Genomic DNA, 230686 nt, shown 5'->3' with positions numbered 1-230686 from the left:
GCCCAGCCACGCCACCGCACCCTCGACCTGCACCTGGCCGCGGGCGGCGCCGTCGGCGTACTGCACCGCCCCCGAGACGCGGGCGCTGCGCCCGCGATAGGCGCCTTGAAGCTCCGCGCCCTGCCGCGCGCCCTGCTCGATCCGGCCGCGCCAACCGTAGCTGCCCTCGACCTGGGTCTCGGCGCGGCTGGCCTCGACGAAGGCGACGGTGTCGCCGCCCTGGACCTGGGCCCCGACGGTGGCCGAGCCGGTGGAACCCAGCGGAATGGAGATGCCCAGGAAGGCGCCGGTGTCGCGCCGCTCGCCCCGGCTGGCATAGGCGGTCACATAGGCCGTGACGCGGTCGGCCAGGGTATGGCGCAGCGAACCGCTCCAGACCTGGCGACGCGGCCCCGAGGCCGGCGTCTGGCCGCTGTAGGAGGCGCTGACCACCGGAACGTCGCCGCTTCGCATCAGCCGCGCCAGGCGAAGCGGCGTCGAGACCGTGACCTGGTCGATGGCGCGCGGCGGCTCGTCGCCGGCCATCCGCCAGTTGCGATAGAAGGACGGCCGCGAGGTGACGGCGGCCAGGTCGCGGTAGCCGTCCGAGGCCCGCATGCTCACGCCCGAGATGTAGAAGCCCGCGAACCGGCTGTCGAAGACCACGGCCGCCAGCGCGCCGCTCCGATCGTCGACATGGCTGGCGGCGACCGAGGCCGAGACCACGCCCAGCCCGCCGAACTGCGCCGTCGCCCCGCCCCCGCCCTGGACGAGACCGGCGCCGGCCTCGAAGTGTCCCTCGAGCGTCAGGGCGTCCAGCACGCCATAGCGCAGGCTGGCCGAGACGATCGGCGATCCGGCGTAGTCGGCCGACTCCACGCCAAAGCCGCGACGGGCGAACCCGGCCTCGGCCGAGAAGTCGGCCAGACCCTTGCGCAGCAGCAACGGCGTGGCGAAGAACGGCGCGTCCACCGCCACCTGGCGGCCGGCGGCGTCGTTGAGCACCAGGCGCACATTGCTGTAGCCCTGGGCCGACGGCAGCCCGTCGATGCGGATAGGCCCCGCTCCGACCGGCCGGCTGAGGATGCGGCTGTCGTTGACATAAAGATCGAGCGTCGAGGGCGCGGCCGCGGTGGCCGCCAGGCGCGGCGACGGCATGGTGACGATGTCGGGCCGGGTGGCGAAGTCGCGCCGGATCTGAAAGCCGGCCATGCGGATGGGCCGCGTCCAGGCGAAGCCGCCGTTGATGTAGTCGCCGCCGCGCAGGCTCAGCATCCGCTTGGGATCATACCAGGACCAGGTGGTGTCGAGGCGGACGATGCGCGTCTCGTCGCCCACATGGCTGGCCGAGACGCTGCTGGCCACCGCGCCGAAACGGCCGAAGACCCGGCCGTCGAGCGCCAGCCCGACGGCGTCCACGCCCAGGGCGTCGTCGGCGTCGACCTGGCCGGCGTCGGCCGAGACGATGTAGTTGAGCACCGCGCCCAGGTCCTGGCGCGGCGCCCCGGCCGCCTCGCGGCGAACCGACAGGTCGAAGCGCTGGATCGCCAGTTGATCGACGTCGGCGGTGACCACCAGACGCTGGCCCGGATCGTCATAGACGGCCGACAGCCCGGGGATCGTGGCCAGTTCCACCATGCCCATGCCGACGGCGGACAGCCCCACGGCGCGCATCTCGTCGGCCCGCATCCGCAGGCGGCCGTCGGCCTCGCGCTCCACGGCGGCCACCAGGCCGGTGTTGCGACCGTTGATCCAGACTTCGAGTTGCAGGTCTTCGCGCAGGGTCGCGACAGCCTTGAGATCGGGGAGCGGCAGGTCCTGGGCCAGGGCGCAGGCCCCGTAGGCGGCGAAGACGGCGCTCAGGAGGGCCGCCTCAGTCGCTCTTGAGCGTCGCATCGATCGGCCCGGTGTCGGTGTCGGCGATCAGCCGAACCCCGGCGGCGGGCTGGAAGGCCCCCGCGGGCCAGGAGACTTCCGCTCCAGGCAGAACATAGCCCACCAGGCCCTTGCGTTCGGCAAGGACCGCTCCGGAGGCGTCGCCGATCTTCAGATTGGCCAGACGCAGGCGGCGGGCGCCGGTGTTGCGGCCGACCAGGGCCGCGCCGCCGTCCTCGGATGGCTGCAAACGCCATTCGATCCGGGGCCGCTCACGGCCCGACCCGAAGAACAGCGGAATGGAGTGGCGCATCAGCAGGGTCACCTGCCGGCCGGACTCGCTGAGCGGCGGCGGCAGTTCGTCGACGATCAGCCGGTAGGATTCCTCGCCCTCGGGCGGACGACCGTCGAGGCGCACGACGCGGACCGTGCGGCTGGCGCCGGGCTCGACCTTGGCGATCGGCGGGCTGGCGACCACGCCCGTGGCGGCGGTCAGGACATCGCGACCGCCCGCCTGCGTCCAGCGGAACACCCGGATCTGGACGTTCAGCGGGGCGGCGTCGTCGTTCTGCAGCGTCAGGGTCGTCGCGTTCTGGCCCGCGGGCAGGTCCAGGCTCACGGGGCTGACGCGCAGCGACGCGGCGGTCGCTTGCGCGCCGCCGAGCGCGGCCAGGGCCAGACCGGCCAGGAGGACGACCGGGCGCATCTCAGTAGGTGATCGTCACCGCCACGAGGTCGCTGTAGGCGCCCTGGGCCGGTGTCGTCTGGGCCGAGACACGGCCGTAGGCGGTGTAGGACTGCACGGCGCCGTTGCCGGTGCCGGCCTGGGTGTCGACATTCTGGGTCACGCCCCAGACCTGGGTGCGGCTCGCGTCTCGGTAGAGAGCGTAGCCGACCGTGTCGTTGGCGGCGCTGGTCATCTTGCGCGCGCCGACGGTGGCGCCGGTGCCCGCCCCGGCGCTCAGGGCGACCGTATAGGGCGTGGAATTGGTGCACTGGACGCCAATGGTGCTGGTGGTGTCGATGTTGGCGTCGATGACCCCGCGCGAGCCGAAGTCAACATTCGAGGCCGACTGCACTTTGCACTCGCCTTGAATGGTCAGGTTGACCTGAAAAGAACTCGACGCCGTCGCAGCAGTCGCCGAACCAGAAATCGCCATGAACGCCATCGTTCCAATGACGAAAACTGAAGTCGCTATTTTTTTCATGTCCGGCCGCCCCTTCTGGAAATTCGAACAGGATCTCACTCGCGTAAGACTTGCTGCGCTCGCCGTTGCCGAGTGATTAACGAGCATTAGGGGGAGTTGCGACAGCCGGTCGCGGAAGTTGCGCTCCCTCAGGTGGAGAGTTGGCGAATCCACCTCCCCCGGAAGTGGAGAAACGTCAATTTTCGGGACGTGCTTTGGTTGAGCAATAAGGGAAACGCTGATTTTTGAACAATGTTATGTCGCGAGCGACTGACATGGCTGAAAGTAGCGAGGCCAAATGCCCGAGACGCCTGTCGCAGGGACGTTTTGTCGCAGCGGTCGAGGCCCCGAAATCAGCGCCGGCGCTCGTGATTGCGACGTCGACGGGCCGGGTTTCGACAAATCCGGCCGCCATCCTCCAAGCTTGGCGACGGCTCGGGGGTCAAGATATCGACGTTCGATCGGCGCTCCACCGCACCGCCCCTCGAACGGCGCGGCCCTCCTCCCCCGTACCTCGAGGCCGCCCGGCCGCCGTCTCGCCGCCACCCCGACCAGGCGAGACGGCGGCCGCACGCGGCGCCGACATGGAACGCGGCGACGCTTTGCGGCTTCCTCTCCCGAAGGAGCCCGCCATGCCCCACGTCCGATCCATCCCGGCCGCCCTGCCCGCCGAAGACGCCGAAAAGTCCATCGACCTGCACGAGCCGCGCTCGGTCCACTACTGGACCGAGACCCTGGGGGTCAGCGAGGAGCAGCTCCACACCGCCTACGAACACGCCGGCGCATCGGTGGAGGAAGTGCGCAGGTATCTGGGCAGCAACAGCTGAGGGGGCTTGGTAGGCCTGGAGGGACTCGAACCCCCAACCAGACCGTTATGAGCGGTCGGCTCTAACCATTGAGCTACAGGCCCCCAGGCCGCGCGGGACGAGAGTCGGCGCGGGCGAGGACCGGTCGATTAGCATGGGCTGCACGCGGCTTAAAGGTGCGGTTCAGGTTGAGTTTGCGACAGGGGAACCAATCGCGGGTCGACGCACTGTTGGGTCCCCGCGCGCAGGAGAACAAGAACCATGATCCGCATCCGCTCGACCGTTCCGGCCCTGGCCGCCGCCGGCGCCGTCGTCCTGGCCCTGTCGGCCGTCCCCGCGGCCGCCCAGGGCAATGACGCGGCCTTCCGCGCCACCACCTTCAACCTGTCGGCCTCGGGCGAAACCGCCATCGCGCCCGACATGGCCACCATCACCCTGGGCGTGCAGACCGAAGGCGCCAGCGCCGCCGCGGCCCTGTCGGCGAACGGGACGGCGATGAACAAGGTGATCGCGGCGCTGAAGAAGGCCGGCGTCGCCGAGCGCGACATCCAGACCTCGAACCTCAACGTCAATCCACAGTACGTCTACGAGCAGAACCAGCCGCCGCGCCTGACCGGCTACCAGGCCAGCAACCAGGTGACGATCCTGGCGCGCGACCTGTCCAAGCTGGGCCAGACGGTGGACGCCGCGGCCTCGGCCGGCGCCAACACCGTCAGCGGCATCAGCTTTGGCCTGCAGAACCCGCAGAAGGCCGAGGACGAGGCCCGCATCAAGGCGGTGGCGGCCCTGAAGGCCAAGTCCGACCTCTACGCCCGGGCCACCGGCTACAAGGTGGTGCGCCTGGTCAGCCTGAACGAGGCCGGCGGCTACACCCCCTCGCCGCAGCCCGTGCCGATGTTCGCCATGGCCAAGCGCGAGATGGCCGATTCCACGGCGATCTCGGGCGGCGAGCTGAAGGTGCGCGTCGAGGTCAGCGCCACCTACGAGGCGCAGCAGTAAGGTCGAGTGCGTGGTCCTTGTTTCCAGAACAAGGACCACCTTCCTCCCGTCATTCCCGCCCTTGTGGCAGGAATGATGGGAGGGAGAACTAGAACCCGGCGCGGACGAAGGCGCGTTCGACGCGGTCCTGGATCTCGATGCCCGGCAGGGCGCGCTCGCCCTCCATGACCGCGAGGTAGCGCAGGCCTGAAGGCTGGCGACCTTTGCCGGCGGGCACCGGGCCCATGGCCCAGCCGACGCGGTTCGTGGCCGAGCTGTCGCAGCTGATGAACTTCGCCTCGCCGGCCAGGTTGGCCTTCAGCACGTCCTGGGCCGTCGAGGTCTTGCCCTCGCAGGTCGGCAGGTTGCGGGCGCAGGAGATATAGCCCCCGCCCGTCCAGAGGACCTTGCCGCCCGGCTCGGCGATCAGCACGCAGGTCGAAGCCGAGCCGATGGCCCGGCCCACGGCCTGGGTCAGGGCGTCCTCGTCGACACCCTTGGGCAGCTTCTGGCCGCAGCCGGCCAGCGCCAGGGCGCCGACCAGGACGAAAGCCGGGACGGCGCCGGACCGCATCAGGCGGCCTGCTTGATGATGTTGCCCTCGTCGAGCAGCACGACGGTCGGGGCGTAGTTGCGCGCCTCCTCGGCCGGCATCTGGCAGTAGGTGACGACGATGACGGTGTCGTTCTTCTGCACCAGGCGGGCGGCGGCGCCGTTGACGCCGATCACCTTGGAGCCGCGCGGGGCCTCGATGGCGTAGGTGGTGAAGCGCGCGCCGGTGGTGATGTTGAGCACGTCGACCTGTTCGTTGGGCAGGATGCCCGAGGCGTCCAGCAGGTCGCGGTCGATGGCGATCGAACCTTCGTAGTCGAGGTCGGCCTGGGTCACCGTGGCGCGGTGCAGCTTGGCCTTCATCATGGTCAGAAGCATGGCGACGCCCCTTCTTATCTCGTTGAAACACTGGGATTTCGCGAGGTCGCCACACACATGACCCGCGTTCAGTCAGGGCCATATAGACAGGATGGGGCCCGCGTTCAATCGCAGCGCAGCAAGGCGCGGTGGATGGTCGCGCGGGATCAGCCCGCCTGGGCCTTCAGGAACCCCGTCATCTGGGTCAGAACCGGCGCCTTGCGGCGGAATGGCCGCGACAGCGCCAGCAGCGGCGCGGCATGGTCGAGGCCGGGATAGACCTGCTCCTCGACGACCGCGCCCGCCTCGCGCAGGGCCTTGGCCAGCTTGCGGGTGTTGCGCGGCCGCACGGTCGTGTCCCTCTCCCCCGTGGCCAGGAAGGCGGCCGGCGCGCCGGCGCGGGCGAAACCGATGGGCTGGGTGGCCGGCAGGTCGTCGACGTGTCCGAAGGTGCGGGTAGTGATCTCGCCGTCCAGCGGCAGGAAGGCGTAAGGCCCCGACAGGCCGGCGAAGGCCTTCACCGCTTCAGGCGAGACATCGACAGCGGCCAGGTAGAGGGGATCCAGGGCCAGCATGGCGGCGATGTAGGCCCCGGCCGAATGCCCGGCCAGCGACAGCCGGGTCGGATCGCCGCCCAGGCGCGGGACGTGCTCGAGCGCCCAGCGGACGGCCAGCGCCGCGTCCTCCAGGAAGGCCGGATAGCGGACCTCGGGGTAAAGCCGATAGTCGGGCGTGACGACGACGAAACCCTGGGCGGCCAGGGCGCGCGCGGCCCAGCCGTAGTCCTTCCGGCGACCCGAGTTCCAGGCCCCGCCGTAGAAGAACACCAGCACCGGCCAATCCCCAGGTCCATCGGCGGGCGCATACACGTCGAGCCGCTGGCGCGGGTGGTCGCCATAGGAAACCCCGCGCACCGGCCGGCGCGCGGGGTCCTTGGGCGTCAGGGCGGCGAAGATCGCCAGCGGCGACCAGGCCTGCGCCAGGCTCAGAGCTTGAACCCGCCGGCCAGGATCTTGGTGTGGACCGCCTTGGTGACCTTCACATAACCCTTGCCGGGCTCGCGGAAGTACAGCGGATCCTTGATGACGGCGGGATCGAAGCCCTCCTTCACCAGGTCGATCTTGCGATACTTGAAGGTGCCGGTGGTCTCGATCTCGGGCTGCAGGCGCACGAACACCGGACGGGCGTAGGCGGGCATCTCGCGGTCGACATATTCGGCCAGGTTGTCGATCTCGAACTCGGGACCGACGACCAGCGAGGCCATGCCGGCCTTGCCGTCGAGGTCGCCCACCGGCACGCCGTAGACGTTGATCTCCTTGACGCCCGGGAAGCCGGCCAGGCGCTCGGAGACCTCGCTGGTGGCGACGTTCTCGCCCTTCCAGCGGAAGGTGTCGCCGATACGGTCGACGAAGTAGATGTAGCCGTCGCTGTCCTGGCGCATCAGGTCGCCGGTGCGGAACCAGGCGTCACCCTTTTCGAAGACGTCGTGCAGCACCTTCTTCTCGGTGGCGGCTTTGTCGGCGTAGCCGGTGAAGTTGGAGCGCGCGTCGCTGGCGATATGGCCGATGCACTCGCCGATCTCGCCGGGCTTGACCTCGATGCAGCAGCCGTTGGCGGAGCGCACCGGCGTCTCGGTCTCGACGTCGAACTTGACGATGCGGATGTTGAACTTCTTCTTCAGGTATCCCGGCACCCGGCCGATGGCGCCGCGGCGGCCGTCGAAGTTGAACAGCGACACATTGCCTTCGGTGGCGCCGTAGAACTCCAGCACCCCGCCGATCTTGAAGCGGTCGAGCATGTCGTCCCAGACGTCGGGACGCAGGCCGTTGCCGAAGATCAGGCGCAGCTTGTGGGCGCGCTCGAATTCGTTCTCCGGCTGGTTGGCCAGGTAGCGGCACAGCTCGCCGATATAGACGAACATGGTGCAGTTCTCGGTGACCACGTCGCTCCAGAAGTGGGTGGCCGAGAACTTCTTGCGCAGCACGATGCTGCCGCCGTTCAGCAGGCCCGCGCCCATGGCGCAGAGGCCGCCGGTGGCGTGATAGAGCGGCAAGGTCACGTAGATGCGGTCGCTGGCGCGCGAGTCGGTCGAGCCGGCGAAGCCGCGCATGTAGAGCTGCGCGCGCATGTGGGTGATGCGCGCGGCCTTGGGCAGGCCCGTGGTGCCGCTGGTGAAGATGTAGAGCGCCGTGTCCTTGGCGACGAGGCCGTCGCGGGCGGTCAGGCGGTCGGGGCGCAGTTGGCTGCAGCTCTTCAGGGCGTTGACCAGGTCGCGCTGGTCGCCGTGCACCGGACCCAGCACCCACTGCTGGATGTGGCGGCCCAGCTGCTCCTTGACGTCCTCGAAACAGGGCGAGGTCTCCGGATCGACGATGCAGTGCAGCGCCTGGGAGATGTTGAGGCAGTGCGCCAGCGCGGCGCCCGTCAGTTGGTTATTGATGAGAGCCGTGGCGACGCCGACCTTCGAAAGGCCGTACCAGATGGCCAGGTACTCGATCCGGTTGGGCATGAAGAGGGCGACGGTCTGGCCGCGGGTGATCCCCTGGCCCTTGGCCCAGTGCGCGTAGCGGTTCGCGATCGCGTCCAGCTCGGCATAGGTGATCGTCTTGCCTTCGAACGTGATGGCCGGATTGTTCCGCCACTTGTCGACCGCCGCTTCCAGATCGTCGCAGATCAGGTTGTCGCTGTCGGGCGCGATGGATTTCACACGCTTGAGGGTGCGGGTCAGCCCCTTCAGGAACCGCCACTCGCGCTTCAACTTGGCCTGCAGACGCATAAATTCACTCCCTTCAAACAACCATTGGAGAGCGCCGGGCTAGCGGTCAAGTCGTTGGAAGGTCTTGAGTGTGCATCTGCGAAAAGCAACCTCGCAATTGCGACAAATCTTTTCGCATGCCGTAAGGGCACTATTGAAAGGGCCCCGCGGAACTGATCCACGGGGCCCCTTTCGTCTCGAATCCGAGGTTGACCCTAAGGTCAGCCTGGTAGTCAGCCGTTGGCGACCTTGCGCTGGTGGTCGCGAGCGGACTTCAGCTTCTCGGCCACCAGGAAGGCCAGCTCCAGGGCCTGCTCACCGTTCAGGCGCGGGTCGCAGTGAGTGTGGTAGCGGTCGGCAAGGTCGGTCTCCGACACCGCGCGGGCGCCGCCCAGGCATTCGGTGACGTTCTGGCCGGTCATCTCCAGGTGCACGCCGCCCGGATGGACGCCTTCCGAATGGGCCACTTCCACGAAGCTCTTCACTTCACTGAGGATGCGGTCGAACGGACGGGTCTTGTAGCCGGTCGAGGCCTTCAGCGTGTTGCCGTGCATCGGATCGGTGGCCCAGACCACCGAACGGCCGTCGGCCTTGGTGGCCTTCATCAGGCGCGGCAGGCGGTCGGCGATCTTGTCCGAGCCGAAGCGGCCGTAGAGCGTCAGGCGGCCCGGCTCGTTGTTGGGGTTCAGCACGTCGATCAGGCGCAGGAGGTCGTCGCCCTCCATGGTCGGGCCGCACTTGAGGCCGATCGGGTTCTTCACGCCACGCATGAACTCGATGTGGGCGCCGTCCAGCTGGCGGGTGCGCTCGCCGATCCACAGCAGGTGGGCGCTGGTGTCGTACCAGTCGCCCGAGGTGCTATCGACGCGGGTCATGGCTTCCTCGAAGCCCAGCAGCAGGGCCTCGTGGCTGGTGAAGAACTCGACGCGCTTCAGGTCGGGCTGGGTGTCGGGCGTGACGCCGACGGCCGACATGAAGGTCAGGGCCTCGGAGATCTTTTCCGACAGTTCGCGGTAGCGCGCGCCCTGCGGGCTGTCGCCGACGAAGCCCAGGGTCCAGCGGTGGATGTTGTAGAGATCCGCATAGCCGCCGCTGGCGAAGGCCCGCAGCAGGTTCAGGGTCGCGGCCGACTGTCCGTAGGCCTTGAGCAGACGGTCGGGGTCGGGAACCCGCTCGGCCTCGTTGAAGTCCATGCCGTTGATGATGTCGCCACGATAGGACGGCAGGGTCGTCTCGCCGATGGTCTCGATCGGCTCGGAGCGGGGCTTGGCGAACTGGCCAGCGATGCGGCCAACCTTCACCACCGGCTTGCCGCCGGCGAAGGTCAGCACCACCGCCATCTGCAGGATCAGGCGGAAGGTGTCGCGGATGTTGTCGGCGTGGAATTCCTTGAAGCTCTCGGCGCAGTCGCCGCCCTGCAGCAGGAACGCCCGACCTTCGGCCACATCGCCCAGCAGGCTCTTCAGGCGGCGCGCCTCGCCGGCGAAGACCAGCGGCGGCATCTGACGGAGGGTCTGTTCAACACGCTCGACAGCGGCCGCGTCCGGATAATCGGTCGGCACGTGCTTGGCGGGTTTTGCTCTCCAGGTCGCGGGTGTCCACCGGGCGGTCATGATCTTCTCGAAGGTTCTAAAGGGGAGCGCTCATAGCGCACCCTCGGGGCAAAAGCAAAAATCGTGCGGAGAGCGACCATATTCTAGCCGTTCGGGGAAATTTCAACCAACTCGTTGCTGTATTCGCCGCTCGACAACCGAACCGCGACGCAGGCGACGACGGTCAGGGCGCCCACGGCGATCCACCACTCCTGCCAGACGCCGAAGCTGAGCGCGCCAATGACCAGATAGCTGGTCAAGGCCGCCCCGCTCATCGCCGCCCCGCCGCGATCCGTTTCGGCCGCGCGGGTGACGCCATGGGCCAGCCAGCAGAAGAAGGCGCCGGCCAGGGCCGCGCCCACCGCGCCGAGTTCGAGCCAAAGTTGCAACTGGGCATTGTGGGTGTGCAGAGGGATGGCGTCGCCGAAGGTGCGGCTGGCGTCCAGGCCCCAGCCTCGGAACGGGTGATCCTGGATATGGTCGGCCGCGAAGGCCCAGATGTTCAGCCGCGCATCCCAGGACGCCGGCACCAGTCCGTGGAGCCATCCCCAAACCCCGGCCTGGATCGCCCAGAGCACGGCGATCGGGGCGACCATGAACGGCAGGGCGATCGCCAGGGTCAGGAGACGACCGCCGGCCTTGCCCAGCCCCTTGACCAACAGCCAGACCACAGCCCCGGCCGCCAGGGCGACCAGGCAGGAGTCGGCGCTCGCCAGGACCGAAGCCGTCAGCACGCCGGCCAGCAGCAGCACGACCGCGGCCTGCTTGCCCCGTTGGGCGAGCGCGACCGCCGCGGGCCAGAACATCACGGCCATCACGTAGCAGCCGATGGAAATCTTCACCTTGGCCAGGTCGGGCCGGATCGGATCGCCGCTCAGCACCCGGAACTTCTGGAACAGCGCGGCGCCGGTCAACGCGTCGAGGCCGACCAAGACGGCCAGGGCCAGCACGCCGAACCCCATCACCGTGGCGACCCGATCGGCGCCGCGCGTCGAGAGGCGCAGGGCCGCCGCGGCCGCCGCGCCGTAGAGGGCCAGTTGCAGGAACAGCTTCACGGCCGTCACCTTCTCGACGTCGCCGTAGTCCTTCAGGCTGCCAGGGGGAGGCGCCGCGGGACTCCACGTCATGCTGAAGGCGGCCCAGATCGCGAGCAACAGCAACATCAGGGTCGGCGCGGCCGGGGTCCGCGGACGGCCCATGACCGGCAGGACCAGAAGGCCGGCCAGCGCCATCAGCGGGGCGAAACCCAGCTGAGCCAGGTAACCCAGCAGCGGAGTCATCACGAAGACGAAGACCATGACCCCCGTGAGCCAGGGCGTTCCCCTCTCCGGACCGGCAGATGAGGTGATCATACGCCCCCCACCTCGGCCGGGACGTACTTCTCGCGCATCGTGACCAGTTCCTCGGCCAGCGTCGGGTGCACCGCACAGGTGGAATCCCACTGCGGCTTGGTCACGCCCATCTTCACGGCGATGGCGGCCATCTGGATGATCTCGGGCGCGTCGGGCCCCACCACGTGGACGCCGACGACCTGTTCGTTGTCCTGGCGCACGACCAGCTTCATCAGGCAGCGCTCCTGGCCGCCGTAGAAGGTCAGCTTCATCGGCCGGAACACGGCGCGGTAGATGTCGACCTTGCCGAAGGCATGGCGGGCCTCGGCCTCGCTCATGCCCACCGCGCCGATCGGCGGCTGCGAGAACACCGCCGACGCCACCAGATCGTGGTCGAAGCTGGTCGGATTGCCGTAGAATTCGGTCTGGGCGAAGGCCGCGCCCTCGCGGATCGCCACCGGCGTCAGGTTGATACGGTCGGTGACGTCGCCGACGGCCCAGATGCTGTCGACATTGGTCTTCGAATGGGCGTCGACGGCGATCGCGCCCTTGTCGTCCAGCTTCACCCCGGCGTTCTCGAGGCCCAGCCCCTTGGTGTAGGGGTCGCGGCCGGTGGCGAACAGCACCACGTCGCTCTCGAAGGTCATGCCGTTGTTGAAGGTGCTGACGAGGCCGGCGTCGGTCTTTTCGATCGCCTGGTGCGAGCACCCCAGCACGACCTTGATCCCGCGCTTTTCCATCTCGTCGGCGAGATGGGCGCGCACGTCATCGTCGAAGCCGCGCAGGATGTTGGAGCCGCGGTAGCAGAGCGTGGTCTCGACTCCGAGGCCGGCATAGATGCCGGCGAACTCCACGGCGATGTAGCCGCCGCCGACCACCAGCACGCGCTTGGGCAGAGTCGGCAGGTGGAAGGCCTCGTCCGAGGTGATGCCGTGCTCGGCCCCTTCGAATTCCGGACGCACCGGACGGCCGCCGGTGGCCACCAGGATGCGCTTGGCGGTGTAGCGGCCAGCGTCGCCTTCGGAGCCTTCCTTGGGCAGAACCTCGACGGTGTGGGCGTCGACGATGCGCGCCTTGCCGTGCAACAGGTGGGCGCCGGCCTTGCGCAGGTTGGTGACGTAGATGCCCGACAGGCGCGCGATCTCGACGTCCTTGTCGTGCAGGAAGGTCTTCCAGTCGAAGCTGGCTTCACCGATCGTCCAGCCGTAGCCCTTGGCGGTCTTCAGCTGGCTGGAGACCTCGCTGGCGTAGACCATGAACTTCTTGGGCACGCAGCCGCGCACCACGCAGGTGCCGCCGACCCGGTACTCCTCGGCCACGGCCACCTTGGCGCCCGAGAGGGCCGCCAGCCGCGCGGCGCGCACGCCGCCCGAACCGGCGCCGATGACGAAGAGGTCGAAGTCGTACTCAGCCATCATCGGCTCCGGATCAAAGCGAATTTGCAGCGAAGGGATCGGGATATGGGATCAAGGCTGAAGCTTGACCACCCCTTCATCGGTCCCGATCAGGGCCTCGTCGGCCAGGTCGAGGAACAGGCCGTGGTCGACCACGCCGGTGACGGCCTTCAGCGCGGCGGCCAGCGCCGCCGGGTCGGGGATCGCGCCCGAGGCCATGTCGTAGATCACGTTGCCGCCGTCGGTGGCGACGACGCCGCGGTCGGCCATGCGCAGGCGCGGCGGCGGCAGGTCGAACTCGGCGGCGATGTCGGCGAGCCGGTAACCCGTGTGGGGGTGGCCGAAGCGCACCACCTCGATCGGCAGCGGGAACTTGCCCAGCACCTTCACGTGCTTGGCCGCGTCGGCGATGACGACGCAGCGCTTGGAGGCCTCCCAGACCAGCTTCTCGCGCAGCAGGGCCGCGCCGCCGCCCTTGATCAGGGACAGCCCCGGGCCGATCTCGTCGGCGCCGTCGACGGTCAGGTCGACCGACTTGACGTCGTCCAGCGCCACCAGCGGGATGCCCAGCTCGCGGGCGAGGTTGGCGGTAGCTTCCGAGGTCGGAACGCCGCGGATGTCGAGCTTGCGGGCGGCCAGCGCCTTCACGAACCAGGCGGCGGTCGAACCGGTGCCCAGGCCCACGACCATGCCGGTTTCCACCAGCTGCGCGGCGGCCTCGCCCGAAATCCTCTTCTGGTCGTCGGCGCTCATGCCTTCTTGTCCTTCTTGGCCTGTTTCAGGGCGCGGAACTTGGCCGCCCACCCGGTCTTGAGGGTCTGCGGCGTGCGGCTGAGCGCCAGGTCGCCGGCGGGCACGTCGGCGGTGACCACCGTGCCCGAACCGGTCATCGCCCCGTCGCCGATGCGTACGGGCGCGACCAGGGACGAGTTCGAGCCGATGAAGGCGCCCGCGCCGACATGGGTCTCGAACTTCTCGAAGCCGTCGTAGTTGCAGAAGATCGTGCCGGCGCCGATGTTGGCCTTGGGGCCCACGCTGCCGTCGCCGAGGTAGCTCAGGTGGTTGGCCTTGGCGCCGGCGCCGACCTTGACCTTCTTGACCTCTACGAAGTTGCCGATGTGGGCCTCGGGACCGATCTCGGCCCCGGGGCGCAGGCGGGCATAGGGACCGATCAGGGCGCCCTCCCCGATCGATGCGCCTTCCAGGTGGCTGAAGGCCCTGATCACCGCGCCGGCGGCGACGCTGACGCCCGCGCCGAACACCACGAACGGCTCGACGGTGACGCCGGCGGCGACCTGAGTGTCCCACGACAGATGGACGGTCTCGGGCGCTGGCATGGTCACGCCCTCGGTCATCAGGGCGGCGCGGCGGCCGGCCTGCCAGACGGCCTCGGCGGCGGCCAGCTCGGCCTGGGAGTTGACGCCCTGCACCGCGGCTTCCGGGGCGAAGGTGGCGCGGGTGGCCAGCTTGCGATCATGGGCGATGCCGACGATGTCGGTCAGGTAGTATTCGCCCTTGGCGTTGTCGTTGCCGACCGCGGCCAAGAGGTCGAACAGCTGGGCGCGATCGGCGGCCAGGACGCCCGAATTGCAGTGCTTGAGCGCCAGGACGGCCGGCTCGGCGTCCTTGGCCTCGACGATGCGCAGCAGCACATGCCCCGGGGCCAGCACCAGGCGGCCATAGGCGCCCGGATCGGCGGCCTCGAAGCCGAGCACGGCGACATCGGCGCCGGCGGCCCGCAGGTCGAACAGCGGCGCGATCACCGGCGCGGTCAGCAGCGGGCAGTCGGCATAGGTCACGACCACGTCGCCGTCGAAGTCGGCCAGGGCGCCCTTGGCCGCCAGCACGGCGTGGCCGGTGCCCAGCGGCGGATCCTGCACGACCGTGGCGTCGGGGCCCAGGCGCTTGCGCGCATGCTCGCCGACCTGCGGGCTGTGGGCGCCGACCACCACCACGATACGTGAGCAACCCAGCGCCTGCGCGGCGTCGATGGCGTGGTCGAGCATGGCGCGACCGCCGATGCGGTGCAGCACCTTGGGCGTCGGCGACTTCATGCGCGTGCCCTGGCCGGCGGCCAGAATCACGGCGGCGCGGGGACGGCCCGTATGATGAGCGGGAGCGATCTGCGTCATGATCGGCGCGACTCCGAAGCGAACCAAAGTTGCATTAGCCGCGCCTTTAGCCGAAAGGCCAGGACATGTCTCTTCCGCACGCCCTCAAAGATACGACGATCGCCTTCGACCTCGACGGCACGCTGGTCGACACCGCGCCGGACCTGGTGGGGGCGCTGAACACCATCCTCGCCGAGGAGGGCCTGCCCGCCCTGCCCTTCGACGATGTGCGCAAGATGGTCGGACGCGGCGCCAAGGCGCTGCTGGAGCGCGGCTTCGCCGCCGCCGGCGCGCCGCTGGACGCCGAGCAGGCGCCCAAACTGGTCGAGCGCTTCATCGCCATCTATCTGGGCCGCATCGCCCACGAGAGCGCGCCGTTCGAGGGCGTGGTCGAGGTGCTCGCGGATCTCAAGACCGCCGGCGCGCGCCTGGTGGTCTGCACCAACAAGCTGACCCGCCTGTCGGTGGCCCTGCTGGACGCCGTCGACCTCACCCGATTCTTCGACGCCGTGGTTGGGGCCGACGACGCCCCCGCCCCCAAGCCCGACCCGCGCCACGTGCTGGCGGCCATCGCCGCCGTCGGCGGCGATCCGGCCCGCGCGGTCATGGTCGGCGACAGCATCAACGACGTGCTCAGCGCCAAGGCCGCCGGGGTTCCCGCGCTGCTGGTCTCGTTCGGCTATACCGAGGCCCCGGTCGAGACGCTCGGCGGAGATCTGTTGATAGATCGCTTTTCCGAGGTCCCGGAGGCCGCAATCTCGCTTTTGGCCTCTTGCGGCGCGGAAAAGAGCGGTCTATAGCCCCCTTCCTCTCGCGGCGGGGACTTCTTCGGAAGGCCTAGCCCACACGGCGGATGCTTAGCTCAGCGGGAGAGCACCTCGTTCACACCGAGGGGGTCACAGGTTCAATCCCTGTCGCATCCACCACTCAAAACTCTCTGCGATATCAACGACTTACCGCGCGACACTCGGCTGGTGCGCCTCCATTTTTGGCGCTCCTTCCTCGCCACTTTACAGAAACTTTACAGAAACTCCCACTTCAGGGCCGAGCTGGCTTCCCTAGGGGCCACCATTCACGCTGCTCGGCGCATGCGCTCATCGACAGCTAAAAATGACGATCAAGCACGCTCGCCCACTGCACAGCTGCGAGAACTGCAGTAGCGTGGAATAAACAGTCCGTCCTGACTTTTACGTCGACTTGCAGCGGTGGCCGGTTTATTTTCGCGCCGGAAAACTGACGGTCTTTGGGCTTCCGCGCCCAGGAAGCGGGCCGCTTAGCGACGGGACGCCAAGGTTGTCGCGGCTTCCTGACGGCAAGCCGGAAGATCGTCACGTCGCAGGGTGCAGGCGCATCAGATGATAGCCGGGGCCAGAACCCAAGGCTGCAGGGGGTTTCGTTGACTAGAAAGGCGTTTCGGTCGCAGCAATGGTTCAATGATCTGAAGAACCCGGACAACACCTCGCTCTATTTGGGGTGGTTCATGAATTACGGCATTTCCCTTGAGGAGCTGCGATCGGGCAAACCGATCATCGGCATCGCTCAGACCGGTTCCGATCTTTCGCCCTGCAACCGTCATCACATGGTCCTTGCCGACCGCGTGCGTTCGGGGATCATCGAGGCGGGCGGCATACCGTTCGAATTTCCCGTCCATCCGATCCAGGAAACTGCCAAGCGGCCGACCGCCGGGCTAGACCGCAACCTGGCCTATCTTGGCTTGGTCGAGGTTCTGCTGGGCTACCCGATCGACGGGGTGGTGCTGACGATCGGCTGCGACAAGACAACGCCCGCCTGCCTGATGGCCGCCGCGACGATGAACATTCCGGCCATCGCCCTATCCGTAGGTCCGATGCTGAACGGTTGGCACGAAGGCCAACGCACTGGGTCGGGCACGATCGCATGGAAAGCCCGCGAACTGCTCGCGGCCGGCGAGATCGACGAGGAGGGGTTTATCAAGCTGGTTGCCAGCTCGGCGCCGTCCACCGGTTATTGCAACACCATGGGCACAGCCACGACGATGAATTCGCTGACCGAGGCCCTGGGCATGTCGCTCCCTGGTTCGGCGGCGATCCCCGCGCCTCATCGCGATCGGGCCGAATGCGCCTGGCGGACCGGCAAAGCGATCGTTGAGATGGTCCACGCCGATCGCAAGCCGTCCGACATTCTCACGCGGGACGCCTTCCTCAATGCCATCGTGGTCAATTCGTCGATTGGCGGATCGAGCAATGCGCCGATCCATCTGATCGCGCTGGCGCGACACATGGGTGTGGACCTGACGCTGGAGGATTGGCAGACGTTCGGGCGCGACGTGCCACTAATGGTCAACCTGCAGCCGGCGGGCCAGTATCTGGGCGAGGACTACTTCCGGGCCGGCGGCGTGCCGGCCGTCGCTGGTGAGCTCCTACGGGCCGGCCTGCTGCGCGGCGGCGCACTGACCGCGAACGGACGGACCCTGGAGGACAACTGCCTGGACGCCAGGATCCTGGATGAGGACGTGATCCGCCCTTTCGACCGCCCCTTGAAGTCCGCGGCCGGCTTCTCGGTTTTGAAGGGAAACCTCTTCGACTCTGCGATAATGAAACTGAGCGTGATCAGCGACGACTTCAGGGCGCGCTACCTTAGCGATCCTGAGGATCCGGAAGCCTTCGAGGGTCCGGTCGCCGTTTTTGACGGACCCGAACACTACCATCGTGTGATTGACGACCCTTCCCTAGGAATCGATGAGCGCACCATCCTGGTCATGCGCGGAACCGGCCCCCTTGGGTATCCTGGCGCGGCGGAGGTGGTGAACATGCGACCGCCAGCCTATCTTCTGGAACGCGGGATCAGATCCCTTCCCTGCGTCGGCGACGGCCGCCAGTCGGGGACGTCCGGCTCGCCCTCGATCCTCAACGCCTCGCCCGAAGCCGCGGCCGGCGGCGGTCTTGCCCTGCTTCGCACGGGCGATCGCGTCAGGATCGATCTTAGATGTGGATCGGCGAACGCCCTGGTGCCGGAAGAGGAATGGGCGGCTCGCCGCCTGGAGCTGGACATGAGCGGCGGATATGTTTCGCCCGCCAGCCAAAGCCCGTGGCAAGAGCTGCAGCGGGCCTGGATCGGCCAATTGCAGACCGGCGCGGTGCTCGAGCCGGCCATTAAGCACCAACGTCTGGCACAGACCGTCGGCGTGCCACGGCACAATCACTAAGCGATGGGCGAAAACCTCGGGCGCCATCTCGAGTGGAAGGTTGTGGATAGATCAGATGCTCAATCGCCTTCCTGCTTCGCTTTACACAACCTGGCCCGCCAGCGCGTCCGAGCGTCAGGGTGCGGATCAGCTCTCGATGGTCGCGACCCGCGCCCCGCAAAGTTCGGCTGGCCCACTGAGCCGGCGCGGCGTGCTGGCGTGCGCCGCGGCGCTGACAGCCACCCCTGGTTGGTCTCAGGAGCAGATCGCCCTCAAGAAGGCGGCGTTTCCGATCGGAGCTTGCGTCCAGGCCCTGCACCTGGACGATCAGGCTCTTGTCGACCTGCTACAGCGTCAGGTCAGCCAAATCACTGCCGAATGGCAGATGAACATGGAGTATGTGATCGGTGCCGACGGGGGCTTCCAGTTCGACGCGCCTGATCGGATCGCCGCCTTTGCTCAGGCCAACGCGATGAGATTGTTTGGTCATACCCTCGTCTGGTACGCCCAGGCCCACCCGGCTTTTGAGACGCTCGACGAAACCCGCATCGGATTTGGCGACGCCTACCGAAACTACATTCTGGCGGTCGTCGGTCGATATCGGGGACGGATGTCTGGCTGGAATGTGGTCAACGAGCCCGTCACCGAGATGGGAGACGGCCTGCGCGAAAGCCTCTGGTCGCGACGCCTAGGACAGTTGGAGCACATGTCCCTGGCTTTTAACACAGCGCGCGAAGCTGACCCGACCGCCGCGCTATTTATCAACGACTATAATCTCGAATATTTCCCGGCTAAGCGCGCCACGTTCCTTAGACTAGCCGAGCGGCTTCTGGCGTCAGGAGCGCCTCTCACTGGCCTGGGAACTCAAATGCATCTGGCCGCTGATCTTCCACGTGGCAGCGTCTCCGAGATGATGCGCGATCTGGCCAGCCTTGGCCTGCCCATCCATGTTTCCGAGCTGGATATCTCCCTGGTCCGCGCAGACAACAAAGCGCTCGGCCGCCAGGAGCTTCAACGGCGCCAGTCGGCCCTCTATGGGGAGGTCGCCGAAGCCTTTGCGCGCCTGCGGCCAAACCAGCGGTTTGCTTTCACCTTCTGGGGCCTTCGCGATCGAGACTCCTGGCTCAGAAAGGAGAACGCAACCGACACGCCCTCTCCCTTTGACGACCTGGGCCGCGCAAAGCCTGGGGCTGTCGCGATCGCCGGCGCCTTTGGAATTTGATCGTCCAGCCGAGCGACGGCTGGACGATCAGCGGCGGTGCCTGCGGTCAATCGTTTCCGGAGGCCACCATCATTCTTTGCGCCGCGAGGCTCGCTGTTAGGCCAAGGCGTTGGACCGGATGACGTCGGCATACCAGCGGGCGCTAAGCTTTGGCGTCCTCTTGAGCGTTTTGTAGTCCGTGTGATGGATGCCAAACCGCTTGGAATATCCTTCACCCCACTCGAAGTTGTCCATCAGGCTCCAGAGGAAGTAGCCCTTCACGGGGAAGCCTTCCGCGCAGGCCCGCTGCAGATGGCTCAGATAGTTGCGCAGATACATGAGCCGGTCAGTGTCGTTGACTTGGCCAGCAATCATCATGTCGTCGCCCGCGCATCCGTTCTCGGTGATGTAGAGGGCCTTGGGTTTCCACAGCTCTGAAACCAGCCTGGGCCCCCAGTAGAGGCTCTCTGGCATCACCACGAGCCAAGGCAGCACCATGCGGGGGTGCGAGCGCTGCGGCAGCAAGTATTTGAAGCCGGCCGGTCCGTCGGAAGCTTCTACGTAGCCGCCCGTGTAGATGTTGGTCCCGACGAAATCGAGCGCACCGCCAATGGCCGCCATGTCGCCGGCTTCGATCCTCGGAGCCTCAGCGCCCAGGCTCTTGAGATACTTGTCGGTGTAACGCCCTTCGAGGACGGCGGTCAGATAGCCCGCGTTCAGTTCACGCATCGCCGTCCGCGCCGCAGCGATATTCTCCGGCGTTTCGACGGCTGGAATGGGCACGGCGGGGTTTTCGGCCAGACCTACCTGGACACGGCGTCGGGCGCTCGCCCGGATGGCCTGCACCCCCAAGCCGTGGGCGAGCAAGGCGTGGTGTCGGACTTGATTGACATCCGCTGCCGGCAGTTTCAGCCCTGGCGCATGGTCTCCGCCAGCATAGCCGTTATCGACGAACGTCTTCATTTCGTTGAGCGTCATGAAGCGCTCGACGCGGTCGGAGAGTTTGTCGGCCATGAAGCCGGCATAGTCGGCGAAGGCCTTGGCCGTGTCGCGCGCCCGCCACCCGTCTGGCAAAGCCGTCGGCAGATCCCAATGAAACAGCGTCGCGTACGGCTCAATACCTTTGGCCAGAAGCCCATCGACGAGCCGGTCATAATAAGCGACCCCCTTGGGGTTGGGCTGCCCGCGACCTTCGGGAAAGATGCGCGGCCAGGCCACCGAGAAGCGATAGGCCTTGGCGCCCAGGTCCTTCAGCAACCCGATGTCGTCACCAAACCGGTGATAGCTGTCGCAGGCGACATCGCCAGTCGCCCCGCCTTGGGTCTTGCCGGGCGTGTGCGAGAAGACGTCCCAGATCGATTGCCCACGGCCATCTTCGTTCACCGCCCCTTCGACCTGGTAGGCCGCGGTCGCGCAGCCCCATGCGAAACCCGACGGAAACCCCCTCGCTCTTGGCTTGGGCGCCGCTGAGACGGGTCCAGCGGCTAGACCTCCAGCCGCCGCCCCGGCCACGCCGCCGACGATCCCGCCGAGGCCCCTCCGCGTCAGTCCGGTCATGATCTTGTCCTCTCTTATCCGTTGTGCATGCGACGCGCGCCTGCTCTCACGCTTGTGGAATGGGAACGTGTGTCGCCAAGGCGAGCACCGCTGGCGGGCTAGTCCTCGTTCAAGGTCGGACGTCGGCGGGGCCCTGGACGAACGATGATGCTGGCAGGTCCACATTCACCGACTGGATGGGATCAGAGGCCGACGACGCCAACGTGACCTGGTAGCCGCCGCCGGTGATCCGCCACGTGCGGCCTTCGACATCGAAAGTGGCCAGCAGGCGCGGATCGATCGGGACCGTGACGGCGCGCTTTTCCCCTGGCTTCAGATCAACCTTGCTGAAGCCGCCCAGGCGCCGCGGCGCTTCCCAACCCTGCCCCGCCACATAGATCTGCACCACGGCCTTGCCGCGGACCGGCCCTGTATTCCTCACGACGACGCGCGCCTGGAGACCCCTGCCCTCAGCCTTGACGGTCAGGCCGCCCATGTCGAAGCTTGTGTAGGAGAGCCCGTACCCGAACGGAAACAGGGGCTTGGCGCCTGTCTTGTCGAACCATTTATATCCAACCGCGGCCCCGTCGACGTCGTAGTTGCTGGTGGGATGGCCGTTGGGATCCATGGTTCCCAACCCTTCAATCGCCGGGCGCGGCAGCTGCCCGGTGGCCGCGGGGAAGGTGACCGGCAAGCGGCCCGAGGGGTTGACCTGCCCGGTCAGGATCCGAGCGATGGCTTCACCGCCGGAGGTGCCCGGATACCAGGCCTCTAGGACCGCTCCGACCTTGGGCAACCAAGGCATGATCACCGGCCCGCCGGTCTGAAGCACAACGACGCTGTTCTTGTTTGCGTCGGCGACCGCAGCGATCAGGGCGTTCTGCTCGCCCGGCAGATCAAGATTACGCGCGTCAGCCGACTCCCCGAGCCACTGCTCGGCGAAAACGATCACGACGTCGGCCCTGGCGGCCGCTGCGGCGGCCGCTTGAACGTCTTTGCCGTCGAGATAGGTGACCGTCGCGCTCGTCCGCGCCTGCAGCGCCTTCATCGGCGATGAGGGATGGTAGACCTTGGGCCCTGGAAAGCCACTGGGCCCCTCGTTCGGCACGATCATCCCGTTGGTCGGGCTACCGTGGGCATAGACCTGGCTTGAGCCGCCGCCGGACAGAACGCCAATGTCCGCATGGTTTCCAACGATCAGGATGGATCTCGACCGCTTGGAGAGCGGCAGCAGGCCGGCGGTGTTCTTGAGAAGGACAATCCCCTCCTCGGCGGCCGCCTGCGTCACGGCCGCGTGGACGCCGTAGTCAATCGTTGCAGAGGCGTCGCCGTTGACCCGTTTGTCGAATAGCCCCGCAGCGAACATGGCCCTCAGGATGCGCCGCGCCATGTCGTCGGCGCGCGCCTCGCTGACATAGCCGTTGTTCACCGCCTCCCGGAGGGCGTCGGCGAAATAGGGCGATCGATCGAACGGCCATCCCGACTGTTGGTCCAACCCCGCATTGGCCGCCTGGGTGGTGGAGTGCGTGGCGCCCCAATCGCTCATGACGTAGCCCTTGAAGCCCCAGTCACGCTTGAGCACCTGGTTGAGCAGCCAATCGTTCTCGCAGGCGTAGAAGCCGTTGACGCGATTGTAGGCGCACATCACCGACCCTGGTTGACCCACCTCGTGCGCGATCTCGAAGGCCAGCAGGTCTGATTGTCGGGCCGCTTGTTCGTCGATCTTGTGGTCGATCGTCGTGCGCCGGGTTTCCTGCCCATTGAACGCGAAATGCTTCATCGTCGAGATGACGTTTTGGGACTGAACGCCCTTGATCTGGTTGCCGGCGATCATGCCGGCCAGCAAGGGATCCTCCCCGGCATATTCGAAATTGCGACCGTTCCGCGGTTCGCGCACGAGGTTCAGGGCGCCTGCCAGCAGCACATTGAACCCCGACAGGAAGGCCTCGTTGCCGATCATGGCGCCGCCTTTGCGGGCAAGCTCGGGATTCCATGTCGACGCCACCGCCATTCCGGAGGGCAGCGAAGTCCTCAAGCGGGGCGTCTTTGATTGCTGGCTCGCCACGCCCATGCCCGCGTCGCTCAGCCATTGATTTGGAACGCCCAGACGCGGAACTCCGGGCACGAACCCAGCGGACGCCGGGAGGCCCTCCTTGGGCAGTTCGAAGTTTTTGACCCCGGAAGCCGGCTTGTCGGATTGGGTCGAAAAATAGCCGAATGTGAGCTGCAGCTTTTCGTGCAGCGTCATTTTCGCAAGCACCAGATCGGCGCGCTCGTCCGGCGACAGACGCGCGTCATCCCACGCACGGGGGAGCGGCGCCTTGGCCGCGGCCGGCGACGCCGAGCCTGGCGGTGGGGCGACCTGGGCCACGGCTTGAGAGCAAAACGCGCCGCCTTGGCTGACCACCAGACCGGCGGTCAGAAGCAAAACCTGGCCCAAGGCGCGAGGGGCGGATGTCTTGAAGAGGGGCGTCTTGGGCATGCAAATCACCAAAATTGGCGGGGTTGGCGTGATCGACCGTCGGCGCCTGCAGCGAACGGATCTAAACGTAAGGCGGCGATGTTGATCGGCGCTTTTCCCCCATCCGCTTGGGGCGGCGGGGAGCCCCGCATGAGCGTGATGCCCCCCTCCCCGGCTGAAAGACATTGGCGGGGATCACAGTCATTTACAACTAAACAGTCGTACATGTTTGTTGATGGTTCGGAACGGACAGTGGCGACCCGAGGACGGGGGATTGAGGTGTTGCCGGCCCACGGCGACGCAAGGCCGCCGCAGGTTTGTCTGCAAAAAGGTCCGCAGGGCGAAACGCTCCGGCTCCGCCAACTCGTTCAAGCCTTCCTGCGATATCCGCACGCCGCCGCAACGCGGCATCGACGGCGCGCCTGCCTTGAGGCGCCGCCATGCCGGCCTGACGGGCCAACATGGCGACTGCCGTTACTTCGACGCCACGCAGCGGAAGTTGGCCGCCTCGTCGGTGGAACCCTTGCCATTCCAGCGCGCGACGGCGGGCCAGGCGCACAAGGGTCGCGTCCGAAGGGTCTTGGTGGGCTGCCCCATGAACGCTGCGTTGAAGTCCTCCGGCTTAGACGCGAGGATCCGTTCTGGCGGCTTGTTGTCTTGAGCCCATGTGTCGAGAGCGCCGAGCCAGTCGACCAGGCTGGGACCGGGGCCTTTGGCGCAGTGAGCCATTCCTGGCACCATGAACAGGCGGACCTGGTCAGCCTTGGCGCCAGCTTTCGACCGCACGGCGTTGTAGTAGTTGATGGTGTTGCCGGGGGGCAGAGCCGCGTCGGCCCAGCCATGATAGATCAGAAGCTTACCGCCGCGCTTGAGGAACGGGCGAATGTCAGGATTGTCGGAATCGACGATCGAACCGACACGGTTGACCGCCTCAGCGTAGTCACGCTCGAGATCGAAGCGGTCGATCGACCAAGTTTCGTCGCCATAGACCATCCAGCGGAAGAACTCCGGGGACATCTGGCGATGCACCGCCTTGGGGCCGGTGATCCAGCCCTCCCACTCCACGGTCTCCCCGCCGACCGCCAGTCCAGTCGAGATTTGGCGGCCATCGCGCGTCCGCGGTCCCTGGTAGAGAGCTCTCAACGCCTTGACCTCGGCGCCGCTCAGGCAATCGCTGGTCGCATTGGCCTTGCACTGAAGCTCTTTTGGATCGAACCGACAGGCGAGCGGGTTCTCCAGGACCCCGTCCTGCACGCCGTCGAGCTTGTCGCATCGCGCCATGACCGCGTCATTGACCAGTTTCAGCTTCGCGGGCGAAAAATTCACCGCGGGCGGCCCGTCCTGGGCGCGTATGTTCCACGGCATCGCGGTAAAATCGCGCGTCCAGGGAGCTGCCGGGGCGCCAGCAACGATGGCGTCGTAGTCTTCAGGATAGCGCCACGCCTCCATAAGCGCGTCGCGGCCCCCGTTAGAGCAGCCCTGGAAGTACGCGCGCTCGGCAGGCTTGGCGTAATAAGCGGCGATGAGCGCTTTGGAGAACTGGGCGGTGACGTGGTTGCCGCGATGGGCCCAGTCCACGAGCTTTTCAGGTTGCTTGTACGCCCACTTCGCCGAGTCCCCTGCGGGATGGCCCACATTGGTCGTCGCCGCGGCATAGCCTTTGGCGACGATCGGATTGAGGGTCAGCGCGGCGATCTCGAGGCCGCCGCTGAACCCGCCGCCGCCCGTGCCGACGAACTTGCCATTCCAGGTTTCGGGCAGCCAGACTTCAACGTCGATTTCGGACTGCGGAACCGGCGAGATCCGCGCCTTTACACGGCAGAACGCCGCCTTGGCGGGCGGAATTGGAAAGAGCGCCGCAGCTCCCGCCAAGCTCAATTTCTGCCCCGAGGCCATTCGCTCGGCAGAAACCACCGTCCCCCCGCCAACTTTCTGGCCCACGAGGCTTTCACAGGTCCCCGCGTGCGCTTGGGTCAACGGAGCGAGCGCGGCCATGGCCGTCAGCGCGCCGAACGCGAGGTATATCCTCCTGGTCATTATCGCCTTCCCTTAAAATCACGATCGCCAAGCTTTTCAGCCTTTTGGCGCGGCCGCCGAACAGCGAAGGTCGCGCCCGTATTGATGGCGATGTTTCTTTTCGGGAGCGCAGTATGTTACGGTTAGGCGTGGTTCGGGGATAGCCGCTCCCTGGGGCGATGCCAAACGCCAGACTGCTTCAACATCGCGAGATAAGACGATGGCATCAACGGGCGAGAGCCTCAGCTCGATCGGAGCAGGCCCGCCTGCGGAGGAAGTACGGGCTCAGATGGAGCGCGTCCTGACCAGCGCCGCCTTCGTCAGAGCGCCGCGTATGCGCCGCTTTCTAACTTTCCTGGTCGAAGAGACGTTGGCGGGCCGCGGCGCGCGCCTTAAGGAATACACCATCGCCACCGAGGTCTTCGGCAAGGCCAGTGATTTCCAACCGGGTGAGAGCGCGGTCGTTCGGGTCGAGGCCGGACGCCTCCGACGGCTTCTCGTACAGTATATCGCCGATCATGCAGGCGACCCCCTCCAAATCCACGTCGTCAAGGGATCCTATGTCCCTAGCTTTCATCGCAGCGGCGAACTTTCTGGACACGCCGCCTCGCCCGCCCGCGCCGCGGCCGATACCCGACATGCTCTAAGCCAGGCGTGGCCCGCGCAGGAAAGACGCATGGTCACGGCCTTGTCCTGCGGGTTCACCGACACGACGGGGCAGTTGGCCATGAGCGATGCGCTGCTCGACGCCTTGGACACGCTTCACTCCCGCTGCGCCGAGATCGGCAATCGGCATGGCGGCCAGGTCGAGGCAAGCGCCGGCGACCGCCTGATGGTGTATTTCGGCTGGCCATTTGCTTTGGACGATGGTCCAGCCAGGGCGCTTTCAGCAGCGCTGGAGATGATCGCCCAGGTGCGGACCAGCGCCCAGACCCTGGCGCTGTCATGCAGGATTGGCGTGGCGACGAGCGAGGTGATCACCCGCGGGCCGACCACGGCCGGGACCTCGCTTCGCGCCGCGGTGATTGGAGAGGCGCCGGCCCGCGCCACGCGTCTGCAGCTTCACGCGCCCCCAAGCGCGATCTTGGTGGCCGAATCGACGCGCCGCATGACTGGGGCGGCCTTCCAGTTCCTTTCGGCCGGAGAACTGGATCCGGACTCCGGCGGCGGTTTGGCCTGGCGCCTTTTGGCGGCGCGGCCCAACACCACCCGCTTCCAGGCCCTTCATGCGGGACTACGCAGCGATCTGGTGGGCCGAGCCGAAGAGCGCGCCTTGCTGATGAGCCGTTGGCGTCTCGCGCAAGCTGGCGAGGGCCAGGCTTTGATGCTGGTGGGCGAAGCTGGCATGGGCAAGTCGCGGCTGGCGGAGTCCGTGCTGGCGGCCGTGGGTCGCGACGGGGTGCGCCTTCGCACGCAGTGCTCCCCTCAGCATGGCAACAGTACGCTTTATCCGATCCTGCAGCTCCTACGCACGCGCCTGGGGCTGACGAAGGACAGCCGAGACGTGGAAGCCGCGGTGGGCCGCGTGCTCAAACGGTCTGGGTCTACGGAGGAGTTGGACCAAGGTCTGCTAGCCGAACTTCTGGGCGCAGCCGAAGCCGATCCGGTCGACATGAGCGCAAGCGCGCGTAAGGCGCTGACACTCAAGCTTCTGCGCCGCCTGTTGCTCGGCCTTTCCGGGGCCCGTCCGATCGTGCTGCTTGTCGAAGATGTTCATTGGGCCGATCCCACCACTTTGGAGTTCCTCCGCGACCTGGTGGAGGCGGCCGCCTCCGCGCCGCTGCTGGTGATCATGACAAGCCGCCCGGAGAACGTTCCTAACTTTCCGCTGCAGACTAATGTGACCGCCATTCGGTTGGCGCGACTGCCGCGCGGCGACTGCGCCGCCTTGTTGCATGGGATGCCGGACGCAGAGCAACTTTCAGAACCTTGTCGGGCGCTCATTCTGGAACGCGCCGAGGGCGTTCCCCTTTATGTCGAAGAACTCGCCAAGCTCATGCTGGCGACCCACGCATTGGACCCCTGGCGCGCGGCGGTGCCCGAGAGCCTCAGCGAGCTGCTCGCGACACAGCTTGACCGACTTGGCGCCAGTCGCGCCATCGCTCAGATGGCGGCCGCCCTAGGTCGCACCTTTTCTTGGGCCATGCTCGCGCAGATCGCCGGCGGCGCGGGCGCGGGCGCGGACCTGGACGCGGCCCTGGACCAGCTTCTGGCCGCAGGCGTGCTGGTCCGCGACCGTGGCGACAGTTCCCAGGGCTTTGCATTCCGTCACGCTCTGCTCCGGGACGCCGCTTACAGATCGCTCCACGAGCCGACCCGCCGAGCCCTGCACGCCAAAATCGGTGACGCGCTCGTTGAAGCCTTCCCCGACGTCGCGGCGGACCAGCCTGAGTTGGTGGCGCACCACTTGATGGAGGCCGGCCGGGCGGGCGAGTCGATCCCATTCTGGATCGACGCTGGGGGAAGGGCCGCGGCGCGCTATGCGCTGACCGAGGGCATCGCCCATCTCAGAATGGCGCGAGAGGCTCTGGCTTCGCTGGACGGAGAGGACAATCGCGAGCGCGAGCTCTCAATCCTGCTCCAACTGGCGCTCCTGATTAGGAGCGCTCGGGGCTACAGCGATCTTGAGCTGCTGAGCATCTACGAGCGCGCCGAGCACTTGGCGCTGGACCTTGGCAAGCCAAACAAGCGCCTTGAGGCGACGTATGGGCTGTGGACCCAGGCGGCGGGCCGTGGCCATTGGCGCCGGGCGCGCGCGCTCGCCGAAGCGTTCGGTCAACAGGTTGACGCTCTCGAAGGCGACACGCAGCTAAGGATCGAGACCCTCCGCCTGATGGGCGCATGCGACGCCTTCGCGGGTGATTTTCGCACAGCCCGCGAGCGGCATTTGAAGGCGTTCGAGCTCTACGATCCGCCCGGTCATGGTCCCCGGTTTGGATTTGATCCCGGCGCCACAGTCGCAGCGTATCTGTCATGGATGCACTGGCTGCTGGGCGAACCCGAGGTGGCCAGGGCCTACGGCCAGAAAGCTCTGGCGGCCGCGCTGGCCCAAGCGCACCCGCCCACAGTCGCGTTCGTATTGTGTTGGCTGATCTTCCACGCCGTCTGCGACGAAGACGTCGAGGCGGTCGCTCGCCTAAACGCCCAGCTCCAGCCCCTGTGCGAGGAACGCGAATGCCGCTACTGGCAGCCCTTCGGATCGGCCTGCGCGGAGTGGGCGTCGTTCACGCAAGACGGTCTGCCCCGTCATCTTGATCGTTTGCTTGAACAGGCGGACGCCTTTGGCGAGCACTATCTGAAGTCTTGCCTGCTGCTCTTGGGCGCAGACATGTGCCTTTCGCTGGGTCGAGCCGAGCACGGACTGGACCTGGTGGACAGGGCTTCGGCGTTCATCGCCGAGCACGACGAACGGGTCTGGGAAGCCGAGGCCGCGCGGATGCGCGCCGAACTGCTTATGCTGGATCCGGCCGCCGACGTCAGCGAGGTCGCAGCTCTGCTCAAGATCGCTGGCGACTTGGCCGCAAGACAACATGCGATCGCGCTGACCCGACGCACCGAGCAGTCGCTTGATCGTCTCGTCCGACGCCATCGCGCGGACGGCCCGTCCCCGGCCGCCAAGGTGATGTTGAACGCCTAACCCCAAAAAGAGCCGCCCGGAAGACGGGGTCTTCCGGGCGAAGTTCTGCTCCTGGGGAGGAACTCAGCAATCGGCCCGGGCACACGGTCGGCTCAGGAGGCCTGCACGCTGCCACCTGCGCGCAATTGCTCGCGGATCACGAAGCGTTGGACCTTGCCAGAGGCGGTCTTGGGCAGTGCGGCGGCGTAGTGGACCCGCCGCGGGAAGGCGTGGGCGGCAAAGCCGCGTTTCACCTGAGCCTGAATCTCCTGGGTGAGCCCGTCGGAAGGCGCGTATCCGGGCCGCAGGACGACCACCGCCTCGAGCACTTCGCCGCGCACCTCGTCGGGGATGGCCACCGCGGCGCATTCCAGGATGGCTGGATGGAGCGACATGGCCGACTCCACTTCGAACGGACCAATGCGATAGCCGGCCATGATGATCACGTCGTCGTCGCGCGATCCGAAGTAGAAGCAGCCCTCGCGATCGGTCCGCGCCACGTCGCCGGTCAGATACCAGCGTCCGTCCGCCGAGAACTTTTCGGCAGTCTTGGCTGCGGCCCCGACATAGCCTTCGAACCAGGCAAGCGGGCTTTCTGGAAGCTCCACCGCCAAGCGCCCGTTTGTATCTGGCGCGGCGATGCGATCCGCCTCCGCGTCTAGGACGACGGCTCTCCACCCGGGCATGCTTCGACCCATCGCGCCCGTCGTGAGGTCTCGGCGCAAGGCTGGGTGCTGATGGTTGTTGATCATCATCCCGCATTCGGTCTGGCCGTAGTGGTCGTGGACCTCCACGCCCAAGGCCTCCTGGGCCCACAGATTGACTTCGGGGGTCAGCGGCTCGCCAGCGCTCGACGCGCATCGCAATGAAGATTGCGGGTTGAGCCCGGAGCTGCGAAGCGCTCGATAGACTGTGGGGGCCGCGGCGAAGTTGGTGACCTTGCAACGCTCAAGGACATCAAGGGTCAATTCGGCGGAGAATGGCGCTGTGAGCAACAAGCTTCGGCGGCCCGCAACGAGCGGCGCCAAGATCCCATAGTAAAGGCCGTAAGCCCATCCTGGATCGGCAGCGTTCCAGTAGATGTCGTCAGCGCGGACATCGAGCCCGTATTCAAGATAGGTTTGGAAGCTCGCCAAAGCCTGGACAGGCACATGGACGCCCTTTGGCGTGCCGGTGGTGCCGGACGTATAGATCTCGACCAGCGGCGCTCGCCCGCCGCCGACGAAAGCGGCGAAGTCTGCGTTACCGCCCTCCAGCACTGCGTTCCAGACATGGGCGCCCGCCACGCCGAGCCGGGTCGCGATCACCAGGGCGCCGTCCAAGTCCAACTCGGCGAGCTTGAGGCCTTGGTCGGGGTCGACGATCACCGCGCGGGCTCGAGACGCCTTCAGGCGAAAGTCGATGGCGGCTGGGCCAAACGCGGTGAACAGCGGGACATGGATGGCGCCAAGACGCCAGATGGCCAATAGCGATACCAACAGCTCGGCGCTCTTGGTCATCAACGTCGCCACCCGGTCTCCGGGCCTAACGCCCAGTTGGCCGAGCGATGAGGCAAACCGTTCGGATCGGCGCTTCAACTCACCATAGGTCAGGTCGGTGCTGACCAGGTCCGGTCCGATGATGCTGAAAGCCACAGCATCCGCATCGTGACGATCGCAAAGCAGGTGCGCCGCGCAGGCGCCGGCGTTCCCATAAGACGCAATAAGCTGCGCCACGCGCGTGTCCGGATCGAGCTGGCCGCCATGCATACTGTATCTCCTCCATCGGGCTTGGCGCCCGTCAGGGGAAATCGGCGCGGCGTTACGGCTGCGTCCGGAGACAGCCAAGCTTCCCTCCCCCCTTTTTCCGATCATGGCCGCGACGAAGGTTAGGGGCGAGTATCATACGGTTACCTGGGGCCGTCGCGACGCTCGCGTCGAGGCGGGCCTTGCGAAGTCGTGCTGTACCCGATGCGACAAAGCCTGTCCGGCGCCGGAGGATCGTCAGAAAGCCGATCAAGAGCAGAGGCACGAAGGCCGGATCTCACGCACGCCTCGCGTGCGGACTGTTCAGCACCCTGAGCCTGACTGCGGCTCTCGCACGCATCGACCTGTCTTACAGTAACATACTTTCGGCTCGCCTTCCGCGCGCCGAGGGTTCTCCCAATAAAAAATAGGGGGAAACCGTGAAATCATTCAATTTCCGTTCGACGCTGCTCGCCACCACGACTCTTGGGGTGGGGATGGCTCTGGCCGGCCTGGCGCCGGCGGCGCAGGCTCAGTCGGCAGGTGATCAGCAAGCCGCTCAGATCGAAGAGGTCGTTGTGACCGGCTCGCGCATCCGCCGCTCGTCGGACACCACCTCGTCCGCCCCGGTGGCGATCATCGGCGCGCGAACCATCGAGGACAAAGGGTTCGTCCAAGCGGGCGAGGCGCTGAACGAGATGACGTCAATCTCGCCCAGCCGGGCCCCCACCCCGGCGCTTTCCAATGGTCAAGCCGTGGCCGGCCAGGATTTCCCAAACCTGTTCAATCTGGGTCCTGCGCGAACGCTTTCCCTCCTCAATGGCCGCCGCATGGTCTCCAGCTCGTCTGGCCTGGGCGACGAAGCGGTCGACACCAACATCATACCGACCGGCCTTCTGGAGCGGATCGACGTCGTGCAGGGCGGCGGCGCGGCGGTCTACGGTTCTGGCGCCATGGCGGGCGTGGTGAACTACGTCATGCGTGACGACTATGAGGGCCTGTCGGTAATGGCCCAACATGGCGCCGACACCCGCGACTCCTACAAAGCCTCGGTCTTTCGTCTGGTCGCAGGTCAGAATTTCGCGCAGGGCCGTGGCAACATCGCCGGGGAGTTCGACTATTCGCGCTCCTCGCCGCTTCTCACCGGCGACCGTTGGGAGTCTCACAGCGAAACCATTCCCAACCCGGCCGCCGGCGCTGGGACGAACGGCGTTCCTGGGACCATCTTCTACAATGGCCCCGTCTCGATCTATTCGGACACCAACGGCTTGGTCGCGCTAAGTAATTCCCCGTTCGCCGCCGGCGCAGCCGGCACGGTCACCCAGGGCGGCCGCGGGGTGACGATCGACAGCGGCGGCAACATCGTCCTGAGAGATTTGGGGACCCCGTACGCTTTCTTTTATAACCTCGGGTCGGAGTTGGACTGGCCCATTCCGCGCTCATTTTCCCTGGCTCCTCGCCTTGAACGCAAGATCGCCACCGTCACTGGCCACTACGACCTGACCGACAATATCACCCTGACCGGCGAGTTCCTCGGCGCGCGGGTCGAAGCGACCCAGAAGTCGGGCGGGCTGGTTGTGGCGCAGTACACCGGCGCGCTCAGCGTGCCGTATCCGGCGCTAAGCCCGCTGGCCTTCACCAACACCAATCCGTACCTGACGCCCACGACCATCGCGCAGCTCTCCGCGTCCAGCCCCGCCTTCGCCGCCGGCTTGCCGCTGTACCTGTCAAAGACGTTCGGCAATCTGGGCTCAAAATACCTGGATCAACGGTACAGGACCGACACCACGCGGGCGATGATCGGCCTGGAAGGCAAGTTCACTGCAGTGGATCGCAACTTCTTCTGGGACGCGTCCTACACCGCGTCGCAGGTGCGCCAGCGCGTCGACGGTTACAGCATCGTCTCGTCCAACCTGCGTCGGGCCGCCAATGCGACCCGGAACGGTGCTGGCCAGATCGTATGCGCCGTGAACGCCACGGTCGTGACCGATCCCGGCTGTGTGCCCTTGAACATCTTCGGCACGGAGCAGATCACGCCCCAGCAGGCCGCCTACATCATGGCGCGCAGCGGCGGTGGAGTGTTCAGCCCGGTCACCAATAAGCAGCAAGACTTTTTGGCGACGATTTCCGGCGATCTGCTGAAACTGCCAGCCGGTCAGTCCAAGTTCAGCTTGAGCTACGAACATCGTAAGGAAGAGGCCGATTTCGAACCTCTCGCCGAAGACCTGGTGCCGCAGTTCTTCAGCGGGATCGCCGCCACGCCCGCTCGCGGCACGTATAATACCAATGAACTGGCCGGGGAAATCGAAGCGCCTCTGCTGGGCGGAGACGTAACCCTGCCGTTCGTGAAATCCCTGGAATTTTCCGGATCGTTCCGGTTCGTCGACAATTCGCTGGCTGGCAAGGACACGGTTTGGAGCGCGGGCCTGCGTTGGGATGTCGGCGCTGGTCTAGTGCTTCGGGGAACGCGCAGCCGCAATTTCCGCGCGCCCTCGCTGAACCAAGTCACCGCGCCTGCCGTCGTCGGTCTGGGCGCCGCGTCCCATCCCTGCAGCCGAACCAATATCGGCGCGGGCCCCGCCCCGTCCACGCGGGCGGCCAACTGTCTGGCGCTGTTCACCGCCAATCCGACCTACGGCCTGGCGACCCTTCCAGCCGGCGCGCCAACCACTCCTCAAAGCCGCCTGAGCAACTTCCAAGGCACGGTTGTCGCTCAGGTTCGCACGACGACGCAAGGCAACGCCGACCTTGAGAACGAAGTGGCCGACACCACCACCTTTGGGTTCGTCTACCAGCCCAAATTCATCCCGCGCCTGGCCATTTCGGCCGACGTGATCAGGATTGATCTGAAGAATTCGATCCAACTGTTCTCCGTGACGAACTTCGCCACGACCTGCTTCGACGCCTCGCCCCAGCCGGCGGCGTTCTGCGGCACGCTGGGCTACGACGCTCAGGGCGACATCAACCAAGGCATCGCCAGCAACGTCAACGCCGGCGCCGAAGTGCTGCATGCCGAGGTCTACAACATCGACTACAGGCTTCCGCTCCAAGAGGTTTCGAAGCTGCCAGGGGTCTTGGACTTCACCCTGCAGGCTACGCATAACACCCTAGCGACGGTGACCTTTGCCGGCACGACGACCCGCACCGACGCGACGCAGACGCTGCCCGAGTGGGTCGTGCGATTTGATGTTCACTACACTAACGGCCCCGTCCGGCTGAACTATTCGGCCAACTACATGCCCTCCACCCTGATCAACTCGACCGCGACGATCGAAAATTCGCCGGGCGGCGTGGCGAAACTCTCCTCCAATACGCGGCACGACCTGTCGGCGGAGTATAGGTTCCTCAAGCGCTACTCGGTGCGTGTCGGCGTCAACAACCTCACCGACGAGCTTCCGTCCTATCCCTCTCTGACCTATGGCGACTTCCTGGGGCGCAACTATTTCGCCGCCCTGAAGGCGGAGTTCTAGCGAGCTTGCCTAGGGCGCCCTCGGGACGTCCCTGCTGTCGGGCGCGGGCCGGAGCAATCTGGCCCGCGCTCTTGTTTTTCAAGCCGCACGGGCCTGGCGCGCGACGGGGTCGATCCGAAACCAGTCAAGGTCGCCGACAGGACGCGCCGCCGTCAGGCCTGAACCAAGGCCTTCAGCGCCCACGCCATTTACAAACAGTTCGGACTGCATGATACCCGGACCGATCTCAAGCCGGGCCGCGGGCCCGGCCGGAGACCGGCTGAACAGGGCGGGAAACATGATGAGCGAAAGAATGTCCGTCGACCGCCTGCGCGGGAAGGTCTGCTTCGTCACCGGCGCGGCCCGGGGCATTGGTCGAAGCATCGCTTTAGCCTTCGCCGCGCAAGGCGCCCAGGTCATCGCGGCCGATCGCGACTTCGACGATGACGCTTCGCTGGCTTTGCTTGAGCGCCTTGTGCTGGACGTCACGGACGAAGCTGCGGTCGCGCAGGCGGCCCGGGCGCATGGCGACGTCAACGTCCTGGTCAACGGGGTTGGCGCGGTCTGCGTCGGCGCGGCCCTGGATGGGACGATCGACGACTTCGACCGAAGCTACGCTGTGAACGTCCGCAGCATGGCTCTGACGATCCGCGCCTTTCTTCCGGCGATGACGTCGCGCGGCGGCGGCTCGATTATCAACATCGCCTCGGTTGTCTCCTCGGTGATGGCGGCTCCAGACCGCTTCGCCTACGCCACGAGCAAGGCTGCGGTGATCGGCCTATCCATGTCGGTGGCCCTCGACTACGCCAAGCACGGCGTGCGCTGCAACGCCATCAGTCCGGGTACGATCGAGACACCCTCCTTGCGCGAACGCTGGGCCGCCACAGGTGATGTCGCCGGCGCGCGGGCGGCCTTTGTCGCCCGACAAGCCTTGGGTCGCCTGGGCGCGCCCGAGGAGATTGCGGCCGTGGCTGTGCTTCTGGCGTCGGACGAGGCGACCTTCATGACCGGAAGCAACATCATCATCGACGGAGCCATGAGCCTATGAGTTCCCCACTCGCGATCGTCACCGGCGGGAGCACTGGCATTGGCCAGTGTCTCGTCCAGTCCCTGTCCGAAGCGGGATACGCCGTCGCCTTCAGCTATCGCCCGGGCGAACCCCTTGTCGCCTCTAGTCCGCCGGCCGTAGGGGGCGGTCGCATCCTTGGGCTTGCCTGCGACGTCGGCGAGAAGGGGCAGGTCGATGACTTTCATGCGGCGGCGGCCGATTGGCATGGCGCGGCGCCCGACCTGCTGGTGAACAATGCGGGCGTTCAGACCTGGTCCCCGTTGCTGGAGCTTCCGGAGGCGCGATGGGACGAGGTCATTCGCACGAACCTGAAGGGTTGTTTCCTGAACATCCAGGCCGCCGCCAGACTGATGAAGACCGCGGGCGGCGGCGCGATCGTCAATATCGGTTCGGGGTGCAACAAACTGGCGTTCCCCAATCTGGTCGACTACACCGCCTCCAAGGGCGGGATCGAGCAACTGACCAAGTCCGCGGCCGTCGAGCTTGGCCCGTACGGCATTCGGGTCAACTGCGTAGCGCCCGGCGCCATCATCACCGCGCGGACGGAACTGGAGTCTCCCGACTATGAGGCGACATGGGCTCCGATCACGCCCCTGGGTCGGGCGGGCCGGCCCGACGACGTCGCCGATGTGGTGAAGTTCTTCGCCAGCCCGGCCGCGCGCTTCGTGACGGGCCAGACCCTATGGGTCGACGGCGGGGTCTTCAGTCGAGCCGCATGGCCCTATTGAGCGGGCATGCCCAGGGGACGCCGACGTCGGCCGAAGGCGGGCCCACCGCCGGGCCCGCAGGCTTGGGAGCTTAAGGCGGGCGGCGACAGCCGGCTAACCCGACAGGTCGCGCGCGTCGCCAGCAGACCTGCCGCTTTTCCGGGTTGGATGGTCCAAGGCGCCAACGACGCAGCGCCCACCGGGCTAGGTTCCGCCACGCACAATGAGCCGGCGCCAGACGCGGCGATATCTGGGCCGCGTCCGGCGCCGCTGGGCGTCAGAACCGCACGTAAGTCCCAGCTGGCTTGACCTGGCCGACGCCGGGCCGCTGAAAGTCGCACACGCCGCTCGCGAAGATCCGGCGCAATCGCAGCTCCTGATCATGGCTGAAAGCGACCCGGTAATCCTTGGGATCGGGCGACTTCAATCGGCACTTCAGCACATCGTTGGTCAATGGCCCGCCAGCGACGATCCTTGGATTGACGTAGATCGGATAGGCGGCGTTGAACGCCGTACCCGGATCCATGGTGGCCTCGGCCATGTGCTTGTCGCCTGCGTCGTCAAAGTAGGCGTCGGCAGCCTCGGGCGGGCGGTGGCGCACGACCTTGGCATGGCTGAGCGGCGCGGGGTCGGACGCGATGGCGTCGAGCCATTGCGTCATCAGATCGAGCACCTTGTCCTCGGGAAACACCTTGCTTGGCTGCACGAGACTGGCGCCTTTCGGCGCGACCCAGATCACCTGGTTATCAGCGTCGCCATTGGCCCGGATCAGGCGCAGCCTGACCTCGAAATCGCGCTGGCGATCATGGATGTCGCCGAACGGGTCTTGATACCCGCGAAGCTGCATAATCGGGGTCAGCCCCAGGCCGCCGCCGCCCGGATTGACCAGCCCGCTGGTGTACATGCGCCGAACCGCCCGGGGATCGGCGGCCGTGCGAACGGGCGAAAAGACCAAGTCCTGTGTGAACCCGCCGATCCGCTCGTTGAGATCCAGAAATTCATCGACGCTGATGACGCCGTCATTGAGCGCCTTTAGACCGTATTGCACGCCCACATTGTCGTACGGCGAACGGGCAAATCCTGTCTTGGGATCGCGTCCAAGCTGGTTGACCAGCCAGCTATAGTAGCCGCAGCGCGCGCCCTTCGGATTGCTGCGAGGATCATAGGCAAGACTTAGGTCTTTGAGCCCGCAGGCGGCCTTGTTGGTGACTTTCTGGCTCGAAGCGATGAACCGGACCCAGTTCTCACACGTCGCAGGCGAGGCGAAACCGGCGACCGCACGGCGCTTGTCCGGGGACCAAACAGAACCGCCCTGCCCTTTCCAATAGTTCTGCAGCAGATCGCAATCGAGAACGTGGGCGGCGACGGTGGAGTCGGCGAACGCGACTCTCGGCTGCAAGCCGTCGAGCAGTCCAGGATAGAGGGCCGTGATGTGCAGTTGCTGGATGCCGCCGCCCGACCCGCCCGTCCCAAGGGTCCAGCGCGGGACACCGTAGCGCTCGATGAAATGCTCCTTGAGCATCATCAGCGTCTCGCCCTGGATGATCGCATTTGACGCCAAGCCGTTGACCAGGCCCGTAGCCACAGCGAAGGCGAAGCCTCTGGACAGGTAGAGATCCTCAAGGGCGTCCTGCGGCTTGTTGGTTCCCTGCTCGTACCGGCCAGCCAGTCCCCCGCCAAACCCGACGGCGAGCTTGCCGTTCCAGCCGGGTCCGGGCGTCCATTCCAGCGATTGCGGGGCGGCCGGGTCGTCGAGCACGGCGATGCGATAGATCGTGCGGTTGAGCGTCCCGGACTCCACCCGAACGATGTAGGGCAGTGTCTGCCTGTTGACGGTGACGCTCGCCAGGTCGGCCGGTCTCTGGCCAGGTGTCAGCGGCTTGAAGACGCCGGCGGTCGAGCGATAGAAGTGCTCTGTGCTTGTAGGCGCGTTGCAAAAGGCGTCCATCGCTGGGCCAAGCCCGGACTGGACCGTCCGGCATTCGAACGGCGTGATCTGCGGTCCGGAAAGGATCGGGCCGCTCTTGCTGTGATTGACGAGGGTCAGCCGCGCAGAGCGCCCGCCGGAACGCACGACGAGCTGGTTGCGACCAAGCTTCAGCCCCTCGACCAAGCCGACCCAACTCTCGCGGCGCCCGTCCTTGCGGAGCGCTGCTGACGGTTGGCCGTTGACGGTCAGAGCCACCAGCCCCTCGGCCCCGCGCACCTCGATCAGGGCGTCCTGATCGGACACAAGGTCAGGCCTGGGAGAGGACAGGACGGAAATCTGCAGGCGCTGTTTGGCGGCTGCTGGCGATCCAGCCACGACGAGCAGGGCGGCGACCGCCAGAGTGAGGCGAGTGATAAGGCGGTTCACGATCAATCATCCTGCAGAGGTTTATGACGAAGCGTTCGCGGCAAGGCTCGCCCGCGCGGGACGTTTGGAGCCGTGTTCATCGCGGCTTTTCGGGCGAAGGCTGCGGGTCGGCGATGCGGGCCCGCGTCGGGCCGGACTGCCGCGCGCGGTGCAGAGGCTGGATCCGATAGGGACGCAAGTAGACCTGGCCGGCCGCACCCAGCAGGCCTTCGTCGCGCGCCGGCTCGCATTTGACGCTGCCGCAAAGCGTCGTCGCCACGCTGACGGCGATGTCGTTGACGCCCCCCCTCAAAAAGGCGCTGAGGTCGACGACGGGGTCCTGCTGGTCCGCCCCGTGAATGACCTGGCCGTTGACCGACACCTGATAGGCGCCCTCCACCCGGCCCAGATCCAGGAGATAGCCGGCCCGCCGCGGTGAAAAGGCCGGCAGCGTGACTTGACTGCGATAGGTCGCCAGGCCGGAGAGGTCGCGTAGGGCCGGCGATAGCTCGCGCAGTGGCGCCAGCCGCGCGCCGAGGCTGAACGGCCCAAGGCTCGGCCTGGCGGACGTGGCGAACGCAGAAGCTCCGTTGGCCGGCTTCGCCACGCCAGAGAAGGTCATCCGCCAGTCGGTGATCAGCATCGCCGAGGCGGAGGGGCGACGGCGGACGAGAACCCCGTCGGCGTAGCCGATGTCCTGATTGGCGACCTGATCGGCGCCGACGTGCCGCGCTGGCGGCGTCAGGCCGCTCGCCCGCGCGGTTTGATCATCCATCAGCGCCACGAAGATGGCTTCATCGCGTTGGAAGGCAAGGGTGAGTTCGACGCGCCCTGGTCGCGCTGTATAGGCTGCGATCGGCGAGATCGAACCAGACCAGGCGTTGAGAAGATAGGGCCTGCCCTGTCCCGCCAGCGACAAGCGCACCGTCTTGACCGCTTCACGAGGGGGGACGGCCATCCGCGGATAGCTGGTTCCCTCCGGCGAAGGATTGACCACGGCGGAGGCGTCTTTCCCCGACACCTTATTGTAGTTGTAGAGGTAGTAGAGGTCGGTGGGACCGTCGACCCGGTGCTGAGCCAATACGCCCGGAGCGTCCATCACCTGCGCATCCGGCGCCACGCCCATCTCGCCCAACGCGAGCGGGACCTGGCCGTAGGTTTGGACCTGCCTGACGCCGGGCCGGGCAAGCAGTCGCGTCAGCGCTGCGGCGACTTGCTCATCGGTCTCCCCGCGCAGCACCGCGCCATATGACCGGCTGTGGCGCGGGAGCGGGCCGATGAAGATGATCCGAACCCCTTGCGCGGCGAAGGCGTCAAAGCGGACCAGATCGGCCATGGACAGGAACGGCGCGCTGGGGACCAGGAGCGCGCGATAACCTGGGCCCGATGGGGCGATCATCCCGTCCCGGGCTTGGCTTTGGGGCAAGGCCAGAAGGGCGGGCGATACGAAGTCATAGCTGAAACCCCGTTCGGCCAGCGCTCCGCCGTCGGGATAGAGCGCCTCCCCGTCGCCGTGTCCAACGGAGGGGTCGTTGAAGATATCCAGGCCAGCGCGGAAGATGGCGACATCCACCTTGGCGCGGCGGCGCAGCAAGGTGTTCCCGCGCGCCAGATAGTCGGTCAGGACTTGCGAGAAAAACGGCGCGGTCTGACGGTTCCAGACGTTCGTCACCTTGCCGCCGAACGCGTGGTAGCCTGGCCAGACCAGGCCGGGCAAGGCGCCTTGGTCGTTCCCCGGACCTTCGTAGCCGCCGTCATAGGCCGCGCCATGCAGGGTTTCAGCATTGACGCCTGCGGCCCAGGCGCGCTTGGACCACCACGTGATGTCGCGAAGGCTCTGACCGTAGCCGTCGCCAAACTCTGCGGCGCTCTCCACGGAAAATTGCGGCTTGTCCAGAATGTGGACCGCGGCCGCCATCTGGCGCATGCCGTCGATGGCCGCACGACCCAAGGCTTCGGTCTCGGGGACGCCGACGGCGGCGGCGACGGTTTCGATAGCCAGCGGCTTGTTGTAACCGACCTGATAGCGGACGGTGGCGCCGTGCTGCTCGGCGAGCGCCTGCAGCGGCGCCAGATGATTCTCGATATGCAGCGCCGTCAGGGTGTCCAGATAGTCCTGATTGACCTGCGCCGCCCGCACCGGATCAGGGCTTTCGAAGCCAGGCACGTCGTTCTTGGGATAGGTCGTACCAACCCCGATGAAGGGCAGGTAGGGCGCAAGATCGTATCCGTGCTGGGCCCGGAAGACCGCCGGCAGATCCCGCGTCCAGTCCATCGCCACCTTGTATTCAAGGGAGTCGTTGAAGAGGTCGTCGAGCGCGCCCGGCCTGAGCACCGAGGAAAAGACCTGGTCCCAATAGGCCCTGACCTGGCGGGCGCCGGCGGCGGAAAAATGATCGATCACATAGAGCGATCCGACCTTCTGCGCCGCTGGTTGGCCCCAGAAGGCCACGAGCATCCAGGGTTCTTCGCGGGTCGGAGGGGCAAAGGCGACCAATCCTCCCGCCGCGTGGGCCGCCGCGGTCAGATCCACCGCCCGCGCGGGATCCAGCGTCCGCTCGCCGACGAGCGGATAGGCCAGCAACGCCACCAGCTTGGGAGCGCCCTCGGGTCGGCGGACCCGTCCAGCGGGCGCGCGGCCTTCGAACCGCGATCCGGCCTCGATACGCTGCTGGCCATAGGTGAGCTCAAACAGGCTGGCCGGATCTTCCGCCGAGGCCACGCCCGGCATGGCGATCGGCCAGGACGGTCCGTTGGCGACGCTGAAGGTCAGGTCTTGCCGGGCGGCTTCCTCGGCGGCGATCTGCATGATCCGGTTCCACCGTGGCGTTCCCCAGCCGTAGTCGTCCGGAACGCCGGTGGGCCTATCCATCGCCACAAGCTCGAGTCCGCCAAAGCCCTGAGCGGCGAGGTTTTGGATGTCGCGGCGAACCCCGGCCTCGGTCACGGCGGCCTGCGGCGTCCAATAGCGGATTCGAGGCCGAGCCGCCTGGGGCGGCGCTCGAAACGCCCCTACGGCGGGCGGGGGTTTCGTCGCCTCCCTCCCCTCCGACAAGGCGGCGAGCAGGGCGCGCGTGCTGGCGCTGTCGATCGCCGCGGGGGCCGCCTGGGTTTGCGCCAAGGCCGATCCTGTTCCGGGCAGGATCAGAACCAACGCCGTCCAGCCCGCAAGGCGGGCGCGACCACGATGGCGGCGCTGGGCGCTCAACGCCCTAGCTCGGCGTGGTTAAAGCGGGTGGTGACGCTTTCGCCTAGGTCCAGTGCGGACTGGCCGGTGGCGAAGCCATAATCGCCAGCGCTCATACGCCAGCCCTTTTGGCCCCACTGGGCCAGCAGCCGGCGATCAATCGGAAGCGTCACCTGCCGCCGCTCGCCCGCCGAGAGTTGAACCTTGCCGAAGCCCACCAACCGTCGTCTTGGCTGGTCGCCCACCGACGTCAGATAGACCTGCACCACGGTGGCGCCGTCGCGCGGCCCGTCGTTGGAGACGGTCACGGTGGCGGCGGGCGCCTTGCCGGCCGTGACCCGCAGCCCTGAATAGCTGAAACGGGTATAGCTAAGGCCGTGGCCGAAGGCGAACAGCGGCTTGGCCTTGGTGGCGGCGAAGCGGCGGTAGCCGACATCGGCGCCCTCGTCATAGGTTACTGTGACCGGACGCTCGCCCGTGCCGCCGATGTCTTCGATCACCGGGTGAGCCAGCTGGCTTTCGTCAATCGGGAAACTGATCGGCAACCGGCCCGAGGGGTTGACCTTCCCGCTGAGGACGTTGGCGATGGCGGTTCCGCCTTCCTGTCCAGGATACCAGGCTTCGACGACAGCCTTGACCGAGGAGATCCAGGGCATCTTCACCGGATTGCCGGTCTCAAGCACGACGACGGTGTTGGGATTGGCCGCGGCGACGGCGGCGATCAGCGCGTCCTGGCCCTCTGGCAGGGTTAGGCTGCCGTCCAGACCCTCGCTTTGCCACTGGGTGGCGAAAACAATGGCGACGTCGGCGCGCTTGGCCATGCCCGCCGCCGCGGCGGGCACATAGCCCGGGTCGAACTCGATCTTCGCGTCTGGCAGCGCCTTGCGCAATTCCTTCAGCGGCGAGGATGGCATGATGACCTTGCGCACCCACTTGCCCCACGGATCACGACCGCCAAGATGCACGAAGGTGGCCTCCCCCGGCGGAACGACCTGGCTTGATCCGCCGCCCGACATCACCCCGACATCGGCGTGGCCGCCGATGATGGCGATCGTGCGCGCCGAACCGCTGAGCGGCAGGAGCTCGCCTTCATTCTTGAGAAGCACGATCCCGCTTTCGGCGACGGCCCGCACCTCTCTGCCGTGCGCGGCCATATCGACCGGTGTCGGCGCGGCGGTGTCCGCGCCCACGGCGTAGAGGGAGCGAAGGATTCGGCGCACCGCATCCGACACGCGCGCCTTCGACACGCGCCCAGCCTGGTATTCGGCGTAGAGCGGCTTGTCGAACCAGACCTGCTTGTCGGCCTGGGCGCCCGATTGCTGATCGAGCCCGGCGTTGAAATAGGACACGTCGCGCGTGGCCCCCCAATCGGCCATGACCCAGCCGCGATAGTTCCAGTCCGTCTTGAGGACCTGGTTGAGGAGGAAGTCGTTGCCGCAGGCGTAGTCGCCGTTGACCTTGTTATAGGCGCACATCACTGCGCCCGGTTGGCCCTCTTCGATGCCGAGCTCGAAGGCCAGAAGGTCGCTTTCCCGAAGCGCGGCTTCTTCGATCCGGGCGTCCAACTGCATGCGCGAGGTTTCAAGCGCGTTGAGCGCGAAGTGCTTGATCGTGGAAACCACGTTCTGGCTCTGAATTCCCCGGATCGAACCGCCGACCATGCGGCCGGCGAGCAACGGATCTTCGCCGAGATATTCAAAGTTGCGGCCGTTGCGCGGGTCACGGGTCAGGTTGACGCCGCCGCCCAGCAAGACGCTGAAGCCGCGCGACCTGGCTTCGGCGCCGACGACCGCGCCGCTGCGCTCGGCGAGAGTCGGATCGAATGTCGACGCCAGGAGCAAGCCGGAAGGCAGCGCCGTGGCTGAGTCGTTTTTACGGGCGAAGAATGGATTGGCGATACCAAGGCTCGCGTCGCTCTCGTAGATGTCTGGAAGGCCAAGGCGCGGAACGCCCTTGATCCAGCCCGCTGCGATCTTGAGCCCCTCGGGTGCGGTGACGATGCCGGGAATCGTCACGGGCATGATGCTGTGGAGAAGCTGAAACCGCTCGGCGTCGGTCATCTTGCGTTCGGTTTCAGCCGCGCGGCGATCGGCTCGACGGGCATCGTACGCTCGGGCCTCAGCCGATCGCGCCTGAGGCGTTTGGGCCGATGCCGGCGCGGGCAGCTGCAAGATCGCGGTGGCCGCCACGAGCAGCAGCGCAAAGTCGCGGTAGGTCATCAGCTTCCTTCGGTCCTGAGGTGTTGTTTCTGGTGGATGGCGGTGCCTGACGCTCATCGCCCCACCCGCTGGAAGGCGGTTTCGGGCAGATCAACGAATGCGGCTTGGGCGCCATCTGAGGCGGCCTCGACGAGGCTGATTTCGTAGCGGCCGGCCGCGATCCGCCAGGCGCGGTCAGCCGGGTCGAAGGTCGCCAGAAGCCGCGGGTCGATCGACACGGTGACCTCGCGGCTGGCGCCCGGCTCCAGCTCCACCTTGCTGAATGCGCCAAGCCTGCGCGGCGCTTCCCAGCCGTCGCCGAGAACAAAGATCATCGGAACCGCCTTGCCGCGCCGCGCGCCGATATTGTCTACGACGAAGCGGGCCGTAACGCCCGAGCCCTGGGCGCTAACCGCCAGGCCGCGAAGCGAGAAGCGGGTGTAGGAAAGCCCGTGACCGAAGGGAAACAGGGGTTCCCCACCGGTCTTGTCGAACCATTTGTAACCGACGGCCGCCCCCTCGATCGCGTAGTCGCTGAGCGGATGGCCGTCGGGATCGGACGGGCCAAGGCCATCGAGAACCGGCCGTGGCAGCTGGTCTGTCGAGGCCGGAAAGGTGATGGGCAACCGCCCAGAGGGATCGACTTGGCCGGTGAGGATGCGCGCGATGGCCTCGCCGCCCGCGCTCCCCGGATACCAAGCTTCAAGCACTGCGCCGACTTTCCCCAACCAGGGCGCCAGAACCGGGCCGCCCGTCTGAAGCACCACGACGCAATTTGGGTTGGCGCTCGCGACCGCGTCGATCAGGACGTCCTGCTCGCCCGGAAGGCTCAGATCCCGAGAGTCGAGCGACTCGGCCATCCATTGTTCGGCGAAGACGATGGTCACCTCCGCCTGAGCCGCCGCCGCGGCGGCGGCGGCGACATCCCTGCCGTCGAGATAGGAGACCACAGCGCCCGTGCGCGCCTGCAGCGCCTGCATCGGCGAGCAGGGATGGTAGACTTTTGGGCCGGGGAAACTGTCGGGCCCTTCATTCGGGACGATCATGCCGTCCGCCGGTCCGCCGATCGCATAGACCTGGCTTGAGCCCCCTCCTGACAGGACGCCGAGATCAGCATGGGCGCCAATGATCAGGATCGAACGGGCGGCTTTGGAGAGCGGCAGCAGTCCTGGCGTGTTCTTCAGCAGAACAATGGCTTCGTCGGCCGCAGCGCGGGCGACCTCAGCATGCCCCGGATAGTCGATGGTCGTTGAGATGTCGCCGATCACGCGTCGGTCGAACAGGCCGCAGGCGAACATCGATCGCAGGATACGGTGGGCCATGTCATTGGCGCGCGCTCGGCTCACATGGCCGTTGTTGACCGCCTCGCGCAGCGGTCCCTCGAAATAGGGGCCCCGATCGAGCGGCCAGCCCGATTGCTGATCAAGGCCTGCGTTGGCCGCCTGGGTGGTGGAGTGAGCCCCGCCCCAGTCGCTCATCACGTAGCCCTTGAACCCCCAGTCGCCCTTGAGCACGCGATTGAGAAGCCAATCGTTCTCCGACGCATACGCGCCATTGACACGGTTATAGGCGCACATGACCGCGCCGGGGTGGCCGACCTCGTGGGCGATCTCGAACGCCAGGAGGTCGGACTGGCGCGCAGCCTGTTCGTCAATGGTGTGGTCGATCGTGTTTCGGGCGGTTTCCTGCCCGTTGAACGCGAAATGCTTCATCGTCGAGACGACGTTCTGAGACTGGATGCCGCTGATCTGGTTGCCGACGATCAGGCCCGCCAGCAGCGGGTCTTCCCCGGCATATTCGAAGTTGCGGCCGCCGCGCGGCTCGCGTGTCAGATTGAGCCCCCCGGCGAGCATCACATTGAAGCCCGAGCGAAACGCCTCGTCGCCGATCATCGCCCCAGCTGCTCGCGCAAGCTCCGGGTTCCAGGTGGCGGCCATGGCGATCCCAGCGGGGAGCGCGGTGCGAAGACGAGGCGTCATGGACCGCTGGGTGGCAACGCCCATGCCCGCATCCGTCTTCCATTGGTTGGGAACGCCGAGCCGAGGCAGGCCGGGCACAAATCCGGCTGAATCCGCGAGGGCCCCGGCTGGAAACACGTGGTTCTTGATCGGAGTCTTGAGCGCCTCGTTGTCGATCGCGAAATAGCCGAAGGTGAGCTTTAGCTTTTCCTCCAGCGTCATCTCCGCGAGGATCAACGCCGCGCGCTGGTCGGGAGACAGGGCCGTGTTCTCCCACGGTCGTTGCGCCCCCTCTTCGTGGCCGCCCTGCCGGCCTGGGGGCGCCCTGTCGCCGCCCTGATTTTCCGAAGCCGTCACGGGCTCTATGGTCGCTGAGCGCGGACGACGGCTGAGATGAGCGGCTCTCATGGCGATCCAGGTGTCTTTGGCGATAAGGCCGAGGGGGGCGCGCCCCCGCAGGTCAGCGGGTGTGAAGCAGAGCGGGGGTGGCCTCCGACCAGAGGCCACCCTGAGATCGTCAGAACTTCGTACGCAGGCCAAAGGTCGCCAGCCGCCCGAGCGTGGCGCCGTTGGAGAAGCCGCAAAGGGCGGTTCCGATACAGCCGTTGTAGAAGGGCGGGTCCTGGTCAAAGAGGTTCGACACGTTCAGCGTCAGTGAGGTGTCGTCGTTCAGCCAGTCCACGGGCAGCTTGTAGGCCAGGAACAGGTCCACCGTGTTGAACGACTTGACACGCGACTGCGTGCCAAAGCGCGCGGTCGTCAGGACGGGATTGAGGTCGTAGCCCTGGCGATGGTTGAACGCGGCGTTGGCGGTGAAATCGCCAACCTGCGCGCCCACCGATGCGACGAGGAACATGCGGCTCATCCCAGCTCCGCGCAGATCGTCGGCGAAGGGGGCGCCTTCGACGATCGCGGTGTCGCGCGCCAGGATGTAGGTTCCAGCCAAGCTCGCGGTGATCGCGCCAAAGCTCGTCGGCCGGGCGTAGTCGACGTTGAAGTCCAGCCCCTTTTGCTTCAGTTCTCCAAGGTTCTGCTGCCGCAAGTCGATCACGGTCAGCAACGGTTGCGGGCTGAGCGAGCACGTGGCGGCCAGAGGAATCTGGAAGTTCACGAACTCAGGCGCCTTGTACTTGGCCTGAACCTGAGCGCAGGTCTGATTGTCCTGGATATATTTGGAGAACTCGCCGGTGAGCGAGACGCCCCCGAGGGCAAGCAGGCCGATTTGATCCTTCAGATCGATGTTGTAATAGGTCGCACCCAGCTTGAGGCTGGCGATGGCCTTGGGGCGCGCCTCGAAGCCGACCGACCAGGTCGTCGCCGTCTGCGGATCGATGTCGGGGACAAAGCCGGCCAGGATGACGGAGTAAGGGGCCTGCTGGCCCGCAATGAACTTGGTTGGCAAGGTGCCGACGGCCTGGATGCCCGCGCCCAGGCCCAGCGGCGGCGCATTGAACGAGGTTCCCCAGTTGGCCCGCACCTTGAAGCCGTCGACGGGTTCGTAGTCGACGCCCAGCTTGGGATTAAAGGTCCCGCCAAAATCCGAGTAGCGGTCGTAGCGTCCCGAGGCGGACAGGATCAGCGCGTGCACCCCGGGGCGCGCATTGGCGTCGCCCACGATCGGCGCGACGACTTCGCCGAAGATCGACCGGACATTGCGGCTGGCGTCCGGCGTGGCCAGCGGCAGGCTGGCGGACTGACCCGGCAGTGACTGGCCGTTCTTGCTGTTGGCGCCCTGCTCTTCCAGATATTCGGCTCCGACGGCGAGGCGAACGTCACCGCCCGGCAGGCTGAACGCAACGCCGTCGGCGATCGCACGCCCCTGGTAGAGCTTGGCTTCGCCGCCGGCGAAATTGTCGCGAAGCAGACTGGCTAGGACCGAGGGATTGCTGGCGCCCAGATTGTAGGGATTGATCGCGGTTGTGGTCGTGGTCCCGGCCAGCGCCGTGGCCAGGGCGGTCGGATCGACGGTGGTGCCCAACTGGCGATTGCGGTTCCAGTCATAGGCGCCAGAGACGCGCAGCTGCCAGCCGCCTCCCAGGCGGGCGGTCAGGGTGGGATTGACCCGGAATTCGTCGCGCCGGTAGGACGCGCGGCCGTCCACGACGCCGGCGAAGGAGGTGTAGACCGTCTGGGACGTCTCTCCCCCAATGGATTGGAAATAGGGGTTCTGGCTGTTGACCTGCAGCGTCTGGGGCTGAGCGTTATTGAAGTCGATCGTGTTGATGTATTCGCGCTGCGTATAGAAGCCGCGAACGTCGAACGACACGGAGTCCCCGAGATCTTGGGTGAAGGCGCCGAAGATCGAATGGCGTTCGGCCGCCGGGCGGTAGCTCACATTGTCGGTGTTGTCGCAGCCGCCCGTCGTGCCGGCGACCCGACCGGGCAAGGCGTAGAGCGTCCCATTGGGAACCTGGATCGTTCCGGGCGGGCAGAAACGGCCGTCTCCGGTGATCTGGCGCATGAAATCGCGGTCACGCCCGAAGATCGCGTCGTTCTTCTGGAAGACGTAGGAGATGTAGCCCGAGCCGGTGTCCCAGCGCTTGCCGGCCGTCAGGTTGATGTCGGTGTTGTAGTAGTTGTCGGCGACGCCGTAGTGCGCCGCGACTTCAAGGCCATCAAAGCTTCGCCGGGTGATCAGGTTGATCACCCCGCCAATGGCGTCGGAGCCATAGACCGACGAACCGCCATCCGGGACGATCTCCACGCGGTCGAGCGCGCCCGGCGGCAGCGAGTCTGGATCGGTGTCACCGTTGGGCCGCACGCGGTGTCCGTCGATCAGCACCAGGGTGGTCGAGCCGCTCGCGCGGCCCAGATCGCGAAGATTGGGACGCACGCTGGTGTTGCCGCCGTCCGGGCTGATCGTCGGAGCGGCCAGGAAGCCGCTGGTGACCTGAGGAATGCGAGCCAGGACGTCGTTGGTCGTCGTCGCGCCGGTGGCCGTGATCGCCTCCCGGTTCATGCCGATCACGTTCGCGCCCGTCGGCGCGACCCCGCGGATCAGGGTGCCGGTGACAACGACTTCTTCGACCTGGGTTTCGGAGGCGGACGGGCCCTGCTCCTGAGCGGGCGCAGTGGTCTGGGCGACCGCCGCTTGGGCGGCGATGGCGATAACCAGCGCCGACGCGCCGGCCAGGTATCGAGTGTTACGCAGATAGTTCATGGTCCCTCCCAAAAAACTGTTCTTGATTTCGCCGCCGCAGATCGCTGTGCGACGGACGACATTTTTGAGCTCTGGCGGAAGCGCTGACGCCTGCGGGCGCCCTGGCCTGAGCGTGTTGTCGATCTTCAGGTGACGCCGATGGCCCGGCTGGTCGCCAAAACCCGTCGCCCGAAGCGCCCGGCGTAGGACCTGACCCAGAACCACTGGCCCCGGGCGTTCACCGACCGCTGCGGCCGCGCGATCCGGCCTCTTGGCTTGATGGATTCTCCCCGGACTGGCGTGCGCGGTTCGGCTGGACACGTCAGCCGTTGGCTCTGTTTTTGATCTGAAAGCGCGATAGCCGCGCTTTTCTGCCGCCACGGCGCGCGCTGTCACACACAGGCTTCGGCCAGGCTGGCGCTATCCATCTCCTCCGACTTGACCGTTATTCGCCCGCCACACGGGCTCGATCTTCGCGGCTGAGGCTATGAACGAGGCGCGCTCAAGTCTAATCCCAATGCGACCGCGATTAGGTTGGCAATCGTATAAATCAATCAATTACGCAGTTCTCATGCGCTATGGATTGACGCCTTTAAGTAACCGCCCAGCCTTTAACCTTCTCTCAGGTTGTCGCCGGCTCGCATGATAGATTTAAGGCGAGCTGCCAGAACTTGTCCTGGACCTGGGAGACCGGTCCTGCGCGCCGCAGCAGTTGGAAAGGCATGGAGGCCGGCCCGGCTAGAGGAATACGCACGACATCCTGAGCGCCAGGATCGTCCGCGCCAAAATCGAAGAACGCGGCGGCGATAGAGGAAGACTCCATCGTGCCTGGCGGGCCCTCCGCCATTTCGGGGGTTTCGACGAGCTGGCAGCCTGCCTCGACCAGCGGGGCATGAAGCGCGTCCCATAGCTTGGGGTTCAAACTGCGCGTGAAGACCTTGACCGGATAGGGCGCAAGAGCATCGGCGCCCAGCGCTTGTGATCCCGCGAGCGGATGGTCGCGTGAGACGGTGATCGCAACCCCGAACCGCCTCAGCTCTATGGCCTCGTAGCGCTCCCGATCAATGTGCCCGATCATGAAGGTCAGATCGATCTCACACTCGTCCAGCCGCCCAAGGAGGGCCAAAGACCACCCTGTCTCCAGCTCAAGGTGCACATTGGGATGATTGACTGAAAACTCCTCGATCAGCTTGCGCCGCTGCCGGATGACCTTGGTGTAGGGCGCGGCCCCGATTCTCAGGACGCCATAGCTGCTGCGAGAAAGCTGGCTGGTCAGCTGATCGAACGCCTCACAGGCTTTCGCCGCCGTGCTGGCCGCTTCAAAGAGCTGGGCGCCGCGTTCGGTGAGGGACAGGCGCCTCGTCGTGCGTTCGAACAGCTGAAAGCCCAGGATGTGCTCAAGTTTCTGGACGCGCGTCGACAGCCAAGGCTGATTGACACGGAGCCGCCGGGCGGCGCGGGTGAACGATCCCTCCTCGGCCACCGCGGCGAACTCGATGATCAGTTTTGGATCTATCCGCATGCCCTCGTCCGAGCGCTGAGCCTCCCCGGCCGAGCATTATTTCAGATGAAAGCAGTATGGTATGTATTTTTGACTCTAAGACGTGCGCCGGGCGTGGGTGCTCGCGCGTGTCATGGGGCGTTTGCTCACCGGCACTCGAAATTGTTGGCGTCATCAATCGAGCCTGCCCCTTTATAATGGGCGGCCTTGGGCCAAGCGCACGCCGGACGTGTTCTCAGGGCTTTGGTCGGCAGTTGCGCGTAGAAGGCGACCCTGTTGTCGTGCTTGGTGACGGTGAAGCGCTCTGGAGCCGAACCGCTCTGGGTCCAGCGGTCGAGCTGGGCAAAGAAATCGAACTCGTCGGGCCCCTTGCCCTGACCGCAATGTTCCACCCCTGGCAGCAGAAACAATTGGGCGTTCTTCGCATTCTGCGCGCCGACCGTCTTACGGACCGACTCGTAATAGGCTAGCGTATCGCCGAGCGGAATGGCCGGGTCGTCCCACCCGTGGTACATCAAGAGCTTGCCGCCGCGACCTAGGAATGGACTGAGATCCGGATCTGTCGCGTCCACCACATGGCTCAGTTTTTTGCGCGCAGTCGCCAGGTCGCGATCGAGCATGAAGGTGTCGGGCGACCAGTCGGCGTTGTTGAAAACCATGTAGCGGTAGAACGACGTGCCCATGTTTTGATCGGGCTTTGGTGGTTTCCAGCCCAGTTCACTGCCGACCGGGAAGCCGGACATGATCTGCTTTCCGTCACGTCCGATGGTCCCGCGGTAAACTGATCTGGCCAGGGCGACCTCGGCTCTCGTCAGGCAGCTTTTGCTATCGCCGGACTTGCATTGCAGTTGGGCCGGGTCGAACTGACACGCATCCGGGCGCTCGATTAGGCCGTCCGTCACCCCGTCGAGGCCGTCGCATGTGGCGATCGCTGCGGCGTTCAGGAGCTCAAGCTTGGATGAAAGCCCTTTGCCGGCGTCTCCATTGAAGTCCAGGCGCGTCTGGGAAAAGGCGGCCATTCGCGCGGTGAAGTTATTGGCCGGCGCGCCGACCGCGATCGCGTCGAAGTCCTGCGGATAACGCTGAGCAAGCATCAGAGCGTCGCGACCGCCGTTCGAGCATCCCCAGAAATAGGCGCGCTTGGCTGGCGCACCGTAGAATTCGGCCACCACGGCCTTGCCAATGACGGCCCCCAAGTGGTTGGCGCGATAACCAAAGTCGACGATCTTCTCCGGATGACCCAGCGCCCACTTGGGCAGCTTGTCTACGTCATGCCCCGCGTCCGTCGCGACAGCGGCGTACCCATCGCTGACCGGACGCCGCATCAGGATGTTGGTGATGCTCAAGGCTCCTTCGAAGCCAGCGCCGCCCAGACCCACAAGCTTCTGGTTCCAACGGGACGGCAACCAAAGCTCGACCGTGATCTGCGATCCCTGAACCGGCGCGATACGCGCCGTGACCCGGCAGAACTCCGGCGAGTTTAGAAGCGGAACCGGCAGCAACATGGAGTTGCGCGTGACGAACTTTGCTTTTTCGATGGTCGCGCCGCCAAGCTGACGCCCTTTCAAGCTGGTGCAGCGATCAGCAAATTCGGCTTTGGCGCGTCCTTGGAGTCCAGTCTCGGCCCGAGCGCAGGAGGCCAGCACCGCGCCGAGCCCGACCAACCCGACAAGGCCCGCGCCAAGCCCAAGCAAAATCTTGGCCTTCATCTGAAGCCTCTTCTTTTAACCGACCAACCGCTCAGAGCTTCGGCTACATTTATACAGTCTTGTATGTTTGTTCCAGCGTCGCATGTCGCCGTGGGACCATGAGGTCGACGATCGTTAAACCAGCCCCGTCGAGTAATAGATGGCGATGGCGAAGAAGGCGGTCAGCGTCTTGATGACAGTGATGACGAAGATGTCCTTGTAGGCTTGCCGATGGGTCAGGCCGGTGACCGCCAGAAGGGTGATGATCGCTCCGTTGTGCGGCAAGGTGTCCATGCCCCCGGAGGCGAGCGCAGCGACCCGGTGCATCACTTCGCCGGGAATGCCGCTGGCGTTGGCCGCGGCTATAAATCGGTCGGCAAAGGCGCCCAGGGTGAGGCTCAGCCCCCCGGACGCCGATCCCGTCACGCCGCACAGGATGTTGGTGGTGATCGCGACATTGAGCAACGGATCACGGATCGTCGAAAGCGCCGAGGCGATCTGGTGAAAGCCCGGCAGGGCGGCGATGACGGCGCCGAACCCATACTCAGAGGCGGTGTTGAGACTGGCCAGAAGCGATCCCCCGATAGCGGCCTGGGAGGCTTCGGCGAACCGCGCCCGGATTGTCCTCCATCCGATGACGGCGGTCGAGGCGATCCCCAGCAAGAGCGCTCCCTCCAACGCCCAGAGCGCGGCGTTGGCTTTGACGTTCTGCGCAATGGCCACGGCGTTTGCGACCGTGGGGTTGAGCGCTGCGATGGCGGTGTCGCCATAGCCTGTCTGGAGCAGGGCCAGGAACAAGCGATTGCCCAGCGCCACCAAGAGCAGAGGAACCAAGGCGAGCCAAATCCCAGGTGTGGGTCCGCCATCGAGCCGCTCGGGTTCATTGCTGTGCCCTGAGCCATAGCCTTCGCCTCGCGCCGCCGCGCGCTGTTGCTGCCAACGGAGATAGGCAAAGCAAAGGCCAAAGGTGAACGTCGCCGAGATCAGGCTCAGCACCGGCGCGGCATAGGCCGTGGTCCCGAAGAAGGTGGTTGGGATGATGTTCTGGATCTGTGGTGTTCCTGGCAGCGCGTCCATGGTGATCGTGAACGCCGAGAACGCAATCGTCGCCGGGATCAGCCGCTTGGGAATATCGGCCTGCCTGAACATCTCCACGGCGAAGGGATAGGTCGCGAACACCACGACGAAGACGGACACCCCGCCGTAGGTGAGCAGCATTCCCACGACGGTGATCGCCAAGATCGCGTGATTAGGACCGATCCGCCGCGAGATGGCGCCCACGATGGCTCGGGCGGCTCCGGAGACCTCGATCAGCTTGCCAAAGAGCGCGCCGAGCAGAAAAACGGGGAAGTAAAGCTTCACGAAGGCGCCGAGCTTGTCCATGAACAAGCCGCTGAACGCGGGCGCCACGGCGGACGGGTCCGTCAGCAGCACCGCCGCCATCGCCGCGAGCGGCGCCACCAGGATCACGCTGAACCCGCGATAGGCCAGGTAGATCAGCGCCGCCAGCGCCCCTAGGCAAATCAGCAGCGACACGGCTAGTCGGCGTCGTCGTGAAGCCCGGCGATGGCGAACCCGCCGTCCACCGCGATCGTTTGGCCCGTGACATAGCTTGCGTCGTCAGAGCACAGGAACGCCACCATCGGCGCGACCTCGGCGGGCGCGCCGAAACGGCCCATCGGCACACGGTCGATCCATTCCTTGCGGATCGCTTCCGTATAGAACCCGTTGACCAGCGGCGTGTCGATCGGCCCGGGACTGACGACATTGACGCGAACACCCTGCTTGGCAAGTTCGACCGCCATCACCTTGGACAGGTGGATCACGCCTGCCTTGGAGGCGCCGTAGGCCGATCGCCGACCGCTGCCCAACATGCCAGACACGCTGCCGATATTGACGATCGAGCCGCCGCCGCCCGGCATCATCGCTCTGGCCGCGGCTTGGCCGACGATAAAGGTTCCACGCAGATTGACCGCCAGGATACGGTCAAACTCATCGACGGGCGTCTCGAGGAAGGGAAGCGTGCGGGCCACGCCGGCGCTGTGCACCAGACAATCCAGGCGGCCATGGCGCTCCAGGATCGTTGCGATCGCCGCCTCCACGGAGGCGGGATCAGCCACGTCGAGTCCAAGCGCGCTGCGATCCGAAGGGGTGACCGACAAGTCGCCGATCACCACGGTGGCGCCCTCCGCGGCGAGCCGCTGCGCCGACGCCGCGCCGATCCCCGAGGCGCCGCCTGTGACGAGCGCGACCTTTCCAGCCAGGCGCTGTGGGTTCACGACAATATCCTCCCGGTGAGCGGCTTTGTTCGCCCTTGGGCCATTCGTGCGCAGACGCCAATGGCGGCGCAACCATCGTAGAACTACGACCTTGGCGGCCGACGCGGCTCTGCGGCATCGACAAGGCGCATAAGAAGGCCAGGGAGAAGACCGCCATGCGACCGTTGATCGTGGGCTGGGGCCATACGAAGTTTGGCCGTCACGACGCACTGAGCGTCGAGGACCTGATCCACATGGCCGCGCGCGAGGCGCTGGATGACGCTGGTATCGATGCGAACCAGATCGATGCAGTGTGGCTTGGGCACTTCAATTCTGGGCTCGTGCCCGACGGGTTCTGCTCCTCGATGGTGCTGGGCATAGACCCGGCGCTGCGCTTCAAGCCCGCCACGCGCGTGGAGAACGCCTGCGCCTCAGGGTCGGCGGCGCTCTATGCGGCGGTGGACGCGATCCAAAGCGGGCGGGTGCGTGTGGCTCTGGTCGTCGGCGCTGAGAAGATGAGCGGCCTGGACACTGCGGGGGTTACACGGGCGCTGGGCGGGGCGTCCTATCAGCGCGAGGAGGCCGGGCTTTCCTTCCCTGACATTTTCGCGCGCTTCGCCAAGGCCTATGGCGAACGCTACGGCGATCCGACCGAGGCGATGGCGCATATCGCCGTCAAGAACCACGAGAACGCGCTGGGCAATCCGCTGGCCCAGATGCACCGGGCGCTGACCCTCGACTTCTGCCGCACGGTTTCCGAGAAGAACCCGATGATCTCCGATCCGCTGAAGGTCAGCGATTGTTCGCTGATCTCGGACGGCGCCGCGGCGATCGTGCTGGTGGCCGACGACATGGCCGGCGCGTTCAAGAAGGCCGTCGGCTTTCGCGCTCTGTCCCACGTCAGCGACCTGCTGCCGCTTTCGGCCAAGGATCTGCCAGCGTTCGAAGGCCCGGCTCGCGCCATCGCTCAAGCCTATGCGGCGGGCGGCGTCAGCGTCGAGGATCTCAGCCTGGCCGAGGTCCACGACTGCTTCACCATCGCCGAACTGCTGACAGTCGAAGCGCTCGGCCTGGTCGCACCCGGCGAAGGCCGCGCCGCGGTGATCGACGGCGCGACCCGCCGGGGCGGCGCCCTTCCGATCAACCTGTCGGGTGGTTTGAAGGCCAAGGGCCATCCCGTCGGCGCCACCGGCGTATCGATGCACGTGATCGCTGCGCGCCAGCTCTTGGGTCAGGCCGGCGACATGCAGCTTCCGGGCGCGCATTTGGCGATGTGCGTCAACATGGGCGGCGGCGCGGTGGCCACCTATGCCTCCATCCTTGAGGCGGTGAAGTGAAGCCCGTCTTTGACGGCGCCAAGGACGCCCTGCGCGACATCCTGCGGGACGACCATACGGGGCTGGTGGGCGGGTTGGCTCTGCGGCATTCCCGAGCGGCCCGGGGCGCCCTATCGACTGATCGGGTGCGCCGAGGGGATCAGCGCCGAGGAAGTGCGTTTCAAGACCGAGGCGCGTTTCCTCGTCTGACGGTCAGCCGGCCTTCGCGGCGGCAGGACGGATTCGCGAAACGAGCTCGACGACGTTGCGGACAGCCAGCTTGTGCTTGATGCGCGCCAGATAGGCTTCGACCGTCCGAGGCGACAGGTTCAACAGCCGCGCGATCTCCTTGGCGCTGTAACCCTCGCACACAAAGATGGCGACTTCGCGGTCGCGCGGGCGAAGTTCGCTGACGTTCCACTGGTGCGACAGATCCTGAAAGCACCAGATGCTGCGCGCCAGCGGATCTTCCGGCGTCAGAGAGCGTCCCGTGACCGAGCACCAAAAAAGCGCGCCGCTCTGACGCTGCATGGTGCGCTCGTCGGCGTGACAACCCGTCGCGCGCAGCGGTGCCAGCGCATGGCGGGCCAACCGCTCGGAGTCTTGTTGAGATGGATAGAAAAGATCCATGCTCAGGCCCTCGATCCGGTCGAGGGGCAGGTCGAACATGGCGGCGAAAGCCCCGTTCGCGCGGCGTATGATCCGCCGTTCGGTGTAAATCATCGCGACCGGGGAATGTTCGAACGCCAGAGCGGCGAGCCCATCGCCCGCCGCGCTCCCGTCCTGCGAAATCGCAGCGTCCCCGCCAGACCGGCTCATGCCGTCGCGCCTCCCAATGGCCAAAAAACTCTCAAGCTCAGAGCCCCCGCCTCCCCCCCCAAAAAAGCCCGACGGCGAGCTGTTTCCAAGCCTTGTCGATAAAGCCGGTCGCGGGGCCTGAGCCTGCCGCAACGCCGCAAGACGCCCTGGGCGCGCACGAGGGCTGACGGGCCGGGCGATCGCCCGGGCCGTTAGGATAACGCCCACGTCGCGGACGACAAGCACTCGAACGCGGACGATTGAGGCCTTGTCCTGGCCTGCGCCTTCCCCCCTCCCCGATCCTGCTGTGATATCAGCGTGGAGCTCTGCGAGAAATCGGCAGGAACGTGTCGCCGGCGCTAGCCGTCACGGGCCCCCGACCGCCAGCTCCCGTGAGCCGCGCTACGCCCTTGGCGTCCGTGCGCGCCTGAAGCCGACCCCAGCGCACCGTTGCGTTCATCACGGGCCGCACATCGCCATAGACGTTCGCCGTGACGCTCGCCCAGAGCGCCTGGCCTCGCCGCTCGAGACGCAGCGACAGCGGCGAGGGCTTGGGGAGATCCGCGTAACAGGCGCCCAGTTTTGGCAGCGGCGGGGCGACCTTGCCGTCGTAGACGGAGAAAATCGTCCCCGTCCTGGTCGGCAATGGCCGGGCGCTGTTGTTGATCGTCAGATCCATCGTCGTGCGCCCAACGTGCGCGCCGCTCACCTGCACATCGGCGGTGAGCCTCCAGACACCCTTCGTCGATCGGCCGGCCATTTCTCCGTCCACGAACGTCGCGCCGTCGTCTGAATAGCGATCGAAGGTCACCGACGTCGCAGCGCCCGTATCCAGCGCGCCGCTATAGGAGATCCGAGCCGACCCGCCCGCGCGCCCCTTGACGGTGACGGTCCGATCGACGGCGTTTGGCCCCGCATAGGCGGCTGCGGGCGTGGCCCAAGGGCCGACCACGGAAGGCCTGATCGGCACGGGCGCGGCGGCTGGCCGCCCCAGGCGCGCCAGGGCCAGGCGGTTGGGCGTCGGCGGGGCCGGCGGCGGCAGACGCGTGCGCTCCTGCAGGATCACCAGCGTGCTGTCGGGACTCCAGGTTTGTTGTCCCGCCACGTTGTTCCCGGCCGTTAGATCGTCGCTGTAAGTGTCGAGCGGCTGGCCGAGCAGCCGGCCGCCATCGTCGCCCTGCGCTGACAGGAGCCAGGGAGACAGATCGCACTGGAACCCAGTCCAGGTCGAAACATAGAGCGGCGCGATCGCCGCGCCGAACATCAGTCCGGTGAACCCGCGCACCTGCGGCAGCCAGGCCAAGGCGTCCAGTCGCTGGCGGGGCCGCCAGGAGTTGACAACCATGAGGCGCTGGTCGGGAGACAGGGAGGTGTCCTCATCCCAATCTGGATTGGCGGTCAACCGCTCGACCCGGCCGTCGGCCAGGCCGATCCTCAGGACATCGACATTGTTATTGGGCATGCCGACCGCGAGGATGCCCAGACCGTCGGGTGTGAAGCTCTTGAGCTCGTAAAGTTGGGATAAATTCTCCCACCGCTCGGGGTCGGGATCGGCGCTTGAGACAGGCCCCACGGGATTGACCGCGCGCGGGTCGACGGCGGCGTACTGGTCGGCCTGTCGCTCCAGGCGCGCGACGATCATGACCGTGCCGTCGCTTCGCACGTTCATCCAGCCCAGGTGCACGCCGTCCGGGGCCAGGTGCCAAGTGCGGCGGTGGATGATGCGAGCGCTCCCACGATCGGCCGAGAAGTCCACCGGCAGGATCTTGTGCGAAGCGCAATCGCGCAGGCTGACCGCGCATTCCACCACCCAGGCGTCGGCCTTGGCGCCCTTGTCGCCCCCGCCGGTCTGGCCCAGGCCCTTGGTCAACAGGAGCCGTTTGCCGTCCGGAAAGGCGTAGACGAAACCGCCGGGTATCCTGGGTGTGTCGGGAAACCCGCAGGTGATGCAATGGGGATCAGCGCCGTCTCGCCCGACAATCCACACCGCGCCGTCGGCGAAGTTCTGAAAGACGATGTCGGCGCCATCCGCCGTGAAGGTGGGCAGCGCCGGGTACACCCCAGAAGGGAGCGGCAGATAGACGCGGTCGATCGGTATAAACGCAGGCGGATCGGCGGCGAAGGCGCTCACGGTGGTGCTCGCGGCGACTAGCGCCCCCACGACAGTTCGCAAAGCCGTCTTCAACGCGCTCATCTGTCTCTCCCCCGCCATCAGCCTCGGAATTCTGGCGTCCGAGGTCGGCGGATCATGGGGCGCAAGGCCCATTGAAAAAGGCGGGCGGCGTGCAGGAAGCGCCGCCCGCCAAGTGATCACCAACCCATGCTGTGGGCCCGAACTCGTGCGTCAGGCGGTTCAAGGCGGCCGGCGATCCGGATCGTGGTCGCCGTGGCCATCGGCGATGCTCACTTGCCGGGACGATACCAAAGCTCGGAGCTTATACAAGCAATCTATCTTGCTTGTATATTTGCGATGGTTCTGGGAATGTGCATGGCCCTCGCCGAGCCGGAACTTCAGATGATCAAGCCCTCGTCCGGCCTGACGCCGGTCAGCGTCCTGGCCGCCCGCCTGGGCGTCACCTCCAGAAACCTGAGATACTACGAAGAGCTGGGGCTGGTTCGCGCCGAGAGGATTTCGACAAAGGCCCTTGGCTATGATGATCAGAACGTCGACCGACTGACGTTGATCATCGCGCTTCGGGCCGTCGGCGTGCCCACGGCCACCATTCGCGCGGCGTTGGCGGCGGGTCGTGACGCCACCGCCCGGCGGGCGGTTGCGCGGACCGCCCTGATGGACGCGCTGCTGTCCAAGCGCACGCTTCTGGACACGGTCGAAAGGGTGCTGAGCGGCGAAGCCTCGCTGGTGAGCAAGATGCTCCCCGATCAACGCGCCAGACTTGAGGCCTCGATCGCCGCCTCGCCGTGCGCTCTGCGCGACCCCCTGCCCTAACTAGGCTGGCCCGCCCCTTTTACGGCCGCGCACGAATCCGCGGTCGGACGCCATGAACCGGCGGAGCATTTCTGGGATGAGCTTGCCAGGCTCGACCGCCTTGCCGCTATTGGCGGCGGAGATCGCCTTGCCGTAGTCCACCAGGTCCCGGTGAACGCCGGCCGGGAGGTCGAGCGTCACCTTCACGGGCGTATCGTCTTCCAGGACCGAGATTTTCAAGGCGCTCATCGGGCGTCTCCGGCGTAGGGTTCGAGGACAAGATCGCGCGAGAGCAGGATACGCAGCGGCGTTCCTGGACGGACCGTCAGGGTTGGTGTGAGGGCCAGACTGCGCCCGACCGCTTGTTGACCGACATCGCTGACCGCGCCACTGACACCACGGCGAACGGCGCGCGACAGATCGTCCTCGTCGGAGGCGCCGGCCTCGGCTCCAATCGACAAGACGGTGCTGAGCCCTGCGGCGCTCCACACCGCACGCCAATGGCGATCCACCCCATCTTCCAGGCCCGCCATTCCCTGGGCGTCCGACGCCGGAAGCTTGTCCAGCAAGATCGAACGTCCCGATGGCAGGATGAGCCTTGTCCAGGCCACGCCCAGGCGGCTTTGCCCGGACGAGGTCGTCGTCGCATAGGTTCCGATCAGCTTTGAGCCGGCGGGGATCAGAAGGTAGCCGCCGCCCAGGCTGTCGTGCACATCGTCAGTGACCTGGGCGATCGCCAGACCTGCAACGTCGGAGCGCAGACCGGTGATCAGGGCCGCGGGAATGATCGAGCCGGCCTGAAGGATGTAGGGCGAGCCCGGCGCCTGAAGGCGCTCGGGACTGACGGCGCGGTCGTCCGCGCCGGGCGTCGACATGGATTTGACCTCCAGCGCGGGCGCGCTTGAAGAGGCTGGCTCAGCGCGAACCTGCAGGAAGATCGCGCTCGCCCGCGCGGCCTGACGCTCGGCTTGCCGCGCCGCCAAGGCCGGATCCAATCCCAGGTCGCGACCGGCGGTGTGGGTTGCTTGGTCTGGCGTGAAGCCCGCCCCGCCAGCGCCCTGAGCGCCCTGAGCGCTGAGGATTGGCCGGCCCAGGTCGCCCGGCAAAGGCGGGCCAAGCTTGGGCGGATCGCCGCGGGTAAGATAGTCCTTGGGCAGCGATGAGATACGCTCGGGCGGCGGCGGCGGCGGGCTGCTGGGCGGCTCGGGCGCGGGCTTGGGCGCTCGCTCGGTCAGGGACCATCCCACCGCGGCCGCCAGGGCCAGGGACAGGGCCGCGCCAACGACCATCAGGGTCTTGCGCGACACGCGGGCCACTGGGGCGTTGGGACCGCGCAGACGTAACGCCTTGGCGATCTGCGCTTGTTGTTGATCGACGCGATTGCTGGGCGTGCTCATGGCCGGCCTCCGCCAAGCGGGGCGCCGCGGATGATCCGCACCCGGCGCGCGTCCCGCCCACGGCCCAGCCGGAACTCGACCCGATCCACCAGGCCGTCGACCACCAGGGTCCAACCCTCCACCCGGTAGTTGATGAGCTCCGATAGCTTGGAGTCGTGGCCAACGCGGAACAGCGGCGGCAAGGTTCGTAGGCGCGCCGTGCTCTCGAACGCGAAATAGGTTCGCTCGCCGTCGTCCCAGACCGTCTGCGGGCGCAGGCGTCCGCGCCCTTCGATCCGATAGTCGAAGTTGACGGCCGGGGCGCGGGCCGGCGCGAGGGGCGCGGCCAAGGCGGGCGCCGCAGCCACGATGGGGATCGACGGGGGCCTGGGATAGCGCCAGCTGACCTGCGTGACGAAGGCCCGCGCCGAGGCGCGAAGATCCAGGAAATAGGTCCGCCGATTGGTGTTGATCACCAGATTGGTCGACAAGGTCGCGTCGGTCGGCTTGACCAGGACGTGCACGCGCCGGCTCTCTCCTTCCCCGCTCGAACTGTCGCCGATCACCCAGCGGGCGGTGTCGCCAGCGGCGATGGCGTTGGTCGCGACCAGGCTTTCTCCAGGTTCCAGGGCGATGTCGGACACACGGCCCGGTGCGGTCAGCAGCGGGTAGCTCCCACGCGGATCGAACAGGAACTCGATCGGCGCGGCGGCGGCGGGCGCGGGCGCGCGCGCGGTCGGCGCTGCAAGGGCGCCGGTGGCGGCCGCGGTCAAGGCCGTCGTCAGGATGAGGATGTTCATGCCCCGCCCTCCCGCGACCAATTGATCGCGGTGACCCGCACGCCAAGCCCGTTTCTCAGAACTTCCTGATCGGTTCTCGGCTTACTCAACTCGACGGTCAGGATCGCCGACCAGCGCTCGGTTGACTGCAGTTGGCCCTGGACGTAGCGCCGCTCGATCCAGGCCGCGCGGAAGCTCTTGGGTGAAGCCCGCAATACGCTGGTGACCTCGACACTGACCTGCGTGCGCCCGATCTGCTTTTCCAGGTCGATGGCGTTGGCGTAGTCAGTGACGAAGCGCGCCGCATCGCCCTGCACGACAGCGTAGGCGTCGTCCCAGGCGCGGCTGACGGCGACGCCATCGCTGGAGATCGAGCGGACGTTCTCCACGAAATGGCGAAGCGTCGTGCGCACCCCCTCGTCGGTGGGCTTGTAGTTCTTGGTCGCCGGACCGACCGTGCGAATCTCGCCCAGCCGATCGACCTCGACAACCCAGGGCGTGATCGCGCCCTGGGCGCTCAGCCAGGCCAGCGCCCCGCCAAGGGCGCCGGAAAGGCCCAGCAGCCCCAGCGCCATGATCCGCCAGTTGGCGGCCTGGACCCGGGCCGAGCCGATACGCCGGTCCCAGACCTGACCGGCCCGCTGATAAGGGGTTTCTGGCGCCGGCGTGAGGCCAAACCTTGGCCCGCCTTTGAAGGGGTTCATCGTTCAGGACTCCGAGAGTGAAGGTGAAGCGCCGGCGCTGTGATCGTCGCCGCTGGCCAAGCCGTGGGCGGCCAGGCCGGCGCCATGGGCCAGGTCCTGGCGCTGTTTGAGATCGCGAGCCCACGGCGGCGGATCGCCCGCCACGGCCGGGGATGGGGAAGGATCGGCTGCCGAGGAACCGGGGCCGGTCGCAGCGCCCCCGGCCCAAGCCGCGCCCGAGCCTGAGCCTGAACCCGAGCCGGATCCTGGATCCATGCCGGGTCCCGGCGGCGGGGGCGTGTTGGGACCGGGCGAGGACGGCGAGGCGCCTGTCGGCGGGAAGGGGCGCGGCCCGCCCGTCGCCCCATCCACCAGGGCCGATTTCGACGCCAGACCCGCGGCCGCCCCGGTCGCCGCGCCCGCCGCCATTTGGGCGGCCGCGACGCCGGCCACGGCCATGCCGCCGACCGTCAGGCCTGTGCCGACCGCCGCGCCCAGGCCCAGTTGCGGCGCGCCGGAGATCAGGCCCGAGGCGATGCCAGGGCAGAAGATCGACAGGCCAAGGAGCACGAGACTCGCCAACACCAGGGCCAGAGCCTGCTCCAGGGTGGGTTGGCCATCGGTCCAGGTCACCGAAAAGGCGTCGAACAGTGTTGAACCGATGCCGACGATGACGGCCAGAGCCATGACCTTGACGCCCGAGGCCAGGACCGCGCCCAGGACGCGCTCGGCCATGAAGGCGGTGCGGCCGAAAAGGCCGAACGGCACGAGGGCGAAGCCGATCAAGGTGGCGATCTTGAACTCGATCAGCACCACAAAGACCTGCACGGCGATGATGAAGAACGCCACGACCACGAGCAGGAACGCCACCAGCAGCACGAGCACCTGGACGATATTCTCGAAGAAGGCCGGAAAGCCGCAGAGGTCGGCGGCGGCCTCGAGGAAGGGTTTGGCCGACGCCACCCCGATCGCCGCCAAGCGGCCCGGGCGCAGCATCTCGTCGGCCGAGACCCCTGCCCCGCCCGCGGTCAGCCCCAGCTGGGTGAAGCTGGACAGCACCAGGGCCGACAGGGACTGGAAGTTGCCGATCAGGAAGGCGAAGAAGCCGACATAGAGGACCTTGCGGATCAGGCGCGCCAGAATGTCCTCGCCGGCCGCCAGGCTCCACATCAGGGCCGCCAGGGTGACGTCGATCGCCACGAGGATATTGGCCAGGGCGCCGACATGCGGGGCCAGGAGACCAAAGCCGCTGTCGATGTAGCGGTTGAACGTCGCGAAATAGGTGTCGATGACGCCGATGTCGTTCACGGGCGGGTCCTTCCGAAGAAGCGCGCGCGCGAGGCGTCCCAGGCGGCCTGGCAGTCGGGGTCGTGTCCGGCCGCCTCGCCCAGTTGGCGACAGCGGGCCAAACGGTCATCGCGCGCGGCGAGGGCCCGGGTCATCGGAGGCTCGTGTGCCGGGGCCGGCGCGCGCAGCGCCAGGGCGGCGGCCGCGATCGCCGTAAAGGCCGCCAGGCCCCAGACCAGGGCGACCCTCACGGCTGACGGCCCATGAAGCGGCCAAACCGCGCCTTGGCGTCGGCCCGGGCGGCGGCGCGATCGGCCGCCTCCAACGCCTGGGCGCGTCCCTGCGCGGCCATCAAGGCGGTCAGCTGGGTCAGTTGCTGGGCCTGCAGGGCCAGGAGCTGGTTGCCGGCCTGGGCGGCCTGCAGCGCGCCGCTGGCGCCCTGGCTGGCCGAGACCAGGGCGGCCATTTGCCCGTCGCTGTCGCCCAGCGCGCCGACGACGCCGGCCTGCACCTTCAGAGCGTCCTGGAAGGCGGCGACCGAAATCTCCCACCGCGCATCGGCGCGGGCGACGAGGTCGGCGTTGGTCGCGCTCAACGCGGCCGCGCCGTAGCTCTGCGTGAAGGCCTGCTGAATGGCGGCCACGTCATAGGCCAGACGCTGAGCCTGGCCCAGAAGCTGGCGGGTCCGCGCCACCTGAGCCTGGAGCGTGGCCAGGGAGGAATAAGGCAGGCTGGCCAGGTTCTTGGCCTGGCCGATCAGCATCTGGGCCTGGTTCTGCAGGCCGGCGATCTGGTTGTTGATCTGCTGGAGGGCGCGGGCGGCCTGCAGGACGTTCTGCGCGTAGTTGGTGGGGTCGTAGACGGCGATTTGAGCCAAGGCCGAGCCGCTCGCGGCGGTCAGGACCAGGGCGAGCGCCAGGACGGCGCGACGGCGCGCAAGCATGATCAGGTCTCCGGTTGAGGGGCTGGGGAGATGAGGTCGGCGGCCCATCCCAGCCCCCGGGCGCGGAGCCAGGCCGGGGCGAAGGAGCGCCCCGGATTTTCGGCCCGGACCTGGCTCATCTGGGCTTGAAGGGGTTTGGAGGAGGCTGCGGCGAAGGCCAGGGTGACGGGCCCCAGCCCCAGCTCGAACAGGCGCTCGCCGTCCCGTGATTGGACGTAATAGTCGCGGGCGGGAGTGGCTCTGGCGATCAGTTCGATCTGGCGCTCGCCCAGACCAAATTGGTGGTAGGCGGCCGAGCCGGCCGGATCCAGCGCCCAGGCGTTGGGCAGAAAGATTCGCGTCAAGCACAGCTCGGTCAGGGCGTAGGCGATCGGACTGCGCAACACCTGGGTCAGCGACAGGGTGGTCAGGACGACCGAGCCGTTCTTCTTGCGCACCGTTCCCAGCCACGCCTGCAGCTGAGCGCCAAAGGCGGGGTCATCCAGCGCAAGCCAGCCTTCATCGATCAGGATCAGGGTCGGCGCGCCGTCCAGGCGCCGCTCGATGCGATGGAAGAGATAGGCCAGCACGGCGGGGGCGGCGGCCGTGCCCAGCAGGCCCTCGGTCTCGAAGGCCTCGACATCGTGATCGCCCAGGCTTTCGCGATCAGCGTCGAGCAGCCGGCCCCACGCGCCGCCCAGGCAGTACGGCGCCAGGGCCAGCTTCAGCTCCTGGCTAGCCAACAGGGCGCAAAAGCCCGTCAGCGTGCGTTCGTTCGTCGGCGCCGAGGCCAGGCTCGACAAGGCCGCCCACAGATGATCGCGCACAGCCGGCGTCACCACGACCCCTTGCTGGGCCAGGATCGCCGCCAGCCAGTTGGCCGCCCAGATCCGCTCGCTCTCCTGGTCGATCATGGCCAGGGGCTGGAGGTCGACCGCGGGACGATCGGTCTCGCGCAGCACGCCCCCCAGGTCGTGGAAGGCCCCGCCCATCCCCAACGCCGCCGCGCGGATCGACGCGCCGAAGTCGAAGGCGAAGACCCGCGCCCCGCTGTAGCGCCGAAACTGCAGGGCCATCACCGCCAGGAGCACGCTCTTGCCCGCGCCGGTGGGCCCCACGACCAGGGTGTGGCCCACCTCGCCGACATGGGTGGACAGACGAAAAGGCGTGGAGCCCTCGGTGCGCGCCATCAGCAAGGGCGGCCCGTCCAGATGGGCGTTGCGTTCCGGACCGGCCCACACCGCCGACAAGGGGGCGATGTGGGCCAGGTTCAGGGTCGAGAGCGGCGGTTGACGGACATTGGCGTAGGCGTGACCGGGCAAGGACCCGAGCCAGGCTTCGACGGCGCCGACGCGCTCGCGAATGATCGTGAAGTCTCGCCCGGTGATGACGCGTTCGGCCAGGGCGAGCTTGGCGTCGGCCGCCGCCGGATCGTCATCCCAGACCACCAGGTTGGCCGTCACATAGGCGTAGGCCACCGCGTCGCCGCCAAGATCCTGCAGGGCAAGGTCGGCCTCGCTGGCCTTGTTGGCCGCGTCGTTGTCGACGAGGGCGGCCGGCTGCTGGGTCAGGGCCTCCTGCAGCAGGGCCGCGATCGATTTGCGCTTGGCGAACCATTGGCGGCGGATCTTGGCCAGCAGGCCCTGGGCCTGTTCTTGTCGAGGAAGATGGCTCGCGTCGTCCAGCGATAGGGGAAGGCCAGGCGATTGAGATCGTCCAGGACGCCCGCCACGGTTTGGGACGGAAAGCCGACCAGGGTCAGCACGCGCAGGTGAGCCAGGCCTAGCCGCGGCTCCAGACCGCCGTGCAAGGGCTCGGTGGCCAGCACCGCGTCGAGGAAAACGGGGGTTTCGGGAACCCGCACCGATTGGCGCGCGGTCGAAACGGTCCCGTGCAGGAAGCCGAGGGTTTCGGCGTCCGACAACCAGGCCGCCTGCGGCACCATCGCCTCGATCAGGGCCAGCACGCGATTGGAGCGGTCGATGAAGCCGGCGAGCTCGCCGCGCCAGTCGGCCTGGGCGCTCGCGCGCCCTTCCAGGAAGAGGTCGGCCAGGCGACCGGTTTGGTCCGGGGGCGGCAGATAGAGCAGCGTCAGGTAATAGCGGCTCTCGAAGTGCGCGCCGGCCTCCAGGAAGGCGGCCCGTCGTTCTTCATCAACCAGGCCGGACACGGGATCGGGAAAGATGCTCTGGGGGTAGGCCAGGGCCGGGTCGCGCCGCGCCTCGACGAAAAGCGCCCAACCCGAGCCCAGGCGGCGCAGGACATTGTTGACCCGAGCGGCGATCACGGCGACGGCTTCGTCCGAGGCCGAGTCCAGGTCGGGTCCCCGAAAGCGGGCCGTGCGCTGGAAGGCCCCGTCCTTGTTGAGGATCACGCCGGGCGCGACCAGCGCCGCCCAGGGCAGGTAGTCGGCCAGAACCGAGCGTGCGCGCGCATATTCGCGAAGGTCGAGCATGGCTAGACCTCCAGGCGCGCCGGGAGGCGCACATGACGGCGCCCGACCTCGAAGATCAGCGGATCATGGCGCGCGGCCCACACCGCCAGACCATGGCCCACGACCCAGACGGCCAGGCCGACCAGCCACAGTCTCAGGCCCACCCCCAGGGCGGCGGCCAGGGTGCCGTTGACCAGGGCGATCGCGCGAGGCGCGCCGGCCAGAAGGACCGGGTCGATCAGGGCCCGATGGACGGGCGCGGCGAAGGTCCTCGCGCGATCGCCGGCCATCAGATCAGCGCCCCGCCGCCAAAGCTGAAGAACGACAGGAAGAAGCTGGAGGCGGCGAAGGCGATCGACAGGCCGAACACGATCTGGATCAGCCGCCGCGTGCCGCCGGTGCTGTCGCCGAACGCCAGGGCCAGGCCGGTCATGATGATGATGACGACGGCGATGATCTTGGCCACGGGACCTTCGATCGACTCCAGGATCTTCTGGAGCGGCTCTTCCCAGGGCATGGAGGAGCCGGCGGCGTAGGCCTGGGCCGACAGCAGGCTCAGCATCGAGGTCAGGCTGGCGAGGATCCCGTTCCGCAGTCGCGGCGGCGGGGACTGGGACGCGGGGCGAGCGCCGGACATGGAGGCGCGCGACAGGGCAAGGCTCGTGGACACGAGGCCATTCTCCTTTGGTTGGTCAGGGGGTTTGGGGGCTCTTAGGTCTCAGGCGGGGCTGAGCTGGTAGGCGCCGTCGGGCGCCAGGCCCTCCAGGCGGGCAAGGTCGACGAGGCGACGCTGTCGGCCGCGACCGGACAGGACGGCGATCACATCGATGGTTTCGGCGATGAGGCCGCGAGGCGCCGTGACGACGGCTTCCTGGATCAGTTGCTCCAGGCGCAGCAACGCGCCTACTGACGAGCCGGCGTGCAAGGTGGCGACGCCACCGGGGTGGCCGGTGCCCCAGGCCTTGATCAGGTCCAGGGCCTCGCCGCCGCGCACCTCGCCGATGATGATACGGTCAGGCCGCAGGCGCAGGGTCGAGCGCACCAGCTCGGTGAGCCCCACCACGCCGTCGACGGTGCGCATGGCCACGAGGTTCGGCGCGGCGCATTGCAGTTCGCGAAGGTCCTCGCAGAGGATGACGCGATCGCCGCTCTCGGCGACCTTGGCCAGCAGAGCATTGACCAGGGTGGTCTTGCCGCTCGAGGTCGGCCCGGCCACGAGGATGTTGCGGCGCTCGCGCACGGCGTCGGCCAGGATGGCGGCCTGGGCGGCGTCCATGACGCCGGATCGGACATAGTCGTCCAGGCAGAACAGCTGACGCGCCGGCTTGCGCACGGAGAAGGCCGGCGCGGCCACCAGCGGCGGCAGCAGGCCCTCGAACCGCTCGCCCGTCCCGGGCAGCTCCGCCGACAGCCGCGGCCGGCCGGCATGGGCCTCGGCGTCGACATGGTGGGCGACCAGCCGGATGATCCGCTCGGCGTCGGCGGCGCTGAGCGTCAATTCGGCGTCCACCAGCCCCGCGTCGAAGCGATCGAGCCAGACGCGGCCATCGGGATTGACCATCAGCTCGGCGACGCCGGGATCGTCGAGCCTGGCGAGCAGTAGCGGTCCCAAGGCCGAGCGCAGCATGCGTTCGGTGCGGGACAGGGCGGTGGTTTCGGGCTGGTCCATCGTGGTCCCCGTGGCTGTCGGGGACGAGTAAGAAGACCGCGGACGCACCGATCTCAACAGTCAAATCGAGCGCGCCAACCCTGGGAAAGGAAAAGAACGACGCGGAAAATCCGCCGCCCAAGACGCCTCGCCCAAGCGCGATCAGGGGGCCAGGAGCGCCGCCTCGATGTCCGCGCCGCCGGTGAGCGCCAGGTCGGTGGCGCAGGCGCCGACGGCGACCCCGTAGCGCCCTGCCGGAACGCTCCAGCCGCGCGCCCTGCTGTCGAAATCGGCCAGCAGGCGTCGATCGGCGCTCACGCTTACACGAACGGTTTGCGAGGGCGCGAGAACCACCTTTTGCCAGCCGATCAGGCGCACGAGCGCTTGGCCGGCCCGGTCGACCAGATAAACCTGCGGGGTGTCTGCGCCCAGGCGATCTCCGACATTGGTCACGTCGAAGCTCACCGTCAGGGTCGCCCCGCCCGTGACCTCCAGGTTCCCGTATCGAAAATCGGTATAGGACAGGCCAAAGCCGAACGGGAAGAGCGGCGTGGCGCCGTTGCGCGCATGCCAGCGATAGCCGACGTCGGCGCCTTCGTCGTGGGGGGCGTCGAAACTGGGTTGCCGGGCGACATCGACCGCAGGCCCGCGCGGCACGGCCCAGCGCTGGCCGGTCCCCGCGATCGAGGCGCGAGGAAGCTGCGTCTCGGTGGCCGGGAAGGTCATGGGCAGACGGCCGCTGGGGCTGACATCTCCAAACAGCAGGGCCGCGATCGCCTCGCCGCCGGCCGAGCCCGGGTACCAGGCCTCCAGCACCGCCGCCACGTCCTGCAGCCAAGGCATCAGCACCGGCCCACCGGTCTCCAGGATCACGATGGTCCTGGGATTGACGGCGGCGACCGCCGCGATCAAGGCGTCCTGTCCGTTGGGCAAGGTCAGGTCCGGGGCGTCGAACCCCTCGCCCATCCACTGGGTGGCGAACACGATGGCGACGTCGGCCTTGGCCGCCATGGCGACAGCTTCCGAGGGATAGCGGCCGTTGGAGAAGCGGACGCGGGCGTTGGGCGCGCGCTTGCGGATGGCCTTCAAGGGCGAGGCGGGATGATAGTGTTCGCTCATCCACACCGACAAATCGCCCTCGCCGCCCAGGCTCTGAACCGCCGCGAAACCGCCTCTGGGCGTGACCTGCGAGGATCCCGCTCCTGAGATGACGCCAAGATCGGCCAAGCCGCCGACGACCAGGATCGTGCCGACCGTTTCCGCGAGCGGCAGCAGCCCGCCCTGGTTGCGCAGCAGCACCGCGCCGTCCTCGGCGACCGTTTGGGCCAGCTTTTCGTGGGCGTCAAAGTCGATGGGCTCTCCGGCCCGGCTTGGGCGGTCAAAGACCCCGACGGCGAACAGCGAGCGAAGGATACGCTCGCACATGTCCTGTACGCGGCTCGCCGAGACCGCGCCCGCCTTCATGGCCGCCTTCAGCGGCTCGGCGAACCAGACGGCGTGATCGAGCTGGGCGCCCGATTGCTGGTCGCAGCCGGCGTTGGCCGCCTCCACGCCGCTGAGCGCGCCCCAGTCGGACATCACCCAGCCGGGAAACGCCCAATCGCCTTTGAGCACGCCATTGAGCAGAGGCTCATGGGCGCAGGCGTAGTGGCCGTTGATCCGGTTGTAGCCGCTCATCACCGAGCCGGGCGCGCCCCGTTCGATCGCGATCTGGAAGGCCAGAAGGTCGCTCTCGCGCAGCGCGCCGTCCTCGATGACGGCGTTCACGACATGGCGGCCGGTCTCCTGGTCGTTGAGGATGAAGTGCTTGAGGCAGGCAACAACCCCTTCCTGCTGGACACCGCGGATGGCCGCGCCGGCCAGGACGCCCGCCAGCAGGGGATCTTCGCCGAGATATTCGAAGTTGCGGCCGCACCGGGGATCGCGCGTCAGGTTGGCGCCGGGGCCGAGAAGGACATTGAAGCCTTTCCTCGCCGCCTCGTCTGCGATCATCGCCCCGGCGGCCCTCGCCAGCACGGGGTCCCAGGTCGAGGCCATGCACAGACCGGACGGCGCGGCCGTGGCGACATCGCCGGGTCGCGCGTCGGCCATGTTGGCCACGCCCAGGCTGGCGTCGGTTTCGAACAGTCCGGGAAAGCCCAGGCGCGGGATCGGCGGGACATAGCCGGAACCGGGCACGGCGCCCTCGGGGATCGCGTAACCCTTGGCCAGAGGCACGGCCATCAAGCTGTGGAGCAGGCCGATCCGCTCGTCGTCGGTCATCGCCTCGGCCAGCAGACGCGCCCGTTCGTCAGGCGAGAGCGAGACGTCCATCCAGGCGCGACTTGAAAGCGTGGGGGCGACAACGGCGTTCAAGGGAAATCCTAACGTGTCAAAGCGCTGATCGGGTCGAGCCACCGGTGTCACGGCGGATCGGGCGTTCGCCGGCAGGCGCAGGCCGACCAGGGAGGCCAGGCCTCCCTGGTCGGCGCGATGCTAGAAGCGTGCGTCCAAGGTCACGCCGAAGCTGCGGCGCCAGTCCATCGAGGGGGTGGTCCAGTAGGATCGGCCCGCGCCGCCGTTGAAGGCCCCGAGCGGATCGGCGACGATGTAGGGATAGGCGTTGTCCAGGAGGTTGCGGCCAAAGACGCTGATCCCCCAACGACCGTCGAAGCTGCGCACGCCGACCCGGCCGCCCAGCAGCCACTGGGCGCGGCTGGTGGTCACCGGATTGGGCGAAGGATTGAAGTCGGTCGACGACTGGTAGGTCAGGTCCGACTGGACAAAACCTTCCAGCGCGCCCATCGGGCGGGTGTATTCCCCGTTCACCAGCAAGCGCCATTTGGGCACATTGGCCACCTGGGAGACCGGGCGCGTCGTGCCGGCCGCCGAACAGGTCCCCACGCCCTTCGCCTGCTCGCTGTTGCACGCCACCAGGAAGGTCGGAGCGTATTCAGCGTCGTTGTAGATCACCCCTGCATTGAGGGAGAGACTGCGCATGGGCTTGCCAAACAGATTCAGCTCAAAGCCCTTGGACGTCATGTAGGGCGAGTTGCCCTGAGCAAACCCCGGGACGGGATTGGCCGGGGTCGAGGGCACGAACACGGCGGTCTGGAAGTTGTCGACCTTGTTGTGAAAGAGCGAGGCGGTGGCCAGAACGCGGCCGTCGAACAGCGCGCCCTTGTAGCCCAGCTCGTAGTACATCGGTTTTTCAGGCTCGATGATCGGGTCCACGCCTGGCCCGGCCTGATCGTTCACCGCTGGCCCCTTGTAGCCGCGGGACGCGGTCAGATAGGCCATCGCGGACGGCGAGAAGGCGTACTGGGCGCCCAGCTTCCAGGAGAAGTTGTCGGTCTTGACCCGTCCGCTTACCGAGCTCGAGGAGAAGGCGGGGGTGGCGATGTAGCCCAGGGCCGCGATCTGCGCCGGCGTGAAGGCGACGGCGTCGTCCTTGAGGAACTCGTCGGTGTAGCGCCCTCCGACGATGAAGGAGAGCTTTTCAGTGGCGTGCAGGGTGGCCTGGCCAAAGGCGGCGTAGCTGCGTTGATAGACGTCGGTGACGCCGCCCCGGCCCGCCTTCAGCGGCGCCGGCAGCAGTCCAAGGCCGCCGCCCTGGAAGGTCAGGTCGTGCGAGGCGGTGTCGGAGAAGAACAGCCCCGCCACGAACTCGACCTTCTCGCCCTTGGGCGAGGTCAGGCGCAGTTCCTGGCTGAAGGTTTCGATCTTGGACGGGGCCAGGTTGGTGCTGAGAATATTGGTGTTGAGCAGATCGGTGTCGCCGCCCAGGCCAAAATAGCCGAACTTGCCGCCCTCGCGCCAACGGTTGGCGGTGATCGAGGTCAGCACGTAGTCGCCCGGCAGGGTGTAGTCGATCTGGGCTGACAGCCCGTAGCTGACGTCCCGGCTGGTCGGCTTGTTATCGCCTTCCGAGCAATTTTCTTCGTTGTGGAGGCTGGCGATGACGCCGCACGCCGCCAGGCGCGAGGCCAGCGCCGGGGTTTGAACGATGGCGTAGACATAGGGCTGCAGACCGTTGGTTCCGGTCTTCTGCCAGTCGCCGATCACATTGATCGCCAGATTGCTGGTGGGTTCCCACAGCAGGCGACCACGACCGCCATAGCTGCTGTTCTTCTTGGACTTGCCGGTCAGGACGTTGCGGACGACGCCGTCCTGGTCGCGGTTGTTGAGATTGAAACGCAGCGCCGCAGTCTCGCTGATGGGCAGGTTCACCGTCAGGCGCTGGCGTTGGTAGTCATAATTGCCGATGTCGGCGTGGGCGATGACTTCGAACCGGCTGGGATTGGGCGCCTTGGTGACGATGTTGATGACGCCCGCGGAGGCGTTCTTGCCAAACAGCATGCCTTGCGGACCGGCCAGCACCTCGACGCGCTCGACGTCGGACAGTTCGCTGATCTGGGTGCGGCCCATGACGACGCCGTCCAGAACCACCGACACGGCCGATTCCGACGAGCGGGTGAAGCCGTTGGTGCTGACGCCGCGGATCGCGGGCGTCGCGCCGGTGACGCCGCTCGACGATAGGGACGGCACCGACCGGGTGAGGTCGCCGATCTGACCGACGTTCTGGCGATCCAGTTGGGCCGCGCCGACCACGCTGACCGAGACGGGCACGTCCTGCAGGCGTTCCTCACGCTTCTGGGCGGTGACGACGATCTCTGTGACGGTGGCGTCGTCACTCACGGGCGCCGGGGTTTGGGCCTGGGCGAAGGCGGCCATGGGGACCGTGAGGGCCGCGATCCCGCAAGAGGCCAAGAACAAAACACGCGATGACTTCAAGCTGCGACCCATAACGGTCCTCCCAATCGACCGCTCAGGGTCGTTCGCGAGATGCTTTACCCACCAATTTGCAATCGGTACAGTCTGTTTGTTACTTGAAACTAGAGACCGATGTTCGGCGAAACCAGCCAGGAAGGCGCTCGTCCTTGAAACACCAGACACCATCTTTCGGCTCTCGGCGCGGCGCGCTGGGCGAACGCGCCCCGCGCGGCGAGGCCAAGGTTGAGCGAGGTCAAGCAGCGCGCTCAAAGCCTTGGCGGCGGAAGGCCTGGTTCGGGCGCGCAAAGGGCCGCCTCCCATCAAGCAGGACCGACATGCGGCGCCGCGGCTCGCAAGCCCGCCCAAAGACAAGCGCCGCGCTGCGGCTGGGAGTTATGAGATGATGAGCCGTCGCACCTTGCTTGCGGCCTCCGGGGCCGTGTCGATGGCCAGCGTCGGCGCAGAGAGCCGCGCGGCGTCGCCGGCCGCGCTCAAGATCGTCGATCTGAAAGTCGAATCGCTTGTTGAACCTCTGGGGCTGGACAGTCCTCGCCCCTATTTGAGCTGGCGCCTGAACAGCGCGCGTCGCGATGCGGCCCAGAGCGCCTACCGCATCGCCGTCGCCTCCTCAGCCGACAAACTCGCCGCGGGCCAGTACGACCTTTGGGACACGGGCCGCGTCGCCTCCAGCGACAGCCTGGGCCATCCCTATGGCGGGCGCCCTCTGAACTCCAGGCAGAAGGTCCATTGGCAGGTCGAGGTCTGGGATGAGCGCGAGGGGCGCCAAAGCGCCCGCTCGGCGTGGGAGATGGGCCTTCTGGAGCCGGCGGACTGGACCGCCCAGTGGATCGCGGCGGAGGCCGAGCGTGACCGGCTGGACCGTCTGGCGGGCTTCCATTGGATGTGGGCGGGAGACGCGCATCCCGGAAAGCCCCGAAAATTTCGCTTCAGCTTTGATCTGCCCCAGGCCGCGCAGGGCGTGCTCCTGGCCGGTGGCGTGGATCGGCTGGAGGGCTTGTGGCTCGATGGCCAGCCCCTGCAAGCGCTGCAGGCCGCGTCGATCGATTTCGCCAAGCCGCCGTTGACGGAACTCCCTGTAAATTTGGCTCGGGGCCGCCACGTCGTCGCCGGGCAGGTCAAGGTGGACAAGGGCGTCCTGCCCTCCCCGACCGGCGCCTTCGGGGCGCTGGTCCGCCTCGTGCTCCCCGACGGCCAGCGCCTTTGGGCGTCCCCCAAGGATCGGTGCAAGACTTCCCTCGATGACGCCGCCGATTGGTTCGCGCCCGACTTCGACGACGGGGCCTGGGCCCCCGCGACCTTGGCGACGCCGCAGCCCAACACCCCGTGGCCGGCGCGCCCCGCCGTCCTGATGCGCAAAGGCTTCGAAACGTCAGGGGCCGTCGTTTCGGCGAGACTCTACGCGGCGGCCTTGGGCGGCTTCCAGGCGCGGCTGAACGGCCAGGCCGTCGACGACGGACTGCTGGCCCCCGGATACACGGACTACAGGGCCAGAACCCCCTACCGCGCCTACGACGTGACCGAACTGATCAAGCCTGGTCGGAACGCGTTGGGATTTTGGGTGGCGGACGGCTGGTTCGCCAGCGTGGTGGCGCCGGCCTCGCGATTCAGCTTCGGGCCCGCGCCCCGGCGTCTGCTCGCCCAATTGGAGATCACCTATGCCGACGGCCGGCGCGTGGTCGTGGCGACCGATCCCAGCTGGAGCGTGCGCCAGAGCGCCGTTGTCTCCGCCGAGATCTACAATGGCGAGACCTATGACGCGCGTCTGGAAGTCGATGGATGGGACCAGGCCGGTGTGGCCGAGGCCGGCTGGGAGAAGGCCGCGTTGGCGCCTGCACCCCAGGCGCCGCCGAGCGCCGACATTGTCCCGCCGGTCCGCGTCACCCAGGTCCTTGCCCCGGTAAAGCGTACGGCCCTGTCCTCCAACGTCGCCGTCTTTGACTTTGGCCAAAACCTCGCGGGCGTCCCGCAGATCACGCTGCAAGGCCCGGCCGGCTCGACCGTGACGCTGAAGTTCGCCGAGGTGTTGACCAAGGATGGCCGCGCAGACCAGTCCAACCTGCGCGCGGCTCGCGCCACCGATCACTATACCTGTCGCGGCGCGGCTCGTGGCGAGGCCTACCAGCCTGCGTTCACCTTCCACGGCTTTCGCTACGTCGAGGTTTCCGGTCTTGCCGCCTTGCGCCGGTTCGACCTGAAGGCGGGGGTCATCCACAACGACCTGCCCATGACCGCCAGCATCGCCATCGAGGACCCGACGATCGCCGGCATTTGGCGCAACGCCCATTGGAGCCAGCGCTCCAACTTCATCGGCGTGCCCACCGATTGCCCGCAGCGGGACGAGCGTCTGGGTTGGACGGGCGATGCTCAGGTGTTCTGGGACGCGGCGGCGTTCAACATGGACGTGGAGCTCTTCACGCGCCGGTTCATGGAAGAGCTGCGCATCGCCCAGGACAGCCAGGGCGGGTTCCCGGTCTTCGCGCCGGCGGCAAGCCGTCCGCCCGCCTCGATTGGTCCAACGCCGGGCTGGGCGGACGCCGGCGTGATCCTGCCTTGGACCGCCTGGCGGCGTTCGGGGTCCACGGCGGTGATCGAAGAGAACTGGAGCGCCGTGAGCCGTTATCTGGCGGCGATCGCCAAGACCAACCCCGATGGCGTGTGGCGCAACAAGCGCGGGATCGACTTTGGCGATTGGCTTTCGATCGACGCTAAAACCGCCTGGGACGAAACCACGCCCAGGGACCTGATCGCCACGGCCTACTGGGCTTACGACACGGGCTTGATGGCCGACATGGCCGCCGCGACCGGTCGCAAGGACGAGGCGACCCACTTCCAGGCCGAGCACGAGCGGGTCAGGGGCGCCTTCCGCGACGCCTTCGTGGCCAAGGACGGGCAGATCGGCAACGGCAGCCAGACCAGCTACATCCTGCCGCTGCGCTTCAACCTGCTCACGCCTGCTCAGCATCAGACGGCGGGGCAGCGTCTTGCCGCCTCGATCCGTGAGCGCGGATCCCTGACGACGGGTTTTCTCGGGACGCCCTACATCCTCGACGCCCTGGCCGATAGCGGCCAGGCTCAGACGGCGATGACGCTTCTGCGGCGCCAGGACTATCCGTCCTGGGGCTACATGCTGAGCAAGGGGGCGACGTCGATGTGGGAACGCTGGAACGCCGACACCGGCGACGTGGCCATGAACTCCTTCAACCACTACGCCTTGGGCGCGGTGAGCGGCTTTATCATGCGCCGGCTCGTCGGCATCGACGCCCTGGAACCGGGGTTCCGCCGCATCCTGGCGCGTCCCCTGATCACGGCAAGCTCACGGCAGGCGGCGGGCAAGCACCTGTCGCCGATGGGCATGATCCAGAGCGACTGGCATGTCTCGCCGCAGGGGAGCCTGGCCTTGTCGCTGCAGGTCCCCGCCAACGCGTCCGCCCAACTGGTCCTGCCCGCCGGTGTCTACAGGGCCGCCGGCGAGCCGCTGATCCCGGCGACCTCCGCCCAGGACGGGGATGGAAGCAAGACCGCCGTCTTCGAGCTGGCGGCCGGATCCCACAGCATCACCGGCGAGGTCGCCCGACTAGACGCCTAGCCAGAGCCGGGGAAAGAGCAGACGCCGCTCCCTCTTCGCGCCGTCGCTCTGACGGCGCTTCACGCTTGTTCGGCGGCGAGCCAGGGCGTGAGCCTGGCCACCAGATCGGCGGCCGGCCTGCGCGGCCGGCCGTCCAAGGTGATGCAGACGGCCTCGACCCGCGCCTGGCAGAGGACCGCCTCGCCGCATTGAATCGCCTGGCGCGCCAGAAGCCTGACGCCCTTGATCTGCGTCCAAGCGGTGTGGACCACCAGGGCGTCGTCGATACGGGCCGCGCGCTTGAAGTCGATCTCCATGCGCGTGATGGCGAAGGCGGTGTCGCTGGCCGCCAGCTCGGTGTGGGAAACGCCGATGATCCGGAAGCTGTCGCTGCGCCCGCGCTCGAAAAACCGCAGGTAATTGGCGTGATACACGATCCCTGAGAAGTCCGTGTCCTCGTAGTAGACGCGGATCGGAAGCTGGTGCTCGGAGCCGATGAAGACGCCGGCGTTTGGTTCGCTCATGGTGGACCCGCGCTGGCTGACCGACCGCGCTTGCGGAGGCCAAGGGGAGCGTCCGGCCGCGGCGCCGCTGAACGCGAGAATCATAGAAACAATACATCCTGTTTCTATTGACAGGAGCGCGATGTCACGGCCCTGTGCGCCCTCAAAACCAATCGACCGGGGAAACGATCAGGTGCGTAAGGTGGGAATCGCCTTCAGGGCGCTGGGCTATCTCTTGCTGGCGCCGCTGGTGCTGATTTCTTGGTTGGGCCTGCTGCGCACCGGCGTCATGCCGCAATATGTCGCCCAGCTTGTCCTGGAATGGCTGGGACCGCCGCTCCTCGTGATCCTGCTGATCGGCCTGGCCCTGACGCTTCGGCGGTGGCTCAAGACCCGTCGGCGGGGCTTCCTGATCCCGGTCGTGCTCGTCGGCTCGGCGGTTGTCGCCAGCGGCTACACGCTGGGCGGCTATGTCGCCGCGGCCAGGGCGCACGGCATCTCCATCAACCTCGTGCACGCGGTCGCGCCGCAGTGGTTCCACAAGGGCCCCCCGCCTCATACTTTCGTCTTCGACCGCTATGACGGCGAGGAGGCCAAGCTCCACGTCTATCCGCCGTCTGGGGCGCGCCCAGGCGGGGCGCCGGTTCTCGTCTACGTGCATGGCGGCGGCTGGAAGCTTGGTGACTCCGTGGGCCGCGACCGCGACATGCGTTGGTTCGCCGAGCAGGGCTATCTTGCCATCGCCGTCGATTACACCCTGTCGTCGGACCACCGCCACCTGTGGGACGTCACCCAACCGCAGATCGCCTGCTCGCTGGCCTGGATCGGGAAGAATGCAGCCCGGTTCGGGGGCGACGCGGACCGCTTGGCGCTGTTCGGCGAGTCGGCGGGCGGCAATCTGGTGCTCAACGTCGGCAACCTTATCAACGCCGGCAAGCTCGCCAGCCGATGCGGCGGCCAGGTTCCAACCGTCAAGGCGGTGGCGGCGATCTATCCGCCCGTGGATGTGAGGGCGATCTATCGTCACCCCGCCGCGACCTGGGCGGCGCTGGCCTATATCGGCGGTTCGCCCGAACAATATCCGGCGCGATACGCCGCGGTGTCGCCAGTCAACTCGACCGCGCCGTCGAACCCGCCCGCCCTGATCATAACGGGCCTGGACGACAGCACCGTGCCGGTGAGCGACACCCTGGCCTTTGTGAAGACCGCGCAGGCCGACGGACGGCCGGTCGACCTGATCACCATCCCGCGCGCCGGTCATGGTTTCGAGCTTGTGCCCGGCAGCATTGGAAATCAGACGTACCGCGCCGCCACCTTGAACCTCTTGAAGAAGCACGGCCTGCAGCCGTGATCGCGGTCGCCGCCGATCGGGCCGTCCCTCGCCCTGTCCTGAAAACAAGCCGGGTCGGCGGGCGCAGGCTCGCAGCCCCTCCCCTCACCTTGGAGGGACCGAGCGCGTCTCAGAACGCCGTGGGCAGCCCGCTGGCGGCAAGTTCGTCCTTCGTCACATACCGCTCGGCGGCATAGTAGGCCTTCAAGAGCCCCGGATCGTTCTGGCCAGGATCCATTAGCCAGCGCGTGTGCCAGGTCATGAACCACAACCAGTCGGCCTGGGGGCCGAGCAAGGCCGGATCGGGGATTGGCCCGTTCTCGTGCAGGCAGATCGGCACGCTGTCGCCGACGATCGCCTTGACCGCCCCGAACATCGGGGCCAGGGCGCCATGGTCCTCAACATAGATGTCAGCGCCGGCGACATCGACCAGGTCACGGCCCGGATACCAGGCCGGATCGACGTTCTGGCCGGCCCAGCCCAACACCCAGATCAGGTTGTCGAGACCCCGGCGGCGCGTGAACTCGTCATGCATCAGCGCCCACAGCGCCTTGAAGGCCTCAGGCCCATGCTGGCCCCACCAGAACCAGTCGCCGCTGAACTCGTGCAGCGGTCGCCAGAGCACCGGCACGCGCCGATCGCGCAGCACGGCCAGCAGGTCGGCGATCGCGTCCAGGTCGCGATGCAAAGCCAGGTTCTGGGGCGTGCCCGGCTTCAGGGCCGCGACCAGGTCGAAGTCTTTCTTCGAGTTCTCGTACCCCGTCCCGACATCCGGCGCGCCCCAGTGCCAGCACAGGGTGACGATCCCGCCCGAGCGATGCCAAGCGCTCGCCCGCTCGTTGACCGCGGCGTTGTCGCGCGGGTCCATGTAGTCGAGGCCAAGGATCGCGGGCTGACGGCCGGTCGCCCGCGCGATGTAGTCCAACTCGACGCGAGGACCGGCGCGGGCCACGCCCAGCTCCTGCTGGCCGGTCAGGGTCTTGCGCCCGTAGAGGCTCCAGAGGAAGCCGTAGAGGGCGCGGGCCTCGACCGAGGCGCGAGGATTGCTCAGGCGGCGCGAGGGCGCCGCGGCTAGGGCTGTTCCGCCGACCGCCGCCAGCGCCAGGCCCGTGGCCAGGGTCGAGCGCCTGGAAACCCTCATGACATGCTCCTAGGCACGCTCGGAGAACCGGTCATAGGCGTCGATGCGCCGGGCCAGCAGATCGATCTCGCCGCCATAGATCTCCTGGCGCAGGAACAAGAGTTCGGCGTCCTTGTCGGCCTCGGCGACGTCGACATACCAGCAGCGCGACGGCACGGCGTCATCGCCGTTCCAGCGATAGCCGCGAGCCTTCAGCTTGTCCTTCATGGCGAACGGCGAGTTTTCGGCCCAGATCCGCCAGGTCGGGGCACGCGCCCGCTCCAGCAGGGCGGCCAAGGCCGGAACGCCGCTCCTGGGCAGGTCGCACGCCAGCAGTTCGATGGCCGCGGCGCAATCATTGACCGCCCGGTGACGGTCGTAGAAGAACCCCGCCCCGGCCGCGAGCCAGGCCAGCTTGACGCCCTCGTGCCCCTCGGCGGCCCAGTCGACCCGGCTCATCGAGCAGGCCCAGGGCTTAGTGCGGAAGACCTCGCTGAACCGCTCGAGGAAGCGCCGGTCGAAGGCGGCGTTGTGGGCGATGACCAGGGCGGCGGGGGCCGCCGCGGCCGTCACGGCGTCCAGGTCGAGGGTCTTGCCGGCGACCATGGCGTCGTCGATGCCGGTCAGGGCGGTGATTTCGGGCGGGATTGGCCGCGCCGGCTCGCGAAAGCCGTGGAAGGCCTCGCCGACCTCGTAGATCCGCCCGTCCGCCCCATAGCGGAACGGGACCATGGCCAGCTCGATGATCTCGTCGTGCCGCCAGTCCAGGCCCGTGGTCTCGACGTCGACGAACAGGCCCGTGCGGACGATGGCGCCGTCCGGGATCGCCACCGGCGGCCGGGGCTTCAGCCGGCGCAGCACGCGATACTCGCCGCTCGCGCGCAGCGCTGCGGCCATCGCTTCCAGATCCAGGGCCTGATCCTCCATATCGCCCGCATAGCACCAGAGCCGATTCCTAGGCCAGTCGGGGCCTTGCCAGAACCGATCCCCGTTTCGCGTTCCGGGCGATTGACTCCCGCCGCCCAATGAGAACAATTGCGGAACGTTCTGGACATCCGCCATGCCCCCTCCCCCGCGTCGCGGGCGCCTCGCCGCGACCGCCGGCCAGGCGCCCGGTGTCTGGCGCAAGAGCATCGAGAAACTGACCCGCCAGCGCGAGCACGCCGGCGATCGGACCAGCCGCACGCTCTGCTTCACCTTTCCCGGCGGCCGCCGCGCCTCGCGCAGCCGCGTGACCTTCGTCTCGCCCGAGCATGTGCCCGAGTTCGACGGCGACGAGGCCTGGTTCGAGATGGAACTGGTGGCGGGCGTCCCCTGGTCCTGGTGGCGCGCCGTGCGCCAGGTCGACCCGCCCGCCACCGCCAGACAGGCCAATGAGGCCCGATGAGCGTCCAGCCGAGCCTCTTTGACCTGCCGCCCGCGCCGCGCCGGCCCATGCCGTAGGGCTTCGCCTACCAGCCGGACCTGATCGGCCCGGCCGAGGAGCGCGACCTGGTGGCTCGGCTCAAAGGCCTGGACTTCAAGCCCTACGAGCACCTGGGCTATCTGGGCAACCGCCGGGTCGCCAGCTTCGGCTGGCGGCGGGACGACAACGGCCGGATGGCGGCGACCGACGAGCCGATCCCCGACTTCCTGCGCCCCTTGCTCGACAAGGTCGCCGCCTTCACGGGTTTGCCCTGCGAAAGCTTCCGCCACGCCCTGGTCACCGAATATGCGCCGGGGGCCGGCATCGGCTGGCATCGCGACCGCCCGCCCGCCGTGGCCATCGCCGGGGTGTCGCTGGTCTCGCCCTGCAGCTTTCGCCTCCGGCGCAAGGCCGGAGACACCTGGGACCGGGCCACGATCGAGGCCCAGCCCCGCTCGGCCTATCTGATGAGCGGGCCGGCCCGCAGCGACTGGCAGCACAGCATTCCGCCGGTCGCGGCGCTGCGCTATTCGGTGACCTTCCGGACCGTGCGCGCGCCAAGGCCCAGCTACTGACGCACACGTGTTTTGAGGCCGGCCCGCTGGAACGACAGGATGGGCGTCGCACCAGGACGGGAAAGCCAAGATGATCGAGCGGACATTCCAGCCGGGCGAGCAGGTGCTGCGCACCGGCGTCAACCTGCCGCATCTGGGCGTCTTCAGCGGCCAGGTCTACGAGGTCGAGGACTTCGAGCGCCATCACGCCGAAGGCCTCTATATCCGCGGCGTCCCCGAGGGCCTGGACCCGGGCAGCTTCCAGCCGATCGAGGCTTGATAATCGCCGGCCGCCACATCAAGAGGTGAAGATCGTCACCTTCAGCATCAACACTGTCGTCAGCCGATTGTCAGGCGCACCACGCTCAAGCCATCGGGCGGTTTGGGTTAGGCGGCATAAACACCAACGGCTCACCCATGGTGTCGCGATACGAAAGGGGCTGCTTGCCGTCGATATCGCGGATCCCGTAGCGTTGCCCCAGTTCCGCGCCGATCAGCGCTTGGCCGGAAAACTCCATGAGCGCCGGGTCGTCATGCAGCGCATTGACAACCAAGCCCGTGAACTCGGGCCGTTCGAACTCGGCCAGGTGATTGGCGAGCGTCGGCGGCAGATGCTCCTTGGGCGTCGTCTCCGCGAACTGGGCGACCGCATCCGAATAGATGAAGCCTGGCCAGATCGACACGCAGCCGACGTTGTGCGGTCGCAGCTCCAGGGCCATGTCGAAGCTCATTTTGTCGGTGCCGGCCTTGGCCGCCCCATAGGCTGGACCATGGAAATAGGTCACCGCGCCATAGAAGGAGATGTTCGCAATCAGTCCCCGCCGACGCTGCACCATCAGCGGCGCGGCGAAATAGGCGGCGATATAGTTGGTATGTAAGCCGATCTCGATCATGTCGCCGATCGACAGCGGCTTTTCCCAAAAGGCGCCAGGCCGCGCCAGCTCGGGTGGCGCCGCCGCGGCGTTGTTGACCAGGATATCAAGCTGACCGGCCTCTTCTCTGATCTGCTTGATCAAGCCCTCGACCGCAGCGGGATCGTGCTGGTCAAGCGCGACGGGAACACCCTTGCCGCCGCCCGCGGACACTTCGGCGGCAGCGTCGGCCAGCATCGCCTCGCTTGTTTGGCGGCTTGTCATGTAGACGGTAGCACCCATTCGGCCGAACTGGCGTGCGATGCCACGCCCAAGTCCGCGGCTCGCTCCGGTCACCAGGACCACCTTGTGCGTGCTGTCGTTCATCTCTGACGTCCCCCGCGCGCTCATCGTGGCGAGCCAATTGTCTGACGGCGCATGCTCTTGGTGATAACCAGTTCCCATTCCATCGCTGGTTACGATCCGGAACCGGTGTATCAGCCACCCTGGCCAGGCATAAGGAGGCACATCTTTGTCACCTGGATTTTCGACTGCTCCGGACTCCGAGTGCCTCGACATCCGCGAAGTGCTGAACCGGGTGGGCGACAAGTGGAGCCTGTTGGTGATCAGCGCCCTAGCTGGTGGACCGCGGCGATTCAACGACCTGCGACGCGGCGTCCACGGCATCTCACAACGGATGCAGACGCTCACCCTGCGCCTCCTGGAGCGTGATGGCCTGGTCTCTCGAACCATCTTCGCCACCGTTCCGCCGAGCGTCGAGTACGAGCTGACGCCGCTCGGTCGCACGTTGATTGAGCCAGTTCGAGCGCTGTCGCAGTGGGCGCGCGAGCACCGTCAGGAAATCCGCGCGGCACGGGCGCAGTTCGACGCCGCCTAACGGTGCTCCTGCACATGCTATCCGCCGCGCCTGGGCATCCGCCTGGTGGGCGTGACCCTGTCGAACTTCGACCAGGCCATCGCCCTAAAGGACGAACAGCTGGGCCTTGGCCTTGACGTGGCGCCGAGCGGCGTGTCGATGGCCCTCAACCCTGCCTAGGATCCAGACCATGTCGCCTCGCCGTCGCCCCAGCGCCCGGATCCTGACGCCCGTCGGCTGGGCCGGCCTTCTGACGACCATCGGACTGGCCGGCGTGGCTGGCTTGGCCCTTTTGACGGTGTTCAGTCCGCGTTAGGCGCCCGCCCCCGGTCGGGACGTCCGGTCTCCGGCGGGGCTGTGTCAGCAACGGACATTCGGCCGCCTCCAAAAACGCACGTTGAAAGTTGGCCGGCAGACGTCAGGTCAGCCGGCGACGGCGTGGTCGGTCGGTACGGCGGCCAGGGTCTCAGCGATGGCGGCGAAGAGGACAGCGACGTCGATCGGCTTGCTGACATGGGCGTCCAGGCCCGCAGCCAGATAGTCATGCCTCTGGTGGTCCATGGCGTTCGCGGTCAGAGCGATGATCGGGGTTCGGACGCGCGCGCGCTCGCGCTCTTCGGTCCGGATGGCGCGCGTGGCGCTGACCCCGTCCATGACCGGCATGCTGATGTCCATCAGGATCAGATCGAAGGTCCGCTGGCGCCAGGCTTCCAGCGCCAAGCGACCGTCCTCGACGATTTCAAGATCAACCCCCGCGCCGCCAAGCAGACTGCGTAGCACCAGCTGGTTGGTCGGGTTGTCCTCGGCGACCAGTATGGTGAGGCGTTCCTCCAGGGCGGTGACCAAGGGTTCGGCCGCGGGCGTCGCCAATGCCGCGGGAGCCGGTGGGCCGGCGCGCGCCAAGGACAAGGCGACACGGAAGGTGGATCCGGCTCCCAGACGGCTTTCGACCGTGATGTCGCCGCCCATCAGTCGGGCCAGGTCGCGCGAGATCGGCAGGCCAAGGCCCGTGCCGCCGAAGCGCCGGGTCGTGGTGGCGTCTCCCTGGCTGAATTTCTCGAAGAGGCCAGCCCGGATCACGTCAGAGAAACCGACCCCGGTGTCCTCGACGGCGAAAGCGAACCCCGTCGCCTCGAAGACCAGCAGCACGTCGATGCGCCCCTGATCGGTGAATTTCACGGCATTGCCAATCAGATTGTAGAGGATCTGCCGCACACGCGTGGGGTCGCCCCGATAAAGGCTAGGCGGGCCCTGCGCCGCGAACGACAGGGTAAGACCCTTTTCCGCCGCGATGGCTCCGAACGCGTCGCACGCATCGCGGCCAAGCGCCTCGGGGTCGAAGTCGAGGCTTTCGAGCTGGATCTTGCCGGCCTCGATCTTGGCCATGTCCAGCATGTCATTGAGCAAGGTCAGCAGGGTCGCGCCCGACTGTTGCAGCACCCGCAGACGTTCCTGTTGGTGACGGCTCATCGGCTCGCGCGACATGGCCTGGGCCATGCCCAGGATGCCGTTGAGCGGCGTGCGGATCTCATGGGAGACGGTGGCCAGGAAGGCGCTTTTGGCCTGGTTGGCCGCTTCGGCGTTGAGCTGGTCCTGGATCACTTCGTCATAGGACTCGGCGTTGGCGAGCTGCAAGTCGCGAGCGTTGACCGCGAAACAGACGGCCAGCGCGGCAAGGATCCAAGCCTCCACGCCTGACTGCAGGCGGGTGGCGCTGTAGAGAAGCGCGATGGCCGGGGCCGGCGCGGTCCACAGGATCATGCTGCGCGTCAGGGTGTGCTGGGCCGCGCAGGTCATCAGGATCCCGGCGCTGACGAGCACAAGGGTCACGACGGCCGTGTTCGTTGTCGGATGGGCCAGAAGAAGGGGCCCCGCGGAGGTCGATGTCAGCAGGATGGTTATGGCGATCAGCTGGTTCTGGAAGATCCGGAACTGCTCTTGCGTCGCCGCGGCCAGGCGGGGCACAACCCGGCGCCACCAAGCTATGGTCGCCACTTCGGACGACACGTAGGCGGCGATCCAGCCCAGCGCCACCCAGAGAGACATCGCATTCAGAAAGAGCAGCACCATCGCCACCAGGGCGATGCTGCCGATCCTCATGGACACGTGACCGGAATAGGTTCGAGCGTAGTACTTCTCGAGCGCCTGCTGCGAATAGGACCTGTCGGCGTGTGAAGTCATCGCGCCAGCTTGGGTGCACGAGGCTTTACAGGCTATTGGGCAATCGCCTCGTGGAGTTGCGACATGGCGCCACAGCGTCCGATGGGACCGCGGGCGCCACGACCTCCAAGCTCGCCGCCGCCAAGAAATCTTCGGCGCCAACGGCCGATTTCCATCCTTTACATCCCGCCGGCGCAGCTGAACTTAGAGTCGAGATGTTCGGCATCGACATGATGCGCGGCGGCCTCTCACCATCACCATCGCGGGATGATCAGCGCCACCATTCTGGCCTATGTGAGCGTCAACCAGGAGCATCGCCTCGGCTGGCGACCAGTCTTTTGGGCCCGCTCAGCGGCGGTCCCAGAACCGTCCCTGCGGATTTCGCAAAACGGTGGCGATTTCATGCCACGGCGAGACGGTCCCTGGGTCGGGGCGACTCTTCCACCCGGAACTTCGCGCCGCGAGGGCGCCACTTTCCACCTCTGAGACCGCTCCACACTCCGGACATTCAGAGCTGGCGCCTGGCTGGACCTTCGGATTGCGGCGAAGCGCCGCCCTGGCCGCGACCGACATCGTCGGAGCCTTAGAATTTCTCTCGTTCACGCGCTCGCACGAGGTCATATCGAACCGGTCAATCGTTCAAATAGGAACGATCAATTGTATTTATGATGCGCTTTGGCTCAGCTTGCGATCACAAGGAGCCCCTGAATGACCCCCGCCAGCGCGACGCCCGCCCAAGTTGGCGGCGCCTATGACTACGCTTCTAGATTCGCTGACAGCCTTGCCAAACTTCGCGCGGAGCGACGCTACCGCGTGTTTCGCGAAATCAGCCGCGAAGCTGGCGCGTTTCCGTCGGCAGTGTGGAACAGTCCAGACGGCCCGCGCGCCATAACGGTCTGGTGCTCGAACGACTATCTCGGCATGAGCCGGCACCCTTCGGTGATCGACGCCATGGCGTCGACAGCGCGGCGACAGGGCGTGGGCGCGGGCGGCACCCGCAATCTGTCGGGCACGAGCGGCGCCATCGTCGCCTTAGAGCGCGAATTGGCGGATTTGCACCGAAAGGAGGCGGCCCTGGTGTTCACAAGCGGCTATGTCGCCAATCAGACCTGTCTTGCGACCTTAGGAACCCTTCTGCCTGGCGTCGTCTTCCTATCGGACGCGGGCAATCACAATTCCATCATCGAAGGCGTCCGGCGCGCTGGCGGCGCAAAACGCATCTTTCGCCACAACGACTTGGACCATCTGCGCGAGCTCCTGAGCCAAATCCCGCGAGATCGCCCTAAGGTCATCGTCTTCGAGAGCGTCTATTCGATGGAGGGCGATATCGCCCCCATAGAGGCGATCTGCGATCTGGCCGCCGAGCATGGCGCCTTCACCTATCTCGATGAGGTGCACGCCGTAGGCCTGTATGGCCCGCGTGGCGGCGGCGTCGCCGAGCGGGATGGTCAGATGTCGCGTATCGACCTGATCCAGGGGACGCTGGGCAAGGGCTTTGGCGTGGTCGGCGGCTATGTGGCTGGCGCACGCGATGTGGTCGATGCGGTTCGATCACACGCGCCAGGCTTTGTGTTCACGACGGCCCTGCCTCCGGCGCTGTGCGCCGCGGCCGCCGCGTCAGTGAGGACCCTCAAGCTCGACGATCAAGCGCGCCGCGACTTGCACACCCGCGCCGGCCGAACCCGCAGCGCGCTGATCCGGGCCGGACTGCCCGCGTCCCCGGTCGAGTCGCACATCGTGCCGGTCCATGTGGGTGACGCGGCCCTTTGCGCGGCCGCCTCCGAACGCCTGCTGGACAAGCACGGCGTCTATATCCAGCCGGTCAACTACCCCACCGTCTCGCGCGGCTCCGAGCGGCTGCGTATCACGCCCTCACCGGCTCACGATGAGCCGCTTTTGACGCGACTTGTCGAAGCCCTCAACGAGACCTGGGATCATCTGAGCCTGCCCCGGCGCCACCCGCTGGAGCGCGCGGCGTGACCTCTGGCGTTCTACGGGTGGACAGAGGTGCGCCGGACGCGCCGACACCCAGCGCCGTTCGCCGTTATACGCGCCGGGGAACAGGCCGATGAACCTGCCGTCCCTCAAGCAGCTGCAGTATCTTGTCTGCCTGCATGAACACCTGCATTTCGGCCGGGCGGCGGACGCCTGCAACGTCACCCAATCGACCCTCTCGGCCGGCCTCAAGGAGCTGGAGATGGCGCTTGGAGCCAGGCTGGTGGAGCGCACCCGACGTGTGACCGTATTCACACCGCTGGGCGTGCGCGCCGCCGCTCGGGCTCGCGACCTGTTGTGGCGAGCCCGCGAACTGGCCGACCTGGCGCGGGCGACCGGTTCGCCGCTGACGGGCCGACTGAGGCTCAGCGTGATCCCGACCATCGCGCCGTTCCTGCTGCCCCGCATCCTACCGGCGCTGGCCAGGGCCTATCCCGACCTCGACATCCAGGTGCAGGAGGAAATGAGCCAAGCCGGCTGCGAAGCCCTGTCGCGTGGCGGCCGCGACTGCCAGATTCTGGCCCTGCCCTATCCGTGTGGCGAAGTCGATCATGCCGCCCTGTTCGATGATCCGATCGTCGTGGCCTTGCGTGACGATGATCCGCTGGCGCGTCTTGCGATCATCCCGCCGGGGGCGCTGCCGGCCGAGCGCATGCTGTTGCTCGACGATGGCCATTGCCTGCGTGATCATGCGCTCAGCGTCTGCGGCCGCCCGGACCTCGACCACAAGGCCATGCGCGGCGCGAGCATCCACACCCTGATCCAGCTGGTGCATGCCGGCATGGGACTTAGCCTGATCCCCGCCATGGCGCTCGAAGCCGGCGCGGCGGCGCGCACGCGGGTGATCGCCAGGCCCCTGGATGCGCCCGAGGCTAAGCGGGCGATCGTGCTGGCCTGGCGTCGAAATTGTCCGCGCGCCGAGGAATTCGCTCTGCTGGCCAGTAGGATTCGCCAGATCCAGGCGCCTGACAGGGATTCCCGCGCTCTGGAACAGGTCGTCTAGAGGCTTCATCCTCGCCGTCCGGATTGATCGGATTTTCCGATCAGATCGCGAAATTCAATTCGTTTCACCCCTCCCGGCCAAGCTCCTATCGAAGAGGCGACCCGCGATTTCGCAAGCTTCAGGAGGGCGCCATGACTCGCCGAACCATCAAGACTTTCACCGCCCTGGCCATCCTCGCCGTGGCCGCAGCGTCGGGCGCCAACGCACAGACCGACCGTCCGCCCCCGCAAACACAGGACAGCGGCGCCCCGGTCGGCGACAACCAGAACTCCAAGACCGCCGGTGAATGGGGCGGCGTGATGCTGGAGGACTTCCACCTGATCGAAAAGCTCGCCCGCTTCGACCGCGAGCGCATCCCTGAGCGAGTGGTCCACGCTCGCGGCACGGGTGCGCAAGGCGAGTTCGTCTCCAATGGCCAGCTGGACAAATACACCAAGGCCGCCCTGTTCAAGGCCGGCGTCAAGACGCCCGTGTTCGTGCGCTTCTCGACCGTGATTCATCCCAACGGCTCGCCGGAATTCCTGCGCGACCCGCACGGTTTCGCCACCAAGTTCTACACCGGCGAGGGCAATTGGGATCTGGTCGGCAACAACCTGCCGGTCTTCTTCATCCGCGACGCCATGAAATTTCCCGACATGGTGCACTCGCTCAAGCCTTCGCCGGTCACCAACAAACAGGATCCGACCCGGTTCTTCGACTTCTTCAGCCATCAGCCGGAGAGCACCCAGATGATCACCCAGCTCTATACCGATCTGGGCACGCCTCAGAGCTATCGGACGATGGACGGCAATGGCGTACACGCGCTCAAGCTGGTCGATGAAGACGGCAAGACCGTGTTCGCCAAGTTCCACTGGAAGAGCCAGCAAGGTGTCAAAAACTACACGCCCGAGCAGGCCGAGAAGGCCGGGTTCAACTACTTGACGGACGACCTTTACGGCGCGATCCGCAAGGGCGACCTGCCCAAGTGGGACCTCTATGTGAAGATCCTGCGTCCCGAGGACGTCGCCAAGCTGCCCTATAACGCCTTCGACGCGACCAAGGACTGGTACGACATGCCCGAGACCAAGGTCGGGACGATGACCCTGACCAAGGTTCCGGAAAACTTCTTCCAGTCGACCGAGATGTCAGCCTTCTCGCCTGGCGTGATGGTGCCGGGCATCGAACCCTCACCTGATCGCCTGCTGCAGGGCCGGCTGTTCAGCTATGCCGACACCCAGCGCCACCGCCTGGGCCCCAACTATCAGATGCTGCCGATCAACGCCCCCAAGGTCGAGGTCAGGAATGGCGCCCAGGACGGCGCCATGAATTTCACGCCGCGTAAAGGCGACGTGAACTATCAGCCCTCGCGTCGCGACGACGTCAGCGCCTATGTCGACACCCCCGCCTACAAGCTGTCGACCTACGAGATCTCGGGTCAGGTCGAGCAGAAGTCGATCGGCAAGACCGAGCCCTTCGTTCAGGCCGGGATCTTCTGGCGCCGCCTGCCCGAGGATCAGAAGGCCGCCTTGATCCGCAATCTGTCGGGCGATCTGAACGGCGTCACGGTTCCCGAGATCAAGGAGATCATGGTCAGCCATTTCTATGCCGCCGATCCGGAATACGGGACGCGCCTGGCCGCCGCCGCCAAGGTCGATCTGGCCGCTGTGAAGGCCCGCGCCGCCAAGGCCGTCAGCGCCGTCGACGTCGCCAGCAACTAGGCCTGTCCGGGGCCCGATCGACCCCGATCGGGCCCGTCATGTTTGAAAGATGCACCCGATGTTCGTTCCTATCCTGGCGGCGCTCGCGCTGCAGGCCGCGCCCGCGGCGCCCGCGCCAGATTTCCGCGCCAGCTTCTTCGCCGCCGCCCGCGAGGGCCGGGTTGATCTGGTTGTCGCGCTGCTTGACGCGGGCGCTCCGATCAACGCCAAGGACGAGCGCGGCTACACCGCCCTGACCTTGGCCGCCTACAATAGCCGGCCCGAAGTCGTTCGCGCGCTCTTAGCGCGTGGCGCGGACGCCTGTCTGCCCGACGGCCGGGGCAACACCGCCCTTATGGGCGCGGCGTTCAAGGGCGATGACGCCATGGCGGATCTGTTGCTGCGGGAGGCCCCGTGTCCGGTGGACCAGATCAATGGCCAGGGCCAAACGGCGCTGATGATGGCCAGCCTCTTTGGCCGCGGCGCCCAGGTCAAGCTGCTGCTGGACAAGGGTGCGTCGCCGACCAAACAGGACCATTCTGGCGCCACGGCGTTGAGTCTGGCCAAAGCGCAGGGATCAGAAGAGATCGAGCAGTTGCTAAAACGCTAGAGGGTGGCAAGCCGAGCCAAGCGGCAAACTGGCGGCCCACCGAATGTCCACGCTGCCGCGATACAGGATTGGCCAAAGGCTTCATCGCGTCACGAACGGACTCTAGCGCCATGCCAGAATCCAGACCTTCGGGAGGCGGTCCAAAGGCGATGAAATCCTGGCCGACGGTCAGCCCATTCAGCTACACATCGGCGATCATGAGGCCGTTTCGCAGAATGGCGATGCGGCGCAGTTGCCTGGCGGTCGCTATGAGCCAGATCATAAGCAGGGCGACGAAGAGACGGTTTGTCAGGCCATACGGCGCGCCCCGATGCAGGGTCAGGAACTGGGCGATGAACGCCACGAGCAATGCAATCGCCAAGGCCAACCCGACCCACCGATAGCCGCGCCAGTCCTCGCTTTGGTGAAAGCCGACGGTGAATAGCAACGAACACAGGATCATGCTGATCACGTTGACCAGGAAACTGGCGGTGTGAATGTTGCCCGTCATTGTCGTGGCCGCCGTCTCGAGATCGGTCGGAAAGGTCGCCGTCACCAGCAGCCCAAGTGTCGCAACCCACAGGAGCAGCACCGCCGCGCGGCCCGGTAGGGATCTGGGGCCGGCCACGGCCATTCCCAATCCCAGCGTCAGGCAACCCAAGGCCAGCGCCACGAAGGCCGTCGTCATGAGCCAGCCAAAACGCCCAACCGCATAGTCGCTGATCATGTGATCGACGGGAGTGTAGTCCTGCCGAAGACCATGAAGCAGGACAAGCACAATACTGAAATAGCCGAAACAGCCCAAGGCGATCCCGGCCGAACGCCTCGCCCAGGCGAGCTGACGATCTGTTTGAAGACCCTCCTCCCCTCACGCCTCGCCCCGTGCTCGTCCCAGGGTTTTGTGACGCGCTGAATCTAGAGAACACAGGGGCATTGCGGGGAATGCAAGTGCGACCTGCGCGTGCGCACAGGCTTTCGTGATGACGGCTGGCGAGATCCGCGTTCTATCCATTCGTCGTAGTCGTGTCCGGTTTCTGTCAGGGCTGCGCCATTTCCAGACATTGGCTCCTGGCCTGAAACCCAACGCTGAGCGGCGTTACGGCGTCCAGACCGGCGGGGATCCGATGGCGGCCCGCAAGGCGTCGATGAAGGCTCGCAGCTTGGCCGAGGGCTCAGGCAGCGCTCTGAGCAGAAAGATGCCGCTCGGGCGGTCGTTCCAAGGCTCATCATCTAGCTGGAGCCGCGCGAGCTTGCCCTCTCGGACATCCGGCCCCGCCACCCAGCTAGGCAGCAAGGCCACGCCGACGCCCTCCCTCGCGGCGAGCCGCAGCGCCTCGAAGTCGTCGGATCGGAACACCACCTGACCGCAGTTGGGCTGGCCCGCCGCGCCGCCCAGAAGGCTCGTCCAGCCCAAGAGATCGGCTCCGTGCAACTTGTCGAGCAGCCGGTGGCCGCGCAGGTCCTCGACAGAGCCGGGCGCGCCATGTCGCGCTAGATAGTCCGGAGCGGCGACCAGAAGCCGCGTCTGATCGGCCAGCTTGGTGGCGATCAGGCCGCTGTCGGTCAGCTGTCCGATGCGGATGACCGCCTCCAGGCGATCCAGCACCGGGTCGGCCAGGCGCTCGGTCAGGTCCAGCTCAACCGACAGGCCGGGGTGCTGGCGCATGAGGGCGCCGGCCACCGGCAAAACATAGCGCTTGCCGAAGGTGGGAAAGCAGGCGACCCGCAGCACGCCGGCGACCGCGCCGTCGAAGGCGGCGATCTCGGCGTGCACGTCGACAAGATCGTCGATCAGCCGCTGCCCCCGCTCGAACAGCCTCTGGCCAGCGTCGGTCATCGCCAGAGCTCGGGTCGAGCGAACCAGCACCCGGACGCCCAAGCCGTGCTCCAGGGCGTCGATCTGCCGGACGATCGCCGAAGGCGTCACGCCCCGACGCCGCGCCGCCCCGGAAAAACTGCCGGCGCGCACGACATCGACGAAGACGGCCACGAACTCGGCGAACCTTGGATCCTTCATCTTTGCTCCACGGGCAAAACGGTTGCGGGCAATGGCTGCGTTATCACGCGCCGTCCCCGGTCGCATGGTCTGGCTCATCGGACGCGGCGCTTCCGCCCCGCCGAGCCAACAACCAGGAGCAACCGTCATGGTCACTGTCCTCGATCGCATCCTTTCGCAATCGGCCTATAGCCACGAGATCGACGTTCCGATCGAAAAGATCGACATCGCCGACTGGCTGTTCACCCTGCCCGAGGCCGAATACCTGCGCTGCTGCGCGCCCGATCACATCGCGGCGGGCGTGACCACCACCGACGACGGCCGGCGCATGTCGATCAATGTTGAACAGATCGGCTCGGGCCTGGTGGTCCAGCACTACGTGGCCGACGAGGCCGGCCCGACCTATTGTCGGATGAACTCCATCTCCGACGTCTTCACCGCCAACGGCCGCACCCAGGTCAACGTCATCTGGGAGCTGATCGCCGAAGCGATCGACGACAAGCGCACCCGCTACACCAATCGCGTCACTGCCCACCCCACCGACGTGTTCATGGGCTTCCTGGCCGAACATGGTCTGGACTACGACCACGCCGCCGCCGCGCGCCAAGCCGCCGGTGGCGACCATAATCGTCGCGAAACCCCGATGTTCGCCGAGAGCATCGCTCGCCGCGCCCTGGCTCGCGCCGATGAGGCCGTGTCGTGAGAGCCATCGCCTACGACCGCTTCGGCCCGCCGGATGTCCTCCGGCTGGTCGAGGCGCCCGCTCCGGAGCCGCGGGCCACGGACGTTCTGGTCCGCGTCGCCGCCGCCGGCGTCAATCGCGCCGACCTGATGCAGCGCACCGGCTTCTACGGTGACCAGAGCTTTGGCGAGAGCCCGCTGCTGGGCCTGGAGCTCGCCGGCGAAGTCGTCGAGGTCGGGGCCGAGGTCACGGGATTCAGCGTGGGAGACCCGGTGATGGCGATCGTCGGCGGCGGCGCCTATGCGGAGTTCGCCCGTGTCGATCACGGCATGGCCGTCAAGGTCCCGAGCGGCCTTCCGCTAGTCCAGGCGGCCGGGGTCATGGAGGCCTTCGTCACCGCCTGGGAGGCCGTGGCCCATCTGGCCGAAGTCCGCCCAGGACAGCACGTGCTGGTTCATGCCGCGGCCGGCGGCATCGGCTCGGCCGCGGTGCAGATCGCCAGGGCGCTGGGCGCGAGCGTCTACGCCACGGCCTCGGCCGAGCGGGCGGCGGACGTGCGGCGTCTGGGCGCGGCGGCTGTGATCGACTACCGCGCCGCCGACTTCGAGGCCGAGACCCTGCGCCTGACGGGCGGGGCGGGCGTGGACGCGGTGATTGACTTCATCGGCGGCGAGTACCTGGCGCGCAACCTGCGCAGCCTGGCGCCGGGTGGTCGGCTGGTGCAGGTCGGGATTCTCAGCGGTGACGCCGACGCCGCTATCCCGCTAGACCTTTTGCTGCACAACCATCTGCGCCTGATCGGCACCGTCATGAAGTCGCGCACCCTCGACGAGAAGCGCGCCATGGTGGCCCGCTTCGCCGTCGGCGCGCTGCCGCGCCTGGCGAAGGGCGAACTGAGGCCGGTGATCGATACGGTACTGCCGCTGGATCAGGCGGCCGAGGCGCATCGTCGCCTGGAGCGCGGCGGCGGCTTCGGCAAAATCATCCTGGCGCCCTGATACTTAGGCGGCATGCACGCGCCGATTACGGACATTGGCTCATGCCCAAAAAGCGGACCTAGCCACGGGCGGCGCTGGGCGGCTCGCCAATCAACAAGGCGCAGGTGGCTTCGGCCGCGATCGGATCGCCCTCGGCGATGGCCTGGGCCATGGCCCGATGCAGCATCACGTCCTTCAACTGGTCTTCCGGCGACTGCTTTTCCATCTGCCAGATCCAGAACCGGGTCGCGACGTTTTGCAGAGCGATGACGAACCGGGCCAGGGTCGGGTTGTGGGTGGCGAAGGCCACCGCGCGGTGAAAGGCATGATCCATCGCCAGCATCGCCCGAAGGTCGCCGGCCGCGATCGACGCCTCGGCATTATCGAAGGCGCCCGTAATGGCCGCCAAATCCTCAGGGCGATGGTTGCGGGCCGCCAGGGCCGCCGTACGACCTTCCAACATGCGACGCACCTCGAAGGCGTGCTCGATCTCGGCAATGTCCAGCGGCGCGACAATGGTGCCGACGCGGGGCCGGCGCACCACCAGTCCCTCGAGGGCCAGCCGTCCCAGCGCGTCGCGGATTCCGGCGACGCCGCCAGCGTAGCGCGCGGCCAGCGTCTTCTCCTCCAGCACCCGCATGGGCGGCAGCTCGCCTAGGATGATGTCCATCAAGATCGCTTCGTAGAGCCGCGCCTTCTGCAGGCCCGGCGCCCAGTCGCCATGTGGCTCGACACTGTTGAGAGGGCCCTTCATGGCCGACACGGGTTGGCGGAGTTCATCGTCAAGCTCGTAGGCGCAAAAGCGTCCGAGGTCATTTCTCTCCGCACCTAACATGTAAGAGTTTCGAAAAGGGATGCGCGCTTGGCCGCGCCGCGGCGTCGGCCCTAAGTCGCGGCCATGACGACACGTCGCTTCCTTCCCCCCGACCGCGTGGCGGAGGCCTTCCGACAGGCTCTGGCCGCCGCAGAGGCCTTCGCCGGGGCCACCGCGCCCAATCCGCCGGTCGGCTGCGTGGCGCTGGACGCGACCGGCGCGATCCTGGCCTTGGCCGCTCACCAGCGGGCCGGCGGTGACCATGCCGAAGCCGCCGTGCTGGCGGCCTGCCGAGGGCTGGATTGCTTCGACAGGATCGACACGCTGGTCGTTACCCTGGAGCCCTGCACCCATCATGGCCGCACACCGCCCTGTGCCGAGGCTGTGTTAGCCAGTCCAGCCAAGAGGCTTTGGATTGGGATCCGCGATCCCAATCCGGCGGCGGCCGGCGGCGCGGAACGCCTTGCGCGCGCTGGCCGGGACGTGGCCTTCATCCACGACCTGGACCACCCGGACGCCAGCGGCCTGGCGCGCCAGGCCGCGCGCCTGATCGCCCCGTTCGCCACCCGGTCCGCGCGGGGCCGTCCTTGGCTGACCCTCAAACAGGCCCTGACCGTCGATGGCGGGATGATCCCGCCGCCGGGCGCCAAGACCTTCACCTCGGCGGACTCCCTGACCCTGGCCCATGGCCTGCGGCGACGCGCCGACGCCGTCATCACCGGTTCGGGGACCATCCTGGCCGACGCCCCGCTGTTCACCGTGCGCCGGGTCGCCGATCCGCGCCGCGCGCCGCGTCGCCTGGCCATCCTGGACCGACGCGGGCGGACGCCGGCCGCCTATCTGGAGGCGGCCCGGGCGCGGAACTTCGAGGTCAGCCTCCATCACGACATCCCGGCCCTGCTGGCCGAGTTGGCCGCCGCCGGCGCGCTGGAAGCCTTGGTCGAATGCGGCCCGACCCTGATGGAAACCTTCCTGGCGGCCGACCTCTGGGACGAGCGCGTGATCGTCCGCCAGGACCCAGATCCGGGCGAACCCGACAGGATCGAGATCCTCACCCGCCCGCCGCCCGTCCATTTGGCCGCCTGAGCCCCCAAGGAGATCCGATGTTTTCCGGAATTGTCGAACGAATCGGCCAGATCGCCGTCGTCTCGCCCGAGGGCGACGGCGCCCGGCGGCTATCGATCGCCACGGGCTTTACCGACCTCGAACTGGGCGAGAGCGTCGCCGTCAACGGCGTCTGCCTGACCGTCGTCCGGTGCAACGACGAAGGCCAGGCCGACTTCTTCGTCAGCCCAGAGACCCTGGCGCGCACCAACCTGGCGACCGCCGCCCCCGGAACCCGCCTCAACCTCGAACGCTCGGTGACCCTGGCCACTCGCCTCTCCGGCCACCTGGTCCAGGGACATGTCGATGGCGAGGCGCGACTGGCCGAGGTGATCGACGACGGCGGCTCGTGGCGGGTGCGCCTGACCCTGCCGGCGGCGTTGCGGGGTTTCTGCGTCGAGAAGGGTTCGATCGCTCTCAATGGGGTCAGCCTGACCCTGAACAGTGTCGAGCCGCCGGACGCCCAGGGCCGGTTCGCCGTCGGCGTCACCCTGATCCCCTACACCTGGGCCCACACCAACCTTCAGCACGCCGCGATCGGCGATCCGATCAATGTCGAGGTCGACGTTCTGGCCAAGTATGTGGAGCGGCTATGTCACGCCTATCTGACGCCATCGAACGCCTGAAGGCCGGCGGCATGATCATCCTCGTCGACGACGAGGACCGCGAGAACGAAGGCGACCTGGTGATGGCCGCCCAATTCGCCGACGGCCCGGCGATCGCCTTCATGGCCCGGCAAGCCAGCGGCCTGATCTGCCTGACCCTCGAGGGCGAAGCGGTCGATCGCCTGGGCCTGCCGCCGATGGTCGCCGACAACCGCACCAGCCGGCAAACGGCCTTCACCGTCTCGATCGAGGCGGCGAGGGGCGTCGACACCGGCATCTCGGCCTTCGACCGGGCGCGGACCATCGCGGCGGCGACCGCCCCAGGAGCCACGACCGCCGATCTCGTTTCGCCGGGCCATGTCTTCCCGCTCCGCGCCGTTCCCGGTGGGGTCCTGGCCCGCGCCGGCCATACCGAGGCCTCGGTCGACCTGATGAAGCTGGCGGGACTGAACCCTGCCGGCGTCATCTGCGAGATCATGAACGATGACGGGACCATGGCCCGCGGACCGGAGCTGGAAACCTTCTCCCGTCTGCACGACATCCCGATCCTGACCATCGCCGAGCTGGCGGCCCATCGGATGGCGACCGAGACCCTGGTCGACGAGGTCGCCGCCGCCCGGCTGCCGTCCGACCACGGCGCCGGAGCGTTCGAGGTTCGCGCCTTCCGCGACCGCGTCGATGGGATCGAGCACCTGGCCCTGGTCAAGGGGCCCCTGTCCGGCGCCCCCCTGGTCCGGGTCCATTCCGAATGCCTGACCGGCGACGCCCTCGGCTCGCAACGGTGCGACTGCGGCGCGCAACTGCGGGCGGCACTGAAGCAGATCGGCGACGGCGACAACGGCGTGCTGCTGTATCTGCGAGGTCACGAGGGACGAGGCGTGGGCCTGGCCAACAAGATCCGCGCCTACGCTCTGCAGGACGACGGGTTGGACACCGTCGAGGCCAACCACGCCCTGGGCTTCGCCGACGACCTGCGCGACTACGGCGTCGCCGCCCAGATCCTGAAAGCCCTGGGCGTGGAGCGCGTCCGCCTGCTCAGCAACAATCCCCGCAAGGCTGCTGGCCTGCGCGCCAACGGCGTGGCGGTGAGCGAGGAACTGCCGCTGGTCGTGCCGTCCAACCCGCACAACGCCGCCTATCTCGACACCAAGCGCGACAAGCTGGGCCACGGCCTGGCCCGCGCCTCCTGACCCGCTCGGAGTTCCGATGACCGCTTCCCCGCCCGCCCCGCGCATCGCCATCGTCGTCAGCGGCTTCAATCCCGAGGTCACCGGCGGCCTGCTGAAGGGCGCCCTGGCCCAGTTGGCCGACCACGGCGCGCCCGTCACGCCGGACGACGTCATCGACGCGCCCGGAGCCTTCGAGCTGCCCCTGATCGCCCAGGCCCTGGCCCGCACCGGCCGCTATGACGGGGTGGTCTGCCTGGGCTGCGTGATCAAGGGCGACACCGCCCATTTCGAGTTCATCAGCCTGGGCGCCAGCCTGGGCCTGATGATGGCGGGCCTGACGACCCAGACCCCCATCACCTTCGGCGTGCTGACCACCTATACCGACGAACAGGCGCTGGTCCGCAGCCGCGACGACACCGAGAACAAGGGCCGTGAAGCCAGCGCCGCCTGCTATGCAGCGGTCGATACGCTGAGACGGATTCGCTTGGAGACCGCCGCCTAGCGCCAATAGCAGACTCTGGGACCTCGCCGAGAACCCGACCTTCAGAGCGGCCTTTACGAGGTGTTCAGCCTCGATAGCGCAACGCGTCGACGACGAGCGTGAAGGCGCGGTTAGATGGCCTGCGCTTCGGATAGTAGAGGTGGTAACCGGCTGACGGCGGCGTCCAGTCGGCCAAGACCTGGATCAGTCTGCCCTGTTCGATATCTTCCTCCACGAAATCCGCTGGAAGATAGGCCAGTCCCAAGCCGGCGATCGCCATCTCAAGGCTCATCGTGATGGTGTTGAACGTTAGCTGTCCGGTGGCTCTGACCTTCAGCTCGCGTCCGTCCTTGGCAAACGGCCAGGCCCAAAAGCCGCCAGACGACGGCAGGCGCAGATTAATGCAGGCGTGACCGGTAAGGTCATGGGGCGTCAGCGGCGCCGCTCACCCCTCCTTCTGAAAATAGGTAGGCGCGCCGACGACCGCCATCTTGAAGTCTGGGCCGATCGGCACAGCGATAATGTCCTGATCAACCTGTTCGCCGAGGCGTACGCCTGCGTCGAAGCGCTCGGCGACGATGTCGACAAGACGATAGTCGTTGATGATCTCGACCTTCAAATCCGGATAGTCCGGCATGAGCTTGGCCAAAGCCGGCGCCAGCATCGACATCGAGGCATGCTCGACGGACGTTATGCGAATGCTGCCGGCTGGCTTGCCGCGGAGATCGCTCAGCGAGGCCAGGCTTTCGTCCAAACGCTGCAGGGCCAGCGCCAGGGTCTGCAAGAGCCGCTCCCCGGCCTCGGTCGGCGCGACGCTTCGCGTCGTGCGCGTGAGCAGCGGCAAGCCCAGGCTGGCCTCCAGGCGTCGCACGATCTGGCTCAGCGCTGACTGAGACATACCCAGTTTCGCCGCCGCCCTTGTGAAGCTTCGTTCCTCGGCGACGACCACGAACGCCGTCAGGTCGGCTACACCACCGACTATCTCTCTCGCGACCTTTGGCTGCGCCCCGACCTTGCGCCGCGCGACCGCAGTCTGGTGACGGTGTCGGCGCTCATCGCTTCTGGTCAGGGGGCGCAGGTTCCGTTTCACCTGAACCGAGCAATGGACAACGGCCTGACCCAGGAACAAGCGGCGGAAGTGATAACCCATCTGGCGTTCTATGCCGGCTGGCCCAACGCCATGTCCGCCCTGCCGGTCGCCAAGGAGGTTTTCGTCAAGCGCGCGGACAAGGCTGCGCCGAGATAGTCTCGACCAAACGCGAGGAATGAGAAGATGCGAGGATTTATCCGCGACGCCAAGAAGAGAGGAAAGGCGGGCTGGCAGTTCGGCGCGGCCTTGGCGCTTGGCTTTGGCTCCGATGCCAGCGCCGCCGCCGATCCTGGCCCGCCAATGGTGCGTATTGCTGAGATCGAAATCGATCCCCCGCAACTCCAGGCCTACAAGGCGATCCTCGCGGAGGAGCAAGAAGCCTCCGTCCGCCTGGAGCCTGGCGTCCTGATGCTTCACTCGGTGGCGGTCGGGGACGCGCCGACGCAGATTCGCTTGCTGGAGGTCTATGCCAGCCGCGCCGCCTATGAGGCCCACCTCAAGGCACCCCATTTCATCAAGTACAAAACCGCGACTGAGAAGATGGTGAAGTCGCTCAAGCTCGTACCGGTTTCGCCGATCCTGCTCTGCGCCAAGTCCAGCGGCGCAAGCGGGAGCGGACCGTGCCTTCTAGGCGCAGCTCAATAGAAGCTGCTCCGCCGCTAGTGTCGGTTATTCCGCCTGCATTTTGACTCACGAGTGACTGAGTAGGGCCACACTGCGCCATTCGCTGGCGTTAGCTTCCTTCCACGCAGCAGACATTCCGCCCACTAGGTCAACGGGCGCGATCAACCCTATACAGACCTATTAATGTAGAGTTCAAATTGTGGAACACGCTTAGGATGGCCGAGTTGGCCTACATCAAGAGTTCTCGCGCGCAGCCCAGGTCACGCTGGCCGAGAACTATATCGGCCTATCGGTCGTCTAGAGGCGGTTCAGAAGGCCGCCCGCAGGGTCAGACCCGAGACCCAGGCGTCCGGGATCGTTCCGGTCGCGCCGGGGCGTCGGATGAACTGGATGTTGGGCCGCACCACCAGCCATCCGGTCGCCTGGGCGGCATAGAAGGCCTCTAGCGAACTCTCGCTGGTCTGCACGCCGCTGCTGTTTCCGGTCAGGCCCGCTTGCTCGCGCTGGGCCGCCTCCAGCCGCGGATTGACCCGCGCATAGGCCACGGCCACGCCGAGCTTATCCTTGGGGCGAGCGGAGAACGGCGCGGTGCGCACCAGGCCCGCGCTGTAGAAACGGCTGTAGCGGGCGGTGGAGCGGTCGAACATCAGGGCATTGGCGAAGACGCTAAGCGAGGCCCCCCCCTTGCGCCAGACCATCTGCTCGCCCATCGCCCAGGCGCCCCAACGGCTATCCTCTAGAACCGGTCTCGTGCCGTTCAGCACGTAGGAGCGGCCAACGGCGTCGCTGTAGACGTTGGAACGCTCGGCCGTCTCGTAGTAGCCGCCGACGTGATAAAAGCCTGGCAAGCCGCCCAGACCTTTGGCGTCGCCCTTGTCGGGCTTGGTCCAGCCGATCTCGACGGGGACCAGCACGCCGTTGGAATCGATGGCCAGGTTCCAGCCCTTGTTCTCCAGCACGCGGTAGGCGTCGACCTCGTAGATCCCGGCGATGAAGGTCCAGTCCTTGGCCGGCCGCAGCCTGGCCCGCAGGCCCCAGCGCGGGGCCGGATAGCCCGAAAATCCGCTGTTGAAGAGCAATGCCGGAGAGCGCGGGCAGAAGGCGAAGTTCTGGAAGTTGCAGTTGAGGGCCGAGGAAGCGAAGTCGTCGCCGGTATGCATCAGGCCGGCCTTGAGGTTGAAGCGGTCGCCAGCGACGGCCTGGGCCCAGGTCAGTTCCGAAATCCGGAAGTCCATGCCCGCGCCATAGAGTTCCTGGACCATGAAGAGGTTGCCGATCCCCTCGGCCGAGAGGTTGCGGCCGGTGCGTTCCTCGACGGCGAAATTGACGACGCCGCCCTCGATCCCGGCAAGCTTGCCCATGTCGAGCACCGCGCGGGCATTGAGCTCCTGGGTGTAGCCACCGACGCCGCCGCCTTCCCTGCCGCCCGACATTGTCATGGCGCTCTCGGAGGCATAGCCGGCGGCCAGCGTCACGCCCTTGGCCTTCAGGCGCGAGCGCAGGCCGCCCCAGTCGCCGGTCAGGGTGGAGCGCACCTTCCAGTCCTGAGGGGCCCCGTTCGGGCTCGGCGAGAGGGCTTCAGCCGCCTGGGCCACACCGGCGATAGCTAGCACGGAGGGCGCCAGCATCGAGGCGGCCAGCATCAGGATCCGCGACATGGGGATCTCCTTCGCGGTCCGTGGGGATCCGCGTCACAAAGGTCGAAAGGGTGACCGGGCTCCGCTGTGGGGGGGCCGCGGAGCCCGGTCGATCAGCGCCCCAGGGGGGAAGGCGCGCTGAAACTGGAGGTCGCGCCTCCGGCCGAGGTGGCCGTGGCGGTCAGGATCTTGCCAAAGACGGTCTGGGGCAGCTGGATCGAGAATCGCGCCAGCCCCTCGGCGTCGGCCGAAACCACTTGGTCGGCCACGAAAGTCTGGCCCTGGTTGGTCCCGGCCGTCTGATTGGCGAACAGTTCGACGGTGACTGCCTGCCCCGGCGAGGTCTGGACGTGGCCCTCGGCCTTGCCGACCTTGATCCGCGCTATGACCGGCGCGGCCTGGCCGCCGTTGGGCAGGCCCTGGCAGGGTTGGGCCTCTGGGCAGATGCGGGCCATCTTGCTGGTGTCGGTCGAGACGCCGTAGCCGCGCTTGCCGACGAAGCTGGCATGTTCCAGCCCCGGCAAGCCCAGAACGACGCCGCCCTTGGCCAGCTTGGGATCGCAACTGCCGCCGGCCGAACAGCGGCTGATCGGGGCGGCGTTGGCGAAGATGCTGTTGCGGCTGATGCGGTTGGCGGTCGCCCCGGCCTCGGGCCGCACGGCCACCCCCACGGCGTTTCCGGTGATGGTGTTGCCGTCGACGATATTGCCCTCGCCGGTCAGGCTCACCCCGAAGCCGTTGGCACGGAAGATGTTGGCGCCCAGATAGTTGCGGCTGCCCCAGTTGATCTGCAGGCCGTCGGTGTAGTTCTGGAAGAGGTTGCGCACGACGGTGTTGTCGTTGCCGCGCAGGATCTCGATGCCCTGCGAAGGCTCCAAATTGTCCTCGCCGGCGTCGAACACGTTGTCGGCCACCAGGTTGAAGGCCGCGCCGCGGGTCAATTCCAGCCCGTCGCCGTTCTCGTAGAAGACGTTGCGCAGCACCTTGTTGTTGATGGTGGTGGTCGCGGTCGAACCGCCCTGCCCGTCATCGCCGCTGAACATCACGCCCGCGCCGCCGATGTTGCGCACAATGCGGTTGTCGTGAATCGAGGAATTGCTTGTGCGCAGCACCAGCACGCCAATGCAGAAGTTGCGCACTTCAAGCCCAGTCAGCTCGACCTCGCGAGTGTCGATCAGGACCAAGCCCGGCTTGGTGGTGGTGCGGACATTGGTGCCGTACTCTGCCGGATTGGCGCCGGGGCAGTCCTTCAGGTCCCGCTTGATGTAGCCGGAGCCGTCGATGGCGGTGAACCGACCATCGGCCTTCCACGCGGTCCCCTCGATCTTGACCGGCCCCTTGATCGGCGGCAGCGGGCGATCGATGCGCAGGGTGAGCGCCCCCTGCCCGACCGGCGTGATCTCGATCCGGTAGTGGCCTGGTTGGCCGTTGCTGGTCTCGATGGCCCAGCGCAGCGAGCCCGGCTGGCCGTCGTCGGCATAGTGATCGACCGTCAGCACCTGCCGGGAGTCAGCTGCGACCACGGTCTGGGCCTGAGCCGTCATGGGGACAGCCAGCAGGACGGCGGCAAGGAAGAGAGCGGACTTGCACATGAGGGAGGTCCTTGGGGGTGAAAGGTCCTTGCGGCGGGGATGTCAGGTCGGCTGGGTTAGGACGCGGGGCGCATGACGGCGCATCAGGGCCAGACTGACGAAGGTGCAGACCATGGTCAGGGCGATGGTCCCGAAATAGGCCGCGCCTCCGGCCGACACGACCGACGCCCCGACGAAGGAGCTGACGATGGCGCCCAGCCGGCCGATGGCTGCGGTGGCGCCCACGCCGGTCGCGCGGATGGCGGCCGGATAGACCTGGGCGGCTAGGGCATAGAGGGTGGTCTGCACGCCGTTGATGAAGGCGCCAGCGACGAAGAGTTCGGCCAGCAGACGGATCTCGCCATGGGCCGGGTCGAGCGGGGTAAGGGTCAGCACCAAGCAGGAAGCCACCGCCCCGCCGGCCATGACCAGCATCGAGACTCGCGAGCCGAAGCGCAGGATCGCCCAGGCCCCGCCGATCGCGCCCAGGACCCCGCCGAGATTGAAGGCCGCCAGGCCGCCGCTGGAGGTGGCCAGGTCGAAGCCCGCCCCCGACAGCAGCGACGGCGCCCAGCTGAACACCACATAGGTAGACAGGATGCAGAAGAAGAACGCGGCCCACAGCGCCACGGTGTCCAGGCGATAGGCGCTGGCGAAGAGCTGAGCGAACGAGCCCTGCTTGACCTTGGCCTCGCCCAGGTCGGCATAGCCCGCCCCGCGGTGGTCGTGGCCCAGCCGCGCCATAACCTTATCGAGATCGGCGGCGCGGCCCGGCCGGGCGGCCAGGAAGCGCGGCGATTCGGGCAACAGGACGTAGAGGACCCCTGCCAGAACCAGGGGCGCGGCGCCGCCCATCAGGAACAGCGCTCGCCAGCCGAGGTCCGGCAGCACCTTGGCGGCGATCAGACCGCCCAAGAGACCGCCCAGCGGGATGCAGACGATGCCCAGGGTCACCGCCAAGCTGCGCCGACGCGTGGGACTGAACTCGGCGATCAAGGTAGTGGCGTTGGGCATGGCCGCGCCCAGGCCAAAGCCGGAGATCGTGCGCAAGACGCCCAACCAGACGAGGTCGTGGACGAAGGCCGAGGCCAGGGTCGACAGGCCGAAGACCGTCACCGCCGCGATCAGCGCCAGGCGCCGGCCGATCCGGTCGCCCAGCAGGCCGCCCAGAGCCGTGCCAAGGCTCATGCCCAAAAAGCCGCTGGCGAAGATCGGCGCAAATGCCTGTCGGCTGACGCCCCATTCCTTGACGATGGCCGGGATGGCGAAGCCCAGGACCTGGTTGTCGAAGCCGTCGAGGATCACCGCCAGAGCGGTCAGCAGCAGGACCAGCTTCTGATAGCCGCTCCAGGCGCCGTTATCGAGCAGCGGGCCGATTTCAATGGCGCCGGACGGCGCGCGGTCGGGGGTGGGAGATGAAGGGGTCATGGCGGCCTCTAGGCGGCGGAAATGATGCGCCCGGCCGCCCCCAGCAGCACGGGCAGGACGTGTTCGATCAGGTGTTCGGGCGTGGTGCGGCCCGCCTGGCTGGAAACATTGATCGCCGCGGTGACGCGACCGGCGCGGTCGCGCAGCGGCACGGCGATCGACATCAGGCCCAGCTCCAGCTCCTGATTGGTGAGCGACCAGCCCTGCTGGGCGGTGCGCCGCAGGATGGCGCGGATCTCGTCGGGGTCGGTGACGGTGTGAGGCGTGAGCTTTTCGAAGGTCCGGCCCTCTAGCAGCCGTTCCAGCTCGGCGACCGGCCGGTGCGCCAGCAGCATGCGTCCCATCGAGGTGTGGAAGGCCGGCAGACGGCTCCCCACCCGCAGGCCCACAGCCATGATCCGGCTGGCCGCAACGCGGGCGACATAGACAATTTCGTCGCCGTCCAGAACGCTGGCCGAGCACGACTCGCCCAACTGCCGAGTGACGTCGGTCAGGACGGTCGAAGCCCCCTCCCAGACATCGAGCGACGACAGATAGGCGTAGCCTAGGTCCAGAGTGCGTGGGGCCAGGCCGAAGGTCTTGCCGTCGGCCACCGCATAGCCTTCCGCCACCAGGGTCAGCAGGAACCGACGGGTGGCCGCCCGCGTGAGCCCGGTGCGCGCGGCGACTTCACTGAGGGTCATGCGCGGGTGTTCGGCGTCGAAGGCGCGGATGACGTCCAACCCTCGGGCGAAGGTCTGCACGTAGTCCTTGCTGGCGATGTCTCCAGGCGGACCGGCCATGGCGTGCTCCCTAATTTTATCGCCGATGTCAGTTTATCGGCTTATTTGTGCGATATACGCACATTTGTGCGATATGTTGACGGCATCGGGATAAGGAGCTTAATTCCGCTCACGCCGCAAGGCCTCAGTTTTTGACAAAATTGTCTAAAATGTCGGTTCGGAGAGCCCATCCGCATGAAGAGCAAGATCTACGACAGCGCCGCCGCGGCGCTTGAGGGCGTCGTCTTCGATGGCATGACGATGATGTCTGGGGGCTTTGGCCTGTCGGGCAATCCCGACACCCTGATCCCGGCCCTGAAGGACACGGGCGTGAGGGGGCTGACGGTGATCAGCAACAACTGCGGGGCCGACGGGTTTGGCCTATGGCAGCTGCTCAACAACGGCCAGATCAGGAAAATGATCTCCAGCTATGTCGGCGAGAACAAGCTGTTCGAACAGCTCTACTTGTCCGGCGAGCTTGAGCTGGAACTGAACCCGCAAGGCACCCTGGCCGAGCGGATCCGCGCCGGCGGCGCGGGCATCCCGGCCTTCTACACCAAGACCGGCGTGGGCACGGTGGTGGCCGAGGGAAAGCCGGTCGAGACCTTCGAAGGCGAGGACTATGTGCGCGAGACCTGGCTGCGGGCCGATTTGGCGATCATCAAGGCCTGGAAGGCCGATCCGGAAGGCAACCTGATGTTCCGGATGACCGCCCGCAACTTCAACCCGGTGATGGCTACGGCCGGCAAGGTCACCATTGTCGAGGTCGAGGAGATCGTCGAGGCCGGCGAACTGGACGCCAACACGATCCACACCCCCGGCATCTATGTCGACCGCATCATCCGCTCGACAATCAACGAAAAGCGCATCGAGAAACTGACCACTCGCCCCCGCGACCCGCAAGCTGGAGACAACACGTAATGGCCTGGACCCGCGATCAAGTGGCGGCCCGCGCCGCCAAGGAGCTGCAGGACGGCTTCTACGTCAACCTCGGCATCGGCATCCCGACCCTGGTGGCCAACCACATTCCCGCCGGCGTGCACGTCACCCTGCAGAGCGAGAACGGCATGCTGGGCATGGGCCCCTTCCCCTACGAGGGCGAGGCCGACCCAGACCTGATCAACGCCGGCAAACAGACCATCACCAAGCTGCCGACCTCCAGCTTCTTCGACAGCGCCCAGAGCTTCGCCATGATCCGCGGCGGGCACATCGACCTGACGGTGCTGGGCGCGATGGAGGTGGCCCAGAACGGCGACATCGCCAACTGGACCATCCCCGGCAAGATGGTGAAGGGCATGGGCGGCGCCATGGACCTGGTCGCGGGCGTCAAGCGCGTTATCGTGGTCATGGACCACGCCAACAAGGCCGGCGAAAGCAAGGTCCTGGAACGTTGCGCTCTGCCCCTGACGGGCCAGGCCTGCGTTGACATGATCATCACCGACCTCTGCGTGTTCACCGTCGACAAGAAGGCGGCCGGCGGCGGCCTGACCCTGGTCGAACTGGCCCCGGACGTCACTCTCGACGAGGTCAAGGCCAAGACCCACGCCAAGTTCAACCCGGGAGCCTTCCAATGACCGTGGCCTATATCTGCGACGCCATCCGTACGCCGTTCGGCCGCTACGGCGGTTCGTTGTCCAAGGTGCGCGCTGACGACCTGGCGGCGGTCCCGATCAAGGCCTTGATGGCCCGCAATTCCGGCCTCGACTGGGGTGCGGTTGATGAGGTGATCCTGGGCTGCGCCAACCAGGCCGGCGAGGACAACCGCAACGTCGCCCGCATGGCCGCCCTGCTGGCGGGCCTGCCGGAAACCGTACCGGGCGTCACCGTCAACCGCCTGTGCGCCTCGGGACTGGAAGCGGTCGGCGCGGCCGCCCGCGCCATCCTCTCAGGCCAGGCCGACCTCATCGTCGCTGGCGGCGTCGAGAGCATGAGCCGCGCGCCGTTCGTGATGGGCAAGGCCGACAGCGCCTTCTCGCGCGCCGCCAAGATCGAGGACACCACGATCGGCTGGCGCTTCGTCAATCCGGCGATGCAGAAGGCCTACGGCGTCGATTCCATGCCCGAGACCGCCGAGAACGTCGCGACCGACTATGGCGTGAGCCGGCAGGACCAGGACGCCTTCGCCCTGCGCAGCCAGCAGCGCGCGGCCGCGGCCATCGCCGCCGGCTTCCTCGCCGGCGAGATCACACCGGTCGAGATTCCTGGCAAGGCCGGCCCCACGATCGTCGACCGCGACGAGCATCCACGCGAAACCACGCTGGAAGCCCTGGCCAAGCTGAAGCCCGTGGTCCGCGAAGGCGGCACGGTGACGGCCGGCAACGCCTCGGGCGTCAATGACGGCGCCGCGGCGATCGTCCTGGCCTCCGAAGACGCCGTGAAGCGGCACGGCCTCACGCCGCGCGCCCGCGTCGTGGGCTACGCCACCGCCGGCGTCGCCCCACGCGTGATGGGCATCGGACCCGTGCCGGCCACCCAGCGCCTGCTGGCTCGTACGGGCCTGACGATCGGCGACTTTGACGTCGTCGAGCTTAACGAGGCCTTCGCCGCCCAGGGCCTGGCGGTGCTGCGCCAGTTGGGCCTGGCCGACGACGGCGCGCACGTAAACCCCAACGGCGGGGCGATCGCCCTGGGCCACCCGCTGGGCGCTTCCGGCGCGCGCCTGGCCCTGACGGCCTTGCGCCAACTGGAAGCCACGGGCGGCAAGCGCGCCCTGGCCACCCTCTGCATCGGCGTGGGCCAAGGCGCCGCCCTCGCCCTCGAACGCGTCTAGGAGCCGCCATGAGCTTGATCCTGCCCTATGCCCGCGAGGACGTCGGCCAACCGCCGTCCCTGGCGCCCGGCTACGCCTCAACCGTCGCCCGCTCGCCCCGCCAGCCCTTGGTCAAGATTCCCCACACCCTGACCGAGACCACCGGGCCGGCCGGATGCTGGGAGAACCTTATGGGCTCTTCGCTGGCCGACCTGACCGCTCAGCACAAGGGCACGCCCCAAGGCCAGCGCATCGTGGTCTCCGGCCGCGTGCTCGACGAGCAAGGCCGCCCCGTGCCCAATACGGTCATGGAGATCTGGCAGGCCAACGCCGCCGGCCGCTACATCCACAAGAAGGACCAGTGGGACGCCCCGCTGGATCCCAATTTCACCGGCGCGGGCCGCGTCGTTACCGACGACCGGGGCCGCTACCAGTATGTGACCGTCCGACCGGGCGCCTATCCGTGGGGCAACCACCACAACGCCTGGCGACCCTCGCACATCCATCTGTCGCTGCTTGGCCCGGCCTTCGCCACCCGCCTCGTCACCCAGATGTATTTCCCCGACGATCCGCTGATCGAGATCGACCCGATCGCCAACGCCGTGCCCATGCCGTTCCGCGACCGCATGGTGTCGCGCTTCGACATCGAGACCACCAAGCCCAACTGGGCCCTGGGCTATCTTTTCGACGTCGTGCTGCGCGGCCGCGACGCGACTCCGACCGAGGACGACCATCATGACGACTGAGCAGGTCAATCCGGCGCCCCGCCACGACAACCAGGACCCGGCCCTGTTCGGCCAGACCCCGTCCCAGACCGTCGGCCCCTTCTTCCACTACGGCCTGCCCTGGAAGGGCGGCGCGGACCTGGTGGGTCAGTCGGAGATGGGCGCGCGGCCCGAGCTCTTCCCCGAGGAACACTATGTGCTGAACCTCGCGCCGCCCAAGGGCGCCGTCCGCGGCGAGCTGATCACCCTGGAAGGCGTGGTCTATGACGCCGACGGCAAGCCCGTGCCCGACGCCATGATCGAGATCTGGCAGGCCAACGCCGCGGGCCGCTACGTCAGCCCCGGCGACGCCCGCGACCAGATTCCCCTGGACGAAGGCTTCATTGGCTTCGGCCGCGCCTCGACCGACGAGGCCGGCTTCTATCGCTTCAAGACCGTGCGACCAGGCGCCGTGCCCGGGCCGGGCGCCAGCCTCCAGGCCCCGCACATCGCCGTCAGCATCTTCGGGCGCGGCGTGATCAAGCGCCTGGCCACCCGGGTCTATTTCGAGGACGCGGCCCAGAACGCCGCCGACCCGATCCTGGCCCTGGTCCCGGCCGAGCGCCGCCACACCCTGGTGGCCCGCAAGCAGGACGACGCTTGGCGCTTCGACATCGTCTTGCAAGGCAAGCGCGAAACCGTCTTCTTCGACGTCTGACCGCGCCCAGGAGACACGCCCTTGCCATCCCTGATCCGCGACCGCGCGGCCTCAACGTCCGCCATGCTGGCGATCTTCGGCGACGAGGCCCTGCTACGCGCGGCCCTGCGCTTCGAATCCTCCCTATCGCAAGCGCAGGCCGACGTCGGGGTGATCGACCAGGCCGCCGCTACGAGCATCGCCAAAGCCTGCCTCGAGCGCCCCGACGTCGAAGCCCTGGCCGAGGCGGCGGCCCACGCCGGCACCCTGGCCATCCCTCTGGTCAAATGGCTGCGGGACCAGGTCGCAGGCGACGCCGCCGCCCTGGTCCACAAGGGCGCCACCAGCCAGGACCTGGCCGACACCGCCCTTGTGCTCCAGGCCAAGGCCGGGACAGCGCTGGTGGTCGAAGAGGCCCGCCGCCTGGCGACCGCCCTCGCCGCCCTGACCGAGACCTACGCGGCCACGCCGATGATCGGCCGCACCCTGCTCCAGGCCGCCCTGCCGATCACCTTTGGCCTGAAGACCTCGCAGTGGCTGCTGGGCGTCGACGCGGCCCTCGCCCGCTTCGAAGCCGAAGCCGCAGGCGCTCTACAGGTCCAGCTTGGCGGCGCCACCGGCTCGCTGGCCGGCCTGGACGGCAAGGCCCAGGCCGTCAGCGACCGCCTGGCCGAAATCCTCGACCTCGCCCCCGCCGTCGCACCCTGGCACGCCCGCCGCGAGGCTTTGGCGGGACTGGCGTCTTCACTCGCCATTCTGGTCGGCGCTGTCGGCAAGATCGCCCGCGACCTATCCCTGATGGCCCAGGGCGAGGTGGCCGAGTCCTTCGAGCCGCGCGTCGAAGGGCGTGGCGGCTCCTCGGCCATGGCGCACAAGCGCAATCCCACCGCCTGCCAAACGGCGCTCAGCGCAGCGATCCGCGCGCCTCATCTGGCCGCCACCGTGCTGGCCGCCCTACCCCAGCCTCACGAACGCGACCTTGGCGGCTGGCAGGCCGAAGCGCCGGTGATCGCCGAACTCTTCCAACTGGCCCATGGGGCCCTGGCCGCCATGGCCCCGGTCATCGAGGACCTTGAGGTCCACACTGATCGCATGGCCGCCAACCTCGCCGCCGTCGGCGTAGGGACTGACACGGGCGAGAGCGAGGCCATCGCCCTGCGCGCCCTCACGCACTATCGAAAGGACTGCTGATGGCCTTCGCTAAAGCCGCCGACGGCGCCCGCCTGTATTTCCGCTTCGACGGCGCCGCCGACAAACCCGTGTTGGTTCTGCTGAACTCCATCGGCTGCGACATTGGCCTCTACGACGCCGCCGCGCCGCTGCTGCTGGCGGATTTTCGGCTCCTGCGCCTTGACACCCGCGGCCACGGCGCCTCCGACGCCCCGGCGGGCGACTATACGCTGGACCTGCTGGCCGGCGACGTCCTGGCGGCCATGGAAGCGGCGGGTATCGACAAGGCGGCTGTCTGCGGCACCTCGCTGGGTGGCATGATCGCCATGGAACTGGCCCTGAAAGCCCCTGAACGGCTGACGGGCCTGGTGCTGGCCTGCACCTCGGCCTCCATGGACGCCGCCGCCTGGCAGGCCCGTATCGAAATCGTGCGCGGCCAGGGCGTCGCGGCCATCGCCGACACGGCGTTGGGTCGCTTCTTCTCGGAAGACTTCCGCGCCAAACACCCCGAAGCCGTAGAGACCGTCCGCTCCGGCCTGCTCAGCAGCAGCGCCGAAGGCTATGCCGCGTGCGGCGCGGCCATCCGGGACATGAACCTCTTGGACCGTCTCTCCGGCATCCTCGTCCCAACCCTGGTGATCGGCGGAGCCAAGGACGTCTCCACGCCCTTCGAAGGCCACGGCGACCGCATCGCCGCCGCCATCCCGGGCGCCGCCACGGCGCGGCTCGAGACCGCCCACCTGCCCTCCATCGAAGCCCCCGCCGCCTTCGCCGGCGCCGTGCGTGCCTTCCTCGGCGCCGCCCCGGCCGAACGCGCGGCCAAGGACACCCTGTTCGAGGCGGGCCTCAAAAACCGTCGCAAGGTGCTGGGCGACGCCTGGGTCGACAAGTCGCTGGCCAAGCGCACCGATTTCACCGCCGACTACCAGGCAATGATCACCCGCTATGCTTGGAACGAAATCTGGGGCCGGCCGGGCCTGGACCACGGCACCCGCCGCCTGCTGGTGCTGGCCATCTGCGCCAGCCTGGCCCGCTGGGAGGAGTTTCGGCTGCACGTCCGCGCAGGCCTCGAGCAGGGCGGTTTCACAACCGACGAGCTCAAGGAAGTGCTGATGCAGACGGCGATCTACGCTGGCGTCCCGGCCGCCAATACCGCTTTTGCCGAGGCGACCCAGGTTATCTCCGACCTCGAAACGTGAAGAGCAATTATAAGAAGGACGTCGACGCGTGGCACGGCGCGCCGGAATATATGGAGTCCTATCAGGATCACCTGCATACGCCGTGCAGCAGCGCCACGCCCAGATCGACGGCCTATCCGCCAACGCCGCCGGCGAAGACATGCTGCCGCTGGGCGCGATCACCGAAGCGCACTACGAGGACATCTTGGGCCGCAACGTGAAGGGCGTGATCTTCACCGTGCAGCAGGTGCTGCCACCCCTGTGCGGTGGGGCCAGCGTGATCCTGTCGGTCTCGACTACGGCCACCAACGGCCCCGCGGCCTTTAGCGGCGACAGCGCCTCCAAGGCCGCCGTGCGCAACCTGGCCCGCAGATGGACCCTGGGCCTCGAGAACTGCGGCATCAGCGTCAACGTCGTCAGCCCCGCCCGATCAAGATCTCCGGCTTGGTGGAGCTGGCTGACTTGGACTGGCCCAGCGGTAGGGCCTGCTCGACTACATGGCCAGCCAGACCCCGATCGGTCGCGTCGGCGCGCCCGAGGAGATAGCCAGAGTGTCCTGTTCCTGGCGTCCGATGACTCCGTCCTCATGGCCGGCTCAGGCTTCGCCATCGACAGCGTCATGACCCGAGTCTAGCCGCTGAAGCCTTCCACGCATTCAAGTCCTGATGAGTGGAGGGCGATCACGCGCCAGGAGTAGTCCTCGGATTCCAGCAGCAAGAGCTACCGAAGGCGATCGCCGATTGTATCGACTAGACGTCATGTCTCTAGCTCGCTGATCTGTGTCAGCGAGCCAGAGCCTTATGAAACGGTCACTTAGCGGCGGCGTGCTAGGCGGAGACATGCCCAGAGCGTCGACGCTGATCTGCGCTATGGGTTGGGCGTGACGGCGGATGAGGTCAGCGGGAAGTTCGCTCGGCCGCGATCGATCCAGCTCAGCAGGCGCGCGAGATCGGGCGAAATCCCGGTCGACGGCGCCGCCCCGCCGAGCGCCACGGCCAGGAAAGCCGGCCGGACCATGCGGACGACGCCCGGATCGGCGACGGCCGCATTTGGGTCCATGGCCTCGTAGGTCAGCACCTGATGGCGCACGCGGACCTTGAAGGCCTCATCGCGGTCGGTGAGCAACAAAGTCAGTTCGGCCTCGCCGTCGCCGACCCGCGCCGGATCCAGCCGCACGGCCAGGAGGTCGAGCAGCAGAGCGGTCGGGGTGTTGCGCAGCATGTCCGGCGGCAGGGTCGCGGCCGGCCCGGACTGCACGCCCCCGCGCAGCTCGGCCGCACCGGAAAGATAGATGTTTCGCCAGATGGCGGACTCCGCCTGGCGGCCCTGCACGTCATAGAGCTTCGCCAGGCGCTCGCGCGCTTCCCGGTCCGTAGGATCGGCCAGGACCAGGCGGTCGAGCAGTTCGACCGCCCAGCGCAGATCGTCCGCCTCGGCTGCCCGCTTCAGCACCGCCGCACGGCCGCCCAGCGCCTCGACATAGCGCCGGGCCGCGTCGGCTCGGTCGAGGGGCGCAAGGTTGGCCGGGTCGCCGTCGTAGAAGCCCATGTAACGCTGGTAGACGGCTCGAGCGTTGAAGCTGACCGTTCCGTAGTAGCCGCGATTGTACCACTCCCTGGCCAGCACCGGCGGCAGGGTCAGGCGATTGGCGATCTCCCCGCCGGTCAGGCCCTGGTTCATCAGCCTGACCGACTGATCGTGCAGGAACTTGTAGGCGTCGCGCTGCTTGGCCAGAAAATCGGCCGCCTCCTCGGCGCCGAAGCGCGGCCAGCCGTGGCCGGTGATGATGATCTTGGTTTGCGGACCATACAGCCGCAGGGATTCCGACAGGCCGTCGGCCCAGGCCTTGGCGTCCCGGACCGGCGCGCCGCGCGGGGTCAGCACGTTGTGCAGCGAGACGTTGGCGTTCTCCGACATGCAAAGCACGCCAAGGTCCGGCAGAAAGAAGTTCATCTCCGCGGGCGCTTCAGTGCCCGGCGTCATCTGAAAGACGAACCGCACGCCGTCCAGGTCGAGCGTCTCTCCAGTGCGGTGGATTTCGCGGTTGGGCGCCACCAGGCCCGTCGCCCCCCTGCTGACCGCAAGGCCGAGGCCCGAGCTCATCTGGCCGTCGAGGCCGACCGGCAGATAGTGGCCAAACTGGAAGGATCCCCGCCGGTTCATGGCCGGACCGGCGATGACGTTCTCGCTGACGGCGTGTTCGAGAAATCCTTCCGGTGCGACGATCGGCGTGCGGCCCGCCTTGATCTCGGCTTCGCCAAGCACGCCGCGCACGCCGCCGAAATGATCCACGTGCGAATGGCTGTAGATCACCGCCGCGACGGGGCGAGCGCCCAGCTTGGCGTTGGCCAGGTCCAGCGCCGCCTTGGCCGTCTCCGCCGACGTCAGGGGATCGACGATGATCCAGCCGGTTCGCCCAGCGATCAGGGTCATGTTGGCCAGGTCGAAACCGCGAACCTGCCAGACGCCCTCGGTCACCTTGTAGAGGCCCGTCCGAGCCAGCAGCTGGGTCTGGCGCCACAGGCTGGGATTGACGCCCACGGGAGCCGGGCCCTTGGCGAAGGCGTAGGCGTCGAGGTCCCAGACCAGTCGGCCGTCTGCGGCCAGGATCTTCGGGTCCTGGCGTGTGGCCACAAAGCCTTGGTCTGCGAAGGCGAAGTCGCGCCGATCGGCGGGATCGGGGTCTCCACTGGCGGCATGGCCGCCGGTCGACAGGCCGGCGGCCGCAATGAGCGTGCAACAGAGCATGGCGGGGCGGCGCATGTGTTCCTCCGAGGAATGGCCGAGCTTCACCGGCCTTGAGCAGGACGATAGGCGATCAGAGCCGCCGGATGCAGCGAAAGCCGATATGGGAGGTGGAGCTTTCGGCCGTCTGGGCGTGCTTCGCCGCAGGCCTGTAGCGCTGGCAGTAATTGGGCGCGCAGAGATGCGAGCCGCCCTTCAGGGTCAAGGCGACCCCAGCCCCGCCCGCCGCGCCACCGCAGCAGGGCCGGGCTGCGCCCTCTCCGGCGAAGGGCGTCGTGGTCCACTCCCAGACATTGCCGATCATGTCGTAGAGCCCATAGCCGTTGGCTGCGAACGCTCGGACCGGCGAGGTGCGGGCGTGGCCGTCGGTCAGCAGATTCTCGAACGGGAAGGCGCCCTGCCAGATATTGGCCATAGGCCGGCCAAAAGGCTCAAGCCTGTCGCCCCAAGCATAGGGCGCGCCGTGGAGGCCGCCCCGAGCGGCGAGCTCCCACTCGGCCTCGGTCGGCAGGACCTTGCCGGCCCAGGCCGCATAGGCCTGCGCGTCGGCCAGGCTGACATGGACCACCGGATGATGAGGCCGCTCGGCGGCGGCGACGCCGTCCGCCTGCGGCGTCCGCCAGTGGGCGCCGGACGCATAGCGCCACCAGGCGCCAGGATCGTCCAGCGAAACCGGCTCGTCGGGCGGCGTGAACACCGCCGAGCCGGGAACCAGGCGTTCGGGGTCGGCGTCGGGATAGGCCGCGCGCTCGGGGACCGTCTCGGCCGTGGTCACATGGCCGGTGGCCGCCACGAAGCGGGCGAACTGCTGGTTGGTCACCGGCGTCGCGTCCATCCAGAACGGCCCCACCTCGGCCCAGCGCGCGGGCGCTTCCTCGGGATAGTGCACGTCCGAGCCCATGCGGAAGCGTCCACCAGGCAACCGGCGCATGCCGCTGAAGCTTTCCGTCCGCGCCATGATCGCCTACTGCACCGGGACCTTCGGCGGATAGGCCTTGAAGGTCGCCAGATGAGCCGCGACGGCCTTGGCCAGAACGGGAATCTGGGGCTGCTTCAGCGGCAGCAGGCCGTACTGTTCCTTGGGGTCGATATAGAGGTCGAACAGCCTCATCCCAGACCCGGAGGGCGTGATCGCGCCCTGGAAAGGGCTGAGCGACGGCGAGGTGTCGTCGTGGACCACGTCCTGGCTGCGGTTCAGGAATTTGAACTCTCCCACCCGCACGCCCATGAACACCTGGCCCAGCCAGTAGTACTCCACACGCCGGCGGCTCTCGCCGGCATCGGCCAGCAGAAAGGAAGCCTGGTCGATGCTGTCGATATAGCGATCGCCCGGTACAAGGTCGGCCGCCCCGGCGATTGACAGGCTGGTGGCGAACAGGTCCATCAGGTCGAACAGGCCGTCGGAAACCCTTCCCGCGGCGATCATCCCGTCCCAGTAGGCGATCAGCGGCGTGCGCACCCCGCCCTCGTAGATCGAGCCCTTGGCCGCGCGGAACGGCGTGTAGCCGGTGTCCGGAAAGGTCTCGGCGAACGGGCCGTTGTCGGAGGTCACGATCACCAGGGTGTTCTTGAGTTGGCCGGACTTGCGCAGCGCCTCCATCACCTGGCCCACGCGATGGTCGAGCTCCTCGATGACGTCCTTGTAGGGATACTTTGCGGGCGAGCGGCCAGCGAAGTCGGGATGCGGGTAGTTGTCGTTGTGCGCCCCGCGGGTGGCCAGGTAGAGGAAGAAAGGCTTCTTCGTCGCCGGCGCCGCGTCGATGATCGAGACGGCCCGCTCGGTCAGCTTCTGGTCGACAAGACGGATGCTGTCGAGGTCGATCAGAAAGGCCGGCTTGGCCGCCTCCCCCGCCCGGCCCTCGACGATGGCCATGGTCTCGCCCTCTGAAGCCCAGGCCCGGCGGGCCGGATCGTTGGCGAGGTCCGGATTGCGCCAGGGTTCGCGCCAGCCGGTGTAGTCGTCGGACGAGGTCAGAGTCCCGTAATAGTCGTCGAAGCCCACCGCCTGGGGCTGGGTGGAGGGCGCAGCCCCAAGATGCCACTTGCCCACTGCGTGGGTGGCGTAGCCGGCCCTGCCCAGCAGGGCGGCCAGGGTGATCTCGCCGCCCAGGCCTTCCCCGGATGCATTCTCGCCCGGCAGGAAGGGCCGCAGCAGCCCGGAGCGCACCGGCAGCCGCCCCGTCAGCAGCGAGGCCCGGGTTGGCGTGCACGACGGTTGCGAATAGGCCGAGGTCAGCCGCAGACCGTTCTGGGCCAGCCGGTCGATATTGGGCGTGCGCGCCCCTACCGCCGCGCCGCCGCCATAGGCGCCGAAATCGCCCCAGCCCACGTCGTCCATCAGGATGACGACGATGTTGGGCTTGCGCCCGACCCGCGCACGCAGGGCCTCCAGCCTGCGCTGGGCCTCGGCCGCCTGAGCGGGGCGCTCGATCGCCGGCTCGCGAGAGGCGCTGCTCCGGACCGCCTGGGCCAGAAACGGATCTGAAGGTCCGTTGGGCAAGGTTTCGGCTGCGCCCGCGCCCGACGCGGCAAGCAAGGCCGCAGCCATGGCCAGGCTGGAAATCTGGGTCTTGAACTTACGCATGATGCAACCTTCCGATCGACGCGATTGCGTCACGGTGAGGACGTGTGGACTAGGTTTGGGGGCCATAGCCGAACGACATGGCCCCCGCGCCTGCCGCCTGGCCTAGAACTTGGCGGCGACCTTCACGCCGACGGTGCGGGGCGCGCCGGCATAGCCTCGCAACAGAGAAGCGCCGGTGACCGCGTCATTGCCGCCGAAGTTCGAGGCCAGCGGCTGGGCGTATTTCATCACCCAGAAGCGTTCATCGGCGATGTTGTTGATGTAGGCGGTCAACGTCCAGCGATCGTCGGGCGTGGTCAGGCTGGCGCGGAGATTGGCCACCACGTGCGACTTGACGATCCCTTGGGGGTTGTCGTCGACGGTGCTGTAGAACCGGCCAACATAGCTGACGTCTGGGCGCAGCGAGACCACGTAGCCGCCGGCGAACGGCGAGGTCTTGTATTCCAGCCCGAAATTGCCTTGCCACTTGGGCGACTGGCTATTTGGACGGCCGGTCAGGTCCTGGACAAGCGGGTTGCCGCCAACCGTCGCCTGATAGCCGGCGCAGGAATTGGCCACCGTGGCCGAGCAGCCCGGCAAGCCCGGCGCGGTCGGATTGGAGCGATAGTAGGAGTCGAGGTAAGCCAGGCCAAGATCGAAGCGGACATGCTCGTCTGGACGGTACTGTACGCTGAGCTCGAAGCCCTGCGAGCGGATGTCGCCAGCGTTGCGCACCGTGAAGAACGTGCCGTTGTACGATCGCTGCTGGAAGTCGTAGATATTCATCACGTACACGTCAGCGTTGATCTGCAAGCGCCGGTCGAGGAGCTCGCTTTTCACGCCGACCTCCCAGTTGTCCGAGGTCTCGGGCGCGAACGCTCTAGCCGCGGCGTTCAAGACCGTGGTGGCCGAGGCCGAATTGGACCCACCGGACTTGTAGCCCGTCGAGTAGCTGGCATAGGCCATGACGTCTTCCTGGGGCCGCCACGACAGGTTGGCGCGCCAGGTCGGCTTGGCGTTCTCCGTGCGAAGATCGCGGGTGGTCTCGGCCGCGCCGAACGAGGCTGCGGTGACATTGGCCACGGATGACGTGTAGGTCCCGGTCTTGCGGTCCTTGGTCTGGCGCGCGCCGAGGGTCAGGGTCAGAGTATCCGCGAGCTTGTAGTCGGCCTGGGCATAGGCGGCATAGCTCCTGCCATTCTGGGTGAACAGGCTGCGGAAGGCGCCTGCCTGGGCGCCCGCAAGGCAGGCCGGCCGCGCCGCGGCCGGCGAGACCACCCGGCACCAGTCCGCGCCGAGATTGACGGCCGTGCGAATGCTGTAGTCTTCCTCGAAATAGTAGAGGCCCGCGACGAAGCTGAGGCGGCCGTCCAGCAGCTTGTCCTGAGGCGAGATCAGCTGCAGTTCATGGCTCTGGCTGGTGCTGTGCAGATCGCCCCGTCGATAGAAGATGTCGAGGGTGGTTCCCAGATTGTCTCCGTCGGTCTGGCCGTTGCGCCAGTCGCGATAGGCGTTGATCAGCCTGGCCTCGAAGCCGTCGGCGAAGTCAAAGCTCAGCTCGCTTGAGACGCCGCTCTGACGATCGTCGAAATTGGCTGAGTCGAGCCGCTGGTTGGTATTGAGGCTTTCCTTGCCGGTCAGGGCGAAGGCGCCGCCGGCCGCGGCGATCCTCGACCTGAAGGCGGCCAGCTGCGCAGCCGGCGCGGTCGCCACGTCCAGGGCGTTGGCCACCACGCCGTCGCCCGTGGTCCGCGCGCCATCAATCCGGCCCAGCCAGGTCAGCGGGGGCGCGATCTCCCATTTTGCGCTCAGGCGCGCGGCGGTGGCCGTCGCGCCGCCATAGGTCTTGCCGTCGAGCGCGTTATGGATCGCGCCGCTGGTCTTGGAGGCCTGCGCCGTACCCCGGATCGCCAGAGCCTTGCCGAGAGGCGCGTTCGCCACCAGCGTGCCCTTGAACGTGTCGAAGCTGGCGGCCTCGAGCGATCCTTCGGCCGATCTTCCGGCGAACGACGGGGCGTTGCTGGTAATCTCGACCGCGCCGACCGTGGCGTTGCGGCCCGAGAGCGTCCCTTGCGGGCCGCGCAGCACCTGGACGCTCTGCACGTCGAGGAAACCGGCGAGGATGGCGCCGGGACGCGGAATGTAGACGCCGTCCATATAGGCTGCGACGTCGGGGTCGATCGCGGAGTTCGAAGCGGTGCCAAAGCCCCGCACGACCAGGGTCACGCCCGCCGCCTGCAGCGGCGTGCGGACGTTGAAGTTAGGTACGGCGTTCTGCAGCTGGGTGATGTTGCCGATGCCGGCCTTCTCCAGCTGGCCGCCCGACAGGGCCACCATCGAGACGGGCACATCCTGGACGTTCTCGGCGCGCTTCTGGGAGGTGACGATCACCGCCTCGATCTCGGCGGCCTGGCTTGTTGTCGCCTCCTGCGCGTTCGCCCCCATCGCGGCTGCGAGCACCATCATCGACAACGAGCCGATCAGTATTCTTCGATCCATGCAGTCCCCCCTCGCACGCCGGCGCTGGACGCTTATGAGCGTTGCTTATATATTGATCCGGCCCTTGAGGATGGACGCTAGGCATTGCAGCTGTGTAGCCGCAATACCGGCAAGCTATGCGAAGGCCATACACAGCAGGCATGGCTGCGCAAAAACGGCGTCACTACTTGCCCGCCACGAGTTTCATAGAATTGCTGGCGGCCAATTGAGAATTTCGCGCTTGTCGCGCGCAGGCCGGGACCGCTCTGCGCTTCAGGGGGCAAGGGTCTCTTGAGGGGGCGAAGGCTCAGCAAGCTCGCGCCGCACCAGACCCGCCAGAACGCCCGCCAGCGGCAAGGCCCAACTGCGGCGGGCGACCAGCAGCCAGCAATCATAGACAGGCGCTGCGTCGAGCTCCAATTCCACGACGCGTCCATCCGCCAGCAAATCCTCGAACAGGAAGCGCGGCGCCAGACCGATGTGGCCGTGGTAGAGGGCGAACTGCCGGATCATCGCGCCGTCGTCGGTCATGAGGGCTTGCAGATTGGCCTGCTGGGCCCTGCTCAACTCCCCCGGGCTAAAATCGCTGGCCAACCGGAACGAGGCGACGGGATGGTCGGCCATCTCGTCAAGCCGCCGCTTGCCGGATCCCTGCAGCGGATGACCTGGCCGCACGACGGCCACGATGCGGTCCTCAAACAGCTTGTGCCGGATCAGGTCGCCGTGCTCGACGGCGTTCTCCGAGAAGGTCAGCACGATATCGTACTGGCCATTGCTGAGGCCTTCGACGATCGCGCGACCGCTGTCCTGGCGCATCTCGAGCTGAAGGTGCGGTTCTGTACGGGCGATCACGGCCGCAAACTGGGGCAGCGGCCTTATCTTGCTGGCCGGCCCGACCCCGACCCTCAAGCGGCCATGCGCCCCTCTGGCCAGACCCTGAAGCTCCTCGGTCAGCGCCGCGATCGAGCCGAGGATTTCCTCGCCCCGTGACGCCAGCAACACCCCGACAGCCGTGGCCCTGGCCCCGGCTTCGGCGCGCTCGAAGAGCCTGAGGCCCAGGCTCGATTCAAGCTGCGCTATGCTGCGACTCAGCGTCGGCTGGGCGATGCGCAGGTTGCGCGCCGCGGCGCTGAAGCTGCCTGCGGAAACGACGGCGACGACGTGTTCCAATTGCCGCAACTGCATGGAGCCTCCGCGCTCTACCAAGGCGTCCGCCGACTAGGTTCTAGAAGCGCTCGGCGATCGCCATGGTCAAGGCTTCGAAGGCCTCGCCGTCACGCAGGTCGGCGGCTTTGGCCTTGGCGGTCTCCTGGCCGGAGGTCGCTCGCGGACGATCGTCGCCATAGGCGGCGAACTGCGCAATGACGAGCCCCTTGTCGGGGACGATCGCGATACGCTGGCCGTAACGTCCGAGCGCGAAGGCGCCCCGGCGACCGCGCCACCAGAAGTCACGATAGCGGAAGCTTTCGCTCAGACTCGGCGGCGCCTTCGACCAATCGGTCACTCGAGGCGACAGATCGCTCCCCGCGCCGCGGCATACGAACTCGCCAAAGCGGGCGGCATCGCGCAGCGTCGAGAAGATCCCTCCTGCCGCGAACGCCGTCCGCGACCGATCGACCAGATAGTAGCCGTCATCGGCGGCCCCCATAGGAGCCCAGACATAAGTGTTGACCAGTTCGGCCAGCGACTTTCTCGAGGCGGCCTCAAGCGCCCATGCCACCGCTTCTGTCGAACCGTTCTGATAGTAGAAGCTCTCGCCGTGAGGCTCGGCGCCCGGCAAGGCCGCCTTCAGAAACTCATGGATCGTTGCTGGCGCGCCGGGCGGAACGGGCGCCAGGCCCGCGGCGGCGAAGAGACCGCGGTCGGGCGGAAGAGCCTTGGGATAGCTCACCGATACGCGCATATCGAGATTTTGCTGCAAGCTCGCCACGCCGAAAGGCGTTGCGGCAAGTTCGGGCACGTAGCGAGCGACGGGTGCGTCCAGATCGATGACGTCCTGAGCCGCCAGCCGGAGCGCTACGACGCCGACCACGGACTTGGACATCGAGGCCCAGTTATGGACCCCATGCGGTTTCATCCCGTCGTAGTAGCGCTCGAAGACCACCTTGCCGTCCTTCAGCACGATAAGCCCGTCGAGTTTCATGGCCTGGCGGTAGGTGTTAAAATTGACCCGCGCGCCGACGGGATAGTCGAAACCGATCGCCTCGACGTCCAGGGATGGGCCCTTGGCAAGCGCAGACGGCGCGGCGCTGTGCAGGAGACCGGTGGTGGGCTGCATTTCGCGGCCATGCTGCAGGCGCCAGCGTATAGCGTCCGGCGAGGGGCCATCGGCCGCCACGGCGGTCGCAAGACTGGCCAGGCTTGCGAGTACGGCCGCCATGGAGCCGACTGACATACGTGGCGACATGCATCCCCCTAAGCTCCGCCTTGCTGGCGGCGCCAAAGACCTTGCCATGCCAATGATCAGCGTGTCCCTCGGGCCCTACATAGCAGAAGCGCATGACCTGATAGCGCTTGCACATGGGAGAGGAAGGTGTGGGCGGGCTCGTAGTAGCCCTCCCACCGGCCCTAGGAAGCAGACCTTTCCCACTCCCCCGAGGAGTCAGGTTTCCCCGTTTGCAGCGCCGACTTCGACGGCGCGGCGGCCGCTGGCAGAAAGCGGACCCTCCGAACGGAAGCGATGAGTCAAAGTGCGACATGAAACCGCCGATCACCACGACCGGGTCGAGATAGTTGGGATGTTCGTGCCCGGCGACGACGATCGCCACATGCATGACGATCCAGGCCACGATCGCATAGCCTAGGGCCACCAGCGTGGCCTCCACGCCCCGTCGCTGGAAGGCTGGCCAGATGAGCGCGAACCCAGCGCCCCACTCCGGCGGCGAAGGCGAACTGGATCATCGTTCCCAGGACATAGGCCCACGGCCCAAGACTGGCTTGGACGGCCTTGCCCAAGATCAGGCCCGTGGCGTTGGCCGGGATGGCGGCGATCGTCAGCAGGTGCTGCGCGCCGACCCAAACCAAAGCCTCGTAGATCCAGATCATCACCCCGCCGACCAAGCCCGCGCTCGCGCCCAGCCCTATCCTTGCGATCAGCGCCTGGGCGCGCGCGGCGACTTTCAAAAGCTTGGATCATGGCCGTCTCCTCGTCTGGATCGCGGCGGGCGCAAGGCCGAACAGCGCGGGCTAAGAGGAAGCCCGGCGCGTGAACGCGCCGGGCCAGTCAAGGCGCCGATGGGGGGGGGCGGCGCATCCTCCTCGGGAGGGATGAGTTTGGATCAGTAGCGAATGCCGATCCGCACCCCGTACATGCGCGGTTCGCTGATCGCGACCGAGGCGGCGTTGACGACCGTGGCCGAGTAGCTGCCTGGCGAGTTGATCATTTGCAGATCGTTTTCGAGGTTCTTGACGAAGCCGCTCAGCGTGAAGCGGCCGTCGCCGTCGGCATAGGTCAGGGACGCGTCCGTGCGGGTGAAGCTTTCCTGCTTAAACTGCTTGGCGTTGACGAAGTCGCTGGTCAGGTAGCCGCTCGAATATTTCGAAGCCACGCGTCCGGTGATCGAGCCGCCGCTGGCCAGTTCCCAGACGTGGGAGTAGGCGCCGGTCAGAGCCACCTTCGGCGTCTTGTCGAGACGATAGTCCGACCAGTCGACGTTCTGCAGGATCCCCGCCAGGAAGTGCTTGTATTCCGACTTCATGAAGGTCGCGGCCAGGTCGATCGAGTCGTTCGGCGTCGGTTTGAACTTGGCCTCGGTCTCCACCCCGCAGATCGTCACCGGCACGGCGCGGGTGTAGATCACGGTGGTGCCCGAGAAGTTGATCCGGCTGGAGACCTGCGCCTTCGTGTAGTCGTAGTAGAAGGCCGTGGTGTTGATCTGCAGGTTCGACATCGGCCGTCCCTTATAGCCGACTTCGTAGGCGGTCAGACTTTCGGGATTGTAGGTGCCGACCTTGCCGGTGGTCGGTTCGAAGTCGTTGAAACCGCCAGCCTTGTAGCCCGAGGCCGCCGAGGCAAAGACCATCTGGCCTTCAGCGATCTGATAGTCGGCCGCCAGGCGGTAGGTGGTCTTCTTGGCGCTCTGATAACCGTTATTGACCGTGCCGACGCAGTCGTCGGGCGCGACGCACACCCCGCCTTGCGGGTTCTTCCAGGGACCGGGGCCGGCGGCGAAGGTGCCTTGGCGATTTACCTCGTCGGACGAGCGGCGGACGCCAGCGGTCACGTTGAAGCGGTCATTGACGTGGAACGTGCCCTGAGCGAACGCGCCCTTGGACGTGTGGACGGTGTTGTTCAGCGGGTCAATGCCGTTGCTGCTGCCGGCCAGGGTCGGATTAGTCACGCGGGCCGACCAATTATGGTCGCTCTCGTGGATATCTTCCTTGGTGTAGTTGGCGCCGACGACCCAATCGAAACGACCGGGCTCGGCGTTGGACACGCGCGCTTCGTGCGAGTCGGTCTTCACGTGGCCGCGATACTGGCGCCAGGCATAGGTGCCGATCGCCGGCGGGGGACCCGTGTAATTGCCCAACGGATCGTTGGTCGAGGACGTGCGGTCATTGGCCGAGAACCGGTGCTGGGCGCCGATATAGTCGAGCGCCACGCCGTTGAAGGCGGTCTTGAACTCGACGTTGTAGTTGTGGAAGTCCTCGTTGGTCTTGCTGCCGAACGGGTTTCCGAAGACGTGTCGCGCGTCCTGGCTCGATTTGGTGACAAGGTAGTTGTACGGGATCCCGGCCGGGCCGACGCTGCCGACATGGCCGAACGTCGTGGAGACCAACAGGCTGGTGTCCTCATTGAACTTGGCCAGGCCCGACAGGCGCGCCGAGATGTCGTCCTGGTCGTTGCGGGCCGGCGAGCCGTCAGCCGGATAGACATAGCCGTCGCGCTTGTTGGTGTTGACCGCCGCGCGGAAGGCCAGCTTCTCGCCGACGGGCAGGTTCACGAACGCATCGGCGCGGCGGGTGTTGTAGTTGCCGTATTCGACATTGGCCGCGGCTTCGAAATGGTCCTTGGGCTTGACGGTGATGACGTTGATGGCGCCGCCAGTGCTGCTCTTGCCGTAGAGCGTGCCTTGCGGGCCGCGCAGGACCTCAACGCGCTCAACGTCGAAGAACGACAGGCCCTGGATCGCCGGACGACCGATGGCCACGCCGTCGACGTTGAACGAAATCCCCTGCTCGCCCTTGCTGGTGGTGTCGGTGGTGGTGACGCCGCGGATGTTGGTGTTCACGCCAAAACCGTCACGGCCGATGTTCACCGACGGGGCCAGGTTCTGCAGGTCCGAAACGCTGACCACGCCCTGGGCTTTCAGGTTCTCGCCGTTGTAGGCGGTCAGGGCGATGGGCGTCTTGGACGCCAGCTCGGTCTTCTTCTGCGCCGTGACAATCACTTCTTCGATCGTGGTGGTCGGAGCGGCGGCGGCCTTCTCCTGGGCGTAGGCTTGGGAAGCCAGGCCGACCGGCGCCAAGGCCGAGGTCAGCAGGGCCAATTTCAAGGCCAGGTGTCGAGTCAAAGTTCCCTCCTTGGTCGTCGAGACAGGGCGGCCGTCTCGTGAGACGCCGTCCCGAGGGACGGCGCTCTTGGGCCGCTTGAAGCGCTCTTGCTGAGCTGTTGTCTTGGCTAACAGGGGGACTGGCCGATGCCGGTATAGATAAAAACCGGGACCTATAACTGAATTGGAATCCGCGGCGGGGCGGATTACTTGCGCGCGACCGAATAAGTGATCTTGGCGTTCCGCGTGGCCAGGAAAGCGTCCAGTGTCATGCCTTTCATGGCCGCGTAGATCTGAGGATTGGGCACGCCGACCACCGCGCCAAGCTTTTCGAGCACGAAGAAGATCGCGCCGTAGCGGATGAGGCCCATCCAGTCGCGCTCGCGGATCAGGTCGCGTTCTTCTGACGACAGGCCGGCGGCCTCGAAGGCGGCCTCCTGATCGGCCAGGAAGCTTTGGCGCGCCGCCGGTTCGATCAGCCCCTGCAGGAAGCGGTTGATCCCGTAGGCCTTGGCGCTGGTCTCCAGCGTAAAGGGATAGGTGCCTTCCAGCGCCTCGACGCCCTCCAGCTGGTGGGTCGCGGCTTTTCGCACAGCTTCGGCTTCAGAGGCAGCGGTATCCTTGCCCAGGTCTTCGTAGAGCACTGTGGCGATCGCGGTCATCGACGGCAGATAGTAGGTGCTGTGCCGGCAGGCGATGTCCTTGGATAGCGCCCCGCGCATGATCAGCCACATGATCACCTCGGCGCTTTCGAAGCCGCCCAGCCGCGCGTAGTCGGCATGGGTCATATCGGCGAGGCGATCAGGGTCCTTGACCAACAGATCGAGGAATTCCTCGTCCCAGGCGGTGTTGTTGAACCCGGCCCGCTCGCCGTGGACCTGGTGCGACAGGCCGCCGGTGGCGACCACCACCACCCGCGCGTCCTCCGGCCAGGCGTCGATCGCCTTGCGAAGGGCTTTCCCCAGGTTCAGGCAGCGCCGGGCCGTGGGCGCGGGAAACTGCAGCACGCCGCATTGCAGCGGCACGATCGGGATCGGCCAGCTTTCCTCGCCCGGCGGCGTCAGCAGCGACAGCGGCGACAGACAGCCGTGATCCAGCGCCTTGTGCTGGAACACCGACAGGTCGAAATCCTGGGCCATGATCGCCCGCGTGAGCCAGCGGGCCAGCGGCGCGTGGCCCGGCACGGGCGGCAGATCGCGCGGCCCGCCGCCCTCGTCGGCGACCTCGTAGGCCTCCCCCACCCCCAGCGCGAAGGCCGAGTAGTGGTTGAACGAGAACGACGTGACGTGATCGTTGTAGATCATCACCAGCGCGTCGGGCTTTTTGTCCTCTAGCCAGGTCTTCAGCGGCGCGAAGGCCTCGAAGATCGGCGCCCAGACCGGATCGCCGGAAAGGTCTCGGTCACGCGCATAGCCGATGGTCGGGGTGTGGGAGACACCGATCGCGCCGATGAGTTTGGCCATGAACTTGTCCTTACGGCTTGGCGCTGGAGACGCAGGAAAGACCCGCGCCGTCGACGGTGCAATCGTTGTGGAAGCGCGGCGCCAGCAAGGCGGCCGCGTAGGCGTCGCGCGGTGCCCAGGCCACAGCCGGGGTTTTGGCCACGAAACTCTCGGGTGCATCGATCGACCCAGACCCCACATAGCTGGCCACCTGCGGATAGGCGAAAACCGGGCGCACGCGTGTGGGGGCCGGCGGCGACGCGGCGCCCATCGACGGGGCGCCTGCGGGCGCAGCCCCCGGACCCGCGCCGGCTGGCGGCGGGCCCATCGGACGGCCTCCAGGCGGGGGGCCGAACGCGGGCTGCTCGACATGAGCAGCCATGACGACGTCCGGCGCCGCGCCGCCCTCGACCCAAGCCATCAGCGGCGAGACGATGTCGAACTGATTGAAGCCGTCGCCGCCGGCGCAGTGATAGAGCCCCGGGATCAGGAACAGGCGCATCATCTTGTCGGCCTCCCCCTGCCCCAACGTCTTCACCACCGCGTCGCGGTAGGCGATCGTGCCCAGCGGCGAGATGTGCGGGTCCGACCAGCCGTGCCAGACGATCAGCTTGCCGCCTTTGGCCGAGAACGCCGACAGATCGGTCTCGGTGGCGTCGTAGAGCTTGTGCGCCCAGGAGAGCGCCGCGAACTGCGCGCCGGTGAACTTGAAGTCCGCGAGCGTGTAGCTGGCGGCCGGATTGACGGGCGACAACAGGTATTTCAGTGGTTGCTCGGCCGCGCCGTAGCTCATGGCCCGCTCATCGACCGAGCGCGGTACGAAGACGCCGGTCCACGACAGCTCCGACCCCACCTGCGGTTGGCCGAAAGTGAAGTGGCGGCCCTTCTCGTCTACCGGACCGTCATAGAGCTTGCGGGCGGTGGCGACCTCGGCGGCGGTCAGGCAGGCGTCGGCCGGCTGGCCGTCCTTGCACTGGGCCACGACGGGGTCGAACTTGCAGGCGCGCGGGTCGGCGATCAGGCCGTCCTTGACGCCATCGACCGCGTCGCAGGACGCCACGGCGGCGGTGTGCAGGATCGGCAGGCGCGATGAGATCAGCAACGCCTTGCCGTCCGCCCCTGTGTTCGAGGCCGCCTGCCAGGCGTGGTAGAAACTGTTTTGGACGGTGAAGTAGGTGGCCGGAGCGCCGGCGGCGATCCCATGGAAATCGCCCGGGAAGCGCTGGGCCTCCATTAGCGCCTCGCGCCCGCCGTCCGAACAGCCCGAGAAGTATGAGAACTTCGGCTCGCGGCCGTAGAACTTGGCGATCAGGGCCTTGGAGGCCACCTCCGTCAGATGCACGCCGCGATAGGCGAAGTCGACGCGGGCCTGCGGGTCGGTCCCGAAGACCCCGTCGCCCATGGCCGCCATGCCGCCCTTGCCCTCATGACCCATGTCGGTCGAGGCCAAGGCGATGGCGCCGTCCTTGACCGGCGTGCAGCCATCGGCGTGCTCGGTGCGGATGTTCAGCACGCCGCACAGCCCCCCGCAGCCGACCTGCAGGTAGCGCTGGGTCCAACCATTGGTCGGCAGGCGCAGCTCGAAGCGGATCTTCGGCGCGATGACGCCCTGCACGGCGCAAAACACCTTGTCGCCGCTTCCGGCCATCTGGGCCGAGGTGATGGTGGTCTTGGCGCCGACCACCGCGTCGATATTGGCGCTGGCCAGGGCTTCGCACGACATGACGGGTTTAAGCGCCTCGAGCGCCGCGAGCCCCGTGGGCTGAGCCTGAGCAGCGCCACAGACGGCCAGTGCCAGCGAGAGGAAGACGGCCAAGGCAGGCCTGCGCCCGCCAAGGGCAGACTTGGAATGTGCAGACGCCATCGGATCCTCCCGCCTTGTCCGGCTTAGACCCCATGCCGTTATCAAGCCGGCCGAGCGGCGCAGGTATAACAAATCCGAAGGGGCTATAACGGACTGAGCCGCGCGAGCGCGCCAACGCGCCGGGCGCCGCATTTGGTTATACCTCGTTCCCAAAATGTATACGTGAGCGAGGACGGCCGGTGCTAGCCAGGTCCGGCCACGCCTGACCCCGCGCCATCGCCACCTCGGGTCGTCGTGAAAAGAAACCTATCGGGAGGACGAGGCACGATGTTGATCTTCACGGTCCATGTCCGTGGCCTGGCTACGGCGCCGACGCCTCCCAACCGCCAGGAGCGCCGCCGTTGAACAAGGTCGTCCAGAATCCACCGCGCGCCGACAAGGTCGCCGTCGAAGGGCTGCAGGCTTTTGGCGTGGCCACCGTGCACGAAGCCCAGGGGCGTACGGGCCTGCTGTGTCCCAAACTTCGGCCGATCTGGCCTGGCGCCCACATCGCCGGGACCGCCGTGACCGTCCTGGTCCCGCCGGCCGACAACTGGATGCTGCATGTCGCCGTCGAGCAATGCCAGCCGGGCGACGTCCTGGTGGTGGCGCCGACCTCGGCCTGCGACGCGGGCTATTTCGGGGATCTTCTGGCCACGTCCCTGATGGCGCGCGGCGTGCGTGGCCTGATCATCGACGCGGGCGTGCGCGACATCGCCACCCTCAAGGACATGGGCTTTCCGGTCTGGTCCAGCGCCATCTCCGCCCAAGGCACGGTCAAGGCCACGCTGGGCGGCGTCAATGTTCCGATCGTCTGCGGCGGCGCGCTGGTCCGCCCTGGCGACGTGATCGTGGCCGATGATGACGGCGTGGTGGTGGTCGGGCGCAAATCCGCCGAGACCGTGCGCGCCGCCTCGGCCGCCCGGGAAGCCAATGAGGAAGACAAGCGGGCGAAGCTGGCCAGCGGGATCCTCGGGCTTGATCTCTACAAGATGCGCGAGACGCTGGCCGCGGCTGGCCTCACCTATGTCGAAAGCCAGGACGTCTGAGGATGCAGACCGCCATCCCGTGCCTGATCTTTCGCGGCGGCACGTCCAAGGGACTCTATTTCCACGCCAAGGATCTGCCGGCTGATCCCAAGCTGCGCGATCAGGTGCTGCTGGCGGCCATCGGCTCGCCCGACCCGCGCCAGATCGACGGCATGGGCGGCGCCGACTCCCTGACCAGCAAGGTGGCGATCCTGTCGCCGCCGTCGCGGCCCGATGCGGACATCGACTATCTCTTCCTGCAGGTCTCGGTGGCCGAAGCCTTGGTCTCCGATCGCCAGAACTGCGGCAACATCCTCGCCGGGGTCGGTCCCTACGCGATCGAGACCGGCCTCCTGCCGGCCACGGGTGAGCACACCGACGTGCGCATTTTCATGCGCAACACCGACGGCTTGGCCACCGCGAAGATCCAGAACCCCGGCGGCCGGGTGAACTATGCCGGTGACTGCCGCATCGACGGTGTCCCCGGCGCGTCCGCGCCTATCCCGATCACCTTCGCCGACGTGGCCGGTTCGTCCTGCGGCGCCCTGCTGCCGACCGGCAACGCCATGGATGTGATCGAAGGCGTCGAGGTGACCCTGATCGACAACGGCATGCCCGTCGTGGTCGTCCGCGCCGCTGACCTGGGCGTGCGCGGCGACGAGCCTCCCGCCGAGCTGGAAGCCAACGCCACACTGCGCGCCAAGGTCGAAGCCATTCGCCTCAAGGCCGGCAGGCTGATGAACCTGGGCGATGTGACGAACGCCACCGTGCCCAAGGTCACGCTGGTTTCCCCGCCGACCGCCGGCGGGGCGCTCTCCACCCGGAGCTTCATCCCCCACACCGTCCACAAGGCGATCGGCGTGTTCGGCGCGGTCAGCGTCGCCACGGCCGCCTGCCTGCCAGGTTCCGTGGCCGCCAGCGTCGCGGTCTTGCCGGACACGGGCGGCGAGCTGACCGTCAGCGTCGAGCATCCGACTGGAGAGTTCACCGCCCTGCTGACCCGCTCGCCCGAGGGCGAGGTGGTGTCGGCCGCCCTGCTGCGCACGGCCCGCCTCCTGATGGCCGGCCAGGTCTTCGTCCCCGCCGCCGTCTGGGACGGTCGCCCATGAGCCCGCGCCTGGCCCTGATCGGCTATGGCGAGGTCGGCCAGACCCTGGGTTCGGACCTGGCCGCCGCCGGCTTCACGGACGTCGTCGTCCACGACCGTCTGTTCGACGATCCAGACTCGCCGCCGTCCCGCGCCGCGGCCTCGCGTGGTGCGCGGACCAAGGTCGATATCGAAGAAGCCTGCGCCGACCGCGATCTTGTGATCAGCGCCGTCACCGCCGGCGAGGCGCTGAACGTCGCCCGCGCCGCCGCGCCCTATCTGGGCCTGGCATTCTTCCTCGACCTCAACTCCGTCGCGCCCCAGACCCGCCAGGCGCAGGCCAACACCATCGGCGCCCGCTACGTCGAGGGCGCTGTCATGGCCCCGATCGGACCCAAGCGCCTGAAGACCCCGATCCTGCTGGGCGGGCCGTCGGCGCAGGCCATCGCGCCCCTCCTGGCCGAACTGGGTTTTGCCGCCAGACCCGATAGCTACGAGATTGGCCAGGCCTCGGCCGTGAAGCTGTCGCGCAGCATCTTCGTCAAGGGCCTGGAGGCCATCGTCACCGAAAGCCTGGCCAGCGCCCGCCACTATGGCGTGGAGGATGAGGTCCTGGCTTCCCTCTCCAACACCATTCCCCATCCCGACTGGCCGGGCCTGGCGCGCTATCTGCTGTCGCGTCCCTTGGTGCACGGCCGGCGGCGCAGCGAGGAGATGGTCGAGGCGGTCAAGATGCAGATGGCCGCCGACCTTGACGCGCCGATGACCTTCGCCATGGTCGAAGTGCAGGCGCGGCAAGGTGCCTTGGGCCTGGCGCGGGCCGCCGACGGCGAGGAGGATCTGATCGGCCTGCTCGACCTGATCGCCGAGCGGGTCAAGACCCTGGCCAGCCAGCAGCGAGGCGACTAGTGCAGCGGTTTCTCCAACAGCGCCTGAAGTTCCGGCATCTGCGGGTGATCGACGCGGTTGTCACCCATGAGAGCATTCTGCAAGCCGCCAAGGCCCTGGGCCTTTCCCAGCCCGCTCTGACCAAGAGCTTGCAGGAAGTCGAGGAGATCGTCGGGGCCAGGCTCTTTGATCGCCATGCGCGCGGCGCCGACCCCACGCCGTTCGGCCGCACGGTCGCGGCTTCGGCCCGGCGCCTCCTGGCCGAGATCTCGCGCCTGGAGGACGAGCTGGCCGTGCTGGAAGGCGGCGATGGCGGCCCCGTGATCGTCGGCGCCCTGCCCGTCGCCGCCGCCGGCGTGCTGCCCGGCGCCCTTGCGCGCCTGAAGATCGCCCGGCCGGACATCGAGGTTCGGGTCACCCAAGGCCGCACCGAGGAATTGATCGCCCTGCTGACGCTGCGTGAGATCGACCTGATCATCGGCCAGCTCTATCCGATGCCCGAGGACGACGGCCTGGTGCGCACGCCGTTCTATTCGGAACCGATCTCGGTCTTGGCCCGCCACGATCACCCGATCTTCGCCGCCCATACCGATCCCAAGGCCGCGCTGTGCGCCTATTCCCTAGTGCTGCCGACGGTCTCCCAACGTGTCGGCCGCGAGATCGACGGCCTGCTGGCCGAGATCGGCGTCACACCCAAGCAGCCGTTGCGCTCCAGCTCGGCGGCGATGATCCGCGAAATCCTCTACGCCACCGACAGCATCGCGGTGATGCCGCACATGATGCTGGCCGGCGACCTGCTGCGCGGCGAGATGCGGTTGCTGCCGCTGGAGATCGGCGGACGGCTGCGTCCCGCCGGCCTCATCCGGCGCGGCGACACCGCCCTGCTCCGTAACGCCCAGGCCTTTGTCGACGCCGCGCGCGGCTATGTCGGCGAAATCGAAAGTCGCTTGGCCAAATCGAGCCCGACCTAGCCACGCCGCGACAGAACCCCGAAAGGGGCAAGGAAAGCATCATGGAAACGCGCACGACGCCGGCTCAATCGTCGGGGTCAGGGTCCGAGACGATCGGACGGTATCGGTGGGTGATCGTCAGCCTGCTCTTCGCGGCGATGGTGATCAACTATGTCGACCGCCAGACGATCGGTCTGCTGAAGGCCGATCTCTCCCACGAGTTCGGCTGGAACGAGAAGCACTACGCCGACCTCGTGTTCTACTTCCAACTGGCCTACGCGATCGCGTACCTGGCCTGGGGTCGGATCATGGATCGCATCGGAGCCCGCTGGGGCTTCGGCGTGGCCTTCGCCATCTGGCAGATCGCCCACATCGCCCACGCGGCGGCGGCTGGCTTCACCGGCTTCGTCGCCGCCCGCATGGGCTTAGGCATCGGTGAAGCCGGCGGCTTCCCGGGCGGCATCAAGGCCGTGGCCGAGTGGTTCCCCAAGAAGGAGCGCGCTTTCGCCACAGGCCTGTTCAACGCCGGCACCAACATCGGCGCCATCGTGACCCCACTGGTCGTACCGGGCATCGTGCTGGCCTTCGGCTGGCAGATGGCCTTCATCGTCACCGGCGTCGCGGGCCTGGTCTGGCTGCCGATCTGGCTGCTGGTCTATCGCCGCCCGCGTGAGCAGAAGCGCCTGTCGCCCGCCGAACTAGCCTATATCGAGCAGGATCCGGCCGACCCCCTCGAGAAGATCGGTTGGGCCAAGCTGCTGACCAAGCGCGAGACCTGGGCCTTCGCCCTGGGCAAGTTCCTGATCGACCCGATCTGGTGGATGTTCCTGTTCTGGCTGCCCGACTTCCTGGGCAAGCGCTATGGCCTGGATCTCAAGACCTTCGGCCCGCCGCTGATCGCCATCTATCTGCTGTCGGACGTCGGTTCGGTCGCCGGCGGCTGGCTGTCGTCGACCCTGATGAAGAACGGCGCCAGCATCAACAAGGCCCGCAAGCTGACCATGCTGGTCTGCGCCCTCTTGGCCATGCCCGTGATGTTCGCCGCCAAGGCCGACAGCGTCTGGCTGGCCGTGCTGATCATCGGCATCGCCACCGCCGCCCACCAGGGCTTCTCGGCCAACCTCTACACCCTGCCGTCGGACGTCTTCCCGCGCGGCGCGGTCGGTTCGGTCGTCGGCATCGGCGGCATGCTGGGCGCCTTCGGGGGCATGGCCTTCTCGAAGTACGTCGGCAACGTGCTGGATCAGATCGGCACCTATACGCCGATCTTCGTGGTCGCCGGCAGCGCCTACCTGGTGGCCCTGGCCGCCATCCACATCCTTTCCCCCAAGCTGGCCCCGGCCAGGCTCTAGGGGCGATCCCTTCCTCTCAAATAGGAGCGCTCCCATGCGCCTGACGCCTTGCGTGCTGAGCCTTCTGGTCGGTCTCGGCTGCGCCCCGGCCCTCGCCGTGGCCCAACCCGCGCCTGAACTGGCCGCCAAGCTGGCGGCCATGGGTCGCCGGGTGGACCCGATGGGGACCGCCGCCCTCTACGCGCCCCAGCAGCATCCGGCGGATCCCGCGACGGTGACAGTCCAGCGCGACGTCGCCTGTGGACCTGGCCCCAAGGACACCCTGGACCTCTTCGCGTCCAAGGCCCCGGGCAAGGGCCGGCCGATCCTGATCTTCGTGCACAGCGGGGCCTTCCGCTTCGACGACAAGAGCCATCTGCCCAACGGAAACCTCAGCCCGTTCTACGACAACATCATGAGCTGGGCCGTCGCCAATGGCATGGTCGGCGTCAACATGAACTACCAACTGGCTCCGGCCGCCGTCTGACCGGCCGTGCAGCGCGATCTGGCCACCGTAGTGCGCTGGGCTCGTCAGAACGCGGCCAAATACGGGGCCGATCCGGACAAAATCATCATCTGGGGCCACTCGGCTGGCGCCTCCCACGTCGCCAGCTACCTGGCCCATCCCGAAGCCCACCAGGACCTGGCTGACGGCCAGAAGGCCGTGCGCGCGGCCGTCCTCAGCTCGGGCATCTACGAGATGGGCGGCAAGCCGGACCAGGTCTATTTCGGACCGGCCGCGGGTTTGGCCGAACAGTCGTCGACCGTCGGCCTGGTCGCGTCGCGGGCGGCGCTGATGGTCGCCGGCGCCGAGTTCGATCCGCCCAACATGGTCGCCCAGGCCGACGGCCTCGAGCATGCGCTCACCGCCGCCAAGTATCCGCACGAACGGTTGATCCTGGCCCAGCACGGCCACATGTCTGAGGTCTATACGGTCAATGCCGGAGACCCATCGGTGTACGCCCCCGTGCTGGCCTTCATTCGCCGCCAGACCCACTGACCCTCGCGGCAAAGCTCTCAAAGTCCAGACGCCCAATGAAGAACGCCCGCCTGGATCAGGCGGGCGTTCGCTTTCGGGCTGGGTCGATAACGCCCTAGCGGCCCTGGGCGATCAGGATCTTGTCCAGGCCCGGATACACGCGGCGCGCATTGCCTTCGAACACCTTGTGCTTGTCCTGCGCCGAGATCGCCAAGGCATCGACATAGCGCTTGGTGTCGTCGAAATACTGCCCGGTCTCCGGATCGATCCCGCGCACCGCGCCGACCATCTCAGAGCCGAATAGGATGTTGTCGATGTCGATGACCTTGAACAGCAGGTCGATGCCCGGCTGGTGATAGACGCAAGTGTCAAAGAACACGTTCTTCATCACGTGATCGCGCAGGGCCGGCTTCTTGAGCATGTCGGCCAGGCCCCGATAACGGCCCCAGTGGTAGGGCACCGCCCCACCGCCGTGCGGGATGATGAACCGCAGGTCCGGGAAGTCCTTGAAGAGGTCGCCTTCCAGGAACTGCATGAAGGCGGTGGTGTCGGCGTTGATGTAGTGCGCGCCGGTAGCGTGGAAATTGTGGTTGCACGAGCCGGAGACGTGGATCATCGCCGGGACATCCAGCTCGACCATCTTCTCGAAGAACGGATACCAGGCCCGGTCGGTCAGTGGCGGGCTGGTCCAGTGGCCGCCGGACGGATCGGGATTGAGGTTGCAGCCCACAAAGCCCAACTCCCCTACGCAGCGCTCCAGCTCGGCGATCGAATGGGCGATCGACACGCCCGGCGACTGCGGCAGTTGGCAGACACCGATGAAGGTTTGCGGATAGAGGTCGACGACGCGCTTGATCAGGTCGTTGCAGCGCCGGGTCCAGGCCTGGCTGACTGCCTCGTCGCCGACGTGGTGGGCCATGGTCGAGGCGCGCGGCGAGAAGATCGTCATGTCGGCGCCGCGTTCGCGCAGCAAACGCAGCTGGTTGTTCTCGATGGTCTCGCGAATCTCGTCATCAGTGATCTCGGGATAGGCCGGATCGATATCGCCACCGACCTTGAACGCCGAGGTCTGGGCCTGTCGCCAGGCGTCGTGCGCGGCGGGCGCTGTCGTATAGTGGCCGTGGCAATCGATAATCACGTGAACTGTACCTTCCGCAGCGTTCGAAGCGGTCGCGCGGCGCCGGGTGGCGTGCCCCCAGCATCCTCGACCGTGGCCTTCGGCTTAACAAACTCGCGTGCGGGCCCGGTATAAGAAAACAGGCCCCCCTATAACCGCCCGGCCACGCCAATCTCAGGATTGCCCCGAGAAGATTCAGCGTCTTCGCCTACAAGTGTTCGAACCTATCCGTACATTGACTGCAAATGTCGAAGCGGGAGGTTCGCGGCAAGGTCGCCTTGGCGCCGGCGGCGGTTCTGGAATAGGCCCAGGGACGGCGCGCCTGCTCGCCAGCGAGGGCGCGCGGGTCGTCATCAATGGCGATCGCAGACCGCGCTATCGGCGGCCCTGGCGCAGCTGTTGCATGGCGTACGCGCCGTGGCCAGCGGGATGGCCGCATCGAAGATCGAGGATATTGAGGCCTTGATGGCCCATGTGGACGAGGCGTTCAGCGGCAAGCGGCGTGATATCCAACGCCTGGTTGGATGACTCGACAGCCCGAAAATGTCGGCTTCGGCAGCATTGGCTTATGGGCAGCGTTCCTCGAGCATCCCTACGCTATGGAGTTCTCCTTTCACCTCTCCGGCCCCGCCGACCTCGGCGCCGCGGCCAAGGTGCGCCAGGTCTCCCCGTTCGCAGGATCTGCATCCGTCGCCTTGGTCGCTGCCGGGAACCGGACCTTTCGAGGTCCGACAAGAGTCAGGTTTTCCCGTTGCCGGGATCGTACTGGTCACCTCGCCTCGGCTTCCAGGAAGCGGAACCTTCCAAACGGAAGCGATGAGTCAACCTTGTTCGTTTGAAATCTCCTGACCGACCTCATCCCGGAGCAGTTTGCCCATGGATAGGCGTCTCGCCAAAGCGTCGATGAAACGACTGTAGCGTTCCCGCGAAAGGTCGTTTATGGCCGTTTCGTCCGCCCCCTGGACTGAGGGCGCATTGCGCAGCCAGGTCCGCACATAAAGCGCCAAGGTCTCGTTTGAGATCGTCAGATCGCGCTCCAGCCGATCGACCTGCCGGCTCATCCGGTCAAGCCGCCGCGCCAGCGCCGCCTCCAACGCCTCGGCGCTATCAGGCGACAGATAGCTCGCCACCGCCGCACGGACGATCTCCGACTTCGGCCGACGCAGGCGCCGCGACGCGTCATCGAGCGACCGGACCAAGTCGGCGGATAGATAGACCTTGGTCTCGATCATGCCGGCGATACTCATAGGGCGATCCCATCGTCCGGATCGAGCGCGACCTGGCGGGCAGCGACGCGAAACCGCTGCTGCAGATCGGCGGCGACCGATAGATCGTCGACGTCCTGGTCCTCGCCATTAGGCGTGGTCCCGGGGACAGGCTCAGGCCGCGCCGGCGGCATGGCCAGCTCGGGCGCGATCTGATGACCGCCTTCATCGTCCTCCCGGCCTGCGGCAGCGCCAACAGGCGGCGGCGTTTCCGCCATGATCGTGGTCCACGGCGGCGCGTCCTTCGTCGATGTCCGTCCGGGTGATTCCGGCGCCGACAGGATTCGCGCCGCCAGTTGGCGGTCCATGAAGTAGCGCGCCTTTCGCGCGCGGATGGGCGGCGCGCCGGAGGCCAGCACCAAGGCCTGGTCCTGGGGCAACTGCATGACCTCGCCTTGGGTGAGGAGAGGACGAGCCGTTTCCTGCCGGCTGACCATCAGGTGACCAAGCCACGGGGAAAGACGGTTGCCCGCATAGTTCTTCATCGCGCGCAGCTCCGTCGCCGTGCCGAGGCTCTCGCTAATCCGGCGTGCGGTCCTTTCGTCATTCGTGGAGAACGCGACGCGGACGTGGCAGTTATCGAGGATCGAATTGTTGGTCCCGTAGGCGCCCTCAATCTGGTTCAAGCTCTGCGCTATCAAAAATCCGCGCATGCGGTAGCCGGCCATGAAGGCGAGCGCTTGCTCGAAAAAATCGAGACGGCCGAGCGCCCGGAATTCATCCAGCATCCAAAGCAGTTCCTGGCGCGACTGGGCCTCGTCCAACTCTTCGGTAAGGCGCCGACCGATCTGGTTGAGGATCAGCCGGATCAGCGGTTTGGTCCGGCTGATGTCGGACGGCGGGACCACCAGGTAGAGACTGACCGGCCGGGTCCCGTCGACAAGATCGGCGATGCGCCAATCGCACCGGGAAGTGACAGCCGCGACCACCGGATCGCGATAGAGTCCTAGGAAGCTCATCGCCGTCGACAACACGCCTGACCGCTCGTTGTCTGACTTGTTAAGCAGCTCGCGGGCCGCGGACGCCACGACCGGGTGTGGTCGGTCGCCGAGGTGCGGGGTGCGCATCATCACGCGCAAGGTGGTCTCGATCGAGCGGCGCGGATCGGCCAGGAAGTTGGCCACGCCGGCTAAGGTTTTGTCGGATTCGGCGTAGAGTACGTGCAGGATGACGCCGACCAGAAGGCTATGGCTGGTCTTATCCCAGTGGCTGCGCCGCTCGAGCGCACCTTCCGGATCGACCAACATGTCGGCGATGTTCTGAACGTCCCGTACCTCGGTCGGACCGCGGCGAACCTCCATCAGCGGATTGTAGGCACTGCTCGACACCTGCGTCGGGTCGAACCGGAGAACCTCGCCGAAGGTCGCGCGGAAGCCGGCCGTCAGGTCCCAGTTCTCGCCCTTGATGTCGTGGACGATGACCGAGCCGGGCCAGGTCAGAAGGGTCGGGACGACGAGGCCCACGCCCTTGCCCGAGCGCGTCGGCGCAAAGCACAGGACATGCTCGGGGCCGTTGTGGCGCAGGTAGCGACGGCCGAACCGCCCCAGGATGACGCCAGCGTCGCCGAGCATGCCGGCGGCCTTCACATCCCGCGTCCTGGCCCAGCGGGCTGAGCCATAGGTCGTCACCTTGCCGGCCTCGCGCGCACGCCACACCGACATGGCGATGGCGACCAGGACCGCGATCAATGCGCCGGCGGCCGCGATAAAGGCGCCTCGGACGAACACCGATGGCGCATAGGCGTCGTACACGAACCACCAGAAAAAGAAGGCTGGCGGCGGATAGATCGGATGGCCCGCCAGCCAGAACCAGGGTGGTCCCAGGCCCGCCTGATAGCCCAGCTGCCACGCGGTCCATTCGGTCGCCAGCCATACGCCGGCCAAGGCCAGACCCATCACCACGATGATCTGGCCCCAAAGCACTTTCGTTCCGCTCATGATGTCGTCGCGCTCCTCAAAGTCCGAGCCCGCGCTTGCGGCCGAGCGCCCAGTCGACGCCGCCGTTCCGGTTCAAAGTCCCCTCCACGGTTAGGCCCTGGCGCGGATCCAGCGCCCGCGTCCAGGGCACCAGCTGGAACCCCAGCCCGTCCTCGATCATCGCGAACCGCCCCGACACCAGGTCCAGCCGCCGGCTGTAGACGCCGCTGATGTTGTCGCCCTCCCCGCCAGGCCGATAGTCGCTACTCGTCTGGGCCTTGAGCCGATCGACGACCCGGTCCAACTCGCGGGTCTTCAGGGTCGCGATTAGATTTCGAACCGGCTCGATCCGGCCGCCACGATCGTGGGCCAAGCCTTGGCCTCGGAGATGAGCCAGGCGCTTGGCCAGGGCCTCCCGAACCTCGCCGCCGAACCCGGCCGACGACAACGGCTGCGGCTCGCGCGTCACCAGCTGTCGATCGAGCCAGGTCGCGCCGTCGGCGGTCACCTGCGCGTCGATGGTCTGGTCGGCGCGATGGACCAATTGGATCGCTGGCGAATGGCCTACGATCTCTCGCATCCGGGCCTCGACGACACCGCCACGGGGCGTGTCGCTAGTCTCGCCCAGATCACGGCATCGGATGTGATGAAGGCGGCCGTCTACCCCGTCGATGATGACGTAGGCTGCGCCGTTCAGTTCGTCGTGGAGACCCCGTTCGACCAACCGGCCCACCACGCTCGTGGCCAGGCTTTCACTCTCGATGGTGATGGCGCCAGGATCGCGACCTGGCGCCATGGCGCGATGCAGCGTCTTGATGATGTCGCCCCGCTCGGCCAAGCCTTTGAGCCTGGGCTCGAGATCATTGGCCAGCCGCCAGCGACCTTCGCCTTCGGCCTCGGCCAGGCCCAAGCGTTGCAAAACCTGGACACGGCCTATCAGGCGCTGGAGACGATCAACCCCAGACCGGCTGGGCCGAAGGTCGAGGACCCCCTCCCCTTCGACCGCCCGGGCCTTGAGCTGGCGATCCAAACTCGTCCAGCGCTGGGCTTCCACCTCGCGATCCAGACTCGCCTCGATCTCCCGCTGGCTGCGAGGTCCCAGCTCCAGGGAAATCAGCTCCCGGGCGCGCTCGCGCAATCCGCTGAACAGATAGTCCTTGTCGATCACTAGGTCCGAACCGTCCTGGGCGACGCCGCGGACCAGCACGTGGACGTGGGGGTTATCGGTGTTCCAGTGGTCGATCGCCGTCCAATCGAGCTTCGTCCCTAGGTCCCGCTCCATCGTGCGCATCAGATCGCGCGTGGTTTCGCGCAGGTCCGACAGCTCCGCCGCGTCCTCTGGCGAGATCACGAAGCGGAAGTGGTGGCGGTCTTCCTCGCAGCGGGACGCGAAGCCCCCATGGTCGACCTCGCCGTCTGGCCCGAACATCTTCGGCGTCTCGCCATCACGGGTGACGCCGCCCCGGCGCAGATAGCTCAGGTGCATCTTCAACGGCGCGGCCCGGTAGCGCGCGCCCTGATGGCGAACGATGTAGGATTTGACGACGACCCGGCGGGCGGACGACCGGTTGGATTTCAGGACAACCCGTCCTCGTCCCGGCGAGCGACCGCCCTTGCGCGGCCCCATGTCAAACGCGCCGAGGCCGGCCCTCCGTCCCGCGCCCAGGACTTCGGCGATATGGCCGCGATAACCTTGGTCAGGCGACTGGTCGCGAATACGACCGACCCGGGGCTCGAACTGGTTTTCGCGTCTCATCGCGCCCTCCCCACGCGAGGGTCCTGGCTAAGAGATTGAAATCGCGCAGGAGCGACGTTGGGCCAGGACCCCGCCGATCCAGAGGGTCCTGGAAAATCACCAGCACCATCAAAGACCTGGCCCGAAAGGGTCCCGGTCCTTTCATCTTGCCTTAGGCGATGGTGCAGATTCCCGAAGACGACCGCCCTCCCCCAGCTCCTCAATGCATTCCTTATCCCCTGGACAGGACCCGGCTTCACGGGCGCCCGCCCGACAGGACTGCGTCGCCGGCCAGGACGAACAGAGGGGCATGGCGCCAGTCTGGTAGGGGCGCTCGGGGGACCGTAGGAACGCGCAAGGCCGCTGTGACCTGACGGACATAGGCGTGCGTCTCCGCCGGCAATCCCTGACGGCCAGAAAGGTATCGCGCATACCGCTCAGGCCCTGCGTTATAGGCGGCCAAGAAGCCTGGCGCGCCAAAGCGATCATGCATCCGGCGCAGATAGGCCGCGCCGGCGAGGATGTTGGCCCTGGGTTCGAATGGGTCCGCGCCGAGACCCAGTTCGGCGCTCAAAGCGTTCCACGTCGCCGGCATGAGCTGCATCAATCCCATGGCGCCCTTCGCTGAAACCGCCTTGGGATCGCCGCCGCTTTCCTGGCGCATCACGGCATAGATCCAGCCCTCCTCGATGCCGAAGCGAAGCGCCGCTTCCGTCACGCTGGCGGAGAGGTTCGGATGCTCGGTCGGCGCTGGCGACGGCTCCGCGGCGGCGGGCGAGGCTGCGATCGCCGCGGACGCCAAGAGCGACAGCAGCAACAGGCGAATGCGCCAGGGCCTCACGCGCAAGGCGTTCGTCTCGGTGGCCGCAAGCGTGCGACCGTGCTCGCGGCCCTCAAGGGCAAGGCGCGGAACGCGCCGGCCTGGCGGCCGCCCTTGACCGCCGCCGCGCACGATCGCTGACCATTTTTCGACCGGGACGAGGAAAGGACCGCCCTTTCGACCGAACCAGGAAAGGAGACGGGTGACGCTCATAGGCTCGGTCCCCACGTCCAGAGCGGCGCGGCTGAACCGACCACCCGATCGGCGGCGACCGGACCGAAGTAACGGCTGTCCAGACTCAGCGGCGCGGCGCGATTGAGGAGGAAGACCTCGCCTGGATCGAGGCGGCGGCACCCGTCGAAGACGACCAGCCTGCGCCCCCAACGGTCATGATGGCGCGCCTGGGCCACGACGACGCCGTCGATGAAGATCGCACCGTTCAAACCGCAAACCCGCTGCCCGCCGACCGCCGCGACTTCCTTGAGCAACGGAACGTTGGCCGGCAGATAGCCCCTCCCAGCCATCCACCGCGCGAGCTCAGGCGGCGGCGATGCGACCGCCAGCTGTCCAGGTTTGGAGCGTCCCGGCGTGACCGCGTAGAAGCCGAGCGGCGCGCTGGCGGTGGTGTTCAGAAGCAAGCGCGGCGCATGGCGGGCGCGATCACCCGCAATGACCAGGACGCAGCTGAGGCAAGCAAATGCGCCAATCGCCCAGCGAGCGCCCCCCCTCATGGCAGCAACGCCTTGCGCAGGAGATAGGCGCGATGGCGGGCGCGATCGTAGCGCCGAGCCTCGAGGCCCACGCCGATCCTTGCGCCGACGTGTCGCCAATAGTCGGGTGCGGCGTCTTCCCCGCACACCCCGACGCGCTCGACGCCATCGATCGCCTCGAGCACGGCCCTGACCTTCGTCCAGCCGCGGAGATCGAGCAGGATCTCGGCGCCAGGGGCGACCTCGGGATAGGTGGTGAAGGCTTGTCCCGGGCGCACGGCGCGCAGGATTGCGATCCGGGAGTCGACCGTTCCGAACGCCTCGGCGCGCCAGCGGATGAACGCGAAGACCGAACCCGGCGCGAACATCAAAGTGCGGCGTCGGCGATCGTGAACCTGCTCAGCCGCAACGCGGCCAAAGCGTATCCAGCGTTCGATCCGGTCGCTTAGATGGACCAGCTCGACGCGGGTCAGGTCCGAAGCCGGCTCAGACATCGTCACGTCTCTGGAGATAGGCCGGCGCAATGGCGGCATGTGATTGGGCGGGCGAGAGGGCGTTGGCTTCGCGATCACTGGTGGAGCGCCGCGCGCCGCGTCGCGACCAGGCGTCCAGGTCGCTCAGGGCATAGACGACACGGCCGCCGTTCTTGCGGTAGATCGGTCCGGTGCCGTAGCAGCGGTGCTTGGCCAAGGTCGCGGCCGAGATGCGCAAATGTTTTGCCGCTTCCGGCGCCAGCAACAGGCGTTCGGCCGACGGCTCGTCGACTTTCGACATGACGAAATCCCTGGAAGCCGCCGGGAAAGTTCCGAGATCGGACGACAGCTCCGGGAAATCCTCGCCTGGGGCGGAGGGGGCGTAGGATGGCGAAGACGGGCGGGGGCCTGAATTCGCCCCGGCTAGAACCCAGCTCGCAGCAGCTTGAGATAGCCGCCAGTCATCAGCGCCCTGCCCCGCCGGACCAGCCTCGCGGTGACGTCCCGCACGGTCGAGGTCGCGAAGCTTGATCCATCGATCGCTTCCGCACCGAAGAGGTCGCTGGCGATCTGCCTATGGCTCCAGTTCTTCAGGGAAGCATCGAGCGCGAACAGGCAGCGCGCCAGCCGCTCTCGCTGGGCGCGGCTCAACCGCGTTGGCGGCGGAGCGTCGGTCAATGCAGCGCGGCGCAGGGCGTCAACGGCGCGGACGCGCAAGTGGAAATCGGCGTCATAGGACAGCACCACCACAAGCGGCCCGGAGGCCGGCGCATCGCCGTTCAAGAGCACCTGCAACCCGCTCGGCAGGCGAATGTATCGCCCATCCTCCGCCGACACGACGCCGGACGGGGATGAAGGCAAGGATCGAGCCTTGCCGAAGGTGGCGCGCTCGACGGGCACGACGAGCCCCGGCGCGACGTCCTGACGCCAGACGACCTGGCCGTCATCGGCGCCCAGGTCTGGATCAGCCGGAACGGCCAGACCCCATCGCTTCTCGATCGGCGCGCCGTCTCTGAGATTGCGAAGGAAGTCGGTCCTATAGACGGGATTACGCCGCAGGAACTCCCAACACATCGCGGGCGCGGTGAGCTTGAGATGCGCGCGCCAGCCGCCGACCAGGCCCCCGCCTGGTGTCCGATCCGATCCTTCCGGAGCGAGCGGCGCAGCCATGCGGGTATGCCGGCACACGCCATCGGCGCGATATAGCCAAAGCCGACGAATGGACTGCGCAACGGCGCGACATCAGCAGCAACTCGGCGATCAAGCCGCAACGATCCAGCTCTGAACGCTGAAATGCTGCGCGATACCGGCATTCTGGTTGCTGCCTAAGGCGCAACTATACCTTACGGAAAACGACTGCTGCTTCCAGCAGCGAGAAGACCGCCTTAAGTTCGGCGTCGGACATCGAGGAGAGCTTGTTGACGATATCGACAAGCGGATCATTGCGGCCATCGCGAGCGGCAAAATCACCGACTCCGAAGAAGTCTCGTGGATCGACCTCGAGCGCCTGTGCTAGCCGAACGATCGTCTCAAAGGTTGGCCCCGCCTTACCTTGCTCGATGTTCTGTATCGCGTTTGGTTGCCGGTCGGTACGCTCGGCCAACTGAGCCTGTGTGAGACCAGCACGTTTGCGATGGTGGCGAACCATCGCGCCGAACTGCTCCTCCAGCTTCGTCATCTGCCCTACATTGCCGCACTACTCTGCAACGGTGATGTTCGGCGAGGCGGGAGCACCTAGACAGCTTTTCAGAAGATTGTTTCTGTCATTTTCCACCTTTCAAAAGTGGGAAAACCATAGGATTCTGTGGGTCAAACATCGGTGGATGTCCCATGGACGGCTTCCTTACGCCGGCGCCTCCGCGCCATGACCTGTCCCAGGCCGTCGAAACGCTCTTCCAGCGTTACGACGCCTGGTTTCGTCGCGTGCTGGAGAAGCGCTATGGCGACATCGCCGACGACCTCGCGCATGAAGCCTATCTGCGGACCGCCGCCCATGACGCCGAGGGCAAGGTCAGCCACCACAAGTCCTATCTTCTGCGCGTGGCCGACAACCTCGCCCGGGACCGCGCGCGTCGACGCCAGCGCGAGGATGATCACGCCGCGTACAGCGAGGCGTTCAGCCAGCAATCGACCGCGGCCACTCAGGAGTCCGATCTGGCGGTCAAGCAGATCGTGCTGGCGCTACCGCCTGAGTTGCGCGATGTTTTCGTGCTGAGCCACTTCCATGGCCTGCTTTACGACGAGATTGCGCTGCAGCTCGGCGTGAAGAAGCGCACCGTCAAGGATCGGATGCGGCAGGCCTGGATCAAGGTTTCGGCGGGCATGCGGGACTAGGGCGGCGCTCGTGATGATCAAAGAGCGAAATCAAAGCTCGCGGGCGACGCGCGAAGCGGCCGACTGGTACGAGCGGCTGTCAAAGCCGCCGATCGAGACCGAAGACCTCGAGGCTTGGTCTCGGTGGAACAAGAAGCCGAGCAACAACGCAGCCTATGCGCGGCTCGAGGCCATCGCCGGATCGATGGCCCGCATGCGCGAGGATCCTGATCTCAACCAGGCCGCCGCCGAGGCGCTGGCGCGCGGCGCCGATCGCCGACGCGCCAACGCCCAGCGCGCGCGAGCGCGACGACCGATCATCATCGGGTCCATGGTCGCTGCATGTTGCGTCGTGGCCATCGGCGTCGTGTGGAGCCGCGCCCCCACCTATTCGACGGGCGTGGGCGAGACGTTCAGCGCGCGGCTCGATGACGGCTCGCGCGTCCAGCTGAACACCGACAGCGCCGTGAAGGTCGCCTTCAACAAGAGCGAACGCAAGATTTTCCTGGTGCGGGGTCAGGCCTTCTTCGACGTCGCCCATGACGCCGATCACCCGTTCGTCGTCTATGCCGGCGACACCAAGGTGCGCGCCCTCGGCACCCGCTTCGAAGTGCGCCGTATGGGCCAGGAAGTGCGCGTCACGCTCGCCCAGGGCAGCGTCGAAGTCACCGATCCCGACGTCCACGCCGCGCGCTGGACGCTCCGTCCCGGTCAGACGATCGCCGTGGCGCCCAGCACCGCGCCGGCGGCCAAGCCGACCTCGGTGGACGTGACGTCCGCCACCAGTTGGACGGACGGCAAGGTGACGTTTCAGGGCGTCCCGCTGTCGGCCGCCGTCGCCGAAATCAATCGCTACACGCGCGAAAAGATCGTCCTGGCGCCGGGCGCCCCGAGCGACGTGAGCGTCACCGGGGTTTTCACCGCCGGCGACAATGCCGATTTCGTCGACGCCGTGGCGCGCACCTTCAGCCTGAAAGCCACGCCGCGGCCGGGCGGCGGCACCACCCTGCAGCCGGAAGGGGCGCGCGCCGGTTGACGTCATAAATTTTTCAAGAAGGCATGTCCCTCGGCGACTGTCCGGTCGTCTCACCCGCAAACCACCGACGGATCACAGCGTCTCAAACGAGGCGCGCCGGCGGCGGCGGGGGAAGTTGAGACATGTATCGAGCGCATTTTGGCTTGCTGAGCAGCGTATCCGCCATCGTCCTGGCGACGGCCTTCGCGCCATCGACCGCCCAGGCCGAGGCGCCGGTCGTGACGATCAACCTGCCCGCCGGCCCGCTGCAGACCTCGCTCGTCGCCCTGGCGACACAGGCCGACGTCAAGATCTTCTTCCCCTCCGAACTGGTCGCGGGCCTGAGCGCGCCGGCCGTGCAGGGCCGTTACACCGCCCGCGAGGCCATCGACCACCTGCTGTCCGGCCGGCCGATCATTGTCGAAGAACTGCGCCCGGGCGTCATGGTGCTGCGGGCTCAACGCGTGCCTGTCGGTCTGAGCTCCGGCGGGAGCGCGGGCCTTCAGGAGACGACGGTCGGCGACGTCGTCGCTTCGCAAGAACCCGTCACGGTCTCCGAGATCGTCGTGGGTTCACACATCCGTGGCGTCAAGGACAGCGCCTCGCCTGTCGTCGTGTTGGGCCGCGATGACATGGACCGCGCCGGTTACGCCAGCATCGCCGAGGCGCTCACCGCGATGCCGCAAGCCTTTGGCGGGACCTATAGCGAAGACACCGCCTCCACCGGGGCCGATCCCAACGCCGCCAACACCCCGCGCGGCACGGGCGTGGATCTGCGCGGCCTTGGGGCTGACGCCACCCTGGTGCTGTTCAACGGCAAGCGGATGTCGGGCGCGGGCTACTATGGTGATTTCACCGACGTCTCCTCGGTACCCTACGCCGCGATCGGAAGCCTCGAAGTGCTTCTGGACGGCGCTTCGGCCGTCTATGGCGCCGACGCCGTCGGCGGCGTGGTCAACATCAAACTGCGCACGGACCTGCATGGCGCGGAGACCCGCGCGTCGGCCGCCACCGCGACCCGCGGCGGCTACAGCCGCTATCTGTTCAGCCAGGCCTTTGGCCGGACCTGGTCCACGGGTCGTGTCCTGGCCGCCTACGAGTACACCCGCAACGATCGCCTGCGCGGTCTCGACCGCCCCTACGCCGGCTACGCCGACCTCAGGCCGCTCGGCGGCACGGATCGCCGCCGCGCGACCTACGGCATGCCGGCCAACATCCTGCGCACCAACGCCGCCGGCGCCTTGGTCGCCGCCTACGCGGTTCCGGCCGGGCAGAACGGGGTTGGTCTGAAGCCCAGCGATTTCGTGTTTGGGACGGTCAACTACGAGAACCAGCGCGCCGCCTACGACCTCTTGCCTGCGTCCAAGCGAAACAGCGCCGTCGTCTCGATCACCCAGGATGTCGGGCCAGTGACGCTGTCGAGCGACCTTCGCGCCTCCAAGCGCGATCTCGTCAGCTTCAACAGCGCCCCGGTCGCCAATCTCGTCGTGACGGGGGCCAATCCCTACTACGTGTCTCCGACCGGCCAGGCGTCCGAGCGGATCGCCTATTCCTTTCTCAAGGAACGCGGCGGCGTTCGAAGCCCGATCACCGCCGAAAGCCTGGGCGCCAGCCTGACGATCGACGCCAAGCTGCCTTGGCGTTGGACCTCCAGCCTCTATGGCACCTACGCCCAGGAACTCGCCATCAGCAGAAGCTATGGCCAGGCCAACGCCACCAAGCTCAACGAGGCGGCGGGCCTGTCGGCCGACAGCCCGCTCTCCGGTTTCAGCGCGGCGCGGGACGGCTATTTCAATCCGTATATCGGCCAGGGGTCGAACCCGGCTCCGGTGCTGGACTTCGTGCTGTCGGGCTGGGACCTGGGCAAGCTGCGCACCGAATCCAAATCCGTGAACCTGGCCTTCGACGGCCCGCTGTTCTCACTGCCGGGCGGGCCGCTGAGGATGGCGTTCGGCGGCCAGTTGCGACGCGAGGAGATGCGCTCGGGCGGGGCAAGCTTCCTGAGCGGCTACGCGGCGACCGCCAAGGTTCGGCGGATGTACAGCCGCGACGTGCGCAGCGCCTATGTCGAGCTCAACGCGCCGATCACCAGCGAGGCCAACGCCGTGCCGTTCGTGCGACGGCTCGAGCTGTCGCTCGCGGGGCGCGTGGAGGACTATGACGACGTTGGGTCCACGGCCAATCCGAAGATCGGCTTGATCTGGGCGCCCGTCGAAGACCTGACGTTCAAGGCCAGCTACGGGACCTCGTTCCGCGCGCCTTCGCTCGTCGAGGTTGGCCTGCCATTCTCGATCGGCCCGACGATCCTGCCCTATAATGGCGGACAGACACCGGTGCTGCTCCTGCAAGGCGGCAATCCCGAGCTGGACCCCGAAACCGCCACGTCCTGGTCGGCGGGTCTCACCTACTCGCCAGCGAAGGTCCCCGAGCTGACGCTCGGTCTGACGGCCTACCGGACCAGGTTCAAGGGGCGGATCGGCTCGCCGGTCCTGTCCAGCGTGGCCCTGGCCCTGACCTCGCCGGAGTTCGCGCAGTTTCGGACCTTCGTCAGTCCGGCCACCAATCCCGCCGACCGCGCCAAGGTCCTGGCGCTGGTGAACGACCCCAACGCCCGCGGCACGGACCTTTATGATCTCAACACCTATGGCGCGATCGTCGAGGCGCGCAACGTCAACACCGGGAGCCTCGATGTGGCGGGGCTGGACGCCACGGCCGCCTACGAGACGACGCTGGCGGACGATCCCTTCACGCTGAACGCCAGTCTCTCCTGGCTGACGAAGTACGCGCGCAAGGTGACCCCAACCGCGACGGCGACGGAACTGGCGGGCCAGACCAACTACCCCGCCGATCTTCGCGCTCGCGTTTCGGCGACCTGGACACGCGGCGAAACGGCGATGACCGCCGCCGTCAACCATGTCGGCGACCTCTACGACGAGACGAGCCGCCGCGTGCATCCGTGGACCACGGTCGACCTGCAGCTTCGCTGGACGCCGAAGTCGAGCCTGATCAAGCTCGATGGCCTGTCCTGGACGCTCAATGTCCAAAACCTCTTCGACGCCGCGCCGCCCTTTTATGACAATCCCCTGGCCATCGGCTACGACCCGACCAACGCCGAGCCGCTGGGCCGGATGGTCACCCTGCAGCTGACCAAGGCCTGGTAGGCCCGGCCTAGCCCCACCGCATAACTTGGAGGTTCCCATGCGACGCTTGGCGGCGCTGGCGGTCGGCTGCCTGCTGATCGCGCCCTCGGCCGCTTCGGCCGAGCCCTACACCGTGGATCGATATCTTCGCCAAGAGCAGCTGGGCGGCGTCAGTCTCGACCCGACCAAGCGCTGGCTGGTGGTCCAGCGCTACCGCGGATGGGAGACGGCGACGAGGTTTGACCTGGAATACAGCACGCGGCTCAGCCTCGGCCGCGTGCAGGTCTTCGATCTGGCCGGCGGGGGAACCGAGCGCGCGCTCGAGCTGCCCGCCGGCTACGGCTACACCGCGTTCGGCGTCTCGCCCGGCGGGCGTCATCTGGCGCTTGGCCGGGTGAGCGGCCACGCCTACGAATTGGGCGTGGTCGACCTCGACAGCGGTCGGGCGCGATGGTTCGGGGTGACGCCGCGCATGGCGGTCTGGGGACCGTCGGTGGCCTGGGCGTCCGATGATCGGCTGCTGGTGTCGGCGCGCCCGGCCGAGTGGGCCGACCCGATCTTCGGCTTCGGCTTTCAAATCCAAGAGCGCCTGACCCGCCAATGGGCCGCGAGCGCTCGGGGCGAGTATGCCGCCACGGTGGTCGGCAGCGGGCGTTACCGCAACCTGCGCCCCAAGGCTCCAGTCGCCGGTCTCGTCTCGATCAATGTCGTCAGCGGCGAGCAGAAAACCCTCGTCGTCGGCGAGGTGAGCGACTTGGAGGTCTCTCCCGACGGACGCGCAGCGGCGGCGATCGTGGCTGGCGAGGACTTCCAGCCCGGCGACGAGCCGACCAATCCGGCCACGGAGATGGTGCGCAAGCGGCTGGCGATGGTCGATCTGGACACCGGGCGAACCACCCTGCCCTGCCCAGCCTGCGATGTGATGACCCGTTTCATCGGCTGGTCGTCCGACGGCCGGGGCGTCCTGATCTACGCGCGCCAGAGCGAGGGCTCGTTCGCCTCGGGCCGCTACTGGCGTTTTGATCGTCGCGGCGTCGGCGGCCCGCTCGATCTGTCCGGTTTGGCGCCCGTTCTGGCCGAGACCTGGGACAAGTCTGGCATGCCGCTTGGCGGCTGGCTTGACGGCGCGCCGGTCGTCTATGCGCGGCGGCCAGGCAGCGATCGCGGCGACTATTGGCGCATCACCCCGGCGGGTCCCAAGAACCTGACGGCGGCGCTGCCGGCCGAAGGGCGCGCGGTGGGCGTTTCGCCCAAGGCCTGGGCGGTCGCTTCGGCTGGCCAGGTGTGGCGGGTGACCCGCGCGAGCGCGCGCCCCTGGGGGGTCGCCGCGGCGGACCTGCGGCCGCCGGTCTCGACGACGGAAGGCTTTCGGGCCGCCACGGTGGTTCCAGCGCTGAAGGATCTGGCCTTGTCCGGCGCCGCCCCGGCCCTGCCCTGGCCCGGACCGCATGCGGCTTCACCACCAGCCGGACGCCAGCCCATCGCCCTGGCCGGCGCAACTACAGTCGATCTCGCCAAGGACGGCCACGGCGTGCAGACGGTCGGACTGTCGGCGGCGGACGGGGCCCGCAGGGTCCTGGTCACGGTCAATCCCGACTTCGAGAGCGTGGACTTCGCCGCGCCGATCGCCATCCAGCACAAGGGCGCCGATGGTCGGGCCCTGACCAGCTGGCTCTATTTGCCGCCCAAGCCCCAGGGCGGCGGGCCGCCGCCCGTCGTCGTGCTGCCCTATCCGGGAACCAGCCCGACGACCCCGCCGGCCAACCAGTCGGCGGGCGGTTATGCGCTGTCGACCAACGCCCAGATCCTGGCGGGGGCCGGCTACGCCGCCCTCGTGCCGGCCCTGCCCTTCATCCCAGGGAAGGAACCGATGGACGGCCTGGCCGACCAGATCCTTGCGCCGGTCGATGCGGCCGCGCGCCTGGGCCTGGTCGACGGCGACCGGATCGCGGCCTGGGGCCACAGCTATGGCGCCTACGCCGTCGTCGCCGCCGCCACCCAGACGACGCGGTTCAAGGCCGTGGTCGCCGGGGCGCCGACGGTGAACCTGATGCACGCCTATGGGCGGCTTGGCCCCTATAACACCACCCTGCCCGAGGCCGGCCTGCCCTATGGCGCCTCGACGGGTTGGTTGGAGAACGGCCAGGCCAGGATGGGCGCGCCGCCCTGGAAGGACCCGACGCTCTATCTGCGCAACAGTCCCGCCACCGTCGTGGACCGGATCACCGCGCCGATGCTGATCTTGCAAGGAGACCTCGACAAGAGCATCGACCAGCCCCAGGCCCTGTTCGCCGCCCTCTATCGGCTGCGAAAGGACGCGGTGTTCGTCACCTATCGCGGAGAGGGTCACATCATCTACGGACCGGGCAATGTGCGTGACCAATATGCGCGAATCCTCAGCCTGCTCGACGAGACCATTGGGCCGCGCGCGCCTAGGCCTAGCCCGTAGCCGCGGCGGGGTCCGCCCCTTGGTCGCGATCGGCCAGCCGCTTGGTCCACCGCTGCACCCAGGCCTCGATCGCGATGAGGATGAAGATCTCGGCGGTCACGCCGCTCCAGATCAGGTGATCGGCGGACAGGGTCGCGGCCAGGTGCTCGCGATCCAGGAGTCCGGCTCGCGCCAGGCCGCCGTCCAGCAGGAAGGGCCGCAACACATCCAGGCTTTCGGCGACGCTGCGCGCGAAATAGGTCGCCAGGTTGCCCTTGCCCCGGCGCGCCAGCGCCTGAGGCGGCAAGCGGTCGGCGAAGGCCCTGCGGGCGAAGGGACGATCGTGCCAGTCGACCGCCAGACGGCCGGGCGACACGGCCAGGCAGAACTCGACAATCGGCTGGCTCATCCAGGGATCGATGACGTCGCCGACGCGGTGGCGGGCGCTTTCGCGAAAGGCGCTGAGCCCGTTGACCATGCCCAGGATCTGCACCTGACGGGCGGGATCCAGGTCCTTGGCCGCCGCGAGCCAGGGGTGCAAGGCGGCTGGGGCGGCGGCGACGTCGGCCGCCAGGAAGGATTGAAGACCGGCGCCGGCGCGCAGATCGCGCGCGGCGAGGCCTCGGCTGAGCACCGTCCAGACCGTGAGCTGGTTGCGGCGAGCCAGGATCTCCAGGCCGCGCGCTCGCGACAGGTCCGAGCGCCCGCGCAGGACGTCCCGGACCAGAGCCGGCAGGGCCGTCTGATAGAGCACCGCGTCGCCGCCGCGCCCGGTGAACACCGCCTCGACGCCGGGCTCGCCCAGGCGCCGGGCCAGGTCGGCGTCGTAGTCCGGGTCGCCCCCGACATAGTTGGGTCGCGGCCCGCCCGCCCCGGCGACGAACTTCTCCGGCGCCAGGTAGAGGTGATCGCGCTCGACCACCACCAAGGGGACCTTGATGTGGTCGGCGATCACCTGGGCATGGCGCCGCTCGTCGGCCTCGGCCTGGGGAAAGCCGTGATGGATCGCAAAAAGCGGCGGCGCGCGGGTCCGGGCCAGGCTGCAGGCGACGATCGCCGAATCCAGTCCCCCGGAAATCTCGCAGAACATCCCGCCCCGCCCTTGCGTCCAGGCCGCCACCACGCCGTCCAGCCGACAGCGCAATTGGGCGGGATCGGCGTGAGGCTCGAGCCGAGCCGCGAAACGATCCGGCGACCAAAGGCGCACGCCGGCGCCGTCCGGTCCTGACAACACGCCCGGCTCGTAGCTCGTCACGCCCTGGAGCGGACAGACATGGCTGGCCAGATTCTTCTGGCGCAGAATGGCCGCCAGGGCCTCCCAGTCGATCGCAAGCTCGCGCGGCCACAGCCAGGGCAAATCCTCGGGAAGCCGCGAGGCGATGAACCGCACGCCGTCGCGTCGCCAGCCAATGGCTTCCATCGCTCCGAGCGGGTCGCGCAGCACGCGCGCGGGGCCATGCGCGTCGGTCAGGATCGCGACGTACCGGCCAAAGCCACGCTCGACCAGCCGCCACGCGATATCGGTGGTGTCGCCGCCAAAACCCAGCAGACCGAGCTCTTCGCCGCGGCCCTCGTGTGCGGTCTGGGCGTCGAAGACGTCCCCGATCAGGCCTCCGGCGACGCTGGGCAGATGGCGATACTTGGGCGCTCTTGCGGTCTCAAGGAAGATGGACAACCCACGCCGCTCGGCGACCTTGCGCCACCGGGCGTCGGCCAGCAGGCGAGCCTCGGCGGCGCGCCAGCCGGCCTCGTGGCTCCCGACGTCCTGCTCGATAACCAGGTAGTCACGCACCGGCGTCAGACCGCGAAGAGAGGGGTGAAGCCGCCGGCGTGCTCGACGGTGTCGTCCAGGACGACGTCGCCGGCCTGGAGCCAGCAATGGGCCTCGAAAGGCCAGGTGCGCACGCCAAACACCCAGTTCACCGTCAGGCCCTGGGTCGCCAGGAAGAGCTTTTGCTGAAGGCTGCGCATCAGGCACACGCCTTCGCGCGGCAACCAGGGCGCAAGCTGCTGGAACCGCTGGGAGGCTTCGATGAGCCGAGCCTCCGGCGGCTTGGTCGGCGCCTGCGCCCTCGGCCCCGCCAGCGCGACGAGCTGGGACATCGACAGCGCCTTCACCGCTCTGGCGGCGTGCAGGTTGGCGCGGACCGCGGTCACGAGACAGACGAGGCTGGGGCGGACCCTGGCGATGGGCAGCTCGGCGGCGATGGGCGGAGGGAGCGGCGCCCGCGGGCTGGTCGGACCTTCGACGATCAGGCCGGCCGCGATCAGATCCCGTGCGGCCTCGGCCTGGGCCTCGACCGCGCCGTTGGGACCCAGCGTGAGATGACGCGCGCCGTCGACAAGGCAGAAATAGGTGTCGGCGGCGATGGTCAGGAACACCAGATCGTCCACGACCCGCGCGGCGTAGACGTCCGGCGCAAGCGAGAAGCGCATGCCATAAGCCTTGAGGTCTAGGGGAAGGCGCGGCCGTGCCATGCCAGGGCCGACGCGGCCGCGCCAAGATGGCTTCAGGCCCAGCGATCGCTGGGATCGACGCCCTCGAAATAAGGCCCCATCATCGGGGCCTGGGTCAGGTGCTTGGCCGGGCCAAGAACGATCAGTCGAGACATCGGTGTCTCCAGGCGAGGGTTTTCGGAAAATCGCCGGCGCCCGGAGACGCCGGCGAGGCTCGGTTGGGCCTTAGCCGCCGATGCCGCGGCGATCGGTCGGATCGACGCCTTCGGGCAGACCGTCGGGCTGGTTGGCCAGGGTGAGCGACTTGGCCGAGCCGAAGCGGATCAGTCGGAACGTGGTCATGGGAACCTCCTTGAGCTGTGACAGCCGCGAGATGCAGCCCAGCAATGAGGCTCCGCCAAGGTTGTATATTCAAATCTATATTCGCTTAGTCGCGCGCGACGGCGCGGCGGTAGATTTCGCCCGCGCTTCGCGCGCGTCGGCGGAAGTATTGGCGCACGGCGCGCACCCGCCTTGGGGCGGAAGCTTCGGTTTCCAGGGCGGCGGCCAGGATCGTCGCGTCACGCATGATGATCGCCTCGGCGTCCGCGAAGGCCGAAAGACGCGCCTGGATGAGGTGCAGGATCGATCCGATCGCCCGGTTGGGGCAGACGGCCGCGAGCGTCGTGAGCGGCGTCGCCTCGACCGAGGGGATCAGCGGCGCGCCGTGGAGGATCGCGGCCTCCGCCAGAATGGACGCCAGTTGATAGAGTTCGGTGAGCGACTGGCGATCATGGATGACGCCGGCGTATCCGGAGGCGGTGCGAGCCACCAAACCTTCTCCGGCGAGCCTGGACAGCGCTTCGCGCACGGGCGTGGGGCTGACGCCAAGTTCCAGCGCCAGGCTCTTGACCGGCAGCGCCGCGCCTTGCAACGGGCCGTGCGCCACCAAGCGACGTCGCAGGGATTCCAAGGTTCTGTCGAACGGATCGCGGTCTCGGCCCAAACTGGCGCTCCTGGCGAAGGCGCAGCATCCTTTGGGTTAGGCCGGCGCGTCGATGTTCGGCGCGCCTCAAGGCCGAAGGGCGCCGCACAAGGCTGTGGACGGACGAATCGACCGGCAAGGATCTGGACGCCGCAGCGTCGATGGTTGCCGACGTTTAGGCCAATCGCTGCGCGTCCCCTGACGGTTTGTTGCGCACGGGCATTCGCCGGCGTTTTTCGCGCTTCATCTTACCGTCACATCCGACCGGAAATGGTTGCCGCTTGGGGCAAATGGATCTCTACTACCTTTAAGGTTGATTACAGTATTGGAGCGTCGCATGGCCGCCCAACCCAAGACGCCCATGGCGCGTCAGGCGCGGCTGCTCTCCAAGACCGTCAAGTTGCTTCGCAAGGAGCGCCATCTGACGGTCGCTCAGGTCGCCAAGGCGATGGGCGTCTCGCCGCGCACCTATCAGGACTTCGAGGCCGGGCGGCGCGGCTATGATTTCAACAAGGTGCGATTGTTCGCCAAGGCCATGCGGGCCGACGCCAACAGCATCCATCTGGCCGTGCAGTACGCCTGGCCCGAACTGCCGCTGCTGCTGATGGACAACAAGATGGCCACGACCTTCTTCATCCTGATGCGCGATCTGCATGAAGAGGTCGGGCCGCGTTTGTCCCGGGTGCCGCCCAGCTTGCTGGTGGCCGGGTTCCGGCAGATCCGCGAGGAGATCCGCCGCCTGTTCGAGCGGCAGGACGCCGCCGCCGAGGACTATATCGAGCGGGCCATCGCCCAGAGCTACGAGGAAGCGCCCGACGACGATGACGACAACGATGGCGGCTGACGCGCCCTGCCCCGTCGCGCGCTCTAGTCCGGCGGCGCGGGCGCGCCCTTGTCGGCGGGCCTGTCCTCGGCCCGGCGGATCCAGGTCAGCGGCAAGACCCCCTCCTCGGCCGCCATCAGCCGGGCGTTGACCGGCTCGGGCCAGGCCGGATCGTCGAGCTTGAGATTGAGCAGGGCGCCGCTGGCGTCCGCCGCCCGCCAGGCGGCCCCGACTTCGTTGTCCCCGACCAGGGCGCGGAAATCCGGCCCCTTGCCGGCGGTCTTGCCGGTGGGGACCAGGCGCAGAGCCGTATCGAGGCTGAGGGTGGCCAGGCGCCCGACGAAGCCGTCGCCCTCGCGGCGGAAATGTCCCAGGACTGACATGGTGGTGCTCCAGCCCGCCGGCGTGGATGAGAAGATGGCGGCGGCCCGATCGGCGCGGGGGGAGAACGCCTGGAGGATCGGACCGCCGCCCGCCGGCCGCCGGGGGGAGCGGCGGCCGGCCGGTCGCGCGGAAGGCCGACACGTCGCCCTGGCGGGCGGTGGAGGCGACTGTCTGGTCCGCGCCAAACCCTTGTGCCCAAAGGCTTTTGGCCGCTCAATCCACCGGTAAGACGCGTCAAAGGCAAACAATCCCTGGGAAGGAATCGGAAAATCCGCCTCTCCTCGGCGTCGGACGGATTCGACTCTCCGCGAAGTTTGTTCCATGTTTGTTCACGGTGATAACGAGGAGGCGCGGCGATGACGAGCGACGTGGTGATCGACGGGGTGGGGTTCATGTCCCTGCACCATCATGACGGCCGGTTCGTGCGCGGCGCGGGCCTGTTCGCCCTGGCCCGGCGCGACGCCGACGGCGGGCGCACGATCTTCTGCCTGGAGCTGGCCCAGGACATCAGCCGCCGCGCCGAGCCGGGCCATCCGGCCTGGGCCCACGCCATCTCGCGCGGCATGAACGAGGTGCTGGTGCATCTGGCCGGTTCGCAGCAGGCGCCCGGCGAAATCGCCGCCGACGCTGTCTTCCCGCCGGTCCGCTATGAGCTCTTCGAACCGGACGAGGCGGTCGCCGACCCCGACGTCGGCGACCGCGCGGCCTGAGCGGCCTGGCGAGCCTCAGCCCGGCGGCTGCAGGCCCTTGAGGTAGTCGACGGCCTTCTGGGCGTGGGAGGCGGCGGTGAAGATCGCCCGCTTGTCGGCGGCCAGCACGCTCAGCCAGTGGCCGATATAGGCCGCATGGTCCTGGCGCGGCCGAAGATCGACGCCCAGGTCCGCGCACAGGAACGCCGCTCCCAGCTCGGCCACCAGCTCCTCGCGGGCGTAGCCCTCGTCGCCGAACGCCTTGCGGCCGAAGTCGCGATCCAGGCGCGAGGGGTGACGCGTCCAGTGCACGGTCTCGTGGCCGCGCGTGGCGTAGTAGTCATGGGCGCTGGCGAAGGCCCCGAACGGCGGCAGCTGGATACGGTCCAGGGCCAGGTTGTAGCAGGCCATGTCGCCGCCATGGACGACGTGCGCCTTCACCGCCTCCAGGAAGGCTTCGGCGCGGGCGATGCGCTGGTCCTCGGGAAGGATGGCCGGGGCCGCCAGGAACCGCTGCGGCAGCCCGTCGATCTGCTCGACATTGAAGACGGTGTAGGCCTTCAGGAACGGGATCGAGCGCTGGGCGGCCTCGTCCGTGTCGGTCTCCTCCTCGCGCGTGATGCGGTTGGCGTAGACGACCATCGTCCCCTTCTCGCCCTTGCGCACGGCGCCGCCCAGTTCCAGGGCCTGACGGAAGGTCATCCAGATCGGGGCGGCGTAGCCCCGCTCCACGGCCGTGGCCCACAGGACCACGGTGTTGACGCCGCTATAGGGTTCGAAGCTGTGGCGCAGGGGCCGCGAGACCGGACCGGCGGCGTGGCCGACGCTCCAGGGCCTGGTCCAGGGCGTGACGCCCTTTTCGAGGTCGGCGAGGATCTGATCGGTGATGGTCGAATAGAGGTCGGGACGGGTCGCGCCGCTCTGGCGCGAAGGGGCCTTGTGGCTCTTAGGGGCGCGCGTCATGGCGTCCTCCTTGGCGATGAGGGGAAAGGGTCGCCCCGCCGCCAGGGCGGCGGGGCGGTTGGACGAGGGCTCAGGCCTCCTCGTCCGGCTCGGGCGCGGCTTCGGGCTCGCCCTGGCGGCGCGGACGGTTCCAGACCAGGTCGAAGCCGTCCTCGGAGGCGAACAGCCGGGCGCTGACCGGGGCCGGGAAGCTGGGGTCGTCCAGGCGGACCGACAGGTAGTCCAGGCCCTTGGCCGAGGTGTATTTCCAGGCCGCGCCGATCTCGGCGCCCTGGGCGAAGACCCGATAGGCCGGCTGGTCCTTGGCGGGATCGCCGTCGATGGCCTTGAAGACGACCTTGGGCACGGAGAGCTTGAGGCTGCGGATCGAGCCGGAGAAACCGTCCGGCGTGGCGACGAAGGAGCCGATGCGGGCCATGGGAGTAGTCCTTTCGCGTTTCGGGCCGCGCCAATCGCGGCCTCGATGGCGACCGGCAGACCGGGCGGAAAGGCGGGGGGCAGGCCGCTTGAGCGGCCCCGAAGCGGGAGCGCAGGACCGCCGGCGGCGGCTTTGTTGCCTCGCGAGGAAGGCCAGACCGAAGGTCGGCCGGGGAAGAAAGCCGCCGACAAGGTTGACCGCCGCCGACGCCCCGGTCCGGTTCACGCCAGCAGAGGCCGCGCGGGACGCGCGCCCGATCCGCGAAAAGGACGATCCCTGGCCCGTGAGGCGCCCAAGCTCGGCGCGCCGGAGGGTTTGTCGAGGCTTGGGCCGCGCCTCAGGCGCGCCGGGCTCGAGGAGGTCTTCCTGGCCTCGACGCCTATCCCCGCCTGGATCAGCCGGTCCATCGGGGCTTCGCCCAGGGCGCTGGGAATGGGGCGACCTGGCCCATCACCTGGCCATGGGTCCGGACCGCCTGTCGGGCGCCCTGGACGACCCCCAGCTTTCCGGACTTGGTCAGCGCTCGGCGTCTCGCCTTCGCGGCGGCGTCGGCGGCGTCTAGAACCTCTCGCGCCGCCAAGGCGAGGCCGAAACCGCGCCCGCGCCGGGCGCGGCGGCCCTAGTCCTCGCTCAAACCGCCCCGCCGCTTGAGGCGGCGGGGCGACCCTTTCCCCTCATCGCCAAGCCGGACGCCATGACGCGCGCCCCAAGGCGCCAGGGCCGGAGCGCCCAGAAGGACGCCCCGGCCCGCCGTCCTATTCGGCCGCCACCCGATCCGCCTCGGACGGTTCGACCTCGCCAGGGGCGGAAGCCTCGTCCAGGGCCGCGTCGTCGGCCAGCGCCTGCGTGTCCGCGTCTTGCGGCTCCGGCTGCGCCGCCTGGGCGGGACCCTGGGTGCGCAGCAGCGCCGGGAGCCAGCGGGCCGCGACCAGATCGGGCTCCGCCGCCGTGACCAGATCGGCCTTCTTCAGCCCGGACAGGCGTTGGGCCGTGTCGGACGAGACGCCGTCGGCCACCGCCGCCAGCACATGGGCCTTGGTGACCCGGGCGAGGTAACGCTCGGCGGTCGGGGTCCAGAAGGCGGTCATGTCCAGGTCGCTGGCGCTGGCCAGGGCGTCGGCATGGGCCAGGGCCGCCGCTCGGCCATCGAACACCCGCACCGCATTGACCGTGCGGGCCACGCAATAGGCCAGGAGGCTGGCGCGGCTGTCGGCGTCCAGGCCGACGACGAAGGCCCAGGCCTCTTCCGGCGCCTCGGGCATCTGCTTGGCCCACTGGCCAAACCGCTGCTCGAAGGCCTCGTAGGCGGGGCTGGCCTTCACCCCCTCGCCATATTCCGGGAGGAAGGCGCTGGCGGTCTTGACCTCCAGGCAGGAGGCCCAGCCCGCGTGGTAGAAGGTCTTGAGCACCAGGACGTGGGTGAGCGCGACCAGGGCGAGGTCCGGCGCGTTGGACAGGGCCAGCCGAAGCCCCGCCGTGCGGTGGGCGGTCAGCTCGGCGGTCAGCTTGGCCGACAAGGGCGCGTTGGCGTCGCCCGCCGCCTCCTCGGCAGGTATCGGCACGTCGCCGCCCGCCGCCGCCCCGGTCTCGACGTCGTCGTCGCCGTCGCCATCGCCCGCCCGCGAAAGGGCCTCGGCGCCGTCCGATGCGTCGGCGTCGTCGTCATCGCGCGGCGCGGGGGCTTCGTCCTCGCGGCGGACCAGACCGCGCTCGATGCGGGTCTGGCCGTCATAGCCCAGGACCACCCAGACCCCGGCGCGGGCCAGATCGTCAGGGGCGTAGGCCTCGGCGAAGTCCTGGTCGAGCTCGCCCTCGATCTGCGTCATCCGCGCCTCGACCTCGTCGGGGATGTCGGAGATCTGCGCCCAGGTCGCGCCCAGGGTCTCGTATTCGGCGCGCAGGGCCTCGCGCTGCGCCAATCGTTCGGGGCTGAATTCGACGGGCTTGGGCCAAACCCGCGACAGACCATGACCGTGCGGATAGTCCAGATGGGCCTCGCCCCACTTCCAGCCCTCCGCATCGCGCAGGTCCTTCACCATGTCGGCGAGCTTGGCGGCGACGAGGTTGTCGAGCAGGTCCACGTCGGACAGGTAGCCGCCCTGGTCCTCGGTGAAGAGATCGCGGATCACCGTCCCGCCCGCCGCGAGATAGGCCTCCACCCCCACGAACACCGCGCGGCGTTCGTGGGCCGGAACGGTCTTTTCGGTCATGGCCCGGCGGATGGCGGACGGATGGGCGTGGGCGTAGATCTCGAAGACCTGCCGCTGGCGGTCATGGTCCTCGCTGACGGCGAAGGCCATCAGCTGGTCCAGGGTTAGTTCGCCCTCGCGATAGCGGCCGATCAGGTCGGGCGCGACCGCCGCCAGCCGCAGACGTTGGCGCACGGCGGCGGCGGTGACGCCGTGACGCGCGGCGATGGCCTCGGCGCCCCAGCCCTGGCGTTCGGCCAGATCGTGGAAGGCCTCGAACTCGTCGGCGGGGCTGAGCGGTTCGCGGGCGATGTTCTCCGCGAGGCTGACCTCGACGGCGTCGTTGGCCTCGTCGACCAGACAGCGGACCTTGGCGTCGCGCGGGATCAGCTTGCGCTTGGCCAGCAGGCGCAGGGCCAGACGGCGGCTCTCCCCGGCGGTGACGAAGGCGTAGCCGGTCTCGGAATTGTCGGCCCGCCGCTCGGGCCGGACCACGGGCGGGGAGATGACGCCCTTGGCCAGGATCGAGGCGGCGCGCGCCTCGATCACGCTCTGGCTGTGGCCGCTTTTGCGGACATTGTCCGGCGAACGCTTGAGCTTGTTGAGCGGATAGACGCGCTCCTCCCCGCACCGGACGGCGCCGGTTTCGGTGAGGACGAAGCCGCTCTTGCTGGCCGCGCCGTGGCGCGGCCCTTGTGCGATGGTTTGACTGGAAGCGGACATGACAGGGTCTCCCGTTGAGGGTTGGGGCCAGGCGCGGGTTGCGCCTGGCCCCTGCCCGTCGGCGAGACCGGGGGGTGCAAACGGAGCGGCGGTTTCGCGGGGACCCGGCTGCAGCCGTCGCCGCCCTCGCCTCACCTCGAGGCGCTCGCGCCCGCGAAGCTGGGCGGAAACCGATGCGAAGTGCGCCAGGGGGCAGCGCCCCCAAGCACGCGCCCGCGGCGAGCGGGCGGAAAACCCTCAACAGAAACCTTGCGGGATGTAGTATTATGCACTACAACACTACACATGCTGTCCAACCACGCCCTTCAGCTCGACGACCTGGTGTCCTCCATGAACCTTTGGGTCATGGACGGGTGCGCCGACGGGCGTCTGGGTCGGGCGCTCCACGACCTCGACCTTGATATCAAGCCGGTCCTGGCCAGCGACCTGACAGACTGGCTTCAAGGCTCGCTCGCCCAGTGCCGGTCGATCGGGCCACGGGCGGAAATCGACTTCGATCTGCTGGAACATCTCCAGCCCAAGTCGATGGTCATGAGCGACGAGCTCCTGCATCAGGTGAGCTCCAACTGGGTCCAACGCGCCGACTGGGGCCGCTTCCTCGCCGCCAGCGAGCTCCTGCATCTAGCGTGCCTGGATGACGCGCCGGCTCCGGTTGTGGACAGCGGCGACTTCTGGTCTCGCGTCCTCAAGGTCCTCAGGCCTGCGCCGGCTCAGCAGCCCTGGATCATCGACGGTCAACATCGCCTCAGCGCGGTCAGTCCAGACCTTTACGTCTCGCGCAAGCGGCGCGACCTGATCCTCGAGATCCTCCGCGAGCATTTCCTCGACGGGTTCGACGGCGCGCGCGCGCTGGAACGCATTACCGTTGCGCTCGGCGACCTAGTGGCCGGCGTGGCGCGCCATCGCGCTACGGCCGACGTGGTCAGGGTCTGGTGCGAGGGCTCCTGCGTCCGCGACCGCATCTTCAAGTTCCAACTCAAGACGGGCGTCTCTCCGCCCACGGGACCGTCTTCGTCCCGTCCGACCGCCGAGCGGTCCCTGTCCATCCCGGAGAGACTTCCTCATGAACCGGATCATCGACCCCCGCCTCGTGGAGATCCACGAGGCGCGCACTATCCCCGATCTGCCCGCCGAGGTCTGCCAATTGGCCTACCGGCGGGCGCGTCTTCTGCTGGCCGCCCGCACCTGGGCGGACGTCGACATGTTCTCCCGCGTCGCGGACCTACAGGATGGACGCTTTGCCATCCCGGTCCACGGCAAGTGGGTCATTGTCTTCGCCTGGACCGAAGGGTTGGGGGCCAGCGCGCTTTGTCTGTTGCGTACCTGACGAGGGCCCATGCCGCCTAAGACCCAACCCCAGCCGCCCACGCCCGCCGACGTCCTTCGCGAGAAGCTCGTCGACGAGTTGGGCGTGACCCAGGACCAGCTCGCCGACGCCCTGGGCGTTTCGCGCTACTCGGTCAACCAGCTGATCAACGACAAGCGCACGGTCACGGCCGAGATGGCCTTGCGCTTGTCGGCCGTGCTGGGGACGTCCCCGGAGTTCTGGCTTCAATTGCAGATGGCGGTGGACCTGGACCGAGCGCGGCGCAAGCTTAGCGGCGACCTTTCGGCGTTGACGCCGCTCAAGCGTGACTTGCGCCCTCACGTCTCCCTGGCCGAGCTGGTCGGATCCTAGGCGCAAGGCATGGATGCGCGCCGATGGATCTGACCGAACGCGTCGAGCGGCTCGAAACGCTCCTGGCCGAGCAACAGGATCGCGGCCTGGCGGCCGAGATCGTCGCGCACCTGTTCTATGCGCGTCTGCTCAATGTCAGCGAGATGTTGGGCGACCCGATGGACCTGGACCTGTCGATCGCCCGCCTGACCGAGGACATGGCCGAGGCGCGCGACTCCGCCCTGACCCCGACGGCCGCCGCAAGCTGGGGACGGGTGGGACAGCGGGCGATCAGCCTGATCGAGCAGATCCGCGACGTAAGGCGGGCCTTGCGTCCGGCCAACGAGAACGGAGCGGACTAGGCCGCGATGCGCGGTGCGGCGTCCTCGATCGCGCGCGAGCCGCCGCGCTTGGTGCGCTGAGCGTCGCTCCAGGCCGCGCCGAGCAATTGGGCGGCGACGTCGGGGTCCAGGGCCGCCAGGCGCGCCAGGACGATCCCGGCTCGGCGGCGACGCCCGGGTTCGGGGCAGAGGGCCGGGCTGAGCGCCAGCGCCCAGTCTTGACGACGCGGGTCCAGCTTCACCACCGCCCAGCGCGCATCCGGCCAGCCCAGGGTCGCGAAGGCCTTGGATCCTATGCGAAATTGGATGGAGTCCAGGATTGGCCGGGCGACGACCGTGGGGGCGAGGCTCAAAGCCAAGCTGGAAAATTCGTCCGGCGTCATGGTTAACATCCCCTGGTCGCGGCGCATGGAAGGGCGAGTCGCCCTGCAACGCAAAGGTGCGCGCGCCGCACGACAGTCGCGGTCGCAGCCTTCTAAGCCGCCGATTTCCCGGAGCGACGAAGCGGTCTAAAGCCGGGCCATGCCGCTCGCTCAAGCCGCCGCCCTGATCATCGCCTGCAGCGCCCCGGCGGTGCACGACGGCGACACCCTGCGCTGCGGGGCGGAGCGCGTGCGTCTGTTCGGCGTTGACGCCCCCGAGGTTCGCCGGGGCCAGACCCCCGCCCAACCCTTCGCCTACGCCGCGCGCGACGAGCTCATCCGCCTGACGCGCGGGCGCGTGGGCTGCCGGCTGGTCGACCGCGACCGCTACGGCCGGTTCGTGGGCAAGTGCTGGTCCAGCGCCACGCCCGACATCAACGCCGCCTTGATCCGCTCGGGCCTGGCCACCGAATGGCGCCGCTACAGCAAGGGCGTCTATGCCGGCCCGGAGGCGCAGGCCCGCGCGGCCGGTCGCGGGCAATGGGCCAATAACCCGGCGGCCGGCGGACGCTAGAAATTCGGGCGTTCATTCAGGTCTGAAAAAGGCGCGCGCCGCGCCTGCGCCGACCGATCAGCGGCCGCCAGACTGCGCCCCTTTGGCGCACAAGTTACGCTAAGATCAAGGATGACCTGATTGTTTCTTTGAGCTATAGGCCCGCACGCGGGAGCGTGATGGTCGAGCAGCGGTTTATTGGGTGGGCGATGTCAATCGGCGTGGATCGGCGCATAGCCGGCCTGCTTGCCGATTGCGATCGCGCGATCGCCGCCTATCCCGAGACGGCGGCCCCTCGATGGCTCCGGCGCATTGAGGATCAAAGGCGGCGTCTTCGCGCCCCGGATCTGCCGCTGATCGTGGCCCTGGTCACCGCCCTTTGCGAAGAGACGCCCAGTCTTGCCGCTTCGGGATTGGAGGTTCTTCAGGCGGTGGCCGACAAGCATCCCTCGCTAACGCCTTTCCAGGCGCGCCTGCTCGCCGCGGCGCAAAGTCAAGGCAGCCACGGCGAGCATCCTCCTAGGCTGGCCCGAGGTTGAACTGCCTCCTCCCAATTCCCTTGGGAACGCGCTGTGCATATCTCCCCGCCTCTAGAGCCGTCCCACCAACGTCGTCACGGCGCTCGGGCCGCAGAGTGCCCCCCAACGCCTTCCGCGGCGAAGGCTGCGACGCGGTCATTGCGTTGGGCGCGCTCAAGCGGCCAAGCCCAGAACCGAATGACACGCACCCTTACGATACGCCGCTGGAACCATCCTAGGGGGACTCGGCCGGGCCCGCGCGCTGTGAACGAGGCGGCGCGGTCAGCTGCAGGGCCTCCTCGACCTGGGCCCAGGCGTTGAGCACCGCCGCGGCCGTCCGCGCGCCGTGTTCGCTGGGCTGGGACAGGATCGGCCGGCCGGCTCGGATCACCCGCCAGTCCTGCCCGCTTGGTTCAACCTCGTAGATCTCCATCCCCCGCCCCGGCTGGCCTTCTGACGTCAAATTATCCATGAGGCTGCGACCTCAGCGTCAACTGCCGGCGCGGCGCCCCCAAGTCGGGCGACCAGCTTGGCCTGGTCGCGCCCATGACAGTGTGGCGGCGGACGTCCCATCGGCCGCGACGCTCGCCCGCCGGCGTCCGGCGCGATCGTTACGCGCTGGGCGGGCTCGTGGCCGCTGTTGGGGCGGCGCCGGTCGGCTTGGCCGCCCTGATCCCGTCTCGCGCCACCACCTCGCAGACTTTCTCGTCGCGCCAGACCTCGACGGTCGCGGCGCTGACGTGATCGCGTAACAACTGCAGGGCATGGCTACGCTCGGCGCCCTGCGGCAGCGCCTGGACGTCGACGAAGGACGCGACCTGGTTCTTGGCCAGACAGACGAAGGTGAAGGTGATCTGCGGTTCCATCGGCAGATGGTTAGCAGCACCCACGTGAAGCTCTGTCGAAAATCGACCCTGGCGGCAGGTCATCCCCAGCTTCGTCGGCCATCGGTCAGATGCGCGCCTGGAAGCGCGATCAAGGCTGAGGCGCCAAGATCGCGCGCCCCTGTCACAGCAAGCCGAGCTTACCGCCCTTGGCGACATAATCGCGGAACACCGCCAAGCGGGCGGCGTCAAGGAGGGGCGCCTTGTCAGTGGGTGCAAAGCGCTGCACCGAGCCTGGATCCTGGCTGGCGCGAGGCCAGACGGTGCGCGCGCCACGGGGATTGGGATCGCCCGTGCGCATGAAGCTCAGCCACCGGCTCTGCATCTCGGCGGAGAGCGCCTTGTCTACGTCGGTGAACGCCGCTCCCTGCAGGTTCAGGGCGCCCATGACATAAGGCACCTCGGCGGTGTGAAACGCCCCGTTCCGCGCCGGGTCCAGGCCCGGATAGGTATGCTCGAACAGGTAGATGTAGGCGGGCTGGCCATCGGCCGCACGGCGCTCACCCCAAAGGATCAGCCCCGCCACGCGGCGATCGACCTGAAGCTGAACCGCCGACCGGGCTGCTTCGGCGTCGCTGGCATGGGGATAGAGTTGCAGGATCTGATCGGCCACGGGCCCCATCTTTTTGCGCACGTCGGCCTCGAAGGCCGCCGCCGTCTTGGGCGCGTCGGCCGGGGAGGTTTCGTCGCGATTGTAGCCGGCGATCAGCGGCACCTTCGACACCACGCGCGCGCCCGGGCTCTCCGGATCGGTCGGTATGACTTTCCCGTCCGTGATCGGCAGCGGCATGACCGGCAGGCCGGCCTTCATCAGATCGGCGGCCGGCAGGGCTCGCATCTGCGCCAGGTTCGCGACCTTTAGCTTGGCGGCGCTTCCGACGCCGCCGCCTTCGGCGAGGGCGAGCGGCAAGGCGGGGATGCCGAGCGCAGGGCCGCTTTCCATGACGGCGCGTTGGAACAGCCCCTGGGCGAGCGGGGAGACCAGAAGGTGATTGACCATCCCCGCGCCCGCGGACTGGCCAGCGATCGTGACGTTGGCCGGATCTCCGCCGAACCGGCTGATGTTGGCCTGGACCCAGCGCAGGGCGGCGATCGTGTCGAGCACGCCCTGATTGCCGGAGGTCCCAAGCGGCGACTCCCGGTTCAGCTCGGGGTGGGCGAAGAACCCGAAGAGTCCGAGCCGGTAGTTGAGGGTGACGACCACCGCGCCCTTGCGGGCCAGACCCGCGCCGTCATAGGCGGGCACAGAAGCCCCGCCGGCCTGATAGGCGCCGCCGTGGATGAAGACATAGACCGGCAGCTTGCGCGCCGACTTGGGCGCCCAGACGTTCAGATAGAGGCAGTCCTCCGACAACTCGGGCGGAGTGACAAAGGCTGCGGTATAGGGACCAAATCCCGCTCCCGACGGGGCCTGCTGGCACGAGGCGGAAAAGCGTGTGGCGGCCCGATCGCCGGTCCAGGCGGCGGCCGGCTGCGGCGCGCGCCAGCGCAGGTCGCCAACGGGCGGCTGTGCATAGGGAACGCCCTTGAAACTAACGACCCCGCCCTCGCGGGTCCCGGTCAACGCACCGCCCGCGGTGACGACGCGCGGTGCGGAGGCCGCGTGGGCGCCCGCGCCGGCCATCGCCATCGCCATGGCCATCGTCACGACCTTGGCCTTCAACTTGCTGCCCACTGCGCGGTCTCCTTTTGCGATTGATGAAAGACCGGCCCGCGAGAACGCTCGCGAGCGGGCCGGGACGTTAGAACGATGGGTGTGACGGCGCGAAGCTTGGCCCGGACATCAGGCAGGCGCCCCTGGTCGCGGCGCCTGCTGGGGGCAGGCCAATGATGGACACGAACGGCTCGACCGGGTCGAACATGCAGGCGCGGCCCGGGACCGCTGACGCGTCGAGGTCGACCAACCGCGCCTTGCGCCCCGTCTCCAGGACAAACCGGTCCCCTGTGACATGCCACTCCCATCCCAGGCGCTTTCGCTTACGGCCAGGGCGTGTCCCCTTTTGCGCCATCTCCGCCTTGCGTCGTCGTAGCGCCTTGCGCGCAAATAATCAATCTTGACTGCTTTTACTGTTATCGCGGCCGGTGACGCCCAGGGTGTGCACGCCGACTTGGCCGCACCCAGGCCCCGATGTTCGCCCAGGCGCGACGGCGGCGTCGCCTCGAAGGGCTTGCACTCTGGGCCCGCAGCGTCCAACCAAGGACCTGACAGCAACAGTTGGACCAAGGTTAAGACCGTGACCGTAGCGCGCCGTCGCCGAACCCAAGCCGAGCGTAGCGCCTCCACTCGGGTCGTTCTGCTGGAAGCGGCGATCAAATGCCTTTTCGAGCATGGCTATGGCGCCACGACGACGATCAATGTCGCCAAGGAAGCCGGCATGAGCAGGGGCGCCATGCTGCACCAGTTTCCGACCAAGGCCGACTTGATGACCTTCGTGGTGCAGGAGGTCTTCGAGCAGGAGGTGGAGCTCTACCACGAGCTACTCAAGGGCTTGGACGCGCGTGAGCGTCTGTTGGCCTATCCTGACGCGGTCTGGCAGGTCTTGAGCCGCCCGGCCGGGGTGGCGGTCCTGGAAATCCTGCAAGGGTCACGCAGCGATCCGGCCCTGGCCGAGAAGCTGGCGCCGACCCAAGCCAAGATCTACGCCTTCGTCCGCAAGGAACTGGAGACCGAGTTTCCAAAAGGGCCGTCCATGGCCCTTCTGGAACTGATCGTCGGCGCCGTACGCGGTCTTTCCATCCAGAAAGTCCTGACGCCCAACGACAAGGGCGTGAACGGGGCCATACCCCTGCTCCAGACCTTGATGAAGGTGGGTTTGGAAACCGGGGCCCTGGGCCATGAAAAGAAGCGGGCCGAGAAGGCCAGCTAGCGGCGCCGGCGGCGGTCGGGGCCCGACCGCTCAATCCAGGGCTTGGGCCGGTTCCCGCTGCTCCGGCGGCGAGCGCCCTCCCCGATCCGCGCCGCCGGTAGCGGCAGCGCGGTCGGCCCGGACGGGCCCGGCGTCCGCCACGCCGATCGGCGGCGGACGCCCCGACCTGTCCGCTAGAGGCTGTTGTTGCGCGCCACCGCCCCGTAGATCGACGAACTCGGCTTAGGGGTCCGCTTGAACGTGGTGCGATCCACGGCCACCAGGCCGTACTTCATCTTATAGCCGAAGATCCATTCGAAGTTGTCCAGCAGGCTCCAGTGGAGATAGCCCTTCACCGGCACGCCCTCGTCGATCGTCTTCTTGAGCTCCCCCAAGGCCGCCAGCGTGAAACGGGCGCGCAAGGCGTCGTCATCGGTGTTGACGCCGTGTTCGGTGACGATGATCGGCACCTTGGCGACCGAATAGGCGTAGCGCACGGCGTTGGCGATCGAGTCCGGGAAGATCGGGGCGCCCGCCAGATTGTGGTCGCCCGAAGATTTCGGCTCGACCTTGCCTTTGTCGTCCCAAAGGCTGCGCTCGTAGTTCTGCACGCCGAGGAAGTCATCGCCGCGCGCCGCTTCGAGCCAGGCCTTATGCTGCTTGTCGCGCATGACGTCGCGGATGCTGTTCTTTCCCAGCGGCTGATCGTCGGGAATGGCCAGGCTGACCCCAACGGGCAGATCGCCACGGACGGCCTTGATCGCGGCGCGGCCGGTGCGGTGACCGGCGATCTGGCGGGCCGTCAGGGCGTCAAGATCGTCATACGCGATGCTGTTTCCTGACACGAAGACCTTGCTCCCCATGGCCCGCGCCTGGGCCTCGGCGCTGGCCTTGAACAGCGGCAAGAGCTTGGCCAGTTGCTCAGGCGGAATGGCCGCGCGGATCACCTGCGGGAGGTTGGGCTCGTTCAGGGTCGTGGCGTAGGCCAGGCCGTCGGCCAGATGACGTGCGGCGCGATCGCAAAAGCGGCCGAACAGATCGGGCGCGTCCGCCGCCGTCCACCCGCCGCGCGCGGCGAACCACCGCGGTGTTGTGTAGTGGTTGAAAGTCAGCATCGGGGTCAGGCCCCGCTGGTGGCAGCCGGCGATGATCGCCTTGTAGTGATCAAGCATGGCGATGGAGAAGCGGCCTGGCTCGGGCTCGATCCGCGACCATTCGAGGCTGAAGCGGTAGGTGTTCAGGCCCATCGCCTTGACCAGGTCCAGGTCCTGCGGCCACAGCTCGAAGCTGTTGCAGGCGTCGCCGGACGGTTCGGCATAGGCGGTCGGCTTGACGTTTTCGGCCAGCCAGGTGTCGGCGTTGACGTTGTTGCCCTCGATCTGGTGGCCCGAGGTGGCCGCGCCCCAGAGAAAACCCTTGGGGAAGGCCGGATTGACGGCCTTGGCCGCCTTGGCGGCCTTGGCCATGGCCGGTGAGGCGGCGGCGGCGGCGGCGGCGGCGCCCACGCCGATCAGGCTCCTGCGATCGATACCCATCTGGTGTCCTCCGGTCTTTGCTTAAGGGGGGCGGCGCGCCAGCGACGGACCGCCCGCGGTTTTGTGAAGCTCTCGCGACGCCTGGCGAGGTCGCGCAAGCCAGGGCTTTAGGGAATGTTGGAGAGGTTCATCGACCAACTGGGGTTGGAGCGAAAGAATTCGCCGTCTTGGCCAAAGGCGCGGACGCCGTCGCTGGCGCCTTGCAGCCGCCCCATCAGCCAGGCCGTGGTGTAACCCAGATAGGGCGAGGCCCCCTGGCGGCACGCCGCCGGGTCGCAGCCGGGCGCGGCGCTGACGTCGGCGTGATTGGCATAGGACAACAAGGCGTAGGCCTTGGGCGCGCTGTTGGGGACCGGATCGTACCAATCGGGTTTGCCGGAGTCGGGCTTGCTGCTCCACTGGAAGATCGAAGCTGTGACCCGCGCGCCCGCGTAGCTTTCTGGCGTCACGCCGCAGCAGAACTTCGAAAAGAAGCCGGGCGAGGTGTGCAGTCCCAGATAGGTCTTGAACAGCGGAACCCCGCGCACGTGCAGGCTCGTCACCGCGGCCCCGCCTTGCGAATGACCCGCCGCGCCGAACTTGTCGGGATCCACGCGATTGTAGAAACGGCTCGACGGCGTATCGGCCTGGGCGAGCATGTACTGCGCCGCGTCCAGGGTGGTCTCCCCGGCCCGGGTGCTGTCGTCGCGCGGCGCGACCACGATAAAGCCCCAGGACGCCAGATGCTCAAGAAAATGGGCATAGACCTTGGGCTGTTGGCCCGTACCGTCGGCCCAGCTGATCACCGGGTGACGGTAGCCGCTCTTGACGCCGCGGAGCGGATTGGTCCCTAGAGCGGTCGGATACCAGATGTCGCACAGATGGTTCTCGCGATCGCACGGGCCGGCCGAGACGGACTGGCTGACGGCCCAGGGGCCCCGCGCCTGATACTTGGCTTCGATGGGTCCCTTGACGACATAGGGCGGCGCGGGCGGCGGCGTCGCGCACGCGCTCAGCAGAATCGCAGCCGAAAGGACTGACAGGACGCCCAGTGTCCGCGCGCCTCGTCCGGATGGACCGGCGCGGTGGGCCAAGGCCTCGCGGCTCGAAGGGTTTGGTCGAGGTTTGATTGCGAACATGAACGCGTCCTGAAACCGAGGTGGATGTTGCGGGCGTGCCGGCCGGCGCGGCTAGCGCGCCCAGCCGTGGGCCTGCAGCCACCAGAGCAGCGGCGCGGTCCAATGGGTGGTGGTGGTGTTGGCCGCGCCCGCAAAGCCCCAGCCGTGACCGCCGTTCTCGTAGTAGTGCAGCTCCACCGGAACGCCGGCCTCTCGCCACGCGCCAACCAGGCCAAAGTCGGTCTTGCCAAACAGAGGGTCATCGGCCGAAACGGCCGTCCACATCGGCGGCAGCGGCTTGGGCGGCGGCGCGGCGGGCTTGTCGAGCGGTCCATAGATCGGAACGATGAAATCGGGGCGCGCGCCCGCATCGTCCTGCAGGGTCACGCCAAGGGTCGTGTAGGCCCCGGCTGAAAACCCGATGAAGCCGACCTTTTTGGGATCGATGTTCCACTGGCGAGCCTGAGCGCGGACCAGTCGCATCGCGCTGGCCGCGTCGGCGACGGCGACCGGCTTGCCCCGCGCGATGACCTCGGCCAGCGGCTTGGGGCCGCCGGCGAAGACGCCGGCCATGTGCTCGAAGAGGCCCGCCGTTGTGGGCGGGGTCGGTTGAAGTCGGTACTTCAAGACAAAGGCTGTGACGCCATGTGAGGCCAGCCATCGCGCGACGTCGTAGCCTTCGGAGTCCATGGACAGCATCATGAAGCCGCCGCCCGGCGCGATGATCACGGCCGCGCCGTTGGCTTTGCCGGGTTCGGGCAGGAAAGCCGTCAGGGTCGGGGCGGAGACGTTGTGGACAAGCCGCGTGCCCTTTTGGCTGAACCAGGCCTCGGCGGCGGGCAGGCGCGTGGCCGCGCCCTCCACCGGCACCGGCAGCTCGCCCGGCTCAGGCTGCGGCGCGGCCGCGGCGCTCGCCTGCAGCGTGGCGATCTCAGGTCTGGCCTGGGCCGGGGGCGCCGTCGCCAGGAGGGCCGCGCTCGCGATCGGGATGGTCCAGCGTCGCAACCTCATCGTCGACTTCTCCATGGCCCGCATGAGCCGCTTGGCCCGCAAGGCGTTCGCCGCGCCGATCACGCACGCCGGCGGCGGCGCGTGATCCCGCGCCTGTCCGGACGGCCAGGCCCAGGTGTCGGCGCGCACAACGGGAAGCGTCGCGACGCCCGCCGCGGCGCCCTGGAATGAGCCACCGTTGGTGCGTGTTTGGCATCAGGCGCGAAACAAAACAAGTTGGCTTGTTTTTATGACGTCGAATTAATGGCGGGCGATTGTCTTTCTTTTCCGGGGTTTGCGCCGCCGGCTCAAGGGCTTGAGGCGGACCGCGGGGCGGCGATAGTGGGCGGTGCGGATTATTTTTCCGCGCCCCAATGTCCCCTCGCCCCGGCTGGCTCGTCTCCCCCTTGGCGAGCGGTCGGCCGGAGTCATCCATGCCGAAAGACCGCGTCGCCGCTCGCCCGCGCCCGGAAGACTGGGCCGAGGATGAGCCCATGCGATTGAGTGAAGCCGTGGCGGTGTTCGCCGGGTCCCTGCCGATTTCGGTGCCGCTTCTGCGCACGGAGATCGCCAATCACAGGCTCCTCCCCGCTCGCGTCGCCGGGAAGCTCTTCGTCACGCCGCGTCAGCTTCGAGACCTGTTTCGACCATGCCCCGCCCCGCCAAAGGACCCCGCCTCTATCTCCTGTCCGGCCGGATCGACCCGGCCACGGGCCAGCGCATTCCAGACGTCTACGTCATCCGTGACCGACAGACTCAGATCGGCACGGGCTGCGGCCCTGGCCAGCTCGCGCAGGCCGAAGCCTGCCTGAGCCAGTATCTGACCGAAAAGCTCAGCGGCGGCATGGTGGTCCGCCTGCCCTTTCCGGGCGGAGATCGTCTCCAGCAGCCGGGCCTTGGCGGCCCAGGCTCAAACCCCCTCTGCGCGCCTGCGGCGCCCACGCCCGCCACCCCCGACACCGGCGCCGGCGCCGACGCCAAGCGTGATCCACGGCAGATCCTCGTAGCCGAGGTCCTGGCGCTCTATTCGAGCGAGCGGGCGGCCAGTTCGGGCCTTGATCCCTCCACGTTCGACGGCTTCGTCGCTCACCTGCTGGACTGGTGGGAAGCGCGCACGCTCGATGAGGTGCGACGCTCGACCTGCCAGGCCTATGTGGCCTTTCGTCAAAGCCAGCCCAAGCGCCGGTACAAGGACGGCCGGGCCGCCCCTCGCATCTCGGACCAGACTGCGCGCCGCGAACTGGAAGAGCTCAACGCGGCCATCGCGCACTGGGACGGCGAGCATAAACTCGCCCTCAGGCCCAAGGTCTGGCTGCCGGAAAAGAAGCACAGTCCAAGAGACGCCCTGACCCGCGATCAGGCCGCGCGCCTTCTGAAGGCGGCCATGGGGTGGCGGCGAAAGCCAGACGGGCGCTGGGAGCGCCTTGGGCCCTCGGCTCGCGCCAATCGCGCGCACCTTCGCAGGTTCATTCTGATCGGACTCTACACCGGCACCCGCCACAACGTGATGCGGGTGCTGCTCTGGGAGGAGGCCATGGACCAGGCCTGGGTCGACCTGGACAAGGGCATGATCTATCGGCGCGGGCGCGGCGAGCGCGAGACCAACAAGAGAAGGCCGGTCGTGCGCCTGCCTCGCCGCCTTCTGGCCCACCTTCGACGGTGGCGCGCCCTGGACCAGGGCCGAGAACTGCAGCTTCGCCAGGAGAACGAGGACCTGCGCCTCAACAGCGTCCTGCACCATGGCGGCAGACCGCTGGCCGGAAAGATCCGCACCGGGTTCGAAGGCTGCGTGCGCGATGCGGGCCTGGATGTGGAGATCACCCCGCACTGGATGCGCCACACCGCCGCCACCTGGCTCATGGAAGGCGGCGCGGACATGTGGATGGCCGCCGGATACCTCGGCATGAGCGTGACCACCTTGGAAAAGCATTATGGCCACCATCGCCCGACCTATCAGGCCCAGGCCGCCCGGGCGATCGCGCGCAGACGCCCCTGATCCCAGGTGACAAGTTCGCCAACATCATCGACCTTCCCTCACGATTCCCTTCAGGAGCCCCACCATGAATGTTTCCGACCTGGTCGACGCCGCCGTGGCCGCCGACGACAAGCTGACCAAGGCCCAAGCCAAGGCCATCATCGACGGCGTCTTCAAGTCGCTGACCGACGCCGCGGTGAAGGGTGAAGACGTCTCGATCCCGGGCTTTGGCAAGTTCAAGGTCCAGGCCAAGCCGGCCCGCACCGGCCGCAATCCCTCGACGGGCGCGACCATCGAGATCGCCGCCAGCAAGAAGGTCGCCTTCACGCCGGCCAAGCAGCTTAAGGACGCTGTCAACGGTTGAGCCCAGGGCGGTCAGCCCCTTGGCTGACCGCCGCTCCCGCCGCGAGTGCGACCTGATCGACACGGTCGCGCGCTCGCACGCCAGAACACCCCTGATTTGCCTTCCTTGACCGCTCGCGGAACGATAAGGTCGCCACTTACAAACATTCTTTCCTGGTTCTTTCTGCGCGACGGGGCTCTAAGCTCGTTCCTGTCTCGCCCCTCGTGAGCGACAACACGACCATGACAGCGACGCCGCACTCGCCCGCTCGCCCGTTGACGCCGATTTCCGAGGCCGCCGCCCGGCTGGGCGTCACGACGCGGGCTTTGCGGCACTATGAGACCATGGGCCTGGTGGTCCCCAGACGCCCTGACGGGCACGCGCGCGCCTACGACGAGGCGGCGATCGCGCGGTTGGAGCTGGTCGTGGCCCTGCGGGCCGCTGATCTGCCGCTGCGGACGGTGGCTGAGATCCTCGACGCCTGGAGCGGCGGCGGCGTCCAGCAGCAGGGCACCGTGCAACTCATCGAGGCGGCTCTGGGGCGGGCGCGCCTGACAGTGGAGCGTCTGGAGGCCGTCGGCCGGGCCGCGCGGCGCGATGGCCTGGAGGGCCTCAAGCGCCTGGCGCGACATGACGCCGCCGACGCCGCCCCGGCGGTGCAATGATTTCGCGCGAGGCCTATCGCGGACCGCTCACCAAGTCGGCCCTGGCCATGTTCGAGCGCGCCGACCGGCGCAACGGCGTTTCGCCCGCCACCCCGGGCGGGCGTCCATCCGTGAGCGCCAAGACCGGGCGGCGCGCGCCGTCCAAGCGCGCCCTGGCCGAGATTGGCGTGAGCCGAGCACGCCTTCGCCAGTGGGAGGACTTCGGCCTGATCGCCTTGCAGCGCGGCCCAGGCGGGCGCCGGGTGATCGACGAGCGTGTCGTCCAACAGGTGTCGGCCATTTGTGCGTTGAGGCGCGCGGGATTTGGGGTGCGGGAGATCAGCTGGCTCTCTGCTGAAGGCCCGCCGACCCTGGAGGTGCTGCAGCGCGCGCTCCACACCCTGGGCGCGCCGCTTGCGGTACGGGAGGCGCGCGCGCTTGGCGGCGTCCACGGGTTCAAGGGCTCCGACGCCCGGCCGACCGCGGCGGGCTGACGTCACGCCCCCAACCGGTCCCGAAAGGCCTTCGTTGAGGGCGCCGACAGCTTAGGGGCGGCTATCGACGACGGCCGGACCCGCGCCGTCGTCACCCGGGCCAAAGGCCATGCCCTGGCTGGCGAGGCGGCGGCAAACCACGAGCCGCCAGGCCTGATAGCCGCGCTCAGCCTGTGGCGACGCGCACGCCGCCGCCGCGCCGTCGAACCCTCACGATCACTGGCCCGCGGGACGCCGCAGGCTACAGGCTCCGCCGCCGGTGGCGGGTTCGCGCACCAGGTCGATCATCCGTGTTTCCGAGATGGTCCGCAGGAGATCTGCGCAGCTGGGCGCGTCCGGTTCCGACCGCCCCCCGCTCAAGGCGAGCGGCGCGGCAAGCAGCGCCAGGGCCGCGATGGTGATGATCGCCGCCGCCGACGGAAACCGTCGACCGGCTCTTGGCGCACGTGACGCGGCGTGGAGCGAAAGGCTCATGTCCATCCGAGGGTTCCTCCGTCATCGGCCCTCGTCTGCGCGGGGCTCATCCAGGAGTGTGCCACATTCAAACAAGCATGCAATACTGTTCGTAGATTGAGCCGACCGGCATATACAATCACGGTTGACTGTTATCCGCCCGGCCCGGAATATGCGCCTGGCCGCCTATGGTCTGGCGCCCGCCGGCGCCGGCGCAGCCGGCACGCCGGACTAAAAGCCGATCCCGGGACGCGCCCGCCAAGGCCGCGCGAGGGTCCCAGTTGGACAACACGCCCATGCCCAGAAATGCTGATCTTCCGGATGTCGGCGCGGCCAGCCCCTTGGACGGCCGCGCCAAGGACGTTCCAAGACGGCGGACCCAGGCGGAGCGAAGCACGGCCACCCGTGCGGTGCTGCTCAAGGCGGCTGTCGGCTGCCTGTACCGGCACGGTTACGGCGCGACGACCACGATCAATGTCGCCAACGAGGCCGGGGTCAGCCGCGGCGCGATGTTGCATCAGTTTCCGTCAAAAGCGGACCTGATGGCGTTCGTCGTAGAAGAAACCTTCGCGCAGGACCTGCGCCTCTATCGCCGGCTTTTGCGCGGAATCGACACCCGTCGCGATCGGCTGATCGCCTATCCCGAAGCGGCCTGGCGGGTGCTCAGTCGCCCGGCCGGCGTCGCCGTCATCGAGATTTTGCAAGGCTCGCGCAGCGATCACGATCTTAAGCAACGGCTGTCTCCGATCCTGGCCCGGATCGAGGCCACGGCGAGCGCCGAGATCAACCGTCAGTTTCCAGCCGGGGCGTCCCAGCCGCTTCGGCAACTGATTGTCGGCGCCGTGCGGGGCCTGGCCATGATGAACATCGTCGACCCCGACGACGAAGGGGTGCGCCGCGCTATTCCGCTTCTCCAGGCCCTCGTCCGCGCCGGCGTGGAGACGGGCCTGTTCAGCTCGGCCCCCGCGAGCCCGGTCGCCTCGGCCGCGCCGGCGGTGGCCAGGACGTGACTTTCAGGCGGCCGCCACAGGGCCCCGCCCTGACACCACCGCACGCCTGGCGACGAACATGACAAATGTTTTAAGCAGGATGTAATGCTTGTAAGTTCAGTTTGGACGGGGTTACACAATCCACAACCCTGCCCTGCGCAACGCCGAGGACCCGATGAAACTGCTGATCGCCACCGCCGCCCTGATGCTGGCCGCCGCCCCCGCCCTGGCCCAGACCCCGGCGCCCGCCGCCCCTGCTCCGGCCGCGGCCCCCGCGACCGCCGCCCCCTCGGGCGCCCTGACCGCCGACTCCCCGATTGAAACCCTGATGGCCACGCCGGCCTCCAAGGAAGCCGTGCTCAAGTCCTTCCCCAAGCTCGACGAGCATCCCGCCTACGAGCAGTTCAAGGCCATGAGCCTGCGCCAGCTGGTGGCGATGCTCAACGGCGCCATTCCGATGGAGAAGGTCGACGAAGTCGACAAGGCTCTGGCCCAGAGCAAATAGCGGCGCGACCCGCGCCCGGGGCCCCGGCCCCGCAAGGTGGAAAGCCCGAGCCGGGACCCTTGGCTCGGGCTTTTTGACATGTCGCCAGGGACGCTGGCGCGGAAAGCTTAAGCCTGGCGCGGCCAGGAAATCGATAAGGGGAGTTGGCCTTGCATCTGAACGCGAACATCAGCGCCGTGGTCACCGGCGCGGCCTCCGGTCTTGGCGAAGCCACGGCGCGTCGCCTGGCCGCCGAGGGCGTCAAGGTGACGATCTTCGACATGAACCTTGAGCGCGCGCGAGCCGTCGCCCAGGACATCGGCGGCCTCGCCGTGCGGGTGGATGTCACGCAGGACGACGAGGTCGTCAGCGGTCTGGCCGAGGCGCGCCAAGCCCACGGTCAGGAACGCATTCTGGTCAATTGCGCCGGCATCGTCCTGGGCGCCAAGACCGTGAGCCGGAGAAAAGCCGATGGCGCGCTGATCGCCGCATCGACCGAGGATTTCGACCGCGTGGTGCGGGTCAATCTCGGCGGAACCTTCCGATGCACCGCCCTGAGCGCGGTGGGCATGGCCAGCCTCGAGCCGCTGGACGGCGGGGAACGCGGCGTCATCATCTCGACCGCCTCGATCGCGGCCCAGGACGGCCAGGTCGGCCAGGCCGCCTATGCCGCCTCCAAGGCCGGCGTCGCCGGCATGGCCCTGCCGATCGCGCGGGACCTGGCCTCTGAAGGCGTCAGGGTCAACACCATCCTTCCGGGCCTTTTTGAGACCCCGATGATGGCGGGTCTCCCCGAAGGCGTGCGCACGAGCCTGGCCAGCGGCGTGCCCTTCCCCGCCCGCTTGGGCGCGGGCGAGGAGTACGCCGCCCTTGTGGTGGAGATTTGTCGCAACGCTTATCTGAACGCTGCGGCCATCCGCCTGGACGGCGCTCTGCGCATGGCGCCGCGCTGATCGACGCAAATCGACCGGGCCCGCCCTTAGCCAAGATCCTCAAGGACAGACGATGTCGCACCCCGACCAAGGACACGACGGCGCCGCGCTTCTGGCGCCCCCCGAGGCGATCGCGTTGCGCGACGCCGTTCGTCGCTTCGCCCAGGAACGCCTCGCGCCGTTCGCCGCCGACGCCGATCGCCACAAGACGTTCCCCGCCCGGCAGATGGCGGAAATGGGCGAGATGGGACTGATGGGGATGCTCGCGCCGGAAGCGCTCGACGGGTCCGATGTGGGCGCGATCGCCTATAGCATGGCGATCGAAGAGGTGGCCGCCGCCGACGGCGCCTGCTCAACGATCATGAGCGTTCACAACTCCGTCGGCTACTCACCGATCCTGCGCTATGGGACGCCCGAGCAGAAGGCGCGCTTCGTGCCGCCCATGGCGCGCGGCGAATGGATCGGAGGCTTCGCCCTGACCGAACCGCAGGCGGGATCGGACGCCTCCAACCTGCGCACGCGCGCGGTCCGGGACGGTGACGGATACGTTCTGAACGGGGCCAAGCAATTCATCACCTCCGGCTCGAGCGCCAAGGTGGTCATCGTTTTCGCCGTCACCGATGCGGCGGCGGGCAAGCGGGGCATCACCGCCTTCATCGTTCCGACCGACACGCCCGGCTTCCGGGTCGACAAGATCGAGCACAAGCTGGGCCAGCACGGTTCGGACACCTGCGCGCTGTCGTTCGAGGACATGCGGCTGGGCGCCGAGCTGCGCCTGGGCGCCGAAGGCGAAGGCTATCGCATCGCCCTTTCCAACCTGGAGGGCGGGCGGATCGGCATCGCCGCCCAGGCCGTGGGCATGGCGCGCAGCGCCTTCGAGGCGGCGCGCGATTATGCCCGCGAACGCCAAACGTTCGGCGTTGCGCTCATTGAGCATCAGGCGGTGGCGTTTCGACTGGCCGACATGGCCACCCAGATCGCGGTCGCCCGGCAGATGGTGCTGCATGCCGCCGCGCTCAAGCAGGCTGGAGAGCCCTGCCTGACCCAGGCTTCGATGGCCAAGCTCTTCGCCTCGGAAATGGCCGAGAAGGTCTGTTCGGACGCCATCCAGATCCACGGCGGCTACGGCTATCTGGCCGACTTCCCCGTCGAACGCATCTATCGCGACGTGCGCGTGTGCCAGATCTACGAAGGGGCCAGCGATATTCAGCGCCTGCTGATCTCGCGCGATCTGGGTTGAGGGGGCGCGGCCGGAAAGGCCGCCCCCACCCTGCCCTAGACCAGCTCCACCGCCATCGCCGTGGCCTCGCCGCCGCCGATGCACAGGGAGGCCAGGCCCTTCTTGCCGCCACGCGCCTGCAGCGCGGCGATCAGGGTGCACAGGATGCGCGCGCCCGAAGCGCCGATGGGGTGGCCCAGGGCGCAGGCGCCGCCGTTGACGTTCAGCTTGTCGTCGGGAATGCCCAGTTCCTGCTGAGCGATCATGGCGACCACGGCGAAGGCTTCGTTGACCTCGAACAGGTCGACGTCGGCCACGTCCCAGCCGGCCTTCTTCAGCGCCTTCTTCATGGCCGGGACCGGGGCGGTGGTGAAGAGGCCCGGCTCGTGGGCGTGGGCGGCGTGGGCGGCCACCCGGGCGACGATCGGCAGGGCCAGGCGCTCTGCGACGCTCTGGCGGGTCATCACCAGGGCGGCGGCGCCGTCGCTGATCGAGCTGGAATTGGCCGCCGTGATCCCGCCGTCGCGGCTGAAGGCCGGGCGCAGGGTCGGGATCTTGGCGGCGTCGGCCTTCAGCGGCTGCTCGTCCTGGCTGACCGTCTCGACGCCCTTGCGGGTGGTGATGGTCACCGGGGTGATCTCGGCGTCGAAGGCGCCCGAGGAAACGGCCTTCTGCGCCTTGGCCAGGCCCGCCACGGCGTAGGCGTCCATGGCCTCGCGGCCGAACTGGTAGGTGGCGGCGCTGTCCTCGGCGAAGGCGCCCATCAGCTTGCCGGGGGTGTAGGCGTCCTCCAGCCCGTCCAGGTACATGGAGTCCAGCATGGTGTCGTGGCCGATGCGCGCGCCCGAGCGGTGCTTGGTCAGCAGGTAGGGGGCGTTGGTCATGCTCTCCATGCCGCCGGCCACGATGATCTCGGCGCTGCCGGCCGCCAGGGCGTCATGGGCCATGATGGCGGCCTGCATGCCGCTGCCGCACATCTTGTTGACCGTGACAGCCTCGACCGAGAGCGGCAGGCCGGCCCCGACGGCCGCCTGGCGGGCAGGAGCCTGGCCCAGGCCCGCGGGCAGGACGCAGCCCATGAAGATCTGCTCGACCTGGTCGCCCGAGAGGCCGGCCCGCTCGATCGCCGCCTTGACCGCCGCCGCGCCCAGCTCGGTGGCCTTGGCCCCGGCGAGCGCGCCCTGGAAGCCGCCCATCGGCGTGCGGGCGAAGGAGGCGATGACGACCGGATCGGGCGTATGCGGCATGGCGGTTCTCCTGGTGGCGCGCCCTGGTTGGGCCGATAGAAGCCTGATGGACGAGGCGCGCAGTCGCTTCCACGTGGCAAGGGGCCGCGAGAAGCAATTAAAAGCAGTTCATCTTGCTTCTTATAGGGAGTGAGCTAGGTTCGCGTCAAATTCGCGCCTCGCCGATCTGCGGCCAGCCGCGCCGGCCCCAGAGCCCCGGGAGGACTTTGTGCAAGACTACGCCGCCGCCTACGCAGACTTCGACCTGAACGCCGCGCTTTCCGTTCTTTCCGGCGGCCCCAATGGCGTCAACGCCGCGGTCGAATGCTGCGATCGGTGGTGCGGTTCGGACCGCCCGGCGCTTTTCTGGGCCCATGAAGACGGTCGCCGGCAAACCCTCACCTTTGACGAGCTCAAGGCGCGCTCCGGTCAGCTGGCGCATCTGCTGGCGGCTCACGGCGTGGGCCCTGGGGACCGCGTGGCGGGCCTGCTCCCCCGCACCCCTCTATTGCTGGCGACCATCTTGGCGACATGGCGGCTTGGGGCGGTCTACCAACCCTTGTTCACCGCTTTCGGCCCACTGGCGGTCAGCCACCGCCTGGAGGCTTCCGAGGCCAAGGTCGTGGTCACCGACCCGGCCAACCGCCATAAGCTGGAGGGCGCCCCGCCCTCGGTGCGGGTGTTCGTCACCCAACAAAGCCAGAACGGCGCGATCGACGATGTGGTGTTGGCCGGGGTTCTGGAGCGTCAGTCGCCCGACTTCCCGCCGGTGATGCGACAGATGGACGACCCGTTCCTGATCATGTGCACCTCGGGGACGACGGGCGCGCCCAAACCGCTTCTGGTGCCCCTTAAGGCGATCGCCGCCTTCGTCGGCTATATGCGCGACGCCGTCGACCTTCGGCCGCAGGACCGGTTCTGGAACATCGCCGACCCGGGCTGGGCCTATGGCCTGTACTATAGCGTCACCGGGCCGCTGGCCATGGGACAAGCCACCCTGTTCTACGAGGGGGGCTTCAGCGCCGCCAACGCCGCAGCCGTGATCAAGGAGTTTGGGATCACCAACTTGGCCGGCTCGCCGACGGCGTTTCGGCAGTTCATCGCGGCCGGTCCCGAGGCGATGGCGGACGTGGCGGGCCAGTTGCGGGTGGTCAGCAGCGCGGGCGAAGCGCTCAATCCCGAGATCGGGCGCTGGTTCCAGACCCACCTTCGCGCGCCGATCCATGATCATTACGGCCAGACCGAGCTGGGCATGGTGGTCTGCAACCACCACGCCTTGCGACATCCCATGGCGCCGGGTTCGGCCGGCTTTTCCTCGCCGGGGCACCGCGTCGTGGTGCTCGACGACCAGGACCGCGAACTGGGGCCGCACGTCCCTGGCGACCTGTCCGTCGACGTCTCGGCCTCGCCCCTCTTCTGGTTCGCCGGCTACGAGGGTCGCCCTGAATCCAGGCCCGGGCGCTATTACCGCAGTGGCGACACCGTCGAGCTGAACGATGACGGCGGCGTCAGTTTCTTGGGCCGCGCCGACGATGTCATCACCTCGTCGGGTTACAGGATCGGCCCTTTCGATGTCGAAAGCGCCCTCGTCGAACATGAGGCGGTCGTAGAAGCCGCCGTCGTCGGCAAGCCCGATCCCGAGCGCACCGAAATCGTCAAGGCCTTCGTGGTGCTGCGCCAGGGTCACGAACCAAGCGACCAGCTTTCCAGCGACCTTCAGCGCTGGGTCAAGACGAGGCTTTCGGCTCACGCCTACCCGCGTGAAATCGAGTTCCTCGACGACCTTCCCAAAACGCCCAGCGGCAAGGTCCAGCGCTTCTTGCTGCGCGCCCGCGACAAGGCGCGCAGCGAACCGACGTGACGCCCAATCGGCCGGCGATCAGCGACAGGCTTGGTCGCCGCGCCGGGAGGAGCCCCGTGCTCCGCCCAGACGTCAGCAAGCGGGGGCGAGCCGGGCCCGCGGGCCCAGCGTCTTGGTCCTTGGAGCGATGACGATCAGCAAGACAAGTGAGTGCGATGACCAAGCCTAAGTTTGAGCCGGGCGCGTCGGTTTTACGGACCGGTCCTGATCTGCCGCACCTGGGCGTCTATTCGGGCCGGCTCTATGAGGTCGAGTCCCACGACGGCGACAGCGATGACGGCTTGTTCGTCAAGGGCGTGATCGCGGGCCTGGACTGCGCGGCCTTTTCGCCCGTTCCAGACGACACGCCCTTGGCGGACAAAAGCGCCGTTGAGGCCGTCGAGCGCGCTGGCTGGCCCGCCGACCTGCCCGTCTCGACCTATGAGCTTATCCGCCAGGCCGCCCAACGCTTTGGCCAGGCCAAGGCGCTGTCCTTCTTCCTCGACGCGCAGAACCACAAGGCCGTGCGCAGCTGGACGTTCGAGACCTACGCCCAGGCCGTGACGCGCACGGGAAATCTGTTTGCCGCGCTTGGGACAGAGCCAGACGATGTCGTCGCGCTCTTCCTGCCCAATCTGCCGGAGATGATGTTTTGTCTGTGGGGCGCCGAAGCGGTGGCCGTGGCCTTGCCGATCAATCCGTTGCTGGAACCGGCGGGCCTGGCCGATCTGCTTCGCGCCAGCCGCGCCAAGGTGCTGGTCACCTTGGCGCCCTTTCCCGGCGTCGATCTCTATGAGAAGGCGGTCGCGGCCCTGGCGGCCAGCCCATCGATCCGCGAGCTGGTCTTGATCGACCTGGCCGCCCCCGCAGAGGGCGAGCCTCCAGCGCCGGCCGCGTCAGGGGTCGGTCACGGCGTTCGGGTCAGCCATTATCAACCCGCCTGCGCTCAGCAGCCCCACGATCGTCTCGTCCAGGGTCGGGCCCGGCGGGGCGAGGACACCGCCTCGCTCTTCGCCACCGGCGGCTCGACCGGCGCGCCAAAGCTTGCGCGACGCAGCCACGCCAATGAGGTGGCCAACGCCTTCATGGGGACGCGGGCCTTGGGCCGCGCCATCACCGCCCGGGACGTGGTGTTCGCCGGCCTGCCCCTGTTCCACGTCAACGGCGCCATGGTGACCGGTTTGGCGAGCCTCTTTGCCGGCGCCCATGTGCTGATCGCCAGTCCTCAGGGGTTCCGCGGGCCCGGCGTGATCGCCAGGTTCTGGGACATTGTCGAGCATCATCGCGTCGTGATGTTCAGCGCTGTGCCGACCCTGCTGTCGGCCTTGCTGTCGGTCCCGACCGAAGGTCGTGATCTCAGCGCGCTGCGGTTCGTGATCTGCGGCGCCGCGCCGCTCTCACCCGAGCTCATCAGTCAGTTCGAGGCCGCGACGGGGGTGACCATCGTCGAGGGCTACGGCTTGACCGAGGCCACCTGCACGGTGTCGCTAAACCCGATCAACGGCGACCGGCGCGCCGGCTCGGTGGGCCTGCCCGTGCCTTTCCAGCAGGTGCGGATCGCCAAGCTGGGGGCCCAGGGCGAATGGCTCGCCGACGCGGCCGTCAACGAGACGGGCCAGGTGATGCTCGCGGGGCCCAACATCTTCCAGGGTTATGGGCAGGAGCACCAGAACGCGGGAGTGTTCGTGCTCGATCAGGCCGGTCAGCGCTGGCTCAACACCGGCGATCTTGGCGCCTTGGACGCCGATGGGCGGCTGTGGCTGCGCGGCCGCTCCAAGGATGTGATCATCCGCGGCGGGCACAATATCGATCCGGCCGTGATCGAGGACGCCTTTTACGCCCATCCGGCTGTCGCCCTGGCCGCCGCCATCGGACGTCCCGACCCCCACGCGGGCGAGGTTCCGATCGTCTATGTTCAGCTCAAGCCGGGCGTGTCGGCGGACGCTGAAGATCTGGCCCGCTTCGCCGAGTCCAGGATTGTCGAGCGCGCGGCGCGTCCCAAGGCCGTGCGCATCATCGAGGCCCTGCCCCTGACGGCGATCGGCAAGGTGTTCAAGCCGGCGCTGCGCGAGCGTGAGGCCCGCGAGGCATGACCCGCGTTCTTCCATCGGCGTGGCCCATGCTCGCGCCTGGGCGCACGGTTTGACGTGACGCCTTGCGTCTGGATCGGAGTTGACCGTGCGACCTCTGAAGATTGGTGTTCTTGGCGCCTCGCGCGTGGCGGTGTTCGCCATGCTCGAGCCGGCCGCGGGCTTTGACGACATCGAGGTCGCCGCGGTCGCCGCGCGCGATCCTGAACGCGCCAGGGCCTACGCCACGACGCACAAGATCGGCCGCGTAGAGCCCGACTACGAGGCGCTGATCAGCGCCCCGGACCTGGACCTGATCTATATCTCGACGCCGGCCAACGCCCACGCCGAGCACGCGTTGGCCGCCATCGCCGCGGGCAAGCCGGTGTTGGTGGAAAAGCCCTTCGCGCTGAACGCCGCGCAGGCCCAGACGGTGTACGACGCCGGCCTCCAGGCGGGCGTCCCGGTGTTCGAGGCCATGCACTCGCCGCACCATCGGCTGTTCGCCCGGATCCTGGAGATCCTGGACAGCGGCGAAATCGGCCCGGTTCGCAAGATCGACGCCGTGTTCGGCGCGCCGATCGAGCGTAACGATCCTGTGCGTTGGTCCGCCGAACTGGGCGGCGGGGCGCTGATGGACCTTGGCGTCTATCCCCTGGCGTGGATTCGCCGCATCGCCGGAGAAGCCTTCACGGTGATCAGCGCCAGCCAGGAGCGGGAGGATGGCGTCGACGCCTCCTTCCAGGCGGTGCTCGCCTTCGCCGCTGGCGTCGAGGCGCGCGCCTACGCGTCGATGACGATCGAGCGTCCGACCGCCCGGCTGCTGATCGAGGGAGAACGCGGCGTGCTCATGGCCCTCAACCCGCTGGCCCCGCAGATGGGCCACGCCTTGACCGTCAAGGTGGGCGGCCAGACTCGAACTGAAACCGTGGACGGCGCCAGCAGCTACGCCGAGCAACTCACGGCGGTCAGGGCCACGCTCGTGGAGGGCGCGGACTTTCCCTTCCCGGCGGACGACTACGTGCTTTCCATGCGGGCCATCGACATGGTGCGCGCGGCGATGTCCTGAACGCTCGTCGAGCCCGGCCGACGGGTTTGAGGCGTCGGTCGAACCCTGCCGCCTTGATTGACATATAAGCAGTCTCGCCTGTATCGATAAGTCACAAGATCGCCGTCAACGGCGGGGCTTTGGGGCCTGCGGGGAGGAGACAAGGTTATGACCAAGCTCGCCGCCCGGCGCGGCCCCCGCGCCGCGCTCGCGCCCGTGAGGCGTCCCTCGCCGCCCCTCTCCTTTGGGCGCGGAGCCGCCAGCCCCCGCCCCCGAACCCCTGCCGTCAGGTGATGAAGATGCCGAAGTTCCTGCGCGTTCTCAAATGGACCGCGATCGTCCTGGTCGGGCTGGCGGTCGCCGGGACGCTGACCGTCCTGGCCGTGGCCAACAGTCAGGACGGCTCGGTCAAGGTTCTGCAGTCCTATCTCTACGGCAAGTGGAAGCGCGAGCCCAACGCCTTCGAACCCCTGGAGCCGCCGCGCGACAGGGTTCGCGCCGACGGCGTCCGCTTGAAGACCAACTTCAAATACGATCAGACCTACCCCAACAGCTTCATGGACATCTGGTACGGCTCGGCCGACACCAAGGTGAAAAGGCCCACCGTCATCTTCCTGCACGGGGGCGGCTGGTTCATGGGCAGCAAGGACATGGGCGATCCCATGGCCGCGGGCGGGCCGAACGGCGAGGACCTGCCCTTCGGCTTCATCGCCCGCCACGGGTTTAATCTCGTCAATCTCGACTACGCCCTGGCGCCCGCCTATCGGTATCCGGTTCCGCTGGAACAGCTGAACAACGCCATCAAGTACATGCAGGACCACCAGGACGAACTGGGCCTGGACATGTCCCGCGTCATCATCATGGGCGGAAGCGCCGGTGCGCAGATGACCGCCCAGTACGGCGCGCTGCTGGCCGACCCGGCCTATGCGGCCGAGGTTGGGGTCAAACCGTCGATCGATCCTGCGCACGTCAAGGGCCTGGTCATTTTCTCGGCCCCGCTCAAGTTCTCCGGCTTCAAGTGGCGCATGAACGCCATGCTCTGGGCCTATCTGGGCACAAAGGACCTGGAGACGAGCAAGCAGGCCCGGCAGGTCGACATCCTGTCGCACGTCACGCCCAACTATCCGGCCACCTACATCACCGACGGCAACCAGGCCGACACCTTCCCCGAACACGCCAAGGCGATGGCCAAGGCCCTTCGCCAGAATGGGGTCGACTACGTCTTCAATTACTATGAGCCCAGCGAAGCCCTGCTCGATCACGGTTACTCGGCCCGGCTGAACACCAAGCAGGGACGGGACAATATGGAAAAGGCCGTCGCCTTCATGCAGCAGCGCACCGGCGTGGCGACCACGCCTGCGGCGCCGGCCGGCGCCGTTGGGGGCGCGGGCGGCTCCGCCCCGGCCCCGCGCCTCTAGACGCGCCGCTCGCCGTCGCACAAACGCCTCTGGGAAGACCCTCATATGCGCTCGCCTAATCGCCTGACCGGTCCGTTCAACGCCATGCTGATGGTGGCCGCCCTGGCCGCGCCCTCCATGACCCGCGCCCAGGCCGCCGCCCAGGCCGCCGCCCCGCCCGTCGACCCTCCCGCGCGTGTCAGCGTGGTGAAGATCGCTTCGGGTCGCCTGGCTGGTCTGAGCGACGGGGTGACTTCCAGTTGGAAGGCCATCCCCTACGCCGCGCCGCCGGTCGGGCCGCTGCGCTGGCGTCCGCCCCAGAAGGTCCAGGCCTGGCCGGGGGTGCGGGCCGCCGACAAGGTCGGCGCCCTTTGCCAGCAGAAGTACAATCCGACCGACAACGGCGTTGGGCCGCCGCCGATGAGCGAAGATTGCCTGACGCTGAACGTCTGGGCGCCGGTGAAGGCCAAGCGCGCGCCGGTCATGGTGTGGATCCATGGCGGCGGCTACGCCAACGGTTCGGGTACGGCGGCGCTCTATGACGGGCAGGCCCTGGCCAAGCAGGGCGTTGTGGTCGTCACCCTCAACTACCGCCTGGGCCGCTTTGGCTTCTTCGCCCATCCCGCGCTGAAAGCCAGCGCGCCTGGCGAGATGATCGGCAACTACGGCTTGATGGACGTGGTCGCGGCGCTGTCTTGGGTGCGCGACAACATCGACCGGTTCGGCGGTGATCCCGCCCAGGTCACCATCTTCGGCGAGTCCGCGGGCGGCGCGGCCGTCAACGCGCTGATGGTTTCGCCGATCGCCCGCGACCTGTTCTCCAAGGCCGTCGTGCAATCGGGCCTGGGCCGCGAAGGCATGGCGTCGGTGGACGAGGCTTCGGCGTCGGGCGTCGCCTTCGCCCAACAGTTGGGCCTGCAAGACGCCAGCGCCGCGCAGCTACGCGGCCTCAGCGCCGACGCCATCGTCCAGGCCGGGGATATCGAAATCCTCAAGGGCCAGGGCCCGATGCTCGACGGCCAACTGCTGACGCGGACCCCGGCGCAGGCTTTCGCCCTGGGCCTGGAGGCGCCGGCGCCTTACCTGATCGGCTGGAACAGCCTGGAATTTCCGGTCCCCGCGGCGCTGTTCGAGATGTCGCTGAGCGCAAGTCCGGCGTTCACCGCCCAGGCCAAGGCGAACCTGAAGGCCGCCTACCCCGACGCGCAGACCTATTCGGACCACGTGTTCAGCGATTTCATCTTCGTCGAACCGGCGGTCAATCTGGCCCGGCTCCACGCCCGCAACGGCCATCCCACCTACGCCTACCAGTTCTCCGTCCTGGCGGACGCCGCCCCCAAGACCTTCAAGGGCGCGCCCCACGCCACCGAGCGGCCCTACGTCTTCAAGACCCTGGCGGCCTCCTCTTGGCCGTTGGACGCCAGGGACGCGGTCCTGGCCGAGACCCTCAGCGCCTACTGGACCAGCTTCGCCAAGACCGGCGCGCCGCGGGCCGAGGCGGCGCCCGCCTGGCCGCGCTTCGAGCCGCTGGCGGCGCCGATCATGGACTTCACCAATAGCGGCCCAAGGGCGGGCGCGGCGCCAAGGCCCGAAGCCCTCAAGGCGCTGCAGGCGCTGCATCCCTGATATGTACCGGGCCAGACGCTTGGCCCTCGCCCGATCCTCCGCCTCTGACGCCCCATAGGAGCCCGCCCATGCCGCGCAACCTTCAACCTCGGCCTGGCTCGGCGATGACCCGCCGAGGCGCGCTCGCCTGCGCGAGCGCGCTGGCGATGTCGGCGCTGTCGTGGTCGCCACAGGCTCTGGCTGAGCCCGATGCGCAGTCTCTGGCGGCGGGCTTCGTGCGACCGCCGCAGGCGGCCAAGCCGCGACTGTGGTGGCACTGGATGAACGGCAATGTCACGCCCGAAGGCGCAAGGCTTGACCTGGAATGGATGCAGCGCGTGGGCGTTGGCGGCGTACATCTGTTCTCGGGCGGCGGCTTTGGCGAGCCCAAGCTCGTGGACAAGCCCCTGCCCTTCATGAGCCCCGGCTGGCGCGAGGTCTTCCGTCAATCGATGCAGACCGCCCGCGCGTCGGATATGGAAGTCGGCATCGCCGCCTCGCCTGGCTGGAGCCAGACCGGCGGGGTGTTCGTGCCGCCGGCGGACGGCATGAAGAAGTACGTGTGGAGCGAGACCCGCATCGTCGGCGCAAAGACGCCGATCACTTTGGTCGCGCCCCCCCTCGCCATCGGGCCGTTCCAGGGCGTGGCGGAGAAAAGCGCCGCCAAGCAGCTTGCCGGCCCGCTCTATGGCGAGGGGTTCGTGGTGGCGTTCCCCACGCCCGTCCTGGAGACTAAGGCGCCTGCCCCGCAACTGAGCGCCAACGATCCCGGCGCCGAGCTGGCCAAACTGGTCGCCGGCGCGACGGCGGCGGGCGCCCGCCTGCCCCTGGCCGCGGACGGGTCGGCCTGGGTCGAGGCCAGCTTCGCCGCGCCCGCGCGTCTGTCGGCCATCGCCTTGCTTACGCCCACGGGGGTGAGCGTCGAGGTCCTGGCCCAGGATCCTGACGGAGCCTGGCGCTCCCTCACCCGCCAGGATCTCGTCGCCCCCAGCGGCGTGGAGCACCCCGCGCCGCAGCAGACCTTGTCGTTCCCGACAACGCAGGCCCAGCGGTTTCGCATCGTCCTGCGGCTTCTGTCGCCGCCCCCGCCCCTGCCCGGCCTGCCGCCGTCCATGGCCAAGGTCGCGCCGCCGCCCAAGGCCGTGACGATCAACGGGTTGGAGTTCCTGGCGGGGGCCCGCGTCAACCGCTTCGAAGCCAAGGCCGGCTTCCAGACCTCCATCGAGGCCGATGCGGCCGCCACGCCTGCGTCCCTCGCCGACGGGGTGGTCGCCGCGGGTCAGGTCATCGATCTGACAGGCAAGCTTTCAGCCGACGGGCGCCTGGACTGGACGCCGCCGAAGGGCGACTGGACGGTGCTGCGCTTTGGCTGGACCTTGACTGGCCACGCCAACGGGCCAGCCGAGCCGGACGCCACCGGGCTGGAGGTCGACAAGCTCGACCCCGCCGCTGTCGGCCGCTACGCCCAGACCTATCTTGACCTCTACAAGGACGCCAGCGGCGACAAGCTTGGCGCCGACGGCGTGGGATCGCTGATCACCGACAGCTGGGAGGCCGGCTTCCAGAACTGGACCCCCGCCTTGCTCGACGAGTTCAAGTCGCGGCGCGGCTACGATCCGATGCCGTTCGCGCCGGTGCTGGCCGGACGGGTGGTGGACAGCGCCGAGGCCAGCGAGCGGTTCCTCTGGGACTATCGCCTCACCCTCAAAGAGCTAGTCGCCGACGCCCACTATTCCGTTCTGGCCAAGGCCGCCCACGAACGGGGGATGGCCTACTATACCGAGGCTTCAGGCGACAATCCGCGCGTGCTCGGCGACGGCATGACCCTGAAGGCGCGGTCGGACATCCCAACCGCGGAGTTCTGGTATCGCAACTTCGCCTCCGGACCCGGTCAGTTCTCGCTCAAAGCCGATCTTCAGGAGGCCGCGTCGGCGGCCCACGTCTACGGCAAGCCCCTGGCCGCCGCGGAGTCCCTCACCGTCGCGGCCGGTTCCGATCCGTGGTCGTTCTCGCCCGCCATGCTCAAGCCCGTGGCGGATCAGATCTTCGCTCTGGGCGTCAATCGCATCCTGCTGCACGAGTCGCGCCAACAGCCGCTCGTCGACGCCAAGCCCGGCCTGACGCTGGCGATCTTCGGCCAGTACTTCAATCGTAATGAGACCTGGGCCGAGGACGCCGCCCCCTGGCTGACCTATCTGGCGCGCACCTCCTACCTCCTGCAGCAGGGCCGCTACGTCGCCGACGTCGCCTATTTCTACGGCGAGGACAGGACGTTGACGGAACTGTTCCGGACCCGGGCCAACACCGATGTGCCGTCGGGCTACGCCTACGACTACGTCAATCGTGAAGCCCTGCTCACCCTGTTGTCGGTCAAGGATGGCCGCGTGGTGACGCCGTCGGGCATGAGCTACCGTATCCTGTTCGCGCCGCCTCAGGTGACGCGCATGACCTTGCCGGCGCTGCAGAAGATTCGCGACCTGGTGGCCGCAGGCGCCGTCCTGGTGGCGCCCCGGCCGGTCGGCGGCCTTGGCCAAGCCTCGTCCGACGACAAGATCGCCGCTCTGGCCGAGGAGGTCTGGGGGCGCGACCCGATCGGTCCGGCCGGTCGCGCGCTTGGCGCTGGCAAGGTCTATGCAAGCCTCGACCAGGCCTTGGCGGCCGAGAAGGTCACGCCCGATCAGCGCCTGACCGGCTCGCCGGACGCTCAGCTGTTGTCGCTCCACCGCCGCACGAGCGAGGCCGACATCTATTTCGTATCGAACCAAAAGGATCGCCCCGAGGACGTCCGCGGCCTGTTCCGCGTGGAGGGCAAGGCTCCCGAGATCTGGCGGGCGACCAACGCGACGATGGAGCCGGCCAGCTTCACTGCCCGGGACGGGGGAACCGAAACCGCTCTGCGCCTGGAGCCGCACGAGGCGGTGTTCGTGGTGTTCCGCAAGCCCACCGCGCTCAAGAGGTTCACTGCCCCGGCCAAGGCGACCAAGACCCTGACGGCTGTCGGCGGGCCATGGCGGCTGAGCTTTGGCCCTGGCTTGGCCGCCCCTCCGCCCACCACCCTGGATCAGCTGACCTCCTGGACCCAGGCGAGCGATCCGGCGATGAAATACTATTCCGGCTCGGCCACCTATCAGACCCGGGTGAACGTGCCGCGGGCGGCTTTGCGTCGCGGCCAGCGCGTTTATCTCGACCTTGGTCAGGTGCGCGAACTGGCGTCGGTGTCGGTCAATGGCAAGGACGCCGGCCTGGCCTGGAACGCGCCCTACAAGGTCGACGTCACCGGGATGCTGCGCCCGGGCCGCAACGAGGTCTCCATCCGCGTGGTCAATCTCTGGCGCAACCGGTTGATCGGCGACAAGCAGCCGGGCGTCAAACCGGTGACCGTGGCTCCCATGGCCTTCTACGGCCCGGCGTCTCCACTGTTCGATTCCGGCCTGCTGGGTCCTGTCAGCCTGGTCTCGGAGGAGGCCGCCCCGCCCTCGCGCCCCTAGGCCGACGTCCCCTCGCCGAACACAGAAAAGGGCCGCGTCGTCGACGCGGCCCTAATTGCTGGGCGAGCTCCTCTGCGGGGCCCGGCCTTAGCGCTTGGCGGCCTTCAGCCGCGCTGTGCCCTGCAGGCCCGACAGCTTGGCCGAGGGCGAGACGCGCACGTCGTAGTCGCCCGCCGCCCGCCGCCAGCCGTTGGTCTCATAGCTGGCCAGGATGCGCGGATCGGCGCTGATGGTGACGCGGCGGCTCTCGCCGGGGGCCAGCGCGACCCGCGACCAGCCGGCCAGACGGTGGGTGCGGCCGGGCGGCGCGACATAGAGTTGGGGGACGTCGACCCCGGCCCGCTTGCCGACGTTGGTCACGGTGAAGCTGACCTTGAGGTCCGCCCCGCCCTCGATCTTGAGGTTGGTGTGCTCAAAGCGCGTATAGGTCAGGCCGTAGCCGAACGGGAACAGCGGCTCCTGCTTCTCGCGTTCGTACCAGCGATAACCCACGTCGCTGCCCTCATGGTAGTCGACGGCGAACGGCTTAGGCGGCGGTGAGAACAGGCTCGCCTTGGGATCGTAGCCGTCGATCGTCTTGCGGGGCAATTGCTCGACGCTCTGCGGGAAGGTGATGGGCAGGCGCCCCGAAGGCGCGACCTGGCCCGTGAGCAGGGCGGCGATGGCCTCACCGCCCTTTTGGCCCGGGTACCAGGCCTGCAACACCGCCTTGACCGACCCGAGCCAGGGCATGGTGACCGGATTGCCGGTCTCCAGGACGACCGCGGTTTTTGGATTGGCCGCGGCGACGGCGGCGATCAGGTCGTCCTGCTTGTTGGGCAGCGACAGGTCGGCCACATCGAAATTCTCGGTCGCGAGCTTGAGCGCGAAGACGATGGCGATGTCGGCCTTGCGCGCCGCCTCCGCCGCGCGCGCGGCGTCCTTGCCGTCGTCGAAGACGATCTCGAGATCGGGACGCAGGGCGCGCAGCGCCTTGAGCGGCGAGGACGGCGCAAAGCTCCACTTGCTGAGCGCCGCCATCCCCACCGCATTGTCCTGATGGACGATGCCGCCATGGGGGTTGACCATCGAGCCGCCGCCGCCGAGCAGCACGCCGACATCGGCGTAGCCGCCGATCACCACGATCCTGGGCTTGCCTTCGAGCGGCAGCAGGCCGTCGTTCTTGAGCAGGACCGCCCCGGCCTCGGCCTGCTTCTGGGCGACGGCGACGTTGCGCGCCACGTCGATCCTGCCGCCGGGCTTGGCGGGATTTTCCAGGCCGCCCACGGCGATCAGGGACCGCACGATCCGGAACGCCATGTCGTTGATCCGGGCCATGGGGATCTCCCCCTTGGCGACCGCTTCAGGTAGGGCGGCGAACAGGTCCTCGCCCTGGGGCGATTGCTGGTCCAGGCCGGAGGCGACGGCCTTGCGCATGTCGTGGACCCCGCCCCAGTCGGACATCACCCAGCCCCGATACCCCCAGTCGCCCTTCAGCACGCGGTTGAGCAGCCAGTCGTTCTCGCAGGCATGGTCGCCATTGACCTTGTTGTAGGAGCACATCACCGCGCCCGGCCGCCCGCGCTGGATGGCGATTTCGAACGCCAGAAGATCCGACTCCCGCGCCGCGCCCTGCGCGATGCGGGCGTCCAGGACCCCGCGTCCCGACTCCTGATCGTTGAGCGCGTAGTGCTTGATGGTCGAGACGACGTTTCGGCTCTGCATGCCTGCGATGCTGGCGCCGATGACCTCCCCGGCGAGCAAGGGATCCTCCCCGGCATATTCGAAATTACGTCCGTTGCGCGGTTCGCGCGCCAGATTGATCCCGCCGCTCAGCATGACGTTGAAGCCCTTGGCGTGGGCCTCATCGCCAACGACCTCGCCGGCGGCTTGCGCCAGGGCCGGGTCGAAGCTGGCGGCCCAGGCCAGGGACGAGGGCTGAGCCGTGGCCTGGTCGTCCAGCCCGCGGATCCACGACTTCATGTTGGCCACGCCGATCGGACCGTCCGATTCCTGCAGCGCCGGCCATTTCAGACGGGGGATCGGCGGAACATAGCCGGCCGAGCTGATCGCCCCGGGCGGCGGCGGCTTGCGGGTGCCTTCGGGGAAGGTGTTGGCGCCGGGCGCCATCTGGAACGAGGTCGCCGCCAGCGGACGAAGGAGCTGGAGCTTCTCCTCGGTCGTCATGGCCGCCACCAGACGCCGGGCCTGGCGGTCGGCCTCGGCGGAGGATACGACGGCCATCTTGCCCGCCGTCCCAGACTTGGGCGCGGCCTGGGCGTGGGCGCCCATCGCCGCTGTCGACGCCGCAATGGCGATCCATGAGGTCCAGCGCTTCATCGTTAGTCCCTTTAAACAGCGTGTCCGCAGGCCGCGCTCGATCTGTTCGGGTCGTCCTGCTGCGTCGTGGTTGGGCTGTCCTCAACAGGAGAGCCCGCTCGTGGTTGGGCCGGTTCTGGGGCCATGGCCCGCCGCGACCGGCGCCAAAGGCCGATCGCGCCCGATGACTATCCCTTCACGCCCCTGGGGAGCTTGCAGGAGAAATTGGCCGCCTCATCGGTCGAGCCTGAGCCCTTGTAGGTGGAGACCATCGGGTAGGCGCACAGCGGACGCGAACGCGCGACCTGGACCTTTGCGCCAAAGAACGCGGCCAACCCATTGGAGGGTTTGACCGCGATGATCTGTTGCGGCGCCTTGCCGCTGGAGATCCAGCGATCGATGTCGCCAATCTGGTCCAGAGTGTTGGGACCGGGGCCTTGGCCGCAATGGTTCATGCCGGGCGCCATGAACAGGCGAACATTGTCGTCGGCCGCGCGGCCCGTGCGCTTACGCATGGCGGCGTAATAGTCCAGCGTGGCTTGCGCCGGGATCGCGGCGTCTTCCCAACCGTGATAGATCAGCAGCTTGCCGCCGCGCTTGAGGAAAGGCCTCAGGTCGGGATCGAGCGCATCCAGGTCGGCGCCGACCTTGGCCTTCGCCTCGGCGTTGTCGCGATCCAGGTTGAAGCTCGCCAGCTCCCATTTCACGTCCTGCTTGACCAGGCCTCGGTAGAACTCCTTGGCCAGGTTCGAGCCCGTATAGGGCGGGGACATGAACCAGGGCCCCCAGCCCAAAGGACCGACAGACGAGGCGTTGTACTCGCTGCTGACCGGCAAACCGGGATAGATCAGCTTTCCGTCGCGGCCGCGCGTCCCCTGATAGACCGCTCGGGCGAACCCGACTTCCGGCGCGGTGAGGCACTTGCCCGGGTCCTGCCCCGGCTTGCACTGCAGTTGCGCCGGATCGAACTTGCAGGCGCTGGGATCTTCCAGCACCCCGTCGGCCACGCCGTCGAGCTTGTCGCATCTTTGCATGACCGCGTCGTGCAGCAGCGGGAGCTTGGCCAAAAGGCTCTGGGCGCCGGGGGTGGACGTGAACAGGTTCTGGTTGCGGGCGAAGGACGCCATCACGCCGGTGTAGTTGGCCGCCGGCGCGCCCACGACGATGCCGTCATAATCCTGAGGGAAGCGCTGGGCGAGCATCAAGGCGTCGCGGCCGCCGTTCGAGCAACCGTGGAAATAGGCCTTCTTAGCCGGCTGTCCGTAATAGGTCTCGATCGCGGCCTTGGCGGCCTGGACGCCAAGATGGTTGGCGTTGAAGCCGAAGTCTCTGATCCTGATCGGCGCGTTGATGGCCCAGGCCGCGTCGGGCGCGTCGTCATGGCCAGCGTCCGTCGCCACCCCGGCATAGCCCTGCTCCAGAGCCGAGCCCAGGGTCAGGCCCGCCGTCGCAAGGCCGCCCGAGAGGCCGCCGCCGCCGACGCCCCACAACTTGCCGTTCCAGTCGTTGGGCAGATAGACCTCCAACTTGATCGTCGAGCCTGGACCCGAGGAGGTTTTCGCCTTGATCTTGCAGTAGTCCGCCCGCGCCTTGGCCTCGCCGAACGGCGTCTTGAGGAGCGTGTCGCCCTTGGCGACCCGTTCGCCGCTCTCGACGACCGCGCCGCCCAGGGTCCGGCCTTTCAGCGCCGCGCAACGCTCGGCCGGCGCGGCCTTGTCGCTTGCGTCCTTCGATGCCGCCGCGGGGGCGATCGTCTGGGCGGCCAGCACCAGACCAGCGATCGTCGCCGCCCCGCCCAGCGCCAGCGCCCCAGGTTTGGCCCGGTATGGAGTCGAAGGCTTCAGGCGCACGGGTTTCCTCCCTAGATTATCAGGCGCTCATCGCATCAAGAGCACATCAAAACAAGTTAGCTTGTTTTTTGTGGACCGGAATTAATATTTCGCGCCGGGCGTCGCCTCAGGGCTCGGCGTGGCGCTCCTTGGCGGCCTTGAAAGCCGCCCCGTAGATGACCCCCAGGTTGCCGAAGGTCTTGGGGGTCTTGTCGGTCTCCACGGTGTGGATCGTCATCTGCTGGCCTTGAGCGATCATCCTGCGCATGAAGGCGTCCATCTCGTCGCGATAGTCGAACATCGCCCCGACCGACAGCAGGTGGTCGCCCTGGGGCAGATCGATGAACCAGCTGGAATAGCCTTGGGCGGCCAGCTGCTTTTGCGCATAGACCGGTCCGTATGCGGCGATGGCGACCTGCTGCTCATCATAGGTGACCAGCTGATCCTTGGCCCCGTGGATGAACTGGATGGGCGGGGGCGCGCTCTTCCACGTCAGGGGCGTCTTGGCCGGGAGCCAGAAGGCGCCCGCCATCGAGATCGCGCCGGCGTATCGGAAGCCTGGGGGCAGATGGGCGCGCGCCAGTTCGGTCTGGTTGACCTGATTGTAGGTGGCCACCAGCGAGTTGGTCGCGCCGGCGCTGCTTCCGGAGATCACGATCTGGGTAGGGTCGATGTTCCAGGCCTGCGCCTGACCGACCACGTAGCTGGTCGCGTCGAACAGATCCTCAACGCCCAGATCAATCGCCCTGAGGTACATGTCCAGGGCGTTGGCGGCGGTCATCTGCCCGCTCGCCTTGGCGGCCTTGATCCCCAGCCGGTAGTCGATCGAGACGACAACATAGCCGCGATCGGCGAAGTACTCGGCAAAGTCGGCGATGATCGCATCGTAGCGCTGGCCGCTCTCCCAGCCGCCGCCAAACGAGAAGATCAGAACCGGCCGTTTGCCCGAGGGGGCGGACCGGCTGACATAGCGGTCAAGGTAGAGCTTCTCCCCGCCCTTGGTCGCGTACTGGAAGGTCTGCCGGTCGATGGCGTGGCGCGCCGGGGTCTGGAGCGACGGCGCCGGGCTCGGCGAAGCCATCGGCCGCGTCGACGGCGCGGGGCCCTGCGAGGCGCAGGCGGACAAAGCCACGGTCAGGGCGGCCAGCGCGGCGAGCGGAAGTTTCATGATGGCTCCGACGATCAGAGGGGTCAGCGCGGCGGGGAGGATCGGCCCGCGGGTGAGCGGCTGGTTGGGGCGTCCGAGGGTCCCCATCGAGCCCCGGAATAAACAAACATTCCATCCTGGATGGTTCAAGTGTATTTATGGCGTTCGCCCTGTTCCTGTCCGTGTTGTCGAGGGCCAGGCGCATGGCGGCGCGGCCCTTGGCGGGGCCTGACGCGCGTCGCGCCGGCCGGACGAAGAGACGAAGCAGGGGTGTAAATTGAGGCTCTGCTTCAAAGCCTTGATCTGAGTGCATAATGGCTGCGAGAATCGCCCACTCAGATGTGGCGGGGGGCGACGACGAGGATGCAGGTGACGGAAAAACGACAACGTCGAACCCAGGCCGAGCGCAGCGCTACGACCCGCTCGGCTTTGTTGGAAGCTGCGGTCGAAAGCCTGTACGCCCGCGGCTATGGCGCGACGACCACCATCAATGTCGCCGAGGCCGCCGGGGTCAGCCGCGGCGCCATGCTGCACCAGTTTCCGTCCAAGGCCGACCTCATGGTCTTCGTGGTCGAGGAGGTCTTCGCCGAGGAGGTCGAGCTCTATCATGAACTTCTGGCGGGCATCGACGATCCGCGCGAGCGCCTGCTAGCCTACCCCGAGGCCGCCTGGAAGGTGTTGAGCCGCCCGGCCGGGGTGGCGGTCCAGGAGATCATGCAAGGGTCCCGTAGCGACCCTGAGCTGGCTCAGAAACTGGCGCCGATCATCGCGCGGATAGACGCCACCGCCCATAGCGAGCTGTCTCGCGAATTTCCGCGCGGCCCCTCGTCGGCCCTGCGGCAGCTGATCGTCGGGACCGTTCGCGGGCTGTCGGTGATGAACATCCTCAAACCGGGCGATGAAGGTGTTCTCGGGGCCATCCCCCTCTTGAAGCGGTTGCTGCGAGCCGGAATCGAAACCGGCGTCTTTGCTGACAAGGGCCGCGCCCCGCCGAGCCAGAAAAGCTCGGCGGCCGCCAAGCCCAAGACCAAGCCGACGGTCGCTCGATAGTCACGCCGAGGCGCCAGCGGTGACGCACCTGGCGCGCCGCCGGCGCCGCCGTCAGGCGATGATGGCCTGCTGCATGGCTTTCTCAAACGGCTGATAGGCGCCGTACGGCGGGTTGGCCATCTGGATCAGGAAGACCGCGACCAGATCGCGTTCGGGCTCCACCCAGCTCTCGGTGCCGTAGGCCCCGCCCCATCCATAGGCGCCCATGCTTCGGCCGTTGGACTTGGCGGGATCCTCGACGATGCGCACCGAAAGGCCAAAGCCGCTGTGGCCGGTGAGCGGTGGGAACCACTGCTTGAACAGCTTGCCGACATGGTCCTTGCGCATCAGCTCCACCGTCTGGGGCTTGAGCAGACGATGTCCATTCAGGCTGCCCCCATTGAGCAGCATCAGGTCAAAGAGCATGAAGTCACGCGCCGTGCTCCAGAGCCCCCCGCCCCCGGCGATATACGTATAGGGCCCAGGCCCAAGAATGTGTTGGGCGGGCTTCCAGGCGCCATCGACCCGGTCGAAGAGCGGAATGATCCGGCTCGACTTGGCTTTGGGCACATTGAAATAGGTGTCGACCATGCCCAGCGGTTCGAAGATCCGCTCGCGCATGAACCTGTCGGCCGGTTGACCCGAAACGATCTCGACGATCCGCAGCGCCGTGCCGTGCGCTTCAAGCGGCGAATAGAGGAACCGGCTTCCGGGCTGGAACTCCAGGGCCTGCGTCGCCAGCTTCGGGGTCCAGGTCGCCAGGGTGTCGCCTGGCGCGCGCTCGAGGTGGTTGACCAGCTTGGTGGGACCGGAGGCGAACCGGCCCACCGCCGGCAGGCCAGACGTATGGGTGAGCAGATCCTGAACGGTGATCTGACGGTTCGCCGGGACCAGATGGACCTGGGCGGCGTCCTTGGCGTCGGGCGGACCGACGGCGACTTTCATGTCCTTGAATTCCGGCATGAACCGGCTGATCGGATCCTCCAGCGCGAACTTGCCGGCGTCGACCATCATCAGGACGGCGACGGCCGTGACGTGCTTGGTCGACGACATCATGCGGAAGATCGAATCCTTGCGCATGGGAACGTTGTTGAGGGGATCGGCCAGGCCTTGGGCCTCATGCCAGACCAGCTTGTTGTGCCGGGCCACGGCGCTGACCGCGCCATTGATGACGCCCGCGTCGATCTGCTTTTGGATGGCCGCGCCGATCCCCGCCAAACCGGCGGCCGACATGCCCGCAGTCTTCGGGTCGCGGACCTTCCAGACAAACCGGTCCGCGGCTTCGGCGGCCTGGCTCGGCCAGCCCGCAAGGGCGCCCAGGACCGAGGCTGCGCCCATCGTCAGGAGGTGACGGCGGTCCAACCCGCCCTGCCCCGGCGCCCCTGGGGTCGCGATTTCGAATTTGCTCATGAGCTGGGGCCTCTTGCGAAATGGGACATTCAGCGCGGGCGGGCGGCGCGGCGCGCGCGTCGCCAATCAATCGCCCGCACCAGGCGGCGATGGGTGACCGCGTCGATGGGATAGAGCCAGATGGCCACGGCGCTCGCGGCGAACAACAGACCCGGGCCCAGGGCGTAGAGGACTACGATGCCGTGGAGGGTGCGCGGCGTCTGGACGGCGTTGGCGACATAGCCAAACTGTCCCAGCATCACCCCGATCATGCCGGTGCCGACGCCCAGGGCCACCTTCTGCGCGAAACTGATGAGCCCGAAGATCGCGCCTTCGGTGCGCACGCCTGTCTTCCACTCCCCGTACTCGACCGTATCGGGCAGCATGGACCAGAAAGTCAGGACGAACGCTGCGTTGCCCACGCCCGTCGTGGCCAGAAGCAGCCAGAGCACCGGTCCATCACGCGGGGACAGGATGAAAAAGCCCAGATAGGCGGCCACATTGAATCCCACGCCCCACAGCCAAGTCGAGCGCTTGCCCAGGCGACGCGAGAGCATCATCCAGAGCGGCAGCGCCAGCGCCGAAACGCCCAGGGTGGTGATCAGCCCAAGGGTGACCATCGCCTCCGCCCCGCCCCAGTATTTGAGGTAGTAGACCAGGGCCTTGCCGGACATGGTGTAGGCGGTCGAGCCCAGGATCGTGGCGGGCAAGAGCAGCAGGAAGGGCTTGTTGACCCACAACGCCGCGATCAGCTGGCGAAGATCGGGGTTGTCGTGCGGGTCTTCGGCCACGCTCTCTTCGGTCTGGAAGAAGCACAGGATGAGCACGGCCGCGGCGAGGGTGGAGTAGAGGATGCTGACGCCGAGGAAGCCGCCGCGCCCGCCGCCGAACGCCTTGACCAGCGGCAGGGTGAACGCCGCCATGGCCACCCCGCAGGTGATCGCAAACAGCATCCGCGCGCCGGCTAGCTTGCCGCGCGCATCGGTGTCGGAGGTCAGTCGGGCGGACAGGGCGACATATGGGATGTTCACGCTGGCGAAGACGGTGCGGTAGAGGATCTGGCTGGCCAGGGCGAAGGCGGCCAGGGCGACGCCCGAGAACTTCACCGGCAGGAACATCCCCACCACGCTCAGCGCCAAAGGCACGGCGCCAAACAGCAGGTATGGCCGATAGCGCCCCCATCGCGTGCGCGTCCGATTGGCGATCGCGCCGATGATCGGGTCGGCGACGCCGTCCCAGATCAGCGCCGCCATCATGATCAGGCCGGCGGTCGCGGCGCTGATGCCCAGGACATCGGTGTAGAAATAGAGCAGGAACAGCGACGAAAAGGCGAAGCTGAGATTGAACGCGAAATCGCCGGCCCCGTAGCTGACGATCCTACCAACGCTCAGCGGGGTCTGGCTGGGACGCGCCAGGGCCTTGGCCCGGTTCGTCGAACTCGACTGGTTGCTCACATTCCACCCTGTGTTTCTTCGGCGCGTTGCAGGACCCGCGCGTGGCGCGCATTGTCCAAGATCGTGCCGCTCAAGTATCGTTACAAGCAGTACACATTGTTTTGTTATTCGAGCCGGCGGGCTTGTGACCGCCGTGCGTGTCATGCTTGTGGTCGGGTTCAAGCCTGACCAAGACTGTTGCCGTATCCGATCACCACCGTGGCCAGCACCAGCAGGCCCACGCCTGCGAAGACCAAGGCCCGAACGCCCGGTCGCGCGTCCTTCCACTCGCGCAGAGCAAAGCCCCACACCGTGCCGAAGATGATGATGGAGGCCATGTGCAGGGTCCAGCTGGAGAAGCCCAGCCGGCCCATCTGGCTCTCGCCCATGGTGTAGAAGAAGAACTGGAAATACCAGGCCGTTCCGGCCAGGGCGCACAGCAGGTAGTTGACCAGCAGGGGCGAGCGCGTCAGGGCCGCGACTGCGGGCTTATCGGCGGTCTCAACCGCGCTGACCGCGCCCAGCCACTGGCGGGCGCTGCCGTTGCGCGCGATCAAATAACCGCACCAGACGCTGTTGGTGATCAGCCCTCCGAACATCACCAGGCAGAGGACCGGAAGCCCCGTCCACAGAGGACCGGTGCCGGCCGCCGCCGACAGCGCCTTGATCGGCTCGCCGGCGGCCAGGCCAAAGGCGAAACACGCCGACATGATCCCGGAAAAGACGGCCACGGCCACGCCCTTCCTGAACGAGAACTCGGCGATGACAGCCTTCTTGTCGATGTCCGACAGGGCCGCGTCCTTGCGCGCCCCGGCCAAGGCGACCACCGCGATGCCCGCCAGAGTGATGGCCAAGCCCAGCAGGACGATGCGGCCCGAGGCGCTGGCCAGCAATTTGTCGGCGAAGTCGCCCTGGACGATCGGGGGGATCAAGGTGCCAAACACCGTGCACAGGCCCAGCACGACGGCCATGCCCAGCGACAGGCCCAGATAGCGCATGGTCAGGCCGTAGGTGAGGCCGCCAAAGCCCCACAGAGCTCCAAACAGCACGCACAGACCTGCGGTTTGGCCCGGAACCTGGCCCAGAACCCCAAGCAGGTCGCGGGTCTGGACGGCGGCGAAGAACCAAGGGGCGATCAGCCAGGAAAAGACGCCGCCGGTGAGCCAGAAGATCTCCCAGGACCAACGGCGCACACCGCGATAGGGCACGTAGAAGCTGGCGGAGGCCAGTCCGCCCAACCAATGGAAAAGCACGCCCAGCAACGGGTTGGGGGTCATGTGAGGCTCCTGGGGTGCGATCGGTCGATCATGGGTTTCCTCCAGCCGGCTCTGGCGGCGGCTTGGCGTTTTTGCCGGATCACAGGCGGTAGATTCGCGCGGCGTTGTCGGCGAACAGGGCCTGGCGCTCGCCCATCGTGAGCCCGCGAGCGGCGTAGTCGAAGGCGGCCATATGCTGGCCAAAGGCCCCATGGACGCGATCGACCGGGAAATTGCTGGCGAACATCACCCGCTCGACCCCGAAATAGTCGAGCAGTTGGTGGACGCTCGTCTCGATGCTGGCGGCGGACCAGGCCGGATCCACGCCGCCCAGATTGGAGATCTTCACCGAGACGTTGGGCTGGGCCGCCAGGGCGTCCATGCCGGTGGCCCAGAGCGCCAGCCCGGCCTCGTCACGATCGGTCGGCATGCCCGCGTGATTGACGATTATGGGCGTGTGCGGATGGTCGGCGGCCAGTTTGGCGGCTCTGAACATCTGGGTCGGATAGAGCTGGAGGTCGAACGACAGTCCGTGGCGGGCCAACAAGCCAAAGCCTCGCCGCCAAGCCGGGTCCTGGAGCAGGTCGCGGGCGACATAGGTCTTCAGCGGATCCGGGTGCCAGTTGACGATCTGGCGCACGCCGCGAACGTTGCGGCGCGCGGCGTGCGCTTCCAGCAGCGGCTCGACGTCGGCGCGTTCCAAGCAGGCTCCCGCCACGATGCCATGCGGAAAGCCGCGACGATCGGCGATCGACTGCAGCCAGTCGGTCTCCGACAGCTGGTCCTTGGGCGGCAGGCCGCATTCGACGTGCACGGTCTGAACGACGTTCCAGCCGCGGGTCTCGGCCAGGTAATCGTCCAGGCCAAAGGACTTGAAGGCGATGCCGGAGGTGTCGCCGGCCGGGTTGTGCGGCAGGGGCCTATCCTGAAGCCAGGCGTAATAGTGCCGATCCAGGTCCCACAGGTGCATGTGGGGATCGACGATGGGTCCAGAATAGGCCATGGGCGCCCTCCCCCTAGAACGTGGTCCGGCCGCCGGAGGTGTCGAATGTCGCCGCGGTGGTGAAGCTGCACTCCTCCGACGCCATGAAGCAGACCATGGTCGCGTTCTCCTCGATCAGGCCAAAACGACCCATCGGGATCTTCGACAGCAGGTAGTCGATCTGGCTTTGCGGCATCTGGTCGAAGATCGGCGACTCAAAGGCCGCCGGGGTCAGGCAGTTGGCCATCACCCCCTTGCCCGCCAGCTCCTTGCCCAGCGATTTGGTGAAGCCGATCACCCCGGCCTTGCTCGCCGAATAGGCGCTGGCGTTGGGATTGCCTTCCTTGCCGGCCACCGAGGCGACGTTGACGATGCGGCCGTAACCGCCCTCGAGCATGAAGGGGACGATCTCGCGGCAGCAATAGAAAACGCCGTTGAGATTGATGTCGATGACCCGTTTCCAGCTGTCGATCGGGAACTGGTGCACGGGTGTGGTCGCGCCGGTGATGCCGGCCGAGGCCACCAGGATGTCGACGCCGCCGAGCACCGCGTTGGCGGCCGCCGCAGCGGCGGCCACTTGCAGCGGGTCGGACACGTCCAGGGCCACGCCCCGTTCGGCGCCCACCTCGGCGGCGGCCAAATCCAGCTGCGCCTGGTCCAGGTCCCAGAGCACGACCTTGCCGCCCTCGGCGACGATGCGGGCGGCCACGGCCTTGCCCAGGCCCGAGGCGCCGCCGGTGATCACGGCGCGGCGGCCGGCGAAGCGGCCTTCGTATCGGGGGCTCATTGGACGCCTTCCTTGGACCAGGCCACGACGATCTGGCGTTGCTCGCCCAGCTTCTCGATGCCCAGGCGGATTTCGTCGCCAGCCTTCAGATAGACGGGCTGCGGCTTCTGGCCCATGCCGACGCCGGGCGGCGTGCCGGTGGTGATGAGATCACCAGGCTCCAGCGTCATGAACTCGCTGATGTACGAGACCAGCTTGCTGATCGGGAAGATCATGGTCTTGGACGAGCCGTCCTGCTTGCGGTCGCCGTTGACGTCCAGCCACATGGAAAGGTTCTGCGGGTCGCCCACCTCGTCCGAGGTGACCACCCACGGGCCGACCGGACCGAAGGTGTCGCAGCCCTTGCCCTTGTCCCAGGTGCCGCCGCGCTCGATCTGGAAGGCGCGCTCGGAGACGTCGTTGATCAGCACGTAGCCGGCGACGTAGTCGAGGGCCTCGGCTTCGGTGACGTACGAGGCGCGTGAACCGATCACCACGCCCAACTCGACTTCCCAGTCGGTCTTTTCCGAACCGCGCGGGATCATCACCGGATCGTTCGGGCCGGTCAGGCAGCTGACGGCCTTGGTGAACAGCACCGGCTCGGCGGGGATCGGCAGGTTCGATTCGGCGGCGTGGTCGGCGAAGTTCAGCCCCACGGCGATGAACTTGGAAACGCCGTTGACCGGCACGCCGTAACGGGGCGAGCCCTCGACCAGCGGCAGGGTGGCCGGGTCGATGGCGGCCAGCGTCTTCAGGCTGGCGGGCGACAGCTCGGCGCCGGTGATGTCGGACACCACGCCCGACAGGTCGCGGATCTTGCCGTCGGCGTCGAGCAGTCCAGGCTTCTCGGCCCCCTTTGGGCCGTAGCGGAGCAGTTTCATGAGGAGAAATACCTTCGAGAGAACTAGCGGGCGTAAGGCCGGTGCAGACCGACCTCGCGATTGAGTTCGACGCCGAAGCCCGGCGCGTCGGAGAGCTTGAGCTTGCCGTTCACCGGAACGGGCTCGCCGATCAGCTGGGGCGAAAACATCGGCACCACCTCGTCGGCCTTGGGCGCCATCATCAGGAACTCGGCGAACGGGCTGTTATGGCGGGTGGTGACGAAGTGGTAGCTGTAGACGCTCGACCCGTGCGGGATGCACATGACGCCGCGGCTGTCGGCGAGGTTGGAGATCTTGACCAGCTCGGTCATGCCGCCGCACCAGCCCACGTCGGGCTGGATGATGTCGCAGCACTCCATCTCCAGCAGCATGCGGAAGCCCCAGCGGGTGGCCTCGTGCTCGCCGGTGGTGACCAGCATGCCCTTGGGGGCGTTCTTCTTCAGGTCGCGATAGCCCCAGTAGTCGTCGGGGCTCAGCGCTTCCTCGATCCACTTGAGGCCATACTCGTGGGCCTTGTGGGCCAGCTTGGTGGCGTAGTTCAGGTCCAGCGCCATCCAGCAGTCGAACATCAGCCAGAAGTCCTCGCCGGTGCGCTCGCGCATCGTGGCCAGTTCCTGGATGTTCTTGCGCAGACCTTCCTCGCCCTCGGCCGGGCCGTGGTGCAGGGGCATCTTGCCGCCGATGAAACCCATCTTCTGGGCCAGGTCGGGGCGCGCGCCGGTAGCGTAGAAGGTCAGCTCGTCGCGAACCTTGCCGCCCAGCAGGTGATAGACCGGCTCGCCGCGAAGCTTGCCCAGCAGGTCCCACAGCGCCAGATCGACGCCCGACAGGGCGTTCACGACCAGACCCTTGCGACCGTAATACTGGGTGGAGAAGTACATCTGATCCCAGATCTTCTCGATCTCGGCCGGATCACGCCCCTCGAGGAACCGCGCCAGGTGCTTTTCGACGATGTAGGCGGCCGGCTCGCCGCCGGTGGTCACCGCGAAGCCGATCGTGCCGTCGGCGGCCTCGATCTCGACGACCAGCGTGCCCAGCACGTTGATGCCGAACGACTGGCGGCTCTGGCGATATTCCGGGTAGCGCGACATCGGCGTGGCGATGTGATCGTCGATCCAGTGGCCGTCGCCTTGGTCATGATAGTCGGCGCCGCCGCCTCGGACGACGAAGGCGCGAACGTGCTTGATCTTCGGAAACGCCATCAAACCCTCATCGACGATCGCGCGGACTGCCAGAACCCGCTTACCCCGCGGCGCCGACGAGGCGGCCGCGCTGTTAAAGTCAGTATTGCTTGCTTGTATAATTTCCATTCTCTGGCTATGGCAACCACAGAATGGAAAATTCCTCAGCCCCCTTCGACGAGACGGAGAGCGAGGGCGCCAAGGGCGGCGCCAGTCGCACCCTTGTCCGCGGTTTGGACATTCTCAACGCTGTCAGTTGCGGCCACACGGAACTGGGCGCGCTGGCCGGCGCGCTTGGCTTGACCCGCACCACGACCTACCGGCTGGCCGCCACCTTGGTCGAACACCGCTACCTGACCTATGCGCCCCGCGTCGGCTATGGCCTGGGCCCGAAACTGCTGGAGCTGGGTTTTATCGCCAGCCGCCAGACCAGCGTCGGCAAGGCCGCGCGCGAGCATCTGGAGCTGCTTTCCAGCGGAAGCGGCGACACCGTTCATCTTGGCGTCCTGGACGAGGGCCGGGTTCTCTACCTGGACAAGATCCCAGGCGCTCGCCGTGTCGATATCAGCTCTCGCATCGGCGAGCGCCAGCCGTTGCGCTCGACCGGTCTGGGCAAGGCCCTGCTCCTGGACGAACCGGCGTCCCGCCTGCGTGAGATCTTCCAGGCCGAGGACGATGAGGGCCTTGCCTATCCTCAGGACGTTGACTGCTGGCTAGCGCGCATGGCGGCGTACCGGGACGCGGGCGTCGCCTTCGATCTGGAGGAAAATCCAGATCGCGTGCGATGCGTCGCCGCGCCGCTGCGGGGCGTCGATGGGAAAATCATCGCCGCGATCAGTCTGACCAGCGCCGCCCAGTACATGGACGAAGCGCGCATGGAGCGCCTGGCCGTCAGCGTTCGGGCGACCGCGCGGGCGATCAGCCACGACCTTGGCTGGCGCGCGCCCGACCCCGACGTTGCGGCGACAGCGTCCAGATCCGCTCAAACCCGGCGCCAGACCGCCGCGAAACCCTAGGAAAACGCGATGCTTCTGAAGGACAAGGTGGTGCTGGTGACCGGCGCCTCGCAGGGGATCGGCAAGGCCGCTGCGATCGGTTGCGCCCAGCACGGCGCGGACGTGGCGATCAACTACCATTCCGACGAAGCCGGCGCCGCGGACGCCGTCGCCCAGATCGAGGCCCTGGGCCGCCGCGCCATCGCTGTGAAGGGCGACGTGGCCCAGGTCGAGACCGCCGCCGCGTTCGTCGACGCCGCCGTCGAAGCCTTTGGCCGCGTCGACGTGTTCGTCAACAACGCCGGCATCTGCCCCTTCCACGCCTTCCTGGACATGCCGCCCGAGGTCATGGAGCGGACGATGAAGGTCAACCTGTTCGGCGCCTATTACATGGTGCAGGCGGCGGCCAACCAGATGGTCAAGCAGGGTGATGGCGGGGCGATCATCGCCGTCAGCTCGATCAGCGCCCTGGTCGGCGGCGGCATGCAGACCCACTACACCCCGACCAAGGCCGGCGTGCACAGCCTGATGCAGTCGACCGCCATCGCGCTGGGCAAGTACGGCATCCGCTGCAACTCGGTGCTGCCGGGCACCATCGAGACGGCGATCAACAAGGAAGACCTGGCCGACGTGGCCAAGCGCGAATACATGGCCGGCCGCATCCCGCTGGGCCGGCTGGGCGAGCCTGACGACCTGGCCGGCCCGATCGTGTTCCTGGCCTCGGACCTGGCCAGGTACGTCACCGGCGCGGCCCTGCTGGTTGACGGCGGCGCCTTCGTGAACCTGCAGTAGCCATGGCCGGGCCCGATCCGAGCGACCCCGCCAAGGGAGCCCAGACGCTCATGCGCGGGATCGACGTCCTCGACGTCGTCGGGCGTGATGGCCCGCTGTCCCTGAAGGCTCTCACCGAGCGGATCGGCCTGACACGAAGCACCACCCACCGCCTGGCGACGGCGCTGGTCGAACGCGGCTTTCTGCGGGTGGCCGCCGAGGGCTACGCCTTGGGCGCCAAGCTTTTGCGGCTGGAGGGCCTGGCGCGTGAGCGCTTCCCTCTGACCTCGGTGGCGCGCCCTTACCTGCAGCAGCTGGCGCGTCAGGAACAGGACCCGGTCAACCTCGCCATCCGCGAAGGGGGCTCGATCCGCTATGTCGATCAGGTTCGCGGGTCGCGTCGCATAGAAGTCCGTTCAGTGATCGGAGAAACGCGGCCGTTGGCCTCGACCGCCCTGGGCAAGGCCCTGATGCTGGACGGCGACGAGACCGACTGGCGAGCGACGCTCGCGGTGCTGGAGCCCGCGCCGGGCGGCGACGCGGCCGAGGCGTTCATCAAGCGGATGATCCAATATCAGCGCTTGGGCGCAGCGTTCGACATCGAAGAGAACGACGATCAGGTGCGCTGCGTGGCCTCCCCGATCCGTGACGCCAGCGGGGCGATCGTCGCCGCCGTAAGCCTGTCGAGCCTGCCGCAATATATGGACGACGCGCGCATGTCCGCCCTGGTCCAGCCGGTCTGGTCGACCGCCAGGGCGATCAGCTTGAACCTCGGTTACGCCGAATACTGAGCCGCCCTCTCCTTCTGCCTCCAACGAGTCCCGCCATGATCGTGTCCTCGACCACCGATTTTCGGGAGGCCGCGCGCCGCAAGTTGCCGCGCTTCCTCTTCGACTACATAGACGGCGGCGCCTATGCCGAACGCACCCTGGCCCGCAACGTCGACGATCTTGCCGATCTGGCCTTGCGCCAACGCGTGCTCAAGGACGTCTCGCGCGTTTCAACGACGGCCAGCCTCTTTGGGCAAGAGCTGTCCATGCCGGTGGTGCTGGCCCCCGTGGGCCTGACGGGCATGTACGCTCGGCGCGGTGAATGTCAGGCCGCGCGCGCCGCCAGCGCCAAGGGCGTGCCGCTGTGCCTGTCGACGGTGTCGGTCTGCGACGTCGATGAGGTGGCGGCCGCCTCGAGTCGCCCCCTGTGGTTCCAACTCTACGTCCTGCGCGACCGCGTCTTCATGCGTGACCTGTTGGCGCGGGCGGCCGCGGCGGGCGCCACCACCTTGGTCTTCACGGTCGATATGCCCGTGCCCGGCGCGCGCTATCGGGATGCTCACTCTGGGATGAGCGGCCCGCACGCCTCGCTCCGCCGCATCATGCAGGCCATGGGTCGGCCGCAATGGGCCTGGGACGTTGGTCTGATGGGCCGACCCCACACCTTGGGAAATGTCGCCCCCGTGCTGAAGGGCCATACGGGTCTTGAGGACTTCATGGGCTGGCTGGGCGCCAACTTCGACCCGTCGATCCAGTGGAAGGACCTGGAGTGGATCCGCGAGTGCTGGAAGGGTCCGCTGGTGATCAAGGGCGTGCTCGACCCCGAGGACGCCAAGGCCGCGGTCGATCTCGGCGCCGACGGGGTGGTGGTGTCCAATCATGGAGGCCGTCAGCTGGACGGCGTGCTGTCCACGGCGCGAGCCCTGCCGGCCATAGCCCAGGCCGTCGGCGACAAGCTGACCGTCCTGGCGGACGGCGGGGTGCGCTCGGGCCTGGACGTCGTGCGGATGCTGGCCTTGGGCGCCAAGGGCGTGATGCTTGGGCGGGCCGCCGCCTACGCCCTGGCCGCCAATGGACAGGCGGGCGTCAGCCAGCTCCTCGATCTCGTCGAGAAGGAAATGCGAGTGGCCATGGCCCTGACGGGCGTCAACGCCGTCTCGGAGATCGACGGCTCGATTCTGGCCAATGGGATTTCAGCAGGTTCGTAGATTTCGGTTGCTCCGCCGGGGACTCCCCCATAGTTGTATGCAGTCTTGACTGTTTATAGTGGCGGGCCGCGCTTGCGGGGAGACTGGTCTGGCTGGTCCCGCCCCGGAAAGCGAGCTGCGATGAAACGTTTCCCTGAAGAGTTCCTGTGGGGGTCGGCGACCGCCGCGCACCAGGTCGAGGGGGGTAATCACAATTCGGATTGCTGGGCGCTCGAACAAGCTCGCCCTTCCATGTTCAAGGAGGTTTCCGGAGACGCCGTCGATCAATGGAACCGGTTCGCCGACGACATCGCCTTGCTCGCGGCGCTCGGTCTGAAGTCTTATCGGTTCGGCATCGAGTGGGCCAGGATCGAGCCGAGCGAGGGCGTCTTCTCCCAAGCCGCGCTGGATCACTACCAGCGGTGTATCGACGCCTGTCTGCGTCTGGGCGTCGAGCCCATGCTCTCGTTCCACCATTTCACATCGCCGGCTTGGGTGACGCGCCTGGGCGGCATGAGCGACCCGGCTTATCCAGAGCGCTTCGCTCGGTACTGCGCCCATGCCGCCTCATCCCTGCGCGGATTTGGTTGGGCCTGCACGTTCAACGAACTGAACGTGCCGATCCTGGTCACGCCCCTGTTCGGCGAGAAACTCGCCCACCCGCAGGCCGCGCCCGTCAAGGCCGCGGCGGTGGCGGCGCTGGGCGCGCCGCTGGAAAGTTTCTTCCTGACCACGCCCCGAGAGGTGCTTCTCGACATCGGCTTGAGGGCCCACGCGATGGGGCGTGACGCCATCAAGGCCGCCCATCCCCAGACAAAGGTCGGCGTGACCCTCTCGATCCAGGACGAACAGGCCGATCCCGGCGGGGAGGAATATCGCGACGCGCGCCTGGAGCGCTATGTCGATCCCTTCCTGGATGCGGTTCGCGGCGACGACTTCATCGGGGTGCAGACCTATACGCGCTACGTCTCCCGCGCGGATGGCGGATACGGGCCCGTTCCCGGGGAGCCTTTGACGACCATGGGGTTCGCCGACCGCCCCCAGGCGCTGGCTGAGGTGTGTCGCCGGGTGTGGGCCAAGACCAAGACCCCGATCATCGTCACCGAGAACGGCTGGGCGGGGGACCGTGACGCGCGTCGGACCCAGTTTATCGGCCAGGCGCTGGATCACTTGCACGACGCCATCAGCGAAGGTGTCGACGTCCGCGGCTATTACTATTGGACCTTGCTGGACAACTACGAGTGGCTGTCGGGCTATGGTCAGCGATTTGGTCTGATCGCCGTCGACCGCGCGACACAGCGTCGGACGTTAAAACCGTCGGCCCTGGCCTTCGGCCGGATCGCCCAGGACAACGCCTTGCCTGATTCGACCGCGTTTGAACCGGCCGAGGCTGCGTCCGTGCTGGAGCCGACCGGCGCGGGCACGCCGCTCGGCATGGCCTGATATCACGAAATTGGAGCTGGCGGCCGCCTGCCGCTAGCTCCAATGCTTGTGGCGGCTCGTCTTGCCAATTCCAGGATTGAAGACGTTAACCGGATCAAGGCTCTGATAGTGGGTCTCCAAGGCCGGCTTGGCTTTGTAGAGATGGCCGACATTGTGTTCCGCGGGATATTCCGCGCCGCGCGTGTCCATCAAGGCAAGCAACGCCTCCTTGAGCGCGGCGGCGTCGACGCCCTTCTTCACCAGATAGTCCTGATGGAAGACGTGGCACAGGAAGTGACCATAGTAGAGCTTCCCGATGAGCTGGTCGGTGAGGCTCGCCGGAAGGCGCTCGAACCAGGCCTCCGTGTTTCGCGGCAAGGCGATGTCCAGCGCGACGATATCTTCGACCTGCGCGCTGTGAACCGCTCGATAGCGAACGGCGGCGCCAGCCACGGCGAAGCGATGAAGCATCGCCACGGAGGCCTCGTCGGGCGAGCAGACAAATGCTTCGGCGTCTTGGCCTCTCAAGGCTTCCTCGATCGCCTGTTCGGTCAGATAGCGCCCATCGGGGGCCACCGACAAAATGAGATGATGCTCGAAGCGGGCTCGATAGGCGCGAAGCCGCGCGGGCAAATGGTCGGGAACGAGCCGGGACGCGGCCTGCAGCAGGCGGTCGGCGGCGAACTCCAGGCCCAGGACACGTTTGGCCAGGCGGTCCAGCCACGACTTGAGGCGATAGAGCCGAGGCAGCCGCGCGGTGCCGAGCATCTGGATCGCCAGCACCGTGTCCTTGCCATAGGCGTCGGCCAGGTCGAAGGCCTCGCGATGGATATACTCGGCCGAGATCGGCAAGGGCGTTGTCTGAGCCAGCAGCAGGCGGCGTAGACTTGCCAGGACGGCCGGCTGGTTGGCCCCGATATAGAAGACGCTGTTTCCGCGGATCTTCTCGAAGGTGTCCAGGCGCACGGCGAAGACGATCAGCTTTCCGGCGCTGCCTGACGCCTCGAACAGGCGGTCGGGATCGGCATTGAACCTTGCGGGGGTCGGGGCGTCGATCCGGCGCACGACGGCGGCGTAGTCGGCCGCGGCCGAAGCGGCCCGCTCGTCGGAAACAATGTCTCGGTCGCTGAAGCGCCCGTTCTCGAGATTGCCGAGGATCTCCTCGGGCGTGTCGCCCAAACGCAGTCCCAGACGATTGTGGAGCTGTAGCCCGCCCTCGTCGTCGACGCGCGCGAACAAGGCGTATTCGGTGTAGGCGGGCCCTCGGCGGACAAGCGCGCCACCGGAGTTGTTGCACACCCCGCCGACCACCGAGGCTCCGATGCACGATGACCCGATCACCGAATGAGGTTCACGGCCGAGCGGCGCGAGCCGCTGTTCCAGATCGTGCAGGCTCGCACCTGCCAGGCAGACCACCTGCTTGCCGCCCCTCAAGGGATACACGCCACGAATCCGGCTGGTGCTGACGACGATCACGTCGCGGTCATAATCGCCGTTGGGCGTCGAACCGCCCGTCAGGCCCGTATTGGCCGCCTGCGGGATCACGATCCGATCGGCGGCGGCGCAGACCTCAGCAACCCGCCACAGCTCCACCAGCGTCGCGGGCCTCACCGCGGCGGCCAGCGGTCCTTGACCGCATCGATAACCTTGCGCGTATGGCGCGGCCGCATCGCCCGTCAGGACATGCGCCCGTCCCACAATCGCCCTCAGGCGCCGGATGAGCTCATCGCCCCCCAATGACGCGTCAGGCATGGCGTTCATTTCCCGCTTTCCTTACAGGTTCGAGCCGTGCGGCGGCCTAGCGCCCTGAAGGAACTGGACGCTCGCGAGGCCAAGGCTTGCACTGTCAGGCGCGGCGATCGCCGGGGAGCCCCCCTCCCCGCCGGCCTGCTCATGTGTCCTGTCGCGTTCTGTCGTGGCGTCCGCGCCATCAGGAAGAACTATGCCAGACAATTGCCCGCCTTCTTGATCGTCGCGCCAGATTGCGGCTCCGCAAGGCCAGGACCGCATGAACCGGCCCGCGCAACGCTCTTACAATCAATCTTGACTGCTTCATTAGGCGCGCGCAAGCCTATTGGTCGAGCTCCGAGGCGTTGCGGCGTACTCCCCGAGCCGCCAAACCATGGCCCAGGCAGGACGGGTTCGGCCAGGCGAGGCGGCCTCCTGCTCTCAAGCAATAGTGTCGCCGGGGGCCCGCGCCTGGCCTCTTACAATCAATCTTGACTGCTTCATTACAATCAAGCAACATTCAGTCACGACCGTTCGCAACTTCGGTCGTCGGACACACCGGTAAAAAGAATACGACGCCGCCGGGAGGCGTCACCTAGGGAGGGAAACGATGAATCGCACACCGCACGTGCGCGCGCTGCTTTGCAGCGTCGCGCTGACAACCCTGATCGCGCCCGCCGCGGCCATGGCTCAGGACAAGCCCAAGGACCAGACCCAGAACGATCAGTCGGTCGTCGAGGAGGTCGTCGTCACGGGCACCAACATCAGCGGGGTCAAGCCCGTGGGCAGCGAGCCGGTGGTCGTCAATCGCGACGAAGCCATCAGGATGGGCGTTTCCAACGTCGCCGACGTGGTGCGCCGCATTCCGCAGGTCCAGATGGGGGTCGGCGACGATGTCGGGTTCCAGGGCGGCACGTCTCACCAAGGCTACAACGGCAGTCAGACCGAGACGGTGAGCCTGCGCGGCCTAGGCTCGGCTGCGACCCTGGTTCTGGTCGATGGCCGCCGTCCCGTCGGGTCCGGCGCCGTGGCCACGGCCACCGAGGCCAACCAGATTCCCCTGGCCGCGCTGGAGCGCGTGGAGGTCCTTCCGGACGGCGCCTCGGCGCTCTACGGTTCGGACGCGGTGGCCGGCGTCATCAACTTCGTGCTGCGCAAGAACTTCGAGGGCGTCGAGGCTTCGGTTCGCGTGGGCAATCAGTCCGGCGGCGCCGAGTACAACGGCTCGATCACCGCCGGTAAGCGCTGGGAAAACCTCGGCGGCCTGGGCGCGGGCAACCTGATCGTCACCTATGAGCACCAGGACCGCGACGCGTTCGCCGCTGGCAAGATTGCGCGGCTTCGGCGCGATCTGCGCTCGCAAGGCGGTCCGGACCTGCGGCTCGCCAACGACGCGGCCACTTCGGGCTTGTCGCCCAACATCATCAGCGAGGGCGCGAGCGCAAACACGACGATCCCCGGCGCGGACAACTTCACCTACTGGGGCGTTCCGGCCGGAAACGGCCTTGGCCTCACGCCGGCCAGCCTGGCGCTGAACAATCCCAATCTGATCGACAGCGCCGACTATATCGACTGGACCGGCAAGCAGAACCGCGATCAGGTCGCCGCTTATTTCAACCAGCAGCTGACAGACCGGATCGAACTGTTCGGCGGTGCGACCTACACTGATCGCGACACCTACACGCGCTCGCTCGCGAACTCGTCGAACGTGGCTCTGGCCGGCACGCCCTTCTTCATCGCCGGGCTTCCGGCCAATCAGCAGGTTCAGTACGGCAGCCTCAAGGACGGCCAGGTGCGGGCGTTCGCCGCCTCCAGCGAGACGATTGGCGGGAACATCGGCCTCCGGGCGGATCTGTTCGCCGGGTGGCGCGGCGAAGCCTACTACAACTACGGCCGCAACGAGCAGTGCGACAGCTGCGTCACTGGGGTGCTCAACGGCACGGCGCTGACCGCCCAGGTCCAATCGGGGGCGATCAACCCACTGAGTTCGGCGCCGCTCACGGCGACACAAATGGCCTCGGTTTACGGCGGGAGCAAATTCCAGAGCCGCACCACGCTCAATGACTGGCTCGCCAAGATCGACGGCCCGCTGCTCAACCTTCCGGCCGGAAAGCTGCGCGCGGCTGTCGGCGGGGAGTACCGTGTTGAGGAGAACGCCAACCGCAACAGCTCAAACACCGGGCCGACCAACGCCGAGCAGGTGCTGAGCACGTATGGCGGCTCGGCCTATGAGCGCAATATCAAGTCGCTGTTTGGCGAGCTTTACATCCCGGTGATCAGCGATGGGATGAACATCCCGCTGATCCGAAGCCTGACGCTGTCGGCCGCCGTCCGCTACGACGATTATTCAGACGCCGGCGACACCACAAATCCCCGTTACGGCCTGACCTGGGACGTGACCGACGCGCTCAGCTTCTCGGGCACCTGGGGGACGTCCTTCCGCGCGCCTTCGATCACGGACTCCAACCCCAAAGCCGTGACGTCCGGCACCCTGCTGCCAGGCGTGCCGAACTATGATCCGCGCATCACCAACGGCGTCCTGCCCGCCGGCGTCTTCGGCCCCTTCGGCCTGACCAACGCCGCGCTCCTGCTGGGGTCCAATCCGGACCTAACGCCCGAAACCTCCGAAAACTGGTCTGTCTCCGGCTCCTGGAAAAAGGGCGGCCTGCAGCTGACGGCGACCTATTGGAGCATCTCTTATCAGAACCAGATCACCTTCCCCGGAACGGTGGCGTATCTGGCGGCCACGCCCGCCGACGTTCCGGCCAACGGCGGCAACTATCGCGGTTGGGGCCAGTTCGTCATTCCGATCAAGAATCCCGCCACCTGCAACAACGCCGACCTCTCCACCGCCGACCCCAAGCTCGCGGCCCTGCTGCAGGGCCTGAACTATGACTTTGTCAGCGGCGGGGGCAGTTTCAATCAGGGCAGCGCGCTGAAAAACAACTTCTGCCGGGTCAATGTCGTGCTCGACAGCCGCCTGCAGAACGTCGCCTCGGTGACCCAGCGCGGCATGGACTTCAGCGCCAGCTACTCGCGCGCGGTCGGCGAGGTCTTTGTGAACGGACGCCTCAACGTCGCCCGCGTCCTGAAGAACGAGATCGCCACCGGCCCTGGTCAACCCCCCACTGAGCAGACCGGCGACCTGAACCAGCTTTATGGCGGCTTCAAGTGGCGTGGCACCGCCAGCGTGACGGCGCTGTGGAAGGGCTTCGACACGACGGTCATGGCCCGGTACCTGGACAAGATGCACGCGTCTGGGCTTCTGGACGCCAACTTCCAACCGCAGCCGACCAAGACGATCTCCTCCCACACCGAGTTTGATCTGACCCTGGGCTACAACGGCGAGTTCAAGTCCCCGGCCTATGGCCTCAAGAGCTGGCGAGCCCAGGTCGCGGTGACCAATCTCTTCGACGACTATCCCGACTTCTTCGCCACCGAGAACGGCGCCTGGAATGGAAAGTACGGACTGCCCTTCGGGCGGACGGCGTCCTTCCAGCTCACCGGCCGGTTCTAAGCACCCTCCTCCTCGAAACTTCGGCGCCGGTCAGTTGTCTGACCGGCGTCTTTTTTTCGGCGGGCGGTGGCGATGCAAAGATAAGCCCGTTCGCGCTCCAAGGCGAAGGCGCAGGCAGAAGCCGCTGACACCGGCAAGGCGACGGCGGCCTAGGGGCCTCTTGAAGCGCTATGCGGCCTCCAACATGCTCAATGTCGTCGGCTGCTGGTTGGACGGCCCTGCCCGCGAAAGTCGTCGGCGGCGTCGGCGACGCCACACGCGCGAAGATCGCGGGCCATCGGTTCAGCGGCAGATAAAGCTGCTTGCCTCCGACGCTGGGCCAGAGCCCTTGTAATGCGCGGTCTTGGGCCAGGCGCAGATCGGCCTTGTGCTCAGGGGCTTGGCCTGGGCGCCCCAACTCACCGCCTGACTGTTTTCGTACCTCGAGGCGATCAGGGTTTCAGGCGGCTTTGCTCCGGAGACCCAAGCGTCCAGGACCCCGAGCGCATCGAAGGTGTCAGGTCCCTTGCCGCCTGAGCAATGGGCCATGCCCGGCGCCATGAACAGCCGGGTCTGATTGGTCGACGCCGCCCCGGAGGCTCGGCGCATGGCCTTGAAATAGGCGATCGTGTTCCCCGGAGCCGTCGCCGCGTCGTCCCACCCCTGATACATCAGCAACCGGCCGCCCCGGGACAGGAACGCTTTCAGGTCCGGCGTCGTCGCGTTCAACGTCGCACCGACCCGCTCTGTCGCCGCGGGGTAATCGCGATCGAAGTTGAACTTCGTGGGATCCCACGTCGGATCGCCGTAAACCATATTGCGGTAGTAGTCAGCGGCGGCGCCCGCCCCGGCGCTCGTCGGCGAACCGAACCAGGCGGCCCACTCATACTCGCTGCCAACGGCTGGCCCAGCCATCACGATCTGCCCGTTTGGCCCTTTGGCGCCACGGTAGATCGTCCGCAGCGCACGCAGCTCCGGTTTGGTGAGACAGTCTGGCCCGTCCCCCGACTTGCATTGCAGCACCTTGGGATCAAAGCGGCATTGGGCGGGATTTCCGATCAGTCCGTCTTTGACGCCATCGTCCTTGTCGCACCTGTCCAACGCGGCTTTCCGAACCAGGTCCAGCTTAGGGGTGAGGGTGCGGGCTCCGGGTCCGACATTGGAAATCTGGCTCTTTTGCAGGAAACCCGCGAAAAGCGCCGTCCAGTTGTACGCCGGCGCGCCCGCGATGATCGCGTCATAGTCTTCAGGGTGCCGCTGAGCGAGCATCAGCGCGTCGCGCCCGCCATTCGAACAGCCCTGGAAGTAGGCGCGCTTGGCCGCCTCGCCATAATAGGAGGCCGTAAGCGCCTTGGCCGCGAGGACCCCTTGGTGGTTGGCCCGCCAACCAAAGTCGACAAGCTTTTCAGGATGACCCAGAGCCCATTTGGCTGACAGCGAGAAGTCGTGTCCAGCGTCCGTGACGAGGCCGACATACCCGTCCTTCACCGCGGTCGGGAGAAACGCCTTGGCGAACGAGAGGCCTCCGTTGAACCCGGACCCGCCGGAGCCCAGCAGTTTGCCGTTCCAGGAGCTTGGCAGCCACACCTCGATCTTGATCAACGAGTCGGTCGTCGGCGACAGGCGCGCACGTACACGGCAAACGCCAGCCGAACTGTTGACATAGGAATTGAGGGGCTGTCCGGCGGCGACGAAGTCGGCCTTTTCCACGACGGCTCCAGAGAATGTACGGCCCAGGAGGCTCGAGCAACGCTCAACCCCCTGTGACGACGCCACCTGCGACGTTTCGAGAGCGGAGCTTGCCAAGGCGGTCGTTGCAACCGCCGCGCCCGCAAGCAGGGCGATCTTGAACAAAGGTGCGCACTGGTTCTTCCGCATGAATCGCCTCCCCGACACGCCTTTCGACGACGCTATAACAAGCAGTCTGATATGCCTTTTTATTGCATCGCGCCAGCCGCCTGCCTGGCATGTTTAGGTTCGCCTCCCTGCGGAGCGTCACCAGACCGAGCCCACCCGCCAGAGCCGATTACGGGGTCCAGAGGCGCCCCGTGGGCTTCTCCATCGGCGTGGTGCGAACACAGCTGAGGAAAGACTTCTCGTCGGCCGGGCGCAAATCGATCGGCTGGCGGCCGGCCCGAACAACCGTGTGGTGCGCGTCATTCCGGATAGCCACCCAGAGATTGCGAGCCTGGCGGAGGCCGCGCGGCTCTCAAAAACAATCAGTCCAGCTTTGTTGTTGACGGGGGAACCAAAACAGCCATTTTGGGAAAAGGAGACACCCCGCGATGAGGGTGGTCGGGGAGAGACGCGATGAGAATCCAAGGAAGAACGGCGCAAGCGATGGGGGCGCTCTTCGCCACAACAGCCATGCTGACGATCGCGGCGGCGTCGCCGGCCCTGAGCCAGGTCGCGACGTCGGACCAAGCCGCATCAGAAGCGCCGCCGGTGTCGAACGCCGGTCAGCAGGGCGCGGCGACCATCGGAGATTCAACCGTCGAAGAAATCGTCGTGACGGGCACGCTCCTGCGCGGCGTTGCGCCGGTCGGGACCAACGTCGTCACCGTGAACGCCGAGAAGATCGCCAGGACGGGGGCTGTCAGCACGGTGGACGTGCTGGCCAAGATCCCGCAGATCTCCAACAGCTTCAACCGCGTGCCCGTGTCCTCGACAGGCGACGCCGGTACAACGATCTACAAGCCCAACATTCGCAACCTGGCGGCAAGCGGCGCCAACACGACCCTGGTGTTGATGGATGGCCATCGACTCCCCGGAGCCGGCGTTCTTTCGTCTGTCCCAGATCCCGACGTCATCCCTCCAGGGATCATCGAGCGCGTCGAAATCGTCCCGGACGGCGGTTCGTCGCTCTATGGATCGGACGCCATTGGCGGGGTCATCAATTTCATCACCCGCAAGAACTTCGACGGCGTCGAACTCTCCAGCCGGTACGGCGTGGCTGACGACTACCACCAGTTCGACATCAACGGCACGGCCGGCAGGAGCTGGGGCGGCGGCTCGGCCTACGTGTCGTATGTCTACAACGAGACCGGCGCCGTGCTGGGCCGCGACCGCGACTATGTTCGTCAGATCACGCCGTCGACCTCGTGCGCGCCTGGAACGATTCTGGTCGGGTCGAACACCTATGCCCTGCCCGGTCTCGTCCCTGGGACGGCCAACCGCTGCGACACCAGTGACAACGCAGGCATCTTCCCGGCCCAGAAACGCCACTCCGCGTTCGTTGGCCTGAACCAACAGCTCGCCGACAAGGTGACCCTCGACGTGCGTGGCTTCTACACGCGTCGCGAGACGACGACTTATCTGGATCAGTTCCGGTCCAGCAAGACGATCACAGCGGCCAATCCGTTCTTCATCCCCGCGACACCCGGCAACACCAGCCAGACGATCAATTTCAGCTATGGGCCGGTGGTCGGTCCCAACGTGGCGGCCCACACCAAACTCGACGAATGGGGCCTCACCCCTGAAGCGACGTTCAAGCTCGGCGGCGACTGGCGCTTGAAGGTGCTCGGCAACTACGGCCACACGACCACGCGAAACATTCAGCCGGGCCTCAACGCCGTGGCCGAAGCCGCGGCGCTTGCGGGCGTTACGACCGCGACGGCGCTCAATCCCTATGACCTGACGAAGACCTCGCCGTCGGTCTTGAACGGGATCATCAACTACGACGCCTACGGCCGGGCCAAGCAGGACCTCTACAACGCGCGCGCCATCGTCGACGGAGGCCTGTTTGAGCTTCCCGGCGGTACGGTGCGTGTCGCGGCGGGCGCCGAATTCAGCCATGAGAAGTATAGCCGGGTCGCCGGGTCGCGGACGGCCGGCGTGCTCGACCAGACAACCGCGCAGATCGGCGAACACAAGCGTGACACCAAGTCGCTGTTCGGCGAAGTCGCCGTGCCGATTTTCGGGTCGGAGAACGGCTTCACGGGGATGCGCTCGCTGACGCTAGCCGCATCGGGGCGCTATGACGACTACAGCGACTTTGGAAGCACCTTCAACCCCAAGGTGGGCCTGACCTGGAAGCCCGTCACAGCGGTGTCGATCCGTGGCAACTACGGGGAATCGTTCAACGCTCCCAGCATGCCCGACAAGGTGCCTCAGGTTCAGCTCCAGAACCTCGGCTTCAGCCCCTTCGTGCGCCCTCAGGACACGGTGTCCCCGTTTGGCGTCCCGACGCTCTATCGTCCCACGGTGCTGATCGCCGGCGTCGATCCGAACCTGCGTCCACAGACGGCCAAGACCTATTCGATCGGCATGGACATCCAGCCAGCGTCCATTCCCGGCCTGACCCTGAGCGGCACCTATTACAACATCAAGCTCAAGGACCAGATCACCATCGCGTTCTCGAGCAATACGGCCGTACTCTTCTCCCCGGCCTATGCACGCTTCCTGACGTTCAACCCGACGCAAGCCCAGCTCGCGGCAATTCCAAACTCGCTGCCGATCAGCGGCGCCGCTTCGATCGCCGCGCTCTACTCTAACCCGGCCCTGACGCCCTACCTGCTCTACGACGCGCGCGTTCAGAATGTCGGCGGCGTCGATCAGGACGGCATCGACTTCCAAGCTTCCTATGTGAAGCCCACAAGCTTCGGGTCCATCAATGGCAACATCGCGGGCACCTACATCCTCAACCGGGAGATCACGCCGGTTGCGGGGCAAGCCCCGCTCGATGACCTTGCGGCGAACACCAGCAGGCTGAGCCTTTCGGCGTCAGTCGGCGCCACGGTGGGCGCTTTCACCGCCAACGCGACGCTCTATCACACCGCGGGCTATAAGGTGCAGAACGTCCCCAGTCAGTCGCGCGTCGACGCCTTCAACGTCGTTGATCTGTACTTCGCGTACGACGTTCGCGGCGAGGGGGTCTACAAAGATCTTTCGCTCACTTTGAACCTGAACAACGTGTTCGATGAAGATCCGCCGTTCCTCAACTCGGGAACCGGTTACACCAGTGGTTCGACGTACGGCCGCCTCGTGCAGGTCGGCGTGCGCAAACTCTTCTAGAGCCCCACAGGGATCAACGGCGGCGACCTTCGGTTCGCCGCCGTTGATCTTGGTGCTGCGCGCTTCATTGAGGCCTCAAGCAAGGTCGGCGCGGCGACGACCCGAACGGTCTGAAGCCAAACCTGGCCCGGGCAAGACCGATGAGAGCCCGAGCCTTCCATCAAATCAGCGTGCCTCCCCACGCCTGCCGCCCCCCCCCTCCCCGGGCACGCGAGAGCGGCTACCTCGGGAGGTGCGAGCCATCTTGTGGACGCCCTGGTCCACTTTACAGAAACTTTACAGAAACCCCTTGCACGGGCGTGAACAGAACAAGACCACAGCGCAACAAATTTGATGTGCTGAGACGGCCGATAGTCGGATGGAAAATCCACCTCAAGCGGCGCAATCGCCAGGCCAACGGCTGCCGCACGAGGCTCATTCCAGCCAACCAACGACTTAGCTGACAACGGAATTTGGCCTCTTGCGCGCCCGTAGAAGCCGGGCTATACGCCCCTCCTCCTCGCGACGAAGTCCATGTCTTGGACGCGCGATTGGGATGCTTAGCTCAGCGGGAGAGCACCTCGTTCACACCGAGGGGGTCGCAGGTTCAATCCCTGCAGCATCCACCATTTCTTCCCTTCTTCGGACATCTCGTACGGAAGGTCGGCGGCCATGCAGGTTTCCGAGATCTTCTGGACGCTGGCGGCGATCTTGCTGGGCCCGTTCGTGGGCAGCTTCATCGGCCTGCTGACCCTGCGCCTGCCCGCCGAGCGGCCATGGGCGGCGTCGCGCTCGGCCTGCGACGGCTGCGGCCGCAAGCTGGGTCCGCTGGACCTCGTTCCCATCCTCAGCTTCACAGCCCTGCGCGGACGCTGCCGCGGCTGCGGCGCGGCGATTCCCCGTCGCTACCTCTTGCTGGAGCTGGCGTGCCTGCTGATCGGCGCCTGGAGCGCGCTGGCGTTCGCCGGCCCCATGGCGCTAGCGACGGCGGTGTTCGGCTGGTGGCTGTTGCTGCTGGCGGTGATCGACGGCGAGCATTTCTGGCTGCCCGACATGTTGACGCTGCCGCTGGGCGCGGTCGGCTTCGCGGTCTCGATCCTGGTGCTGCGGGAGCCGGCGTGGACGCCGGTGCTGGGCGCGGCCGTGGGCTTTACGTCGCTGTGGCTGCTGGCCTGGATCTACCAACGGGTGCGCGGCCGCGAAGGCCTGGGCGGCGGCGACCCGCGCCTGCTGGGCGCGATCGGCGCCTGGACCGGTTGGAGCGCTTTGCCCTCGGTGCTGGTCTGGGCGGGCTTGGCCGGAATCAGCGTCGCCCTGGCGCAGCTGATCCTTCGCCGCCGGGTGACGATGGACCAGCGGCTGCCGTTCGGCGTCTTCCTGGCCATCGGCGCCTGGCTGACCTGGCTGCTAGGACCGCTTCACGGCTTTCTTGGCTGACGGAACAAGCCGCGTGGCGATGATGCGTCGGACACCGGCGGCGTCCTTGACGAACCCCCGCTCCAGCGCGGCCTGAACAACCACGGGATCAGCCGTGGCCACCGTGATCTCGGCCTGAAGGCGACCCGCCCCATCGGCCCGCAAGATAATCGCCGCGCCGCCCCCGGCGGTCGGCGTCAGCCGCGCGACCCAGTCGCCGCTAACGCAGGCCGGCGCCCCGGCCAAGGTCGCGCCGCCGAGCACGGAATCCTGAGCGGCGCGAAATCGAATCCGGCCGCCGGCCTTTCGGCAGCGTCCATCACGGAAAACCGCGGCCACGTCGCGGACCTCGATCCGCCCGGGCAGCGCATCCGCACTCAGCAGGATCGGACCGCTCAGGGCCTCGACGCCCTTGTCTCGCCCGGCGCGCAGAATGAAGGTCCGATCGGCCGCCTCGTCCCTTGCCCGCAGCCGCACGTCGCCGCCCAGCAGGGCCAGCGGCGAGAGCCCGACATCGTAGGCTCCCAGCCGACGGCCCTGGGCCGTCGCCAGGTCCACGCGACCGCGCCAGACCGTCCCCGACGCCCGTGTCACCCGCAACGCCTCGCCGTCGGCCAGTCGGTAGGTCAGCAGCGTCACAGGAGCCAGGGCGACGGCGACCGCGGCGGTCATCCCGGTCAGTACGACCATCATCATCCGGGTCTTCATCGGGCGGCCCTGGCGAAGCTGACCTCGGCCTCGACGAGGCCGTTGTCGAGGCGCGAGGCCGTGAAGCCGACAACCCCCAGGCCGGCTTCGCGCTCCAGCGCGGCGACCCATGGCAGCAGGACGCGGGCGTCGATGGCGGTGATCCAGACGGTGAAGGCGCCATCCCCTTCCTGGCGCTTGCGGGCGATCGGCACGCCCAGGCTTGCGGCGCCGGCTTCGACGATCGCCGCGACCGGACGGGAATCGGGCTTGGACGGCGCGGCGCGACCCGAGGCCAGCTTCAGCGCAGCGGACTGCTCGCGGGCCTCCTGCAAGCCCAGGCGGGCGTCGTCGCTCGCGCGCTTGAGCGGGGCGACCACGCCGTAGAAGCCGCCGACGCCCAGGATGGCGGCGGCCATGACGGCCAGCATCACGCGCTCGCGCGGCGTGCGGCCGTCCCACGCCTGGCGCGCGGTTTCGAGGATCCGGCTCATGGCTTGCTCCGCACGATCAGGTCGCTGGTGACGCGCTGGCCTTCGGTGACCGTGCCCTGTTCGGTGACATCGAAGCCGCCTGCCTTGAGCACTTCACGCAGTTGGTCCATGTCGGAATAGTTGGCATAGGAGACCGACGAGCGGATCGCGCCGTCCTGACCATGGACCAGGGTGTCCAACCGCATGCCAGGCACCGCGCGCACGGCGGAAAGATAGCCGGCGGAAAGCTCGCCGAAGCCCTGTCGCCGCCCCGCCTGCAACCGGCTGACGGCGTAGCGGACCGGATCGCCGTAGCGCGCCGATTGTGGGACGAGTTGAACCGCCAAGGCCGCATTGCGCCGCTCGATCGCGCGCGCCTCCAGGCCGTCCCTGGCGATCTGGGCGAGCGGCAGGACGAGCGGCGAGATCGCGACCACCGCGGCAAGCACGGCCAGCCGCCGCCAGCGCAGGACAGGTCCTTGCCGACGCGGCGCGAACTGCCCTTGCAGCAGGTCCACCGGCGGTCGCTCCGCGGTCGCCAGAAGCCAGGCGTCCAGCTCGGACGCCGGGATGTAGCGGTGCGGCCGGTCGCCGATGACCGCCGAGGCCAGTTCCGGCTCGACGCCGAACGCCAGCCCTTGGCCCCGCACGCCCAGCCGCTCTCCGAACGAGGCCAGCACCGTGCGGCCCTCCGCGTCGTCCGGCAGCAGCAGGTAGTCGGGTAAGGCGCCGGTCACCTTCACGCCCCGCGCGCCGGCCGCCTCCAGGCCCGAGCGAAGCACCTCGCGATCGATCCAGACGACCAGGGCGCGCCCATCCGCGTCGCGCCCGCCCACCGCCAGATGCAGCCCCTCGCCGCCGGACGCCACGACCTCGCCGATCTGGAACGCCGCCGCCGCCCGCGCCTGGGCGGGACTGCCGCCGGGCAGATCGAGCCAGCGGCTGACGGCCCCGGCGCCGGGCAGCACGAGCAGGGCCTCGCCGCCGCCCTGCTCGCTGGGCAGAAGCCTGCGGCGCACCGGGCCATGGGCGCCGGCCTCGACGATCTCGGGGGCCTCGTCGGGCCTTTCGGGGAGAAGCAGCAGACGGGTCATTCTTCCAGGGTCCAGCGTCGGGCGACGAGACGGACGCGACTCGTCGGGCCGGCTTCGAAAAGCGAGGTCATGAAGGTTTCGCCGCCGGCCAGGCCGACGCGGCTTTCGAGCGAGAAGTAGCGGGTGCGAAAGCGGATCTGGTCGCGGACGCCGTCGACCGGCGTCGCGCTGGCCAGGGCCTGCTGCCCCCAGAACGCCTCCAGGTCCGACCAGCCGCTCGCCGGACGCGCGACGATGGCCTGGCGGGCGCTCTCGGGCGACACCGCGCCAAGGGTGATCGCAGACAGCAGGACGGCCCGCTCCTGGGGCAGCGTATTGACGTTGATCGGCGACAGGTCGGTGGTCGGCAGCGCGCAGACGTAAGGGCGCAGCACGGCGTAGACCTCGGCGTCGAAGCCGCGCACCGCGCGCAGTTCGCTGACCTCGGCGAGGGGCGCGCCGGCCGTGCGATGGGGCGTCCTGGCCGAGGCGTAGCCGTCGTCCTCCAGCCCCGCGGGTCCGACATCGTTGCTGTCGATCCACTGAGCCAGGCTTTCGGCCAGGTCGGGACCGTTGGATATGCCCAGCAGGCTCATCAGGCTGGACAGTTGGCGAACGCCCAGTTCGCGGCGGCGGAACGGCTCGCCCTGATTGGCCTCGACCACACTGTTGAGGTTGAAGCAGCCAGTGGCGTCGGCGACGCGGGCCTGGATCAGGCCGCCCTCTATCGGGAACTCCACGGCGCGGCCGTTCCAGTCGCCCTCCAGCGAGGTCTTGCCGGCGTCCCGGGCCAGAAGCTGGTCGATGCGGGAGCGGGCCATCTGCTCGCCGCCCAGAGCGTACCAGCGCGCCTGGCCGGCGACCTGGGCGTTGAACGACCGACGCAGGCCAAAGCGGATGTCCTCCAGCACGCCCACGGCGATGACGCCGATGACGGCGACCATCAGCAGCACAGTCAACAGGGCCGCGCCTTCCTCGTGCCTGCGCTTCATCGCCCCTCCCCCGAGGTGAGGAACATCTGGTCGACGCGGCCCAGGTCGGCCAGCGTCATGTCCAGACGGACAGCAGTCGGGAGGTCGGACTGCGGATTGCCCTTCCAGGTCGGCGTCCAGGCGCCGTTGAACAGGAAGGCCGGCTGGACGCCGGCGATGTCGGTCAGCAGGACCTGCGGCGGGCCGAGACGCGCGCCATCCAGCGCCGGGCGGGCGCGACGCTCCAGGCGGCCCTCGACCAGCGCGTACTCAACATATTGCAGCGAGGCGCGCGGATCGCCGTCAGGGTTCTCCCAGCCGCGCCGGACGAAGGCCAGCAGCGGTCCGCCGCCGCCCCAGGGGTCGGCGCCCGCGAAGGCGGTCAGGGCCGGCCGGCCGTCCTCGCCACGCGTACGGCGGGCGGCGGCCTGGGACAGGTCGGCCTTGAGAATGGCGCGCGCGCGTTGCAGTTCGGCGTGGCGGTCGACCGTCACCCGGACGGCGCTCTGGTTGGCCAGGGTCGAACCCATGACGGCCACGCCCGCCGCGCTGATCAGGGCGAAGATCAGAACCGCCACCAGCATCTCGACCAGGGTGAAGCCCTTCATCGCGCGCCCCTGAAAAGCGACGCCTGGACGAGCGGGGCGCGCGAGCCGGGCGCGGCGACGGCGATGTCGACGCGGACGATGGCCGGATCAGCGGTACGGCTGACCTGGCGGGTCCAGGCCCATGGGCGTCCGCCGGCCGTCTCGACGCCGCTGCTGCGCCCGATGGCCAGCGGCGGGGCGCTGGCCAGGGCCTCGACCGCGCGGTTGTCGAGCACCACCTCGGCCAGCACGCGGTCGGAAAGCCGGCCGCCGGCGCGGGTGTTCTCGCCCGCCAGGTTCAGCAGGGCCAGCACCGCCAGGCTGAAGATCGCCAGGGCGACCAGCAGCTCGATCAGAGTGAAGCCGGCTTCAGAACGGGCGCGGGGCATCGAGCGAGACGTTCCCTGCCAGGTCGACGACGACGGTGCGGCGCGCATTGCCGCGCGTGAAGGTGAACTCGGTGGGATTGGCCAGGCCCGTGGGGTCGAACACCACCACGGCCTCCGGCGCGACCGTGACCTGCGTGCCCTCCTCGAAGGCGCGGGCGCGAAACGGCGCCTCGTCCAGCGGACGCCAATCGCGGCCCTGCCTGCGCTCGAACCGGTACTCGCCGCCTCCCGCCACGAGCCGGACCTGACCGCCCCGGAACACCGCCTCGTCCCGCGCCCGAAGCAGGCTGGCGGCGAAGCGCTCGGCCTCCTGCGGCAGGCCGGGCCTGCCGTCCGGCAGGGCCAGGACGACGGCGCTGGCCAGCAGGCCCATGATCACCAGCACGATCATGAGCTCGACGAGGGTGAAGCCCCCTCGCCGGCCGGCGTTGCGCGGCGTGTCAGCCCCAGTTGCCAATGTCGGCGTCCTTGCCCTCGCCGCCCTCGCGGCCGTCGGCGCCGAACGAGAAGACGTCGATCGCCCCGTGCTGGCCCGGCGAGCGGTACTGGTAGTCATTGCCCCACGGATCCTTGGGCAGCCGGCGCACATAGCCGCCCTCGCGATAGCGGTCGGGCTGGGCCAGGCTGGCCGGCGGCGTCACCAGGGCCGCAAGGCCGTCCTCGGTGCGCGGGAAGGCGAAGGTGTCGAGACGATAGCCTTCCAATGCCTGCTCCAGCACCGCCACGTCGGCGCGGGCCTTCTCCTTCATGGCCTTGTCCTGGCTGGGCAGGACGTTGATGGCCACGACGGTGGCCAGGAGACCCAGGATGACGATGACGACCATCATCTCCACGAGGGTGAAGCCGGCTTCGCGGGCGCGGCGGCGGGTCTTGTCAGGGGCGCGCATGGTCTTGGCCTCCTAGTTCATGGCCAGGGTGTTGATCTGCAGGATGGGCAGCAGGATCGAGAGGACGATGGTCGCCACCACGCCGCCCAGCACGACGATGATCGCCGGCTCCAGCAGGCTCAGAAGGGTGGCGGTGAAGGTGTCGAACTCGCGCTCGAGATACTCGGCGGCGCGGGTCAGCATGGCGTCGACACGGCCGCTGCTCTCGCCGCTGGCGGTCATGTAGACCAGCACCGGCGGGAAGACCCCGGTGCGGCGCATGGCGGTCGACAACGAACCGCCCTCGCGGATGCCGGCGATCATCGCGTCCATGCCGCCGCGCAGGGCGGCGTTGCGGACAGTCCCGGCGGTGAGGATCAGCCCTTCCAGCATCGGCAGGCCGCTGGCGATCATGGTCGACAGCGTGCGAGCCAGCCGCGCGGCGTGGACGTTGCGGATCAACTGGCCGACGAACGGCAGGGCGAGGAAGAAGCTGTCGGCGCGCAGCTTGAAACCGGGACTACGCAGGGCCCGCCAGTAGGTGAAGGCCAGGCCCGCGGCCACGAGGACAAGCAGCCAGCCGAAGTGCTGAAGGAAATCGGACAGGCCGATGACGATGCGGGTCAGGAGCGGCAGGGTCTGGCCCATGCTGTCGAACTGCTCGACGACCTTGGGAATGACGAAGACCATCAGCACGGTGACGACCAGGCACGCGACCGCGGCCAGCACGGCCGGATAGACCAGCGCCGTGGTGATCTTGGCGGCGACCTTCTGCTGCTGGTCCAGCAGGTCGGCTAGGCGGTCGAGGATGGTGGGCAGCGCGCCCGAGGCCTCGCCGGCGGCGACCATGGCGCGATACAGCGGCGGAAAGGCCCCGGTCGGCCGGGCCAGGGCGTCGGACAGCCGATAGCCCTCCAGCACCGCGGCGTGAACCTGCTCGACCACGCGCTTGAGCTTGGGCCGGTCGGCCTGAAGCGCGATGGTGCGCAGGGCCTCTTCCAAGGTCGAGACCGCGACCAGGGTGGCCAGTTGGCGCGTGAACAGCGAGCGGTCGCGCCCGCCCAGGCGGTCGCCGAACATCCCCTGCCCGCTCTTCGCCGCGACGTGCGCGTGGGGCGAAACCTTCACCGGCGCCAGGCGGCGGCGCTCCAGCTGCGCGCGGGCGTCGCCCTCGTCGGCGGCCTTGATGCGGCCCGAGCGCGTCGCGCCGGCCAGGTCGAGGGCGACGTAGTCAAAGCTCGCCATCGCGCGCTCCCGCCCCGGTGATGCGCAGCACCTCCTCGACCGTGGTCAGGCCTTCCAGCACGTAGCGGCGGGCCTCGTCCTTTAGCGCCACCTCGACGCCGGCGGCGGCGATCTCGTCCTCGGCGGCGTTCTGGCCGATCAGGCGACGCACGGCGTCGTCGACCCGCAGGGCTTCGTAGACGCCGATACGCCCCTGGAAGCCGGTATGGCCGCACTCGGGGCAACCGACGGGGCGGCGCAGCGGCGTTCCGGCGGGCACGTCGACCAGGGTCGCGGCGGCCGCATCGGCGGGCTCCTCCACCGCGCACGAGCGGCAAAGACGGCGCACCAGCCTCTGGGCGATGATGAGGCGCATGGTCGAGGCCAGCAGGAACGGCTCGACGCCCATGTCGCGCAGGCGGACCACGGCCCCGGCGGCGTCGTTGGTGTGGACGGTCGACAGCACGAGGTGGCCGGTCAGGCTGGCCTGGACGGCGATCTGGGCGGTCTCGGCGTCGCGGATCTCGCCGACCATTACAACGTCCGGATCCTGGCGCAGGATGGCGCGCAGGCCAGCGGCGAAGGTCATGCCAACCTTGGTGTTGACCTGGGTCTGGCCGACGCCGTGGACCGCGTACTCGACCGGATCCTCGATGGTCAGGATGTTGCGGCTCTTGTCGTTCAGCAGGCCAAGCCCGGCATAGAGCGTGGTGGTCTTGCCCGAGCCGGTGGGACCGGTGACCAGCACGATGCCGTTGGGCTCGCGCAGGGCCGTCTCCAGCGCCGCCAGCATGCGCGGCGACATGCCGAGATCGGCCAGACCCAGGCCCGCCTGCTCCTTGTCGAGGATGCGCATCACCACCCGCTCGCCCATGCGGGCCGGCAGGGTCGAGACGCGGACGTCCAGGCTCTTTCCGCCCAGGGCCAGAGAGATGCGGCCGTCCTGGGGAATGCGCTTTTC

At 67.4% G+C, this 230686-nt stretch carries 189 protein-coding genes, 3 tRNA genes and 2 pseudogenes (2 of these 194 only partly in view); 83 read left to right on the top strand and 111 right to left on the bottom strand.

The window, feature by feature from the left end; genetic code table 11:
- The 3 genes in view from V6S85_RS01405 to V6S85_RS01395 are tightly spaced (at most 1 nt apart) and all read right to left on the bottom strand, a layout consistent with a single transcriptional unit that may run on beyond the window.
- Positions 1-1875: the 5' portion of a fimbria/pilus outer membrane usher protein gene (locus V6S85_RS01405; protein WP_334347754.1), read on the bottom strand. 525 nt of this gene lie to the left of the window's left edge; the window shows 1875 of its 2400 coding nt (coding positions 1-1875); the start codon lies at positions 1873-1875; its stop codon lies beyond the left edge, outside the window.
- A complete protein-coding gene (locus V6S85_RS01400) occupies positions 1853-2560 on the bottom strand; it encodes a fimbrial biogenesis chaperone (RefSeq protein WP_334347753.1) in 708 nt (235 codons plus the stop codon). Before V6S85_RS01400 ends, V6S85_RS01405 begins: the two co-directional genes overlap by 23 nt.
- Before the next feature lies 1 nt (position 2561).
- A complete protein-coding gene (locus tag V6S85_RS01395; protein ID WP_243410587.1) occupies positions 2562-3014 on the bottom strand; it encodes a Csu type fimbrial protein in 453 nt (150 codons plus the stop codon).
- On the opposite strand from V6S85_RS01395, the gene V6S85_RS01390 reads away from it, so the two are divergent.
- Both V6S85_RS01390 and V6S85_RS01385 read left to right on the top strand, forming a co-directional pair.
- Positions 3013-3138: a hypothetical protein gene (locus tag V6S85_RS01390; protein WP_279325496.1), complete on the top strand. Its 126-nt coding sequence runs from the start codon at positions 3013-3015 to the stop codon at positions 3136-3138. The two genes, V6S85_RS01395 and V6S85_RS01390, sit on opposite strands and share 2 nt — an antisense overlap.
- A 535-nt stretch (positions 3139-3673) precedes the next feature.
- Complete coding sequence (locus V6S85_RS01385) at positions 3674-3868, top strand: DUF3606 domain-containing protein (RefSeq protein ID WP_334347752.1); 195 nt, start codon at positions 3674-3676, stop codon at positions 3866-3868.
- 7 nt (positions 3869-3875) lie between these two features.
- On the opposite strand, the gene V6S85_RS01380 is transcribed toward V6S85_RS01385, so the two are convergent.
- Positions 3876-3951 (bottom strand) — tRNA-Ile (locus V6S85_RS01380).
- A 157-nt stretch (positions 3952-4108) separates the two neighbouring features.
- On the opposite strand from V6S85_RS01380, the gene V6S85_RS01375 reads away from it, so the two are divergent.
- Entirely contained in the window at positions 4109-4846 is a 738-nt protein-coding gene (locus V6S85_RS01375) for an SIMPL domain-containing protein (RefSeq protein WP_116568657.1), read from the top strand.
- A gap of 88 nt (positions 4847-4934) precedes the next feature.
- Here the strand turns inward: V6S85_RS01375 and V6S85_RS01370 are convergent, their stop codons facing one another.
- From V6S85_RS01370 to glmU, 9 genes are all read right to left on the bottom strand, one after another.
- Positions 4935-5399, bottom strand: coding sequence for a hypothetical protein (locus tag V6S85_RS01370; protein WP_334347751.1), 465 nt, complete (start codon positions 5397-5399; stop codon positions 4935-4937).
- Positions 5399-5755: an aspartate 1-decarboxylase gene (gene panD / locus V6S85_RS01365; RefSeq protein WP_116487221.1), complete on the bottom strand. Its 357-nt coding sequence runs from the start codon at positions 5753-5755 to the stop codon at positions 5399-5401. Before panD ends, V6S85_RS01370 begins: the two co-directional genes overlap by 1 nt.
- A gap of 146 nt (positions 5756-5901) precedes the next feature.
- Positions 5902-6648, bottom strand: coding sequence for an alpha/beta hydrolase (locus V6S85_RS01360; RefSeq protein ID WP_334347750.1), 747 nt, complete (start codon positions 6646-6648; stop codon positions 5902-5904).
- A 71-nt stretch (positions 6649-6719) separates the two neighbouring features.
- Positions 6720-8510: a long-chain-acyl-CoA synthetase gene (locus V6S85_RS01355; RefSeq protein WP_334347749.1), complete on the bottom strand. Its 1791-nt coding sequence runs from the start codon at positions 8508-8510 to the stop codon at positions 6720-6722.
- A gap of 212 nt (positions 8511-8722) precedes the next feature.
- Positions 8723-10102: a class II 3-deoxy-7-phosphoheptulonate synthase gene (locus tag V6S85_RS01350; RefSeq protein WP_116487219.1), complete on the bottom strand. Its 1380-nt coding sequence runs from the start codon at positions 10100-10102 to the stop codon at positions 8723-8725.
- 83 nt (positions 10103-10185) lie between these two features.
- Positions 10186-11433, bottom strand: coding sequence for an O-antigen ligase family protein (locus V6S85_RS01345; protein ID WP_334347748.1), 1248 nt, complete (start codon positions 11431-11433; stop codon positions 10186-10188).
- Positions 11430-12827, bottom strand: coding sequence for a glutathione-disulfide reductase (gene gor, locus V6S85_RS01340; protein ID WP_116568662.1), 1398 nt, complete (start codon positions 12825-12827; stop codon positions 11430-11432). The genes V6S85_RS01345 and gor overlap by 4 nt, the downstream gene beginning before the upstream one ends.
- A 51-nt stretch (positions 12828-12878) precedes the next feature.
- Positions 12879-13559 (bottom strand): ribose-5-phosphate isomerase RpiA, encoded by a 681-nt coding sequence (rpiA, locus tag V6S85_RS01335; protein WP_116568663.1) that lies wholly within the window; start codon positions 13557-13559, stop codon positions 12879-12881.
- Entirely contained in the window at positions 13556-14938 is a 1383-nt protein-coding gene (gene glmU / locus V6S85_RS01330; protein WP_334347747.1) for a bifunctional UDP-N-acetylglucosamine diphosphorylase/glucosamine-1-phosphate N-acetyltransferase GlmU, read from the bottom strand. The genes rpiA and glmU overlap by 4 nt, the downstream gene beginning before the upstream one ends.
- A gap of 65 nt (positions 14939-15003) precedes the next feature.
- Between glmU and gph the strand changes: the two genes are divergently transcribed.
- The 4 genes from gph (at position 15004) to V6S85_RS01310 (ending at position 19302) form a co-directional block, all read left to right on the top strand.
- Complete coding sequence (gene gph / locus V6S85_RS01325) at positions 15004-15717, top strand: phosphoglycolate phosphatase (protein ID WP_334347746.1); 714 nt, start codon at positions 15004-15006, stop codon at positions 15715-15717.
- A 51-nt stretch (positions 15718-15768) separates the two neighbouring features.
- Positions 15769-15843: transfer RNA gene (locus V6S85_RS01320), tRNA-Val, on the top strand.
- 455 nt (positions 15844-16298) lie between these two features.
- Positions 16299-18101, top strand: coding sequence for an IlvD/Edd family dehydratase (locus tag V6S85_RS01315; protein WP_334348107.1), 1803 nt, complete (start codon positions 16299-16301; stop codon positions 18099-18101).
- A gap of 55 nt (positions 18102-18156) precedes the next feature.
- Positions 18157-19302 carry an endo-1,4-beta-xylanase gene (locus V6S85_RS01310; protein ID WP_334347745.1) on the top strand — a complete coding sequence of 382 codons (1146 nt, stop codon included), beginning with the start codon at positions 18157-18159 and terminating at the stop codon, positions 19300-19302.
- Positions 19303-19398: 96 nt separating this feature from the next.
- Here the strand turns inward: V6S85_RS01310 and V6S85_RS01305 are convergent, their stop codons facing one another.
- From V6S85_RS01305 to V6S85_RS01295, 3 genes are all read right to left on the bottom strand, one after another.
- Positions 19399-20838 carry a GH1 family beta-glucosidase gene (locus V6S85_RS01305; protein WP_334347744.1) on the bottom strand — a complete coding sequence of 480 codons (1440 nt, stop codon included), beginning with the start codon at positions 20836-20838 and terminating at the stop codon, positions 19399-19401.
- 109 nt (positions 20839-20947) lie between these two features.
- Positions 20948-23299 (bottom strand): glycoside hydrolase family 3 C-terminal domain-containing protein, encoded by a 2352-nt coding sequence (locus V6S85_RS01300; protein WP_334347743.1) that lies wholly within the window; start codon positions 23297-23299, stop codon positions 20948-20950.
- Positions 23300-23752: 453 nt separating this feature from the next.
- The gene (locus tag V6S85_RS01295) at positions 23753-25315 is read right to left on the bottom strand and encodes a tannase/feruloyl esterase family alpha/beta hydrolase (protein WP_116568669.1); all 1563 of its coding nucleotides are present in this window, start codon (positions 25313-25315) and stop codon (positions 23753-23755) included.
- A gap of 268 nt (positions 25316-25583) precedes the next feature.
- Between V6S85_RS01295 and V6S85_RS01290 the strand changes: the two genes are divergently transcribed.
- Positions 25584-28931, top strand: a complete 3348-nt coding sequence (locus V6S85_RS01290) for an AAA family ATPase (protein WP_165828913.1) — start codon at positions 25584-25586, stop codon at positions 28929-28931.
- 92 nt (positions 28932-29023) lie between these two features.
- Here V6S85_RS01290 and V6S85_RS01285 read toward each other — a convergent pair whose 3' ends face one another.
- Positions 29024-30658 carry an AMP-binding protein gene (locus V6S85_RS01285; protein WP_116568671.1) on the bottom strand — a complete coding sequence of 545 codons (1635 nt, stop codon included), beginning with the start codon at positions 30656-30658 and terminating at the stop codon, positions 29024-29026.
- A 416-nt stretch (positions 30659-31074) separates the two neighbouring features.
- On the opposite strand from V6S85_RS01285, the gene V6S85_RS01280 reads away from it, so the two are divergent.
- The 3 genes from V6S85_RS01280 to V6S85_RS01270 all read left to right on the top strand — a co-directional run bounded on the left by V6S85_RS01280 (position 31075) and on the right by V6S85_RS01270 (position 35880).
- Positions 31075-34104: a TonB-dependent receptor domain-containing protein gene (locus V6S85_RS01280; protein WP_133244782.1), complete on the top strand. Its 3030-nt coding sequence runs from the start codon at positions 31075-31077 to the stop codon at positions 34102-34104.
- Positions 34105-34396: 292 nt separating this feature from the next.
- Positions 34397-35131, top strand: a complete 735-nt coding sequence (locus V6S85_RS01275) for an SDR family oxidoreductase (RefSeq protein ID WP_116568673.1) — start codon at positions 34397-34399, stop codon at positions 35129-35131.
- A complete protein-coding gene (locus V6S85_RS01270) occupies positions 35128-35880 on the top strand; it encodes an SDR family NAD(P)-dependent oxidoreductase (protein ID WP_334347742.1) in 753 nt (250 codons plus the stop codon). Before V6S85_RS01275 ends, V6S85_RS01270 begins: the two co-directional genes overlap by 4 nt.
- 256 nt (positions 35881-36136) lie before the next feature.
- Here V6S85_RS01270 and V6S85_RS01265 read toward each other — a convergent pair whose 3' ends face one another.
- The 9 genes from V6S85_RS01265 to V6S85_RS01225 all read right to left on the bottom strand — a co-directional run bounded on the left by V6S85_RS01265 (position 36137) and on the right by V6S85_RS01225 (position 54144).
- Positions 36137-38215 carry a DUF6351 family protein gene (locus tag V6S85_RS01265; protein ID WP_334347741.1) on the bottom strand — a complete coding sequence of 693 codons (2079 nt, stop codon included), beginning with the start codon at positions 38213-38215 and terminating at the stop codon, positions 36137-36139.
- A 76-nt stretch (positions 38216-38291) separates the two neighbouring features.
- Entirely contained in the window at positions 38292-41402 is a 3111-nt protein-coding gene (locus V6S85_RS01260; protein WP_334347740.1) for a glycosyl hydrolase, read from the bottom strand.
- Positions 41399-43600: a beta-glucosidase gene (locus V6S85_RS01255; RefSeq protein ID WP_334347739.1), complete on the bottom strand. Its 2202-nt coding sequence runs from the start codon at positions 43598-43600 to the stop codon at positions 41399-41401. Before V6S85_RS01255 ends, V6S85_RS01260 begins: the two co-directional genes overlap by 4 nt.
- Before the next feature lie 53 nt (positions 43601-43653).
- Complete coding sequence (locus V6S85_RS01250; RefSeq protein WP_334347738.1) at positions 43654-45894, bottom strand: glycoside hydrolase family 3 C-terminal domain-containing protein; 2241 nt, start codon at positions 45892-45894, stop codon at positions 43654-43656.
- A 160-nt stretch (positions 45895-46054) separates the two neighbouring features.
- Positions 46055-48901 carry a TonB-dependent receptor domain-containing protein gene (locus tag V6S85_RS01245; RefSeq protein WP_334347737.1) on the bottom strand — a complete coding sequence of 949 codons (2847 nt, stop codon included), beginning with the start codon at positions 48899-48901 and terminating at the stop codon, positions 46055-46057.
- Positions 48902-49298: 397 nt separating this feature from the next.
- A complete protein-coding gene (locus V6S85_RS01240; protein ID WP_334347736.1) occupies positions 49299-50198 on the bottom strand; it encodes a LysR family transcriptional regulator in 900 nt (299 codons plus the stop codon).
- Between the two features lie 125 nt (positions 50199-50323).
- Positions 50324-51886, bottom strand: a complete 1563-nt coding sequence (locus tag V6S85_RS01235) for a tannase/feruloyl esterase family alpha/beta hydrolase (protein ID WP_334347735.1) — start codon at positions 51884-51886, stop codon at positions 50324-50326.
- A 114-nt stretch (positions 51887-52000) separates the two neighbouring features.
- Complete coding sequence (locus tag V6S85_RS01230) at positions 52001-53401, bottom strand: GntP family permease (protein ID WP_334347734.1); 1401 nt, start codon at positions 53399-53401, stop codon at positions 52001-52003.
- A gap of 2 nt (positions 53402-53403) precedes the next feature.
- Positions 53404-54144, bottom strand: a complete 741-nt coding sequence (locus V6S85_RS01225; RefSeq protein WP_207780762.1) for an SDR family NAD(P)-dependent oxidoreductase — start codon at positions 54142-54144, stop codon at positions 53404-53406.
- Between the two features lie 35 nt (positions 54145-54179).
- Here V6S85_RS01225 and V6S85_RS01220 point away from each other — a divergent pair, with 35 nt between their 5' ends.
- Entirely contained in the window at positions 54180-55460 is a 1281-nt protein-coding gene (locus V6S85_RS01220) for a thiolase domain-containing protein (protein ID WP_334347733.1), read from the top strand.
- 192 nt (positions 55461-55652) lie between these two features.
- Here the strand turns inward: V6S85_RS01220 and V6S85_RS01215 are convergent, their stop codons facing one another.
- Positions 55653-56258: a helix-turn-helix transcriptional regulator gene (locus tag V6S85_RS01215; protein ID WP_334347732.1), complete on the bottom strand. Its 606-nt coding sequence runs from the start codon at positions 56256-56258 to the stop codon at positions 55653-55655.
- A 292-nt stretch (positions 56259-56550) separates the two neighbouring features.
- Positions 56551-58431 carry a hypothetical protein gene (locus V6S85_RS01210; RefSeq protein ID WP_334347731.1) on the bottom strand — a complete coding sequence of 627 codons (1881 nt, stop codon included), beginning with the start codon at positions 58429-58431 and terminating at the stop codon, positions 56551-56553.
- Between the two features lie 183 nt (positions 58432-58614).
- On the opposite strand from V6S85_RS01210, the gene V6S85_RS01205 reads away from it, so the two are divergent.
- Entirely contained in the window at positions 58615-59184 is a 570-nt protein-coding gene (locus V6S85_RS01205; protein WP_334347730.1) for a MerR family transcriptional regulator, read from the top strand.
- Here the strand turns inward: V6S85_RS01205 and V6S85_RS01200 are convergent, their stop codons facing one another.
- From V6S85_RS01200 to V6S85_RS01140, 13 genes and pseudogenes are all read right to left on the bottom strand, one after another.
- On the bottom strand, positions 59185-59412 hold the full coding sequence (locus V6S85_RS01200) for a DUF2274 domain-containing protein (protein ID WP_334347729.1): 228 nt from the start codon (positions 59410-59412) through the stop codon (positions 59185-59187).
- A complete protein-coding gene (locus V6S85_RS01195; protein ID WP_334347728.1) occupies positions 59409-60560 on the bottom strand; it encodes a TrbI/VirB10 family protein in 1152 nt (383 codons plus the stop codon). Before V6S85_RS01195 ends, V6S85_RS01200 begins: the two co-directional genes overlap by 4 nt.
- The gene (locus V6S85_RS01190) at positions 60557-61339 is read right to left on the bottom strand and encodes a TrbG/VirB9 family P-type conjugative transfer protein (protein ID WP_334347727.1); all 783 of its coding nucleotides are present in this window, start codon (positions 61337-61339) and stop codon (positions 60557-60559) included. The genes V6S85_RS01195 and V6S85_RS01190 overlap by 4 nt, the downstream gene beginning before the upstream one ends.
- Positions 61336-62022 (bottom strand): conjugal transfer protein TrbF, encoded by a 687-nt coding sequence (gene trbF, locus V6S85_RS01185; protein WP_334347726.1) that lies wholly within the window; start codon positions 62020-62022, stop codon positions 61336-61338. Before trbF ends, V6S85_RS01190 begins: the two co-directional genes overlap by 4 nt.
- 3 nt (positions 62023-62025) lie before the next feature.
- A complete protein-coding gene (gene trbL, locus V6S85_RS01180; RefSeq protein ID WP_116568691.1) occupies positions 62026-63309 on the bottom strand; it encodes a P-type conjugative transfer protein TrbL in 1284 nt (427 codons plus the stop codon).
- On the bottom strand, positions 63306-63539 hold the full coding sequence (gene trbK-alt / locus V6S85_RS01175; protein WP_116568692.1) for a putative entry exclusion protein TrbK-alt: 234 nt from the start codon (positions 63537-63539) through the stop codon (positions 63306-63308). The genes trbL and trbK-alt overlap by 4 nt, the downstream gene beginning before the upstream one ends.
- Positions 63536-64234, bottom strand: coding sequence for a P-type conjugative transfer protein TrbJ (gene trbJ, locus V6S85_RS01170; RefSeq protein ID WP_243410612.1), 699 nt, complete (start codon positions 64232-64234; stop codon positions 63536-63538). Before trbJ ends, trbK-alt begins: the two co-directional genes overlap by 4 nt.
- Positions 64234-66665: pseudogene (gene trbE / locus V6S85_RS01165) on the bottom strand (conjugal transfer protein TrbE). The gene trbJ and the pseudogene trbE overlap by 1 nt, the downstream one beginning before the upstream one ends.
- Positions 66666-66667: 2 nt before the next feature.
- Positions 66668-66934: a VirB3 family type IV secretion system protein gene (locus V6S85_RS01160; RefSeq protein WP_334347725.1), complete on the bottom strand. Its 267-nt coding sequence runs from the start codon at positions 66932-66934 to the stop codon at positions 66668-66670.
- The gene (locus V6S85_RS01155) at positions 66934-67206 is read right to left on the bottom strand and encodes a TrbC/VirB2 family protein (protein WP_442885636.1); all 273 of its coding nucleotides are present in this window, start codon (positions 67204-67206) and stop codon (positions 66934-66936) included. Before V6S85_RS01155 ends, V6S85_RS01160 begins: the two co-directional genes overlap by 1 nt.
- A gap of 156 nt (positions 67207-67362) precedes the next feature.
- The gene (gene trbB, locus V6S85_RS01150) at positions 67363-68313 is read right to left on the bottom strand and encodes a P-type conjugative transfer ATPase TrbB (RefSeq protein WP_334347724.1); all 951 of its coding nucleotides are present in this window, start codon (positions 68311-68313) and stop codon (positions 67363-67365) included.
- Between the two features lie 141 nt (positions 68314-68454).
- Positions 68455-70647, bottom strand: a complete 2193-nt coding sequence (locus V6S85_RS01145) for a beta-glucosidase (protein ID WP_334347723.1) — start codon at positions 70645-70647, stop codon at positions 68455-68457.
- Positions 70648-70767: 120 nt separating this feature from the next.
- The gene (locus tag V6S85_RS01140) at positions 70768-72969 is read right to left on the bottom strand and encodes a TonB-dependent receptor (RefSeq protein ID WP_334347722.1); all 2202 of its coding nucleotides are present in this window, start codon (positions 72967-72969) and stop codon (positions 70768-70770) included.
- Between the two features lie 478 nt (positions 72970-73447).
- On the opposite strand from V6S85_RS01140, the gene V6S85_RS01135 reads away from it, so the two are divergent.
- Positions 73448-76651: a family 78 glycoside hydrolase catalytic domain gene (locus tag V6S85_RS01135; protein WP_334347721.1), complete on the top strand. Its 3204-nt coding sequence runs from the start codon at positions 73448-73450 to the stop codon at positions 76649-76651.
- Between the two features lie 59 nt (positions 76652-76710).
- Here the strand turns inward: V6S85_RS01135 and ybgC are convergent, their stop codons facing one another.
- Positions 76711-77154, bottom strand: a complete 444-nt coding sequence (ybgC, locus tag V6S85_RS01130; RefSeq protein ID WP_334348105.1) for a tol-pal system-associated acyl-CoA thioesterase — start codon at positions 77152-77154, stop codon at positions 76711-76713.
- 172 nt (positions 77155-77326) lie between these two features.
- On the opposite strand from ybgC, the gene V6S85_RS01125 reads away from it, so the two are divergent.
- Entirely contained in the window at positions 77327-78484 is a 1158-nt protein-coding gene (locus V6S85_RS01125; RefSeq protein WP_334347720.1) for an alpha/beta hydrolase, read from the top strand.
- Positions 78485-78593: 109 nt separating this feature from the next.
- On the opposite strand, the gene V6S85_RS01120 is transcribed toward V6S85_RS01125, so the two are convergent.
- Together V6S85_RS01120 and V6S85_RS01115 are read right to left on the bottom strand one after the other, a co-directional pair.
- The gene (locus V6S85_RS01120; protein WP_334347719.1) at positions 78594-79604 is read right to left on the bottom strand and encodes a glycosyl hydrolase; all 1011 of its coding nucleotides are present in this window, start codon (positions 79602-79604) and stop codon (positions 78594-78596) included.
- Between the two features lie 9 nt (positions 79605-79613).
- Complete coding sequence (locus V6S85_RS01115; RefSeq protein WP_334347718.1) at positions 79614-80510, bottom strand: 3'-5' exonuclease; 897 nt, start codon at positions 80508-80510, stop codon at positions 79614-79616.
- Between the two features lie 133 nt (positions 80511-80643).
- Between V6S85_RS01115 and V6S85_RS01110 the strand changes: the two genes are divergently transcribed.
- The 3 genes from V6S85_RS01110 to V6S85_RS01100 all read left to right on the top strand — a co-directional run bounded on the left by V6S85_RS01110 (position 80644) and on the right by V6S85_RS01100 (position 81822).
- Positions 80644-80970: a hypothetical protein gene (locus V6S85_RS01110; RefSeq protein ID WP_334347717.1), complete on the top strand. Its 327-nt coding sequence runs from the start codon at positions 80644-80646 to the stop codon at positions 80968-80970.
- 107 nt (positions 80971-81077) lie between these two features.
- Complete coding sequence (locus V6S85_RS01105; protein ID WP_334347716.1) at positions 81078-81563, top strand: alpha-ketoglutarate-dependent dioxygenase AlkB; 486 nt, start codon at positions 81078-81080, stop codon at positions 81561-81563.
- A gap of 70 nt (positions 81564-81633) precedes the next feature.
- Positions 81634-81822: a hypothetical protein gene (locus V6S85_RS01100; protein WP_334347715.1), complete on the top strand. Its 189-nt coding sequence runs from the start codon at positions 81634-81636 to the stop codon at positions 81820-81822.
- Positions 81823-81907: 85 nt separating this feature from the next.
- Here V6S85_RS01100 and V6S85_RS01095 read toward each other — a convergent pair whose 3' ends face one another.
- The gene (locus V6S85_RS01095) at positions 81908-82780 is read right to left on the bottom strand and encodes an SDR family NAD(P)-dependent oxidoreductase (protein ID WP_334347714.1); all 873 of its coding nucleotides are present in this window, start codon (positions 82778-82780) and stop codon (positions 81908-81910) included.
- A gap of 145 nt (positions 82781-82925) precedes the next feature.
- On the opposite strand from V6S85_RS01095, the gene V6S85_RS01090 reads away from it, so the two are divergent.
- Both V6S85_RS01090 and V6S85_RS01085 read left to right on the top strand, forming a co-directional pair.
- Positions 82926-83291: a winged helix-turn-helix transcriptional regulator gene (locus V6S85_RS01090; RefSeq protein WP_334347713.1), complete on the top strand. Its 366-nt coding sequence runs from the start codon at positions 82926-82928 to the stop codon at positions 83289-83291.
- A 169-nt stretch (positions 83292-83460) separates the two neighbouring features.
- Positions 83461-83586 (top strand): hypothetical protein, encoded by a 126-nt coding sequence (locus V6S85_RS01085; RefSeq protein ID WP_334347712.1) that lies wholly within the window; start codon positions 83461-83463, stop codon positions 83584-83586.
- A 107-nt stretch (positions 83587-83693) separates the two neighbouring features.
- On the opposite strand, the gene V6S85_RS01080 is transcribed toward V6S85_RS01085, so the two are convergent.
- Positions 83694-85451 carry an ATP-binding protein gene (locus V6S85_RS01080; protein ID WP_334347711.1) on the bottom strand — a complete coding sequence of 586 codons (1758 nt, stop codon included), beginning with the start codon at positions 85449-85451 and terminating at the stop codon, positions 83694-83696.
- Positions 85452-86138: 687 nt separating this feature from the next.
- Here V6S85_RS01080 and hemA point away from each other — a divergent pair.
- From hemA to V6S85_RS01060, 4 genes are all read left to right on the top strand, one after another.
- Positions 86139-87410: a 5-aminolevulinate synthase gene (gene hemA / locus V6S85_RS01075; protein ID WP_334347710.1), complete on the top strand. Its 1272-nt coding sequence runs from the start codon at positions 86139-86141 to the stop codon at positions 87408-87410.
- 88 nt (positions 87411-87498) lie between these two features.
- Positions 87499-88428, top strand: coding sequence for a hydrogen peroxide-inducible genes activator (locus tag V6S85_RS01070; protein ID WP_334347709.1), 930 nt, complete (start codon positions 87499-87501; stop codon positions 88426-88428).
- Between the two features lie 131 nt (positions 88429-88559).
- Positions 88560-90125, top strand: coding sequence for a catalase (locus V6S85_RS01065; RefSeq protein WP_334347708.1), 1566 nt, complete (start codon positions 88560-88562; stop codon positions 90123-90125).
- A gap of 58 nt (positions 90126-90183) precedes the next feature.
- A complete protein-coding gene (locus tag V6S85_RS01060; RefSeq protein ID WP_334347707.1) occupies positions 90184-90714 on the top strand; it encodes an ankyrin repeat domain-containing protein in 531 nt (176 codons plus the stop codon).
- 181 nt (positions 90715-90895) lie between these two features.
- Here V6S85_RS01060 and V6S85_RS01055 read toward each other — a convergent pair whose 3' ends face one another.
- Both V6S85_RS01055 and V6S85_RS01050 read right to left on the bottom strand, forming a co-directional pair.
- Positions 90896-91471 (bottom strand): DUF998 domain-containing protein, encoded by a 576-nt coding sequence (locus V6S85_RS01055; protein ID WP_334348104.1) that lies wholly within the window; start codon positions 91469-91471, stop codon positions 90896-90898.
- A gap of 318 nt (positions 91472-91789) precedes the next feature.
- Positions 91790-92710 carry a LysR family transcriptional regulator gene (locus V6S85_RS01050; protein ID WP_334347706.1) on the bottom strand — a complete coding sequence of 307 codons (921 nt, stop codon included), beginning with the start codon at positions 92708-92710 and terminating at the stop codon, positions 91790-91792.
- A 127-nt stretch (positions 92711-92837) separates the two neighbouring features.
- Here V6S85_RS01050 and V6S85_RS01045 point away from each other — a divergent pair, with 127 nt between their 5' ends.
- Together V6S85_RS01045 and V6S85_RS01040 are read left to right on the top strand one after the other, a co-directional pair.
- Entirely contained in the window at positions 92838-93392 is a 555-nt protein-coding gene (locus V6S85_RS01045; protein WP_334347705.1) for a hypothetical protein, read from the top strand.
- Positions 93389-94369 carry an NAD(P)H-quinone oxidoreductase gene (locus V6S85_RS01040; RefSeq protein WP_334347704.1) on the top strand — a complete coding sequence of 327 codons (981 nt, stop codon included), beginning with the start codon at positions 93389-93391 and terminating at the stop codon, positions 94367-94369. The genes V6S85_RS01045 and V6S85_RS01040 overlap by 4 nt, the downstream gene beginning before the upstream one ends.
- A gap of 58 nt (positions 94370-94427) precedes the next feature.
- Here V6S85_RS01040 and V6S85_RS01035 read toward each other — a convergent pair whose 3' ends face one another.
- Positions 94428-95102, bottom strand: a complete 675-nt coding sequence (locus V6S85_RS01035) for a GntR family transcriptional regulator (RefSeq protein ID WP_334348103.1) — start codon at positions 95100-95102, stop codon at positions 94428-94430.
- Between the two features lie 144 nt (positions 95103-95246).
- Here V6S85_RS01035 and ribD point away from each other — a divergent pair, with 144 nt between their 5' ends.
- From ribD to ribH, 4 genes are read left to right on the top strand one after another with little or no spacing between them, the layout of a single operon-like run.
- Complete coding sequence (gene ribD / locus V6S85_RS01030) at positions 95247-96248, top strand: bifunctional diaminohydroxyphosphoribosylaminopyrimidine deaminase/5-amino-6-(5-phosphoribosylamino)uracil reductase RibD (RefSeq protein ID WP_334347703.1); 1002 nt, start codon at positions 95247-95249, stop codon at positions 96246-96248.
- A gap of 17 nt (positions 96249-96265) precedes the next feature.
- Positions 96266-96892: a riboflavin synthase gene (locus V6S85_RS01025; protein WP_334347702.1), complete on the top strand. Its 627-nt coding sequence runs from the start codon at positions 96266-96268 to the stop codon at positions 96890-96892.
- Positions 96859-98061 carry a 3,4-dihydroxy-2-butanone-4-phosphate synthase gene (ribB, locus tag V6S85_RS01020; RefSeq protein WP_334347701.1) on the top strand — a complete coding sequence of 401 codons (1203 nt, stop codon included), beginning with the start codon at positions 96859-96861 and terminating at the stop codon, positions 98059-98061. The genes V6S85_RS01025 and ribB overlap by 34 nt, the downstream gene beginning before the upstream one ends.
- 16 nt (positions 98062-98077) lie before the next feature.
- Entirely contained in the window at positions 98078-98542 is a 465-nt protein-coding gene (ribH, locus tag V6S85_RS01015; protein ID WP_334347700.1) for a 6,7-dimethyl-8-ribityllumazine synthase, read from the top strand.
- A gap of 64 nt (positions 98543-98606) precedes the next feature.
- Here ribH and V6S85_RS01010 read toward each other — a convergent pair.
- Positions 98607-99611, bottom strand: a pseudogene (locus tag V6S85_RS01010) (LysR family transcriptional regulator).
- Between V6S85_RS01010 and V6S85_RS26540 the strand changes: the two are divergent.
- Positions 99522-99767 (top strand): carboxymuconolactone decarboxylase family protein, encoded by a 246-nt coding sequence (locus tag V6S85_RS26540; RefSeq protein ID WP_442885635.1) that lies wholly within the window; start codon positions 99522-99524, stop codon positions 99765-99767. The pseudogene V6S85_RS01010 and the gene V6S85_RS26540 overlap by 90 nt on opposite strands.
- Before the next feature lie 27 nt (positions 99768-99794).
- Complete coding sequence (locus V6S85_RS01005) at positions 99795-100256, top strand: putative quinol monooxygenase (protein WP_334347699.1); 462 nt, start codon at positions 99795-99797, stop codon at positions 100254-100256.
- 287 nt (positions 100257-100543) lie between these two features.
- Here the strand turns inward: V6S85_RS01005 and V6S85_RS01000 are convergent, their stop codons facing one another.
- The 4 genes from V6S85_RS01000 to V6S85_RS00985 form a co-directional block, all read right to left on the bottom strand.
- Positions 100544-101893 carry a carbohydrate porin gene (locus tag V6S85_RS01000; protein ID WP_334347698.1) on the bottom strand — a complete coding sequence of 450 codons (1350 nt, stop codon included), beginning with the start codon at positions 101891-101893 and terminating at the stop codon, positions 100544-100546.
- Positions 101894-101985: 92 nt separating this feature from the next.
- Positions 101986-103464: a NosD domain-containing protein gene (locus tag V6S85_RS00995; protein WP_334347697.1), complete on the bottom strand. Its 1479-nt coding sequence runs from the start codon at positions 103462-103464 to the stop codon at positions 101986-101988.
- 42 nt (positions 103465-103506) lie between these two features.
- Positions 103507-104871 (bottom strand): MFS transporter, encoded by a 1365-nt coding sequence (locus tag V6S85_RS00990; RefSeq protein WP_334347696.1) that lies wholly within the window; start codon positions 104869-104871, stop codon positions 103507-103509.
- 8 nt (positions 104872-104879) lie between these two features.
- Positions 104880-105653 (bottom strand): IclR family transcriptional regulator domain-containing protein, encoded by a 774-nt coding sequence (locus V6S85_RS00985; protein WP_334347695.1) that lies wholly within the window; start codon positions 105651-105653, stop codon positions 104880-104882.
- 174 nt (positions 105654-105827) lie between these two features.
- On the opposite strand from V6S85_RS00985, the gene V6S85_RS00980 reads away from it, so the two are divergent.
- The 8 genes from V6S85_RS00980 to V6S85_RS00945 all read left to right on the top strand — a co-directional run bounded on the left by V6S85_RS00980 (position 105828) and on the right by V6S85_RS00945 (position 112764).
- On the top strand, positions 105828-106553 hold the full coding sequence (locus V6S85_RS00980) for a CoA transferase subunit A (RefSeq protein ID WP_334347694.1): 726 nt from the start codon (positions 105828-105830) through the stop codon (positions 106551-106553).
- Complete coding sequence (locus V6S85_RS00975; RefSeq protein WP_334347693.1) at positions 106553-107206, top strand: CoA transferase subunit B; 654 nt, start codon at positions 106553-106555, stop codon at positions 107204-107206. Before V6S85_RS00980 ends, V6S85_RS00975 begins: the two co-directional genes overlap by 1 nt.
- Positions 107203-108402 carry a 3-oxoadipyl-CoA thiolase gene (pcaF, locus tag V6S85_RS00970; RefSeq protein ID WP_334347692.1) on the top strand — a complete coding sequence of 400 codons (1200 nt, stop codon included), beginning with the start codon at positions 107203-107205 and terminating at the stop codon, positions 108400-108402. Before V6S85_RS00975 ends, pcaF begins: the two co-directional genes overlap by 4 nt.
- An 8-nt stretch (positions 108403-108410) precedes the next feature.
- Positions 108411-109127: a protocatechuate 3,4-dioxygenase subunit beta gene (gene pcaH / locus V6S85_RS00965; protein ID WP_442885620.1), complete on the top strand. Its 717-nt coding sequence runs from the start codon at positions 108411-108413 to the stop codon at positions 109125-109127.
- The gene (gene pcaG / locus V6S85_RS00960) at positions 109117-109803 is read left to right on the top strand and encodes a protocatechuate 3,4-dioxygenase subunit alpha (protein ID WP_334347691.1); all 687 of its coding nucleotides are present in this window, start codon (positions 109117-109119) and stop codon (positions 109801-109803) included. The genes pcaH and pcaG overlap by 11 nt, the downstream gene beginning before the upstream one ends.
- Before the next feature lie 21 nt (positions 109804-109824).
- Complete coding sequence (gene pcaB / locus V6S85_RS00955) at positions 109825-110973, top strand: 3-carboxy-cis,cis-muconate cycloisomerase (RefSeq protein ID WP_334347690.1); 1149 nt, start codon at positions 109825-109827, stop codon at positions 110971-110973.
- Positions 110973-112151: a bifunctional 3-oxoadipate enol-lactonase/4-carboxymuconolactone decarboxylase PcaDC gene (gene pcaDC, locus V6S85_RS00950; RefSeq protein WP_334347689.1), complete on the top strand. Its 1179-nt coding sequence runs from the start codon at positions 110973-110975 to the stop codon at positions 112149-112151. The genes pcaB and pcaDC overlap by 1 nt, the downstream gene beginning before the upstream one ends.
- Positions 112152-112233: 82 nt before the next feature.
- Entirely contained in the window at positions 112234-112764 is a 531-nt protein-coding gene (locus V6S85_RS00945) for an SDR family NAD(P)-dependent oxidoreductase (protein ID WP_334347688.1), read from the top strand.
- A 233-nt stretch (positions 112765-112997) separates the two neighbouring features.
- Here V6S85_RS00945 and V6S85_RS00940 read toward each other — a convergent pair whose 3' ends face one another.
- The 9 genes from V6S85_RS00940 to V6S85_RS00900 all read right to left on the bottom strand — a co-directional run bounded on the left by V6S85_RS00940 (position 112998) and on the right by V6S85_RS00900 (position 128573).
- Complete coding sequence (locus V6S85_RS00940) at positions 112998-114893, bottom strand: alkyl/aryl-sulfatase (protein ID WP_334347687.1); 1896 nt, start codon at positions 114891-114893, stop codon at positions 112998-113000.
- 55 nt (positions 114894-114948) lie between these two features.
- On the bottom strand, positions 114949-115833 hold the full coding sequence (locus V6S85_RS00935; RefSeq protein WP_334347686.1) for a formylglycine-generating enzyme family protein: 885 nt from the start codon (positions 115831-115833) through the stop codon (positions 114949-114951).
- A 6-nt stretch (positions 115834-115839) separates the two neighbouring features.
- The gene (locus V6S85_RS00930; protein ID WP_334347685.1) at positions 115840-117459 is read right to left on the bottom strand and encodes a sulfatase-like hydrolase/transferase; all 1620 of its coding nucleotides are present in this window, start codon (positions 117457-117459) and stop codon (positions 115840-115842) included.
- Positions 117460-117561: 102 nt separating this feature from the next.
- Positions 117562-119937, bottom strand: coding sequence for a TonB-dependent receptor (locus V6S85_RS00925; protein ID WP_334347684.1), 2376 nt, complete (start codon positions 119935-119937; stop codon positions 117562-117564).
- A gap of 252 nt (positions 119938-120189) precedes the next feature.
- Positions 120190-121101, bottom strand: coding sequence for a LysR family transcriptional regulator (locus V6S85_RS00920; RefSeq protein ID WP_334347683.1), 912 nt, complete (start codon positions 121099-121101; stop codon positions 120190-120192).
- A 40-nt stretch (positions 121102-121141) separates the two neighbouring features.
- On the bottom strand, positions 121142-122323 hold the full coding sequence (locus V6S85_RS00915) for a serine hydrolase domain-containing protein (RefSeq protein ID WP_334347682.1): 1182 nt from the start codon (positions 122321-122323) through the stop codon (positions 121142-121144).
- A gap of 871 nt (positions 122324-123194) precedes the next feature.
- On the bottom strand, positions 123195-125429 hold the full coding sequence (locus V6S85_RS00910; protein ID WP_334347681.1) for a TonB-dependent receptor: 2235 nt from the start codon (positions 125427-125429) through the stop codon (positions 123195-123197).
- A 185-nt stretch (positions 125430-125614) separates the two neighbouring features.
- Positions 125615-126871, bottom strand: coding sequence for a gallate dioxygenase (locus tag V6S85_RS00905; RefSeq protein WP_334347680.1), 1257 nt, complete (start codon positions 126869-126871; stop codon positions 125615-125617).
- Positions 126872-126881: 10 nt separating this feature from the next.
- Complete coding sequence (locus tag V6S85_RS00900) at positions 126882-128573, bottom strand: tannase/feruloyl esterase family alpha/beta hydrolase (RefSeq protein WP_334347679.1); 1692 nt, start codon at positions 128571-128573, stop codon at positions 126882-126884.
- A gap of 482 nt (positions 128574-129055) precedes the next feature.
- Here V6S85_RS00900 and V6S85_RS00895 point away from each other — a divergent pair, with 482 nt between their 5' ends.
- The 7 genes from V6S85_RS00895 to V6S85_RS00865 are packed head-to-tail and all read left to right on the top strand — an operon-like array spanning position 129056 to position 134977.
- Positions 129056-129742 (top strand): 4-carboxy-4-hydroxy-2-oxoadipate aldolase/oxaloacetate decarboxylase, encoded by a 687-nt coding sequence (locus tag V6S85_RS00895; RefSeq protein WP_334347678.1) that lies wholly within the window; start codon positions 129056-129058, stop codon positions 129740-129742.
- 2 nt (positions 129743-129744) lie between these two features.
- Entirely contained in the window at positions 129745-130830 is a 1086-nt protein-coding gene (locus V6S85_RS00890) for a 4-oxalomesaconate tautomerase (RefSeq protein WP_334347677.1), read from the top strand.
- Positions 130827-131717 (top strand): NAD(P)-dependent oxidoreductase, encoded by an 891-nt coding sequence (locus V6S85_RS00885; RefSeq protein WP_334347676.1) that lies wholly within the window; start codon positions 130827-130829, stop codon positions 131715-131717. Before V6S85_RS00890 ends, V6S85_RS00885 begins: the two co-directional genes overlap by 4 nt.
- A complete protein-coding gene (locus V6S85_RS00880) occupies positions 131717-132667 on the top strand; it encodes a LysR substrate-binding domain-containing protein (protein ID WP_334347675.1) in 951 nt (316 codons plus the stop codon). Before V6S85_RS00885 ends, V6S85_RS00880 begins: the two co-directional genes overlap by 1 nt.
- A 41-nt stretch (positions 132668-132708) precedes the next feature.
- Positions 132709-133998, top strand: coding sequence for an MFS transporter (locus tag V6S85_RS00875; protein WP_334347674.1), 1290 nt, complete (start codon positions 132709-132711; stop codon positions 133996-133998).
- Between the two features lie 34 nt (positions 133999-134032).
- The gene (locus V6S85_RS00870) at positions 134033-134464 is read left to right on the top strand and encodes a hypothetical protein (protein WP_334347673.1); all 432 of its coding nucleotides are present in this window, start codon (positions 134033-134035) and stop codon (positions 134462-134464) included.
- A 6-nt stretch (positions 134465-134470) separates the two neighbouring features.
- On the top strand, positions 134471-134977 hold the full coding sequence (locus tag V6S85_RS00865) for an alpha/beta hydrolase (RefSeq protein WP_334347672.1): 507 nt from the start codon (positions 134471-134473) through the stop codon (positions 134975-134977).
- A gap of 94 nt (positions 134978-135071) precedes the next feature.
- On the opposite strand, the gene V6S85_RS00860 is transcribed toward V6S85_RS00865, so the two are convergent.
- The 10 genes from V6S85_RS00860 to V6S85_RS00815 form a co-directional block, all read right to left on the bottom strand.
- The gene (locus V6S85_RS00860; RefSeq protein WP_334347671.1) at positions 135072-136094 is read right to left on the bottom strand and encodes an amidohydrolase family protein; all 1023 of its coding nucleotides are present in this window, start codon (positions 136092-136094) and stop codon (positions 135072-135074) included.
- Between the two features lie 800 nt (positions 136095-136894).
- Positions 136895-137320 (bottom strand): ribbon-helix-helix protein, CopG family, encoded by a 426-nt coding sequence (locus V6S85_RS00855; RefSeq protein WP_334347670.1) that lies wholly within the window; start codon positions 137318-137320, stop codon positions 136895-136897.
- Positions 137317-139275: a conjugal transfer protein TraG gene (locus V6S85_RS00850; RefSeq protein ID WP_334347669.1), complete on the bottom strand. Its 1959-nt coding sequence runs from the start codon at positions 139273-139275 to the stop codon at positions 137317-137319. Before V6S85_RS00850 ends, V6S85_RS00855 begins: the two co-directional genes overlap by 4 nt.
- Positions 139276-139291: 16 nt before the next feature.
- Positions 139292-141010 carry a relaxase/mobilization nuclease domain-containing protein gene (locus tag V6S85_RS00845; RefSeq protein ID WP_334347668.1) on the bottom strand — a complete coding sequence of 573 codons (1719 nt, stop codon included), beginning with the start codon at positions 141008-141010 and terminating at the stop codon, positions 139292-139294.
- Positions 141011-141245: 235 nt separating this feature from the next.
- Entirely contained in the window at positions 141246-142022 is a 777-nt protein-coding gene (locus V6S85_RS00840) for a lytic transglycosylase domain-containing protein (protein ID WP_334347667.1), read from the bottom strand.
- Entirely contained in the window at positions 142019-142447 is a 429-nt protein-coding gene (locus tag V6S85_RS00835; protein WP_334347666.1) for a S26 family signal peptidase, read from the bottom strand. Before V6S85_RS00835 ends, V6S85_RS00840 begins: the two co-directional genes overlap by 4 nt.
- An 89-nt stretch (positions 142448-142536) precedes the next feature.
- Entirely contained in the window at positions 142537-143013 is a 477-nt protein-coding gene (locus V6S85_RS00830; protein ID WP_334347665.1) for a DUF2840 domain-containing protein, read from the bottom strand.
- On the bottom strand, positions 143006-143293 hold the full coding sequence (locus tag V6S85_RS00825; protein WP_334347664.1) for a helix-turn-helix transcriptional regulator: 288 nt from the start codon (positions 143291-143293) through the stop codon (positions 143006-143008). The genes V6S85_RS00830 and V6S85_RS00825 overlap by 8 nt, the downstream gene beginning before the upstream one ends.
- Before the next feature lie 122 nt (positions 143294-143415).
- Positions 143416-144162 carry a DUF2285 domain-containing protein gene (locus V6S85_RS00820; RefSeq protein WP_334347663.1) on the bottom strand — a complete coding sequence of 249 codons (747 nt, stop codon included), beginning with the start codon at positions 144160-144162 and terminating at the stop codon, positions 143416-143418.
- A gap of 166 nt (positions 144163-144328) precedes the next feature.
- Positions 144329-144670 carry a helix-turn-helix domain-containing protein gene (locus V6S85_RS00815; RefSeq protein ID WP_334347662.1) on the bottom strand — a complete coding sequence of 114 codons (342 nt, stop codon included), beginning with the start codon at positions 144668-144670 and terminating at the stop codon, positions 144329-144331.
- 152 nt (positions 144671-144822) lie between these two features.
- Between V6S85_RS00815 and V6S85_RS00810 the strand changes: the two genes are divergently transcribed.
- From V6S85_RS00810 to V6S85_RS00795, 4 genes are all read left to right on the top strand, one after another.
- Positions 144823-145326: an RNA polymerase sigma factor gene (locus tag V6S85_RS00810; RefSeq protein WP_334347661.1), complete on the top strand. Its 504-nt coding sequence runs from the start codon at positions 144823-144825 to the stop codon at positions 145324-145326.
- A 13-nt stretch (positions 145327-145339) separates the two neighbouring features.
- On the top strand, positions 145340-146341 hold the full coding sequence (locus tag V6S85_RS00805) for a FecR family protein (RefSeq protein WP_334347660.1): 1002 nt from the start codon (positions 145340-145342) through the stop codon (positions 146339-146341).
- A 143-nt stretch (positions 146342-146484) separates the two neighbouring features.
- Positions 146485-149481, top strand: a complete 2997-nt coding sequence (locus V6S85_RS00800; RefSeq protein WP_334347659.1) for a TonB-dependent receptor — start codon at positions 146485-146487, stop codon at positions 149479-149481.
- Positions 149482-149518: 37 nt separating this feature from the next.
- Complete coding sequence (locus V6S85_RS00795; RefSeq protein ID WP_334347658.1) at positions 149519-151909, top strand: S9 family peptidase; 2391 nt, start codon at positions 149519-149521, stop codon at positions 151907-151909.
- Here V6S85_RS00795 and V6S85_RS00790 read toward each other — a convergent pair.
- The 3 genes from V6S85_RS00790 to V6S85_RS00780 form a co-directional block, all read right to left on the bottom strand.
- Positions 151899-153680 (bottom strand): asparagine synthase-related protein, encoded by a 1782-nt coding sequence (locus V6S85_RS00790; protein WP_334347657.1) that lies wholly within the window; start codon positions 153678-153680, stop codon positions 151899-151901. The two genes, V6S85_RS00795 and V6S85_RS00790, sit on opposite strands and share 11 nt — an antisense overlap.
- A 5-nt stretch (positions 153681-153685) precedes the next feature.
- Positions 153686-154324, bottom strand: a complete 639-nt coding sequence (locus V6S85_RS00785) for a lasso peptide biosynthesis B2 protein (RefSeq protein ID WP_334347656.1) — start codon at positions 154322-154324, stop codon at positions 153686-153688.
- Between the two features lie 448 nt (positions 154325-154772).
- Positions 154773-155330, bottom strand: coding sequence for a GntR family transcriptional regulator (locus tag V6S85_RS00780; protein WP_334347655.1), 558 nt, complete (start codon positions 155328-155330; stop codon positions 154773-154775).
- A gap of 316 nt (positions 155331-155646) precedes the next feature.
- On the opposite strand from V6S85_RS00780, the gene V6S85_RS00775 reads away from it, so the two are divergent.
- Positions 155647-156153, top strand: a complete 507-nt coding sequence (locus V6S85_RS00775; RefSeq protein WP_334347654.1) for a helix-turn-helix domain-containing protein — start codon at positions 155647-155649, stop codon at positions 156151-156153.
- 23 nt (positions 156154-156176) lie between these two features.
- Here the strand turns inward: V6S85_RS00775 and V6S85_RS00770 are convergent, their stop codons facing one another.
- On the bottom strand, positions 156177-156515 hold the full coding sequence (locus V6S85_RS00770) for a DUF736 domain-containing protein (protein WP_334347653.1): 339 nt from the start codon (positions 156513-156515) through the stop codon (positions 156177-156179).
- A gap of 357 nt (positions 156516-156872) precedes the next feature.
- On the opposite strand from V6S85_RS00770, the gene V6S85_RS00765 reads away from it, so the two are divergent.
- Positions 156873-157226: a hypothetical protein gene (locus V6S85_RS00765; RefSeq protein ID WP_334347652.1), complete on the top strand. Its 354-nt coding sequence runs from the start codon at positions 156873-156875 to the stop codon at positions 157224-157226.
- 15 nt (positions 157227-157241) lie between these two features.
- Here the strand turns inward: V6S85_RS00765 and V6S85_RS00760 are convergent, their stop codons facing one another.
- The 4 genes from V6S85_RS00760 to V6S85_RS00745 all read right to left on the bottom strand — a co-directional run bounded on the left by V6S85_RS00760 (position 157242) and on the right by V6S85_RS00745 (position 162050).
- Positions 157242-158168 (bottom strand): ArdC family protein, encoded by a 927-nt coding sequence (locus tag V6S85_RS00760; RefSeq protein ID WP_334347651.1) that lies wholly within the window; start codon positions 158166-158168, stop codon positions 157242-157244.
- A gap of 70 nt (positions 158169-158238) precedes the next feature.
- On the bottom strand, positions 158239-158586 hold the full coding sequence (locus tag V6S85_RS00755) for a DUF736 domain-containing protein (protein WP_334347650.1): 348 nt from the start codon (positions 158584-158586) through the stop codon (positions 158239-158241).
- A gap of 755 nt (positions 158587-159341) precedes the next feature.
- On the bottom strand, positions 159342-161498 hold the full coding sequence (locus V6S85_RS00750; RefSeq protein WP_334347649.1) for a ParB/RepB/Spo0J family partition protein: 2157 nt from the start codon (positions 161496-161498) through the stop codon (positions 159342-159344).
- Between the two features lie 279 nt (positions 161499-161777).
- Positions 161778-162050, bottom strand: a complete 273-nt coding sequence (locus V6S85_RS00745) for a hypothetical protein (RefSeq protein ID WP_334347648.1) — start codon at positions 162048-162050, stop codon at positions 161778-161780.
- Between the two features lie 511 nt (positions 162051-162561).
- On the opposite strand from V6S85_RS00745, the gene V6S85_RS00740 reads away from it, so the two are divergent.
- The 3 genes from V6S85_RS00740 to V6S85_RS00730 are packed head-to-tail and all read left to right on the top strand — an operon-like array spanning position 162562 to position 163517.
- Positions 162562-162825, top strand: a complete 264-nt coding sequence (locus V6S85_RS00740) for a hypothetical protein (protein WP_334347647.1) — start codon at positions 162562-162564, stop codon at positions 162823-162825.
- Between the two features lie 9 nt (positions 162826-162834).
- Complete coding sequence (locus V6S85_RS00735) at positions 162835-163176, top strand: HigA family addiction module antitoxin (RefSeq protein ID WP_334347646.1); 342 nt, start codon at positions 162835-162837, stop codon at positions 163174-163176.
- 23 nt (positions 163177-163199) lie between these two features.
- Positions 163200-163517: a hypothetical protein gene (locus V6S85_RS00730; RefSeq protein ID WP_116568731.1), complete on the top strand. Its 318-nt coding sequence runs from the start codon at positions 163200-163202 to the stop codon at positions 163515-163517.
- Here V6S85_RS00730 and V6S85_RS00725 read toward each other — a convergent pair.
- Entirely contained in the window at positions 163514-163879 is a 366-nt protein-coding gene (locus V6S85_RS00725; protein WP_334347645.1) for an MmcQ/YjbR family DNA-binding protein, read from the bottom strand. The two genes, V6S85_RS00730 and V6S85_RS00725, sit on opposite strands and share 4 nt — an antisense overlap.
- A 139-nt stretch (positions 163880-164018) precedes the next feature.
- Here V6S85_RS00725 and V6S85_RS00720 point away from each other — a divergent pair, with 139 nt between their 5' ends.
- Both V6S85_RS00720 and V6S85_RS00715 read left to right on the top strand, forming a co-directional pair.
- Entirely contained in the window at positions 164019-164432 is a 414-nt protein-coding gene (locus tag V6S85_RS00720; protein WP_334347644.1) for a thermonuclease family protein, read from the top strand.
- 158 nt (positions 164433-164590) lie between these two features.
- A complete protein-coding gene (locus V6S85_RS00715; protein ID WP_116568734.1) occupies positions 164591-164950 on the top strand; it encodes a hypothetical protein in 360 nt (119 codons plus the stop codon).
- 214 nt (positions 164951-165164) lie between these two features.
- On the opposite strand, the gene V6S85_RS00710 is transcribed toward V6S85_RS00715, so the two are convergent.
- The 3 genes from V6S85_RS00710 to V6S85_RS00700 form a co-directional block, all read right to left on the bottom strand.
- Complete coding sequence (locus V6S85_RS00710; RefSeq protein WP_116568735.1) at positions 165165-165362, bottom strand: hypothetical protein; 198 nt, start codon at positions 165360-165362, stop codon at positions 165165-165167.
- 178 nt (positions 165363-165540) lie between these two features.
- The gene (locus V6S85_RS00705; protein ID WP_334347643.1) at positions 165541-165819 is read right to left on the bottom strand and encodes a hypothetical protein; all 279 of its coding nucleotides are present in this window, start codon (positions 165817-165819) and stop codon (positions 165541-165543) included.
- 118 nt (positions 165820-165937) lie between these two features.
- Positions 165938-167488: a carboxylesterase/lipase family protein gene (locus V6S85_RS00700; RefSeq protein WP_334347642.1), complete on the bottom strand. Its 1551-nt coding sequence runs from the start codon at positions 167486-167488 to the stop codon at positions 165938-165940.
- Between the two features lie 559 nt (positions 167489-168047).
- On the opposite strand from V6S85_RS00700, the gene V6S85_RS00695 reads away from it, so the two are divergent.
- Positions 168048-168680 (top strand): TetR/AcrR family transcriptional regulator, encoded by a 633-nt coding sequence (locus V6S85_RS00695; RefSeq protein WP_165828927.1) that lies wholly within the window; start codon positions 168048-168050, stop codon positions 168678-168680.
- Positions 168681-168853: 173 nt separating this feature from the next.
- Here V6S85_RS00695 and V6S85_RS00690 read toward each other — a convergent pair whose 3' ends face one another.
- The 3 genes from V6S85_RS00690 to V6S85_RS00680 all read right to left on the bottom strand — a co-directional run bounded on the left by V6S85_RS00690 (position 168854) and on the right by V6S85_RS00680 (position 172302).
- Positions 168854-170194: a glycoside hydrolase family 1 protein gene (locus V6S85_RS00690; RefSeq protein WP_334347641.1), complete on the bottom strand. Its 1341-nt coding sequence runs from the start codon at positions 170192-170194 to the stop codon at positions 168854-168856.
- 107 nt (positions 170195-170301) lie between these two features.
- Complete coding sequence (locus tag V6S85_RS00685) at positions 170302-171267, bottom strand: poly(ethylene terephthalate) hydrolase family protein (RefSeq protein ID WP_116568741.1); 966 nt, start codon at positions 171265-171267, stop codon at positions 170302-170304.
- A gap of 96 nt (positions 171268-171363) precedes the next feature.
- Positions 171364-172302, bottom strand: a complete 939-nt coding sequence (locus tag V6S85_RS00680) for an alpha/beta hydrolase (protein ID WP_334347640.1) — start codon at positions 172300-172302, stop codon at positions 171364-171366.
- Between the two features lie 628 nt (positions 172303-172930).
- On the opposite strand from V6S85_RS00680, the gene V6S85_RS00675 reads away from it, so the two are divergent.
- The 8 genes from V6S85_RS00675 (at position 172931) to V6S85_RS00640 (ending at position 179835) form a co-directional block, all read left to right on the top strand.
- On the top strand, positions 172931-174277 hold the full coding sequence (locus tag V6S85_RS00675) for a tyrosine-type recombinase/integrase (protein WP_334347639.1): 1347 nt from the start codon (positions 172931-172933) through the stop codon (positions 174275-174277).
- 43 nt (positions 174278-174320) lie between these two features.
- Positions 174321-174620, top strand: coding sequence for an HU family DNA-binding protein (locus tag V6S85_RS00670; RefSeq protein WP_279325501.1), 300 nt, complete (start codon positions 174321-174323; stop codon positions 174618-174620).
- A gap of 221 nt (positions 174621-174841) precedes the next feature.
- On the top strand, positions 174842-175264 hold the full coding sequence (locus V6S85_RS00665; RefSeq protein WP_116568745.1) for a MerR family transcriptional regulator: 423 nt from the start codon (positions 174842-174844) through the stop codon (positions 175262-175264).
- Positions 175261-175737 carry a helix-turn-helix domain-containing protein gene (locus tag V6S85_RS00660; RefSeq protein ID WP_334347638.1) on the top strand — a complete coding sequence of 159 codons (477 nt, stop codon included), beginning with the start codon at positions 175261-175263 and terminating at the stop codon, positions 175735-175737. Before V6S85_RS00665 ends, V6S85_RS00660 begins: the two co-directional genes overlap by 4 nt.
- A gap of 734 nt (positions 175738-176471) precedes the next feature.
- On the top strand, positions 176472-177200 hold the full coding sequence (locus V6S85_RS00655; protein WP_165828928.1) for a TetR/AcrR family transcriptional regulator: 729 nt from the start codon (positions 176472-176474) through the stop codon (positions 177198-177200).
- A gap of 154 nt (positions 177201-177354) precedes the next feature.
- Entirely contained in the window at positions 177355-177684 is a 330-nt protein-coding gene (locus V6S85_RS00650) for a hypothetical protein (protein WP_165828929.1), read from the top strand.
- 149 nt (positions 177685-177833) lie between these two features.
- On the top strand, positions 177834-178616 hold the full coding sequence (locus V6S85_RS00645) for an SDR family NAD(P)-dependent oxidoreductase (RefSeq protein ID WP_334347637.1): 783 nt from the start codon (positions 177834-177836) through the stop codon (positions 178614-178616).
- A gap of 52 nt (positions 178617-178668) precedes the next feature.
- Complete coding sequence (locus V6S85_RS00640) at positions 178669-179835, top strand: acyl-CoA dehydrogenase family protein (protein ID WP_334347636.1); 1167 nt, start codon at positions 178669-178671, stop codon at positions 179833-179835.
- A gap of 35 nt (positions 179836-179870) precedes the next feature.
- On the opposite strand, the gene V6S85_RS00635 is transcribed toward V6S85_RS00640, so the two are convergent.
- Positions 179871-181061: an acetyl-CoA C-acyltransferase gene (locus tag V6S85_RS00635; protein WP_334347635.1), complete on the bottom strand. Its 1191-nt coding sequence runs from the start codon at positions 181059-181061 to the stop codon at positions 179871-179873.
- Between the two features lie 208 nt (positions 181062-181269).
- Between V6S85_RS00635 and V6S85_RS00630 the strand changes: the two genes are divergently transcribed.
- From V6S85_RS00630 to V6S85_RS00605, 6 genes are all read left to right on the top strand, one after another.
- Positions 181270-182901, top strand: coding sequence for an AMP-binding protein (locus tag V6S85_RS00630; protein WP_334347634.1), 1632 nt, complete (start codon positions 181270-181272; stop codon positions 182899-182901).
- A 155-nt stretch (positions 182902-183056) separates the two neighbouring features.
- Positions 183057-184973 (top strand): acyl-CoA synthetase, encoded by a 1917-nt coding sequence (locus V6S85_RS00625; protein ID WP_334347633.1) that lies wholly within the window; start codon positions 183057-183059, stop codon positions 184971-184973.
- A gap of 85 nt (positions 184974-185058) precedes the next feature.
- Positions 185059-186018: a Gfo/Idh/MocA family protein gene (locus V6S85_RS00620; protein ID WP_334347632.1), complete on the top strand. Its 960-nt coding sequence runs from the start codon at positions 185059-185061 to the stop codon at positions 186016-186018.
- Positions 186019-186296: 278 nt separating this feature from the next.
- Entirely contained in the window at positions 186297-187415 is a 1119-nt protein-coding gene (locus tag V6S85_RS00615; protein WP_165828930.1) for an alpha/beta hydrolase, read from the top strand.
- Positions 187416-187460: 45 nt separating this feature from the next.
- Positions 187461-189020, top strand: a complete 1560-nt coding sequence (locus V6S85_RS00610) for a carboxylesterase/lipase family protein (protein WP_116568755.1) — start codon at positions 187461-187463, stop codon at positions 189018-189020.
- A 68-nt stretch (positions 189021-189088) separates the two neighbouring features.
- Complete coding sequence (locus tag V6S85_RS00605; RefSeq protein ID WP_334347631.1) at positions 189089-192487, top strand: glycosyl hydrolase; 3399 nt, start codon at positions 189089-189091, stop codon at positions 192485-192487.
- Between the two features lie 87 nt (positions 192488-192574).
- On the opposite strand, the gene V6S85_RS00600 is transcribed toward V6S85_RS00605, so the two are convergent.
- The 3 genes from V6S85_RS00600 to V6S85_RS00590 all read right to left on the bottom strand — a co-directional run bounded on the left by V6S85_RS00600 (position 192575) and on the right by V6S85_RS00590 (position 197782).
- A complete protein-coding gene (locus tag V6S85_RS00600; protein ID WP_334347630.1) occupies positions 192575-194806 on the bottom strand; it encodes a beta-glucosidase in 2232 nt (743 codons plus the stop codon).
- Between the two features lie 167 nt (positions 194807-194973).
- Positions 194974-196635, bottom strand: a complete 1662-nt coding sequence (locus V6S85_RS00595; RefSeq protein ID WP_334347629.1) for a tannase/feruloyl esterase family alpha/beta hydrolase — start codon at positions 196633-196635, stop codon at positions 194974-194976.
- 106 nt (positions 196636-196741) lie between these two features.
- Complete coding sequence (locus tag V6S85_RS00590; RefSeq protein WP_334347628.1) at positions 196742-197782, bottom strand: alpha/beta hydrolase; 1041 nt, start codon at positions 197780-197782, stop codon at positions 196742-196744.
- Positions 197783-198130: 348 nt separating this feature from the next.
- Here V6S85_RS00590 and V6S85_RS00585 point away from each other — a divergent pair, with 348 nt between their 5' ends.
- Positions 198131-198811 (top strand): TetR/AcrR family transcriptional regulator, encoded by a 681-nt coding sequence (locus tag V6S85_RS00585; protein ID WP_334347627.1) that lies wholly within the window; start codon positions 198131-198133, stop codon positions 198809-198811.
- A gap of 51 nt (positions 198812-198862) precedes the next feature.
- On the opposite strand, the gene V6S85_RS00580 is transcribed toward V6S85_RS00585, so the two are convergent.
- From V6S85_RS00580 to rhmD, 7 genes are all read right to left on the bottom strand, one after another.
- Positions 198863-200266, bottom strand: coding sequence for a serine hydrolase domain-containing protein (locus V6S85_RS00580; RefSeq protein ID WP_334347626.1), 1404 nt, complete (start codon positions 200264-200266; stop codon positions 198863-198865).
- Positions 200230-201633: an MFS transporter gene (locus V6S85_RS00575; protein ID WP_165828933.1), complete on the bottom strand. Its 1404-nt coding sequence runs from the start codon at positions 201631-201633 to the stop codon at positions 200230-200232. Before V6S85_RS00575 ends, V6S85_RS00580 begins: the two co-directional genes overlap by 37 nt.
- A 158-nt stretch (positions 201634-201791) precedes the next feature.
- Entirely contained in the window at positions 201792-202889 is a 1098-nt protein-coding gene (gene rhaT, locus V6S85_RS00570) for an L-rhamnose/proton symporter RhaT (RefSeq protein WP_334347625.1), read from the bottom strand.
- Positions 202890-202968: 79 nt separating this feature from the next.
- Positions 202969-203871, bottom strand: coding sequence for an amidohydrolase family protein (locus V6S85_RS00565; protein ID WP_334347624.1), 903 nt, complete (start codon positions 203869-203871; stop codon positions 202969-202971).
- A 13-nt stretch (positions 203872-203884) separates the two neighbouring features.
- Complete coding sequence (locus tag V6S85_RS00560; protein WP_116568765.1) at positions 203885-204637, bottom strand: SDR family NAD(P)-dependent oxidoreductase; 753 nt, start codon at positions 204635-204637, stop codon at positions 203885-203887.
- Positions 204634-205497 carry a fumarylacetoacetate hydrolase family protein gene (locus tag V6S85_RS00555; RefSeq protein ID WP_334347623.1) on the bottom strand — a complete coding sequence of 288 codons (864 nt, stop codon included), beginning with the start codon at positions 205495-205497 and terminating at the stop codon, positions 204634-204636. Before V6S85_RS00555 ends, V6S85_RS00560 begins: the two co-directional genes overlap by 4 nt.
- 23 nt (positions 205498-205520) lie before the next feature.
- Positions 205521-206699, bottom strand: coding sequence for an L-rhamnonate dehydratase (rhmD, locus tag V6S85_RS00550; protein ID WP_334347622.1), 1179 nt, complete (start codon positions 206697-206699; stop codon positions 205521-205523).
- A gap of 131 nt (positions 206700-206830) precedes the next feature.
- Here rhmD and V6S85_RS00545 point away from each other — a divergent pair, with 131 nt between their 5' ends.
- The 5 genes from V6S85_RS00545 to V6S85_RS00525 all read left to right on the top strand — a co-directional run bounded on the left by V6S85_RS00545 (position 206831) and on the right by V6S85_RS00525 (position 211844).
- A complete protein-coding gene (locus V6S85_RS00545; RefSeq protein WP_116568768.1) occupies positions 206831-207694 on the top strand; it encodes an IclR family transcriptional regulator in 864 nt (287 codons plus the stop codon).
- A 9-nt stretch (positions 207695-207703) separates the two neighbouring features.
- The gene (locus tag V6S85_RS00540) at positions 207704-208465 is read left to right on the top strand and encodes an SDR family NAD(P)-dependent oxidoreductase (RefSeq protein WP_334347621.1); all 762 of its coding nucleotides are present in this window, start codon (positions 207704-207706) and stop codon (positions 208463-208465) included.
- 50 nt (positions 208466-208515) lie between these two features.
- Positions 208516-209235 (top strand): IclR family transcriptional regulator, encoded by a 720-nt coding sequence (locus V6S85_RS00535; RefSeq protein ID WP_334347620.1) that lies wholly within the window; start codon positions 208516-208518, stop codon positions 209233-209235.
- 35 nt (positions 209236-209270) lie between these two features.
- Positions 209271-210422, top strand: a complete 1152-nt coding sequence (lldD, locus tag V6S85_RS00530; protein ID WP_116568771.1) for an FMN-dependent L-lactate dehydrogenase LldD — start codon at positions 209271-209273, stop codon at positions 210420-210422.
- A gap of 120 nt (positions 210423-210542) precedes the next feature.
- Entirely contained in the window at positions 210543-211844 is a 1302-nt protein-coding gene (locus V6S85_RS00525) for a glycoside hydrolase family 1 protein (protein ID WP_334347619.1), read from the top strand.
- A gap of 33 nt (positions 211845-211877) precedes the next feature.
- Here V6S85_RS00525 and dld read toward each other — a convergent pair whose 3' ends face one another.
- Positions 211878-213584 (bottom strand): D-lactate dehydrogenase, encoded by a 1707-nt coding sequence (gene dld / locus V6S85_RS00520; RefSeq protein ID WP_334347618.1) that lies wholly within the window; start codon positions 213582-213584, stop codon positions 211878-211880.
- Between the two features lie 577 nt (positions 213585-214161).
- Between dld and V6S85_RS00515 the strand changes: the two genes are divergently transcribed.
- Positions 214162-217068 carry a TonB-dependent receptor plug domain-containing protein gene (locus V6S85_RS00515; RefSeq protein ID WP_334347617.1) on the top strand — a complete coding sequence of 969 codons (2907 nt, stop codon included), beginning with the start codon at positions 214162-214164 and terminating at the stop codon, positions 217066-217068.
- Between the two features lie 282 nt (positions 217069-217350).
- On the opposite strand, the gene V6S85_RS00510 is transcribed toward V6S85_RS00515, so the two are convergent.
- On the bottom strand, positions 217351-218925 hold the full coding sequence (locus V6S85_RS00510) for a tannase/feruloyl esterase family alpha/beta hydrolase (RefSeq protein ID WP_116568775.1): 1575 nt from the start codon (positions 218923-218925) through the stop codon (positions 217351-217353).
- Between the two features lie 432 nt (positions 218926-219357).
- Between V6S85_RS00510 and V6S85_RS00505 the strand changes: the two genes are divergently transcribed.
- The 3 genes from V6S85_RS00505 (at position 219358) to V6S85_RS00495 (ending at position 223476) form a co-directional block, all read left to right on the top strand.
- Complete coding sequence (locus V6S85_RS00505) at positions 219358-222060, top strand: TonB-dependent receptor plug domain-containing protein (protein ID WP_116568776.1); 2703 nt, start codon at positions 219358-219360, stop codon at positions 222058-222060.
- Positions 222061-222593: 533 nt separating this feature from the next.
- Positions 222594-222668: transfer RNA gene (locus V6S85_RS00500), tRNA-Val, on the top strand.
- A gap of 43 nt (positions 222669-222711) precedes the next feature.
- Complete coding sequence (locus V6S85_RS00495) at positions 222712-223476, top strand: prepilin peptidase (protein ID WP_334347616.1); 765 nt, start codon at positions 222712-222714, stop codon at positions 223474-223476.
- Here the strand turns inward: V6S85_RS00495 and gspN are convergent.
- The 10 genes in view from gspN to gspE are tightly spaced (at most 12 nt apart) and all read right to left on the bottom strand, a layout consistent with a single transcriptional unit that may run on beyond the window.
- Complete coding sequence (gene gspN / locus V6S85_RS00490) at positions 223447-224163, bottom strand: type II secretion system protein N (RefSeq protein WP_334347615.1); 717 nt, start codon at positions 224161-224163, stop codon at positions 223447-223449. The two genes, V6S85_RS00495 and gspN, sit on opposite strands and share 30 nt — an antisense overlap.
- Positions 224160-224636: a type II secretion system protein M gene (locus V6S85_RS00485; RefSeq protein WP_334347614.1), complete on the bottom strand. Its 477-nt coding sequence runs from the start codon at positions 224634-224636 to the stop codon at positions 224160-224162. The genes gspN and V6S85_RS00485 overlap by 4 nt, the downstream gene beginning before the upstream one ends.
- Positions 224633-225709: a type II secretion system protein GspL gene (gene gspL, locus V6S85_RS00480; protein WP_334347613.1), complete on the bottom strand. Its 1077-nt coding sequence runs from the start codon at positions 225707-225709 to the stop codon at positions 224633-224635. Before gspL ends, V6S85_RS00485 begins: the two co-directional genes overlap by 4 nt.
- Positions 225706-226680, bottom strand: a complete 975-nt coding sequence (gene gspK / locus V6S85_RS00475; RefSeq protein WP_334347612.1) for a type II secretion system minor pseudopilin GspK — start codon at positions 226678-226680, stop codon at positions 225706-225708. The genes gspL and gspK overlap by 4 nt, the downstream gene beginning before the upstream one ends.
- Positions 226677-227267 (bottom strand): type II secretion system minor pseudopilin GspJ, encoded by a 591-nt coding sequence (gene gspJ / locus V6S85_RS00470; protein WP_334347611.1) that lies wholly within the window; start codon positions 227265-227267, stop codon positions 226677-226679. The genes gspK and gspJ overlap by 4 nt, the downstream gene beginning before the upstream one ends.
- Positions 227264-227683, bottom strand: coding sequence for a type II secretion system minor pseudopilin GspI (gene gspI, locus V6S85_RS00465; RefSeq protein WP_334347610.1), 420 nt, complete (start codon positions 227681-227683; stop codon positions 227264-227266). Before gspI ends, gspJ begins: the two co-directional genes overlap by 4 nt.
- Positions 227616-228092, bottom strand: coding sequence for a GspH/FimT family pseudopilin (locus tag V6S85_RS00460; protein WP_334347609.1), 477 nt, complete (start codon positions 228090-228092; stop codon positions 227616-227618). The genes gspI and V6S85_RS00460 overlap by 68 nt, the downstream gene beginning before the upstream one ends.
- On the bottom strand, positions 228076-228522 hold the full coding sequence (gene gspG, locus V6S85_RS00455) for a type II secretion system major pseudopilin GspG (protein ID WP_109455445.1): 447 nt from the start codon (positions 228520-228522) through the stop codon (positions 228076-228078). The genes V6S85_RS00460 and gspG overlap by 17 nt, the downstream gene beginning before the upstream one ends.
- Before the next feature lie 12 nt (positions 228523-228534).
- Positions 228535-229746, bottom strand: a complete 1212-nt coding sequence (gspF, locus tag V6S85_RS00450; protein WP_334347608.1) for a type II secretion system inner membrane protein GspF — start codon at positions 229744-229746, stop codon at positions 228535-228537.
- Positions 229733-230686 carry the 3' portion of a type II secretion system ATPase GspE gene (gene gspE / locus V6S85_RS00445; protein WP_334347607.1) on the bottom strand. 507 nt of this gene lie beyond the right edge of the window, so only the last 954 of its 1461 coding nucleotides appear in the window; the start codon falls outside the window, past its right edge; it ends in the stop codon at positions 229733-229735. Before gspE ends, gspF begins: the two co-directional genes overlap by 14 nt.

It is taken from the genome of Caulobacter sp. CCNWLW153, assembly GCF_036889365.1.
In the GTDB taxonomy this organism is placed as follows: Bacteria; Pseudomonadota; Alphaproteobacteria; order Caulobacterales; family Caulobacteraceae; genus Caulobacter; species Caulobacter radicis.
Note: the sequence above shows the minus strand (reverse complement) of the source record. Positions and strands in the feature narration are given on the sequence as shown.

Excerpts from the sequence above, each read along its gene's own strand:
- V6S85_RS01400 (WP_334347753.1), bottom strand. The coding sequence starts at position 2,560 with ATGCGCCCGGTCGTCCTCCTGGCCGGTCTGGCCCTGGCCGCGCTCGGC.
- V6S85_RS01390 (WP_279325496.1), top strand. The coding sequence starts at position 3,013 with ATGAACGCCATCGTTCCAATGACGAAAACTGAAGTCGCTATTTTTTTC.
- V6S85_RS01395 (WP_243410587.1), bottom strand. The coding sequence starts at position 3,014 with ATGGCGATTTCTGGTTCGGCGACTGCTGCGACGGCGTCGAGTTCTTTT.
- V6S85_RS01385 (WP_334347752.1), top strand. The coding sequence starts at position 3,674 with ATGCCCCACGTCCGATCCATCCCGGCCGCCCTGCCCGCCGAAGACGCC.
- V6S85_RS01375 (WP_116568657.1), top strand. The coding sequence starts at position 4,109 with ATGATCCGCATCCGCTCGACCGTTCCGGCCCTGGCCGCCGCCGGCGCC.
- V6S85_RS01370 (WP_334347751.1), bottom strand. The coding sequence starts at position 5,399 with ATGCGGTCCGGCGCCGTCCCGGCTTTCGTCCTGGTCGGCGCCCTGGCG.
- panD (WP_116487221.1), bottom strand. The coding sequence starts at position 5,755 with ATGCTTCTGACCATGATGAAGGCCAAGCTGCACCGCGCCACGGTGACC.
- V6S85_RS01355 (WP_334347749.1), bottom strand. The coding sequence starts at position 8,510 with ATGCGTCTGCAGGCCAAGTTGAAGCGCGAGTGGCGGTTCCTGAAGGGG.
- V6S85_RS01350 (WP_116487219.1), bottom strand. The coding sequence starts at position 10,102 with ATGACCGCCCGGTGGACACCCGCGACCTGGAGAGCAAAACCCGCCAAG.
- V6S85_RS01345 (WP_334347748.1), bottom strand. The coding sequence starts at position 11,433 with ATGATCACCTCATCTGCCGGTCCGGAGAGGGGAACGCCCTGGCTCACG.
- gor (WP_116568662.1), bottom strand. The coding sequence starts at position 12,827 with ATGGCTGAGTACGACTTCGACCTCTTCGTCATCGGCGCCGGTTCGGGC.
- rpiA (WP_116568663.1), bottom strand. The coding sequence starts at position 13,559 with ATGAGCGCCGACGACCAGAAGAGGATTTCGGGCGAGGCCGCCGCGCAG.
- glmU (WP_334347747.1), bottom strand. The coding sequence starts at position 14,938 with ATGACGCAGATCGCTCCCGCTCATCATACGGGCCGTCCCCGCGCCGCC.
- gph (WP_334347746.1), top strand. The coding sequence starts at position 15,004 with ATGTCTCTTCCGCACGCCCTCAAAGATACGACGATCGCCTTCGACCTC.
- V6S85_RS01310 (WP_334347745.1), top strand. The coding sequence starts at position 18,157 with ATGCTCAATCGCCTTCCTGCTTCGCTTTACACAACCTGGCCCGCCAGC.
- V6S85_RS01305 (WP_334347744.1), bottom strand. The coding sequence starts at position 20,838 with ATGACCGGACTGACGCGGAGGGGCCTCGGCGGGATCGTCGGCGGCGTG.
- V6S85_RS01300 (WP_334347743.1), bottom strand. The coding sequence starts at position 23,299 with ATGCCCAAGACGCCCCTCTTCAAGACATCCGCCCCTCGCGCCTTGGGC.
- V6S85_RS01295 (WP_116568669.1), bottom strand. The coding sequence starts at position 25,315 with ATGACCAGGAGGATATACCTCGCGTTCGGCGCGCTGACGGCCATGGCC.
- V6S85_RS01290 (WP_165828913.1), top strand. The coding sequence starts at position 25,584 with ATGGAGCGCGTCCTGACCAGCGCCGCCTTCGTCAGAGCGCCGCGTATG.
- V6S85_RS01285 (WP_116568671.1), bottom strand. The coding sequence starts at position 30,658 with ATGCATGGCGGCCAGCTCGATCCGGACACGCGCGTGGCGCAGCTTATT.
- V6S85_RS01275 (WP_116568673.1), top strand. The coding sequence starts at position 34,397 with ATGTCCGTCGACCGCCTGCGCGGGAAGGTCTGCTTCGTCACCGGCGCG.
- V6S85_RS01270 (WP_334347742.1), top strand. The coding sequence starts at position 35,128 with ATGAGTTCCCCACTCGCGATCGTCACCGGCGGGAGCACTGGCATTGGC.
- V6S85_RS01255 (WP_334347739.1), bottom strand. The coding sequence starts at position 43,600 with ATGACCTACCGCGACTTTGCGCTGCTGCTCGTGGCGGCCACCGCGATC.
- V6S85_RS01240 (WP_334347736.1), bottom strand. The coding sequence starts at position 50,198 with ATGCGGATAGATCCAAAACTGATCATCGAGTTCGCCGCGGTGGCCGAG.
- V6S85_RS01235 (WP_334347735.1), bottom strand. The coding sequence starts at position 51,886 with ATGAAGGCCAAGATTTTGCTTGGGCTTGGCGCGGGCCTTGTCGGGTTG.
- V6S85_RS01215 (WP_334347732.1), bottom strand. The coding sequence starts at position 56,258 with ATGAGCCGGTCTGGCGGGGACGCTGCGATTTCGCAGGACGGGAGCGCG.
- V6S85_RS01210 (WP_334347731.1), bottom strand. The coding sequence starts at position 58,431 with ATGAGCGCGTTGAAGACGGCTTTGCGAACTGTCGTGGGGGCGCTAGTC.
- V6S85_RS01200 (WP_334347729.1), bottom strand. The coding sequence starts at position 59,412 with ATGAGCGCCTTGAAAATCTCGGTCCTGGAAGACGATACGCCCGTGAAG.
- V6S85_RS01195 (WP_334347728.1), bottom strand. The coding sequence starts at position 60,560 with ATGAGCACGCCCAGCAATCGCGTCGATCAACAACAAGCGCAGATCGCC.
- V6S85_RS01190 (WP_334347727.1), bottom strand. The coding sequence starts at position 61,339 with ATGAACATCCTCATCCTGACGACGGCCTTGACCGCGGCCGCCACCGGC.
- trbF (WP_334347726.1), bottom strand. The coding sequence starts at position 62,022 with ATGAACCCCTTCAAAGGCGGGCCAAGGTTTGGCCTCACGCCGGCGCCA.
- V6S85_RS01160 (WP_334347725.1), bottom strand. The coding sequence starts at position 66,934 with ATGGCCGGCGATCGCGCGAGGACCTTCGCCGCGCCCGTCCATCGGGCC.
- V6S85_RS01155 (WP_442885636.1), bottom strand. The coding sequence starts at position 67,206 with ATGCTGAGCCTGCTGTCGGCCCAGGCCTACGCCGCCGGCTCCTCCATG.
- trbB (WP_334347724.1), bottom strand. The coding sequence starts at position 68,313 with ATGGACCAGCCCGAAACCACCGCCCTGTCCCGCACCGAACGCATGCTG.
- V6S85_RS01135 (WP_334347721.1), top strand. The coding sequence starts at position 73,448 with ATGAGCCGTCGCACCTTGCTTGCGGCCTCCGGGGCCGTGTCGATGGCC.
- ybgC (WP_334348105.1), bottom strand. The coding sequence starts at position 77,154 with ATGAGCGAACCAAACGCCGGCGTCTTCATCGGCTCCGAGCACCAGCTT.
- V6S85_RS01120 (WP_334347719.1), bottom strand. The coding sequence starts at position 79,604 with ATGAGGGTTTCCAGGCGCTCGACCCTGGCCACGGGCCTGGCGCTGGCG.
- V6S85_RS01115 (WP_334347718.1), bottom strand. The coding sequence starts at position 80,510 with ATGGAGGATCAGGCCCTGGATCTGGAAGCGATGGCCGCAGCGCTGCGC.
- V6S85_RS01110 (WP_334347717.1), top strand. The coding sequence starts at position 80,644 with ATGCCCCCTCCCCCGCGTCGCGGGCGCCTCGCCGCGACCGCCGGCCAG.
- V6S85_RS01100 (WP_334347715.1), top strand. The coding sequence starts at position 81,634 with ATGATCGAGCGGACATTCCAGCCGGGCGAGCAGGTGCTGCGCACCGGC.
- V6S85_RS01095 (WP_334347714.1), bottom strand. The coding sequence starts at position 82,780 with ATGAACGACAGCACGCACAAGGTGGTCCTGGTGACCGGAGCGAGCCGC.
- V6S85_RS01085 (WP_334347712.1), top strand. The coding sequence starts at position 83,461 with ATGTCGCCTCGCCGTCGCCCCAGCGCCCGGATCCTGACGCCCGTCGGC.
- V6S85_RS01080 (WP_334347711.1), bottom strand. The coding sequence starts at position 85,451 with ATGACTTCACACGCCGACAGGTCCTATTCGCAGCAGGCGCTCGAGAAG.
- hemA (WP_334347710.1), top strand. The coding sequence starts at position 86,139 with ATGACCCCCGCCAGCGCGACGCCCGCCCAAGTTGGCGGCGCCTATGAC.
- V6S85_RS01070 (WP_334347709.1), top strand. The coding sequence starts at position 87,499 with ATGAACCTGCCGTCCCTCAAGCAGCTGCAGTATCTTGTCTGCCTGCAT.
- V6S85_RS01065 (WP_334347708.1), top strand. The coding sequence starts at position 88,560 with ATGACTCGCCGAACCATCAAGACTTTCACCGCCCTGGCCATCCTCGCC.
- V6S85_RS01060 (WP_334347707.1), top strand. The coding sequence starts at position 90,184 with ATGTTCGTTCCTATCCTGGCGGCGCTCGCGCTGCAGGCCGCGCCCGCG.
- V6S85_RS01050 (WP_334347706.1), bottom strand. The coding sequence starts at position 92,710 with ATGAAGGATCCAAGGTTCGCCGAGTTCGTGGCCGTCTTCGTCGATGTC.
- V6S85_RS01045 (WP_334347705.1), top strand. The coding sequence starts at position 92,838 with ATGGTCACTGTCCTCGATCGCATCCTTTCGCAATCGGCCTATAGCCAC.
- V6S85_RS01035 (WP_334348103.1), bottom strand. The coding sequence starts at position 95,102 with ATGAAGGGCCCTCTCAACAGTGTCGAGCCACATGGCGACTGGGCGCCG.
- ribD (WP_334347703.1), top strand. The coding sequence starts at position 95,247 with ATGACGACACGTCGCTTCCTTCCCCCCGACCGCGTGGCGGAGGCCTTC.
- V6S85_RS01025 (WP_334347702.1), top strand. The coding sequence starts at position 96,266 with ATGTTTTCCGGAATTGTCGAACGAATCGGCCAGATCGCCGTCGTCTCG.
- ribB (WP_334347701.1), top strand. The coding sequence starts at position 96,859 with ATGTCACGCCTATCTGACGCCATCGAACGCCTGAAGGCCGGCGGCATG.
- ribH (WP_334347700.1), top strand. The coding sequence starts at position 98,078 with ATGACCGCTTCCCCGCCCGCCCCGCGCATCGCCATCGTCGTCAGCGGC.
- V6S85_RS01005 (WP_334347699.1), top strand. The coding sequence starts at position 99,795 with ATGCGAGGATTTATCCGCGACGCCAAGAAGAGAGGAAAGGCGGGCTGG.
- V6S85_RS01000 (WP_334347698.1), bottom strand. The coding sequence starts at position 101,893 with ATGTCGCGGATCCTGATGCTGGCCGCCTCGATGCTGGCGCCCTCCGTG.
- V6S85_RS00995 (WP_334347697.1), bottom strand. The coding sequence starts at position 103,464 with ATGTGCAAGTCCGCTCTCTTCCTTGCCGCCGTCCTGCTGGCTGTCCCC.
- V6S85_RS00990 (WP_334347696.1), bottom strand. The coding sequence starts at position 104,871 with ATGACCCCTTCATCTCCCACCCCCGACCGCGCGCCGTCCGGCGCCATT.
- V6S85_RS00985 (WP_334347695.1), bottom strand. The coding sequence starts at position 105,653 with ATGGCCGGTCCGCCTGGAGACATCGCCAGCAAGGACTACGTGCAGACC.
- V6S85_RS00980 (WP_334347694.1), top strand. The coding sequence starts at position 105,828 with ATGAAGAGCAAGATCTACGACAGCGCCGCCGCGGCGCTTGAGGGCGTC.
- V6S85_RS00975 (WP_334347693.1), top strand. The coding sequence starts at position 106,553 with ATGGCCTGGACCCGCGATCAAGTGGCGGCCCGCGCCGCCAAGGAGCTG.
- pcaF (WP_334347692.1), top strand. The coding sequence starts at position 107,203 with ATGACCGTGGCCTATATCTGCGACGCCATCCGTACGCCGTTCGGCCGC.
- pcaH (WP_442885620.1), top strand. The coding sequence starts at position 108,411 with ATGAGCTTGATCCTGCCCTATGCCCGCGAGGACGTCGGCCAACCGCCG.
- pcaG (WP_334347691.1), top strand. The coding sequence starts at position 109,117 with ATGACGACTGAGCAGGTCAATCCGGCGCCCCGCCACGACAACCAGGAC.
- pcaDC (WP_334347689.1), top strand. The coding sequence starts at position 110,973 with ATGGCCTTCGCTAAAGCCGCCGACGGCGCCCGCCTGTATTTCCGCTTC.
- V6S85_RS00940 (WP_334347687.1), bottom strand. The coding sequence starts at position 114,893 with ATGCGCCGCCCCGCCATGCTCTGTTGCACGCTCATTGCGGCCGCCGGC.
- V6S85_RS00935 (WP_334347686.1), bottom strand. The coding sequence starts at position 115,833 with ATGGCGCGGACGGAAAGCTTCAGCGGCATGCGCCGGTTGCCTGGTGGA.
- V6S85_RS00930 (WP_334347685.1), bottom strand. The coding sequence starts at position 117,459 with ATGCGTAAGTTCAAGACCCAGATTTCCAGCCTGGCCATGGCTGCGGCC.
- V6S85_RS00925 (WP_334347684.1), bottom strand. The coding sequence starts at position 119,937 with ATGGATCGAAGAATACTGATCGGCTCGTTGTCGATGATGGTGCTCGCA.
- V6S85_RS00920 (WP_334347683.1), bottom strand. The coding sequence starts at position 121,101 with ATGCAGTTGCGGCAATTGGAACACGTCGTCGCCGTCGTTTCCGCAGGC.
- V6S85_RS00915 (WP_334347682.1), bottom strand. The coding sequence starts at position 122,323 with ATGTCGCCACGTATGTCAGTCGGCTCCATGGCGGCCGTACTCGCAAGC.
- V6S85_RS00905 (WP_334347680.1), bottom strand. The coding sequence starts at position 126,871 with ATGGCCAAACTCATCGGCGCGATCGGTGTCTCCCACACCCCGACCATC.
- V6S85_RS00900 (WP_334347679.1), bottom strand. The coding sequence starts at position 128,573 with ATGTCGTGCGAAGCCCTGGCCAGCGCCAATATCGACGCGGTGGTCGGC.
- V6S85_RS00890 (WP_334347677.1), top strand. The coding sequence starts at position 129,745 with ATGCAGACCGCCATCCCGTGCCTGATCTTTCGCGGCGGCACGTCCAAG.
- V6S85_RS00885 (WP_334347676.1), top strand. The coding sequence starts at position 130,827 with ATGAGCCCGCGCCTGGCCCTGATCGGCTATGGCGAGGTCGGCCAGACC.
- V6S85_RS00875 (WP_334347674.1), top strand. The coding sequence starts at position 132,709 with ATGGAAACGCGCACGACGCCGGCTCAATCGTCGGGGTCAGGGTCCGAG.
- V6S85_RS00870 (WP_334347673.1), top strand. The coding sequence starts at position 134,033 with ATGCGCCTGACGCCTTGCGTGCTGAGCCTTCTGGTCGGTCTCGGCTGC.
- V6S85_RS00855 (WP_334347670.1), bottom strand. The coding sequence starts at position 137,320 with ATGAGTATCGCCGGCATGATCGAGACCAAGGTCTATCTATCCGCCGAC.
- V6S85_RS00850 (WP_334347669.1), bottom strand. The coding sequence starts at position 139,275 with ATGAGCGGAACGAAAGTGCTTTGGGGCCAGATCATCGTGGTGATGGGT.
- V6S85_RS00845 (WP_334347668.1), bottom strand. The coding sequence starts at position 141,010 with ATGAGACGCGAAAACCAGTTCGAGCCCCGGGTCGGTCGTATTCGCGAC.
- V6S85_RS00840 (WP_334347667.1), bottom strand. The coding sequence starts at position 142,022 with ATGAGCGTCACCCGTCTCCTTTCCTGGTTCGGTCGAAAGGGCGGTCCT.
- V6S85_RS00830 (WP_334347665.1), bottom strand. The coding sequence starts at position 143,013 with ATGTCTGAGCCGGCTTCGGACCTGACCCGCGTCGAGCTGGTCCATCTA.
- V6S85_RS00825 (WP_334347664.1), bottom strand. The coding sequence starts at position 143,293 with ATGTCGAAAGTCGACGAGCCGTCGGCCGAACGCCTGTTGCTGGCGCCG.
- V6S85_RS00820 (WP_334347663.1), bottom strand. The coding sequence starts at position 144,162 with ATGGCTGCGCCGCTCGCTCCGGAAGGATCGGATCGGACACCAGGCGGG.
- V6S85_RS00815 (WP_334347662.1), bottom strand. The coding sequence starts at position 144,670 with ATGACGAAGCTGGAGGAGCAGTTCGGCGCGATGGTTCGCCACCATCGC.
- V6S85_RS00810 (WP_334347661.1), top strand. The coding sequence starts at position 144,823 with ATGGACGGCTTCCTTACGCCGGCGCCTCCGCGCCATGACCTGTCCCAG.
- V6S85_RS00805 (WP_334347660.1), top strand. The coding sequence starts at position 145,340 with ATGATCAAAGAGCGAAATCAAAGCTCGCGGGCGACGCGCGAAGCGGCC.
- V6S85_RS00795 (WP_334347658.1), top strand. The coding sequence starts at position 149,519 with ATGCGACGCTTGGCGGCGCTGGCGGTCGGCTGCCTGCTGATCGCGCCC.
- V6S85_RS00785 (WP_334347656.1), bottom strand. The coding sequence starts at position 154,324 with ATGCGCTTCTCGCTTGCGCCGGACGTCTACGCCGCGCGGGTCGTGGAC.
- V6S85_RS00775 (WP_334347654.1), top strand. The coding sequence starts at position 155,647 with ATGGCCGCCCAACCCAAGACGCCCATGGCGCGTCAGGCGCGGCTGCTC.
- V6S85_RS00770 (WP_334347653.1), bottom strand. The coding sequence starts at position 156,515 with ATGTCAGTCCTGGGACATTTCCGCCGCGAGGGCGACGGCTTCGTCGGG.
- V6S85_RS00765 (WP_334347652.1), top strand. The coding sequence starts at position 156,873 with ATGACGAGCGACGTGGTGATCGACGGGGTGGGGTTCATGTCCCTGCAC.
- V6S85_RS00760 (WP_334347651.1), bottom strand. The coding sequence starts at position 158,168 with ATGACGCGCGCCCCTAAGAGCCACAAGGCCCCTTCGCGCCAGAGCGGC.
- V6S85_RS00755 (WP_334347650.1), bottom strand. The coding sequence starts at position 158,586 with ATGGCCCGCATCGGCTCCTTCGTCGCCACGCCGGACGGTTTCTCCGGC.
- V6S85_RS00750 (WP_334347649.1), bottom strand. The coding sequence starts at position 161,498 with ATGTCCGCTTCCAGTCAAACCATCGCACAAGGGCCGCGCCACGGCGCG.
- V6S85_RS00745 (WP_334347648.1), bottom strand. The coding sequence starts at position 162,050 with ATGCAGGAGCTCGTCGCTCATGACCATCGACTTGGGCTGGAGATGTTC.
- V6S85_RS00740 (WP_334347647.1), top strand. The coding sequence starts at position 162,562 with ATGAACCGGATCATCGACCCCCGCCTCGTGGAGATCCACGAGGCGCGC.
- V6S85_RS00735 (WP_334347646.1), top strand. The coding sequence starts at position 162,835 with ATGCCGCCTAAGACCCAACCCCAGCCGCCCACGCCCGCCGACGTCCTT.
- V6S85_RS00730 (WP_116568731.1), top strand. The coding sequence starts at position 163,200 with ATGGATCTGACCGAACGCGTCGAGCGGCTCGAAACGCTCCTGGCCGAG.
- V6S85_RS00725 (WP_334347645.1), bottom strand. The coding sequence starts at position 163,879 with ATGACGCCGGACGAATTTTCCAGCTTGGCTTTGAGCCTCGCCCCCACG.
- V6S85_RS00720 (WP_334347644.1), top strand. The coding sequence starts at position 164,019 with ATGCCGCTCGCTCAAGCCGCCGCCCTGATCATCGCCTGCAGCGCCCCG.
- V6S85_RS00715 (WP_116568734.1), top strand. The coding sequence starts at position 164,591 with ATGGTCGAGCAGCGGTTTATTGGGTGGGCGATGTCAATCGGCGTGGAT.
- V6S85_RS00710 (WP_116568735.1), bottom strand. The coding sequence starts at position 165,362 with ATGGAGATCTACGAGGTTGAACCAAGCGGGCAGGACTGGCGGGTGATC.
- V6S85_RS00690 (WP_334347641.1), bottom strand. The coding sequence starts at position 170,194 with ATGGGTATCGATCGCAGGAGCCTGATCGGCGTGGGCGCCGCCGCCGCC.
- V6S85_RS00680 (WP_334347640.1), bottom strand. The coding sequence starts at position 172,302 with ATGAGGTTGCGACGCTGGACCATCCCGATCGCGAGCGCGGCCCTCCTG.
- V6S85_RS00675 (WP_334347639.1), top strand. The coding sequence starts at position 172,931 with ATGCCCCGCCCCGCCAAAGGACCCCGCCTCTATCTCCTGTCCGGCCGG.
- V6S85_RS00665 (WP_116568745.1), top strand. The coding sequence starts at position 174,842 with ATGACAGCGACGCCGCACTCGCCCGCTCGCCCGTTGACGCCGATTTCC.
- V6S85_RS00660 (WP_334347638.1), top strand. The coding sequence starts at position 175,261 with ATGATTTCGCGCGAGGCCTATCGCGGACCGCTCACCAAGTCGGCCCTG.
- V6S85_RS00650 (WP_165828929.1), top strand. The coding sequence starts at position 177,355 with ATGAAACTGCTGATCGCCACCGCCGCCCTGATGCTGGCCGCCGCCCCC.
- V6S85_RS00640 (WP_334347636.1), top strand. The coding sequence starts at position 178,669 with ATGTCGCACCCCGACCAAGGACACGACGGCGCCGCGCTTCTGGCGCCC.
- V6S85_RS00635 (WP_334347635.1), bottom strand. The coding sequence starts at position 181,061 with ATGCCGCATACGCCCGATCCGGTCGTCATCGCCTCCTTCGCCCGCACG.
- V6S85_RS00625 (WP_334347633.1), top strand. The coding sequence starts at position 183,057 with ATGACCAAGCCTAAGTTTGAGCCGGGCGCGTCGGTTTTACGGACCGGT.
- V6S85_RS00615 (WP_165828930.1), top strand. The coding sequence starts at position 186,297 with ATGCCGAAGTTCCTGCGCGTTCTCAAATGGACCGCGATCGTCCTGGTC.
- V6S85_RS00610 (WP_116568755.1), top strand. The coding sequence starts at position 187,461 with ATGCGCTCGCCTAATCGCCTGACCGGTCCGTTCAACGCCATGCTGATG.
- V6S85_RS00605 (WP_334347631.1), top strand. The coding sequence starts at position 189,089 with ATGCCGCGCAACCTTCAACCTCGGCCTGGCTCGGCGATGACCCGCCGA.
- V6S85_RS00600 (WP_334347630.1), bottom strand. The coding sequence starts at position 194,806 with ATGAAGCGCTGGACCTCATGGATCGCCATTGCGGCGTCGACAGCGGCG.
- V6S85_RS00590 (WP_334347628.1), bottom strand. The coding sequence starts at position 197,782 with ATGAAACTTCCGCTCGCCGCGCTGGCCGCCCTGACCGTGGCTTTGTCC.
- rhaT (WP_334347625.1), bottom strand. The coding sequence starts at position 202,889 with ATGACCCCCAACCCGTTGCTGGGCGTGCTTTTCCATTGGTTGGGCGGA.
- V6S85_RS00565 (WP_334347624.1), bottom strand. The coding sequence starts at position 203,871 with ATGGCCTATTCTGGACCCATCGTCGATCCCCACATGCACCTGTGGGAC.
- V6S85_RS00560 (WP_116568765.1), bottom strand. The coding sequence starts at position 204,637 with ATGAGCCCCCGATACGAAGGCCGCTTCGCCGGCCGCCGCGCCGTGATC.
- V6S85_RS00555 (WP_334347623.1), bottom strand. The coding sequence starts at position 205,497 with ATGAAACTGCTCCGCTACGGCCCAAAGGGGGCCGAGAAGCCTGGACTG.
- rhmD (WP_334347622.1), bottom strand. The coding sequence starts at position 206,699 with ATGGCGTTTCCGAAGATCAAGCACGTTCGCGCCTTCGTCGTCCGAGGC.
- V6S85_RS00545 (WP_116568768.1), top strand. The coding sequence starts at position 206,831 with ATGGAAAATTCCTCAGCCCCCTTCGACGAGACGGAGAGCGAGGGCGCC.
- V6S85_RS00540 (WP_334347621.1), top strand. The coding sequence starts at position 207,704 with ATGCTTCTGAAGGACAAGGTGGTGCTGGTGACCGGCGCCTCGCAGGGG.
- V6S85_RS00535 (WP_334347620.1), top strand. The coding sequence starts at position 208,516 with ATGCGCGGGATCGACGTCCTCGACGTCGTCGGGCGTGATGGCCCGCTG.
- lldD (WP_116568771.1), top strand. The coding sequence starts at position 209,271 with ATGATCGTGTCCTCGACCACCGATTTTCGGGAGGCCGCGCGCCGCAAG.
- V6S85_RS00525 (WP_334347619.1), top strand. The coding sequence starts at position 210,543 with ATGAAACGTTTCCCTGAAGAGTTCCTGTGGGGGTCGGCGACCGCCGCG.
- dld (WP_334347618.1), bottom strand. The coding sequence starts at position 213,584 with ATGAACGCCATGCCTGACGCGTCATTGGGGGGCGATGAGCTCATCCGG.
- V6S85_RS00515 (WP_334347617.1), top strand. The coding sequence starts at position 214,162 with ATGAATCGCACACCGCACGTGCGCGCGCTGCTTTGCAGCGTCGCGCTG.
- V6S85_RS00510 (WP_116568775.1), bottom strand. The coding sequence starts at position 218,925 with ATGCGGAAGAACCAGTGCGCACCTTTGTTCAAGATCGCCCTGCTTGCG.
- V6S85_RS00505 (WP_116568776.1), top strand. The coding sequence starts at position 219,358 with ATGAGAATCCAAGGAAGAACGGCGCAAGCGATGGGGGCGCTCTTCGCC.
- V6S85_RS00495 (WP_334347616.1), top strand. The coding sequence starts at position 222,712 with ATGCAGGTTTCCGAGATCTTCTGGACGCTGGCGGCGATCTTGCTGGGC.
- gspN (WP_334347615.1), bottom strand. The coding sequence starts at position 224,163 with ATGAAGACCCGGATGATGATGGTCGTACTGACCGGGATGACCGCCGCG.
- V6S85_RS00485 (WP_334347614.1), bottom strand. The coding sequence starts at position 224,636 with ATGAGCCGGATCCTCGAAACCGCGCGCCAGGCGTGGGACGGCCGCACG.
- gspL (WP_334347613.1), bottom strand. The coding sequence starts at position 225,709 with ATGACCCGTCTGCTGCTTCTCCCCGAAAGGCCCGACGAGGCCCCCGAG.
- gspK (WP_334347612.1), bottom strand. The coding sequence starts at position 226,680 with ATGAAGCGCAGGCACGAGGAAGGCGCGGCCCTGTTGACTGTGCTGCTG.
- gspJ (WP_334347611.1), bottom strand. The coding sequence starts at position 227,267 with ATGAAGGGCTTCACCCTGGTCGAGATGCTGGTGGCGGTTCTGATCTTC.
- gspI (WP_334347610.1), bottom strand. The coding sequence starts at position 227,683 with ATGCGCGCCGCACCGTCGTCGTCGACCTGGCAGGGAACGTCTCGCTCG.
- gspG (WP_109455445.1), bottom strand. The coding sequence starts at position 228,522 with ATGCGCGCCCCTGACAAGACCCGCCGCCGCGCCCGCGAAGCCGGCTTC.
- gspF (WP_334347608.1), bottom strand. The coding sequence starts at position 229,746 with ATGGCGAGCTTTGACTACGTCGCCCTCGACCTGGCCGGCGCGACGCGC.